This window comes from Streptomyces sp. NPDC107522 (genome assembly GCF_055657525.1).
On sequence record NZ_JBVKAU010000001.1, the window covers coordinates 102,729 to 328,923 of the forward strand.

206 protein-coding genes, 1 pseudogene and 1 riboswitch (2 of these 208 only partly in view) are annotated in these 226,195 nt (G+C 71.3%); of the genes and pseudogenes, 109 read left to right on the forward strand and 98 right to left on the reverse strand.

The genetic code is table 11. The features are described 5' to 3' along the window. Both ACZ7L6_RS00435 and ACZ7L6_RS00440 read right to left on the reverse strand, forming a co-directional pair. A protein-coding gene (locus ACZ7L6_RS00435) for a hypothetical protein (protein WP_471919715.1) crosses the window boundary here: on the reverse strand, positions 1-1,375 show its 5' portion. The gene continues 923 nt to the left of window position 1, outside the view; only the first 1,375 of its 2,298 coding nucleotides appear in the window; its start codon is at positions 1,373-1,375; its stop codon lies off the left edge, out of view. 132 nt (positions 1,376-1,507) lie between these two features. Further along, on the reverse strand, positions 1,508-2,722 hold the full coding sequence (locus tag ACZ7L6_RS00440) for a pyridoxal phosphate-dependent aminotransferase (RefSeq protein ID WP_471919716.1): 1,215 nt from the start codon (positions 2,720-2,722) through the stop codon (positions 1,508-1,510). Between the two features lie 88 nt (positions 2,723-2,810). Here ACZ7L6_RS00440 and ACZ7L6_RS00445 point away from each other — a divergent pair, with 88 nt between their 5' ends. Then, positions 2,811-3,437 (forward strand): winged helix-turn-helix transcriptional regulator, encoded by a 627-nt coding sequence (locus tag ACZ7L6_RS00445; RefSeq protein ID WP_471919717.1) that lies wholly within the window; start codon positions 2,811-2,813, stop codon positions 3,435-3,437. A gap of 59 nt (positions 3,438-3,496) precedes the next feature. On the opposite strand, the gene ACZ7L6_RS00450 is transcribed toward ACZ7L6_RS00445, so the two are convergent. Genes ACZ7L6_RS00450 through ACZ7L6_RS00460 form a run of 3 tightly spaced genes read right to left on the reverse strand, consistent with a single transcriptional unit; the run spans position 3,497 to position 7,134 of the window. Then, a complete protein-coding gene (locus ACZ7L6_RS00450; RefSeq protein WP_471919718.1) occupies positions 3,497-4,300 on the reverse strand; it encodes a hypothetical protein in 804 nt (267 codons plus the stop codon). Next, entirely contained in the window at positions 4,300-5,565 is a 1,266-nt protein-coding gene (locus ACZ7L6_RS00455; RefSeq protein WP_471919719.1) for a VWA domain-containing protein, read from the reverse strand. Before ACZ7L6_RS00455 ends, ACZ7L6_RS00450 begins: the two co-directional genes overlap by 1 nt. A 54-nt stretch (positions 5,566-5,619) precedes the next feature. Next, complete coding sequence (locus tag ACZ7L6_RS00460; protein ID WP_471919720.1) at positions 5,620-7,134, reverse strand: IucA/IucC family protein; 1,515 nt, start codon at positions 7,132-7,134, stop codon at positions 5,620-5,622. 94 nt (positions 7,135-7,228) lie between these two features. Here ACZ7L6_RS00460 and ACZ7L6_RS00465 point away from each other — a divergent pair, with 94 nt between their 5' ends. Genes ACZ7L6_RS00465 through ACZ7L6_RS00475 form a run of 3 tightly spaced genes read left to right on the forward strand, consistent with a single transcriptional unit; the run spans position 7,229 to position 9,974 of the window. Then, the gene (locus ACZ7L6_RS00465; RefSeq protein WP_471919721.1) at positions 7,229-8,722 is read left to right on the forward strand and encodes an IucA/IucC family protein; all 1,494 of its coding nucleotides are present in this window, start codon (positions 7,229-7,231) and stop codon (positions 8,720-8,722) included. Between the two features lie 20 nt (positions 8,723-8,742). Then, on the forward strand, positions 8,743-9,657 hold the full coding sequence (locus tag ACZ7L6_RS00470) for a HipA family kinase (RefSeq protein WP_471919722.1): 915 nt from the start codon (positions 8,743-8,745) through the stop codon (positions 9,655-9,657). Next, positions 9,654-9,974 (forward strand): Rdx family protein, encoded by a 321-nt coding sequence (locus ACZ7L6_RS00475; protein WP_471919723.1) that lies wholly within the window; start codon positions 9,654-9,656, stop codon positions 9,972-9,974. Before ACZ7L6_RS00470 ends, ACZ7L6_RS00475 begins: the two co-directional genes overlap by 4 nt. Here ACZ7L6_RS00475 and aceB read toward each other — a convergent pair. Both aceB and ACZ7L6_RS00485 read right to left on the reverse strand, forming a co-directional pair. Next, the gene (aceB, locus tag ACZ7L6_RS00480) at positions 9,964-11,586 is read right to left on the reverse strand and encodes a malate synthase A (RefSeq protein ID WP_471919724.1); all 1,623 of its coding nucleotides are present in this window, start codon (positions 11,584-11,586) and stop codon (positions 9,964-9,966) included. The genes ACZ7L6_RS00475 and aceB overlap by 11 nt on opposite strands. Positions 11,587-11,806: 220 nt before the next feature. After that, positions 11,807-12,430: a nucleotidyltransferase family protein gene (locus ACZ7L6_RS00485; protein ID WP_471919725.1), complete on the reverse strand. Its 624-nt coding sequence runs from the start codon at positions 12,428-12,430 to the stop codon at positions 11,807-11,809. A 212-nt stretch (positions 12,431-12,642) separates the two neighbouring features. Between ACZ7L6_RS00485 and ACZ7L6_RS00490 the strand changes: the two genes are divergently transcribed. Next, positions 12,643-12,936 carry a DUF5955 family protein gene (locus ACZ7L6_RS00490; protein ID WP_471920571.1) on the forward strand — a complete coding sequence of 98 codons (294 nt, stop codon included), beginning with the start codon at positions 12,643-12,645 and terminating at the stop codon, positions 12,934-12,936. 1 nt (position 12,937) lies between these two features. Here the strand turns inward: ACZ7L6_RS00490 and ACZ7L6_RS00495 are convergent, their stop codons facing one another. Together ACZ7L6_RS00495 and ACZ7L6_RS00500 are read right to left on the reverse strand one after the other, a co-directional pair. Then, positions 12,938-13,624: a DUF6304 family protein gene (locus ACZ7L6_RS00495; protein WP_471919726.1), complete on the reverse strand. Its 687-nt coding sequence runs from the start codon at positions 13,622-13,624 to the stop codon at positions 12,938-12,940. A gap of 5 nt (positions 13,625-13,629) precedes the next feature. Further along, positions 13,630-14,427, reverse strand: a complete 798-nt coding sequence (locus ACZ7L6_RS00500; RefSeq protein WP_471919727.1) for an IclR family transcriptional regulator — start codon at positions 14,425-14,427, stop codon at positions 13,630-13,632. Positions 14,428-14,678: 251 nt separating this feature from the next. Here ACZ7L6_RS00500 and allB point away from each other — a divergent pair, with 251 nt between their 5' ends. Together allB and alc are read left to right on the forward strand one after the other, a co-directional pair. After that, positions 14,679-16,016, forward strand: coding sequence for an allantoinase AllB (gene allB, locus ACZ7L6_RS00505; protein WP_471919728.1), 1,338 nt, complete (start codon positions 14,679-14,681; stop codon positions 16,014-16,016). Between the two features lie 47 nt (positions 16,017-16,063). Continuing rightward, positions 16,064-17,179, forward strand: a complete 1,116-nt coding sequence (gene alc, locus ACZ7L6_RS00510) for an allantoicase (RefSeq protein WP_471919729.1) — start codon at positions 16,064-16,066, stop codon at positions 17,177-17,179. 362 nt (positions 17,180-17,541) lie between these two features. On the opposite strand, the gene ACZ7L6_RS00515 is transcribed toward alc, so the two are convergent. After that, a complete protein-coding gene (locus tag ACZ7L6_RS00515) occupies positions 17,542-18,288 on the reverse strand; it encodes an SDR family oxidoreductase (RefSeq protein ID WP_471919730.1) in 747 nt (248 codons plus the stop codon). A 173-nt stretch (positions 18,289-18,461) separates the two neighbouring features. On the opposite strand from ACZ7L6_RS00515, the gene ACZ7L6_RS00520 reads away from it, so the two are divergent. From ACZ7L6_RS00520 to ACZ7L6_RS00530, 3 genes are all read left to right on the forward strand, one after another. Continuing rightward, positions 18,462-19,277, forward strand: coding sequence for an AIM24 family protein (locus tag ACZ7L6_RS00520; protein ID WP_471919731.1), 816 nt, complete (start codon positions 18,462-18,464; stop codon positions 19,275-19,277). Positions 19,278-19,366: 89 nt separating this feature from the next. After that, a complete protein-coding gene (locus tag ACZ7L6_RS00525) occupies positions 19,367-19,993 on the forward strand; it encodes a dihydrofolate reductase family protein (RefSeq protein ID WP_471919732.1) in 627 nt (208 codons plus the stop codon). A gap of 153 nt (positions 19,994-20,146) precedes the next feature. Beyond that, positions 20,147-20,533, forward strand: a complete 387-nt coding sequence (locus ACZ7L6_RS00530; RefSeq protein ID WP_471919733.1) for a guanyl-specific ribonuclease — start codon at positions 20,147-20,149, stop codon at positions 20,531-20,533. A gap of 59 nt (positions 20,534-20,592) precedes the next feature. On the opposite strand, the gene ACZ7L6_RS00535 is transcribed toward ACZ7L6_RS00530, so the two are convergent. Next, the gene (locus tag ACZ7L6_RS00535) at positions 20,593-20,793 is read right to left on the reverse strand and encodes a hypothetical protein (protein ID WP_471919734.1); all 201 of its coding nucleotides are present in this window, start codon (positions 20,791-20,793) and stop codon (positions 20,593-20,595) included. 213 nt (positions 20,794-21,006) lie between these two features. On the opposite strand from ACZ7L6_RS00535, the gene ACZ7L6_RS00540 reads away from it, so the two are divergent. From ACZ7L6_RS00540 to ACZ7L6_RS00550, 3 genes are all read left to right on the forward strand, one after another. Beyond that, positions 21,007-22,221 carry a sensor histidine kinase gene (locus ACZ7L6_RS00540; RefSeq protein ID WP_471920572.1) on the forward strand — a complete coding sequence of 405 codons (1,215 nt, stop codon included), beginning with the start codon at positions 21,007-21,009 and terminating at the stop codon, positions 22,219-22,221. A 103-nt stretch (positions 22,222-22,324) separates the two neighbouring features. Further along, the gene (locus ACZ7L6_RS00545; protein WP_471919735.1) at positions 22,325-23,005 is read left to right on the forward strand and encodes a response regulator transcription factor; all 681 of its coding nucleotides are present in this window, start codon (positions 22,325-22,327) and stop codon (positions 23,003-23,005) included. Positions 23,006-23,048: 43 nt separating this feature from the next. Next, positions 23,049-24,230, forward strand: a complete 1,182-nt coding sequence (locus tag ACZ7L6_RS00550) for a cytochrome P450 family protein (protein WP_471919736.1) — start codon at positions 23,049-23,051, stop codon at positions 24,228-24,230. Between the two features lie 368 nt (positions 24,231-24,598). On the opposite strand, the gene ACZ7L6_RS00555 is transcribed toward ACZ7L6_RS00550, so the two are convergent. Then, positions 24,599-25,621, reverse strand: a complete 1,023-nt coding sequence (locus tag ACZ7L6_RS00555) for a Gfo/Idh/MocA family protein (protein ID WP_471919737.1) — start codon at positions 25,619-25,621, stop codon at positions 24,599-24,601. Positions 25,622-25,750: 129 nt separating this feature from the next. Between ACZ7L6_RS00555 and ACZ7L6_RS00560 the strand changes: the two genes are divergently transcribed. The 9 genes from ACZ7L6_RS00560 (at position 25,751) to ACZ7L6_RS00600 (ending at position 37,826) form a co-directional block, all read left to right on the forward strand. Beyond that, positions 25,751-26,488, forward strand: a complete 738-nt coding sequence (locus ACZ7L6_RS00560; protein ID WP_471920573.1) for a GntR family transcriptional regulator — start codon at positions 25,751-25,753, stop codon at positions 26,486-26,488. A 182-nt stretch (positions 26,489-26,670) separates the two neighbouring features. After that, complete coding sequence (locus tag ACZ7L6_RS00565) at positions 26,671-27,819, forward strand: ROK family glucokinase (protein ID WP_433050426.1); 1,149 nt, start codon at positions 26,671-26,673, stop codon at positions 27,817-27,819. Next, positions 27,816-28,397: a sugar kinase gene (locus ACZ7L6_RS00570; RefSeq protein WP_471919738.1), complete on the forward strand. Its 582-nt coding sequence runs from the start codon at positions 27,816-27,818 to the stop codon at positions 28,395-28,397. The genes ACZ7L6_RS00565 and ACZ7L6_RS00570 overlap by 4 nt, the downstream gene beginning before the upstream one ends. 109 nt (positions 28,398-28,506) lie before the next feature. Beyond that, a complete protein-coding gene (locus ACZ7L6_RS00575) occupies positions 28,507-31,347 on the forward strand; it encodes an SNF2-related protein (RefSeq protein WP_471919739.1) in 2,841 nt (946 codons plus the stop codon). A gap of 320 nt (positions 31,348-31,667) precedes the next feature. Next, complete coding sequence (locus tag ACZ7L6_RS00580) at positions 31,668-33,869, forward strand: SWIM zinc finger family protein (protein ID WP_471920574.1); 2,202 nt, start codon at positions 31,668-31,670, stop codon at positions 33,867-33,869. A gap of 122 nt (positions 33,870-33,991) precedes the next feature. Next, positions 33,992-34,879: a hypothetical protein gene (locus tag ACZ7L6_RS00585; protein ID WP_471919740.1), complete on the forward strand. Its 888-nt coding sequence runs from the start codon at positions 33,992-33,994 to the stop codon at positions 34,877-34,879. A gap of 117 nt (positions 34,880-34,996) precedes the next feature. Beyond that, entirely contained in the window at positions 34,997-36,298 is a 1,302-nt protein-coding gene (gene pcaDC, locus ACZ7L6_RS00590; RefSeq protein WP_471919741.1) for a bifunctional 3-oxoadipate enol-lactonase/4-carboxymuconolactone decarboxylase PcaDC, read from the forward strand. 56 nt (positions 36,299-36,354) lie between these two features. Then, the gene (locus tag ACZ7L6_RS00595) at positions 36,355-36,990 is read left to right on the forward strand and encodes an MBL fold metallo-hydrolase (protein ID WP_471919742.1); all 636 of its coding nucleotides are present in this window, start codon (positions 36,355-36,357) and stop codon (positions 36,988-36,990) included. A 56-nt stretch (positions 36,991-37,046) separates the two neighbouring features. Continuing rightward, complete coding sequence (locus tag ACZ7L6_RS00600; RefSeq protein ID WP_471919743.1) at positions 37,047-37,826, forward strand: exodeoxyribonuclease III; 780 nt, start codon at positions 37,047-37,049, stop codon at positions 37,824-37,826. Positions 37,827-37,909: 83 nt separating this feature from the next. On the opposite strand, the gene ACZ7L6_RS00605 is transcribed toward ACZ7L6_RS00600, so the two are convergent. Next, positions 37,910-39,679, reverse strand: a complete 1,770-nt coding sequence (locus tag ACZ7L6_RS00605) for an SGNH/GDSL hydrolase family protein (RefSeq protein ID WP_471919744.1) — start codon at positions 39,677-39,679, stop codon at positions 37,910-37,912. 183 nt (positions 39,680-39,862) lie between these two features. On the opposite strand from ACZ7L6_RS00605, the gene ACZ7L6_RS00610 reads away from it, so the two are divergent. Together ACZ7L6_RS00610 and ACZ7L6_RS00615 are read left to right on the forward strand one after the other, a co-directional pair. Next, positions 39,863-40,270 carry a DUF6278 family protein gene (locus tag ACZ7L6_RS00610; protein WP_471919745.1) on the forward strand — a complete coding sequence of 136 codons (408 nt, stop codon included), beginning with the start codon at positions 39,863-39,865 and terminating at the stop codon, positions 40,268-40,270. A 137-nt stretch (positions 40,271-40,407) separates the two neighbouring features. Further along, complete coding sequence (locus ACZ7L6_RS00615; protein ID WP_471919746.1) at positions 40,408-41,151, forward strand: amino acid ABC transporter ATP-binding protein; 744 nt, start codon at positions 40,408-40,410, stop codon at positions 41,149-41,151. Positions 41,152-41,375: 224 nt separating this feature from the next. Here the strand turns inward: ACZ7L6_RS00615 and ACZ7L6_RS00620 are convergent, their stop codons facing one another. Together ACZ7L6_RS00620 and ACZ7L6_RS00625 are read right to left on the reverse strand one after the other, a co-directional pair. Next, positions 41,376-42,944, reverse strand: coding sequence for a CocE/NonD family hydrolase (locus ACZ7L6_RS00620; RefSeq protein WP_471919747.1), 1,569 nt, complete (start codon positions 42,942-42,944; stop codon positions 41,376-41,378). Between the two features lie 116 nt (positions 42,945-43,060). Next, a complete protein-coding gene (locus tag ACZ7L6_RS00625; protein ID WP_471919748.1) occupies positions 43,061-43,819 on the reverse strand; it encodes a hypothetical protein in 759 nt (252 codons plus the stop codon). Positions 43,820-43,938: 119 nt separating this feature from the next. On the opposite strand from ACZ7L6_RS00625, the gene ggt reads away from it, so the two are divergent. Further along, on the forward strand, positions 43,939-45,738 hold the full coding sequence (gene ggt / locus ACZ7L6_RS00630; protein ID WP_471919749.1) for a gamma-glutamyltransferase: 1,800 nt from the start codon (positions 43,939-43,941) through the stop codon (positions 45,736-45,738). 3 nt (positions 45,739-45,741) lie between these two features. Here the strand turns inward: ggt and ACZ7L6_RS00635 are convergent, their stop codons facing one another. From ACZ7L6_RS00635 to map, 7 genes are all read right to left on the reverse strand, one after another. Then, entirely contained in the window at positions 45,742-48,291 is a 2,550-nt protein-coding gene (locus ACZ7L6_RS00635) for an ATP-dependent Clp protease ATP-binding subunit (protein ID WP_471919750.1), read from the reverse strand. 203 nt (positions 48,292-48,494) lie between these two features. Next, the gene (locus ACZ7L6_RS00640) at positions 48,495-50,369 is read right to left on the reverse strand and encodes an ABC transporter ATP-binding protein (RefSeq protein WP_471919751.1); all 1,875 of its coding nucleotides are present in this window, start codon (positions 50,367-50,369) and stop codon (positions 48,495-48,497) included. Further along, positions 50,366-50,791 carry a lasso peptide biosynthesis B2 protein gene (locus tag ACZ7L6_RS00645; protein ID WP_471919752.1) on the reverse strand — a complete coding sequence of 142 codons (426 nt, stop codon included), beginning with the start codon at positions 50,789-50,791 and terminating at the stop codon, positions 50,366-50,368. The genes ACZ7L6_RS00640 and ACZ7L6_RS00645 overlap by 4 nt, the downstream gene beginning before the upstream one ends. Next, positions 50,788-51,042 carry a lasso peptide biosynthesis PqqD family chaperone gene (locus ACZ7L6_RS00650; RefSeq protein WP_471919753.1) on the reverse strand — a complete coding sequence of 85 codons (255 nt, stop codon included), beginning with the start codon at positions 51,040-51,042 and terminating at the stop codon, positions 50,788-50,790. Before ACZ7L6_RS00650 ends, ACZ7L6_RS00645 begins: the two co-directional genes overlap by 4 nt. A 24-nt stretch (positions 51,043-51,066) precedes the next feature. Further along, positions 51,067-52,911 (reverse strand): lasso peptide isopeptide bond-forming cyclase, encoded by a 1,845-nt coding sequence (locus ACZ7L6_RS00655; protein ID WP_471919754.1) that lies wholly within the window; start codon positions 52,909-52,911, stop codon positions 51,067-51,069. Between the two features lie 25 nt (positions 52,912-52,936). Next, positions 52,937-53,047, reverse strand: coding sequence for a keywimysin-related RiPP (locus tag ACZ7L6_RS00660; RefSeq protein ID WP_023549519.1), 111 nt, complete (start codon positions 53,045-53,047; stop codon positions 52,937-52,939). Between the two features lie 350 nt (positions 53,048-53,397). Next, on the reverse strand, positions 53,398-54,165 hold the full coding sequence (map, locus tag ACZ7L6_RS00665) for a type I methionyl aminopeptidase (protein ID WP_471919755.1): 768 nt from the start codon (positions 54,163-54,165) through the stop codon (positions 53,398-53,400). 73 nt (positions 54,166-54,238) lie between these two features. Between map and ACZ7L6_RS00670 the strand changes: the two genes are divergently transcribed. The 9 genes from ACZ7L6_RS00670 (at position 54,239) to ACZ7L6_RS00710 (ending at position 65,866) form a co-directional block, all read left to right on the forward strand. Continuing rightward, positions 54,239-54,499 (forward strand): helix-turn-helix domain-containing protein, encoded by a 261-nt coding sequence (locus ACZ7L6_RS00670; RefSeq protein WP_471919756.1) that lies wholly within the window; start codon positions 54,239-54,241, stop codon positions 54,497-54,499. 132 nt (positions 54,500-54,631) lie between these two features. Next, on the forward strand, positions 54,632-56,692 hold the full coding sequence (locus ACZ7L6_RS00675; RefSeq protein WP_471919757.1) for a hypothetical protein: 2,061 nt from the start codon (positions 54,632-54,634) through the stop codon (positions 56,690-56,692). Positions 56,693-56,897: 205 nt separating this feature from the next. Beyond that, positions 56,898-57,740: a nitrilase-related carbon-nitrogen hydrolase gene (locus tag ACZ7L6_RS00680; RefSeq protein WP_471919758.1), complete on the forward strand. Its 843-nt coding sequence runs from the start codon at positions 56,898-56,900 to the stop codon at positions 57,738-57,740. Continuing rightward, positions 57,737-59,020, forward strand: coding sequence for an aspartate aminotransferase family protein (locus ACZ7L6_RS00685; protein ID WP_471919759.1), 1,284 nt, complete (start codon positions 57,737-57,739; stop codon positions 59,018-59,020). Before ACZ7L6_RS00680 ends, ACZ7L6_RS00685 begins: the two co-directional genes overlap by 4 nt. A gap of 39 nt (positions 59,021-59,059) precedes the next feature. After that, the gene (locus ACZ7L6_RS00690) at positions 59,060-60,643 is read left to right on the forward strand and encodes a PucR family transcriptional regulator (protein ID WP_471919760.1); all 1,584 of its coding nucleotides are present in this window, start codon (positions 59,060-59,062) and stop codon (positions 60,641-60,643) included. Positions 60,644-60,798: 155 nt separating this feature from the next. Further along, positions 60,799-61,641: a nitrilase-related carbon-nitrogen hydrolase gene (locus ACZ7L6_RS00695; protein WP_471919761.1), complete on the forward strand. Its 843-nt coding sequence runs from the start codon at positions 60,799-60,801 to the stop codon at positions 61,639-61,641. A gap of 31 nt (positions 61,642-61,672) precedes the next feature. Next, positions 61,673-63,082, forward strand: a complete 1,410-nt coding sequence (gene hydA / locus ACZ7L6_RS00700; RefSeq protein WP_471919762.1) for a dihydropyrimidinase — start codon at positions 61,673-61,675, stop codon at positions 63,080-63,082. An 11-nt stretch (positions 63,083-63,093) separates the two neighbouring features. Then, a complete protein-coding gene (locus ACZ7L6_RS00705; RefSeq protein WP_471919763.1) occupies positions 63,094-64,116 on the forward strand; it encodes a TIGR03842 family LLM class F420-dependent oxidoreductase in 1,023 nt (340 codons plus the stop codon). A gap of 202 nt (positions 64,117-64,318) precedes the next feature. Next, positions 64,319-65,866, forward strand: coding sequence for an NCS1 family nucleobase:cation symporter-1 (locus tag ACZ7L6_RS00710; RefSeq protein ID WP_471919764.1), 1,548 nt, complete (start codon positions 64,319-64,321; stop codon positions 65,864-65,866). 25 nt (positions 65,867-65,891) lie between these two features. On the opposite strand, the gene ACZ7L6_RS00715 is transcribed toward ACZ7L6_RS00710, so the two are convergent. Both ACZ7L6_RS00715 and ACZ7L6_RS00720 read right to left on the reverse strand, forming a co-directional pair. After that, a complete protein-coding gene (locus ACZ7L6_RS00715; RefSeq protein ID WP_471919765.1) occupies positions 65,892-66,560 on the reverse strand; it encodes a hypothetical protein in 669 nt (222 codons plus the stop codon). Positions 66,561-66,710: 150 nt separating this feature from the next. After that, positions 66,711-67,718 carry a carboxymuconolactone decarboxylase family protein gene (locus ACZ7L6_RS00720; RefSeq protein WP_471919766.1) on the reverse strand — a complete coding sequence of 336 codons (1,008 nt, stop codon included), beginning with the start codon at positions 67,716-67,718 and terminating at the stop codon, positions 66,711-66,713. A gap of 167 nt (positions 67,719-67,885) precedes the next feature. Here ACZ7L6_RS00720 and ACZ7L6_RS00725 point away from each other — a divergent pair, with 167 nt between their 5' ends. From ACZ7L6_RS00725 to ACZ7L6_RS00760, 8 genes are all read left to right on the forward strand, one after another. Then, on the forward strand, positions 67,886-68,989 hold the full coding sequence (locus ACZ7L6_RS00725; RefSeq protein ID WP_471919767.1) for a sensor histidine kinase: 1,104 nt from the start codon (positions 67,886-67,888) through the stop codon (positions 68,987-68,989). Between the two features lie 230 nt (positions 68,990-69,219). After that, complete coding sequence (locus ACZ7L6_RS00730; protein WP_471920575.1) at positions 69,220-69,909, forward strand: response regulator; 690 nt, start codon at positions 69,220-69,222, stop codon at positions 69,907-69,909. Positions 69,910-70,356: 447 nt separating this feature from the next. Then, positions 70,357-72,183, forward strand: a complete 1,827-nt coding sequence (locus ACZ7L6_RS00735) for a gamma-glutamyltransferase family protein (RefSeq protein WP_471919768.1) — start codon at positions 70,357-70,359, stop codon at positions 72,181-72,183. Between the two features lie 192 nt (positions 72,184-72,375). Beyond that, a complete protein-coding gene (locus tag ACZ7L6_RS00740) occupies positions 72,376-73,221 on the forward strand; it encodes an inositol monophosphatase family protein (RefSeq protein WP_471919769.1) in 846 nt (281 codons plus the stop codon). A 228-nt stretch (positions 73,222-73,449) separates the two neighbouring features. Next, complete coding sequence (locus tag ACZ7L6_RS00745; protein ID WP_471919770.1) at positions 73,450-74,862, forward strand: phytoene desaturase family protein; 1,413 nt, start codon at positions 73,450-73,452, stop codon at positions 74,860-74,862. 172 nt (positions 74,863-75,034) lie between these two features. Then, positions 75,035-75,373 carry a UbiA prenyltransferase family protein gene (locus ACZ7L6_RS00750; protein WP_471919771.1) on the forward strand — a complete coding sequence of 113 codons (339 nt, stop codon included), beginning with the start codon at positions 75,035-75,037 and terminating at the stop codon, positions 75,371-75,373. Positions 75,374-75,405: 32 nt separating this feature from the next. After that, positions 75,406-76,056 (forward strand): cytochrome P450 family protein, encoded by a 651-nt coding sequence (locus ACZ7L6_RS00755; protein ID WP_471919772.1) that lies wholly within the window; start codon positions 75,406-75,408, stop codon positions 76,054-76,056. A 140-nt stretch (positions 76,057-76,196) separates the two neighbouring features. Further along, on the forward strand, positions 76,197-76,706 hold the full coding sequence (locus ACZ7L6_RS00760) for an O-acetyl-ADP-ribose deacetylase (RefSeq protein WP_471919773.1): 510 nt from the start codon (positions 76,197-76,199) through the stop codon (positions 76,704-76,706). Positions 76,707-76,842: 136 nt separating this feature from the next. Here the strand turns inward: ACZ7L6_RS00760 and ACZ7L6_RS00765 are convergent, their stop codons facing one another. Further along, positions 76,843-77,013 (reverse strand): hypothetical protein, encoded by a 171-nt coding sequence (locus ACZ7L6_RS00765; protein ID WP_471919774.1) that lies wholly within the window; start codon positions 77,011-77,013, stop codon positions 76,843-76,845. 127 nt (positions 77,014-77,140) lie between these two features. On the opposite strand from ACZ7L6_RS00765, the gene ACZ7L6_RS00770 reads away from it, so the two are divergent. Both ACZ7L6_RS00770 and ACZ7L6_RS00775 read left to right on the forward strand, forming a co-directional pair. After that, positions 77,141-77,473 (forward strand): zinc-binding dehydrogenase, encoded by a 333-nt coding sequence (locus ACZ7L6_RS00770; RefSeq protein WP_471919775.1) that lies wholly within the window; start codon positions 77,141-77,143, stop codon positions 77,471-77,473. 211 nt (positions 77,474-77,684) lie between these two features. Then, positions 77,685-78,290 carry a response regulator transcription factor gene (locus ACZ7L6_RS00775; protein ID WP_471919776.1) on the forward strand — a complete coding sequence of 202 codons (606 nt, stop codon included), beginning with the start codon at positions 77,685-77,687 and terminating at the stop codon, positions 78,288-78,290. Here the strand turns inward: ACZ7L6_RS00775 and ACZ7L6_RS00780 are convergent. The 4 genes from ACZ7L6_RS00780 to lanKC all read right to left on the reverse strand — a co-directional run bounded on the left by ACZ7L6_RS00780 (position 78,259) and on the right by lanKC (position 84,876). After that, positions 78,259-80,205, reverse strand: a complete 1,947-nt coding sequence (locus ACZ7L6_RS00780; RefSeq protein ID WP_471920576.1) for an ATP-binding cassette domain-containing protein — start codon at positions 80,203-80,205, stop codon at positions 78,259-78,261. The genes ACZ7L6_RS00775 and ACZ7L6_RS00780 overlap by 32 nt on opposite strands. A 2-nt stretch (positions 80,206-80,207) precedes the next feature. Then, a complete protein-coding gene (locus ACZ7L6_RS00785) occupies positions 80,208-81,929 on the reverse strand; it encodes an ABC transporter ATP-binding protein (protein ID WP_471919777.1) in 1,722 nt (573 codons plus the stop codon). A gap of 157 nt (positions 81,930-82,086) precedes the next feature. Continuing rightward, positions 82,087-82,230 carry a SapB/AmfS family lanthipeptide gene (locus ACZ7L6_RS00790; protein WP_471919778.1) on the reverse strand — a complete coding sequence of 48 codons (144 nt, stop codon included), beginning with the start codon at positions 82,228-82,230 and terminating at the stop codon, positions 82,087-82,089. Between the two features lie 15 nt (positions 82,231-82,245). Continuing rightward, positions 82,246-84,876, reverse strand: coding sequence for a class III lanthionine synthetase LanKC (gene lanKC / locus ACZ7L6_RS00795; protein WP_471920577.1), 2,631 nt, complete (start codon positions 84,874-84,876; stop codon positions 82,246-82,248). Positions 84,877-85,091: 215 nt separating this feature from the next. Here lanKC and ACZ7L6_RS00800 point away from each other — a divergent pair, with 215 nt between their 5' ends. Together ACZ7L6_RS00800 and ACZ7L6_RS00805 are read left to right on the forward strand one after the other, a co-directional pair. Beyond that, entirely contained in the window at positions 85,092-86,633 is a 1,542-nt protein-coding gene (locus tag ACZ7L6_RS00800) for an FAD-dependent monooxygenase (RefSeq protein WP_471919779.1), read from the forward strand. A 32-nt stretch (positions 86,634-86,665) separates the two neighbouring features. Next, the gene (locus ACZ7L6_RS00805; RefSeq protein WP_471919780.1) at positions 86,666-87,106 is read left to right on the forward strand and encodes a hypothetical protein; all 441 of its coding nucleotides are present in this window, start codon (positions 86,666-86,668) and stop codon (positions 87,104-87,106) included. Positions 87,107-87,115: 9 nt separating this feature from the next. On the opposite strand, the gene ACZ7L6_RS00810 is transcribed toward ACZ7L6_RS00805, so the two are convergent. After that, positions 87,116-87,478 (reverse strand): ArsR/SmtB family transcription factor, encoded by a 363-nt coding sequence (locus ACZ7L6_RS00810; protein ID WP_471919781.1) that lies wholly within the window; start codon positions 87,476-87,478, stop codon positions 87,116-87,118. A 151-nt stretch (positions 87,479-87,629) separates the two neighbouring features. On the opposite strand from ACZ7L6_RS00810, the gene ACZ7L6_RS00815 reads away from it, so the two are divergent. Both ACZ7L6_RS00815 and ACZ7L6_RS00820 read left to right on the forward strand, forming a co-directional pair. Beyond that, positions 87,630-89,111: a DNA-3-methyladenine glycosylase 2 family protein gene (locus ACZ7L6_RS00815; protein ID WP_471919782.1), complete on the forward strand. Its 1,482-nt coding sequence runs from the start codon at positions 87,630-87,632 to the stop codon at positions 89,109-89,111. Positions 89,112-89,120: 9 nt separating this feature from the next. Further along, entirely contained in the window at positions 89,121-89,603 is a 483-nt protein-coding gene (locus tag ACZ7L6_RS00820; protein ID WP_471919783.1) for a methylated-DNA--[protein]-cysteine S-methyltransferase, read from the forward strand. A 10-nt stretch (positions 89,604-89,613) separates the two neighbouring features. Here ACZ7L6_RS00820 and ACZ7L6_RS00825 read toward each other — a convergent pair whose 3' ends face one another. Then, a complete protein-coding gene (locus ACZ7L6_RS00825; RefSeq protein WP_471919784.1) occupies positions 89,614-89,982 on the reverse strand; it encodes a VOC family protein in 369 nt (122 codons plus the stop codon). A 45-nt stretch (positions 89,983-90,027) separates the two neighbouring features. Continuing rightward, positions 90,028-90,753 carry an SIR2 family NAD-dependent protein deacylase gene (locus ACZ7L6_RS00830; protein WP_471919785.1) on the reverse strand — a complete coding sequence of 242 codons (726 nt, stop codon included), beginning with the start codon at positions 90,751-90,753 and terminating at the stop codon, positions 90,028-90,030. 77 nt (positions 90,754-90,830) lie between these two features. Between ACZ7L6_RS00830 and ACZ7L6_RS00835 the strand changes: the two genes are divergently transcribed. Beyond that, a complete protein-coding gene (locus tag ACZ7L6_RS00835; protein WP_471919786.1) occupies positions 90,831-91,031 on the forward strand; it encodes a DUF2191 domain-containing protein in 201 nt (66 codons plus the stop codon). A gap of 24 nt (positions 91,032-91,055) precedes the next feature. Here ACZ7L6_RS00835 and ACZ7L6_RS00840 read toward each other — a convergent pair whose 3' ends face one another. Both ACZ7L6_RS00840 and ACZ7L6_RS00845 read right to left on the reverse strand, forming a co-directional pair. After that, positions 91,056-91,550, reverse strand: coding sequence for an NUDIX domain-containing protein (locus ACZ7L6_RS00840; RefSeq protein ID WP_471919787.1), 495 nt, complete (start codon positions 91,548-91,550; stop codon positions 91,056-91,058). A 39-nt stretch (positions 91,551-91,589) separates the two neighbouring features. Beyond that, positions 91,590-92,723 (reverse strand): ADP-ribosylglycohydrolase family protein, encoded by a 1,134-nt coding sequence (locus ACZ7L6_RS00845; protein WP_471919788.1) that lies wholly within the window; start codon positions 92,721-92,723, stop codon positions 91,590-91,592. Between the two features lie 235 nt (positions 92,724-92,958). On the opposite strand from ACZ7L6_RS00845, the gene ACZ7L6_RS00850 reads away from it, so the two are divergent. Next, the gene (locus ACZ7L6_RS00850) at positions 92,959-94,077 is read left to right on the forward strand and encodes a glycerate kinase (RefSeq protein ID WP_471920578.1); all 1,119 of its coding nucleotides are present in this window, start codon (positions 92,959-92,961) and stop codon (positions 94,075-94,077) included. Positions 94,078-94,081: 4 nt separating this feature from the next. Here the strand turns inward: ACZ7L6_RS00850 and ACZ7L6_RS00855 are convergent, their stop codons facing one another. The 11 genes from ACZ7L6_RS00855 to ACZ7L6_RS00905 all read right to left on the reverse strand — a co-directional run bounded on the left by ACZ7L6_RS00855 (position 94,082) and on the right by ACZ7L6_RS00905 (position 107,322). Then, positions 94,082-95,299 (reverse strand): alpha/beta hydrolase, encoded by a 1,218-nt coding sequence (locus ACZ7L6_RS00855; RefSeq protein ID WP_471919789.1) that lies wholly within the window; start codon positions 95,297-95,299, stop codon positions 94,082-94,084. A gap of 205 nt (positions 95,300-95,504) precedes the next feature. After that, complete coding sequence (gene pssA, locus ACZ7L6_RS00860; protein ID WP_471920579.1) at positions 95,505-96,323, reverse strand: CDP-diacylglycerol--serine O-phosphatidyltransferase; 819 nt, start codon at positions 96,321-96,323, stop codon at positions 95,505-95,507. 22 nt (positions 96,324-96,345) lie between these two features. Continuing rightward, positions 96,346-97,005: a phosphatidylserine decarboxylase gene (locus ACZ7L6_RS00865; protein WP_003996602.1), complete on the reverse strand. Its 660-nt coding sequence runs from the start codon at positions 97,003-97,005 to the stop codon at positions 96,346-96,348. A gap of 170 nt (positions 97,006-97,175) precedes the next feature. Continuing rightward, the gene (locus tag ACZ7L6_RS00870; protein ID WP_369173703.1) at positions 97,176-98,381 is read right to left on the reverse strand and encodes an acyl-CoA dehydrogenase family protein; all 1,206 of its coding nucleotides are present in this window, start codon (positions 98,379-98,381) and stop codon (positions 97,176-97,178) included. Further along, positions 98,381-98,893 carry a MaoC family dehydratase gene (locus tag ACZ7L6_RS00875; protein WP_019757884.1) on the reverse strand — a complete coding sequence of 171 codons (513 nt, stop codon included), beginning with the start codon at positions 98,891-98,893 and terminating at the stop codon, positions 98,381-98,383. The genes ACZ7L6_RS00870 and ACZ7L6_RS00875 overlap by 1 nt, the downstream gene beginning before the upstream one ends. 5 nt (positions 98,894-98,898) lie before the next feature. Continuing rightward, positions 98,899-99,873 (reverse strand): HpcH/HpaI aldolase/citrate lyase family protein, encoded by a 975-nt coding sequence (locus ACZ7L6_RS00880; RefSeq protein WP_128434209.1) that lies wholly within the window; start codon positions 99,871-99,873, stop codon positions 98,899-98,901. Further along, the gene (locus tag ACZ7L6_RS00885) at positions 99,870-101,918 is read right to left on the reverse strand and encodes a protein meaA (RefSeq protein WP_471919790.1); all 2,049 of its coding nucleotides are present in this window, start codon (positions 101,916-101,918) and stop codon (positions 99,870-99,872) included. Before ACZ7L6_RS00885 ends, ACZ7L6_RS00880 begins: the two co-directional genes overlap by 4 nt. A gap of 18 nt (positions 101,919-101,936) precedes the next feature. After that, on the reverse strand, positions 101,937-103,280 hold the full coding sequence (gene ccrA, locus ACZ7L6_RS00890; protein ID WP_471919791.1) for a crotonyl-CoA carboxylase/reductase: 1,344 nt from the start codon (positions 103,278-103,280) through the stop codon (positions 101,937-101,939). A gap of 912 nt (positions 103,281-104,192) precedes the next feature. After that, positions 104,193-104,411 (reverse strand): hypothetical protein, encoded by a 219-nt coding sequence (locus ACZ7L6_RS00895; RefSeq protein ID WP_471919792.1) that lies wholly within the window; start codon positions 104,409-104,411, stop codon positions 104,193-104,195. 132 nt (positions 104,412-104,543) lie between these two features. Beyond that, positions 104,544-105,356 carry a TetR family transcriptional regulator gene (locus ACZ7L6_RS00900; protein ID WP_471919793.1) on the reverse strand — a complete coding sequence of 271 codons (813 nt, stop codon included), beginning with the start codon at positions 105,354-105,356 and terminating at the stop codon, positions 104,544-104,546. Between the two features lie 160 nt (positions 105,357-105,516). Beyond that, complete coding sequence (locus ACZ7L6_RS00905) at positions 105,517-107,322, reverse strand: 3-hydroxyacyl-CoA dehydrogenase family protein (protein WP_471919794.1); 1,806 nt, start codon at positions 107,320-107,322, stop codon at positions 105,517-105,519. Between the two features lie 401 nt (positions 107,323-107,723). Here ACZ7L6_RS00905 and ACZ7L6_RS00910 point away from each other — a divergent pair, with 401 nt between their 5' ends. Then, positions 107,724-108,299, forward strand: a complete 576-nt coding sequence (locus ACZ7L6_RS00910) for an adenylosuccinate lyase (RefSeq protein ID WP_471919795.1) — start codon at positions 107,724-107,726, stop codon at positions 108,297-108,299. 3 nt (positions 108,300-108,302) lie between these two features. Here the strand turns inward: ACZ7L6_RS00910 and ACZ7L6_RS00915 are convergent, their stop codons facing one another. The 4 genes from ACZ7L6_RS00915 to ACZ7L6_RS00930 form a co-directional block, all read right to left on the reverse strand. Beyond that, on the reverse strand, positions 108,303-108,833 hold the full coding sequence (locus ACZ7L6_RS00915; RefSeq protein WP_471919796.1) for a GNAT family N-acetyltransferase: 531 nt from the start codon (positions 108,831-108,833) through the stop codon (positions 108,303-108,305). A gap of 39 nt (positions 108,834-108,872) precedes the next feature. Further along, positions 108,873-109,271, reverse strand: a complete 399-nt coding sequence (locus tag ACZ7L6_RS00920; RefSeq protein ID WP_471919797.1) for a RidA family protein — start codon at positions 109,269-109,271, stop codon at positions 108,873-108,875. 126 nt (positions 109,272-109,397) lie between these two features. Beyond that, entirely contained in the window at positions 109,398-110,975 is a 1,578-nt protein-coding gene (locus tag ACZ7L6_RS00925; RefSeq protein WP_471919798.1) for an alpha/beta hydrolase, read from the reverse strand. 136 nt (positions 110,976-111,111) lie between these two features. Further along, positions 111,112-112,149: an Rv2578c family radical SAM protein gene (locus tag ACZ7L6_RS00930; protein WP_471919799.1), complete on the reverse strand. Its 1,038-nt coding sequence runs from the start codon at positions 112,147-112,149 to the stop codon at positions 111,112-111,114. Between the two features lie 191 nt (positions 112,150-112,340). Here ACZ7L6_RS00930 and ACZ7L6_RS00935 point away from each other — a divergent pair, with 191 nt between their 5' ends. From ACZ7L6_RS00935 to ACZ7L6_RS00950, 4 genes are all read left to right on the forward strand, one after another. Continuing rightward, positions 112,341-112,784, forward strand: a complete 444-nt coding sequence (locus ACZ7L6_RS00935; protein WP_471919800.1) for an SRPBCC family protein — start codon at positions 112,341-112,343, stop codon at positions 112,782-112,784. 145 nt (positions 112,785-112,929) lie between these two features. Further along, the gene (locus ACZ7L6_RS00940) at positions 112,930-115,329 is read left to right on the forward strand and encodes an MFS transporter (protein WP_471919801.1); all 2,400 of its coding nucleotides are present in this window, start codon (positions 112,930-112,932) and stop codon (positions 115,327-115,329) included. A 108-nt stretch (positions 115,330-115,437) separates the two neighbouring features. Continuing rightward, on the forward strand, positions 115,438-117,891 hold the full coding sequence (locus tag ACZ7L6_RS00945) for an ATP-binding SpoIIE family protein phosphatase (RefSeq protein WP_471919802.1): 2,454 nt from the start codon (positions 115,438-115,440) through the stop codon (positions 117,889-117,891). Between the two features lie 153 nt (positions 117,892-118,044). Beyond that, positions 118,045-118,770, forward strand: coding sequence for a class I SAM-dependent methyltransferase (locus ACZ7L6_RS00950; RefSeq protein ID WP_471919803.1), 726 nt, complete (start codon positions 118,045-118,047; stop codon positions 118,768-118,770). Positions 118,771-118,830: 60 nt separating this feature from the next. Here the strand turns inward: ACZ7L6_RS00950 and ACZ7L6_RS00955 are convergent, their stop codons facing one another. The 4 genes from ACZ7L6_RS00955 to ACZ7L6_RS00970 all read right to left on the reverse strand — a co-directional run bounded on the left by ACZ7L6_RS00955 (position 118,831) and on the right by ACZ7L6_RS00970 (position 123,775). After that, positions 118,831-121,359 carry an immunoglobulin I-set domain protein gene (locus ACZ7L6_RS00955; protein ID WP_471919804.1) on the reverse strand — a complete coding sequence of 843 codons (2,529 nt, stop codon included), beginning with the start codon at positions 121,357-121,359 and terminating at the stop codon, positions 118,831-118,833. Between the two features lie 14 nt (positions 121,360-121,373). Beyond that, positions 121,374-121,901, reverse strand: coding sequence for a hypothetical protein (locus ACZ7L6_RS00960; protein ID WP_471919805.1), 528 nt, complete (start codon positions 121,899-121,901; stop codon positions 121,374-121,376). Between the two features lie 109 nt (positions 121,902-122,010). Further along, positions 122,011-122,958 (reverse strand): HtaA domain-containing protein, encoded by a 948-nt coding sequence (locus ACZ7L6_RS00965; RefSeq protein WP_471919806.1) that lies wholly within the window; start codon positions 122,956-122,958, stop codon positions 122,011-122,013. 31 nt (positions 122,959-122,989) lie between these two features. Continuing rightward, the gene (locus ACZ7L6_RS00970; protein WP_471919807.1) at positions 122,990-123,775 is read right to left on the reverse strand and encodes a hypothetical protein; all 786 of its coding nucleotides are present in this window, start codon (positions 123,773-123,775) and stop codon (positions 122,990-122,992) included. A gap of 84 nt (positions 123,776-123,859) precedes the next feature. Here ACZ7L6_RS00970 and ACZ7L6_RS00975 point away from each other — a divergent pair, with 84 nt between their 5' ends. After that, positions 123,860-124,888, forward strand: a complete 1,029-nt coding sequence (locus tag ACZ7L6_RS00975) for a heme/hemin ABC transporter substrate-binding protein (RefSeq protein ID WP_471919808.1) — start codon at positions 123,860-123,862, stop codon at positions 124,886-124,888. Between the two features lie 7 nt (positions 124,889-124,895). Here ACZ7L6_RS00975 and ACZ7L6_RS00980 read toward each other — a convergent pair whose 3' ends face one another. The 10 genes from ACZ7L6_RS00980 to ACZ7L6_RS01025 form a co-directional block, all read right to left on the reverse strand. Next, positions 124,896-126,392, reverse strand: a complete 1,497-nt coding sequence (locus ACZ7L6_RS00980; RefSeq protein WP_471919809.1) for an APC family permease — start codon at positions 126,390-126,392, stop codon at positions 124,896-124,898. 106 nt (positions 126,393-126,498) lie between these two features. Continuing rightward, positions 126,499-127,926 (reverse strand): rifampin monooxygenase, encoded by a 1,428-nt coding sequence (gene rox, locus ACZ7L6_RS00985; RefSeq protein WP_471919810.1) that lies wholly within the window; start codon positions 127,924-127,926, stop codon positions 126,499-126,501. A 147-nt stretch (positions 127,927-128,073) separates the two neighbouring features. Then, on the reverse strand, positions 128,074-128,928 hold the full coding sequence (locus tag ACZ7L6_RS00990) for an energy-coupling factor ABC transporter ATP-binding protein (protein ID WP_471919811.1): 855 nt from the start codon (positions 128,926-128,928) through the stop codon (positions 128,074-128,076). After that, positions 128,925-129,674 carry a cobalt ECF transporter T component CbiQ gene (gene cbiQ, locus ACZ7L6_RS00995; protein ID WP_471919812.1) on the reverse strand — a complete coding sequence of 250 codons (750 nt, stop codon included), beginning with the start codon at positions 129,672-129,674 and terminating at the stop codon, positions 128,925-128,927. The genes ACZ7L6_RS00990 and cbiQ overlap by 4 nt, the downstream gene beginning before the upstream one ends. A 6-nt stretch (positions 129,675-129,680) precedes the next feature. Next, entirely contained in the window at positions 129,681-130,082 is a 402-nt protein-coding gene (locus ACZ7L6_RS01000; protein WP_471919813.1) for an energy-coupling factor ABC transporter substrate-binding protein, read from the reverse strand. Then, complete coding sequence (locus ACZ7L6_RS01005) at positions 130,079-130,780, reverse strand: energy-coupling factor ABC transporter permease (RefSeq protein ID WP_471919814.1); 702 nt, start codon at positions 130,778-130,780, stop codon at positions 130,079-130,081. The genes ACZ7L6_RS01000 and ACZ7L6_RS01005 overlap by 4 nt, the downstream gene beginning before the upstream one ends. Before the next feature lie 30 nt (positions 130,781-130,810). Continuing rightward, a riboswitch (cobalamin riboswitch) is annotated at positions 130,811-130,994 on the reverse strand. Between the two features lie 114 nt (positions 130,995-131,108). After that, a complete protein-coding gene (locus tag ACZ7L6_RS01010; RefSeq protein WP_471919815.1) occupies positions 131,109-131,843 on the reverse strand; it encodes a hypothetical protein in 735 nt (244 codons plus the stop codon). Further along, positions 131,840-132,397 (reverse strand): RNA polymerase sigma factor, encoded by a 558-nt coding sequence (locus tag ACZ7L6_RS01015; protein WP_471919816.1) that lies wholly within the window; start codon positions 132,395-132,397, stop codon positions 131,840-131,842. Before ACZ7L6_RS01015 ends, ACZ7L6_RS01010 begins: the two co-directional genes overlap by 4 nt. A gap of 143 nt (positions 132,398-132,540) precedes the next feature. Further along, on the reverse strand, positions 132,541-132,894 hold the full coding sequence (locus tag ACZ7L6_RS01020) for a hypothetical protein (protein ID WP_471919817.1): 354 nt from the start codon (positions 132,892-132,894) through the stop codon (positions 132,541-132,543). 241 nt (positions 132,895-133,135) lie between these two features. Beyond that, a complete protein-coding gene (locus ACZ7L6_RS01025; protein WP_471919818.1) occupies positions 133,136-133,885 on the reverse strand; it encodes a helix-turn-helix transcriptional regulator in 750 nt (249 codons plus the stop codon). A gap of 117 nt (positions 133,886-134,002) precedes the next feature. On the opposite strand from ACZ7L6_RS01025, the gene ACZ7L6_RS01030 reads away from it, so the two are divergent. From ACZ7L6_RS01030 to ACZ7L6_RS01070, 9 genes are all read left to right on the forward strand, one after another. After that, positions 134,003-134,542, forward strand: coding sequence for a DUF2231 domain-containing protein (locus ACZ7L6_RS01030; protein WP_471919819.1), 540 nt, complete (start codon positions 134,003-134,005; stop codon positions 134,540-134,542). Positions 134,543-134,572: 30 nt separating this feature from the next. Continuing rightward, positions 134,573-134,995 (forward strand): hypothetical protein, encoded by a 423-nt coding sequence (locus ACZ7L6_RS01035; protein ID WP_471919820.1) that lies wholly within the window; start codon positions 134,573-134,575, stop codon positions 134,993-134,995. Between the two features lie 194 nt (positions 134,996-135,189). Continuing rightward, positions 135,190-136,023, forward strand: coding sequence for a M55 family metallopeptidase (locus ACZ7L6_RS01040; protein ID WP_471919821.1), 834 nt, complete (start codon positions 135,190-135,192; stop codon positions 136,021-136,023). After that, positions 136,016-137,320, forward strand: a complete 1,305-nt coding sequence (locus ACZ7L6_RS01045) for a M20/M25/M40 family metallo-hydrolase (RefSeq protein WP_471919822.1) — start codon at positions 136,016-136,018, stop codon at positions 137,318-137,320. The genes ACZ7L6_RS01040 and ACZ7L6_RS01045 overlap by 8 nt, the downstream gene beginning before the upstream one ends. Positions 137,321-137,337: 17 nt before the next feature. Next, on the forward strand, positions 137,338-139,290 hold the full coding sequence (locus ACZ7L6_RS01050) for an LpqB family beta-propeller domain-containing protein (protein WP_471919823.1): 1,953 nt from the start codon (positions 137,338-137,340) through the stop codon (positions 139,288-139,290). Then, positions 139,287-140,222, forward strand: coding sequence for a S66 peptidase family protein (locus tag ACZ7L6_RS01055; RefSeq protein ID WP_471919824.1), 936 nt, complete (start codon positions 139,287-139,289; stop codon positions 140,220-140,222). Before ACZ7L6_RS01050 ends, ACZ7L6_RS01055 begins: the two co-directional genes overlap by 4 nt. A 222-nt stretch (positions 140,223-140,444) precedes the next feature. Continuing rightward, the gene (locus tag ACZ7L6_RS01060; RefSeq protein WP_471919825.1) at positions 140,445-142,202 is read left to right on the forward strand and encodes a CocE/NonD family hydrolase; all 1,758 of its coding nucleotides are present in this window, start codon (positions 140,445-140,447) and stop codon (positions 142,200-142,202) included. A 57-nt stretch (positions 142,203-142,259) separates the two neighbouring features. After that, entirely contained in the window at positions 142,260-142,514 is a 255-nt protein-coding gene (locus ACZ7L6_RS01065; RefSeq protein ID WP_471919826.1) for a LapA family protein, read from the forward strand. 19 nt (positions 142,515-142,533) lie between these two features. Beyond that, positions 142,534-143,088, forward strand: a complete 555-nt coding sequence (locus ACZ7L6_RS01070; RefSeq protein WP_471919827.1) for a GNAT family N-acetyltransferase — start codon at positions 142,534-142,536, stop codon at positions 143,086-143,088. Here the strand turns inward: ACZ7L6_RS01070 and ACZ7L6_RS01075 are convergent. Further along, a complete protein-coding gene (locus ACZ7L6_RS01075) occupies positions 143,060-143,407 on the reverse strand; it encodes a DUF6204 family protein (RefSeq protein WP_471919828.1) in 348 nt (115 codons plus the stop codon). The two genes, ACZ7L6_RS01070 and ACZ7L6_RS01075, sit on opposite strands and share 29 nt — an antisense overlap. 80 nt (positions 143,408-143,487) lie before the next feature. On the opposite strand from ACZ7L6_RS01075, the gene ACZ7L6_RS01080 reads away from it, so the two are divergent. After that, positions 143,488-144,387 (forward strand): arginase family protein, encoded by a 900-nt coding sequence (locus ACZ7L6_RS01080; protein ID WP_471919829.1) that lies wholly within the window; start codon positions 143,488-143,490, stop codon positions 144,385-144,387. Positions 144,388-144,418: 31 nt separating this feature from the next. Here ACZ7L6_RS01080 and ACZ7L6_RS01085 read toward each other — a convergent pair whose 3' ends face one another. Continuing rightward, the gene (locus ACZ7L6_RS01085) at positions 144,419-144,766 is read right to left on the reverse strand and encodes a VOC family protein (RefSeq protein WP_471919830.1); all 348 of its coding nucleotides are present in this window, start codon (positions 144,764-144,766) and stop codon (positions 144,419-144,421) included. A gap of 82 nt (positions 144,767-144,848) precedes the next feature. Next, positions 144,849-145,397 (reverse strand): hemerythrin domain-containing protein, encoded by a 549-nt coding sequence (locus tag ACZ7L6_RS01090; protein WP_471919831.1) that lies wholly within the window; start codon positions 145,395-145,397, stop codon positions 144,849-144,851. A gap of 139 nt (positions 145,398-145,536) precedes the next feature. Between ACZ7L6_RS01090 and ACZ7L6_RS01095 the strand changes: the two genes are divergently transcribed. Beyond that, positions 145,537-146,073, forward strand: a complete 537-nt coding sequence (locus tag ACZ7L6_RS01095; RefSeq protein WP_471919832.1) for a phage holin family protein — start codon at positions 145,537-145,539, stop codon at positions 146,071-146,073. A 6-nt stretch (positions 146,074-146,079) separates the two neighbouring features. After that, positions 146,080-147,117 (forward strand): SDR family oxidoreductase, encoded by a 1,038-nt coding sequence (locus tag ACZ7L6_RS01100; RefSeq protein ID WP_471919833.1) that lies wholly within the window; start codon positions 146,080-146,082, stop codon positions 147,115-147,117. Between the two features lie 3 nt (positions 147,118-147,120). Here ACZ7L6_RS01100 and ACZ7L6_RS01105 read toward each other — a convergent pair whose 3' ends face one another. Both ACZ7L6_RS01105 and ACZ7L6_RS01110 read right to left on the reverse strand, forming a co-directional pair. Next, entirely contained in the window at positions 147,121-148,212 is a 1,092-nt protein-coding gene (locus ACZ7L6_RS01105) for an enolase C-terminal domain-like protein (protein ID WP_471919834.1), read from the reverse strand. Between the two features lie 19 nt (positions 148,213-148,231). After that, entirely contained in the window at positions 148,232-149,188 is a 957-nt protein-coding gene (locus ACZ7L6_RS01110) for an LLM class F420-dependent oxidoreductase (protein ID WP_471919835.1), read from the reverse strand. Between the two features lie 233 nt (positions 149,189-149,421). Here ACZ7L6_RS01110 and ACZ7L6_RS01115 point away from each other — a divergent pair, with 233 nt between their 5' ends. From ACZ7L6_RS01115 to ACZ7L6_RS01175, 13 genes are all read left to right on the forward strand, one after another. Continuing rightward, the gene (locus ACZ7L6_RS01115) at positions 149,422-151,419 is read left to right on the forward strand and encodes an NAD(P)/FAD-dependent oxidoreductase (protein ID WP_471919836.1); all 1,998 of its coding nucleotides are present in this window, start codon (positions 149,422-149,424) and stop codon (positions 151,417-151,419) included. After that, positions 151,416-153,266, forward strand: a complete 1,851-nt coding sequence (locus ACZ7L6_RS01120; protein ID WP_471919837.1) for a transketolase — start codon at positions 151,416-151,418, stop codon at positions 153,264-153,266. The genes ACZ7L6_RS01115 and ACZ7L6_RS01120 overlap by 4 nt, the downstream gene beginning before the upstream one ends. Continuing rightward, positions 153,263-154,192 carry a non-homologous end-joining DNA ligase gene (gene ligD / locus ACZ7L6_RS01125; RefSeq protein WP_471919838.1) on the forward strand — a complete coding sequence of 310 codons (930 nt, stop codon included), beginning with the start codon at positions 153,263-153,265 and terminating at the stop codon, positions 154,190-154,192. Before ACZ7L6_RS01120 ends, ligD begins: the two co-directional genes overlap by 4 nt. Positions 154,193-154,269: 77 nt before the next feature. After that, positions 154,270-154,602: a gas vesicle protein GvpO gene (locus ACZ7L6_RS01130; protein WP_471919839.1), complete on the forward strand. Its 333-nt coding sequence runs from the start codon at positions 154,270-154,272 to the stop codon at positions 154,600-154,602. A 52-nt stretch (positions 154,603-154,654) separates the two neighbouring features. Next, on the forward strand, positions 154,655-155,080 hold the full coding sequence (locus tag ACZ7L6_RS01135; RefSeq protein WP_471919840.1) for a gas vesicle structural protein GvpA: 426 nt from the start codon (positions 154,655-154,657) through the stop codon (positions 155,078-155,080). Next, complete coding sequence (locus ACZ7L6_RS01140) at positions 155,077-155,847, forward strand: GvpL/GvpF family gas vesicle protein (protein WP_471919841.1); 771 nt, start codon at positions 155,077-155,079, stop codon at positions 155,845-155,847. The genes ACZ7L6_RS01135 and ACZ7L6_RS01140 overlap by 4 nt, the downstream gene beginning before the upstream one ends. 4 nt (positions 155,848-155,851) lie before the next feature. After that, positions 155,852-156,112 (forward strand): gas vesicle protein GvpG, encoded by a 261-nt coding sequence (locus ACZ7L6_RS01145; RefSeq protein WP_471919842.1) that lies wholly within the window; start codon positions 155,852-155,854, stop codon positions 156,110-156,112. After that, positions 156,112-156,894, forward strand: coding sequence for a DNA primase (locus ACZ7L6_RS01150; protein WP_471920580.1), 783 nt, complete (start codon positions 156,112-156,114; stop codon positions 156,892-156,894). The genes ACZ7L6_RS01145 and ACZ7L6_RS01150 overlap by 1 nt, the downstream gene beginning before the upstream one ends. Continuing rightward, positions 156,894-157,979, forward strand: coding sequence for an SRPBCC family protein (locus tag ACZ7L6_RS01155; RefSeq protein WP_471919843.1), 1,086 nt, complete (start codon positions 156,894-156,896; stop codon positions 157,977-157,979). Before ACZ7L6_RS01150 ends, ACZ7L6_RS01155 begins: the two co-directional genes overlap by 1 nt. After that, the gene (locus ACZ7L6_RS01160; RefSeq protein WP_471919844.1) at positions 157,976-158,299 is read left to right on the forward strand and encodes a gas vesicle protein; all 324 of its coding nucleotides are present in this window, start codon (positions 157,976-157,978) and stop codon (positions 158,297-158,299) included. Before ACZ7L6_RS01155 ends, ACZ7L6_RS01160 begins: the two co-directional genes overlap by 4 nt. Then, positions 158,299-159,126, forward strand: coding sequence for a GvpL/GvpF family gas vesicle protein (locus ACZ7L6_RS01165; protein ID WP_471919845.1), 828 nt, complete (start codon positions 158,299-158,301; stop codon positions 159,124-159,126). Before ACZ7L6_RS01160 ends, ACZ7L6_RS01165 begins: the two co-directional genes overlap by 1 nt. Beyond that, positions 159,123-159,311 (forward strand): gas vesicle protein, encoded by a 189-nt coding sequence (locus ACZ7L6_RS01170; RefSeq protein WP_031475810.1) that lies wholly within the window; start codon positions 159,123-159,125, stop codon positions 159,309-159,311. Before ACZ7L6_RS01165 ends, ACZ7L6_RS01170 begins: the two co-directional genes overlap by 4 nt. Next, a complete protein-coding gene (locus ACZ7L6_RS01175) occupies positions 159,308-159,592 on the forward strand; it encodes a gas vesicle protein K (RefSeq protein WP_471919846.1) in 285 nt (94 codons plus the stop codon). Before ACZ7L6_RS01170 ends, ACZ7L6_RS01175 begins: the two co-directional genes overlap by 4 nt. 7 nt (positions 159,593-159,599) lie before the next feature. Here the strand turns inward: ACZ7L6_RS01175 and ACZ7L6_RS01180 are convergent, their stop codons facing one another. The 3 genes from ACZ7L6_RS01180 to ACZ7L6_RS01190 all read right to left on the reverse strand — a co-directional run bounded on the left by ACZ7L6_RS01180 (position 159,600) and on the right by ACZ7L6_RS01190 (position 162,251). Then, positions 159,600-159,770 (reverse strand): hypothetical protein, encoded by a 171-nt coding sequence (locus tag ACZ7L6_RS01180; RefSeq protein WP_019758338.1) that lies wholly within the window; start codon positions 159,768-159,770, stop codon positions 159,600-159,602. Between the two features lie 41 nt (positions 159,771-159,811). Further along, positions 159,812-160,633, reverse strand: coding sequence for a class I SAM-dependent methyltransferase (locus ACZ7L6_RS01185; protein WP_471919847.1), 822 nt, complete (start codon positions 160,631-160,633; stop codon positions 159,812-159,814). A gap of 124 nt (positions 160,634-160,757) precedes the next feature. Next, a complete protein-coding gene (locus ACZ7L6_RS01190) occupies positions 160,758-162,251 on the reverse strand; it encodes a phosphatase PAP2 family protein (protein WP_471919848.1) in 1,494 nt (497 codons plus the stop codon). A 72-nt stretch (positions 162,252-162,323) separates the two neighbouring features. On the opposite strand from ACZ7L6_RS01190, the gene ACZ7L6_RS01195 reads away from it, so the two are divergent. Beyond that, entirely contained in the window at positions 162,324-162,983 is a 660-nt protein-coding gene (locus ACZ7L6_RS01195; RefSeq protein WP_471919849.1) for a histidine phosphatase family protein, read from the forward strand. Between the two features lie 163 nt (positions 162,984-163,146). Further along, positions 163,147-164,766 (forward strand): ABC-F family ATP-binding cassette domain-containing protein, encoded by a 1,620-nt coding sequence (locus ACZ7L6_RS01200; protein WP_471919850.1) that lies wholly within the window; start codon positions 163,147-163,149, stop codon positions 164,764-164,766. A gap of 196 nt (positions 164,767-164,962) precedes the next feature. Here ACZ7L6_RS01200 and ACZ7L6_RS01205 read toward each other — a convergent pair whose 3' ends face one another. Beyond that, a complete protein-coding gene (locus tag ACZ7L6_RS01205; protein ID WP_471919851.1) occupies positions 164,963-166,069 on the reverse strand; it encodes a baeRF2 domain-containing protein in 1,107 nt (368 codons plus the stop codon). Between the two features lie 59 nt (positions 166,070-166,128). Here ACZ7L6_RS01205 and ACZ7L6_RS01210 point away from each other — a divergent pair, with 59 nt between their 5' ends. Beyond that, complete coding sequence (locus ACZ7L6_RS01210) at positions 166,129-166,392, forward strand: DUF6158 family protein (RefSeq protein WP_471919852.1); 264 nt, start codon at positions 166,129-166,131, stop codon at positions 166,390-166,392. A 241-nt stretch (positions 166,393-166,633) separates the two neighbouring features. Here the strand turns inward: ACZ7L6_RS01210 and ACZ7L6_RS01215 are convergent, their stop codons facing one another. The 5 genes from ACZ7L6_RS01215 to ACZ7L6_RS01235 all read right to left on the reverse strand — a co-directional run bounded on the left by ACZ7L6_RS01215 (position 166,634) and on the right by ACZ7L6_RS01235 (position 170,891). Further along, positions 166,634-168,748: a catalase gene (locus ACZ7L6_RS01215; RefSeq protein WP_471919853.1), complete on the reverse strand. Its 2,115-nt coding sequence runs from the start codon at positions 168,746-168,748 to the stop codon at positions 166,634-166,636. Next, positions 168,748-169,299, reverse strand: a complete 552-nt coding sequence (locus ACZ7L6_RS01220; RefSeq protein ID WP_471919854.1) for a type 1 glutamine amidotransferase domain-containing protein — start codon at positions 169,297-169,299, stop codon at positions 168,748-168,750. The genes ACZ7L6_RS01215 and ACZ7L6_RS01220 overlap by 1 nt, the downstream gene beginning before the upstream one ends. Before the next feature lie 6 nt (positions 169,300-169,305). Continuing rightward, complete coding sequence (locus tag ACZ7L6_RS01225) at positions 169,306-169,974, reverse strand: diguanylate cyclase (RefSeq protein ID WP_471919855.1); 669 nt, start codon at positions 169,972-169,974, stop codon at positions 169,306-169,308. 5 nt (positions 169,975-169,979) lie between these two features. Further along, on the reverse strand, positions 169,980-170,399 hold the full coding sequence (locus tag ACZ7L6_RS01230; RefSeq protein WP_471919856.1) for a CBS domain-containing protein: 420 nt from the start codon (positions 170,397-170,399) through the stop codon (positions 169,980-169,982). Positions 170,400-170,486: 87 nt separating this feature from the next. Further along, positions 170,487-170,891, reverse strand: coding sequence for a DUF2795 domain-containing protein (locus ACZ7L6_RS01235; protein ID WP_471919857.1), 405 nt, complete (start codon positions 170,889-170,891; stop codon positions 170,487-170,489). A 130-nt stretch (positions 170,892-171,021) separates the two neighbouring features. On the opposite strand from ACZ7L6_RS01235, the gene ACZ7L6_RS01240 reads away from it, so the two are divergent. Continuing rightward, positions 171,022-171,168 carry a hypothetical protein gene (locus ACZ7L6_RS01240; RefSeq protein ID WP_471919858.1) on the forward strand — a complete coding sequence of 49 codons (147 nt, stop codon included), beginning with the start codon at positions 171,022-171,024 and terminating at the stop codon, positions 171,166-171,168. A 75-nt stretch (positions 171,169-171,243) separates the two neighbouring features. Here the strand turns inward: ACZ7L6_RS01240 and ACZ7L6_RS01245 are convergent, their stop codons facing one another. Next, on the reverse strand, positions 171,244-173,046 hold the full coding sequence (locus ACZ7L6_RS01245; RefSeq protein WP_471919859.1) for a thiamine pyrophosphate-requiring protein: 1,803 nt from the start codon (positions 173,044-173,046) through the stop codon (positions 171,244-171,246). Positions 173,047-173,334: 288 nt separating this feature from the next. Between ACZ7L6_RS01245 and ACZ7L6_RS01250 the strand changes: the two genes are divergently transcribed. Then, entirely contained in the window at positions 173,335-174,126 is a 792-nt protein-coding gene (locus ACZ7L6_RS01250; protein ID WP_471919860.1) for an RNA polymerase sigma factor SigF, read from the forward strand. 81 nt (positions 174,127-174,207) lie between these two features. On the opposite strand, the gene ACZ7L6_RS01255 is transcribed toward ACZ7L6_RS01250, so the two are convergent. Then, positions 174,208-175,338, reverse strand: a complete 1,131-nt coding sequence (locus ACZ7L6_RS01255) for a GAF domain-containing protein (RefSeq protein WP_471919861.1) — start codon at positions 175,336-175,338, stop codon at positions 174,208-174,210. A gap of 123 nt (positions 175,339-175,461) precedes the next feature. Here ACZ7L6_RS01255 and ACZ7L6_RS01260 point away from each other — a divergent pair, with 123 nt between their 5' ends. The 4 genes from ACZ7L6_RS01260 to ACZ7L6_RS01275 all read left to right on the forward strand — a co-directional run bounded on the left by ACZ7L6_RS01260 (position 175,462) and on the right by ACZ7L6_RS01275 (position 180,216). Next, positions 175,462-176,178 (forward strand): ANTAR domain-containing response regulator, encoded by a 717-nt coding sequence (locus ACZ7L6_RS01260; protein ID WP_471919862.1) that lies wholly within the window; start codon positions 175,462-175,464, stop codon positions 176,176-176,178. Positions 176,179-176,362: 184 nt separating this feature from the next. Beyond that, positions 176,363-177,640, forward strand: coding sequence for a hypothetical protein (locus ACZ7L6_RS01265; protein ID WP_471919863.1), 1,278 nt, complete (start codon positions 176,363-176,365; stop codon positions 177,638-177,640). Between the two features lie 252 nt (positions 177,641-177,892). Further along, positions 177,893-179,140, forward strand: a complete 1,248-nt coding sequence (locus tag ACZ7L6_RS01270) for an aminotransferase class I/II-fold pyridoxal phosphate-dependent enzyme (protein ID WP_471919864.1) — start codon at positions 177,893-177,895, stop codon at positions 179,138-179,140. After that, positions 179,137-180,216 carry an MBL fold metallo-hydrolase gene (locus ACZ7L6_RS01275; protein ID WP_471919865.1) on the forward strand — a complete coding sequence of 360 codons (1,080 nt, stop codon included), beginning with the start codon at positions 179,137-179,139 and terminating at the stop codon, positions 180,214-180,216. Before ACZ7L6_RS01270 ends, ACZ7L6_RS01275 begins: the two co-directional genes overlap by 4 nt. A gap of 31 nt (positions 180,217-180,247) precedes the next feature. On the opposite strand, the gene ACZ7L6_RS01280 is transcribed toward ACZ7L6_RS01275, so the two are convergent. Together ACZ7L6_RS01280 and ACZ7L6_RS01285 are read right to left on the reverse strand one after the other, a co-directional pair. Then, positions 180,248-180,874, reverse strand: coding sequence for a DedA family protein (locus tag ACZ7L6_RS01280; RefSeq protein ID WP_471919866.1), 627 nt, complete (start codon positions 180,872-180,874; stop codon positions 180,248-180,250). After that, a complete protein-coding gene (locus ACZ7L6_RS01285; protein WP_471919867.1) occupies positions 180,871-181,644 on the reverse strand; it encodes an MBL fold metallo-hydrolase in 774 nt (257 codons plus the stop codon). The genes ACZ7L6_RS01280 and ACZ7L6_RS01285 overlap by 4 nt, the downstream gene beginning before the upstream one ends. An 84-nt stretch (positions 181,645-181,728) precedes the next feature. Between ACZ7L6_RS01285 and ACZ7L6_RS01290 the strand changes: the two genes are divergently transcribed. The 6 genes from ACZ7L6_RS01290 (at position 181,729) to dnaK (ending at position 190,205) form a co-directional block, all read left to right on the forward strand. Continuing rightward, positions 181,729-182,136 carry a hypothetical protein gene (locus tag ACZ7L6_RS01290; RefSeq protein ID WP_398821955.1) on the forward strand — a complete coding sequence of 136 codons (408 nt, stop codon included), beginning with the start codon at positions 181,729-181,731 and terminating at the stop codon, positions 182,134-182,136. Positions 182,137-182,492: 356 nt separating this feature from the next. After that, positions 182,493-184,619 carry a phage holin family protein gene (locus ACZ7L6_RS01295; protein WP_471919868.1) on the forward strand — a complete coding sequence of 709 codons (2,127 nt, stop codon included), beginning with the start codon at positions 182,493-182,495 and terminating at the stop codon, positions 184,617-184,619. Between the two features lie 220 nt (positions 184,620-184,839). Beyond that, positions 184,840-185,901: an ATP-binding protein gene (locus tag ACZ7L6_RS01300; RefSeq protein ID WP_471919869.1), complete on the forward strand. Its 1,062-nt coding sequence runs from the start codon at positions 184,840-184,842 to the stop codon at positions 185,899-185,901. Next, entirely contained in the window at positions 185,898-187,697 is a 1,800-nt protein-coding gene (locus ACZ7L6_RS01305; protein WP_471919870.1) for a vWA domain-containing protein, read from the forward strand. Before ACZ7L6_RS01300 ends, ACZ7L6_RS01305 begins: the two co-directional genes overlap by 4 nt. 74 nt (positions 187,698-187,771) lie before the next feature. Next, positions 187,772-188,200: an OsmC family protein gene (locus ACZ7L6_RS01310; protein WP_471919871.1), complete on the forward strand. Its 429-nt coding sequence runs from the start codon at positions 187,772-187,774 to the stop codon at positions 188,198-188,200. 130 nt (positions 188,201-188,330) lie between these two features. After that, on the forward strand, positions 188,331-190,205 hold the full coding sequence (gene dnaK, locus ACZ7L6_RS01315) for a molecular chaperone DnaK (protein WP_471919872.1): 1,875 nt from the start codon (positions 188,331-188,333) through the stop codon (positions 190,203-190,205). Between the two features lie 13 nt (positions 190,206-190,218). Here dnaK and narI read toward each other — a convergent pair whose 3' ends face one another. From narI to ACZ7L6_RS01345, 6 genes are all read right to left on the reverse strand, one after another. Next, entirely contained in the window at positions 190,219-190,941 is a 723-nt protein-coding gene (narI, locus tag ACZ7L6_RS01320; protein WP_471919873.1) for a respiratory nitrate reductase subunit gamma, read from the reverse strand. Continuing rightward, the gene (narJ, locus tag ACZ7L6_RS01325) at positions 190,941-191,432 is read right to left on the reverse strand and encodes a nitrate reductase molybdenum cofactor assembly chaperone (RefSeq protein WP_471919874.1); all 492 of its coding nucleotides are present in this window, start codon (positions 191,430-191,432) and stop codon (positions 190,941-190,943) included. Before narJ ends, narI begins: the two co-directional genes overlap by 1 nt. Continuing rightward, the gene (narH, locus tag ACZ7L6_RS01330; RefSeq protein WP_471919875.1) at positions 191,432-193,060 is read right to left on the reverse strand and encodes a nitrate reductase subunit beta; all 1,629 of its coding nucleotides are present in this window, start codon (positions 193,058-193,060) and stop codon (positions 191,432-191,434) included. The genes narJ and narH overlap by 1 nt, the downstream gene beginning before the upstream one ends. Then, positions 193,060-196,788 carry a nitrate reductase subunit alpha gene (locus tag ACZ7L6_RS01335; RefSeq protein ID WP_471919876.1) on the reverse strand — a complete coding sequence of 1,243 codons (3,729 nt, stop codon included), beginning with the start codon at positions 196,786-196,788 and terminating at the stop codon, positions 193,060-193,062. Before ACZ7L6_RS01335 ends, narH begins: the two co-directional genes overlap by 1 nt. A 278-nt stretch (positions 196,789-197,066) precedes the next feature. After that, positions 197,067-197,882 carry an SAM-dependent methyltransferase gene (locus tag ACZ7L6_RS01340; RefSeq protein WP_471919877.1) on the reverse strand — a complete coding sequence of 272 codons (816 nt, stop codon included), beginning with the start codon at positions 197,880-197,882 and terminating at the stop codon, positions 197,067-197,069. Positions 197,883-198,007: 125 nt separating this feature from the next. Beyond that, complete coding sequence (locus ACZ7L6_RS01345; RefSeq protein ID WP_471919878.1) at positions 198,008-198,871, reverse strand: helix-turn-helix domain-containing protein; 864 nt, start codon at positions 198,869-198,871, stop codon at positions 198,008-198,010. A 293-nt stretch (positions 198,872-199,164) separates the two neighbouring features. On the opposite strand from ACZ7L6_RS01345, the gene ACZ7L6_RS01350 reads away from it, so the two are divergent. After that, a complete protein-coding gene (locus ACZ7L6_RS01350; RefSeq protein WP_471919879.1) occupies positions 199,165-199,590 on the forward strand; it encodes a hypothetical protein in 426 nt (141 codons plus the stop codon). Here the strand turns inward: ACZ7L6_RS01350 and ACZ7L6_RS01355 are convergent. Beyond that, a complete protein-coding gene (locus ACZ7L6_RS01355) occupies positions 199,572-200,402 on the reverse strand; it encodes a helix-turn-helix domain-containing protein (RefSeq protein ID WP_471919880.1) in 831 nt (276 codons plus the stop codon). The two genes, ACZ7L6_RS01350 and ACZ7L6_RS01355, sit on opposite strands and share 19 nt — an antisense overlap. 30 nt (positions 200,403-200,432) lie before the next feature. Here ACZ7L6_RS01355 and ACZ7L6_RS01360 point away from each other — a divergent pair, with 30 nt between their 5' ends. From ACZ7L6_RS01360 to ACZ7L6_RS01370, 3 genes are all read left to right on the forward strand, one after another. Beyond that, entirely contained in the window at positions 200,433-201,521 is a 1,089-nt protein-coding gene (locus ACZ7L6_RS01360; protein WP_471919881.1) for an ADP-ribosylglycohydrolase family protein, read from the forward strand. A gap of 88 nt (positions 201,522-201,609) precedes the next feature. Further along, positions 201,610-201,912, forward strand: a complete 303-nt coding sequence (locus tag ACZ7L6_RS01365) for a 4a-hydroxytetrahydrobiopterin dehydratase (protein ID WP_471919882.1) — start codon at positions 201,610-201,612, stop codon at positions 201,910-201,912. Positions 201,913-201,917: 5 nt separating this feature from the next. After that, the gene (locus ACZ7L6_RS01370) at positions 201,918-202,661 is read left to right on the forward strand and encodes a class I SAM-dependent methyltransferase (protein WP_471919883.1); all 744 of its coding nucleotides are present in this window, start codon (positions 201,918-201,920) and stop codon (positions 202,659-202,661) included. Here ACZ7L6_RS01370 and ACZ7L6_RS01375 read toward each other — a convergent pair. Both ACZ7L6_RS01375 and ACZ7L6_RS01380 read right to left on the reverse strand, forming a co-directional pair. Beyond that, the gene (locus ACZ7L6_RS01375; protein ID WP_471919884.1) at positions 202,630-203,106 is read right to left on the reverse strand and encodes a hypothetical protein; all 477 of its coding nucleotides are present in this window, start codon (positions 203,104-203,106) and stop codon (positions 202,630-202,632) included. The two genes, ACZ7L6_RS01370 and ACZ7L6_RS01375, sit on opposite strands and share 32 nt — an antisense overlap. Continuing rightward, positions 203,103-203,582, reverse strand: a complete 480-nt coding sequence (locus ACZ7L6_RS01380; RefSeq protein WP_471919885.1) for a hypothetical protein — start codon at positions 203,580-203,582, stop codon at positions 203,103-203,105. Before ACZ7L6_RS01380 ends, ACZ7L6_RS01375 begins: the two co-directional genes overlap by 4 nt. A gap of 39 nt (positions 203,583-203,621) precedes the next feature. On the opposite strand from ACZ7L6_RS01380, the gene ACZ7L6_RS01385 reads away from it, so the two are divergent. The 3 genes from ACZ7L6_RS01385 to ACZ7L6_RS01395 all read left to right on the forward strand — a co-directional run bounded on the left by ACZ7L6_RS01385 (position 203,622) and on the right by ACZ7L6_RS01395 (position 207,244). Then, positions 203,622-204,638, forward strand: coding sequence for a helix-turn-helix transcriptional regulator (locus tag ACZ7L6_RS01385; RefSeq protein WP_471919886.1), 1,017 nt, complete (start codon positions 203,622-203,624; stop codon positions 204,636-204,638). After that, the gene (locus ACZ7L6_RS01390; RefSeq protein ID WP_471919887.1) at positions 204,613-206,487 is read left to right on the forward strand and encodes a rhamnogalacturonan lyase; all 1,875 of its coding nucleotides are present in this window, start codon (positions 204,613-204,615) and stop codon (positions 206,485-206,487) included. Before ACZ7L6_RS01385 ends, ACZ7L6_RS01390 begins: the two co-directional genes overlap by 26 nt. A 154-nt stretch (positions 206,488-206,641) precedes the next feature. Then, positions 206,642-207,244: a DUF4352 domain-containing protein gene (locus tag ACZ7L6_RS01395; RefSeq protein WP_471919888.1), complete on the forward strand. Its 603-nt coding sequence runs from the start codon at positions 206,642-206,644 to the stop codon at positions 207,242-207,244. Positions 207,245-207,293: 49 nt separating this feature from the next. Here ACZ7L6_RS01395 and ACZ7L6_RS01400 read toward each other — a convergent pair whose 3' ends face one another. Then, the gene (locus ACZ7L6_RS01400; RefSeq protein ID WP_471919889.1) at positions 207,294-209,957 is read right to left on the reverse strand and encodes a cellulose binding domain-containing protein; all 2,664 of its coding nucleotides are present in this window, start codon (positions 209,955-209,957) and stop codon (positions 207,294-207,296) included. Positions 209,958-210,242: 285 nt separating this feature from the next. Further along, a complete protein-coding gene (locus ACZ7L6_RS01405; protein ID WP_471919890.1) occupies positions 210,243-213,158 on the reverse strand; it encodes a glycoside hydrolase family 48 protein in 2,916 nt (971 codons plus the stop codon). A gap of 251 nt (positions 213,159-213,409) precedes the next feature. On the opposite strand from ACZ7L6_RS01405, the pseudogene ACZ7L6_RS01410 reads away from it, so the two are divergent. Continuing rightward, positions 213,410-214,088, forward strand: a pseudogene (locus tag ACZ7L6_RS01410) (cellulase family glycosylhydrolase). 38 nt (positions 214,089-214,126) lie between these two features. Next, positions 214,127-215,845 (forward strand): glycoside hydrolase family 6 protein, encoded by a 1,719-nt coding sequence (locus tag ACZ7L6_RS01415; RefSeq protein ID WP_471919891.1) that lies wholly within the window; start codon positions 214,127-214,129, stop codon positions 215,843-215,845. Positions 215,846-215,954: 109 nt separating this feature from the next. On the opposite strand, the gene ACZ7L6_RS01420 is transcribed toward ACZ7L6_RS01415, so the two are convergent. After that, positions 215,955-216,725: a phytanoyl-CoA dioxygenase family protein gene (locus tag ACZ7L6_RS01420; protein WP_471919892.1), complete on the reverse strand. Its 771-nt coding sequence runs from the start codon at positions 216,723-216,725 to the stop codon at positions 215,955-215,957. A 136-nt stretch (positions 216,726-216,861) separates the two neighbouring features. Between ACZ7L6_RS01420 and ACZ7L6_RS01425 the strand changes: the two genes are divergently transcribed. Together ACZ7L6_RS01425 and ACZ7L6_RS01430 are read left to right on the forward strand one after the other, a co-directional pair. After that, positions 216,862-217,767 carry a class I SAM-dependent methyltransferase gene (locus tag ACZ7L6_RS01425; protein WP_471919893.1) on the forward strand — a complete coding sequence of 302 codons (906 nt, stop codon included), beginning with the start codon at positions 216,862-216,864 and terminating at the stop codon, positions 217,765-217,767. 183 nt (positions 217,768-217,950) lie between these two features. Then, entirely contained in the window at positions 217,951-218,652 is a 702-nt protein-coding gene (locus ACZ7L6_RS01430; RefSeq protein WP_471920581.1) for an SDR family oxidoreductase, read from the forward strand. A gap of 28 nt (positions 218,653-218,680) precedes the next feature. Here the strand turns inward: ACZ7L6_RS01430 and ACZ7L6_RS01435 are convergent, their stop codons facing one another. Continuing rightward, positions 218,681-219,376, reverse strand: a complete 696-nt coding sequence (locus tag ACZ7L6_RS01435) for a glycoside hydrolase family 75 protein (protein WP_471919894.1) — start codon at positions 219,374-219,376, stop codon at positions 218,681-218,683. Positions 219,377-219,562: 186 nt separating this feature from the next. Here ACZ7L6_RS01435 and ACZ7L6_RS01440 point away from each other — a divergent pair, with 186 nt between their 5' ends. Next, complete coding sequence (locus tag ACZ7L6_RS01440; RefSeq protein ID WP_471919895.1) at positions 219,563-220,174, forward strand: hypothetical protein; 612 nt, start codon at positions 219,563-219,565, stop codon at positions 220,172-220,174. A 72-nt stretch (positions 220,175-220,246) separates the two neighbouring features. On the opposite strand, the gene ACZ7L6_RS01445 is transcribed toward ACZ7L6_RS01440, so the two are convergent. The 3 genes from ACZ7L6_RS01445 to ACZ7L6_RS01455 all read right to left on the reverse strand — a co-directional run bounded on the left by ACZ7L6_RS01445 (position 220,247) and on the right by ACZ7L6_RS01455 (position 224,379). Continuing rightward, on the reverse strand, positions 220,247-221,083 hold the full coding sequence (locus ACZ7L6_RS01445; RefSeq protein WP_471919896.1) for an aldo/keto reductase: 837 nt from the start codon (positions 221,081-221,083) through the stop codon (positions 220,247-220,249). Between the two features lie 125 nt (positions 221,084-221,208). Further along, complete coding sequence (locus ACZ7L6_RS01450) at positions 221,209-223,035, reverse strand: AMP-dependent synthetase/ligase (RefSeq protein WP_471919897.1); 1,827 nt, start codon at positions 223,033-223,035, stop codon at positions 221,209-221,211. Positions 223,036-223,500: 465 nt separating this feature from the next. Continuing rightward, a complete protein-coding gene (locus ACZ7L6_RS01455; protein WP_471919898.1) occupies positions 223,501-224,379 on the reverse strand; it encodes a LysR substrate-binding domain-containing protein in 879 nt (292 codons plus the stop codon). A 192-nt stretch (positions 224,380-224,571) separates the two neighbouring features. On the opposite strand from ACZ7L6_RS01455, the gene ACZ7L6_RS01460 reads away from it, so the two are divergent. Continuing rightward, complete coding sequence (locus ACZ7L6_RS01460) at positions 224,572-225,612, forward strand: bile acid:sodium symporter family protein (protein ID WP_471919899.1); 1,041 nt, start codon at positions 224,572-224,574, stop codon at positions 225,610-225,612. Here ACZ7L6_RS01460 and ACZ7L6_RS01465 read toward each other — a convergent pair. Further along, a protein-coding gene (locus ACZ7L6_RS01465) for a DUF4185 domain-containing protein (RefSeq protein WP_471919900.1) crosses the window boundary here: on the reverse strand, positions 225,548-226,195 show its 3' portion. It continues 588 nt past the right edge of the window; the window shows 648 of its 1,236 coding nt (coding positions 589-1,236); its start codon lies beyond the right edge, outside the window — the gene reads right to left on this strand; it ends in the stop codon at positions 225,548-225,550. The two genes, ACZ7L6_RS01460 and ACZ7L6_RS01465, sit on opposite strands and share 65 nt — an antisense overlap.

Genomic DNA, 226,195 nt, shown 5'->3' on the forward strand with positions numbered 1-226,195 from the left:
CGGGACGCGCGCTCATGCCGACGGGGTCCTCGGCGGGCAGCAGCGGCACGGCGATCGACCACTTGGAGCTGGTCTCCGAGTAGCCGATGAACGGGGTGTATCCGCTGTACACGGTGACGTTGCCGGCCTGCGCCTCCCTGATGGCCGTGAGCCGCTCGGCCATCCACTTGCGCCGGGGCACGGAGGGGCGGGGCTGCCGGGCGAACGTCTCGCGGGTCATGGTGGTGCGCAGCAGCCGGTCGGTGTCGAGGTCGTGGCGCACGACCGTCACGTACGCGAACGCGGCCGCGCCGAGCGAGGCGAGGACGGCCGGTACGCCGCCCAGGTAGGCGCCGAGCAGCCAACCGACGAAACCGGGCACGGGCAGCAGGGAGAAGAGGAAGCCGAAGTAGAAGGCGAGCAGCACCATGACGGCGGCCGTGATCGCGCTGCCCACCAGCATCCTGCTGTTCGGCTCGTGGTGGCCGCGGGTGGCCAGGCTCGGCTTGGAACGGGCGCCTCGGGTGGTCGACAACAGCACCGTGACGTACACCAGCCACAGCGGCGCGAGCAGGGCCACGACGGCGAACGCCCCCGCCAGTCGCAGGTCGCGGCGGTAACGGATGTCCTGTGCTGCCATGCAGTGGCGTACCACCGCCGACAGATCGACATCGGGTGAGGGGGCCACGGCACTGGCCTCGTCGGCCAGGACCTCCTCCACCACCCGGTCGGCGAAGCGTTCGTCCACGTAGGCCGCGGCGCACAGATACCGGGTGACGTCACCCGGGGCGCTCCCTACCGGCATGCGTACCTGTGGGGTCGTCATGCCGAGCCCTCCTTCGTTCCTCCGGCGGAGCGACGCCTTCGCGGCGCCGACGGATCTCCAGGCAGGTGTCCCGGGCAGCCCGACGGTCAGCAGCGCGAGCAGCAGGCCGACCGCCAGACCGAAGGTGAGGGACGAGAGCATCAGGTTCTTCAGCAGGGTGCCGGGCGGTGCCAGGTCCTCGTCCCGGAGGAAGGTCTCCAGCATGCCCATCCGCAGGAGTGCCTCGACCTCGGCCGCGAGCACTCCGACGGCGAGGCAGCGGAGCAGGCCGCCCCCGCGGGCCAGGAGGCGGGACGAGAAGAGGACGAGCCCCGCGAGCAGTACGACGACGCCGACGTCGGCGATGACCAGAAAGGACACGCTGTCCCAGTACTCGGGGGAGTACGCCCAGGCGGGGACGAACACCCCCTGGGCGAGCGTGCGTACGGTCTCGTTGCCGAGTTCCTCGACGTAGAACTTGTCGATGTAGAACTCCCACAGCGGCCGCTGCACCCATGGGCTGCCCGCTGCGAGGACCAGCAGGAGCAGCAGCGCGACACGGCCGCGTAAGGACGACGGCAAGCGGGACACACTCCGGCGAGACAAGAACACCTGGGGTTCCCCCATCCCCCGATCCCAGAGATCAGTGGCCGCACTCTATGGCATCCCCACGGGCCGCCACCGCGAATCCGCCAACATCGAGAAGCCCGACGACCACCAGCCCTACGACTGCTGCCGATACCCGCTCAGGAACCGCCCGATCCGCCCGATGGCCGCCTCCAGATCCTCCGCGTACGGCAGGGTCAGGATGCGGAAGTGGTCGGGGGTCGGCCAGTTGAAGCCCCTGCCCTGGACCACCTGGATCTTCTCCCGCAGCAGCAGGTCCAGGACGAACTTCTCGTCGTCGTGGATCTTGTGCACCTTGGGGTCGAGGCGCGGGAACGCGTACAGCGCGCCCTTCGGCTTAACACAGGAGACGCCGGGGATCTCGTTGAGCTTCTCCCAGGCCACGTCCCGCTGTTCACGCAACCGCCCGCCGGGGGCGGTCAGCTCCTGGATCGACTGGCGGCCGCCGAGCGCGGCCTGGATGGCGTACTGGGCGGGCGCGTTGGCGCACAGGCGCATGGAGGCCAGCATCGTCAGGCCCTCCAGGTAGTCCTTCGCGTGCTGCCGCGGGCCGGTGACCACCAGCCAGCCGGAGCGGAAGCCCGCCACCCGGTACGTCTTCGACAGGCCGCAGAAGGTGAGGACCACCAGATCGGGGGCGAGGGCCGCGGCCGAGTGGTGCACGGCGTCGTCGTACAGGATCTGGTCGTAGATCTCGTCGGCGAAGACCATCAGGCCGTGGCGGCGGGCGAGGTCGAGGATGCCCTCGAGGATCTCCTTCGGGTAGACCGCGCCGGTGGGGTTGTTGGGGTTGATGATGACCACGGCCTTGGTGCGGTCCGTGATCTTCGATGCCATGTCGTCGAGGTCCGGGTACCAGTCGGCCTGCTCGTCGCAGAGGTAGTGGACCGCCTTGCCGCCGGCGAGGGTCGTCACCGCCGTCCACAGCGGGAAGTCCGGGGCGGGGATGAGGATCTCGTCGCCGTCCTCGACCAGCGCCTGTACGGCCATGGAGACCAGCTCGGACACGCCGTTGCCGAGGAAGACGTCGTCGACGCCGACCTCCAGGCCCAGCGTCTGGTACCGCTGGGCCACCGCCCGGCGGGCGGAGAGGATGCCGCGCGAGTCGGTGTAGCCGTGCGCCTGGGGCAGCATCCGGATCATGTCCTGGAGGATCTCCTCCGGCGCCTCGAAGCCGAAGACCGCGGGATTGCCGGTGTTCAGGCGCAGCACGCTGTGGCCCGCCTTCTCCAGCGCGTCGGCGTGCTCGATCACCGGGCCGCGGATCTCGTAGCAGACCTCGCTCAGCTTGTTCGACTGCCGGAACTCCATGCGCGCTCGCCCCTCCGGTTTTCGTGTGTTGCTTGGTTTTACCAAGTTCCAGCTTGGAAAGTCCAACAACATGTCTAGACTGCGTCGCATGTCACCTCGCCGAAGCTACGACCAGTACTGTTCCGCCGCCCGTGCGCTCGACGTCGTCGGCGACCGCTGGACCCTGCTGATCGTCCGGGAGCTGCTGGCCGGTCCGCGGCGCTACACCGACCTGCACGCCGATCTGCCGGGCGTCAGCACGGACGTGCTCGCCTCCCGGCTGAAGGACATGGAGCGCGACGGCATCAGCACACGGCGCCGGCTGCCGCCGCCCGGAGCGGCGTACGTGTACGAACTCACCCCGCGTGGACGGGAGTTGCTGCCGGTGCTCCAGGCGCTGGGGGAGTGGGGGCAGGCCGAGCTCGGCGAGCGGCGGCCCACCGACGCGGTGCGCGCGCACTGGTTCGCGCTGCCTCTGCTGCGGTCGCTGGAGGGAGAGGGGCTGGTCGAAGTCCGGCTGGAGGAGGGCGACTTCCATCTGTACGTCGGCGCCGAGGACGGGCCGGTCTACGGGGACGGGCCCGCTCCCGGGGAGCCGGATGCGCGGTTGGTGCTGGACTCCGGGACGTGCGAGGCGGTCGCACGGGGGGAGTTGAGGGTCGCGGACGGTGTTCGTGACGGCCGTATCGAGGTGACCGGGGACGGCACCCTCGCCAAGGTCCTTCGGGAGGGATGACGAAGGGGCCCGCTGTCGAGGACAGCGGGCCCCTCATGACCAGGTCTCATGACCAGGTGTCAGGCCGTCGGCGGCACCCGCGAAGGCCGTCCCGACCCGCGCGTCAGCGCATACCCGCCGACACCGGCGAGCGCGGCCAGCACGCCGCCGATCACCGTCCACACCCAGCGGTCGGACCACCAGCCGGACGCCCAGCCGCCGCTCGGTTCAAGGCTCGCGAGCAGGGCCTCCTTGGTCGACTCCTCCTCGTCGCCCTGGGAGATGGCGCCTGCTCCCGGCACCAGCGGATGTGCCAGCGCCCCGTCCACCGCCGCCGCCCCGCCGACGTCCTCGGAGTCGGCCCGCACCTCGGCGTCGACCGGCAGGCCGAGGTCGGAGGTGGGCAGGTCCACGACCGTCAGCCGGATGTAGTACGTGCCCGGCAGCGGATCGTCGGCCCACGGCTCCGACCAGGCGCGGACGGTCCGCAGGACGCAGGCCAGCTCCACGGAGGCGGCACCCGCCGCCGCGGTGCGCGTCTGTGCCCCGTACTGGCAGGACTGGCGGCGCCGCAGGCCGTCGTACACGTCGATCTGCCAGGTCTCGGCGGCGTGCGTGTCCGGCAGCTTCACCGTCGCCTTGACGGTGGGGCGCTGTCCGGCGTCCGCGGGGAACGACCAGTACAGGTAGTCGCCCGTGGAGGCGCTCGCCGTGGCCGTCTGCCCCTGCTCGACCTCGGTCGCCGTACGGAAGGAGGTGCCCGCCTCGGTCGGCGCGCCGCCGTCCTCCGACGCGCTCGGCGACGGCGAGGAGTCCGCGGCCGCCGGACCCGCCGCCAGCCCCAGCGTCAGCAGGGCGGCACTGAACACACGTGTGATCCGCATCAGTTGGTCCTCCAGATCGCGACCCGCCAGCGTGACAGCCAGCCCCAGACGAGACCGGCGAGGAAACCGGTGAGGATCAGCGCGCCCAGCAGCCACCAGCCGCGCCCGAGCCCGAAGGAGGCCACGTCGCTCGACGCCGACGGACCGTCCACGACATCGACGGTCAGCTCCAGCGGCAGACCGGGCGTGGCCTTCACGCCGGAGCCCGCCGAGAAGGAGTGCGTGACCTGCAGGCAGACGGCCTCGGCGGTCGCGGTGTCCTCGTCGTCGCTCTCCTTCTTCGGATAGCGCAGACCGGCCGACACCACATCCGTGCGACCGTTGCCCGCGGCCTCACCGCGCACGATCTCCCGTCCGTGCACCGTCACCGCCCGCAGCAGCACGCCGTACGACGGGTTCACGGCCCGGTCCGCCGACACGCTCACCGAGGCACGCAGCTCCTGGCCGGGCTCGACGTCCACGCGGTACCAGCGCTGCTGCCCGAACTCCTCACGGTCGGTGTACAGGCCGGACTTCAGCGTGGGCGCCTTCGTGCACTGCCGCGCGCCCTCCGTCGCGACCGGCGTCACCACGGGGTCGGCCGCCCGGTCGACCAACTGGTTGACCTTGTCGGCGAGTTCGTCGGTGTGCTCGACCGAGGTGAACGTGCCGCCCGTCGCCTCGGCGATGCAGCTCAGCTGCTGCCGCAGCTTGGTGTTGGGGACCAGGCCGAGCGTGTCGATGGTCAGCCCGATGCCCTTGGCGGCTATCTCACGGGCCACCTCGCACGGGTCGAGCGGGGCGCAGGTGTCCTCGCCGTCGCTGATCAGCACGATCCGCTTGGAGCCCTCGCCGCCGTCGAGGTCGTCGGCCGCCTTGAGCAGCGCGGGGCCGATCGGCGTCCAGCCGGTGGGGGTGAGGGTCGCCACCGCCGTCTTGGCCTCGGTGCGGTCCAGCGGGCCGACCGGGTAGAGCTGCGCGGTGTCCTTGCAGCCCGTCCTGCGGTCGTCGCCCGGGTAGTTGGCGCCCAGCGTGCGGATGCCGAGCTGGACCTCCTCGGGCGTGGCGTCCAGCACCTCGTTGAAGGCCTGCTTCGCCGCGGCCATCCGGGACTGGCCGTCGATGTCCTTCGCCCGCATCGAGCCGCTGACGTCGATCACGAGATCGACTTTCGGGGCGGTGGCGGTGGTCTCGTCGGCGACCGCTCCGGCCGGGAAGACCATCCCGGCCGTGAGCGCGGCGAGCAGGGCGCAGACCCCGGCCGCCAGCCGTTGTGTTCTGATCATCGGCGGATCTTATTGATCAGAGGTGGTCCGCTCCAAAACGGGGTCGGAACACCGTCAGAGCACCTCGCTGACCAGCGGATTGGGCAGCTCCGCCCACTGATCCCCGGGCGTCCCCGGCGACAGCCGCATCAGCGTCAGCGCCTTCGTGGGCAGCGGCTCCTCGCGCAGTGCCGCGAGATCCACGGTGCCCGGCAGATCCCGTACGACTGCCTCCAGCGCCCCGCGCAACACCGCCCCCGAACCGGCCGCACCCGCCAGCGCCCCGGCCACCAGGGAGCCGAACAGCTTGCGGCGCAGGGTCGGCACGTCGTCCGTCACGATCCGGCCGGTCAGCTCCGGCACCGGGATGCCGTGCCGGGCGAGCCGGGCCGGACTGACGCGGATGTCGGCGAGGTCGCGGTAGACCAGGCGCACCGGGGAGCCGTCGGGGGACAGCACCACCAGCAGGTTCTGGCCGTGCGCCTCCAGCGCGACACCCAGCTCCAGCAGCCGCAGCCCCACGGTGAGGGCGAGACGCGTGAACTCGGCCAGCCAGGTCGGGGATTGGGGCAGCGCGGTGGTGGCGAGCGCGGCCACCGGTACCACCCGCTCGCCCGGCCGCGCGTACTCCTGCGGCGACTCGCGCACCACAGCCGCCAGATCCGGCGAGTGGGCGGTGGCGGCCCCCAGGGTGCGGGTGATGTGCAGCAGCCCGTCCGTCCGCGCCGCGAGCGTCTCCGCGAAGTCGGACAGGGTGGCCGAGATGCCGATGGAGTACACCGAGATGTCCCGCACCGAGGACGTCAGCCGGGCGCTCAGTGCGGTCTTGACGTGCGGTCCGCCGTGGAGGGCGAGCGTGCGCAGGGACATCAGGGGATGCGCGGCGACTGTGCCGTCGTAGGGATCGCGGGGACGCTTGAGCACATGCTCGGCCTGCCACGGATGCACCGGGATCAGCAACCGCTCCCCGTCCCGCATCCCTTCCGGCCACGCACCCGTCACCAGGCACTCGTCCGCCCGCACCGGCACCAGCCCCAGCGCGACCACCGGCCGGTGCTCCGGCCCGTACGCCAGCTGCTCGGCGACCGAGAACCCCGGCCGGGAACGGCAGTTGGGATGGAACGGATGCCCGTCGACCACCCGCTGCTCCCACTCCCAGTCGCGCAGGGGCCACTCCTTCGAGTGGGCGTCCTGCCCGGCCCGTGACAGCGCCAACGAGGCGACACTGTGGCCGAGTTCGGCGGCGAAGGACGTACCGTGCGCCACGGAGAGGCCGGTCAGCAGCCGGGCCGGATCGTCGAACGGCGTCTCGTCGAGTCGTACGGCGGTGACGTACGCGGCCGTGGCGTACGGGTCCGCGTGCGGGCCGTGCAGCCGGCGGCCGTCGGCGAGGTGCAGGGTGAGGCCTTCCAGGCCTGGCTCGCGGCGGTCGACCCAGGGCAGGGGCTCGTGCGTGAGCGCGCGCCACAGCCGGGTCAACACGGCCGCCCGGGCCCCGGGAAGCTCGGCCTGGTACCGCGACGCGAGATCGGGGCGCACTTCGGCCAGTTCGGCGGTGACCTCGGCCTCGGCGCTGGGGAAACGGTGCACGGGCGGGCTCCTCGGGTACGAGTAGGGCGTCGGGGCAGGCACCGACGACAGACATACTGATCGTCTCCCCGCCTGAACGGACCGTAGAGAACGAGTGGATCGCGTGCACCTCAACCCCCTGCCCGCAGCCGACGTCGCGGCACGTGCCGACGCCCACGCGGTCACGCCCCTGCTCAACTGCCTGCTGCGCGAGGTGGCCGAACCCCACTCGGAGTCCGGCGAACGGCGGGTGTACCGGCTGCCCGGCTCGGGCCGCCTGCTGCGGGTCCGCGGCGAGCGGCGGCCCGCCGAGCCCGAGGTGCACGCGTCCGGCGCCTGGCAGCGCATCGACCACACAGAACTGGTCAAACTCGTCGCCGACGAGCTGCGCCGGCACACCGGGGCCTCCAATCACGAACTGCCCGCCGAGATGATCGACAGCCGGGACGCGGTGGCCGCGCTGCTCACGGCACGCGCGCGTGCGGTGCCGCCGGACGACCTCTACCTGCGCTCCGAGCAGTCCCTCCTCACCGGCCACCCCCACCACCCCGCCCCCAAGGCGCGCGGCGGCGGCCCGGTCGCGGCCTGGCTGCCGTACGCCCCCGAGGCGCACGCCCGCTTCCCGCTGACGCTGCTCGGCCTGCGCGAGGACGCGGTCGTCGAGGAGGGCGACACCTCGGCCCTGGACGCCCTCGGCGAGGCCCCGCCCGGCTACCGGCTGCTGCCCGCGCACCCCTGGCAGCTCGACCTCGTCGACGTCGCGCCGGCCTTCGCCGACGGCAGGCTGATCCGGCTGGGCACCACCGACTTCGACGTCTGGCCCACGGCCGCGATCCGCACGCTGTACGCCCCCGAGCCCGACCTGTTCCTGAAGTTCAGCCTCGACGTGCGGATCACGAACGACATCCGCCGGCTCTGGCGCCACGACCTGCTGAAACTGCGCCGCACCGACGCCGCGGCCACGGCCGCCTTCGCCACTTCCCGCGCGGCCTGGCTGAGCGACCGCGGCTACCGCACCGCCGACTTCGCCTTCGAGGAACTCGCCGTCCTCGTCCGCGACGGCTTCCACGACCGACTGCTGCCCGGCACGACCCCGCTGCTCGCCGCCGCCCTCGTGGAGGGTTTCGAGGGCAGCCCGCTCGACGCCACGGCGGACCCGGCGGCCTGGTGGGAGGCGTACCTCGGCGCGGTCGTACCGCCCGCCCTCGCGGCCTTCGCCGACCACGGCGTCGTACTGGAGGCCCACCTGCAGAACACGCTGGTCGCCGTCGACACCGACGGCACCCCGGTACAGGCCCTGTTCCGGGACGCCGAGGGCGTGAAGCTGCTGCCCGACGTGACGCGGGCGGCCGGCTGGGAGCGGCTCGTGTACTGCCTGGTCGTCAACCACCTTGTGGAGATCGCCGACGCCCTGGCCGAACGCCACCCGCCCCTGGACCCCTGGCCCGCCGCACGCCGCGAGTTCGCCCGCCACGACCTCCCCGAGACCACCGGCCTGCTCACCGCACCCACCCTGCCCGGCAAGACGAACCTGCTCCTGCGCTGGACGAACGCCGACGGCGCGGACGCCCGCTATCTGCCGCTGCCGAACCCGCTGGCCCGTACATGATCTGAATTACCCTGGCCGGTGTGCTGCGCGACGTGACTGCTGTTCGATACGTGACCCCGTTGCGGTCCGGCGGCTCCGTGCCCGGAGTCGTCGAGGCCGACGACCTGGGCACGTACGTCGTGAAGTTCACCGGCTCCGCGCAGGGCCGCAAGGCGCTGGTCGCCGAGGTCATCGTCGGCGAACTGGCCCGTGCGCTGGGGCTGCGCTTTCCCGAGTTGGTCCTGGTCCACTTCGATCCCGCGATCGCCGAGAGCGAGCCGCACCAGGAGGTACGGCAGCTGCACGCGTCCAGCGCGGGGGTCAACCTCGGCATGGACTACCTGCCGGGGGCGAAGGACTTCACCCCCGAGGTCGCCAAGCACTTCCGCGTGGATCCCCCGGAGGCGGGCCGCATCGTCTGGCTGGACGCGCTGACCGCCAACGTCGACCGTACGGTCCACAGCTCCAACCTGATGGTCTGGCCCACGCTGGGGACCGTTCCGCCGCGCTTGTGGCTCATCGACCACGGCGCCGCGCTCGTCTTCCACCACCGCTGGGACGGCACGGACCCCGCGAAGGCGTACGACTTCCGTCACCACGCCCTCGGCCACTACGCCCCCGACGTGCGCGCGGCCGACGCCGAGCTGGCGCCGAAGGTCACCGAGGCCCTGCTGCGGGAGGTCGTGGCGCAGGTCCCGGACGCGTGGCTGAGCGCCGAACCGGGCTTCCTGAGCCCCGGGGAGGTCCGCGACGCCTATGTCGCCCACCTCCACGCGCGCGTACAGGCGTCCGCGGCCTGGCTCCCCACCGACTTCCCCTCGCGGGAGGAACTCGCCGCCGAGGAGGCCCTCCGCGCGGCACGCACACAGGAAGGCCGCCCGAAGTGGCTCAAGCGGGTCCCCGACCTGCACGGCAAGCCGGCGGCAGAACAGGATTGGTCGGTACACCTGGGATGACGGACACCCCTATGACGGACGCCCGGCGGGTCGAGATCGAGTACTGCACCCAGTGCAGGTGGCTTCCGCGTGCCGCCTGGCTGGCCCAGGAGCTGCTGACGACCTTCGAGGCGGAGCTGACGGAGCTCGCCCTGAAGCCGGGCAAGGGCGGCGTCTTCGTCGTCCGCGTGGGCGACGAGGTGGTGTGGGACCGTCGCGAGCAGGGCTTCCCCGAGCCGACGGCCGTGAAGCAGGCCGTACGCGACCGAGTGGCCCCGGGAAAGTCCCTGGGCCACTCGGAGAGGTCTGCGTCTTCGCAGGAGGACGTCAGCCCTTGAGCTGCTCGTACGCCGGCAGCGTCAGGAAGTCCGCGTAGTCCTCGTCGAGGGAGACCTCCAGGAGCAGGTCGTGGGCCTGCTGCCAGTGGCCGGCCGCGAAGGCCTCCTCGCCGATCTCGGCGCGGATGTTCGCAAGTTCCTCGGCGGCGACCTTGCGGGCCAGCTCCGGGGTGGCCTTCTCGCCGTTCTCGAACTCGACGCCCGCGTTGATCCACTGCCAGATCTGCGAGCGGGAGATCTCGGCGGTGGCCGCGTCCTCCATGAGGTTGAAGATCGCGACCGCGCCGAGGCCACGCAGCCACGCCTCGATGTAGCGGATTCCGACCTGGACGGCGTTGATGAGGCCCGGGTACGTCGGCTTGGCGTCCAGCGAGTCGATGGCGATCAGGTCGGCCGCCTCGACGTCGACGTCCTCGCGCAGCCGGTCCTTCTGGTTCGGCCGGTCGCCGAGGACCTTGTCGAAGGACTCCATGGCGATCGGGACCAGGTCGGGGTGGGCGACCCAGGAGCCGTCGAAGCCGTCACCGGCCTCGCGGTCCTTGTCGGCGCGGACCTTCTCGAAGGCGACCTTGTTGACCTCGGCGTCCCGGCGGGACGGGATGAAGGCCGCCATGCCGCCGATCGCGTGCGCGCCGCGCTTGTGGCAGGTGCGGACGAGGAGTTCGGTGTACGCCCGCATGAACGGGGCCGTCATGGTGACCGCGTTGCGGTCCGGCAGGACGAACTTGGCGCCGCCGTCACGGAAGTTCTTGACGATGGAGAACAGGTAGTCCCAGCGGCCCGCGTTCAACCCCGAGGCGTGGTCGCGGAGTTCGTAGAGGATCTCCTCCATCTCGTACGCGGCCGTGATCGTCTCGATCAGGACGGTCGCGCGGACGGTGCCCTGCGGGATGCCGACGTAGTCCTGCGCGAAGACGAACACATCGTTCCAGAGGCGGGCCTCCAGGTGCGACTCCGTCTTCGGGAGGTAGAAGTACGGGCCCTTGTCGAGGTCGAGCAGGCGCTGGGCGTTGTGGAAGAAGTACAGGCCGAAGTCGACGAAGGCGCCGGGGACCGGCTGTCCGTCGACCTGGAGGTGACGCTCGTTCAGGTGCCAGCCGCGCGGGCGCATGACGACGGTCGCCAGCTCGTCGTTCGGGCGCAGGGCGTACGACTTGCCGGACTTCGGGTCGGTGAAGTCGATGTTCCGGGTGTACGCGTCGATCAGGTTGAGCTGGCCGAGGACCACGTTCTCCCAGGTCGGCGCCGAGGCGTCCTCGAAGTCGGCGAGCCAGACCTTGGCTCCCGAGTTGAGGGCGTTGATGGTCATCTTGCGGTCGGTGGGGCCGGTGATCTCGACGCGGCGGTCCTGCAGCGCGGGCGGGCACGGGGCCACCCGCCAGGAGTCGTCCGCGCGGATCGCGGCGGTCTCCGGGAGGAAGTCGAGGGTGGAGGTGCGGGCGATCTCGGCGCGGCGCTCCGCACGGCGGGAGAGGAGTTCGTCACGCCGGGGCGTGAACCGGCGGTGCAGCTCGGCCACGAAGGCGAGGGCCGCCTCCGTGAGGACCTCCTCCTGCCGGGGCAGGGGCTCGGCGTCGACGATGGCCAGCGGGGACGGCGCTGGTGCGGACATGAGCTGTCACTTCCTTCAGCGAGCTACGAAGACGAACTGTCGAGCTTTGGCAGAGCTTTGGCACCGGGTGCCAGTCTTCCCGGATACGGCTGACAACGCCCGTGGAGCCGTCGGGCGCTTCTGAACAGTGGATACTAGTTTCCTCATGGTGGAAGTTCAATGGTTTGTTGATGTCGAGATTCTCTGAGTCGAGGCAAGGTGGCGCTCAGTGCCACCGCGCTCACTCAAGGTGGCTCAGATCGGCCTCCGTGTCGATGTCGTACGGCCGGGCCACGTCCCCGCACTCGACGAGCCCGATCGCCCCCTCGTGCGCCTTCAGGTAGGCGCGTGCCCCCCGGTCGCCGGTCGCGGTCGCCGCGATGCCCGCCCAGTGGGCGGCGCCGAAGAGCACGGGATGCCCGCGTACCCCGTCGTACGCCGCCGAGACGAGCGACTGCTCGCCCTCGTACGCGGCGAGCACCCGGGCCACCGCCTCCGGTCCGATGCCGGGCTGGTCGACGAGCGAGACGAGCGCCGCCCGCGCCCCCGTACCGGCGAGCGAGCCGAGCCCGGCGCGCAGGGAGGAGCCCATCCCCTCGGCCCAGTCCGGGTTCTCCACCAGTACGCAGTCACCGAGCTCGGCCTGCTCCCGTACGGCGGCCGCCTGCGCGCCCAGCACCACGTGCACACGGGCGCAGCCGGCCGCGCGCAGCACCCCGACGGCGTGCTCGACGAGGGGGCGGCCGCGATGCCGGAGCAGCGCCTTGGGCCGTCCGCCGAGCCGCCGTCCGCCGCCGGCGGCGAGGAGCAGACCGGCGACCGGCGGTGCTTCTTTCTCGGTCGGCGGTGCTTCGTTCTCAGTCATGCGTCCTGCATACCTGACGCCCGCGCGGGCGCCCGGTCCCCCAGGGCTGAATTTCCGTCCGTACGGTGGCGCATCCGGCGTCGGGTGGGTTTACTGACCCGCGTCCCCGGCGCCCGGCCTTTGTCAGGGGTGCGCGATGGGGAAGCGGGACTGCTGGCGCACAACGGCGTGCGAGGGGGAGTGCTGTGTTGCGGAGCTTGGGACAGAGGCTGGTGACGGGCAGCGACGAGGACCCGAGGGTGGCGGAACTGCGGACGGCGGTGTCCCGTCTGCGCCGCGAACTCGCCGCGCACCCGGCCGAGTTCCCGGACCGGGGGATCGCCGAGGACGAACTCGCCGCGCTGGCCGCGATGACGATCGACGGGGTGCCGGAGATGCCGCGACTGCGGAGGTCGTTGCTGTTGATCGCGGGCGCGATCGGGTCCGTGAGCGCGCTGTCCCGCGGCTTGTCGGATGTTCGGCACGCCGTGGATCTGTTCGGCGAGTCGCCGCGGGGACGGGGTTAGATCACCGGAACGGGCCGCGGTAGGGAAACGGCCCCCGGTAGCCCCGGTCCGAGGTCCGGTGCTCGAACTCCTCGCAGAGCCATGTCTCCTGTACGAACTCGGTGCGCTCCTGCCAGATCGCGAAGATGCCGTGCGGGCCACGCTTGCCGTCGCACTGCCGGTAGAGGTCCTTGGCACCGCGGAAACAGGCCAGCCCCGCCATGAGTGGGGTGCCGGCGGGGCTGTAGTCGGACCAGGCGCACGCTACGCATGCCTTGAGCCGCGCTCCTCGCGGCAGTCTGCGCTGAATGTCGTGCAGCGCCTGCTCCAAGTCGTCCTGGCTGTCCGCGTTGCGGTACTCGCGCCCGTCGAGGCGCAGGGTAGTGATCAGGGTCTGCTCGTCCAGGCCCGGGCCCACCGGGTCGCCGAGCCGCAGGGCACAGTGCAGCACTGCCGCCCGCACGCCCTGCCCCTCGACTTCCACGGGCATCGGCACCTCCCACTCCAGGAGGCAGGAGCACAGTGCCCCGTCGAGGAAGGTGAACATCTGATCGGGCGGCATCCCGCTCAGGGCGCCGAGGTCGTCCATCATGGCGCCCTCGAAGGCGACGCCCCTGATCGTCGTGCGGATCGACTCCCGGCCGTCCGACTCGAAGACGATCTCCTCGGAGCCGTGCCGGTCGGTGTACCGCCCCGGCCGGCGCTCCATCGCCGTCACCCGTGGTTCTGGGTGACCAGCGCCTCCGAAAGTTCCCCGGCAACCTGCTGGAGCACCGGCACGATCTTGTCCGTCGCCGCCTCGGTGACCCGCCCCGCCGGACCGGAGATCGAGATCGCAGCCGCGGTGGGGGAGTTCGGGACCGAGACGGCCAGGCAGCGGACGCCGACCTCCTGCTCGTTGTCGTCGACCGCGTAGCCGTTGCGCCGCACGTCCTCCAGGGCCGCGAGGAAGCCGTCCGGCGTGGTGATCGTCTTCTCCGTGGCGGCCGGCATGCCGGTGCGGGCCAGCAGCGCGCGCACCTCCTCCGGCGGGAACCCGGCGAGCAGCGCCTTGCCGACCCCGGTGGAGTGCGGCAGCACACGCCGGCCGACCTCGGTGAACATGCGCATCGAGTGCTTGGACGGCACCTGCGCGACGTAGACGATCTCGTCGCCGTCGAGCAGGGCCATGTTCGCGGTCTCGCCGGTCTCCTCGACCAGCCGGGCGAGGTAGGGCCGGGCCCACGTGCCCAGCAGCCGGGAGGCCGACTCACCGAGGCGGATGAGGCGCGGGCCGAGGGCGTAGCGGCGGTTGGGCTGCTGGCGTACGTAGCCGCAGGCGACGAGCGTCCGCATGAGGCGGTGGATGGTGGGCAGCGGCAGCCCGCTGCTCGCGGAGAGCTCGCTCAGGCCGACCTCGCCGCCCGCGTCCGCCATCCGTTCAAGCAGGTCGAAGGCGCGCTCGAGGGACTGGACGCCGCCGTTGGAGCTGGACCTGGCGGAGTCGGTGGTGCTGGCGCTGGACGTCGGCACGGCGCGTTCCTTTCGGGACCGGTGAGAAGGGCAGAAGCCTACCCGTCAGTCGGTTGACTCCCTGCTTGTGCGTAGCTACGTTCTGCTTGGCGAAATTCTACTTCCGCTTTGTGGAAACGTCCAGAGAGTCCGCATCGGGTGCACTGTGGAGAAGTGTGCCCTTGACGGCGCTGGAACGGGAGTGAAGACTCCTTCAACAGAAAGTTGAATTCCGTTTCGCGGAAGTAAAACGGCGGCAGAGAGGGGTCCGGGTGTCCGACGCTGAACTGGTGCTGCGCTCGAGGCGCGTCATCACTCCGGAGGGGACGCGCGCCGCGACGGTCGCGGTCGCCGACGGCAAGATCACAGCCGTACTCCCCTACGACACCGAAGTCCCGTCCGGCGCCCGGCTGGAGGACCTCGGCGACGACGTCCTGCTGCCCGGCCTCGTCGACACGCACGTGCACGTCAACGACCCCGGCCGCACCGAGTGGGAGGGCTTCTGGACCGCCACGCGCGCGGCGGCGGCCGGCGGCATCACCACCCTCGTCGACATGCCGCTCAACTCCCTCCCGCCGACCACGACCGTCGACCACCTCCGCACCAAGCAGGACGTGGCCGCCGACAAGGCGCACATCGACGTCGGCTTCTGGGGCGGCGCCCTGCCCGACAACGTCAAGGACCTGCGCCCGCTGCACGAGGCCGGCGTCTTCGGCTTCAAGGCCTTCCTGTCCCCGTCCGGCGTGGACGAGTTCCCGCACCTGAACCAGGACCAACTCGCACAGTCCCTCGCCGAGATCGCCTCCTTCGGCGGCCTGCTGATCGTGCACGCCGAGGACCCGCACCACCTCGACGCCGCCCCGCAGCAGGGCGGCCCCAAGTACGCCGACTTCCTGGCCTCACGCCCGCGCGACGCGGAGGACACGGCGATCGCCCAGCTGATCGCCCAGGCGAAGCGCCTCCACGCGCGCGTGCACGTCCTCCACCTGTCGTCGAGCGACGCGCTGCCGCTGATCGCCGAGGCCAAGCGGGAAGGCGTACGGATCACCGTCGAGACCTGCCCGCACTATCTGACCCTGACCGCCGAGGAAGTCCCCGACGGCGCCAGCGAGTTCAAGTGCTGCCCGCCGATCCGCGAGTCCGCCAACCAGGACCTGCTCTGGCAGGCGCTGGCCGACGGCACCATCGACTGCGTGGTGACGGACCACTCCCCGTCCACGGCCGACCTCAAGACCGACGACTTCGCGACGGCCTGGGGCGGCATCTCCGGCCTCCAGCTGAGCCTGGCGGCGGTGTGGACGGAGGCCCGCAGGCGCGGACACGGCCTGGAGGACGTGGTCCGCTGGATGTCCGCACGGACGGCGGAACTTGTCGGACTGGATCAGAAGGGCGCCATCGAGGCGGGCCGCGACGCCGACTTCGCCGTCCTCGCGCCCGACGAGACGTTCACCGTGGACCCGGCCGCCCTCCAGCACCGCAACCGCGTGACGGCGTACGCGGGCAAGACCCTGTACGGCGTGGTGAAGTCCACCTGGCTGCGCGGCGAACGCATCGTCGCGGACGGCGAGTTCACCGACCCGAAGGGTCAGCTGCTCACCCGAGACCACTGACCTTCTCTCCCGCACCCGCAGCGGCCGACTTCTGAAAGGCACACCTCGTGACGGCGATACCCAGCTTCACCGGCGACGCGAACCCCTACGGAGGCGGTGACCCGTACGCGGACTACCGCACCGCCGACTTCCCCTTCACCCAGTACGCCAACCTCGCCGACCGCCAGCTGGGCGCCGGTGTCATCGCCGCCAACGACGAGTTCTTCGCCCAGCGCGAGAACCTGCTGGTGCCCGAGCGGGCCGAGTTCGACCCCGAGCACTTCGGGCACAAGGGCAAGATCATGGACGGCTGGGAGACGAGGCGCCGGCGCGGCGCGTCCGCCGACCACCCGTGGCCGACGGCCGAGGACCACGACTGGGCGCTGGTACGCCTCGGCGCGCCGGGCGTGATCCGCGGGATCGTGGTCGACACGGCCCACTTCCGCGGCAACTACCCGCAGGCAGTGTCGATCGAGGGCACGTCGGTACCCGGCTCGCCGTCCCCCCAAGAACTGCTCGCGGACGACGTGAAGTGGACGACGCTGGTGCCGCGCACACCGGTCGGCGGCCATGCGGCGAACGGTTTCTCCATCGCGGTCGAGCAGCGCTTCACGCACCTCCGCGTCAACCAGCACCCCGACGGCGGCATCGCGCGCCTGCGCGTCCACGGCGAGGTCGTCCCCGCCCCCGAGTGGCTGGCGGTCCTGGGCACCTTCGACGTCGTCGCCCTGGAGAACGGCGGCCAGGTCGAGGACGCCTCCAACCTCTTCTACTCGCCCGCCACGAACACCATCCAGCCGGGCCGCTCCCGCAAGATGGACGACGGCTGGGAGACGCGCCGGCGCCGCGACCAGGGCAACGACTGGATCCGCTACCGGCTGGTGGCCCAGTCCCAGATCCGCGCCATCGAGATCGACACCGCGTACCTGAAGGGCAACAGCGCGGGCTGGGCGTCGGTGTCGGTGAAGGACGGTGAGGAGGGCGAGTGGACGCAGATCCTCCCGCGCACGCGCCTCCAGCCCGACACCAACCACCGTTTCCTCCTGTCGGCGCCCGCCGTGGGCACGCACGCACGCGTGGACATCTTCCCGGACGGCGGCATCTCCCGCCTGCGCCTCCACGGCTCCCTGACGGAGCAGGGCGAGGCGGCACTGGCGGCACGACACCAGGAACTGGGCGGCTGAACGCCCGAGCCCCATCCCCAAAGGGCCTCACCTCTCGACGCCGTCCGCGCATCCCAGCCCCTCCGGCGTTCGAGGAGGAGGTGTTGCCGTCCCGATCCCCCGCCCACCCGTAGGGGGCTCCGCCTCTTGACGCCGGTCACGGCATTCCTGCCTGTCCGGCGTTTGAGGAGGAGGTGTTGCCGTCCCGATCTCCCGCCCACCCGTAGGGGGCTCCGCCTCTTGACGCCGGTCACGGCATTCCTGCCTGTCCGGCGTTTGAGGACGAGGCCCTTTCGGGGCCGAAGCGGGGGTCTGGGGGCGGCAGCCCCCAGGGACGGTCACCGCACGCACCCGCACCGCAAGCCGGCTCAACCGCCGGAGGCCTACGCCGCGTGGCCCCCGTCCACCGCGAACTCCGCCCCCGTGACGTACTCCGCCCCCGCCAGGTACGCCACCATCGCAGCCACCTCGTCACCCGTACCGAAGCGGCCCAGCGCGGTCATCGCCGCCTGATTGGGCGCGTACGGACCGCCCGCCGGATTCAGATCGGTGTCGATGGGACCGGGATGGACGATGTTCGCCGTGATGCCGCGCGGTCCCAGCTCCCGCGCAAGGGCCTTCGTCAGACCGATCAGGGCCGACTTGCTGGTGGCGTACAGCGTGCCGCCGGGACCCGGCACACGCTGCGTCATACAGGTGCCGATCGTGATGATCCGACCCCCGGCGCTCATGCGGGCCGCCGCCGCCCGTGAGGCCAGGAAGACGCCCCGCACGTTCACGGCGAGCACCCGGTCCACGTCCGCGAGCGACAGGCCCTCCAGCGGCCCCAGGACGCCCACGCCGGCGTTGTTCACCAGCACGTCCAGGCCCCCCAGCGCCTCAGCCGTACGCCCCACCGCGCCCTCCGCCTCGTCCGCGTCACTGGCGTCCGCCCGCAGCGCCACGGCCCGCCGCCCCAGCGACTCGACGGCCCGGACGACCTCCTCGGCCGCCTCCTTGCCGTTCACATAGCTCACGGCGACATCCGCGCCCTCCCGCGCGAGCCGCAGTGCCGTCGCCGCGCCGATGCCACGACTGCCGCCGGTGACCAGGGCCACCTTGCCGTGCAGCGTTCCGTGAGCCGTTGTCATGGATCCATAAGTCGTTGTCATGAATCCATCCCAGCGCTGCACGGGCCGAAGCGCTGGCGGCGAACGGACATCGAGACCGGGCGAACGAAGATCGGCACGGGAGGGCCGAGACCCGGCAGGGGAAGGCCGGAACTCGGCGGAACTCTTCACTCCGGTTCCTTCGTTCACCCCACGTGACTCTTCAGCAAGAAATCGTCGGCAACGCCATGCAGATGGCGGTCGTCAGCCTCCAGCCCGGCCAGACCGTGTACTGCGAGGCGGGCAAGTTCCTCTTCAAGACCACCAACGTGACCATGGAGACCCGCCTGACCGGCCCGTCCAACGGCGGCGGCCAGCCCCAGGGCGGCGGCGGTGGCGGCATGGGCGGCATGCTGCGCCAGGCCATGGGCACCGCCATGCAGGTCGGCCAGCGCGTCCTGGCCGGCGAGTCGATCGCGTTCCAGTACTTCACCTCCCAGGGCGGCGAGGGCACCGTCGGCTTCGCGGGCGTGCTGCCGGGTGAGATGCGGGCGCTGGAGCTGGACGGCACGCGCGCGTGGTTCGCGGAGAAGGACGCCTTCGTGGCCGCCGAGTCCACCGTCGACTTCGGCATCGCGTTCCAGGGCGGCCGCACCGGCATGAAGGGCGGCGAGGGCTTCGTCCTGGAGAAGTTCACCGGCCAGGGCACGGTGATCATCGCCGGCGCCGGCAACTTCATCGACCTCAACCCGGCCGACTTCGGCGGCCGTATCGAGGTCGACACCGGCTGCGTCGTCGCCTTCGAGGAGGGCATCCAGTACGGCGTCCAGCGCGTCGGCGGCCTCAACCGCCAGGGCCTGATGAACGCCGTCTTCGGCGGCGAGGGCCTGTCCCTGGCCACCCTGGAGGGCAACGGGCGCGTCATCCTGCAGTCCCTCACCATCGAGAGCCTGGCCAACGCCCTGAAGAAGGCCCAGGGCGGCGACAAGCAGGGCCCGACGGGCGGTCTGTTCTCGACGAACGCGGGGTGAGCGCGCGTACGGCGGACCGATGAGTTGCGGGTGCCGACGGGGTCTGAGGTGATGACAGCAGACCCCACCCCGGAAAAGAGGCACTCCTCATGGGCAAGCTCGTCTCCACCCTCTTCGTCACGCTCGACGGCGTCTACCAGGCGCCCGGCGGCCCGCAGGAGGACACCCGCGGCGGCTTCACGCACGGCGGCTGGAGCTTTCCGTACGCCGACGAGGACTTCGGCCAGTTCATCAACGAGGTCTTCGAGCGCCCCGGCGCCTTCCTCCTCGGACGCCGTACGTACGACATCTTCGCGTCGTACTGGCCGAAGGTGACCGATCCCCTCGACCCGGTCGCCTCCAGGTTGAACCAGCTGCCGAAGTACGTCGCCTCCTCGACCCTGACCGACCCCGAGTGGTCCGGCACCACGGTGATCAGCGGCGACCTCGCCAAGGAGGTCACCGCCCTCAAGGAGCGCACGGACGGCGAACTCCAGGTCCACGGCAGCGGCGCCCTCGTCAGGTCGCTGCTGGCCCACGACCTGGTCGACACCCTCCACCTGCTGACCTTCCCGGTCGTGCTCGGCACGGGCCACCGCCTGTTCGGGGAGGGCGCCGTGCCCACCGCGTTCCGGCACACCGCCGGCCGCACCACGAGCAAGGGCGTCGTCATCCACTCGTACGACTTCGCGGGCCGCCCCGAGTACGGTTCGTTCGAACTCCCCGAGAACGCGTGACCGCCCTCCGCGGCGTTGTCGCACGGCCTCTCATGGAGATCGGGTGAGGACGCCGGGGCGCACGTTAACTTCCCGAAAACTCATCGGACTTGCCGGGAAAATCTCCGGCCTTGTCATTGACATGCCACTATCTACGCGCGTCATCATGAAGCCATGAGATTCCCCCCACGAATCACCCGCATCGGCGCAGCCGCCGCCGTCCTGTCCGCCCTCCTCGTCGGCGGCACCGTCACCGCCACCCCGGCGGCCGCGGCGGTCGGCAGCATCTGCTACAGCAACCTGCCCTCGCAGGCGCACGACACGCTCGACCTGATCGAGCAGGGCGGCCCCTTCCCCTACGACCAGGACGGCACCGTCTTCTCGAACCGGGAAGGCATCCTGCCCAGCCAGCCGTCCGGGTACTACCACGAGTACACGGTCATCACGCCTGGCTCTCCCACGCGCGGAGCTCGCCGGATCGTCACCGGTGAGGAGAACCGGGAGGACTACTACACGGCCGACCACTACGAGTCGTTCGACCTGATCAACTACGGCTGCTGAGCCCAGGGTCACGGTCGACGCCGAGGAACGGCACCACCCGCCGGAAGTCCGGTCCGCGCTCAGCCGGACTTCCGGCTCTCGGCGGCGGCGAACAGCGCGAACGCCAGCACGAGCAGTGCGACGCTCGCGTAGATCTCGTAGCAGTCGAGAAAGCCGATCCGCTGCACGAGACCCCAGTCCCAGTCGGTGAACTCGTGCACCAGCCCGGCGATGCCCTGCACGAGGGCGATGAACCCGAGGATCTCCAGCACCTGTTTCATGCCCACGACTCTCGCCCCGCGGTCCCCCCACGCCAATCGGCCGCGGGGCGAGCCATGTCCGCCGGAAGTTCACGTTCCGCGCGGGTGGCGCACGCCGAAAGTCTGCTGTCGTGCGACTTTGGTCGACGATCAGGCGTGCGATGAGGTGGCGCGGGCCGGCACTGCGTAGATTTGTCGGCCGTGAGTGGTGAAAAACCGGAGGCCGTGCCCCGGATGTTCGCGGGGCGGCGCTGGCTGCTGCCCTCTGCCGTGCTGCGGGAACTCGACCCCGACGCCGAGCGTTCCGGACGGCCCCGGCGCACGGCTCGCGACTGGGTGGTCGACTTCTGCTGCTTCCTGGTGGCCGTTCTGGTGGGACTGACCGCCGCCGACGCGCTCGACGACAACCCCCACCTCCCGCACACACTCGTCGTCGTCGACCAGTGGATCGGCGCGCTCTCCCTGGGCGCCGTCTGGCTGCGTCGCCGCTGGCCGCTCGGGCTGGCCGTGGCGATGACCCCGATCAGCATGGTGTCCGACACCGCGGGCGGCACGGCCCTGATCGCCCTGTTCACCCTCGCCGTGCACCGGCCCTTCCGGTACGTGGGCTGGGTCGCGGGCGCCAACCTGGCGCTGCTCCCGGTCTACCTCTGGCTGCGCCCCGAGCCCGGCCTGCCCTTCCTCGTCGGACTCGCCTTCTCCGTGGCTCTGCTCGGTGCGGTGGTCGGCTGGGGCATGTTCGTACGGTCCAAACGGCAGCTCATGCTGAGCCTGCGCGACCGTGCCCGGCGGGCAGAGACGGAGGCGCGGCTGCGTGCCGAGCAGGCGCAGCGGCTGGCCCGCGAGGCCATCGCCCGGGAGATGCACGACGTCCTCGCCCACCGGCTGACCCTGCTCAGCGTGCACGCGGGCGCCCTGGAGTTCCGGCCCGACGCGCCCCGCGAGGAGATCGCGCGGGCGGCGGGCGTCATCCGGGAGAGCGCCCACGAGGCCCTCCAGGACCTCCGGGAGATCATCGGCGTCCTGCGGGCCGGAGAGCCCGACGACGCCGGCCGCCCGCAGCCGACCCTCGCGGCGCTGGAGTCGCTCGTCACCGAGTCCCGCGAGGCGGGCATGAAGGTCACCCTCGACCAGCGCGTCACCGACCCCGCCGCCGTGCCCGCCTCCGTCGGCCGCACCGCCTACCGCATCGCCCAGGAGGGCCTGACGAACGCCCGCAAGCACGCCCCCGGCACGGAGGTCACGGTGACGGTGACCGGCGCGCCGGGCGAGGGCCTGTCCGTCTCGGTGCGCAATCCGGCGCCCGAGGGGGAGGTCCCCCATGTCCCGGGCTCCGGACAGGGACTGATCGGGCTGACGGAACGGGCGACGCTGACGGGCGGCCGGCTGGAGCACGGACCCGCGGCGGACGGGGGGTTCGAGGTGCGGGCCTGGTTGCCGTGGGGGTGACCCGTGCCGATCCGGCCGCGCGCTGCTCAAATGCCGCCCCGGTGAGCGGCGTTGCGGGCCGTCCGGCACATCCACGCCGTACAACCGTGATTACGTGGGGCACATGACTGCGATCAGACTCCTCCTCGTCGACGACGACCCGTTGGTCCGGGCCGGCCTGTCCTTCATGCTGGGCGGCGCCGAGGACATCGAGATCGTCGGCGAGGCGGCCGACGGCGCCGAGGTCGAGACACTGGTCGACCGCGTCAGCCCGGACGTGGTCCTGATGGACATCCGGATGCCGTCGGTCGACGGCCTCACGGCCACCGAGCGGCTGCGCGGAAGGAAGGACGCCCCGCAGGTCGTGCTGCTGACCACCTTCCACGCCGACGAGCAGGTGCTGCGCGCCCTGCGCGCCGGCGCGGCCGGGTTCGTGCTCAAGGACACCCCGCCCACGGAGATCGTCGACGCGGTGCGCCGCGTCGCCGCCGGTGACCCGGTCCTCTCGCCCACCGTGACCCGCCAGTTGATGGACCACGCGGCCGGCGCCGCCGCCGACACCCGCCGCGCACGCGCGCGTGAGCGGCTCACCGCCCTCAACGACCGTGAGCGCGAGGTCGCCGTGGCGGTGGGCCGGGGCCTGTCCAACGCCGAGATCGCCGCGGAACTCTTCATGAGCGTCGCCACCGTCAAGACCCATGTCTCGCGGGTCCTGGCCAAGCTCGACCTCAACAACCGTGTGCAGATCGCCCTGTTGGCGTACGACGCGGGACTGCTGGAGGAAGTGGAGGGCGACGGGCACTAGCGGGGGGTCCCGGACGTTGTCGGTGTGTCGGAGGGGGAGTGTCATGGCAGAAGTGATCGATCTGGGGGAGTTCGGGGGAGAGGGGTTTCGCGCCGACCCGCATCCTGTGTATGCGCGGTTGCGTGAGCGGGGCCCCGTGCACCGCGTCCGGCTGCCCGACTGGCAGTCCGAGGTCTGGCTCGTCGTCGGACACGAGGAGGCACGCGCGGCGCTCGCCGACCAGCGGCTGGCCAAGGACGGCACCAAGATCGGCCTGAAGTCGCTCGAAGAGGAGCTGATCGGGAAGAACCTGCTGGCCACCGACCCGCCCCAGCACACCCGGCTGCGCGGGCTCATCTCACGCGCCTTCACCATGCGGCGCGTGGAGGAGCTGCGGCCGAGGATCCAGCAGCTCACCGACGACCTGCTCGACGCCATGCTGCCGAGGGGCCGCGCCGACCTCGTGGAGTCCCTCGCCCATCCGCTGCCGCTCACCGTCATCTGCGAACTGCTCGGCGTGCCCGAGATGGACCGCGTGGAGTTCCGCAAGATGTCGACGGAGGCGATAGCGCCCACCAGCCCGGGCAGCGAGGTCGACGCCTTCGTCGCCCTCGGCGCCTACTTCACCGGCCTCATCGAGGACAAGAGGTGCGCGGGGCCCAGCGGTGACCTGTTGAGCGACCTGATCCGCACCACGGCCGAGGACGGCGACCGGCTCTCACCGGACGAACTGCGGGGCATGGCCTTCATCCTGCTGATCGCCGGGCACGAGACGACGGTCAACCTCATCACCAGCGGCGTGCACAACCTGCTCAGCCACCCCGACCAACTCGCCGCCCTGCGCGCCGACATGACCCTCCTCGACGGCGCGGTGGAGGAGATGCTGCGCCATGAGGGCCCGGTGGAGACGGCGACGTTCCGGTACGCCGCCGAGCCCTTGGAGATCGCGGGCGTCCCCATCGAGAAGGGCGAACCGGTGATGGTCGGCCTCACGGCGGCCAACCGGGACGCGAGCCGCTATGCCGATCCCGACACTTTCGACATCCGCCGCGACACCCGAGGCCATGTCGCCTTCGGCCACGGCATCCACTTCTGCCTGGGCGCCCCTCTGGCCCGTCTGGAAGCCCGCACGGCAATACGGTCCCTGCTGGAGCGCGCTCCCGGCCTGGCTCCGGACGGCCCGCCGGGGGAGTGGCTGCCGGGGATGCTGGTCCGAGGGATGCGGAGTCTGCCGGTGCGCTGGTAGCGGACGGGGGCCCGGGTTGTCGGGTCCGGTCGGGGTGTTGAGTGCGGCCGGGTGTCGGGTCCGGTCGGGGTGTTGAGTGCGGCCGGGTGTCGAGTCCGGCCGGTGTGTTGGGTGCGGCCGGGTGTCGGGTCCGGTCGGGGTGTTGAGTGAGGCCGGGTGTCGAGTCCGGTCGGGGTGTTGAGTGCGGCCGGGTGTCGGGTCCGGTCGGGGGTGTCCAGTGCGGCCAGGTGTCGAGTCGGGCCGGTGTGTTGGGTGCGGCCAGGTGTCGAGTCGGGCCGGTGTGTTGGGTGCGGCCAGGTGTCGAGTCCGGCCGGTGTGTCGAGTGCGGTGGGGGATGTCGGGTGCGGCCAGGGTGTCGGGTCCGGTTCTCACAGAGACGCGGCCGGCGCTCCGCCCGGAATCTCCCCGAGCGCGACCGGTCTGCGTTCGCGCCGCGACTGCTCGCACGCCTCCGCGATCCGCAACGCCTGCAGCGCCTCCCGCCCGTCGCAGGGGTTGGCCCGCTCTCCGCGCACCACCTCCACGAACGCGTTCAACTCCGCCTCGTACGCGGGCCCGAACCGCTCCAGGAACCCCGACCACGGCTTGTCCGCCGCGGGCGGCCCGGTCGGCTCGGTGGACGCGATCGGCGTACGGTCGTCCAGGCCGACCACGATCTGGTCCAGCTCCCCGGCCAGCTCCATGCGTACGTCGTACCCGGCGCCGTTCAGCCGCGTCGCCGTCGCCGTGGCGAGCGTTCCGCCGTCCAGCGTGAGCACCACCGCCGCCGTGTCGACGTCGCCCGCCTCACGGAACATCGAGGGACCGGCGTCCGAACCGGCCGCGTACACGTCGACGACCTCGCGCCCGGTCACCCAGCGCAGCACGTCGAAGTCGTGGATCAGCGTGTCCCGGTACAGCCCGCCGGACAGCGGCAGCCATTCGGCCGGCGGCGGTTCCTGGTCGCTGGTCACCGCCCGCACGGTGTGCAACCGCCCGAGCCGCCCGGACCGCACCGCCTCGCGCGCGCCCACGTACCCCGCGTCGAAGCGACGCTGGAAGCCCATCTGCAGAATCGTCCCGGCCGTCTCCACCTCGCCGATCGCCTGCAACGTGCCCGGCAGATCGAGCGCTATGGGCTTCTCGCAGAACACCGGAAGGCCGGACCGTGCTGCCCGACCGATCAGTTCGGCGTGGGCCGACGTCGCTGTGGTGATCACGACAGCGTCCACGCCCCACCGGAAGATCTCGTCCACGCCGGGCGCCGCCGTCTCGCCCAGCCGGTGTGCCAGCGCCTGGGCCCGGGTGGCATCCGCGTCCGTGAGGATCAGGGAGCCGACGTCGCGGTGACGGCTGAGCGTGTTGGCGTGGATCGTGCCGATGCGGCCCGTACCGATGACCCCGATGCGCATGGAAACAAAGTGGGGGTTCAGTGCGTAGGCTGTCAATGCGTATGTCCGGACAATCGAACTACACGACTTCCCGTCAACAACGCGTAGAGCTACGCTCGGCCCGTGCCGAAACCAGAAGTGGACCCGACCGTGGAACTCGAGCTCAGTGTGGACCGGAGCAGTCCGGTGCCGTTGTACTTCCAGCTGTCCCAGCAGCTCGAGGCCGCGATCGAGCACGGAGCGCTCACCCCCGGCAGCCTGCTGGGCAACGAGATCGAACTCGCCGCACGCCTCGGCCTGTCCCGGCCGACCGTCCGCCAGGCCATCCAGTCGCTGGTCGACAAGGGCCTGCTGGTGCGCCGCCGAGGCGTCGGGACGCAGGTCGTGCACAGCCAGGTCAAGCGGCCGCTGGAGCTCAGCAGCCTCTACGACGACCTGGAGTCGGCCGGCCAGCGCCCGGCGACCAAGGTGCTCGTCAACACCGTCGTCCCGGCGTCCGCCGAGGTCGCGGCGGCCCTCGGGGTGGCCGAGGACAGCGACGTGCACCGCATCGAGCGGCTGCGCCTCGCGCACGGTGAGCCGATGGCATACCTGTGCAACTTCCTGCCGCCCGCCCTGATCGACCTGGACACCGCACAGCTGGAGGCCACCGGCCTGTACCGGCTGATGCGCACCGCCGGAATCACCCTGCACAGCGCCCGCCAGACGATCGGCGCCCGCGCGGCCACCGCGGCGGAAGCCGAGCGCCTCGCGGAGGAGGAGGGTGCCCCCCTGCTCACCATGCAGCGGGTGACGTTCGACGACACGGGGCGGGCGGTGGAGTACGGCACGCATACGTACCGGCCGAGCCGCTACTCCTTCGAGTTCCAGCTGCTCGTACGGTCGTAAACTGACTGCCCGGTACGTTGCAATGTCAGGACAATTAGGTGTCCGTGGACTGCAACGCCGCTCAAGGGGCGCGGGGAACTGCGCGAGCAACCACAAACGGCCCGCAGACGGCGTATGACATGAACCACCCCATTGTTTCCCGGCACGGCACCCGTCTCGGCCGTGAGGCAGAATCGGGCCTGATGAGCACCTACCGCGACTTCACCGCCCCCATCGGCTCAAGGCGGGCCCCCGTGCTCCGCACCGTGGGCCCCAGAGAGCGCCGCTCACACCTGTCGGCACCCCGTGTGCCAACGGTCGGCATCGACATCGGCGGCACCAAGGTGATGGCGGGCGTCGTGGACGCCGACGGCAACATCCTGGAGAAGCTCCGCACGGAGACCCCGGACAAGTCCAAGAGCCCGAAGGTCGTCGAGGACACGATCGTCGAGCTGGTCCTGGACCTGTCCGACCGCCACGACGTGCACGCCGTCGGCATCGGCGCGGCCGGCTGGGTCGACGCCGACCGCAACCGCGTCCTGTTCGCGCCGCACCTGTCCTGGCGCAACGAACCCCTCCGGGACCGCATCGCCGGCCGCCTCGCGGTCCCCGTGCTGGTGGACAACGACGCGAACACCGCCGCTTGGGCCGAGTGGCGCTTCGGCGCCGGCCGCGGCGAGGACCACCTCGTCATGATCACGCTGGGCACCGGCATCGGCGGCGCGATCCTGGAGGACGGGCAGGTCAAGCGCGGCAAGTACGGCGTCGCTGGTGAGTTCGGCCACATGCAGGTGGTCCCTGGAGGCCACCGCTGCCCGTGCGGCAACCGCGGCTGCTGGGAGCAGTACAGCTCCGGGAACGCCCTGGTCAGGGAGGCGCGCGAGCTCGCGGCCGCCGACTCCCCGGTCGCGTACGGGATCATCGAGCACGTCAAGGGCAACATCGGCGACATCACCGGCCCGATGATCACGGAGCTGGCCCGCGAGGGCGACGCGATGTGCATCGAACTGCTGCAGGACATCGGCCAGTGGCTCGGCGTCGGCATCGCCAACCTCGCGGCCGCCCTGGACCCGTCCTGCTTCGTCATCGGCGGCGGTGTGTCGGCCGCCGACGACCTGCTGATCGGCCCCGCGCGGGACGCCTTCAAGCGCCACCTCACCGGCCGCGGCTACCGCCCCGAGGCCCGCATCGCCCGGGCCCAGCTCGGCCCCGAGGCCGGTATGGTCGGCGCCGCCGACCTGGCCCGTCTGGTCGCCCGCCGCTTCCGCCGCGCCAACCGGCGCCGCGTCGAGCGCTACGAGCGCTATGCGCGGTTCGCGGAGGCCCGCAGGTCGTCACAGGGGTCGGCGTGACCGTGACCGTACCCCGCCAGGCAGACTCCCCGGACGAGCCCCAGGAGCCGACCGAGGACCGTCGCCACATGATCCGCCGCAGGGCGCTCACCCTGCTCATCATCGTGCTGCTCATCGGCGTACCCGCCGGCTATCTGGTGATCTCCGCCAACCAGAGCCGCGACAGCGGCAAGGACAAGGAGGAGAAGTACTCGGCGACCGGCCTCACCGAGGGCTGGCCGTCGAGGGTCCAACGCCGTATCTACCAGGTGCCGATCCCGGTTCCCTCGTACAAGGTCGCGTACTACGAGACGAACAACTGGCGGACCAGCCGTCTCTACGTCCAGTTCGAGACCACGCCGGAGGGCCTGGACTCCTACCTGAAGTCCATGGGCCTGAGCCGGGACGACCTGAAGGCCGACGACATCACCATCAGCGCCCGCGACCAGAAGATCACCGGCTGGGACTTCAAGGGCCACGGTCCCTGGCACGGCCTCATCCACGAGCAGAAGAACCCGGCGCCCACGCACGACGTGGTCGTGAACACGTCCATCCCGGACAAGCCCTTCGTGTACGTGGTCTCGCGCACGGTCCCCTGACGAGCCCATGACGCACCCGGCCGGGGTCGGCCGCCGGAGCCGATTGTCAGACCCCGCCCGTAGAGTCGAAGACGGTTGATCCGACTCAGGGCGGGAGGTGACAGGACGTATGAGCGACAGGGCCGCGCACAGTGCTGGCACCGCGGTGGCCGAGCGCGCGGGGGAGGCCGTCCCCGTCCGGCTCGCGGCCGTCTTCCTGCCCGCGTCCCTCCCGCGCGACGGGCGGATGGCCTTCTGGGATCCGGAGGGCGGCCCACTGCCCGACGGGGACACGGAGCTCACTGTCGTACGACGGCACGGAGCCGGAGTCCGCCGCAGGACCACCCCCGCACTGTCGTTGCCGCTCGGCGAGGCGCTGCCGCTGCTCGTGCGCGCCCGGCGCGACCCGGCCGCCCACCCAGCCACCGCCTGCTGGGGCGCGGCCGCGCTGCACGCGCTGCGGCTCACGGCCCGCGGCCGGCTGCTGCCCGGCCTCACGCCCACCGGCCACGACGCCTGGCGGGCCGGCCCGCTCGACCCGGACGACATCGCGCACCTGCGAGCGGTCGCCGCGGCCCTGCCGTACGAGGGCCATGCGGTTCCGCTGACCGGTCCGGGCCCCCTGCGGCTGCCCGAGCCCGAGGCGCTGATGCGCAACTTCCTGGACGCCGTCGCGGACACCCTGCCCCGCACCCCAGCCGCTCCGCACGCCTCGGGGAAGCCCTTCGCCGCGCGCGAGGCCCAGCGCCTGCCCGACGCCCACGACTGGGCGGCCGAGGTCGCCGCCGGCATGGACGCGGGCGTGCGGATCTCGCTCCGCCTGGACCTGTCGGCGTACGACCTCTTCGACGAAAGCGGCGACGGCGTGCGCAGCGCCGGGGCGGCGATCGTCCAGGTGCACAGCCTCGCCGACCCCACTCTGGTGGCCGACGCGGCCGCCCTGTGGTCGGGTGAGGCGGACGCAGCGTTCGGGCCCCGTGCGCAGGTGGACGCGGCGCTGGCGGTGCGGCGTGCGGCCCGGGTGTGGGCCCCGCTGGACCGGCTGGCCGAGCAGGACGTGCCGGACGTGCTGGCCCTGTCCGACGAGGAGTTGGGCGACCTGCTGGGCGTCGCGGCGACCCGGCTCGCGGCGGCCGGGGTGGCGGTGCACTGGCCCAGGGACCTGGCGCAGGACCTCAGCGCGGCCGCCGTGGTGCGACCCGCGCCCGGCTCGGCGACCGACGGCACCGGTTTCTTCGAGAGCGAGGAACTGCTCCAGTTCCGCTGGCAGTTGGCGATCGGCGGCGACCCGCTCACCGAGGCCGAGATGGACGCGCTCGCCGAGGCGCACCGCCCGGTCGTCCGGCTGCGGGACCGGTGGGTGCTGGTCGACCCGGCCCTCGTCCGCAAGGCCCGCAAGCGCGAACTGGGCCTGCTCGACCCGGTCGACGCGCTGTCCGTCGCCCTGACCGGCAGCGCGGAGGTCGACGGCGAGACGGTCGAGGCGGTACCGGTCGGCGCCCTGGCCACCCTCCGCGACCGGCTGACAGCGGGGGTACGCCCAGCAGAGCCCCCGCCGGGGCTACAGGCGACGTTGAGGGACTACCAACTCCGCGGCCTCGCCTGGCTGGACCTCATGACCTCCCTGGGCCTCGGCGGCTGCCTCGCGGACGACATGGGGCTCGGCAAGACGATCACGGTCATCGCCCTGCACCTCAAGCGGGCCCGGACGGCCCCGACCCTCGTGGTCTGCCCGGCCTCGCTCCTCGGCAACTGGCAGCGGGAGATCACCCGTTTCGCGCCCGGCGTCCCCGTCCGCCGCTTCCACGGTCCGGACCGCACCCTGGAGGACATGGACGCCGGCTTCGTCCTCACCACGTACGGCACGATGCGATCGGCGGCACCGACGCTGGCCCAGCACACCTGGGGCATGGTCGTCGCCGACGAGGCCCAGCACGTCAAGAACCCGTACTCGGCGACGGCGAAGGCCCTGCGCACGATCCCGACGCCCGCGCGTGTGGCGTTGACCGGCACACCGGTCGAGAACAACCTCTCCGAGCTCTGGGCGCTGCTCGACTGGACGACACCGGGCCTGCTCGGCCCCTTGAAGTCGTTCCGCGCCCGGCACGCGCGCGCGGTGGAGAACGGCGAGGACGACGAGGCGGTGGACCGGCTGGCCCGCCTGGTCCGCCCCTTCCTGCTGCGCCGCAAGAAGTCCGACCCCGGGATCGTCCCGGAGCTGCCGCCCAAGACGGAGACGGACCACCCGGTCCCGCTCACCCGTGAACAGGCGGCGCTCTACGAGGCGGTGGTGCGTGAGTCGATGCTCGCCATCGAGACGGCGGAGGGCATGGCGCGCAGGGGCATGGTCCTGAAGCTCCTCACCTCCCTGAAGCAGATCTGCAACCACCCGGCGCTGTATTTGAAGGAGGACGCGGCGGCGGCCACCGACCGACTGGCCGCCCGCTCGGGCAAGTTGACGCTGCTGGACGAACTCCTGGACACGCTGCTGGCCGAGGACGGCTCGGCGTTGGTCTTCACGCAGTACGTGGGGATGGCCCGCCTGATCGCCTCCCACCTCGCCGCCCGTGCGGTTCCGGTGGACCTGCTGCACGGCGGCACGCCGGTCCCGGACCGCGAGCGCATGGTGGACCGCTTCCAGAGCGGCACCACGCCGGTCCTGGTCCTCTCCCTGAAGGCGGCCGGCACGGGGCTGAACCTGACCCGCGCGGGCCATGTCGTCCACTTCGACCGCTGGTGGAACCCGGCCGTGGAGGAACAGGCCACCGACCGCGCCTACCGCATCGGCCAGACCCAGCCCGTCCAGGTCCACCGCCTCATCACCGAGGGCACGGTCGAGGACCGCATCGCGGAGATGCTCGAGTCCAAACGGGCCCTGGCAGACGCGATCCTCGGCTCCGGCGAATCGGCCCTCACGGAACTGACGGACCGTGAGCTGTCCGACCTGGTGTCGTTGAGGAGGGAGCCATGACCGGGCCGGAGGAGCGGGGGAACGCGGCCGGTGGGGACGCGGAGGCGTTCGACGATGTGCCCACGCCGACTCCGGACGACCCGAGCCGACCCGGTGAGCCTCGACCGGCCGACGCGGCCCGCCGGGCCCTTCGGGCTGCGCGGGACCGGCGGGAAGGGGTGCCGGGAAGCGGCGTGAGTCCCGGGCGGGGGCCGGGAGACCCGGCGGGCCCTGTCTCTGAGCCCGACACGCCCGGGCAGGAGCAGCCACAGCAGGAGGAGACACCACCGGACGGGCCCACGCGCCCGGAGCCTCGACCGGCCGACGCGGCCCGGGCGGCACTGCGGCGCGCGGTGACCGCCAGGCGGGGTGAGCCGGCGGAGGCCGGGGATGGCCGCAGGGAGGCTGCGGGCTCCGAGGCCGGGTCGGCCGCATCGACTGTCGGCACGTCGACGGGTGGGGGCGGCGGGGAGCGGGAGGCGTCAGCCGGTGCTTCCCGTGCCTCCGGTGCAGAGGGTGACTCTGGTGGGTCGGGTGCCTACGTCGGGGAGCAGGGCTCGTCGGGCCGGGCGGCCGGTGGAGGGAAGGACCCGTCGGAAGGGGCTGCAGCGGCCGCCTCGGCGGTGCACGGTCCCGACGTGGCGCGACTCGGCGCCCGCCCCGGCGACGTCGTGCGCCAGGCGTTGCGGGCTGCCCGTGAGGAGGCGCGGCAGTCACGGGCGCACCAGACACGTGGGGGAGTTGAAGGCACGCCGGAGGCCGGGCGACCGGCGTCGGTCGGTTCCGGTGCCGACAGCGGCGTACGGCGACGCGCTGCCGATCTTCAGGTGCGTTCCGTGCGGGAGCTGATCGCGGGCGCGTTCCGGATGCCGGAGGACGACGCGCCGGATCGAGACGACCAGTCGACGCCTGCTCCATCTCAGCCGCGCCGGAACCCACCGTCGAGGCCCAGCTCGACCCCGCCCTCCCCAGCGCCTCCAGAACCCACCGCTTCCTCGGCGTTCCAGGGCACCGGCTCCTCGTCACTGGCGCGGCGTGCCTCCGCCATCTCGGGCTCGCCTTCCGAACTGACCTCAGCGTCGTCGGATTCCCGGGCGTCTTCGGCGGCCCGGGAGTCCGCGGGGTCCCCGGCACCCGCAGCGTCCGCGGACACCCACCCCACGCCCTCCGAGCCCACGCGCCCCGAACCCTCACCCGCGCCCCTCACCGACACAGGCCCCCCGACCACACCCCCACCCACGACTCCGCGCGTGCCCCGCTCCATGGCGGCCCCCGGGCGTGACGGTGAACTACGCCGCACTTTCCCGGCGTTCCCCATCGTGTCCCCGGGGCCCGGGGCGTCGGGCGACGCCCGGTTCGCGCGGACCTGGTGGGGGAACGCGTGGGTGAAGGCGCTCGAAGAGGGCGCCCTCGATCCCAAGCGGCTGGCCCGGGGACGCGGTTACGCGGAGCAGGGGCATGTCGATGCCATCACCGTGACGCCGGGGCTCGTCCTGGCGTATGTGCGGGGCAGCCGGCCGCGGCCGTACCGCGTGCAGGTGCGGTTGCGGACGCTGGACGACGCCGACTGGGCGCGGTTCCTGGACGCCGCGGCCGACAGGCCGGGACACATCGCCGCGTTGCTCGACAAGGAGATGCCCCAGTCGCTCGCCGACTGCGGCGTCCCCCTCCTGCCCGGCCCCGGCGACCTCGACCCGCACTGCAGCTGCCCCGACCGCGGCCACCCCTGCAAACACGCCGCCGCCCTCTGTTATCAGACCGCACGCCTGCTGGACGCCGACCCCTTCGTCCTGCTCCTGCTGCGTGGCCGAGGCGAACGCGAGCTGCTGGACGCCCTGTCCCGCCGCAACGCCGCTCGCGCCGCGCGCGCCGCCCAGGAACAGGAACCGGCGCCTCTTCCGGGCGTGCGGGCCACCGACGCCCTCGCGCCGCAGCGTCAACTCCCGCCGCTCCCCGCGCCGTTGCCCGTGCCCGCCCACCCCGAGCAGCCCCCGGTCTACCCGGCGGCGCCGGGCGGCCCCGACCCCTTCGCGCTGGACCAGTTGGCGACCGACGCCGCCGCCCGCGCCCACGCGCTGCTCAGCACGGGCCGCGACCCGGTCGCCGAACTGACCCTGTGGCAGGACGCGGTGCGGCTCGCCGCAGCCCGCCCCGGTTCCGGCCTCACCGCCGGCACCCGCGCCCTGTACGCCTCCCTCGCCTCCGCCGCCGACCGCACCCCGGCCGAACTGGCACGCGCGGTCGCCGCCTGGCGGCAGGGCGGCCCGGAGGGGCTCGCCGTCCTCGAAGAACCCTGGGACCCGCCGGCCGGCCGCTTCGACCGCGCCCGTCCCCTCCTCCTCGCCGCCGACCTCCCCGCCTTCCGCCCCTGGCGCAACCGCCTCACCCACCCCCGCGGCCATGTCCAGCTCCGCCTGGGCCGCGACGGCCTCTGGTACCCGTACGAATCGGAACCGGGCCACGACGACTGGTGGCCCCGCGGCACCCCCGACCTCGACCCGGTCGGCGCCCTCACCGGCCTCGGCGCCTCACCGGAAGGCTGACCCGGCCAGTCGCCGTGGCCGACCCCCACGGTGGCCGCCACCGGCGTCACACGAACAACCACACTGCCGCGAGGCCGCCGAGCGACACTGCAACTGGCCGAAGGGGAACGGTGGGAGAGGCCATGGCAACGGGGGAATGGGGTCCTGGACCCGGCTCGGGCCAACCGGGCGGCCAAGGACCGGGCGGTCAGGGCTGGGGCGCCCCGCACGGCCCGACGCCGGGTGGCCCCTACGGCCCGCCCGCAGCGAACGCGAGCCCGTATCCGCATCAGAACCCCTACCCGACCCCGAATGCGTACCCCTACGGCCCGCCGCCCTCGGCTCCCGTTCCCGTGCGGCGCCGCCACAGCCGCCTGTGGTTCTTCTCGGCGCCCTACCTCGCCGCCGCCATCCTCCGCTCCGCGCACCGCGTCGCCACCCGGCTGTTCGTGCCGAAGGGCCACGGCAGGATCGAGGACCGCACGGTGGACCGGGTCCAGGTCGCCCGCACGGTGCTCGGCGTCCTCGCCACCGTCGCGCTGGTCCTCGTCTACGGCGTCGAGCCGGACCGCTGGCAGGATGCGGGGACGAGCAGCGTCGCCAACCTGATCATCACCCCTGTCCTGCTGATCCTCGCCGGACTGCTGATGACGCTGGTCGTCATCGGAGGGGTCCTCTACGTGGCGGCCCAGAGCGCACTCGACGACCGGAGGGACTGGTTCGGCTATGCCATCGCCCTCGTGGCACTGGCCGTGATCCTGTGGGGGTTTCCCTTCTTCTCCATGGCGTCGCTGTACTCGGCCCGCAGCGCCTTCAACACCGCTCACGTCCACCCGACGCTGCCGCCCGTGATCACCGGAGTGCTCGTGTGGGTGCTCGCGATCTTCAATCTGATCGACAGCGGTATGCCGAAGGGCCCGCCGGTCTTCCAGTTCTGCTCCCTGCTGGGCGGCCCACTGTCGGTGACCGCCGTCTCGCCGTGGGAGATGCGGCGGATGCGCACCCGGTTCGGGGTCACCGTCCAGGGCTGAGCCGGACCGGCATCCCGTGAAGGCCGTGTGAGAGTTCGCCGCCGATCTGCGGGAGCCAGGTGTGAGGACCTGGGGCCCAGGGGTCCGGCGTTCGAACGGGGCGGTTAGCGTGGAGCGGTGAGTGAGACGAAGACCCCTGCCCTCCAGTACCGCTTCGACGGCCCGGAAGACGCCCCGGTCCTCATCCTCGGCCCCTCGCTCGGTACGACATGGCACATGTGGGACCGGCAGGTCCCCGAGCTGGCCCAGCAGTGGCGTGTCTTCCGGTTCGACCTGCCGGGACACGGCGGCGCGCCCGCGTACCCGGCGGGCTCCGTCGCCGACCTCGCCGAGCGGCTGCTCGCCACCCTCGACGGCCTCGGCGTGCAGCGCTTCGGCTACGCGGGCTGCGCGCTCGGCGGCGCCCTCGGCATCGAGCTGGCCCTGCGTCACCCCGAGCGCCTCGCCTCGCTCGCCCTGATCGCCGCCTCGCCCCGCTTCGGCACGGCCGACGAGTTCCGGCAGCGAGGTGTGATCGTGCGCACGAACGGCCTCGACCCCATCGCCCGCACCTCGCCCGACCGCTGGTTCACCTCCGGCTTCGCCGCCGCCCAGCCCGCGATCACCGAGTGGGCCGTGCAGATGGTGCGCACCACCGACCCCGGCTGCTACATCGCCGCCTGCGAGGCACTCGCCGCCTTCGACGTACGGCCCCAGCTGGGCGGCGTCACCGTGCCCACCCTCGTCCTCGTCGGCTCGGACGACCAGGTCACCGGCCCCGCCGAGGCCCGCACCCTGGTCGCCGGCATACCGGACGCCCGCCTCGCCGTCGTCCCCGGAGCCTCCCACCTCGTGCCGGTCGAACAGCCCGCCGCCGTCACCGACCTGCTGGTCCGGCACTTCTCCACCGCCTGGCAGCAGCCCGCCTACGACTCCACCACCGGCCAGATGGCCGCCATCCAGGCCGCCCCCGTCAAGCCGGTCCTCGCCGCGCCCCCGCAGCCCGCGCCGGTCGCCGAGATAGCCCCGGCCGCCGTGCTGGCGCAGCCGACGGGACGACGGGACCCGTACGACGCCGGGATCAAGGTCCGGCGCGAGGTGCTCGGCGACGCGCACGTCGACCGGGCGCTGGAGCAGGCGGACGAGTTCTCGGGGGACTTCCAGGAGTTCATCACCCGGTACGCCTGGGGCGAGATCTGGGACAGACCCGGCCTCGACCGGCGCTCCCGCAGCTGTGTCACTCTCACCGCCCTGGTCGCGGGCGGCCACATGGACGAACTCGCCTTCCACACCCGCGCGGCCCTGCGCAACGGCCTCACCCCGAACGAGATCAAGGAAGTGCTGCTGCAGGCGGCCGTCTACTGCGGCGTACCGGCGGCGAACAGCGCGTTCAAGGTCGCCCAGCAGGTCATAAGGGAGGAGACCACACTCCAGGAGTGAGCATCCGGGCGCTGCAGGAGTGAGCATCCGGAACGGGTGCTTGCCAGGATGGACCCATGAAGCTCACGAAGAAGTCGCACGCCTGCATCCGGCTGGAAAAGGACGGGCAGACGCTCGTCCTCGACCCGGGAGGATTCAGCGAGGAGGACGCCGCGCTCGGCGCGGATGCGATTCTCGTCACGCACGAGCACCCCGACCACTTCGACGAACTGCGCCTGCGCGCCGCCATGGAGAACAACCCGGCCGCCGAGATCTGGACCCTGGCATCGGTCGCCGAGAAGATCTCCTCCGCCTTCCCGGGCCGTGTGCACACCGTCGGCCACGGCGACACCTTCACGGCCGCCGGCTTCGACGTCCAGGTCCACGGCGAACTCCACGCGGTCATCCACCCGGACATCCCGCGCATCACCAACGTCGGTTACCTCATCGACGGAGGCAAGGTGTTCCACCCCGGCGACGCCCTCACCGTCCCCGACCACCCGGTGGAGACGCTGATGCTCCCGGTGATGGCCCCCTGGAACAAGATCGCGGAAGTCATCGACTACGTCCGCGAGATCAAGCCGCAGCGCGCCTACGACATCCACGACGCCCTGCTCACCGACCTGGCCCGCCCGATCTACGACCGCCAGATCGGCGGCCTGGGCGGCGCCGAGCACCTGCGCCTGACGCCGGGAGACTCGGCCCAGGTGTGAGCGGGCCCACCCCGGGCGGAACCGCATTGTCGTACCCGCCCGGTAGGTTGTTGGGCATGCGCATCGCCACCTGGAACGTGAACTCGATCACCGCCCGCCTGCCGAGGCTCCTGGCCTGGCTGGAGAGCAGCGGCACCGACGTGCTGTGCCTCCAGGAGGCCAAGGTCGCCGAGGACCAGTTCCCGTTCGACCCGCTGCGCGACCTCGGCTACGAGGCGGCGGTCCACGCCACCGGCCGGTGGAACGGCGTGGCGGTGCTCTCCCGCGTAGGCCTCAAGGAGGTCGTCAAGGGCCTGCCCGGCGATCCCGGTTACGACGGCGCCGTGGAGCCCCGCGCCATCTCCGCGACCTGCGGCCCGATCCGCGTCTGGTCGGTGTACGTGCCGAACGGCCGTGAGGTGGACCACCCCCACTACGCCTACAAACTCCAGTGGTTCGAGGCCCTCAAGGCCGCCGTCGCGGGCGACGCGGGCGGCAGCCGCCCGTTCGCGGTGCTGGGCGACTACAACGTGGCCCCGACGGACGACGACGTCTACGACGTGGCCGCCTTCGAGGGCCTCACCCACGTCACCCCCGCCGAGCGCGCCGCCCTCACCGCCCTGCGCGAGTCCGGCCTGTCCGACGTGGTCCCGCGCCCCCTCAAGTACGACCACCCCTACACCTACTGGGACTACCGCCAGCTCTGCTTCCCCAAGAACCGCGGCATGCGCATCGACCTGGTGTACGGCAACGAGCCGTTCGCCAAGTCGGTCACCGACGCCTACGTGGACCGCGAGGAGCGCAAGGGCAAGGGCGCGTCGGACCACGCGCCGGTGGTCGTGGATCTCGACGTGTAGAGAAGCCTCCCAGCCCGTCTGGGGGCGGCAGCCCCCAGGCGGCTGCCGCACGCCGAGGGCCAGTGCTGCCGCCACCCCGAGGGCTACCGCACAAGCCCCCGCAGATCCACCGATCCAGCCAGCGCAGCGAGCCCCGCATCGCCGGGATGCAGATGGTCCCCGCTGTCATACGCAGGAAGCATCCGGGAAGGCCGCGCCGGATCCCGTACCACCGCGTCGAAGTCGAGCACGCCGTCGAACCCGGCGACGCCGGAGCGGATCCACTGGTTCACCTTGACCCGCTCCGCGTCGACTGCCGCCGTGCACCGCGCCTCCCCCTCGCACGGCAGGATCGTCGCCGCCAGCATCCGCAGCCCGCGCGCATGCCCCCTGTCCGCGATCCAGCGCAGTCCGGCGATCACCTGCTCCGCGGTCGTGCCCCACCGCACATCGTTGACGCCCTCAAAGACAACCACCGTACGCACCGACGTCTGGGCCAGAACATCCCGGTCGAACCGGTACAAGGCGCTCACCCCGGCCGTGTCCGTCGACACCCCGTCACCGGGATAGCGGTCGCTGACCACACGGTTGCCCGAAATCCCCTGGTTCAGCACCCCGTAGCGCGGGACCACACTCTGGTTCAGCAGCCGTGTGGCCAGCACATTGGGCCACCGCCGGTTGGCGTCCACCGAGGACTTGTCCCCATCGGTGATCGAGTCCCCGAGCAGCACCACGGACCCCGGCCCGCCGCTCACGTCGACGCCCGTCAGCAGCGGCCAGCTGGTCAGGACCGTGCCGTACGGCGCCCCGGAGCCGTCCGCCGTGTGGTCGCCCGGTCCGCTCAGATACGACCGCTGCTGCGCGAGCCGGTGCACGGGAGCGGCCGGCACGGTGCCGGGCAGATGGAAGCTGACCAGCAGATTGGTGTCCGCGGGCACCGCGAAGCCGAGCGGATCGCTGTAGGCCTGCGCCCCCGCCGGGATCTCGACGCCCGCCGCACCCCGGAAGGACACCGCGACGGGCTTGCCCCGCGCTGCCGCGCCCGCCTTCTGCACCGCCACCGTGGCGCTCCCGATCCGCACCGGAACCGCCGCGAAGGTGTTGTCGAACCGCAGCCGCACCCGCGGCCCGCCCGCCGAGGTGTGCACCACCAGCCGCAGCGTCCGGTCGCTCCACGGCCCCACGGCCGGATAGCCGCCGGTCGCCGCCGACCAACTCCCCGTCCAGCCCGGGGTCGCGGCCCGCACGGCCACCGCGAAGACATGCAGCCCGGCCGCGCGGGGCAGCCGCACCGAGACGACCGTGCGCCCCGGGGCGAGCGGCACTGTCACGACGTACAGCCGTGCCCGCTCGGTGAGTTGACCGCGCGGCGTGTTGATGTGCGGCAGCGCGACCGCCTTGGTGGCGAGCGGGCCGGTGCGCCAGTCGGGGGCGGTCAGGCTGTAGGACGTCCGCGTGCCGTCGGCGTACGACACCGTCCCCGTGCCGTCGGCGTCGATGCCGCCGGTGCCCGCCGCCAGGAAGGCGAGCGCGTCGCCGCGGCCGCGCACCCGCACGTTCTGTCCGTCGGCCAGGACGTTGTCCGGCCGGCCGGGCTGCCGCTTCGGCCAGGTCAGCCGGGCGCCCTGCACGGTGAGTGTGCGGCCGGGCGTCCAGCCCGCGGCCGACAGGTCCTGCGCCGACAGGGAGCCGCCCGAGCCGTCGAAGTCGGCCTCGCCCGGCCGGGCGTCGCGGCTCACCGCCGTGTTGTCGAAGAGCCGCTCCAATGGGAGCGGCTCGGCTCTCGCGCCGGGGGCGGAGTGTGCCGAACCGATCGGCACCAGGGTGGCGAACAGGGCGAGGACGACGGTGGAACCCCACAGACATCGGCGCACGGCCGACTCCTCTCGTTCACGCAGCGCACGACCGTTCACGACGAGACGAAAGACGCATCGCGAAGGTAGAGAGGCACCTGGTGCTCGTCAACGAGCCATGCCCGAAGTCGGCGTGAACCAGACCCGAATCAGCCTTCCGCGCGCCTGTGGTGCGTACGCCGGTACGAATGACACGCTGGGTGTATGAAGATCCCTTTTCTGGGCCGCCGGCCCGAGAAGCGCGGAGCCCCCGACCCCGAGGGCCTCGCCGAACTCCTCTCCGAGTGCGAACTCCTGCGTTCCCACGCGTCCCGGGCGGGGATCGAACTCGATGACACGGCGGCCTCCTTGGAGGCGCTCGACCAGTTGTTGCCGCGCTGGCGGGACGACGAGGAGGTCCTGCCCTGGCTGGGCAATGACGCCGGTCTGTATCTCGGCACCGTCCTCGTGCGCACCGTGCCCGGAGCCGCCTGGGAGATCTGGCCGGACGGCCAGCCGGTGGTCCGGCTGGCCTCCGGCCGTGAGTTCGATGTCGTGACCTCGGGGCAGGAGTGGGCCGCGAACGGGGTGCCGGAGCTGTCGCAGCTGTACGCGGAGGTCGCGGAGGCATGAGGTCCGGGCCTGCACCGCAACATAAGAGCGGTGTAAATACGGCTTATGCCCGAAAAGTGCGTGTCGCATATTAAGTCCACTCCTGCCCGGATAGTTTGCGGCCACCGCTACACAGCTGAACATGACTGGGGCTGGGCATGGCTGGCGATCCACTGATCGAGCTGCGTGACGTCAACAAGTACTTCGGGGACCTGCACGTACTGCAGGACATCGACCTCACCGTCGCCAAGGGCGAGGTGGTCGTGGTCATCGGCCCGTCGGGTTCGGGGAAGTCGACGCTGTGCCGGGCCATCAACCGGCTGGAGACCATCCAGTCCGGGACGATCCTGCTCGACGGTCAGCCACTGCCCGAGGAGGGCAAGGCGCTCGCACGGCTGCGTGCCGAAGTGGGCATGGTCTTCCAGTCCTTCAACCTCTTCGCCCACAAGACGGTCCTGCAGAACGTCTCGCTGGGCCAGGTCAAGGTCCGAGGGCGCCGGAAGGAGGACGCCGACAAGCGCTCCCGCGAACTCCTCGACCGCGTCGGCGTGGCCGACCAGGCGGACAAGTACCCGGCACAGCTCTCCGGCGGCCAGCAGCAGCGCGTCGCCATCGCCCGCGCCCTCGCGATGGGCCCGAAGGCGATGCTGTTCGACGAGCCCACCTCCGCGCTCGACCCCGAGATGATCAACGAGGTTCTGGAGGTGATGCGTCAACTCGCCCGTGACGGTATGACGATGATCGTCGTCACCCATGAGATGGGCTTCGCCCGCTCGGCCGCCAACCGCGTCGTGTTCATGGCCGACGGCCGCATCGTCGAGGACCGCAGCCCCGACGAGTTCTTCACCAATCCCAGCAGCGAGCGCGCCAGGGACTTCCTGTCGAAGATCCTCCACCACTGAGCGGAAAACACGACCATGCCGAGACCAACGGCGTTTTCCACGCCGGAATCCTCGCCGTGTCCGACCTCGACTACGATGGTCCGTCCGTCCCCAAGGCCGTGGCGGTGGCCCCGGCCACGACCAGGGACGCTGCTGCCGGGTGGGGATCCCCCCACCGCCCCTGGATCCAGGGGCAGCAGGGGGCAGCAGTCATAGAGCCATACCCGGCCGGCGCCGGCCGGAGATCACTGCTCGCGCAGGGGAACCGACACGTACGACGGGTCGTTCGCCGGCGAGGAGAAGGTCAGCCGCGCGCCGGACGGGTTGTGCTCGATGTAGAGCGGGTCGACCGTGTCGACGACCAGGGCGAGCCGGTGCCCTGCCGGTACGTCGTAGGCCGTGGAGTACAGCTCCAGGTCGACGGCGAAAGGCTTTCCGGGCGTACGTCCGTGGAAGGTGTACGGCGCGTTGCTGACCAGCTTGCCGAGGCCGAGCGGGCCCACGTCGTAGAGGTAGGCGACGAGGGTGCCGCTCTCCTTGGTCGGGGTGATCGTGGTGTGCAACTTCGCCGTGCCGCGCACGCGTTGCGCCGTGGCGTACTTCTCCGATTGCCATACGGCCGCCCAGCGCCGGGGGATCAGGGGGATCGAGGCCACCGGGGGCAGTTGGGCCACCTGGTCGAGGATGCTGGACAGGAAGACGACCCCGCCGTCCGCGCCCGAGTTGACGTTGGTGTGGATGGTGGTCGTGCCCGAGAGGGCGATCTTCTTGTTCGTCGCGCCCACCGACTTCCAGTCCGGGTAGCCCTCGTAGCCGCCCGTGGAGCGGGACTTGAGACGGACGGGCAGCTCGCCGTCGATGCCGTTGGCCTCGCCCTTGAGGTAGTGGTCGAACCAGCGCTCGGTGTCCGTCCAGACGTCGTTGGGCAGGCCGAACAGTCCGGTCAGCTCGGCGGTGGCGTGGTCGCCGGGCCGGAACTCCAGCCGCTTCGGGCCGGTCAGCTTCTCGTAGAAGTCCGCGTACTGGTTGGGCGGGAAGACCGTGTCGCCCCAGGCGTTCGCCATCATGACCGCGGCCCCGCTGTCGTTCAGTTGGTCCACGTATGTAGCGACAGAACGTTTCTTCCCCCAGTTGATCATGTCCTGTTCCTTGGACAGGTTGGAGGCGTAGAAGTCGTCGAAGATCTGCCGGACTTCGGCGCTCTGGCGGCCGGTGACGAGGCTCGCGCCGTCCAGCAGTGCGGCCGCCTGGACGTGCTGGGTGCGGCCGGAGTAGATCGAGTCGATGAGGTCGGCCCAGCCGCTGAGGGCGGCGACCGCCCTGACTCGTTTGTCCTGCGCGGCTGTCAGCAGGCTGATGCCGGCGCCGTACGAGACGCCCGCCATGCCGATGTGGGCCGCGTCCGCAGGGGTGTTGGCGAGCGCCCAGTCGATGACCCTGGACGCGTCGGCTGTGTCGGGCGGTCCCGCCACTTCTATCTCGCCGCCCGACTGCCAGAAGCCGCGCACGTTGTAGGTGACCACTACATAGCCCGAGTTCGCGAGCTTCTGGGCCTGTGCGACGTACTCGATCTGCGGCAGGCCCCAGCTCGTGGGCAGCACGAGCAGCGGGTAGCGGCGGGTGCCGTCGGCGCCGGCCGGCGTGACGACGTTCGCCTTGAGGGTGGTGCCGCCGTCGCCGGTGATGTCGACGAAGCGGACGTCGTTCGTGGCGGCTTGGGCGGCGGGGGCGAGCCCGAGGGCGCTACCGGCGACCAGAGTCGCGGAGACGGCGCCCACGGCGGTCGTACGCAGGGCCTTGCGATGGTGTCCCACGGGTCACTCCTCACTCGTGTCAGTGCAAAGTGACCGAACGGTAACCGGGGCCCCTTACCGCAAGTAACCCGTCGGTAAGTTACGTGCCAGTAACGATTACCGGAATGTGATGAACCTCAGGAGGCGCGGTGGGTATTGCGCGGAGCCGCCGGTGCCGGCAGGGGCGCCTGCGCCGCCCGCGTGACGTCCGCGACCAGCTCCACCACATCCGGGCCGTACGCCTGCGAGTTGACCACCTTCAGCAGCAGGACGAAGGAGCCGTTGCCGTGCTTGCGGGTCAGTCGCTCGTGGTTGCGGGCGAGGTAGCGGGTGGCGGCCTGGTTGGTGATCGCGGTCTGGCCGCAGAACAGGAAGACGGGGCGCGTGCCGTGGCTCTGGTCGACGGTGAGCCGGGCGAGGAGCGCGTACTCCTCCTTGCCGACCTCCACCCGGTAGCGCTCGGAGCCGATCTGGAAGGCGCCCCGGTCCGGGCCGGGTTCGGCGTCGACGTTCACCCGCACACCGGGCAGCAGGGAGGCCAGGTGGGCCATCATGCGGCGGTTCGACGCCGGGCCGCCGACGCAGAACTCGGTGCGCTCGCCGAAGCCCTGGCGTGCCGCGTCGTGCGGGATGATCTGGGCGTGGGCGTTGCAGTCCTTGATGAGGGCGGCCAGTTCGAGGAGCGCGAACACGTCGTAACGCATCACCGTCAGCTCGGGTCCGCCGGCCCCGCGGTTCACCACGAGCAGGGACTCGGCGTTGTCGGGCAGCCCGAAGAATGCCTGCTTGCGGCGCAGCTTGCGCTTCCACAAGTAGGTGCGGGCCAGCCAGCCGAGCGCGGCGCTGATGCCGGCCGCGACCACGCCCAGGACGATGTTGCGTACGTCGTCATTCATGGGCGCGCATGCTAGCGGGCGATCGCAAACCCGTGTTCGAGCAGAGCCTGGTGTGGGCGGGCTGACGGGGCCATGCCGATCGAATAGGCTGCGCGAACGGTCCCTGACTGGAGGTGCGGATGCGTCGCCCTGTCGCACGAAAACTGTCGGTCCTGGCGGTCTCGGCCGCCGTGGTCTCGGTGGGGGCGGCAGCGCCACCCGGCGCCGGGGGCACGGAAGTCGAGAAGGTCCCGGTCGCCGTCGGCTACGGCGGCGCGGTGTCGAGCGTCGACGCGGACGCCTCCGCGGCCGGCATCGAGGTCCTGCGCAAGGGCGGCAACGCCGTCGACGCCGCCGTGGCCACGGCCGCCGCGCTCGGCGTCACCGAGCCCTACTCGGCCGGTATCGGCGGAGGCGGCTACTTCGTCTACTACGACGCCAAGTCCCGTACGGTACAGACCCTCGACGGCCGCGAGACGGCGCCGCTGACCGCCGGCTCCGACCTGTTCGTGGAGAACGGCACGGCGATCCCCTTCGCCGAGGCCGTCAGCAGCGGCCTGAGCGTCGGAACCCCGGGCACCCCCGCCACCTGGCAGAAGGCCCTGGACAAGTGGGGGAGCAAGGGGCTCGGCACCCTGTTGAAGCCCGCCGAGCGGCTCGCCCGGGACGGCTTCACCGTCGACGACACCTTCCGCGCGCAGACCGCCGCCAACGAGACCCGGTTCCGCTACTTCCCGGACACCGCGAAGCTGTTCCTCCCGGACGGCCGACTCCCCGTCGTCGGCTCCACCTTCAAGAACCCCGACCTCGCCCGCACCTACTCCGAGCTGGCAAGGAAGGGCGCCGGGGCGCTCTACCGGGGCGACCTCGCCGAGGACATCGTCGACACGGTCAACCACCCGCCCGTGGACCCGGGTTCAGGCTGGAAGGCCCGCCCCGGTGACCTGACCGCCAAGGACCTGGCCGCCTACCGCGTCAAGTCGCAGGCCCCGACGAAGACTGCGTACCGGGGACTCGGCGTCTACTCCATGGCGCCCTCCTCCTCCGGCGGCACTACCGTCGGCGAGGCCCTCAACATCCTTGAGAGCACGGACCTGTCGAAGGCGAGCGAGGTCCAGTACCTGCACCGCTACATCGAGGCCAGCCGGATCGCCTTCGCGGATCGCGGTCGCTGGGTCGGCGACCCCGCCTTCGAGGACGTACCGACGAAGGAGCTGCTGTCGCAGCGGTACGCCGACTCGCGGGAGTGCCTGATCAAGGACGACGCGGTGCTGACCAGCCCGGTCGCGCCGGGCGACCCGCGCAACCCGGCGGCCTGCGACGCGAGCGGCACGGCGGCCCCCACCACCTACGAGGGCGACAGCACGACGCACCTCACGGTGGCCGACAAGTGGGGGAACGTCGTCTCGTACACGCTCACCATCGAGCAGACCGGCGGCAGCGGCATCACGGTCCCGGGCCGTGGCTTCATCCTCAACAACGAGCTGACGGACTTCTCCTTCACCCCGGCCAACCCGTCCGTCCACGACCCGAACCTGCCGGGGCCCGGCAAGCGACCGCGCTCCTCGATGTCCCCGACGATCGTCCTCGACCAGCACAACAAGCCCGTCGTGGCGCTCGGTTCGCCCGGTGGCGCGACCATCATCACCACCGTGCTGCAGACCCTGACCGGGTTCCTCGACCGCGGGCTGCCACTCGTCGACGCGATCGCCGCGCCGCGCGCCAGCCAGCGCAACCAGACCACCACCGAACTCGAACCGGGCCTGTGGAACAGCCCGTTGAATGCGCAGCTGGAAGCGATCGGGCACGGCTTCCGGCAGAACCCGGAGATCGGGGCGGCGACCGGTGTGCAGCGGCTGCCCAACGGGAAGTGGCTCGCGGCAGCCGAGACGGTACGGCGGGGCGGCGGCTCGGCGATGGTCGTACGGCCTGCCTCGTAGCCGTCACAGCTCGGGGGCGGGCGGCAACTCCTCCGTACGGAAGGCGAGCCGTCCGTCCTCCACGTCCACCGTCACCCGGCCGCCCTCGCCGATCCGGCCGTCCAGGAGGAGCCGGGAGAGCTGGTTGTCGACCTCCTTCTGGATGGTGCGGCGCAGCGGGCGGGCGCCGTACTCGGGCTGGTAGCCGCGCTCGGAGAGCCAGTCGACGGCCGTGTCGGTGAAGTCGACCGAGACGCCCTGGGCGTGCAGCAGGCGGCGGGTCTTGTCCAGCAGCAGGTTGGTGATGCGCTCCAGCTGGTCGTGGGTCAGCTGGCGGAAGACGACGACCTCGTCGATGCGGTTGAGGAACTCGGGCCGGAAGTGCTCCCGCAGCGGCCGCAGGATCCGCTCGCGCCGCGCCTCCTCGTCGGCCTCCGCGTCACCCGCGCCGAACCCGATCCCGGTACCGCCCCGGGTGATCGCCTCCGAACCCAGGTTGCTGGTCATCACGATGACCGTGTTGGTGAAGTCGACGGTCCGGCCCTGGGAGTCGGTCAGCCGGCCGTCGTCCAGCACCTGGAGCAGGATGTTGAAGACGTCCGGGTGCGCCTTCTCCACCTCGTCGAGGAGGAGGAGTGAGTAGGGGTGCCGGCGGACGACCTCGGTGAGCTGGCCGGCCTCCTCGTGGCCGACATAGCCGGGTGGGGCGCCGACCAGTCGGCTGACGGTGTGCCGCTCCTGGTACTCGCTCATGTCCAGGCGGACCATGCGCTCCTCGCTGCCGAACAGCGCCTCGGCGAGCGCCCGGGCCAGCTCGGTCTTGCCGACGCCCGTCGGGCCGAGGAAGAAGAAGCTGCCGATCGGCCGGTCGGGGCTGGCGAGCCCGGCCCGGGAGCGCAGCACCGCGTCGGAGACCACGCGCACCGCCTCGTCCTGGCCGACGACCCGCTCGTGCAGGTGTTCCTCCAGGCCGAGCAGCTTGTCCTTCTCCTCCTCGGTGAGGCTGCTCACCGGGATGCCGGTCTGCCGGGACACGACCTCCGCGATCGCCTCGGCGGTGACCTCCAGGTCGATGCCCTCGTCGACGTCCTCGTCGCCGGACGCGTCCGCGATGCGCTGCTTCAACTCGACGATACGGTCCCGCAGCTGCGTCGCCTGCTCGTACTGCTCGTCGGCGACCGCCTGGTCCTTGTCCCGGTACAGCTGCTCGACCTCGCGCTCCATGGCACGTACGTCCGTGCCCTTGGTCCGCGCGCGCAGGCGTACCCGGGCGCCCGCCTGGTCGATCAGGTCGATCGCCTTGTCCGGCAGGCGGCGGTCGGTGAGATAGCGGTCCGACAGCTCCACGGCGGCGACGAGCGCCTCGTCGGTGTAGCGGACCTGGTGGTGGGCCTCGTAGCGGTCGCGCAGGCCGCGCAGGATCTCGATCGCGTCCCCGGTCGTCGGCTCGGGGACGAGGATCGGCTGGAAGCGGCGGGAGAGCGCCGCGTCCTTCTCGATCCTGCGGTATTCCTCCAGCGTGGTCGCGCCCACGATGTGCAGCTCGCCGCGCGCCAGGGCCGGCTTGAGGATGTTCCCCGCGTCCATGGAACCGCCCTCACCGCCGCCTCCGGCGCCCACGACGGTGTGCAACTCGTCGATGAACACGATCAGTTGGTCGGAGTGCGAGCGGATCTCGCCCACGATGTTGTTGAGCCGCTCCTCGAAGTCGCCCCGGTAGCGGGTGCCCGCGACCACGCCCGTCAGGTCGAGGGCGACCACCCGGCGGCCGCTGAGCACGTCCGGTACATCTCCGTCGGCGATCCGCTGGGCCAGGCCCTCCACGATCGCGGTCTTGCCGACACCCGCGTCACCGATGAGCACCGGGTTGTTCTTGCCGCGCCGCGACAGCACCTCGACCGTCTGCTCGATCTCCTCCTCCCGGCCGATCACCGGGTCGATACGGCCCTGGCGGGCGAGGTCGGTGAGGTCGCGGCCGTACTTGTCGAGGGTGGGCGTACCGGTGTCGACGCGGGGCCGCTGGTCGACGCGGGGGCCGACCTGGGGGGCTTCGGGCGTCTGGGGCGGGCCTGACGGCGCGAAGCGGGCCGCGTTGAGGATGTGCCCGGCGGCCGAGTCGGGGTTCGCGGCGAGGGCGCTGAGCACATGCTCGGGGCCGATGTAACCGGCGCCGCGCGCCCGGGCCAGGTCGTGCGCGTCCAGCAGGGCGCGCTTGGCGGCCGGGGTGAGGGACAGCGACGTCGGCGGCGGGGCCTCGCCCGGCGGGTGCTGGACCGGGCCCGACCGCTCGTCGATCTCCGTCGCCAGCGAGTCGGGATCCGCGCCCGCCCGGCTGAGCAGCGACCGCGTCGGCTCGGCGGACAGGGCGGCCCGCAGCAGGTGCTGGGTGTCCAGGTCGCGGCTGCCGTGCTCGGCGGCGTACTGGGCGGCACCGCGCACCAGCTCCCGGGCCGGCTGACTGAGCAGTCGGCCGATGTCGATCTGCCGGGGACCGGGGCGCGGTCCGCCGAAGAAGCGGGCGAGGAATTCTCCGAAGGGGTCGTAGTCCTCCGGACCACTGAAGCCGCTGGTCATGGCGTTCCCATCCGGCGTCCCTCGCGGGCAGGGACGCCCTCGCTGGTCGACGTGCCGAGGCCGGGTAACCGGGTTCGGGCACGCTCATGCCACGATGGCACGTTCTGGCTCAGCGGGCATGTGCAGGAACGCGGGTCCCGGGCGCTGCCCGCCGCCTGCGGCGGTCCGGTGCGCGTGGCAGGGCCCGCTCGGAGGCGTCCGCCTCAGCCGTGGGCCCGACCTCCGTCGTGGTCCGCCGGCGTCCCGCCGGGGCGCAGCATCTGGCTCGTGGCCAGGTCACGGTAGAGGGGGTCCCGGACCAGCAGCTCCTCGTGGCGTCCCTGGGCGGTGGTACGGCCCTGGCGGAGCACGACGATGTGGTCGGCGTGCTGCACCGTGGACAGGCGGTGGGCGATGACCAGCAGGGCGCATTCCTGGGCGACGTCCTTCATCACCGTGGTCAGCCCCGCCTCGTTGATCGCGTCGAGGTGGGAGGTGGGCTCGTCCAGGAGGAGGAGCGCGGGGCGGGCGAGCAGGGCGCGGGCCAGGGCGACGCGCTGGCGTTCGCCGCCCGAGAGGGTGCTGCCGCGTTCACCGATGACGGCGTCCAGCCCGCCGGGGAGGCGGTCGACGAGCTCCTCCAGCCGGGCCAGTGCGAGGACCCGCCGGATCTCGGCGTCCGGGGCGTCGGGCACGGCGTAGGTGATGTTCTCCCGCAGGGTGCCGTGGACGACATGAGTGTTCTGGTCCACCACCGCGATGCGTCGGCGGCAGGCGTCGCGGCCAAGTTCGGCGGCGGGGCGCCCGTCGAACAGCACGGTTCCCGCGTCCGGTTCGTAGAACCCCGCCACCAGTGCGAAGACCGTGCTCTTGCCGGCTCCCGACGGGCCCACCAGGGCCACGTGCCGGCGGTGCGGGACGGAGAAGGACACGCCCGACAGCACGGGCCGGCCCGGGGCGTAACCGAAGCGGACGTCGTGCAGGGCGAGCGCCGGCCGGCCGGCGGGGACGGACGGCGGCGGCCGGTGGCGGGTCCGCCCGGCCGCCGGGCCCGTGTGCTCCACGGGGAGGCGCAGCGCCTGGTCGACACGCCGGTATGCGCCCATGCCGCGCTGGACCAGACCCACCGCGTGGAAAACGCAGGACAGCGGCAGGACCAGGTACGAGGCGTACAGCAGGAACGCGACGAGGTCCCCGAGGGACCCGGCGTGACCGCCGACCCGCAGACCACCGACGACGAGCACGATGAGGAAGGAGCCCTGGACGGCGAGTTCGACGGCGGGACTCATGACGGAGGCGAGCTTCGCGGTGCGCACCCCCGCGTCGTAGGCCTCCTCGACCCGGCCCCCGATGCGGGCGGCCTCGCGGTCCTCGGCGCGGTGCACCCGGACCATGGGCAGGGCGCCCAGGGCCCGTTCCAGGTCCGCGGCGACGGCGCCGACCGAGTCCTGCATTCGCTCGGACGCCTTCCGCAGGCCCTGGAGCAGCGAGGTGACCACGGCCGCGGCGACGGCCACGGTGAGCGCGACCAGAAGCAGCAGCAGCGGGTCGAGCCACGCCATCAGGATCACCGCTCCGGCGGCGACGAGGCTTCCGGTCACCAGGTCGACCAGGGCCTGCGAGACGACCTCGCGCAGCAGGGTGGTGTCGGCGGTGACCCGGGAGATGAGGTCGCCGTTGCGGTGGCGGTCGTACTCCCGCATCTCCAGCCGGAGCAGCCGCCCCACCAGGCCGAGCCGGAGCTGCCGTACGACGCCCTCGCCCATCCGCTCCAGCAGGAAGCGCCCCGCCGACCCGATCGCCGCTTCCACGAGGAACAGTGCGCCGAGGAGTGCCAGCAGCGGCCAGACGACCTGGCCGCGGCCGCTCGCGTCCACGGCGTGCCGGGCCACCAGCGGCTGGGCCAGCCCCAGCGCGGAGCCGGCCAGCGTCAGTGCGGTGGCCACGGCGACGGCGGTCCGGTGCCCGGCGGTGAGCCCGTACAACGTGGCCACGGCCGCGCGGGTCGACCGGTCCTCGTCGGCGGACTCGTGGCGCCCGTGGTCCGAGACCGTGCTGCCCGCCGCCGGACCGGCGTCCGCAACCGTCCCGTCGCTCACAGGTCTGCCGGCTCGACGGCCACCAGCCGGGCGAAATAGCCGTCGGGTACGCCCTCGCCCACCGGGCGGCCCTCCGCTTCGATCCAGGCGTGCGCGGTGAAGGGCGGGACGACGCGCACTCCGGTGCACCAGGTCGGCCACGTCCCCCTCAGCCGGCACAGCAGCGCGGCCCCCAGGGAGCGCGGCAGGCACCCCTTCGGGGCGGCGCAGCGCAGGCTGGCGGCGCACATGGCGTCGCGCGCGTCCTGGGCCTGCGCGGTGGTGGCGGGTGCGGCACCGCGCCGCACCACGCCCAGCACGGCGCGGATGCGGCGGGGTGGCAGGAGGGCGAGGGCGACGGCGGGGAGCAGGACGAGGAGGGCGGCCAGGCGGTGGCCGAGGGGCACACCGGTGGGGCGTTCCAGCGCGCTGGGTGTCGTCATGAGGCCAGTCCCGCCTCACGCAGATGACCGACGAGCGCCTCGACGTCCCGCTGGGCCTGTGCCCGGTCGATCTCGAACTCGCGGACCAGGGCGGCGGTCGCGTCCGCCTCCTCGCCGCCGTCGAGCAGGGTACGGACCACAAGGGTGGCGGTCGGGTTCAACTCCCAGTAGGTACCGGCTCGTTCGTCCAGAAGTACGGTGCCGTAGTCGGTCTCGGCCGTGGAAATGTGCGCGTCGAACCGCAAGGGCATGCGCTCGCCTTTCTGACGGGGTTCTCAGGGAGTGCGGGCACGGCTGTGGGACAGCCCCCGCAGCCACACCTCGGCGGCGATGGTGGAGTAGAGGATGGCTTCGGAGAGGCCCGGTGAGGTCGGGCGCTGGGCGAGGCGGCGCAGCTCGGCGCCGTCCACCAGGCCCAGCGCCTCCAGCCGTGAGCCCTCCCACAGGGCCAGCAGGTCACCGCGGTGCCGGCGCAGTCCGTTGGCGGCGTCCATGGCGGCCGTCGCCTTGTTGGCCCGCCGCAGGCAGTCATCGGGCACGATTCCGCGCATCGCGGCGCTCAGGACGGGCTTGTACCGCCAGGGAGTGACGCGCTCGCTCGGACGGACCGCGAGGAACGCCTCGACGACGCGGTCGTCGAAGAAGGGGGAGGCCATCGGCAGACCCGCGCGCGCCGCCATCCGGTCCCACTGCCGGATGACTCGCGTGCACGAGCGGATCTGCTCCAGGTCTGTGTGCAGTCCACGGTCCGGGTGCAGCGGCGAGGCCGTGGCCGCCGCGTCGAGCAGTGCCCGGCGGGCCATCCGCTCGGCCTCGGGGGTCACCCAGTCGAACAGGCGCGGGGCCATGCCCCAGCCGAGACTCGTCGCGACGGACGAGGGCAACGGGCCACGCAGCCGGCTCGCTCCGTCGGCGAGCCACTTCCCGTACGGCCGGGAGTCGGCGAGGGCGCGGGCCGTGTCCCCCAGTGGCCACTGCCACAGCGCCCGGTACCCGCGCAACTGGCGCAGGGCGAACAGTGGACGGGTGCGCAGCAGCCGGTGGTAGTACGCGTCGGAGCACCATGCCACGTGGTCGCCGCCGATTCCGGTCAGGTGCAACCGGCTGCCGCGTGCGGCGAGGCCCGGCAGGTGGTGCAGGACCCGGGAGCGGTCCATGACGCCGATGGTGGGCTCGTCGAGGAGGTCGTCGATGCCGAGCAGATCCTCATAGACCAGCGGCGAGGCGTCGGCGTCCCACACCACGTGTTCGACGTCCGGGAGGTGCTTGATGGCCCGCTCCGCCCAGTGCAGGTCGGTGTCCGCCGGATCGCGGCCCGGCCAGGTGCTGGCCACCACGTGGGCGGGGGAACGGTCGGCCAGGAAGCAGATGGAGGTCGAGTCCAGGCCGCCGGACAGGTCGCAGCTCACCACGCCGCCCGGCCGGGTCCGCGCGCCCACGGCCTCCTCCAGCGCCGTCCGGATCAGGGGCGCCGCCTCGGCGAGTGGCCGCACCGGCTCCGGCGGCGTCCACCACCGGGTGTGCCGTACGGTCCGCCCGTCCGCGGCGACGATCACGGCGTCCTGCGGGGGCACGGCGGTGACCGGGCGCCACAGGGAGGTCTCGAACAGGGGGTAGGGGGCCGGCCACAGCAGCCGGACGGCCAGCTCCTGCGGATCGGGGTCGAGGCCGAGCGCGGCGGCGAGCGTGTCGGCGCGGGTCGCGGCCACCCGGACGCCGTCGATCTCCGCGTGGAAGACCAGCCGCAGTCCGGAGGCGGTGCCCTGCACCCGGACCTGTCCGTCGAGGGCGGCGACGAGGTGGAAGCTGCCGGGGAGGGAGCGGGCCGCCGCGTCGAGTTCCGACAGATCCCTCAGTCGTGCGGCCGTACGCCGCAGTTGCACTGCCTCGACGGGGCAGCAGCCGATGACGGCGAGGGTGGCACTTCCGGCGCTCGCGGTGACGATCTCGTCGTCGTGCCAGTGGCCGACCAGCCAGGGCCGGCCCGACGCGTGTGCGAGGGTCCGGCTACCGGGGCGGGCGAAGGAGCGGGCCACGGCGGCCGCGTCCGCACGGTCCGGAAAGACCGTGAAGTGCGCGTCGCCGGGGCCCGTCCCCGCACTTTCGTGCAGTTCAGTCATGACGTCGGGTCAGTGCCGTCGCCCGTCAGTTCTTGCTGAAGATCAGCCGGTCGTTGCCGGAGCGCTGAAGGAGCCCCGTCTCCTTGCGGAACGTACCGAGCCTGACGAGCGTCGGCGCTTCGTATGCCTTCTTCATGACTTCTCCTCACTGCGGTTGTGGTCCCGTCCCCGGATGGGGAGGGGGCGCCACACCAGCTAGCTGCGAAACGTGAGGACGGGGCAAGGAGCGGCACGAAAGTATGACGGTATGAAAAGGCAGATGCCTCTGGCCTGTCGCCGGCGCACGCGTACCTGGCAAGAGGTGTTGCATCGGTCGAAGTTTGCCGTGCGCATGCGCGAAGAAACGTTCCTAGCTGTGGCCGCATTTGTGGTCGCGCGCGCCGTGCATGAGGATCGTGAGGGGAGCCGCTGGGGCGCACTGTGCAGTTGTCGGCGCGCACCATGTCCGGCGGGTGCGGACCCCGGCGGGTGGTGTGATCACAGGGCTTACCGGGCGGTGAGAATGCGCGGTCCCGCCTCCGTGATCGCCACCGTGTGCTCCGCGTGCGCCGCGCGGGAGCCGTCGTTCGTGCGCAGGGTCCAGCCGTCCGGTGCCGTGTGGTAGCCGTCCTTGCCGCTCGCGATGAGCATCGGCTCGATGGCGAGGACCATGCCGTGCCGCAGCGGAAGGCCCCGGCCGGGACGGCCCTCGTTCGGCACCCCCGGGTCCTCGTGCATCTTGCGGCCGATGCCGTGCCCGCCGAAACCGTCCGGGATGCCGTACCCGGCCCCCCGGCACACCGTGCCGATCGCGTGCGCGAGGTCGCCGATGCGGTTGCCGACCACCGCCGCCTCGATGCCCGCCGCCAGCGCCCGTTCCGCCGTCTCGATCAGGCGGACGTCGGCGGGGCGCGCCCTGCCGACCGTGAAGCTGATCGCCGAGTCGCCCGCCCAGCCGCCCAGTTCGGCCCCGCAGTCGATGGAGACGAGGTCGCCGTCGCGCAGGCGGTAGTCGGTCGGGATGCCGTGCACGATCGCGTCGTTCACCGACGCGCAGATGACGGCGGGGAAGGGGACGGGCGCGAAGGAGGGGTGGTAGCCGAGGAAGGGGGAGGTCGCGCCCGCCGCGCTCAGCACCTCGCGCGCCACCTCGTCCAGCTCCCGCAGGGAAACCCCCACGTCAGCGGCTTTTCGCACGGCCGTCAGGGCCTGGCCAACGACCTGCCCGGCCGCGTACATCTCATCGATCGACTTGTCCGTCTTCAGCTCCACCATGCCAATTACTATACCGGTATTTGAATAGGGGGGCGAACGTGACGGGGTGGGGAGCGGTATTAGAATGGGCGCCATGGTGCGCACCCCTCTCACCCCCGAAGAGCGTGAACGCGGCGAGCGGCTCGGCCGGTTGCTCCGCGAGGCCCGCGGTGGCCGCAGCATGACGGAGGTCGCGGCGAGCGCCGGTATCTCCGCCGAGACGCTGCGCAAGATCGAGACGGGGCGGGCCCCGACTCCGGCCTTCTTCACGGTGGCCGCCCTCGCGCAGGCCCTCGGGCTGTCGATGGACGAGCTGGCCGGGCGCTGCACGCCGGTCGTCGAGGCCGCCGCCTGACGGGTTCGCACGTCACGTTCCGGCAGCTGCGGCGTACTCTGCGTTCAGTCCGAAAACTTCCCGTAGCGCGTTCGTAACATGGCTGGTGTTGCCTAACGGACCGGAGTACTCCGGTCTGGCGGGAGTTGGGCGATGTCAGTGGAACAACTCCCGGCTCGGGTACGGGAGTTCGTGGACTACCTGGACGGCCTCGTGGCGCGCCTGGATCAGGGCGGCGGCTGGTGCGGGGTGTTCTGGCAGCGTGACCCGGAGGGCATGCAGGCCTGCCTCGCCGGACGCGAAGTGCCGCCCTGGGACGTGGTGGAGTCGCTCCTGCACGACCTCGCCGCCCAGTACGGTCCCGGCGGCGCCGGACCCGAGACGGAGCGCGCCCGAGCCCTGCACACCGCCGCCCTGGCCGTGTACGACGCCCGGCCCGGCGGCCGCGAGGCCCTCGGGGACCGGCTCGACGTCATGCTCCGCGAACAGCGGTACGCCGCCGAACGGCAAGCCGAACTCGGGCGGTTGCTCGCCTCCGCCACCACCCGGGAGGAGGCCGACGCCATCCGCCTCGACCTCGCCTGGGCCCGCGACGACCACGACCGCGCGACCGCCCGGTGCGCCGAACTCCGGGCCCGGATGACCGACCTGGACCGACTGGCGGCACGGGACCGCGGCCAGGCGATACGGCGGGACCGGGTGGGGGAGAAGGCCGTGTTCCGCCTTGACGAACGGGGTGGGGACGACGGGTTCCGGGACGGGCAGGTGGGGGGCGACGGGTTCGGGGATGGCCGGGTCGGGGGCGACGGGTTCCGGCGCGAGGGGGCCGGGAGCGACGGGTTCAGGAGCGAGCGGCTCGGGCGTGCCAGGGCCGAGGCCGCCGGCTCCCAGGACGGCAGGTACGGGGACGACGGGCTCCAGAACGAGCGGTTCGAGGGTGACGGGTTCCGGCACGATCGGCCCGTAGGCGCCGGGGTCGAGTCAGCCGGCCCCCAGGACGTCGGGTTCGCAGGCCCTCGGCCCCGCGCGGACGGTATGCAGCCGAGAGAGGCCGGCGGCTACGGCGGCGGATTCCCGGGTGTGCCGCATCAGCGCGACGAGCGGTCGGAGGCCGAGGCGGCCGAGTGGCACGCAGCGCGGCGGGCCGCCCGTGACGGGGCGGCGGGACGTCGTGACTCTCGCCCGGAGGGGGCTGCGGGTTCCCGCACCGGGGGAGGCGCCGCCGAGGCGGCCGAGTGGGCGGGTGCGTACGGCACCGACGCCGGTGCAGGGCGACCCGGCGGGCATCCCATGGACCGATCCGTCCCGGCCGGAGCCGCCGCGTCCTCCGACTGGCCGCAAGTGCGGCACTCCGTCGCGGGGCACCCCGACGACCGGCCGGCCCCGGCCGGCGCCCCCGCCGACACGACTCCCGGCGACCACACCCGGACTCCGCCGGCCGACTCCGACCCCGAACCCGCTCCCACCCCCACCTCCAAGCAGCGCAAACGCCGCCGAGGCAGCGCCCGCTTCGCCGGGATGGTCGAGGAGGAGGCCGCCCCCGTCGTCGTACCGCCGACCGCCGCACCCACCCTCCCGGCCCAGCCCGCCACCGGGCGCCGCACTCCGCGCGGAGCACGGTTCGCCGGGGCCGCCGCCGAGGCACCCGCGACCCCGGAGCAGCCACGGCGCGAGCCGATGGGCGAGCAGGACCGACGGGAGGTCGTACGGACCGTGGAGACGCTCGTGCGGCTGCGCGGTGAGGGCCGTAGCGGCGAGGCGCATGCGCTGCTGGTCGAGGCCGCCTACTGGCCCGCCGTCCGTTTCCCGCTGCTCGCGGCCGAGATGGAGCGTGCCGGACTGGGCGCCGACTGGGCGACCCTGCTGTGGGAGGCCGCCTCGCTGCCGGCCGAGCGGCTCGTGGCCGCCGCCGACGCCCTGACCGCGGCGGGGCGGGCCGGCGACGGGGAGCAGATCCTGCGCCAGGGCGTGGCGCGGCCCGCGAACGAGATCGGGCAGGCCGTGGTCGGCCTGGCCGGCGAGGGACGGCCCCGCGAGGTCCGCGCGCTGCTCGACGCCTACGTCCGCGTCCGCACCCCGGAGGAGGCCGCCCGCAGCGCCGCGCCCGACCCGAAGACGCTCGTACCGCTTCTGCTGGAAGCTGCCCAGGGCGTCTCGGACGAGCGCTACTGGGACCTCGTCCACGCCCTGCGCGTGGCGGGCTTCGCGGCGTGACACCTCGCCCTGCCGACGTCTCCCCACAGGGTGATACACCCGTCCCACCGGCCCCACCGGTCACCCACTGGAGTGTGAAACGTGATCGACTCAGCGGGTTAACGACGATGGTCTTGGCAAGGCTGTTCCAGGGGCTTACTTTCAAGCCTCTACGGCCCCCCTCTACGGGCGTAGAGGCTCTGACGTCCCGTCGAAGGAGCAGCTCATGGCCAACGTCGTACGTGCCGCTCTGGTCCAGGCCACCTGGACCGGCGACACCGAGTCCATGGTGGCGAAACACGAGGAGCACGCCCGGGAGGCGGCCCGGCAGGGTGCGAAGATCATCGGCTTCCAGGAGGTCTTCAACGCTCCCTACTTCTGTCAGGTCCAGGAGCCGGAGCACTACAAGTGGGCCGAGCCGGTCCCCGACGGGCCGACCGTGCGTCGTATGCAGGAGCTCGCCCGCGACACCGGCATGGTGATCGTCGTACCGGTCTTCGAGGTCGAGCAGTCGGGTTTCTACTACAACACCGCGGCCGTGATCGACGCCGACGGCACCTTCCTCGGCAAGTACCGCAAGCACCACATCCCGCAGGTCAAGGGCTTCTGGGAGAAGTACTACTTCAAGCCCGGCAACATCGGCTGGCCCGTCTTCGACACCGCCGTCGGCAAGGTCGGCGTCTACATCTGCTACGACCGTCACTTCCCGGAGGGCTGGCGGCAACTCGGGCTCAACGGCGCCCAGTTGGTGTACAACCCGTCGGCCACCTCGCGCGGCCTGTCGGCCTACCTCTGGCAGCTGGAGCAGCCCGCGGCGGCCGTCGCCAACGAGTACTTCGTCGCCGCGATCAACCGCGTCGGGCAGGAGCCGTACGGCGACAACGACTTCTACGGGACGAGCTACTTCGTCGACCCCCGCGGGCAGTTCGTCGGGGAGGTCGCGAGCGACAAGACCGAGGAGCTGATCGTCCGCGACCTCGACTTCGACCTCATCGAAGAAGTGCGGCAGCAGTGGGCCTTCTACCGCGACCGCCGACCCGACGCCTACGAAGGACTGGTGCAGCCGTGACCAAGGACCTGCTGGGACGCCACCGCTCCGTCATGCCGGACTGGCTCGCCCTCTACTACGAGGAACCGCTGGAGATCACCCACGGCGAGGGCCGCCACGTCTGGGACGCCGAGGGCCGGCGGTACCTCGACTTCTTCGGCGGCATCCTCACGACGATGACCGCGCACGCGCTGCCCGAGGTGACGAAGGCGGTGAGCGAGCAGGCCGGGCGGATCATCCACTCCTCCACCCTCTATCTCAACCGGCCGATGGTCGAACTCGCCGAGCGCATCGCGCAGTTGAGCGGCATCCCGGACGCCCGCGTCTTTTTCACCACCTCCGGCACCGAGGCCAACGACACCGCCCTGCTGCTCGCGACGACGTACCGGCAGAGCAACACGATCCTCGCGATGCGCAACAGCTACCACGGCCGCTCCTTCAGCGCGATCGGCATCACCGGCAACCGCGGCTGGTCGCCGACCTCGCTGTCGCCGCTGCAGACGCTGTACGTCCACGGCGGGGTGCGCACGCGCGGTCCGTACGCCGGGCTGAGCGACGAGGACTTCATCGCCGCCTGCGTCGACGACCTGTTGGACCTCCTCGGCCACACCCGCCCGCCCGCGGCCCTCATCGCCGAGCCCATCCAGGGCGTCGGCGGCTTCACCTCGGGCCCGGACGGGCTGTACGCCGCCTTCCGCGAGGTGCTCGCCGAGCGCGGCATCCTGTGGATCGCCGACGAGGTGCAGACCGGCTGGGGCCGCACCGGCGACCACTTCTGGGGCTGGCAGGCGCACGGGCAGTCCGGGCCGCCGGACATCCTGACCTTCGCCAAGGGCATCGGCAACGGCATGTCCATCGGCGGGGTCGTCGCCCGCGCCGAGATCATGAACTGCCTGGACGCCAACAGCATCTCGACGTTCGGTGGCACCCAGATCACCATGGCGGCCGGCCTCGCCAACCTCAACTACCTGCTGGAACACGACCTTCAGGGCAACGCCCGGCGCGTCGGCGGGCTGCTCCTGGAGCGGCTGCGGGCCGTCGCCGCGCATGTGCCGCACGTACGGGAGGTGCGCGGCCGGGGCCTGATGCTGGGCATCGAGATCACCAAGCCCGGCACGGACGAGGCCGACCTGGCCGCCGCGTCCGCCGTGCTGGAAGCGGCCCGCGAGGGCGGCCTCCTCATCGGCAAGGGCGGCGGCCACAGCACCAGTTCCCTGCGTATCGCCCCGCCCCTGTCCCTCACCGTCGCGGAGGCCGAGGAGGGCGCCGCGATCCTCGAGAGCGCTCTGAGGAGCATCTAGCAGGACCCATCCGGAGCACCTGAGTAAGGGAACGCCGCCATGACCGCCACCTTGGAGCCCCTGGAACCCCTCGAACCCCTGGAACCCGCCCTGTCGGTCCGGCAGGTCCTCACCCTGGAGCGGGTGCTCGCCGGGGAGCCCGAGGTGGTGGCCGGCGCCGGTCAGCTCGACCGGCCGGTGCGCTGGGTGCATGTCGCCGAGGCACCGGACGTCGGGGTGATGCTCAGCGGCGGCGAGATGGTGCTCACCACCGGCGTGCTCCTCGCCGGCGACGAGGAGAAGCAGGCCGAGTACATCCGCTCCCTGCACCGGGCCGAGGCGGCGGCCGTCGTGCTGGGCCTCGGCCGGGCGTTTCCCGCCCCGCCGGAGGTGATGCGCCGGGCGGCCGAGCGGTGCGGGCTGCCCATGGTCGTCCTGCACCGGCCCTTCCCCTTCGCCGAGCTGACCGAAGAGGTCCAGTCCCGGCTGGTGCGGCGGAAGTTCGCCGCCGTCAGCCTCTCGGAGGCCGTACGGACCGCGCTCACCGGACTCATCACAGCGGGCGCCCCGCTGCAGCGCCTCCTCGACGAGGTCGCCGCGCACAGCGCCTGCCCCGTCGTCGTCACCAACCTCGCCCACCGCGTCCTCGCCACGGCGGGGGAGCGGCCGGCGGTGGACGACGTGCTGCGCGACTGGGAGCGCATCGCCCGCCAGGCCGGCGGCAGCGAGGGCGACGGCTGGATCCGCGCCGAGCTGGGCGGGCGGGGGGAGCGGTGGGGGCAGATCATGCTGTGCGGGTACCGCGGCGACACCGCCACCGGGCGGCTGCTCGCCGACCGCGCGGCCGAGGCGCTCGTCCTGCACCGCATGCTCGGCGGCAACTCCGCGCACACCTGGGAGGAGCAGTCCGCGCAGAGCCTGCTGACCGACCTCGTCAGCGGGGTCGTACCGGCGCGGCAGCTGCTGCCACGCGCGCGTGCGGCCGGGTTGCCGGTCAACCGGCGCACCTTCGTGCCGTTGGTCGTGCGGGATGTCGGACCGGCCCAACTGGAGCGCGTCCTGCGGATGCTGGGGCTGTCAGGGATCGTCGCCGAGCTCGCCGACGGGGCCACCGCCGTGCTGCTGAGCCTCGCCCGGGACCAGGACGCGCGCGTGCTCACCGCGAACTTCGCCGCCCGGGTGCGCTCGGAGTCCGGGGCCGCCCGGACCGTCGTGGCGGCCGCCGACGCCCGGACCGCCTGGGACGACGTACCCGCCGGGGTGCGCGAGGCCCAGCACGTCGCCGATGCCGTCGCCGACTCCTCGGCCGCCCTCGACCTCCCGGCCGTCGTACGCCTGAGGGACGTTCATCTGCGCGGCCTGATCCGGTTGCTGCGGGACGATCCGCAGGTGCAGTCCTTCGCCGAGCGGGAGCTCGACGGGCTGCTGTGCGGTGCGGATCAAGATCTGCTGGCCGTGCTGCGCACCTACCTCGCCACCGGCCGCAACAAGTCCCGTACCGCCCAGCTCCACCATGTGTCCCGCCCGGCGCTCTACCGCCGCCTGGAGGCGATACAGACCCGGCTGGGTGTGGACCTCGACGACTTCGAGCAGGCCGCCTCGGTGCACATCGCGCTCCTCGCGCACGACGCGCAACAGGGTTGAAACACGCAACGACCTGGGAAAACGGCGGTGAAACATGGGCCCACGAGAGGGTGACACCGTGGCACGCCGCACGCCCGCAGACGTGACACGGTGCAACTCAAACCGGATCTTCGGCACTCCTACTCTCGCTGCACACCGAGCGACCGGAGGTCCCGATGAGCAGAGTGATCCGTGCCGCCCTCTTCCAGACCGCCTGGACCGGCGACAAGGAATCGATGATCCAGGTGCACGAGCAGGCGGCCCGCGACGCGGCCGCGCAGGGTGCCCAGATCCTGTGCTTCCAGGAGCTGTTCTACGGGCCGTACTTCTGCCAGGTCCAGGACAAGGCGTTCTACGAGTACGCCGAGCAGATCCCCGAGGGCCCGATCGTCAGGCGATTCCAGGCGCTGGCCAAGGAGTTGGGCATCGTCCTGATCCTCCCGATGTACGAGGAGGAGCAGCCCGGCGTCCTCTACAACACCGCGGCCGTGATCGACGCGGACGGCTCGTACCTCGGCAAGTACCGCAAGCACCACATCCCCCAAGTCCCGGGATTCTGGGAGAAGTTCTACTTCCGGCCCGGCAACCTCGGCTGGCCCGTCTTCGACACCAAGGTCGGCAGGATCGGCGTGTACATCTGCTACGACCGTCACTTCCCGGAGGGCTGGCGGGCGCTGGGGCTAGCGGGCGCCGAGATCGTCTTCAACCCGTCGGCCACCTCGCGCGGCCTGTCGGCCTACCTCTGGCAGCTGGAGCAGCCGGCGGCGGCCGTCGCCAACGAGTACTTCGTCGGCGCGATCAACCGGGTCGGTGTCGAGGAGCTGGGCGACAACGACTTCTACGGCACGACCTACTTCGTCGACCCGGAGGCCCAGTTCGTGGGCGAGGTGGCGAGCGACAAGGAGACCGAACTGGTCGTCCGCGACCTGGACATGGCCAAGCTGCGGGAGGTGCGCGACCGCTGGCAGTTCTACCGCGACCGCCGTCCCGACGCGTACCCCCCGCTGACCGCACCCTGACCGAACCGTTCACTCTGGCAGGAGAGGGACCATGAGCAGCCGCAGCCGTACCGTGATCCGCGGTGGTCTCGTCATCACCGCGTCCGACGAGATCCACGCCGACGTGCTGATCGAGGACGGCCGCATCGCCGCCCTCGCCGCCTCCGGCACCCCGGCCGCCGAGGCCTGGACCGCCGAGCGGGTCGTCGACGCCACCGGGAAGTACGTGATCCCCGGTGGCGTCGACGTCCACACCCACATGGAGCTGCCGTTCGGTGGCACGCACGCCTCCGACACCTTCGAGACCGGCACCCGGGCCGCCGCCTGGGGCGGCACCACCACGATCGTCGACTTCGCCGTGCAGAGCGTGGGCCACTCGCTGCGCGAGGGCCTCGACGCCTGGCACGCCAAGGCCGAGGGCAACTGCGCCATCGACTACGGCTTCCACATGATCGTCTCCGATGTGAACCAGGAGACGCTCAAGGAGATGGACCTGCTGGTGGAGGAAGGTGTCACCTCCTTCAAGCAGTTCATGGCTTACCCGGGGGTCTTCTACTCCGACGACGGCCAGATCCTGCGCGCCATGCAGCGCTCCGCCGAGAACGGCGGCCTGATCATGATGCACGCCGAGAACGGCATCGCGATCGACGTACTGGTCGAGCAGGCGCTGGCCCGCGGCGAGACCGATCCCCGCTTCCACGGGGAGGTGCGCAAGGCGTTGCTGGAGGCCGAGGCCACCCACCGTGCCATCAGGCTCGCCCAGGTCGCGGGCGCCCCGCTGTATGTCGTGCACGTCTCGGCGATGGAGGCAGTCGCCGAGCTGGCCAGGGCGCGCGACGAGGGGCTGAACGTCTTCGGCGAGACCTGCCCGCAGTACCTGTTCCTGTCCACCGACAACCTCGCCGAGCCGGACTTCGAGGGCGCCAAGTACGTGTGCTCCACGCCGCTGCGGCCCAAGGAGCACCAGGCCCAGTTGTGGAAGGGCCTCAGGACCAACGACCTCCAGGTCGTCTCCACCGACCACTGCCCCTTCTGCTTCGTCGGCCAGAAGGAGCTGGGGCGAGGGGACTTCTCGAAGATCCCCAACGGGCTTCCCGGTGTCGAGAACCGGATGGACCTGCTCCACCAGGCCGTCGTCGACGGCCGCATCTCGCGCCGCCGCTGGATCGAGATCGCCTGCGCGACCCCGGCCCGGATGTTCGGCCTGTACCCGAAGAAGGGCACGATCGCGCCCGGCGCGGACGCCGACATCGTCGTCTACGACCCGCAGGCCGAGCAGGTCATGTCCGCCGTCACCCACCACATGAACGTCGACTACTCGGCGTACGAGGGCAAGCGCACCACCGGCCGGGTCGAGACGGTCCTCTCGCGCGGCGAACCCGTCATCACCGAGCGGGAGTACACCGGTCACGCCGGGCACGGCGTCTACACGCCCCGCTCCACCTGTCAGTACCTCAACTAGGAGCGGAGCCCATGGACTTCGGACTCGTCCTGCAGACCGACCCGCCGGCCTCGAAGGTCGTCAGCCTGATGAAGCGCGCCGAGCGCAACGGCTTCACCTACGGCTGGACCTTCGACTCGGCCGTGCTCTGGCAGGAACCGTTCGTGATCTACAGCCAGATCCTGGCCAACACCCAGAAGCTGAAGGTCGGCACGATGGTGACCAACCCGGGCACCCGCACCTGGGAGGTCACCGCCTCCACGTTCGCCACCCTCAACGACATGTTCGGCAACCGCACGGTCTGCGGCATCGGCCGCGGCGACTCCGCGATGCGCGTCGCCGGGCGCAAGCCCAACACCCTCGCCCGCATCAGCGACGCCATGAAGGTCATCCGGGCGCTGGGCCGGGGCGACGAGGCCGACCTCGGCGGCGGTACGGTCGTCAGGTTCCCGTGGATCAAGCCGGGCGCGGAACTCCCCGTATGGATGGCGGCGTACGGGCCCAAGGCCCTGAAGATGACCGGCGAGGAGGCCGACGGGTTCATCCTGCAGCTCGCCGACCTCTACCTGACCGAGTACATGGTCAAGGCGGTGAAGGACGCCGCGGTCGCCGCAGGCCGTGACCCGTCCGAGGTGAAGATCTGCGTCGCCGCACCCGCGTACGTCACCGAGGACGACTCGCCCGAGGCGCTCGCCCACGCGCGCGAGCAGTGCCGTTGGTTCGGCGGGATGGTCGGCAACCATGTCGCCGACCTGGTCACCAAGTACGGCGAGCACTCCGCGGCCGTACCCGACGAACTCACCGACTACATCAAGGCGCGTGAGGGGTACGACTATTCCCACCACGGCCGCGCCGACAACCCGGACACCCAGTTCGTGCCCGACGAGATCGTCGACCGGTTCTGCATCATCGGACCGGTCGAGAAGCACATCGAGAAGCTGCACGCGCTGCGTGAGCTGGGCGTCGACCAGTTCGCCGTCTACGACATGCACGACGCGCAGGAAACCGTCATCGACGCGTACGGCTCGGAGGTCATCCCCGCGGTCAACTCCTGACCGTCATCGTCGAGTTCGGACTCGCAGCACCACCGCTCCACCCGACCCCCCACACCTTGTCTCCCTCCCCGCGGTCCAGGCCTCCCCGCCACCCGCCCCGGGGAGGGTGGCGGGGCCGGGGAAGGGCGTGCCTGCCCTTCCCCGGCCCCGCCGGCCCCCGCACGGCCTATCCATCCCGTCCCGCTTGTCGATTGGCCTGCTCATGACCGAAACAGTCCCCACGGGGTCACCGATATCGCAGACCGCCCACGCCGACGGCCGCATAGAACTCGCCCCCGAGGCATTCCCCGCCCACAGCCCCTTCGCCAACGAGGACCTGCGGCCCGTCCCGGTCGCCGAGCGCAAGTGGACGACGTACAACTTCGCGGCGCTGTGGATCTCCATGGCCCACTGCATCCCCAGCTGGACCCTGGCCTCCGGCCTGGTCGCCCTCGGCATGGACTGGAAGCAGGCCGTCTTCACCATCGCCCTGGCCAACGTCATCGTGCTGCTGCCGATGCTGGCCACCGGGCACGCCGGACCCAAGTACGGCATCCCGTTCCCGGTGCTGGCGCGGGCCTCCTTCGGGCTGCGCGGCGCCAACATCCCGGCGCTGATCCGGGCGGCCGTGGCCTGCGGCTGGTTCGGCATCCAGACGTGGATCGGCGGCAGCGGCATCTTCGCGCTGGGCTCCAAGCTCACCGGAGGTCACTGGGAGAACGCCGGGAAGATCGCCGGGAACCCCTGGCCGCTGTGGCTCTGCTTCCTGCTCTTCTGGGCCGTGCAGATCGCCATCATCTACCGCGGCATGGACTTCCTGCGGCACTTCGAGAACTGGGCCGCACCCTTCGTGATCGTCGGCGCCCTCGTGCTGCTGATCTGGATCGCGGTCAAGGCGGACGGCTTCGGCGCACTGCTCGACCAGCCCTCGAAGCTGGGTTGGGGCGCCGACTTCTGGCCCGTCTTCTTCCCGTCCCTCATGGGAATGATCGGTTTCTGGGCGACTCTCTCGCTCAACATCCCCGACTTCACGCGCTTCGGCGCCAGCCAGAAGGCGCAGACCTGGGGCCAGTCCCTGGGCCTGCCCACAACGATGACCCTCTTCGCGATCCTCGCCGTGCTGGTCACCTCCGGCTCCGAGGTCGTCTACGGCGAGGCGATCTGGGACCCGGTCGCCCTCGCCGCCAAGACCGACAACGCCTTCGGTCTGCTCTTCGCGCTCGTCATCGTGCTGGTCGCCACGGTCTCCGTGAACATCGCGGCGAACGTGGTCTCCCCGGCGTACGACCTGGCGAACCTGGCCCCCAAGCTCATCAACTTCCGTACGGGCGCGCTGATCACAGGTGTCGTCGGCATCCTGATCTTCCCGTGGAAGCTGATCTCCACGCCGGAGTTCTACATCTTCACCTGGCTCGGCGTGGTCGGCGGCCTGCTCGGTACGGTCGCGGGCATCCTGATCGCCGACTACTGGATCGTGCGGCGTACGGTCCTGCACCTCGCGGACCTGTACACGCCCGGCGGCCGCTACTGGTACTCGTCCGGGTGGAACTGGCGGGCGATCGCCGCCTTCCTGGTCGGCGGCGTCCTCGCGGTCGGCGGCTCTTACTCGGGCGTCGGCGCGGACGGCGCGAAGACCGGACCGTTCCCGGTCGACGGGCTGATCCCGTTCCTCAAGCCGCTCGCCGACTACGGCTGGGCGGTGGGCCTGGGTGCCTCGCTGGTGCTGTACGTGCTGCTCATGGGCGGTCGGAAGGAACGCGTCGAGGCCTGATCCCCCGCGGAGGACGGTCAGAGGGTCAGCCTTTCTGGCCGTCCTCCAGCGCGGCGGCGGCCTCCTTCGCCGCCTTGATCGCGCCCTTGTTGATCTCGTCCGTGCTGGGCGCCTTCTTCGACTCGAAGTCGCTTCCGCTGTACGTGACGGAGATCAGCGCGTTGGACGCGCGGATCATCACCACGCCCTCGCGTGTCTGCTGCTTGTCCTCGGTGGTGAGGTTCACGACCGAGTAGCCCGCGTCGCCGACTCCGGGGACGTCGCCTCCGCCGCTCTTGGCCGCGATGCGCTCCTTGTAGGACGTCTCCGCGGCCTCGTCCGACGCCGTGATCTCGAAGGACACGTCCAGCCAGCGGTAGTCGTACCCCTTGAGCGCGTTCCACGAGCACGTCCGGCGCAGCTTCGAGTCGGTGGACGGGATCTCCTTGCCGGCCGTCTTCGCGCCGGGTACGAGGTCCTTTATCGTCTTCGAGCTCAGGCTGTCGCACGGTGAGGGAGCGGCGGCGTACGTCTTCGCCGCCGCCGCCGTCGCGGGAGCCGTGGGCGACTCGTTCTCGGTCTTCTGCGTCGCCGGCCGGTCGTCGGCGGCCGGCGACGCGGCGGGTCCGGACGACAGCGCCCAGCCCGCCGTGGCAAGCACGACGACGGGCGACAGACGCGCGGTGAGGGCGAGCGGCAAAGGCAGAGAACGCACGGCGCACTTTTCGTGGGGGACGGTGCGGAGGGAGTCCGCACTGCGGACGGGACGACAGTGTCACATGACTGCCTGTGAGGCGGAAGTGCCAACTCGCTCCGTGCTGACGCCACTACGGACGGGCCGCAATTGCGGGGCGACCTGGGCGAGTTACAGGGCCTCCAGGGTGATTTGGGAGGAGATAGCGCTTTCAATTCGGTCCACGGCGAGAAAGGCGCCGTATGCGACGAGGTGCACCAGACAGTGGTCGGTGTGCTCCGGCCTGCGCCACGCCGCCACGTCCTCGTCGGTGATGCGGTACGGCGCGAGGGCGGCCAGCAGCGCGAGCCGCGCCCCGGGACGCTCCCGGCGGTCCGGGAACCCCTCCAGGGCGAGCGGCGGATGTGCGCCGTCCCAGTCCTGCAGGGCCGCCTCCAGGATGTCGTGGTCGTCGGCGTCGAGGAGGGCCGCGCCGCTCATGGCCGTCCTGAGCAACGCCGCGTACGCGATGCCGACGGGTGTGCCGTCCGCCCATGCGGGGGCCTCACCGGGGTCGATGTCCTCGAGCAGGGCGAGTGACCGGCCGGGGCGGGCGGGGCGGCGTACGGTCCGGGCGAGCGAGCGGCCCGTGAGGCTGCGTACCGCCCGGAACCGCTGGGCGCCCGCCGGCAGCAGGTTCTCGGTCAGCAGGGCCGACGCGATCCGGTTGATGAAGTGGAAGGTGAGCGCGGTGCCGAGGTAGGCGGGGGCGTGCGCCCGCGGGAAGGGGTACGGCACCAGGGTGGCGCCGGGCACGCGCGTGTGCTGCCCCCAGGCGAGCACGCGCGCGTGGTCCTCGCTCTGCGGGGTCTCTCCGCGTGCCAGCCGCTCCGCCAGCGCATGGTCGCCGGTGGCGTGCAGCAGCACGGTGTGCGCGTCCACGCAGAACGGGCACTTGTTGGCGAGCGACACCCCGAGGGCCACCAGCTCCTTGCCGGTGCGGCTGCCTGTTCCGGCGATGAGCGACTCGCGCATCAACGCCCAGGCCGGGGCCAGAAGTTCGGGTGCGGAGGACAGCACCACGAAGGTGGAGGGTGCCGCGATGCCGAAGTCGAGGGCGATCTGCGCGTACACCTCGGCGACGGTGCCGACGGCCGACCTGGGCGGGAGGGGTTCGGTGTAGCGGAAGGGTGTGGTCATGGACAGCAGAGTGCGGCGACGGGGCGGCCCGGGTCGTCGTACCGCCGAAGGCAGTTGGGGCTGCGACGCCGGGGCGGGGCGGTGCCGGGCACTACTGCGTGGGGAGTAGTCGGGGAGCCGTCCACAGGGGTGACGTCCCTGTCGGTGGGGCGGTCTACTGTGCGGGCATGAGCGGGAGTCGGATCACACGCGAGCGGCTGGTCGACACGATCGTGGCGGTCGTGGTCGGCGCGATCGTCGTGCTCGTAGCCCTGGGGGACGGCCGTGACGGGCCCGTCGACCTCGCGCTGATCGTGATCGGGTCGCTGGCCCTGGCTGCGCACCGCACGGCTCCGCGTGTCGTGCTCGCTGTCACGACGGCCTCTCTGCTCGCCGAAGTGGTCTTCGCGGGACCCGCGACCATCATGGCCCTCCCCGTCGTGGGCGCGGTGCACACGGCGGGCAGGATCGGACACCGGGGCACGGCCGCGGCGGCGGCCGCCGTCTTCCTCGGTGGATACGTCGCGGCGGGCTCGGCGAGCCCCTCCGTGGGCCGCGAGGCGCTGCTCCTCGCCGGCTGGTTCCTGTGCGCGGTCGTGACGGGGCTGGCCGACAGCAACTGGCAGGCGTACCTGCGCCAGACCGAACAGCGCGCCCTGGAGGCCGAACGCACCCGTGAGGAGGCGGCGTTGCGCCGGGCGGGCGAGGAACGCCTGCGCATCGCCCGCGAGTTGCACGACTCCCTCACCCACAGCATCTCGATCGTCAAGCTCCAGGCGGGCGTCGCCGTGCACCTGGCCCGCAAGCGGGGCGAGGAGATACCGCCCGCCCTGCTCGCCATCCAGGAGGCGAGCGGCGAGGCGATGCGCGAGCTGCGCGCCACGCTGGAGGTGCTGCGCACGGACGAGCCGACCGGCACCCCCGCGCTGCTCGTGGAGCGGGCGCGGGCGGCCGGGCTCGCGGTCGAGCTGACGGTGACGGGGGAGGAGCGGCCGCTGACGGCGACGGTCGACCGGGCGACGTACCGGATCGTCCAGGAGGCCCTGACGAACGCGGCGCGGCACGCGGGGCCGGCGAAGGTGGTAGTTCAACTGTCCTATGGTGACGGTGAGTTGACAATATCGGTCGAGGACGACGGCACCGCCGACCCGTCGAGTCCGCCCACCCCCGGCATCGGTCTGACCGGCATGCGCGAACGCGTCACGGCCCTCGGCGGCACACTCGACGCCGCCCCGCGCGCGGAGGGCGGATTCGCGGTGCGGGCGCGGCTGCCGCTGGGGGAGGCGGGGTGACGGCGGGGTGAGCACGGCGGGTGCGGGTCATGCCGCGGTACGGGGACACGATGGGGCACGGGGGCGCGACGGGCAAGGGAACACGGCGGGGTGCGGGTCACGCCGCGGTACGGGGACACGACGGGCAAGGGGGCATGACGGGGCACGGGGACACGGCGGGGCACGGGGACACGGCGGGGCACGGGGACACGGCGGGGTACGGGGTCACGGGGTACGGGGTGGCGGAAGGGATGACGGACGGCGTGATCAAAGTGGCGCTCGTCGATGACCAGGCGCTGATGCGGGCGGGCTTCAGGGCCCTGCTGGAGGCCGAGGACGGCATCGAGGTGGTCGGTGAGGCGGCGGACGGTGAGCGGGGCCTGGAGCTGATTCGGGACCGGGTTCCCGACATCGCGCTGATCGACGTGCAGATGCCGGTGATGACGGGCATCGAGGCGACCCGGCACATCGCCGCGGACCCGGCGCTGGCAGCCGTCCGAGTGGTGATCCTGACGAACTACGGCCACGACGAGTACGTCTTCGAGGCCCTGCGCGCCGGGGCGAGCGGCTTCCTCCTGAAGGACACCGAGCCGGCCGACCTGCTCCAGGCGATCGACGTGGTGGCACGCGGGGAGGCACTGCTGTCCCCGTCGGTCACCCGCACCCTGATCGGCGAGTTCGTGTCCAGACCACCCGACCGGGCCACCCCACCCGGCCTGGAGTGCCTGACGCGCCGCGAACGCGAGGTGACGGCGCTGGCGGCGCGGGGCCTGACGAACGAGGAGATCGCCGAGCACATGGTGATCAGCCCGTTCACGGCGAAGACGCATATCAGCAGGGCGATGACGAAGTTGGGGGCGCGGGATCGGGCGCAGTTGGTCGTGTTCGCTTATGAGTCGGGGCTGGTGGCGGTGCGGGGTGGAGATCACCGGTTGGAGTGATCTGCCCTGCGAATCGTCCTGGGGGCGGGCCGGATTGCGGTAGGCCGAGCACGTGGCCGACCCCGAAACAGCCCTCAGGTATGCGATCCAGCACGTCAAGGGTGACGGGGTGCAGATGTCGTTGAGGGCGTCATCGAACACGTCGTGCCGTCCTGGGATCACGAAGGCGTCGCGTACCAGATCCGTGAACAACTGGGACCGGAACTGAGCAGAGTGGGATGCCGCGCCGGCTCCGGCGATCTGGACCTACCTCTACTCCCTCCCGGGCAGCTGGGCTACACCGAGGTCAAGGGCCCGTTGCCATTCGGAACTCCCGTGCCCCTTCCGGATCCGTTCGATCTGGAGCTCGACACCTCGGACTTCTGACTCCTCTCGCTCATCCCGTCACGCGGATTCCGCCGCTGCGTACGATCACAAGATCGGCCATCCGCAGTGAGGAGTCCGCCCGTGTTCACCACCCGACCCACTCTCCAGGGCACCTTCGGCATGGTGTCCTCCACCCACTGGCTGGCCTCGCAGTCGGCGATGGCGGTCCTGGAGGACGGCGGCAACGCCTACGACGCGGCCGTTGCGGGAGCCTTCGTGCTGCATGTCGTCGAGCCGCACCTCAACGGGCCCGCCGGCGAGGTGCCGATCCTGCTCGCGCCCGCGGGCGGCGAGGTGCGGGTGCTGTGCGGTCAGGGCGTGGCGCCGGCCGGGGCGACGGTCGCGCACTACAGGGGACTCGGCTTGGATCTCGTCCCCGGGACCGGGCCGCTCGCCGCCGCCGTCCCCGGCGCCTTCGACGCCTGGATGCTGCTCCTGCGGGACCACGGCACCAGGACGCTCGGCGACGTGCTCAAGTACGCCATCGGGTACGCCGAACACGGGCACGCGCCCGTGGAGCGCGTCGGCGAGACCGTCGAGACCGTGCGGGAGCTGTTCGAGACCGAGTGGACGTCGTCGGCCGAGGTGTACCTGCCTGGCGGGAGGGCGCCGCGGCCCGGGGAGCTGTTCCGCAACCCCGCCCTCGCCGCCACCTGGAAGCGGCTCCTCGCCGAGGTCGCCGGAGCCGGGGACCGGGTCGCGCAGATCGACGCGGCGCGGGACGTGTGGCGCACCGGGTTCATCGCCGAGGCGCTCGTACGGCAGGCGCAGCGGCCCACGATGGACACCAGCGGTGAGCGGCACTCCGGCACGCTCACGGCCGCCGACCTCGCCGGCTGGTCCGCGACCTACGAGGCGCCGGCGACGTACGACTGGAACGGCTGGACCGTGTGCAAGGCCGGACCCTGGAGCCAGGGCCCGGTCCTCCTCCAGCAGCTCGCGCTGCTCCCGCCCGAGCTGCCCCGGTACGGGTCCGCCGAGTACGTCCACCTGCTGATCGAGGGCTGCAAGCTGGCCATGGCAGACCGGGAGGCCTGGTACGGCGACGCGGCCGAGGTGCCGCTCGCCGAGCTGCTGTCGGACCGGTACAACGCGGCCCGGCGCGAGCTGGTCGGCGGCAAGGCCTCCCACGAGCTGCGGCCCGGCAGCCCGGGCGGACGCGCCCCGCGGCTGTGCACGCACGCGGGCCTGGTGGCCTCCGACGAGCCCGGCTTCGACGTGCTGGGCGTCGGAGAGCCGACCGTCGCCAAACGCCCGACGTCCCCGGTGCCGGGCGAGCCCGACGTCGCCGCCGACGGAGGCACCCGTGGCGACACCTGTCACCTCGACATCGTCGACCGCTGGGGCAACATGATCGCGGCCACCCCCAGCGGCGGCTGGCTGCAGTCCAACCCCGTCGTGCCCGAACTGGGCTTCCCGCTCGGCACCCGGCTGCAGATGACCTGGCTGGAGGAGGGCCTGCCGAACTCGCTGACGCCGGGCCGCCGCCCCCGCACCACCCTCACGCCCTCCATCGCCCTGCGCGACGGAGTGCCCGTCATGGCCTTCGGCACGCCCGGCGGGGACCAGCAGGACCAGTGGCAGCTGCACTTCTTCCTGGCCGTGGCGCTGCGCGCCCAGGTACGCGGTGGCCTCGACCTCCAGGGCGCGATCGACGCCCCGAACTGGCACAACGACAGCTTCCCCGGCTCCTTCTACCCGCGCGGGATGCGGCCGGGAAGCGTCACCGTGGAGTCCCGGATGGACGCCGACGTGGTCGAGGAGCTGCGGCGGCGTGGTCATGAGGTGACGGTCGGTGACGCCTGGTCGGAGGGACGGCTGTGCGCGGTGGCCAGGGATCCGGAGACCGGTGTCCTGTCGGCGGCGGCGAACCCGCGGGGGATGCAGGGGTACGCGGTCGGGCGCTGAGAGCGGTGTCGGGCGCTGAGAGTGTGAGGACACCCGGGACAGAGGCTGTGGGGAAAGGCCGGACGCGAAAGGCCGGACGCGCCTCTGACCTGCTGATACGCCGCCGATCCACACCCCTCGTGTTCACGCCGATGCCACCCGGGGTCCATCGGGCGGGCGGGGATTGTCAGTGCGGCGTGCTCTCATGGAGACGTGATCGGATACAACGAAACCATCGAAGAGTTTCTCGCACAGCACTCGACCGACGTGGAGGAAGCGGTCCGCAAGGCGGCCGCGGCCGAGATCATGCCGCGCTTCCGGCAGCTCGCCGCGCACGAGGTCGACCAGAAGAGCGGACCGCACGACCTGGTGACGGACGCCGACCGGCTCGCCGAGCAGTACCTCACCGAGGCACTCGGCGCGCTCCTGCCCGGCTCGGTCGTGGTCGGCGAGGAGGCGGTGCACGCCAACCCGGTGACGTACGACGCGATACGGGGCGACGCCCCCGTCTGGATCATCGACCCCGTCGACGGCACCCGCCAGTTCGTGCACGGAGACGACGGCTTCTGCACGCTGGTCGCCCTCGCCCAGCACGGCGTCCTGCTCGCCTCCTGGACGTACGCCGCCGCCCGCGACCAACTGGCCACGGCGATACGAGGCCAGGGCGCCTTCCTGGACGGCGAGCGGCTGCACTCCGGGTCCCCCGAGCCCGGCCGGGACCTCGAAGTCGCCACGTCCCACCCGGACTACACGACCGACGAGCAGAAGCGGGCACTGCTGGGACTGTGGACCGACGGTGTCGCGCCGCGCGCGTGCGGCTCGGCCGGGCTGGAGTATCTCGCCGTCGCGCGCGGTGAGTTGGACGCGACAGCGTTCAGCTGGGAGGCGGCCTGGGACCACGCGGCGGGCATCCTCCTGGTCGAGGAGGCGGGCGGCGCCCACCTGACCCGCACGGGGGAGCCGTTCCGCATCACGGGCGGCAACGCCCTGCCGTTCACGACGGCACGGGATGCGGGGACGGCTCGGCGGGTGGCGGGACTATTGGCGGCGGGTGCGTGAATGACCCACCTGGGGCGCACGTACCCAGGGGCGCGGGGGTGTATCGATATGCGGCTCCGCCGCGTGGGCGCGACAAGCCCCCACCCGCCCGCAGTCGCGATACAGCCGATGGGACCGAGCCAGTAGGGAATGCTGCGTTGCCCCCGGCAGGGACCGGCGTTGCCGTGGCCCGGCATATCCTGACCTTGAATGGCCGTCGGCTGACGAAGGAGTCCGAAGGTGCCGTCAATGCTCGATGCGGTCGTGGTGGGCGCGGGGCCGAACGGACTGACCGCTGCCGTGGAGCTGGCCCGCCGCGGCTTCTCCGTAGCCGTGTTCGAGGCGCGTGACACCGTCGGCGGCGGCGCCCGCACGGAGGAGCTCACCCTGCCGGGCTTCCGGCACGACCCGTGCTCCGCCGCGCACCCCCTCGGCATCAACTCGCCGGCGTTCCGTGCGATGCCCCTCGACCGCTACGGCCTGCAGTGGCTGCACGCCGACCTGCCCATGGCGCACCCCTTCACCGACGGCACCGCAGCCGTGCTGTCCCGGTCCGTCGCCGAGACCGCCGCCTCCTTCGGCCCGCGCGACGCGGGGACGTACCGCCGGCTGGTCGAGCCGTTCCTTGCGAAGTGGGACACCCTGGCCCGTGACTTCATGTCCCTGCCCCTCACCGCGCTCCCACGCGACCCGGTCACCCTCGCCCGCTTCGGCCTCGTCGGGCTGCCCCCGTCGACCTGGCTGATGCGTCTCTTCCGCGACGAACGGGCCAGGACGCTGTTCTCCGGCCTCGTCGCGCACGTCATGGCCCCGCTCGGCGGCCTCGCCACCGGCGCCATCGGCCTGGTCTTCGCGCTCTCCGCGCACGCACGCGGCTGGCCCGTGGCCCAAGGCGGCTCCCAGTCGATCTCCGACGCCCTCACCGCGTATCTCGAGGACCTCGGCGGCGCCGTCCACACCGACTACGAGGTCAAGCGGCTCGACGACCTACCGCCCGCCCGTGCTTACGTCTTCGACACCTCGCCCATCGCCCTGGCCCGCATCGCAGGCTTCGGCCGGTACTACGAGGGCTACCGTTACGGCCCCGCCGCCTTCAAGATCGACTACGCGCTGGACGGCCCGGTGCCGTGGACCGCTCCGGAAGCCCGGCGCGCCGGCACCGTGCAGATCGGGGCGGACAGCGCGGAGATCGGCACCGCACTGCGCGCCGCGTCCCGAGAGGGCCGGGCGCCCGACAAGCCGTTCATGATCACCGTGCAGCCCAGCGTCGTCGACCCCAGCCGGGCCCCCGAGGGCAAGCAGGTCTTCTGGGCGTACGGCCATGTGCCGAACGGCTGGACCGGCGACCTCACGGACGCCATCGAGCGCCAACTGGAGCGCTTCGCCCCGGGGTTCCGCGACCGTGTCCTCGCCCGCGCCACGGCCGGCCCGGCCGAACTCGCCGCCCGCAACGCCAACTACGTCGGCGGGGACATCGCCTCCGGCGCGGCCTCCGGACTCCAACTCCTGCTGCGTCCCAAGCTGTCGCTCTTCCCCTACCGCACCCCGCACCCGGCGGTCTTCATCTGCTCGTCAGCGACCCCGCCCGGGCCGGGCGTGCACGGCATGTCGGGGCACAACGCGGCCAAGGCGGTGTGGCGGCGGCTGCGGCAGGAACGGTGAGTCAGAGCCGTGAGTCAGAGCCGTGAGTCTGCTCAAACGACCCACGTTGCCGGTAGTTCGTGGCTTGCGGTAAGGAAAGGTCAGGGCGTCGGCCGCGCTCCTTGCCGTGTCCACTGCGACGGCCATGGGGGCGGCGATTCCGGTCGAAAGAACCGCCGCAGGTAGTGCCTCGATGCGTCGTCGAGCGTCTGCGGCGCCATCGTGGCTTGTCGCGCAGTTCCCCGCGCCCCTTAGGGGCGTCGTCGGCACCGCTCCTTCGAAGAAGCTCCGCACCGCCCTCGCTGCCGTCGGCGCCCTCGCCTACCTCGGCACTTACAGAACCGCCCAGGTACGCGCCATACGGAAGCCCTCGGGGGAGAACGTGCGGCGGGCCGTAGGAGCCGGGATCCTCGGGCTGATGCCCCTTCAGGCGGCGCTGATCGCGCGCGGTGGGGCCCCGGTCGTCGCCGTGGCGCTCGGTGTTGTTCATCCCCTCGCGCGACGGCTGGCCCGGCGCATATCTCCCACCTGAGACCCACCACCTCCGTGTGAGGAACCGGCACCATGAGACCTCCCCCCACCCCCCTCAAGTTCGGCTACGGCACCAACGGCTTCACGAACCACCGGCTGAGCGACGTCCTCGTCGTACTGGCCGATCTCGGCTATGACGGCGTCGCCTTCACCCTCGACCACAACCACCTCGACCCGTACGCCGACGACCTGCCCCGGCGTGTCGGCGCCCTCACCAGCGTCGCCGGCGACCCGGCCGAGGCGATGGCCGCCCGCATGGCGCTGTACGGCTATCTGCGCGCCCTCATCGAACGGCGGGCGCACGAACCCGCTGACGACCTGATCTCCCGGCTGGCGAGGGACCGCGTGGCGACCGGCGAAGCCACCCACGACGAGGCCACCGGCATGGTCTCGCTCCTGCTCATCGCGGGCCACGAGACCGCAGCGAACATGTTCCCGCTGGCCGTGGTGGCCCTGCTGGAGAACCGCGCCCAGCTCGACGCCCTGCGCGCCGACGAGTCCCTGTGGCCGGGAGCCGTGGAGGAACTCCTGCGCCATCTGACCGTCATCCACGCCGGGACACGACGGGTCGCCACGGAGGACGTGGAGCTGTCGGGGGTCCGCATCCGCGCCAGTCGCTGGCCCGCGCCGAGCTCCGCCTGGGCCTGTCCACCCTGTTCCGCAGGCTCCCGGGCCTGCGCATGACGGCCCCAGCGGAGTCGCTGGCCCTCTCCACGAGCACGGTCCACGGGGTGCGCTCGCTGCCGGTCGCCTGGCGGTGAACCCGCGGTGGCCGGCTGCGCGACACAGCTGAGGGAGCCGATGGAGCTGATATAGAGGCAGTCATGACCACCATCCGGCTCGTTCAGGGCGACATCACCCGAGAGAGCGCCGACGCGATCGTCAACGCCGCCAACTCCTCCCTCCTCGGCGGGGGAGGAGTCGACGGCGCGATCCACCGCCGCGGCGGCCCCGCGATCCTCGCCGACTGCCGCAAGCTGCGCGCCTCGCACTACGGCAAGGGCCTGCCGACCGGGAAGGCGGTCGCCACGACGGCGGGGGAACTGGACGCGCGGTGGGTGATCCACACGGTGGGGCCGCGTTTCAGCCAAGAGGAGGACCGGTTGGAGTTGCTGGCCTCCTGCTATCGGGAGTCGCTGCGGGTGGCGGACGAGCTCGGTGCGCGCACGGTCGCGTTTCCCGCCGTCTCCGCCGGTATCTACGGCTGGCCGATGGAGGACGCCGCCCGGATCGCGGTGGAGACGGTGCGGGCCACGGACACGGCGGTCGAAGAGGTCCGGTTCGTCCTCTTCGACGAGCGGGCGTACGAGGCGTTCGCCGCCCAACTCCGGTAATCGAGAGGTCACTCGACCGGCGCGCTTCCGGACAGGCGGACCTCCTCTGCGTCTAGGGCGGTCTGCAGACGGCGCAGGACGGTGTCGTCGATGCGCCGTTCGTCGCGGAGGTGGACGACGGTGGCGCGTTTGTGGCCTATGAGGCCAGGCGCAGCGCGACATAGTCCTGGTGCCGACGCAGTACCGGGTCGTCATCGGCGGCGCCCGCGCTTGTGGCCCGTACGGTCGACAGGTGGGCTTCGTACTCCTGGCGCAGCCACTCGACGATCTCCGGTTCGGCATCGAGACCGGCGGCGAGCCGCGGCATCGCCTCGAGGGCCGGCCAAGGCGGACGGGTTGCGGGTGATCGCCGACGCGGCGGCGCAGGACGAGCAGCTGGTGAAGGACCTCGTCGCCGACGTCGTACTCCCTCGGGAACCGAGTTCCCGGAGCTGGTGCGCGAGGAGGTGCCCGACGGTGCCGACGGGCTCGTCGACACCGCGGGCCTCGCCGAGGTCGCCGCCCGCGCGGTGCGCGACGGCGGGAGGGTGACGACGTCGGTCGGCGGCGGCCCGGGGGTCGGTGAGCGCGGCATCATGATCCAGCACACGTTCGTGCCGCGGTACGCAACGGGACACGCCAAGCTCGACCGGCTCCGGCAACTGGCCGAGCGAGGCCGGCTCACCGCCCGGGTCGTCGTTCGGACCCTCCCGGCCGAGCAGGCCCTCGAAGCCCACCGGCTGCTGGAGGCGGGCGGCCTTCGGGGACGGCTGGTGCTCACCTTCTGAGCGAGGGTTCAGCGGTCACAGCCGCACCCTTCGCGCACGATCCCTTCGCGTACGAGGACATCCATCACCGGCGAGCGGGCGTGCGTGGAGTGCGCCGCGCATGTGCGCTGATCGTGGAGCGGCCGGATAATTGGCTCCGAAGGCGTTCGAAGACTGCGGCACGCAGGGTGAGGTGCCAGGGCAGGCCGCGTAGCGCCCAGTGGGAGCGACATTGATCCGCGTTCTTCTCGTCGAGAAAGCCCGCCTCATGCGGGGAGCCGTCGCCGCTCTGCTGTCTCGCGAAGAGGACATCGAAGTCGTCGCCGAAGCCGAAGGCGACGGTGAGGCCCTCGCGCGGGCACTGAGGTGCCGCCCCGACGTGGTCGTGATCGACGTCGACTCCAAGGAGGGCGAGGAGGTCGCCGCGCGGCGCGACCTGAGGGCGCGGCTGCCGGACTGCCGGATGCTGCTGCTGATGGCCTCGACGACACCCGAGCGGCTGCGCCGCATCCTCGACCTGCATGCAGCCGGGGTGATCAGCACGAACGCCCCGGCGGACCGCTTGGTCCACGGCGTCCGCAAGCTGGTCCGGGGGCAGCGGTTCATCGACCCGGAGTTCGCCCTGGTCGCGCTCGACGCGGGCGAGAACCCGCTGACCTCGCGGGACGTCGAGATCCTGCGCCTGACCGCCGACGGCACGCCCATACGCGAGATCGCCGAGCGGTTGTCCCTGTCCGTGGCCACGGTCCGCAACCATCTGTCGGCGATCACCAGGAAGACGGGCGGACGCAATCGGATCGACGCCATCAGGATCGCCAAGGAGTCGGGCTGGGTGTGACCGCCCGGACCGTCGGGGCCGTCCGGACCGTCCGGAACTGAGCGGCGAGCCGCAGGACCACCCGGACCGCGCCCCGTACCCGTCCCGTACGAGTGATCGACCCGACCGGGACCGGGAACGCGTTCGCCGCGCCCCAGTGGCCGACCAGGTCACGGTAGAGGGCCGAGCGGGCGGTCAGGTCCTCGTGGGTGCCGAGGCAGACCCGCGTACCGTCCATGACCAGGATCCGGTCGGCCCGCAGCGCCGAACTGATGCGGTGGGCGACGACGATCAGCGTGCCCGGACGGCGGGCGAACGCATCCTCGGCAACCGCCTCGGCGACGGGGTCGAGGTGGCAGGTCGCCTCGTCCAGCAGCGCCAGCCGCGGCGCCGGAAGCAGGGCCCGGGCCAGGGCGACGAGCTGGCGCTCCCCGGCCGAGAGGTCCCGTGGGTCCAGTTGTGCGTCGTAGCCGCCGAGACGCTCCACGAGCGGCGTCGCGCCCACGGCTCGCACCGCCGTCTCCACCTCCGCCTGGCCGGCGCCCGGTGCCAAGTAGGTGAGGTTCTCCTCCAGCGTGCCGGCGAAGACGTACGCCTCCTGCGGGATGAGCACACGATGCCGGGCCAGGTCGTCGCCGGCACCCAGGGCGAGGGCCGGCACGTCGTCGAGGCGCACCTGCCCCGCCTGCGGTTCGAGCACCCCCGCGATCAGTGCGGCGAGGGTCGACTTTCCGGCGCCGCTCGGCCCGACGACGGCGAGGTGCTCGCCCGGGCACAGGACGAGGTCCATGTCGCGGATCACCGGCTCCGCGGACTGGGCGTAAGCGAAGGTGAGACCGCGTGCCTCCACGCAGGCGCCGCCGGGGCGTACCGGCGTGTGCCACTTCGCGGAGCCGTTTCCGGCCTCAGCGGTGTCGGCGGCCCTGGCCGCGGCGGCCTCGGGTTCCGCCGTCTCGGCTCGGTCCGGCTCCGCCGTCCCGGCTCGGTCCGGCTCCGCCGCGATCTCGGCCATCCGGCCGACGGTGACCAGCAGCCACAGCCCGCTGCTGCCGAGTCCCTGGACGAAGCCCTGCAGGGCAGGTTGGAGGGCCTGCGACACATAGGTCACCGCCCCGAGAATCGCCCCGGCCGTCACCCCGTTGCGCACCAGCCAGGGTGCCGAGAGCAGGATCAGCAGGAGGGGGACCCAGCCGCTGACACCCAGCGCGGCGGTCCGTACGGCGGTGAGCCGCGCCAGCGACACGGTCGCCCGGGCCGCGGCGTCGACCTGCGCACCCGTCCCGGCCCGTACGCGGTCCTCGGCACCGCAGGCCACCACGTCCCGCAGTCCTCCGGTCAGGGCGCTCGTGCTCTCGGCGATGCGCTCGTCCGCCAGGATGACCTCCCGCTGCCGTGCGGCCATCGCCCGGAGCGAGGCGGCGAACAGGGCGAGGCCGATCAGCAGCGGAGGCAGGACGAGGGCGAGCAGCACGGGGTCGAGGCCGGCCAGGCCCACGGACACGCCCACGGTGGTGACCAGGAACCCCTGGACGAACAGCACGATCGCGCCGTAGGCGTCCCGGGCCCGTTCCACGTGCTCGGTGAGCCGGGCCACGCCGGCGGTGTCGGCCGGCGCGCCCAGCCGGGCGGACCGGTGCAGCGTGCCCGTGGTCACGAGGGTGACCAGTTCGTCCCGGAACGGTTCGATGAGCGAGGCCAGCCCCAGCGTGGCGTGCCGGGTGCCCCAGGCTCCGACGAGGAAGGCGCCCGCCAGCGCGGCCAGCCAGAGGAAGCCGGTGGCGGGCCGGTCGGCCAGGAAGCCGTGGTCGACGGCGCGGGCCACGATCCACCCGGAGAGGACGGCGGGCGCGGCCTGCACCAGTGACCAGGCCACGAGGCGGCCGTACTCCCGGCGTCGGCGGCTGAGCGAGGAGCGCAGAATCTGGACGGACCGCATCTTCACCGTGGGCCCCCCACTGTCTCGGCCGCGGTGAGGGAGGACGGCTGGAACGTGGCTCGGTACTCGGGATCCGCCCACAGCGCGCGATGCGATGCCCGGCCCCGGACTCCGCCGTCGGCCAGCCAGACCACGAGGTCCGCCCGTGCCGCCGTGGAGGCCCGGTGCGTCACGACGATCCGCGTCCGGTCGGCGAGCGCACCGGTCAGCACCTGGCTGATGTGGTGCTCGGTCACCGTGTCCAGGCTGGCGGCCACGTCGTCGAGCACGAGGACCCGTTCGGCCTGGACGAAGGCCCGGGCCAGCCCGACCCGCTGCGCCTCGCCGCCGGAGACCGGGGTGTCGGCGACGCGGCTCGCGTAGCCGGCCGGCATGTGGCGGATGAACGCGTCGGCCCGGGCCGCCGTGGCCTGCGCCAGCAACTCCTCGGCGGACGGCGTGCGCGGCCCGAACCCGATGGCGTCGGCGAAGGTCTCGCCGAGCAGCACCGGGCGCTCGAAGCCGTACGCCACCGCCCTCCTGATCTGCTCCCGGTCGAGGAGGCGCAGCGGCACGCCGTCGAGCAGCACCTCGCCTTCATCGGGGTCGACGAGGCGTCCCGCCAGCGCCGCCAGCAGCGACTTGCCGGCCCCGGACCGGCCCACGACGGCGACGAGAGCGCCGCCGGGGACGACCAGGCCGATGTCCTGGAGCACGGGCCGATCCGTCCCCTGGACGGTCACGTGCCGGAACTCCAGCCGTCCGGGGCCTTCAGGAAGGCGCTCGTGGCCGTACGCCACGGGCGGTTCGGCGAGCACCTCGGTGATCCGCCCGGCGGTCGTACGGGCCTGGGCCAGCTGGTTCAGCGACGACAGCACTCCGCCGATACCGGCCGCCATGACGACGTACTCGCTCGCGGCGAGCATGTCGCCGGGCGTGATCCTGCCCTGTGACAGTCCCAGGCCGGCCACCGCCAGCACGGCGACGATCAGCAGGGGGACGACCAGATCTCCGCGCGCCGAGACCCGTGCGATCGCGTCCCACGCGCCCATCCCGTGTCGACGCAGCTCGGGAAGGGGCGCGAGGACACGGCGTGTCTCGCGGTCCACGGTCCGGGCCGCGGTGATCGTCCGGATTCCGCCGAGAGCGTCGACGAGTCGTGCGGCGATGGTGCCCTGCACGCGGAAGTAGCCCTCGTTGGCGTCGGAGATGTCGCGCAGGAAGGCACGTACGAGGAGAACCACGAGCGGCATCCCGGCCAGGAAGGTGAGGCACAGCCAGGGGTCGATGAGCGCCAGGGCGACGATCGCGCCGATCGGAGGGACGAGACCCATGACGACCCACACCAGGCCCGACGCGCTGTTCCCGGTCCGGGCGGTGTTGCCGACCAGGCGGCTGACCAGGTCTCCCGGTGTGAACCTGCGGGTGGCCCGGGTGCCCAGCGCCAGCACATGCCCCAGCAGGGTGTGCCGCAGCCAGGCGGTCGACCGGGCCTCGGCGATCTGCCCGACGAGATCGTCCACGGCGTCGACGGCCACCAGGACGAAGATCAGCAAGCCGGTGAAGGTCATCCACCACGCCGCGTCGGCCCCGCTCAGTACGGCGTCGAGCGTGCGGCCCATGACGGCCGGCAGCGCGAGGGAGGCGCCGGTGAGCAGCAACGAGGTGACCACCGTGACGCCGACCCAGACACCGCCGCGCCGGGCCGACGCCAGCAGCAGGCGATCCGCCGCGCCAAGGGTCATGGCTCCTCCGGTCGTCCCGGTCGTCCCGGTCGTCCCGGTCGTACGGGACGGATCGTGCGGGATGGATTCGTCGGGAGGGGTTCGTGCGGTAGGGATTCGCGCGGTGGCGAAGGGAACGGCGTGGCGGGGACGCACGTGGCGTCCCCGCGTGGAACCGCTACTTGCCGCTGCAGAGCAGCAGGCTGAGGTTGCTTGCCCCTCCGTCACACAGTGTGATGCTGAAGTTGCTGTGCCTCTTCGGGGGCTTGCCACCGCCAGTAGCGACAGTGGGGTCCAGAGTCTGCAGTTCCAGGACTGTCATGGGTGTTCACCTCCCTCACTGACCTCGTGGGGACGGGGGTATGGGGCCGCGCGACGCGTTCCGCCGGTCGCTGGGGGCGAGGAACGGCAGTCGCACGGGGTTGTCGTGCAGCGCGGAGCCCACGGCGAGCAGGACGCCCGCGCTGCCGGTGGCCAGGTCGGTGGAGAGCCGCATCAGCTGATCGCCGGGGAACGCCAGGTGGCCCTGGTAGCTGAGCGCGTGCCGGGACAGACGGCGTATGTGCAGGGCGACCACGGGGTCCCGCTGTGCGGCCGTGCCCGGCGGATGCGGTCGGCTGAGGGAGAGGATCATCCCGGCCATCCCCTGGAAGAGCCCGGACTGGATGAAGAACCGGGCCGCGGTTGCCTTGCGGATCGCTGCGGCCGCGGTCTCGTGGAGGGCGGCGTCCGCGCGGTGGACGAGGTAGTCGTCGAGCACGAGGCCGATCCCCGCACTGCCGACTCCCAGGTACGGCAGGGTCCGCCAGCCCTCGTCGACTTCCATGGCCCCGCCTTCGCGCACGACACAGCGGTTCAGGTCCTGACGGAGCGCCCGGTCGGCCAGGTCGAGGAACTCCGGGTCGCCGGTGTACTCGTGCAGCCGCAGGAACATCAGGGCGGGCCCGGTCGCGCCGCGCAGCAGCCCGGCGGACGGGAAGGAGTCGTCGACCGGGAAAGCATCGTCCGCCGTCCCGTCGGCCGGTCCCAGCCGGTCGGCGACGATGCCCGCCACCGAGAAGGCCGCCTCCCGCAGCGCGGGGTCACCGGTGGCCGCGGCGAAGTGCTGAAGGTTCAGGCCGATGCCCGCCAGGCCGCCGTACAGGTCGGACCCCAGCTGCTGCCACTGCTCGCCCAGAGCCATGTCGAGGACCTTCATCGCCACGTCGCGGTGGCCGAGGTGGTCGAGCACGTAGGCGATGCCGTGCAGTCCGTCGTAGAAGCCGAGGCGCATCCCGGGCTCGGGGTGCAGTGCATGCCGGACGAGCCACTCCTCGTGGTCCGGGTGCCGGCCGACGCCGACCGCGTCCAGGGCGTACAGCACGCCCGCCGCGCCGTGCGCGATGCCCAGGCCCCCGCCCGGCGTGGCGAACTGCTCGACATCGCCCGGGAAGAGCCGGTCGTCACGGTCCGGTGTGGCGGCCGCCAGGATGCCCTCGGTCATGGACTCGCGGGTGCGTACCCAGCCTTCGTGGTCCGGTACCAGCCATCCGGGCGTGCCGGAGCCTGCCGAAGAGCCGCCGGCACCCTTGCCGTCGATCACTCGGACCGCCTCGTCGAAGTATCCGCGGGGAACCGGGAAGGTCCGCGCGATGTCGTCGGCGAACTGCCGTGCCTTTCCGGCGTCGAGCGGGAACAGGCCGGTGAGCGGCAGGAACAGGAAGAAGCGCAGGCAGGCCAGGGCGTAGCGGTCGATGTCGACACCGGTCCGGCCGCTCGGGACCACGAACCCGGGGGCGGCGAGGCGCTGATCCCGCCGGTCGGTCACGTCCGCCGCGCCCTCGAAGTCGATCAGCACCACCCGCCCGTCGGGGCGGACCAGCATGTTGTCGGCATGAAGATCGCCGATGATCATGCCCCTCCCGTGCACGGCGTCGACGGCGCGCTCGACCTTCTCCAGCATGTCGAGTACCCACGAGGTGTAGGCCTCGGTGTCCATGTCCTCGCTTTCCGGAAGGACCAGGGGACACCGGTCGACGAAGAGGCTGTTGAGCGTCGGCCCTTCCACGAACTCCTCGACCAGGAAGTGATGCTCACCCAGGACGAAGTGGTCGAGCAGAGCGGGCACGCAGTCGAGCCCGCGCAGCCGTTCGAGGGCTTCCCGCTCACGGCGTTGCCTGGTCACGGCGTCCGCGCCGTCCAGTGTGAGACCCGCGTACGGCCGGGCCTCCTTGAGCACGACCCGCCGTCCCGTCCGCGTGTCCTGGCCGGTGTAGAGCCCACCCCCGTTGGAGAAGTGCAGGGCGCCGTCGATGCGGTACGGCAGGTCGGCGACGGTCGTGCTGTTCCGTGCGGTGAGGTGGGGTTCGAGGAAAGAGGGCAGCGTCACCCAGTCCGGCATCCGGAACGCGGGTCCGCGCACATCGGGCACGAGCCGGCCGGACGCGTCCTCGATCGCCGGCACCAGCTCCCCGTCCGGGGACACACAGGTCCTGATGGCGAACCCTCCGTACCGGACGTACAGCGGACCGGATCCCCAGCGCAGATCACTGAGGACGTAGGGGCCCGGTCGGCCCGTCAGAACGGAGCCCAGCTCGTGGAGGACCATCGCGAGCTGGGCCTCGTCCACCGGATAGATCGTCACGAACTTGCCGCTGGATTCACGGGGGGCGTACTTCGCATTGGCCAGGAGCAGACTGTCCGCGCTGTGGAGGAACTTGAAGGCGATCCGGCGGGGGACGCAGTAGTCCCATACGGCGGCCAGGGTGTCCCCCGCGTCGTCGAGGCACGCCGATACGTGGATCTTCCAGCCCTGTGCGGGAAGGGCCACGCCCTCGGGGGTGAACACCACCCAGCTGCCGAGATCCGACCGCACCCACCCGTCCGGAGCCGGACAGAGGGCCAGTTCGAAGTCGTCGCCCTGCCCCTTCGCACGCGTGGGGGTGTCGTAGAAATCCGGGTCGATGAGGCAATAGGCCTCGTAGCGCATGTCCACGGGGGCTCCAGTGGTCCGAGGACCGTATTCGGAGTTCATGGGGAACGTTCACCCGGGATCACTACCGAGCATTGCAGACGCCGCCCGCCGCCGAATACCACCGTTTGTCCCGCATCTGTGGTGAGACTGTCTCCGCAGAACCGGGAGGACCGTCCCCGCACAGCCGGGAAGAACGAAGGCCCGTCCCCGTGAGCTTCTACCGTGGACACATGACCGCACCTCTGGATGTGCTGGTGGTGGGCGCGGGCCCCACGGGGCTCGCCCTCGCCGCGCAACTGCGCGCCCACAGCGGCAAGTTCCGCATCGTCGACCGCTCCCTCGACCGCGTACACGAGTCCCGGGCACTCGGCATCCAGCCCCGCACCCTGGAGGCCCTGGCGGGTTTCGGTGTCACCGACCGGCTGGTGGCCCGCGGCAACCCCGCGATGCAGCTGCGCCTGCACCTGGCCCGGCGCACGGTCTCGGTACCGCTGTTCGACATCGGGCTGCCCGACACCCCGTACCCCTTCCTGCTGTTCCTCGCGCAGGCCGAGACGGAGAGGGTCCTCGGCGAGCACCTGAGCGCGCGGGACGTGTCGGTCGAACGCGGCACCGAGGTGGTCGGGCTGGAGCGGCAGGGCCCGCACGTCGTGTGCCGGCTGCGGGGCCGGGACGGGGTGGAGGAAGTCGTCGAGGCGCGCTACGTCGTCGGCTGCGACGGCGCCCACAGCACCGTGCGTGACCGGGCGGGCATCGGCTTCGAGGGCTACGCCTACCCGCAGACGTACCTGCTCGCCGACCTGGAGGTGGACGGGCTGGAACCGGGCGCCGTGCACTCGTACATGACCGGGGCCGGGATGCTGTTCTTCTTCCCGCTGGGCTCGCCGGCGCCCTGGCGGATGCTCGCCATGCGGCCGTCCGACGCCCCGGACGGCGAGGTGACGGTGCCGCTGCTGCAACGGATCGCCGATCGGTACGGTGCAAAGGGGCTGGTCCTGCGGGATCCCGTCTGGATGACCGACTTCCGGCTCCACAACCGCGGTGCCGCCCGATACCGGTCGGGGCCCTTCTTCCTGGCGGGCGACGCGGCCCACATCCACAGTCCGGCCGGGGCGCAGGGCATGAACACCGGCATCCAGGACGCCCTCAACCTGGGCTGGAAGCTGGCCCTCGTGTGCCGGGGCGCCGCACCGGAGGACCTGCTGGACACGTACGGCATGGAGCGCGCTCCGGTCGGCCGGCACGTACGGCGGTTCACCGACCGCGCGTTCGTCGTCGGCACCAGCCCTCACCCCGTCCTGCGGTTCGCCCGAGCCCGACTCGTCCCGCGTCTGGCCCCGTTGGCGGTGCGCGCGACGGCACCCCGGGGGTGGGCCTTCCGCACCGTCTCCGAACTCGGCATCCACTACCGCCGCAGCCCCGCCTCGGCCACGGGCACCCGACCGCCCCGCCGCGGCCCCCGGGCCGGCGACCGGCTGCCCGACCGGCCGCGCGGGCTCCAGGAGCGGATCGCCGCCCCCGGCTGGCACCTGCTTCTGACCGGCCCGCCGGGCCTCTGGCCGGACCAGCGGCTCGCCCCCGTCCTGGCCGGACGGACCGACCTGATCACCGTGCACCGCCTCGACGACCGCGGTCCCTGGCCGGGCGTCGCCCAGGGACTCGTACGCCCGGACGGCCACCTCGGTTACGTCACGCGCGGTGCCGAGCTGGCGGGGCTGCGGGTGTACGCGGATCGCTGGCTGCCGAACGCGCCGACGGGGCAGGCGAGATGAACGGCGCCCGACGTTGATCCGTACGACTCTGCGTGGAGTCACACCGACGAACCAAGGCAAGCATCGCGACAGTCGGCGGTCTGGTCCTCCTGCTTCTGGCCACCGCCTGCGGCGCGGGTGAGGACAAGGGAACCGCCGCCAAGAGCACCCCGACGAACGTCTCCGCCACCGTGGCCGGCGTCGTGGCACCGGCGAAGGTCGAGGTCATCGCCGACCTGGCGGGCTGCGAGGTCAAGATCCGGACCGAGGCGGACGAACTGCGTGAGGGCGTCTGCCACTCGGAGAAGGGCGACTACCTCATCACCACGTTCCCGCAGGAGAAGTACAAACTGACCTGGCTGGACGCGGCCGCCGTGTACGGCGGCAAGTACCTCGTCGGCACCCGCTGGGTGGTCAGCGCGAAACCGAAGCTGCTGGAGCAGCTCCGGCCCCGACTGGGCGGAACCATCCAGGAGTTGCGGGGAACCTCCTGACGCGGACGGTCACTCGGCCGCGTCGCTGATCCCGAGCCGCAGATGCTCGACGTGGTACACGGCCTGGTCGAGCAGCTCGGCGACATGGTGGTCGTGCAGCGCGTACACCACCGACCGGCCGCGCCGTTCGCCCACCACCAGGCCGAGATTGCGCAGCAACCGCAGCTGGTGCGAGCAGGCGGACTGCTCCATGCCCACCTCCGCCGCCAACTCGGTGGCCGGCAGCGGCCCCTCGCGCAGGCGCGCCAGGATCAGCAGCCGGGACGGGGTGGAGAGGGCCTGGAGGGTGGTGGCCACCTTGGCGACGTTGGCCGCGTCCAGACGTACGCGCTCGGTGGCGTCCTGCGCGGCGGTGACGGCTCCATGACCCATGAGCGGTATCTTACCCATCGCACATGAACGCATGAATGTCTCTTCATGTATTGGCTTCGATGTCCTCAGTGATCCGCCGGACACCAGGACAGCCCAGGTTGATGTCGGATTCTCGCCAGCCCCGGCCCGGCAGGTGGTCGATGCTGGACGCATGCAGAAGGGGATGCACACCGACACCGAGCGCTGCGTGCGCGCCGTCCAGTCCAAGGACGCCCGCTTCGACGGCTGGTTCTTCACGGCGGTCGTCACGACCGGGATCTACTGCCGGCCCAGCTGCCCGGTGGTCGCTCCCAAGCCGCAGAACATGCGGTTCTATCCGAGCGCGGCCGCCTGCCAGCAGGCCGGCTTCCGGGCCTGCAAGCGCTGCCGCCCCGACACCAGCCCCGGCTCCCCGGAGTGGAACCAGCGGGCCGACCTCGTGGCCCGCGCGATGCGGCTGATCGCCGACGGCGTGGTCGACCGCGAGGGCGTGCCCGGCCTCGCCGCCCGCCTCGGCTACAGCACCCGGCAGATCGAACGCCAACTCCTCGCCGAACTGGGCGCGGGCCCGCTCGCCCTGGCCCGCGCCCAGCGCGCCCAGGCGGCCCGCCTCCTCATCGAGACGACGCCCCTGCCGATGGCGGACATCGCCTTCGCGGCCGGTTTCGCCTCCATCCGCACCTTCAACGACACCGTGCGCGAGGTCTTCGCCCTCTCCCCGACCGACCTGCGCGCCCGCGCGCCCCGCAGCAACCCCGGCACCACCGCCGGCGCCCTGACCCTGCGCCTGCCGTTCCGCGCCCCCCTCAACCCCGACAACCTCTTCGGCCACCTCGCGGCGACCGCCGTACCCGGGGTCGAGGAGTGGCGGGACGGCGCCTACCGGCGCACGCTCCGGCTGCCGTACGGCCACGGCATCGTGGCCCTCACCCCGCAGCCCGACCACATCGCCTGCCGCCTCACCCTCAGCGACCTGCGCGATCTGACCGTCGCGATCAGCCGCTGCCGCCGGATGCTCGACCTGGACGCCGATCCGGTCGCGATCGACGACCAGTTGCGCACCGATCCGCTCCTCGCACCCCTGGTCGACAAGACGCCCGGCCGCCGGGTTCCGCGCACGGTGGACGAGGCCGAGTTCGCCGTACGGGCGGTCCTCGGCCAGCAGGTCTCCACGGCAGCTGCCCGCACGCACGCCGCCCGTCTGGTCACCGCCCACGGCGAAAAGATCGACGACCCCGAGGGCGGCCTCACCCACCTCTTCCCGTCACCCGAAGCGCTGGCCTCCGTCGACCCGGAGTCACTGGCGATGCCCCGCACCCGCCGGACGACCTTCACCACACTGGTCCGCCAACTGGCCGACGGAACCCTCCACTTGGGGGTGGAGAGCGACTGGGAGGAGGCCCGCGCCCGCCTGCTCGCCCTCCCCGGCTTCGGCCCGTGGACGGTCGACGTCATCGCGATGCGCGCCCTCGGCGACCCCGACGCCTTCCTCCCGACCGACCTCGGCATCCGGCGCGCGGCTGGGGAGCTGGGCCTGCCTTCCACGCCCGCCGCGCTGACGGCACGCGCGTCGGCCTGGCGCCCCTGGCGGGCGTACGCCGTCCAGTACCTGTGGGCGACGGACAGCCACCCGATCAACTTCCTTCCAGTCTGAGGAGCTTCCATGCGCCGGCACACCGTCATCGACAGTCCGTACGGCCCCCTGACCCTCGTCGCCGAGGACGGCGTCCTGTGCGGTCTCTACATGACCGACCAACGCCACCGCCCACCCGAGGAAACCTTCGGCGCCCGCGACGAGTCCTCCTTCGCGGAGGCGGAGGACCAGCTGGAGGCCTATTTCGCAGGCGAGCTGAAGGAGTTCACCCTCGAACTGCGCCTGCACGGAACGCCGTTCCAGCGCAGCGTCTGGGACCAGCTCCGCAAGATCCCGTACGGCGAGACCCGCTCCTACGGCGACCTGGCCGACGCCCTCGGCAACCCCACCGCCTCCCGAGCCGTGGGCCTCGCCAACGGCAGGAACCCGATCGGCATCATCGTCCCCTGCCACCGCGTCGTCGGCGCGAACGGCAGCCTCACCGGATACGGCGGCGGCCTGGACCGCAAGCAGCGCCTGCTGGACTTCGAGAGCGGAACGGCACTGTTCTGAGCCTGATGGCTCAGCCGGCCCGCTCCGCCGCCCCGCGCTCCACGCAGAACTCATTGCCCTCCGGATCGGAGAGGACCGCCCAGCCCGTGCCGTCCGGGTTGCGGCGGTCGTCCACCAGGGTGGCGCCGAGGGCGAGGAGCCGCTCGACCTCCTCGTCCCGGGTGCGGTCCTGCGGCTGGAGGTCCAGGTGCACCCGGTTCTTGACGGTCTTGGGCTCCGGGACGGTGACGAACAGGAGACCCGCGCCCTCGATCAGGGCGTCCTCGTCTCCTGGCTTGTCGTCCGGGTGCACGGGCAGGCCCAGCACCTGGGACCAGAAGCCGGCGAGCCGATAGGCGTCGGCGGAGTCGATCGTCACATGGCGAATCGCAGAAGTCATGGAACGGATTCTGATCCACTCACCGAGCCCGCGCAGCAGACTTTTCTACCCACCGAGCCCGCGCAGCAGCTTCGGCAGCGCGGTGCCGATCGGCTCCCGGATCACCTCGTCCGCGAGTTCGTCGTACGGCGTCGGCTCGGCGTTGACGATGATCAGCCGGGCGCCGTGGTCGGCGGCGACGCCCGCGAGCCCGGCGGCGGGCTGCACCTGCAGGCTGCTGCCGACGGCGATGAACACCTGGCACGCCTTGCTGATCGCGACCGCCTCACCGAGGACCACCGGATCGAGCCGTTCGCCGAACATCACCGTCGCCGACTTCAGGATCCCACCGCACTCCAGGCAGGGCGGATCCTCCTCACCGGCCGCCACGCGGGCGAGGGCGTCCTCCATCGGCCCGCGCGCGTGACAGTTCGTGCAGAGGACACTGCGCGCGCTGCCGTGCAGTTCGAGCACCTTGCGGGCGGGCATCCCGGCGAGCTGGTGCAGCCCGTCCACGTTCTGCGTGATCACCCGCACCGGCACGCCCGACCGCTCCAGCTCGGCGACGGCGAGGTGCGCCGCGTTCGGCTCGGCCTTCAGCGTGCGGTTCTTCCGCCGCATCTGCCACGAGCGCCGCCGGATCTCCGGATCGCCCATGTAGTACTCGTAGGTCACGAGCTTCTCGGCCTCCGGGTCCCGCCGCCACAGTCCGTTCGGCCCGCGGTAGTCGGGGATACCGGAGTCGGTGGAGATACCGGCGCCGGTGAGGAGGGCGACGAGGGGCTTGGTCATGTTGCCGAGGGTAGGACGGGCGCTGCGGGGGCGGCGAGTGGATATTCGAACGGCCGATGGAGTGCTAGCGTCCCCGCATGGCCAAGGTCAGCGTGTCGCTCGATGCCGAACTCGTCGTGGAAGTCATGGTTCTCGCGGGGGTGGGCAATCCTCAGGACGCCGTCGAACTCGTCGTACGCGACTACATCGAGCGCGGTCACCGCACCGAGGCCCGGGTCGCCGAACGCGACGAGGCGCTGCGCGTGACCGACGTGAAGCCGCGGGACGTCGAGGGCTGAGCACACGCGTCCGGGCCGGCCCGGTCAACCCACCCGGTGGCCGTTCTCCAGCTCCACCGTCCCCCCGCCGTCCGCCAGCACCTCCAGCGCGGCCAGCACCCGGCGGCCGAGGGAGCCGGGCAGGTACTCCGCCACGTCCTGTGGGGCCACGACCCGCCAGGACAGCAGCTCCTCCTCCTGCAGCCGGATCGCCTTGAAGTCGTCCTCGCCGAGGACCCCGCCGTCGTACAGATACGCCACCAGCGGGGGCCGCCCCGTCCCGTGCACCCAGTCCACCGCGAGCAGCCGGCCGAGCTCCCGGTCCAGGCCGATCTCCTCGGCCGTCTCACGGCGCGCGCCCTGCCGCGGGGTCTCGCCGTCGTCGGACTCGATCGTGCCGCCCGGAAGCGCCCAGCCCTCACGGTAGTTGGGCTCCACGAGCAGCACGCGGCCCTCCTCGTCCCGGAAGAGGGCGGCGGCACCGGCGAGAACACGGGGGAGACCCGCGATATACGTGGCGAAGTCCTGCGTGGTGGTCATTGGGGAAGGGTAACCAGCCCGCACAGCCGCGCACCGGCCTCACGCCCCGCGCAGGGAGGCGTCCCCCCGGCGCACCGTCGCCCGGACCTCCGCCGCTGCCTGCGACTCCGCCTCGGCCAGCCGCACCGTCCGCTCCGCCAGCTCGCTGATCCGCACCCCGTCGAACCCGAAGACCGCACTGCGGACCGTGTCCTCCAGCGGCTCGGTCCACTGGTCCGGGATCGCCGCCGCCCCCGTCAGCACCCCCGCGACCGAACCGGCGGTCGCCCCGTTGGAGTCGGTGTCCAGGCCGCCGCGGACGGTGAGCGTGATGGTGCGGGTGAAGTCACCGTCGCCGTACAGGAGCCCGGCGGTGAGCACGGCGGCGTTCGGGATGGTGTGGATCCAGCCGAGCCCCACGGTCTCCTCGGTGAGGGTGGTGAGCGTGTCCTCCCAGGTCATCCGGGTGTCGTGGAGCGAGACGACCCGGCGTACGGTGCGGGCGAGGCGGCTGCTCGCCGGGATGACCGCGAGCGCCTGGTCGACGGCCTCGCGGATCGTGGACGCCGTGAACGCCGCCGAGATCAGCGCCGCCGCCCACATCGCGCCGTACACGCCGTTGCCGGTGTGCGACAGCACCGCGTCCCGGCGGGCCAGGGAGGCGGCGCGGCGCGGGGCGCCCGGGCAGGTCCAGCCGTAGATGTCGGCGCGGATGAGGGCGCCGATCCACTCCTGGTACGGGTTGTCGTACGTCGCGGTGAGTGGCGGTTTCAGACCGTTCGCGAGGTTGCGGTACGCGGCCCGCTCCGCCGTGAAGGTCTGCAGGTACGGCAGCCGCAGCAGCCACAGGTCCCCGACCTGCTCGGTGCTGAAGCCGAAGCCGTGCGTCTCCAGCAGGTCCAGGCCGAGAATCGCGTAGTCGACGTCGTCGTCGCGGCAGCTGCCGTGGATCCGGCCGCGTACGCACTGGCGCCACTCGGGGCGCAGCTCGAAGCCGTCGCTCTCGCTGATCGGCTCGGGGAGATAGTCGGTGAGAGGCAGGGCGGCGGCCTGCCGCAGATAGCGGTCGATACGGTCCCGCGTCCACAGGTCGCCCTGCTCGACCGGCTTGCCGAGCATGTTGCCCGCGATCCGGCCCAGCCAGCCCCCGAGAATGCGGTCGGCGAGCTCTGGCTCAGTGCCCACAGGGGTCATAGGACCGGTTTACCCAATTCCGGGGGCGTTCGCGCGGGGTTCGGCCGTCTGCACAGGGGGCGCGCAGGACGTCCGTGGGGCGCGCGTACGGCGTTCTCAGGGTCCGGGCAGCGCATGACGGCAGGGGCGTCCTCCGGTTAAGGTCGCAGCGGCGCGACTGGCCCCGACGTGTACGGGGCCCGGAGAGCAAGGGGAAGACAAGGTGGCGGACGCTGCAGTGAACGGTGCCCGAAGGGTGCTCATCGCCGCGGACAAGTTCAAGGGCTCGCTCACGGCCGTGCAGGTCGCCGAGCGGGTGACGGCCGGTCTGCGCCGGGTCGTGCCGGGCCTCGAGGTCGAGGCCATGCCGGTGGCCGACGGCGGCGACGGGACCGTGGACGCGGCGGTCGCGGCCGGGTTCGAGCGGCGGGAGGTACGGGTCGCCGGGCCCCTCGGGGACGAGGTGACGGCGGCGTTCGCGCTGCGCGGCGACACGGCGGTCGTGGAGATGGCGGAGGCGAGCGGCCTGCAGCGGCTCCCCGCGGGCGTCTTCGCGCCGCTGACGGCCTCCACGTACGGCTCCGGCGAGCTGCTGCGCGCCGCCCTCGACGCGGGTGCCCGCACGATCGTGTTCGGCGTCGGCGGCAGCGCGACGACGGACGGCGGCGCCGGAATGCTGACCGCGCTGGGCGCGCGTCTCCTGGACGCGGACGGCGAGCCGGTGGCGCCGGGCGGTGGCGGCCTGGGCGACCTGGCCACGGCGGATCTGTCGAACCTCGATCCCCGGCTGGCCGCGGTGGAACTGGTCCTCGCCAGTGACGTCGACAACCCGCTGACCGGCCCGAAGGGCGCGCCGGCGGTGTACGGCCCGCAGAAGGGCGCCTCGCCGGACGACGTGCGGACGCTGGACGCGGCCCTGGGGCACTACGCGAAGGTGCTGGAGGAAGCGGTCGGCCCCAAGGCCGCCGAGTACGCCGCCGCACCCGGCGCCGGCGCCGCGGGCGGCATCGGCTACGGCGCCCTCCTCCTCAGTGCCCGCTTCCGCCCCGGCATCGAGGTCATGCTCGACGTCCTGGGCTTCGCGCCCGCCCTGGAACGGGCCGACCTGGTCATCACCGGCGAGGGCTCCCTGGACGAGCAGACCCTGCACGGCAAGGCTCCGGCGGGGGTGGCCGCCGCGGCCCGCGCCGCGGGCAAGGAGGTCGTGGCGGTGTGCGGCCGCCTCGCGCTGCAGCCGGAGGCGCTGGGCCGGGCGGGGATCCGCCGGGCGTACCCGCTGACGGAGGTCGAGCCGGACGTGGCGAAGTGCATCGCGGATGCCGGGCCGATTCTGGAGCGGGTGGCCGAGCGGATCGGGCGGGACTTCCTGGTCTGACCGGTCAGGGCACGGGGTTGAGGTTCCCGTCGATCTCCCTGAAGTAACTACCGGTCTCGCGGCCCTGCACCCTGCCGTTCTTGAACCACTGCTTCGACATGTGGTGCAGGGTCTTGGCCGTGAGCTCCCACATCGGTTGGTGGGCCGAACCCTCCAGGCAGAACATCAGCTTCTTTGGTCCTTCGATGGCCGCGTAGAGCGCCGGGACGGAGAAGTACAGGTCGTCCGGGCTGGTCGGGGAGGTGTTGGCGGTACGGTCCTGCTCCCCGTAGACGATGAGCACGGGGACCCGCTCGCCGAGTACGAACACGTCGTCCGGGCCCTCGTGCGGCACAGTCTGCTCGTTCCAGCCCCACCAGTAGGTGTTCCGGAACCGCAAGACCCCCTCCGGGACACCGGGGGAGGTGTCGGGACCCCACTTGCTGCCGGTGGCGTCGTTCTCCATGACGATCTGCCACAGCTTGTCCGCGATGCCGGGCTCCCAGAGGACGGGGTTGCCGCCCATGCTCGCGGAGAAGCCGCGCCTGCTGGTGAGGTGCATCGGGAAGCCGAACTGAGACGCCGGGGTGTTCACGGGCAGGTTCACGCCGGGAGGAGGGTCGAAGGGATGCGCCGTCTGCTTCGACCACCGTCCCCTCGGCGGGAAGATCGGGGCGAGCAGGAGCAGGCTTTCGACGTGGCCCGGGTGCTGGAGGGTGTAGGGCCCCATGACGAACGCGGCCGCGGACCAGCCGACGAAGCGGATCTTCGTTTCCTGCCCGCACTTGTTCCAGATGAAGCGGACCACCGTGTCCAGCTCGGCCCATTCACTGTCTGCATTGCCCAGCTGGGACGGGTAGTGAGGGTCGCACTCGTCCGAGAGGGGGTTCGGCACCAGGAGCTGGTGCTGCTGTGCCGGGTTGGCGTTGCACGGGTCGTCCATCTTCGGGCGTGTCGACCGTCCTGAACCCTGCAGGTCCATGATGAACACGTCGTAGTTCTCCTTGGCCAGGTACTGCGCCCAGCTGTACCGGTCGGCGTGTCCCCCGCCAGTGATGTACGGGTCGAACGCCGTGAGCGCCGGCCCGCTTCTGCCGTGCAGCATCAGGACCGGCTCGCGCTCCTCTCCGTCCGGGGTGCCGTTGTACTCCCGTACGAACAGCTCGACGGGATCGCCGTAGTTCGCCGGGATCTTCGAGGTGTGCGGGACCATGTGATCCTGCGCGGCGGTTGCGGTGGTCATGGTCATCTCCCGGTTGGTTGAATGAGGCGAATGCTGCGTTTTGCCACCATTTCCACCGTCTGTCCTGATGTGTCCTGCTGCAACTCGTCCCGCCGCAAAGCTAATTGACTGGTCAACAGGGACATGGGCTCAGCCCTTGAACGCGAAACGGGTGTGGCCCGAACCTCGAAGGTTCGGGCCACACCCGTAGGCGATGACGTGAGCGTCAGGGCAGCTGTGCCGCCCGCGCCTCGCGCCGGTTGTCGCGGAAGTTGTTCACCCGGCGAGCCGTCGCGAACAGCGGGATCACCGCGCCCATCACCAGCTGCAGCGCACAGCCGGTCTGGAGCAGCAGCTGGCCGCTGGGGGCGTCGAAGGCCCAGGCGGCGAGCAGGCCCATGGACACGACGATCCAGGACAGCATCGCCACCGCGAGCCGGCCCCGCGGCTTGGGGTACTCGACGCGGCTCACCATCAGCCAGGCCGTGCCCAGGATCGCCAGCAGCGTCGCCACGAAGGGCAGCTCGAGGAGCACGATCGAGACCACCGTCAGCGCCCCGAACGGCGAGGGCATGCCCTGGAACATGCCGTTCGGGACGGTCACGCACGAGAATCTCGCCAGTCGCAGGACGACGGCCAGGAGCACCACGATCGCCCCCACCGCCGCCACCCGCTGGTGCGCGTCGTCGGCGACCATGCCGTAGACCAGGACGAAGTACGCCGGCGCGAGGCCGAAGCTGATCAGGTCCGAGAGGTTGTCCAGCTCCGCGCCCATCGGGGAGGAGCGCAGCTTCCTCGCCACCAGGCCGTCGAACAGGTCGAAGACAGCCGCGCACAGCATCAGGATGACCGCGGTGGCCGCGCTGTGGCGGGCCATGCCGGTCTCCTGGCTGCCGGTGAGGTGCGGGATCAGGATGCCGGTGGTGGTGAAGTACACCGCCATGAAGCCGCACGTGGCGTTGCCGAGGGTCAGGGTGTCCGCTATCGACAGGCGGAGAGAAAGAGGCATCTCCTCCTCTTCGTCGACCTCGTCCGCATCGGGCACCCAGCCCGGCTGAGTCTCAGGATCAATCACGGTCAATGCGAGTCACCCCAGCCACGGTCTTCTGTCCCACCTCGACCGCGACCTCCACGCCCTCGGGCAGGTAGATGTCGACACGCGAGCCGAAGCGGATCAGACCGATCCGGTCGCCCTGCTCGACCTTCGTGCCCTGCGGGATGTAGGGGACGATGCGACGGGCCACCGCGCCGGCGATCTGGATCATCTCGATGTCGCCGAGCTCGGTGTCGAAGTGCCAGACGACGCGCTCGTTGTTCTCGCTCTCCTTGTTGAACGCCGGAACGAACCCGCCAGGGATGTGCTCCACGGAGGTGACCGTGCCGGAGAGCGGCGCACGGTTGACGTGGACGTTGAGCGGGCTCATGAAGATCGCGACGCGGGTGCGGCCGTCCTTCCACGGCATGATGCTCTGCACCACACCGTCGGCGGGCGAGATGACCCGGCCCTGGGCGATCTCGCGCTCGGGGTCGCGGAAGAACCACAGCATGCCCGCCGCGAGAGCGGTGGCGGGCACGGCGACGGCCTTGGCGACGCCGGAGCGGCGTGCGCGCAGGAGGCTGACGGCTGCGGTGGCGACGGTCGGGAGAAGCCACGGCGATGCTCCGCGCGCGAGGCGTACGCCGCCGACCTGGCTGTCGCGTGGTGCAGAGGTTTGGCTGTGGGGCATGGATGACCTTCGTAGCGGATGATGCCGCGCGGTATCAGGGGACGGCGGCTTTCCCGGGATCGTACCGGTCGCGGGCCACAACTGGGCAAGCCAGGAAGCCGAGTCGGCTACCGAAGAGTGTTGACGGGGTGTGATCTTCTTCTCCAAGAAAACACCCCGTATCCGGACAATCAGCCCTGGAATCGATACTCTTCGAGCAGCCTGCGACCGATGATCATTTTTTGGATCTCGGCAGTACCTTCACCGATCAGCAGCATCGGAGCCTCACGGTAGAGGCGCTCGATCTCGTACTCCTTGGAGAAGCCGTAGCCGCCGTGGATCCGGAAGGCGTCCTCCACGACCTCCTTGCAGTACTCGGAGGCGAGGTACTTCGCCATCCCAGCCTCAAGGTCGTTTCGTTCCCCGGAGTCCTTTTTGCGTGCCGCGTTCACCATCATGGCATGCGCGGCTTCGACCTTGGTAGCCATCTCGGCCAGCTTGAACTGGATCGCCTGGTGCTGGGCGATCGGCTTGCCGAAGGTGTGACGCTGCTGGGCGTACTGGACACCGAGTTCGAAAGCACGCTGAGCGACGCCACAGCCACGCGCCGCCACATTCACACGCCCGACTTCGACGCCGTCCATCATCTGGTAGAAGCCCCGGCCGGTGACTCCGCCGAGCACCCGATTGGCCGGAATTCGCAGGCCGTCCATGATGAGCTCGGTCGTGTCGACGCCCTTGTAGCCCATCTTGTCGATCTTGCCGGGGATGGTGAGGCCGGGACGGACCTCGCCGAAGCCCGGCTCCTTCTCCACGAGGAAGGTCGTCATCGACTTGTGGGGCGCCGTGCCCTCGGGGTGTCCTTCGTCACTTCGGACGAGAACGGCGACCAGAGACGACGTTCCGCCGTTCGTCAGCCACATCTTCTGACCGTTCAGGACGTACTCCTCGCCGTCCTTCACCGCCTTGGATGTGATGGCCGACACATCGGAGCCGAGGGCCGGCTCCGACATCGAGAAGGCGCCGCGGATGTCGCCGGCAGCCATGCGCGGCAGGAAGTGGTCCTTCTGCTCCTGGGTGCCGTGCTGCTTGAGCATGTACGCCACGATGAAGTGCGTGTTGATGATGCCGGAGACCGACATCCAGCCGCGGGCGATCTCCTCGACGCAGAGGGCGTACGTCAGGAGCGACTCGCCCAGACCGCCGTACTCCTCGGGGATCATCAGACCGAACAGGCCCAGCTCCTTGAGGCCGTCGACGATCTGCTGCGGGTACTCGTCGCGGTGCTCCAGCTCGGTGGCGACCGGGATGATCTCCTTGTCCACGAAGTCGCGGACGGTGGAGAGGATCTCCTGCTGGATGTCCGTCAGACCGGCGGTCTGGGCGAGGCGCGCCATTACTTCTCCTGCTGCTTCAGCTCCGGGCGGCCGGGCTGCTCGCCGCCGCGCTCCTTGATGTAGGTCTCGGTGGGCACCATGACCTTGCGGCGGAACACGCAGACCAGCGTGCCGTCCTGCTTGTAGCCCTTGGTCTCGACATAGACGATGCCGCGGTCGTTCTTCGACTTGGACGGCCACTTGTCGAGCACGGTCGTCTCGCCGTAGATCGTGTCGCCGTGGAAGGTCGGCGCCACGTGCTTGAGCGACTCGATCTCCAGGTTGGCGATCGCCTTGCCGGAGATGTCCGGCACGCTCATGCCGAGCAGCAGCGAGTAGATGTAGTTCCCGACGACGACGTTCTTGCCGAAGTCCGTCGTCTTCTCCGCGTAGTTCGTGTCCATGTGGAGCGGGTGGTGGTTCATGGTGAGGAGACAGAACAGGTGGTCGTCGTACTCCGTGACCGTCTTGCCCGGCCAGTGCTTGTACGTCGCCCCGACCTCGAACTCCTCGTAGGTGCGTCCGAACTGCATCGCGCTCAGGCCTCCGGGATCTCGAACTTGCTGGTGCGCTGCATGCCGGCGGCGCGTCCCTTGCCGGAGATGACCAGGGCCATCTTGCGGCTGGCCTCGTCGATCATCTCGTCGCCGAGCATCGCGGAGCCCTTCTTGCCGCCCGCCTCGGACGTGTAGTAGTCGTACGCGTCCAGGATCAGCTCGGCGTGGTCGTAGTCCTCCTGCGAGGGCGAGAAGATCTCGTTGGACGCCTCGACCTGGCCCGGGTGCAGCACCCACTTGCCGTCGAAGCCGAGGGCGGCGGCGCGCTGGGCGACCTCGCGGTAGCCGTCGATGTTGCGGATCTGCAGGTAGGGGCCGTCGATCGCCTGGAGGTTGTTGGCGCGGGCGGCCATCAGGATCTTCATCAGGATGTAGTGGTAGGCGTCCGCCGGGTAGCCGGGCGGCTGCTCACCGACGACCAGCGACTTCATGTTGATCGACGCCATGAAGTCGGCCGGGCCGAAGATGATCGTCTCGACGCGCTGGGACGCCGTCGCGATCTCGTTGACGTTGTTCAGGCCCTGGGCGTTCTCGATCTGCGCCTCGATGCCGATCTTGCCGACCTCGAAGCCCATCGTCTTCTCGATCTGCGTCAGCAGGAGGTCGAGGGCGACGACCTGCTGGGCCGTCTGCACCTTCGGCAGCATGATGCAGTCGAGGTTCTGGCCGGCACCCTCGACGACCGTGACGACGTCGCGGTACGTCCACTCGGTCGTCCAGTCGTTGACGCGCACGACCCTCGTCTTGCCCGTCCAGTCACCCTCGTTGAGGAACTTGACGATGGTGTGCCGCGCCTCGGGCTTGGCGAGCGGCGCGCACGCGTCCTCCAGGTCGAGGAAGACCTGGTCGGCGGGGAGGCCCTGGGCCTTCTCCAGGAAGCGGGGGTTGCTTCCCGGCACGGCGAGGCAGGAGCGCCGCGGGCGAAGGCGGTTGACCTGCGGGGCGGGCGTGGTCATGCGGGGACCTCCAGGGGGTCGAGCTTGTTCGCTTTCCGGATCTCGTCGACGATGCGGCCGATGATTCCGGTGATGTCGAAGTCCTTCGGGGTGAAGACGGCGGCCACTCCGGCGGCCCGGAGCTGCTCGGCGTCACCATTCGGGATGATGCCACCGGCGATCACGGGTATATCTGTGGCACCGGCCACACGGAGCCGTTCCAGCACGTCGGGCACCAGCTGGGCGTGCGAGCCGGAGAGGATCGACAGGCCGACCGCGTGCACGTCCTCGGCGAGGGCCGCGTCCACGATCTGCTCCGGAGTGAGCCGGATGCCCTGGTAGACCACCTCGAAGCCGGCGTCACGCGCCCGCACGGCGATCTGCTCGGCGCCGTTGGAGTGACCGTCCAGACCCGGCTTGCCGACCAGGAAGCGCAGCTTGCCGACGCCGAGGTCCTGCGCCGTCCGCTCCACCTTCCGGCGGACCTCGGAGAGCGCCGAACCCGCCTCGGCGGCAACCGCCACCGGCGCCGACGAGACACCGGTCGGCGCCCGGAACTCGCCGAACACCTCGCGCAGGGCCCCGGCCCACTCGCCGGTCGTGACCCCGGCGCGGGCGCACTCCAGGGTGGCCTCCATGAGGTTGGCGGTTCCCTTGGCGGCCTCCTTCAGCCGCTCCAGCGCCTTGCACGGGCGCGGGTGGTTGAAGGGCGGCTGGTAGCGGGTGTCGCGCCAGTGCTGCAGCGAGGCGATGACTCGGGCCTCGACCGCCGGGTCGACCGTCTGGATCGCGGTGTCCAGATCGGCCGTCAGCGGGTTCGGCTCGGTGCCCTCGAAGATGTTGACGCCGACGATCTTCTCCTGCCCGGACTCGATACGCGCCCGGCGTTCGGCGTGCGAGGAGACGAGCTGCGACTTGAGGTAGCCGGACTCGACGGCGGCCATCGCGCCGCCCATCTCCTGGATCCGCTCGATCTCGGCGAGGGAGTCCTCGACGAGTTGGGAGACCTTGGCCTCGATCACCTTCGAGCCCTCGAAGATGTCCTCGTACTCCAGCAGGTCGCTCTCGTACGCCAGCACCTGCTGGATGCGCAGGCTCCACTGCTGGTCCCAGGGCCGGGGCAGGCCCAGCGCCTCGTTCCAGGCCGGCAGCTGCACGGCACGCGCGCGTGCGTCCTTGGAGAGGGTCACGGCCAGCATCTCGAGGACGATCCGCTGGACGTTGTTCTCCGGCTGCGCCTCGGTCAGACCGAGGGAGTTGACCTGGACGCCGTACCGGAAGCGGCGCTGCTTGGGGTTCTCGATGCCGTACCGCTCGCGCGTGACCTTGTCCCAGATCCGCCCGAACGCCCGCATCTTGCACATCTCCTCGATGAAGCGGACGCCCGCGTTCACGAAGAAGGAGATCCGGGCCACGACGTCCCCGAACTTCTCGGCGGGGACCTGCCCTGAGTCGCGTACGGCATCGAGAACCGCGATCGCGGTGGACATCGCGTACGCGATCTCCTGAACCGGTGTGGCGCCCGCCTCCTGCAGGTGGTAGCTGCAGATGTTGATCGGGTTCCACTTCGGGATGTGGGAGACCGTGTACGCGATCATGTCCGTCGTCAGCCGGAGTGAGGGCCCCGGCGGGAAGACATGGGTCCCCCGCGACAGGTACTCCTTGACGATGTCGTTCTGGGTCGTGCCCTGGAGCTTGGTGATGTCCGCGCCCTGCTCCTCCGCGACGACCTGGTAGAGCGCCAGCAGCCACATGGCGGTGGCGTTGATCGTCATCGAGGTGTTCATCTGCTCCAGGGGGATGTCCTGGAACAGCCGGCGCATGTCACCGAGGTGCGCGACCGGCACGCCGACCCGGCCGACCTCGCCGCGGGCGAGGATGTGGTCGGAGTCGTAGCCGGTCTGCGTCGGAAGGTCGAACGCGACCGACAGGCCGGTCTGGCCCTTGGCGAGGTTGCGCCGGTACAGCTCGTTGGACGCCTCGGCCGTGGAGTGACCGGCATAGGTCCGCATGAGCCACGGCCGGTCCTTCTCCCGCTTGCCTTCGGCAGGCTGACGCTCAGTCATTTATGACCTCGACTGCTCTCAGATGTTGCGGAAGCGGTTGATGGCGTCGATGTGCTTGGCGCGCATCTCCTCGTCGCGCACGCCCAGGCCCTCCTCGGGGGCGAGGCACAGCACGCCGACCTTGCCCTGGTGGAGGTTGCGGTGCACGTCGAACGCGGCCTGGCCGGTCTCCTCCAGCGAGTAGACCTTCGACAGGGTCGGGTGGATCTTGCCCTTCGCGATGAGCCGGTTGGCCTCCCAGGCCTCGCGGTAGTTGGCGAAGTGCGAGCCGATGATCCGCTTCAGGGACATCCACAGGTAGCGGTTGTCGTACTGGTGCATGTAGCCCGAGGTCGAGGCGCAGGTGGTGATGGTGCCGCCCTTGCGCGTGACGTAGACGCTCGCGCCGAAGGTCTCACGGCCGGGGTGTTCGAAGACGATGTCGATGTCCTCGCCGCCGGTGAGCTCGCGGATGCGCTTGCCGAAGCGCTTCCACTCCTTCGGGTCCTGGGTGTTCTCGTCCTTCCAGAACTTGTAGCCCTCGGCGTTGCGGTCGATGATCGCCTCGGCGCCCATCGAACGGCAGATGTCCGCCTTCTGCGGGCTGCTCACGACGCAGATGGGGTTGGCGCCACCGGCCAGCGCGAACTGCGTCGCGTACGAGCCGAGTCCGCCGCTCGCACCCCAGATCAGGACGTTGTCGCCCTGCTTCATGCCGGCGCCGTTGCGGGAGACCAGCTGGCGGTAGGCGGTGGAGTTGACCAGGCCCGGGGCGGCGGCCTCCTCCCAGCTGAGGTGGCCCGGCTTGGGCATCAGCTGGTTGGACTTGACCAGGGCGATCTCGGCAAGGCCACCGAAGTTGGTCTCGAAGCCCCAGATGCGCTGCTCGGGGTCGAGCATGGTGTCGTTGTGGCCGTCGCTGGACTCCAGCTCGACGGACAGACAGTGCGCGACGACCTCGTCACCGGGCTTCCAGGAGTTGACGCCCGGGCCGGTGCGCAGGACGACGCCCGCGAGGTCGGAGCCGATGATGTGGTACGGCAGGTCGTGGCGCTTGGCCAGCTCACTGGTGCGGCCGTAGCGCTCCAGGAACCCGAAGGTCGACAGCGGCTCGAAGATCGAGGTCCACACGGAGTTGTAGTTGACCGAGGAGGCCATGACGGCCACCAAGGCCTCGCCCGGGCCGAGCTCCGGCAGCGGAACCTCGTCCAGGTGGATCGACTTGCGCGGGTCCTTGTCGCGGGTCTCCAGGCCCGCGAACATCTCCGTCTCGTCCTTGTGCACGGTGATCGCGCGGTACGACTCGGGGAGCGGCAGAGCGGCGAAGTCGGCCGGCGTCGATTCCGGCGACTGGATCGCGTCCAGGATGTCCTTCACGGTCACGGTGTTGCCTCCGGCGATGCGCACCCTGAGGGAGGGGTGCTGAGGGTTACGTCGGTGCTGCTGAGGGTTTGGGTTTGGTTGCCGTCGGTTCGGCGGGGTGGTGCTGTTCGGCAGCGCTTTGTGGCGCGGGAGGTTGCCTGTGACGCAGGCGCCGGGCGCGCAGGCCCCGGGGAGGGCTTGCGGGGACAGCCGGCGTACGAAAGGTCTCTGCACGCCGGCCGCCCGGACACTTTCAACGTATGGCACGGCGTGTCACCTGGCAAGGCACTGGGTGCCAGAACTTGCCCTCAGATGAAATCTTTACGTAACAAATGAGCGATGATCGATCAAAGCTACTCGTGAGTAGGGGCTAATCGGGCGCAATGGGACGGTGGCGGGCGAGTGGAGAGGAGAGGGGAAGGGGGCCCGGCAGCGGGACACAGCCCCTCGGCTGGGGCGGCCACCCGCGGGCGAGGACGGGGGCGGCCACCCGCAGCCCGGCCACGGCGACCGCGCAGAGGTGACGTGCCAACCGGGCTTGAGGCGGGTCCGGCGCGCAGTGCCAGGGCCGCGTTCCGGTGCGAGTCGTGCATCCCGGCGACGCCCCGGCGCGTCGAGGGTGCGGCGGGGGCGTGGCGGGGCCGTGGCGCCCGGCGGTGGGTTCGTCGGCCGTGTCCCGTGTTTCCGCTGGAGCGTCAATGGGCCGTCGGGCGCGGGCAGTTCGGTGTGGCGGTCGAGAGGCTGCGACGTGGCGGCGCCGAGTGGGGAAGGGCGCTCAAAGGGCGGCGGGCGCGACCGCGGGATGGTTGATGGCGTGCCCCTTCAATGGGGCAGCCGGTTTCGGAGCCTGGCGGCCGGGGTTCGTACCGGCAGGGACGGCCCGGCGTCGAGTGTCGGTCCGCGACGCCGGGGCGATTCCGAAAGGACCGGCTCTCAGGCACCCAGGCCGAGCAGGGCCACTTGCAGCGGCAGTGCGGGCTCTTCGGGGAGGGCGGGAGGCTCCTCCCCGCGGCCCGTGTGCGTCGGCGGGACGGCGCGCAGGCCCTGTATGCCGTCGGCGGCCCACTTCGCGTCCGTCGCGGGGAGGGACAGGGTCATGCGGCGCCCGTCGGTCAGTGTGGTTTCGAGCTTGGTCGGGTCGTTCGTCTGCATGGCCCCCGCTTTCGTCACGCACGGTGAAGATCCGGCTTCGTCATGAATGACGGATGGGTCCGCGAAAAGGTTCCCGGGCGGGATCGCCCGGACAACCGTCGGCAGACCCGTCAGCAGAGCCGTCGGCAGCGCCTACGCCCGCTCCTTGAGCGCCTGCTCGATGGTCCGCATCACCTCGTCCAGGGGTGCGTCGGTCCGGGCCACCGCCACCAGAACCTCCCCCTCCGAGGCGAGGGAGGCCGGCGTCGTGCGCGGCGCGGTGTCCCGGCCCGCCCCGATCCCCGACCCGAACGTCCGCCGTACGATCGCGAAGGCGTGGTCGAGCTGCGCCTCCACGTCGCCCTGGCCGCCCGCGCGCAGCCAGCGCCGCAGGACGTGGTTGTGCGCGGTGACCACGGCGGACGCGGCGACCTCCGCCAGCAGCGGGTCGTCGTTGGCGTCGTCGTCGTGCGCGTGCTCGTCGAAGTGGCCGAGGAGATAGCGGGTGAAGAGGCGCTCGTAGCGGGCCACCGACGCGATCTCCGCCTCACGCAGGGTGGGCACCTCGCGTGTGAGCTTGTAGCGCGCGACCGAGATCTCCGGCCGGGCCGCGTACATCCGCATGACTTCCTTGATGCCACGGCACACCGTGTCGAGCGGGTGCTCGTGGGCCGGCGCGGCGTTCAGCACCGCCTCGGCGCGGATCAGGGTGTCGTCGTGGTCCGGGAAGATCGCCTCTTCCTTGGAGCGGAAGTGGCGGAAGAACGTGCGGCGGGCGACCCCGGCCGCGGCCGCGATCTCGTCGACGGTGGTCGCCTCGTACCCCTTGGTCGCGAACAGCTCCATCGCCGCGGCCGCCAGTTCGCGGCGCATCTTGAGCCGCTGGGCCGCCGCGCGACTGCCTGCGGCACTTTCCGGCGCATCGGGCGTAGCTGGTGTACGTGAGGACTTGGCGGGCTGGGACATGACCCGAACGTACTGCATGTGCGCAGCTTGATGCGCATGTACGGGGTTTCCCCCGCCCCGGGCGGGCGGGGGAGTGCCGGTCCGGGAGGGCGGGGCGGAGCTGCCGGGGTCCAGCAGCCCGCCCCAGTCCCCGTCGCCTCTGAACCAGTCGCCGATGCCGTCAGCGGCGGGCATATTCGCGGAAGCCGCGGCCGGTCTTGCGGCCGAGGCAGCCGGCGGCCACCAGGTGCTCCAGCAATGGCGCCGGAGCGAGGCCCGGGTCCCGGAACTCGCGGTGCAGGACCTTCTCGATCGCGAGGGAGACATCGAGCCCGACGACGTCCAGCAGTTCGAACGGGCCCATCGGGTAGCCGCCGCCCAGCTTCATCGCCGCGTCGATGTCGTCCAGGGACGCGTAGTGCTCCTGGACCATCTTGATCGCGTTGTTCAGGTACGGGAACAGCAGCGCGTTGACGATGAAGCCCGCACGGTCACCGCAGTCGACGGCGTGCTTCTTGATCTTCGCGCAGACCTCGCGCACCGTCGAGTGGACGTCGTCGGCCGTCAGCACCGTGCGGACGACCTCGACCAGCTTCATCGCCGGCGCCGGGTTGAAGAAGTGCATGCCGATCACGTCCTGCGGACGCGAGGTGGCCCGGGCGCAGGCGACGACGGGCAGCGACGAGGTGGTGGTGGCCAGCACCGCGCCCGGCTTGCAGACCTTGTCCAGCGTCGCGAACAGCTGCCGCTTGATCTCCAGGTCCTCGGCGACGGCCTCGACGGCCAGGTCGACGTCGGCGAAGGCGTCGTAGGAACCCGCCGGAGTGATCCGGTCCAGGGTCTGCGCGGCGGCCTCGGCGGTCATCCGTCCCTTGTCGACAGAGCGAGAAAGGGACTTGCCGATACGGGCCTTCGCGGTCTGCGCCTTCTCCTCGCTGCGGGCGGCGAGCACGACCTCGTACCCGGCCTTGGCGAAGACCTCGGCGATCCCGGACGCCATGGTGCCGGAGCCCGCGACACCGACGGAGCGGACCGTACGGCCGGGCGTCGCGGCGTCCGCGGAGGCGGGCGTCAGGGAGTCCGCCACGACCGTGGCGCTGCCCGGCGCCTCGTACGTGTAGAAGCCACGGCCCGACTTGCGGCCCGTCAGGCCCGCCTCGCTGAGCTGCTTGAGGATGGGGGCGGGGGCGTGCAGCCGGTCGCGGGACTCGGCGTACATGGCCTCCAGGACCGTACGGGCCGTGTCGACGCCGATCAGGTCGAGCAGGGCCAGCGGGCCCATCGGCAGTCCGCAGCCCAGCCGCATCGCGGCGTCGATGTCCTCGCGGGAGGCGTACTTGGCCTCGTACATCGCGGCCGCCTGGTTGAGGTAGCCGAACAGCAGCCCGTCGGCGACGAAACCGGGCCGGTCGCCGACCGCGACGGGCTCCTTGCCCAGCTCGACGGCCAGGTCGGTGACGGCGGCGACGGCGGCGGGGGCGGTCAGCACCGAGGAGACGACCTCGACCAGCCGCATCGCCGGCGCCGGGTTGAAGAAGTGCAGGCCGAGCACGCGCTCGGGGCGGGCCGAGTCGGCGGCCAGGCGCGTGACCGACAGGGCGTTGGTGCCGGTGGCCAGGATCGTCTCGGGGCGCACGATCCCGTCCAGCTCACGGAAGATCTGCTGCTTGATCTCGTACGACTCCGGAGCCACCTCGATGACCAGGTCCGCGTCGGCCGCGGCCCTGAGGTCGGTGAAGGTGCGGACGCGGGCGAGGGCGTCCGCGCGGTCCTCCTCGGTCAGCTTGCCGCGCTCCACGGCGCGGGCGGTCGAGGCCTCCAGGGCGGCGACGGACCTGGCGGCCGCGGCCTCGCTGATGTCGATGCCGATGACCTCGCGGCCGGCCTTGGCCAGGACCTCGGTGATACCGGTGCCCATGGTGCCGAGGCCGACGACGGCAACGGTCTTGATCGGGGACAGAGGGGTGTCGGACAGGGGAGTGGCCATCGCGGGACTCCAGGAATGAGGGTGACGACTGGAAACGCGCCCGGGTGCGCCGGAGGGGGCCCGACCGGAGTCGAAGCCGAACCATGAGCGCACCGGATGCGGTGGAAATGCGGGTGTTGCCGGGCTGACTGGCGCACACGCCCGGTGCCGTCGCTGCGGACGTGCACACGTCCGAGGAGCGGTGATGACCGACCGGCCCTGTCCCGTGGCCGAGTCGTACTGCGGTACTCGATGTACCGAACCGACTGCTTCTCGCGGCAACTGCGTCACCAGGCCGCCGCAAGGAGTTCGCGAGTGGGTAACTCGCTCGTATGAGCTTAACCAGTGGGTAACGAGCACGCCAGTCCCCGAGTTTGTGATGTAGGTCCCCATCGCCGACGGACCCCTCTACCCTCGCCTGCATGGACGAAGAGTTGCGATCACTCACGGAGCGCTTACGGCAGGAGTCCGGGGCGTCGGCCGCGTACGACCGCCTCGCCGCGACCGAGGACCCCGACGAACTGGCGGGCGTGCTCACCGCGCCCGGACAGCCGCTGTGGGCCAGGGAGCTGGCCGCGTTCCGGCTGGGCCTCGCCGGGGACCGCCGGGCCTTCGAGTCCCTCGTCCTGCTCCTGAACCACCGCGACCCGCAGCGCTGTGCCTCCGCGGCCCACGCCCTCGCCCGCCTCGGCGACCCGCGCACGGCCCGCGCGGCCGCCGCCCTCGCCACCAACGAACTCCGCGTCGCCTACGCCCTGCACCCGGTCCGGCTCCTGGTCGAACTGCGCGCCCCCGAGGCCGTACCCGCCCTCATCACCACCCTGGAACGCAGACTGACCCCGCACGACCCCTACCGCCGCGTGGCCCTCGCCTGCGTAGAGGGCCTCGGCACCCTCGCCGACACCCGAGCCAGACGAGTCCTCAACGAAGCCCTGGCCCACCCGTCCCTCGCGGAGGCAGCGGCCCGGGCACTGGCACGGATCCCGAGACAGCGGTAACCGTCAGCCGGCCAGTGCCCGGACGTACCGCACCTCCGGCACCGGGACGCCGTCCACCTCGAAGGGCTCCTCGGCCCCGTCGGGGAGGAAGCCCGCCCGCTCGTAAAAGCGGCGGGCGGGGGTGTTGTCCTTGAGGACCCAGAGGAGCATGCGCGCGTGACCGGCGGCCGTGCACTGGCGTTCCGCCTCCTGGAGCAGGGCGCGGCCTATGCCGGTGCCGAACCACCCCGGGTCCACGTAGATGGCGTACAACTCGGCGCCCTCGGTGCGCACTTCGTCGTCCCGGTAGGGGCCGTGGCAGGCCCAGCCGACGACCCGCCCCTCTCGTTCGGCCACCAGGTCCACCACGCTGTCGTCGCCCTGTGCGAGGTAGCCGCGACGGCGTTCGGCGTCCTGTACCACGTCGAGGGCGTCCAGGTACGACTGCGGCATCAGACCCTGGTACGCGCTCTGCCAGCCCTTGACGCGGATCTCGGCCACGCGGTCACAGTCGGCCAGGGTCATGGGGCGGATCCGTATGGGGGCGTCGTCCATGGCGGCACCCTAGATGCCGCTCGCCGAGTCGGCCTCCGATCAATCCGGCACCACCGCGAACGCCTCGACCTCCATCAGGAACTCCGGCCGTACCAGCCCCGCGACCTGCACTGCTGATGAGGCCGGCAGGCGGTCGTCGGGTATGTGGGTGGCGCGGGCCGTGCGGATGGCGGGCAGGTGGGTCATGTCCGTGACGAAGTAGGTGAGTTTGACGACGTCGTCGAAGGTCGCCCCGGCCGCGGCCAGGCAGCGTCTCAGGTTCTCGAAGACCTGGCGGGCCTGGGCCGCCGCGTCGCCCTCGCCGACGAGCTTGCCGTCCTCGTCCAGGGCGAGCTGGCCGGAGACGGCGACGAGACGGCCCGTGCCGAGCACGACGTGCGAGTACTGGGCGGCGGGGGCGACACCGTCGGGGGCCGGGATCCTGGTCAGCTCACTCATGCGTCCATGGTGGACCATGGGTCTGACAACGCCCCCGACGGGCCGTCAGGCGGGCAGGCGGACAGGCGGACAGGCGGACAGGCGGACAGGCGGACAGGGAAAAGGGGGATCCGGGCGGTCAGGGGCTCAGCGGCGGAAACCCAGCAGCCTGTGCAGTTCCCCGCCCCGTGACGCCGTCGACGCGACCTTGGCGTTCTGCGGCTTCGGATCCGGCTGCGCCGCGCACACCGCGTCGACCGTACCCGTGCCCCGCGGCACCGTGCCGTCGGTCAGATAGGCCGTGAGGTGCTTGTCCAGGCAGGTGTTCCCGCCCAGCGTGATGCCGTGGTTGCCGCCGCCCCGCTCGACCACCAGGCTGGAGCGGGCCACCTGCCGATGGACGGTGACGGCGCCCTGGTAGGGGGTGGCGGCGTCGTCGGTCGCCTGGAACAGCAGCATCGGCGGCAGCTTGCTGTTGACGACGTCCACGGAGTCGAGCGAGGGCGTCGGCCAGAACGCGCACGGCGCGTTGTACCAGGCGTTGTTCCAGGTCATGAACGGCGCCTTCGCGTACACGGCCCAGTTGTCCGCCCGCCACTGGTGCCAGTCGCGCGGCCAGGCGGCGTCACGGCACTGCACCGAGGCGTAGACGCTGTAGCCGTTGTCCGCGGAGGCGTCGGCGGCGCCGAAGTCCTCGTACGCCTCGACCAGCGGATCGGCGTTCTTGTCGTTCACGTACGCCGCGAACGCCTCGGCGAGCTGAGGCCAGTAGCCGTTGTAGTAGCCACCGGGAAGGAAGGTGTCCTCCAACTCGGAAGCGCCCACCATCCCGTCGGCAGGCTTCTTGGCCAGGGCCGCCCGCATCGCGTACCACTTCGCCTCGACCCTCGCCGGGTCGGTGCCGAGGTCGTACGTCGCATCGTGCTTGGCCACCCACGCCAGGAAGGCCCGGTGGCGGTCGTTGAAGGCGACGTCCTGCGCGAGGTTGTCCTCCTCCCAGACACCGGTCGGGTCGACGACCGAGTCCAGGACCGCCCGCCGCACCCGCTCCGGGAAGAGCTTGGCGTAGACCGCGCCGAGATAGGTGCCGTACGAGTAACCGAAGTAATTGATCTTCTTGGCACCCAGGGCCGCACGGATCCGGTCCATGTCGCGCACGGCGCTGATCGTGTTGATGTACGGCAACACGCGCGCGTACTTGTCGGCGCAGGCCCGCGCGAAGGACTGGACGCGCTGGAGGTTGTCCTTCTCGATGCGCGGTGTGCTGGGCACGGAGTCCGGGCGCACCGGGGTGAAGTAGCCCGGCTTGCAGTCCAGGGCCGGACTGCTCTTGCCGACACCGCGCGGGTCGAACCCGATGACGTCGTACTGGGCCGCCACCGCTCTGGGCAGCGCGGAGGCGACGAATCCGGCGAGCGTGAGCCCGCTGCCGCCGGGGCCACCGGGGTTGACCAGCAGGGGCCCCTGGTACTTCTTCGCGGTGTGCGGGACGCGGGACAGCGCGAGCGTGATCTGCCGTCCGTTCGGGTGGGCGTGGTCGAGCGGCACCTTGAGGGACGCGCACTGGAGCGTCGGATACTTCGCGGTGCCGCACTTCTTCCAGGTGAGGGGTGCGGCATGAGCGGCGTCCGCGGTGTGCGTGGCGCTCGCCCCGGCGGGGACGGCCGTCACGGTCCCGGCCACGACGACGGCGGCGCCGCACAGTACGGCTGCGCGTTTTCTCATCGGGTCCTCCCAGGACGGAGGGGCGCGGACCGCGAATGTCACGATCCTGGCCGCATCGTCCCGGGAAGGGCGTCCGGAAGAACTCGCTCTGGCAATATTTGACCCGATTGGGTCGGATGATGCGCTCGGATGCTCGTCAAATGAGCGAGAGTTGGGTGGGTTCCGTCATCGCCGGCTCGGTCGGCTCGGGCTCGCGGATCCGCCGGGACATGCCCGCGCGCGTGGGGCCGATGCCGTACTCCTGTGCCAGGTCATGAACCTGACGGGTGATCCGGCGCTGGTACCACTTCGGCGCGTAGGCGCCGTCCGCGTACAGCCGCTCGTAACGGCGCACCAGATGCGGGTGATGGCTGCCCAGCCAGGCCATGAACCACTCGCGGGCCCCGGGCCGCAGATGCAGCACCAGCGGTGTCACCGAGGTGGCCCCGGACGCGGCGATCGAGCGCACGGTGTCCCGCAGTTGGGCCGGGTGGTCGCTCAGGAACGGAATCACCGGCGCCATCAGCACACCGCACCCCAGCCCGTGCTCGGTCAGGGTCCGTACGACGTCCAGGCGCCGCTCGGGCGCGGGCGTGCCCGGCTCCACGGTGCGCCACAGCTCGCGGTCGGTGAAGCCGACCGAGACCGAGATGCCGACGTCCGTCACCTCGGACGACTGCTTCAGCAGGTCGAGGTCGCGCAGGATCAGCGTGCCCTTGGTCAGGATCGAGTAAGGGTTCGCGTGGTCCCGCAGCGCGGCGAGAATCCCCGGCATCAGGCGGTAGCGGCCCTCGGCGCGCTGGTAGCAGTCGACGTTCGTGCCCATCGCTATGTGCTCGCCCTGCCAGCGGCGTGAGGAGAGCTGGCGGCGCAGCAGCTCCGGGGCGTTCACCTTCACCACGATCTGGGAGTCGAAGCCGAGGCCCGTGTCGAGGTCCAGATAGCTGTGGGTCTTGCGGGCGAAGCAGTACACGCACGCGTGCGTGCAGCCCCGATAGGGGTTGACCGTCCACTCGAAGGGCATGCGTGAGGCGCCCGGCACCCGGTTGATGATCGAGCGGGCCCGGATCTCGTGGAACGTGATCCCGGCGAACTCCGGCGTGTCGAAGGTGCGGGTGACCACGGCGTCCGCGCCGAACAGCGCGGCGTCGGCCCGGCTGTGGTCGGACTCCAGGGTGAGGTTCTCCCAGCGCATGAGGCCTCCTCGGTAGCACTGCCTCAAGAATAGAACACATGTTCCCTTGATCGTGCGACCTCTGACCCGGCTCTGTTTTCGATCAGTGTGCGACCGCTTCGGAAGCTGATCGGGACCCCGATTTGGGTGGCCCGGGAGCGGGGTGGTTGGCTTGCTCCAACCCCCGAAAAATCAGGTCTTGGAGGAAGTCAATGGCGCAGGTCGAGGCCACTACGGAGCGGGTCGTCGCGGCGGACGCGGAGACGGTGTTCGACGCCCTCGCCGACTACAGCGGCACCCGGCAGAAGCTGCTGCCCGAGCACTTCAGCGAGTACGAGGTGCGCGAGGGCGGCGACGGCGAGGGCACCCTCGTCCACTGGAAGCTCCAGGCCACCAGCAAGCGGGTCCGCGACTGCCTCCTGGAGGTCAGCGAGCCCACCGACGGCGAGCTCGTCGAGCAGGACCGCAACTCCTCCATGGTCACCACCTGGCGGGTCACCCCGGCCGGTGAGGGCAAGTCCCGGGTCGTCGTCACCACCACCTGGCAGGGCGCCGGCGGCATCGGCGGCTTCTTCGAGCGGACCTTCGCCCCCAAGGGTCTCGGCCGGATCTACGACGCGGTCCTCGCCAAGCTCGCCGCCGAGGTCGAGAAGTAAGTCCCCGGTGTCCGGAGGGCGTTGACCTGCTCACCGGATCGAGTGGATCTGCCTGCGTCGCACCGGTCTGCCGTAACTCGTCGTGCTTGCTCGTAGTTGTCGCTTTACGCGGTAATTGTGCGGGCGCGACGAGGGGAGCGGACACGTGGGCGGGACCACTCTGGTGCAGGACGAACGGCTGGGCGATCCGGCCGAACCGCACCCGCCGACCCCCGAACCCGCACCCGTCCAGGCCGACCGACTCGGCCCCCGTCGGGTGCGGTTGGTGTTCTTCGCGCTGATGCTCGCGCTGCTGCTCGCCGCGCTGGAGCAGATGATCGTCGCCACCGCCCTGCCGAAGATCGTCGGCGAGCTGCACGGCCTGGACAGGATGTCCTGGGCGATCACGGCCTACCTGCTCACCGCCACCATCGGCCTGCCGATCTACGGCAAGCTCGGCGATCTCCTCGGCCGCAAGGGTGTCTTCCAGTTCGCGATCGTCGTCTTCGTGGCCGGCTCCGCGCTCGCCGGGCGGGCCGGGACCATGGACCAGCTGATCGCCTACCGCGCGATCCAGGGCGTCGGCGCCGGCGGGCTCATGATCGGGGTTCAGGCGATCATCGCCGACATCGTGCCGGCCCGGGAGCGCGGCCGTTTCATGGGCCTGATCGGCGCCGCGTTCGGCCTTGCCTCGGTCGCCGGGCCCCTGCTGGGCGGCTACTTCACGGACCACCTCTCCTGGAGATGGTGCTTCTACATCAACGTCCCCTTCGGCCTCGTCACCCTGGCCGTCGTCGCCGTCGTACTGAAACTGCCGAAGCCACAGGGCAAGCCCCGGCTCGACATCCTCGGTTCCCTGCTGCTCGCGGCCGCCTCCACGTGCCTGGTCCTGCTGACCAGTTGGGGCGGCAGCGAGTACGCCTGGGACTCCCGCGTCGTCCTCGGCCTCGGTGCCGGAGCGGCCGTCGCCACCGTCCTCTTCCTCGTCGCCGAGCACTTCGCCGCCGAACCCCTCATCCCCCTGCGGCTGTTCAGGGACTCCGTCTTCAACATCACCGGCCTGGTCGGCCTCGTGATCGGTGTCGCCCTGTTCGGCGCGGCCAGCTATCTGCCGACGTTCCTGCAGATGGTCGACGGAGCCACGGCCACCGAGTCGGGCCTGCTGATGCTGCCGATGATGGGCGGCATCGTCGGCGCCTCGATCGTCTGCGGCCAGCTCATCAGCCTCACCGGCCGCTACAAGATCTACCCCGTGCTCGGCAGCGCCCTCTCGGCCGTCGGCATGTGGCTGCTGTCCCGCCTCGAAGCCGACACGCCCCGGCTGCACTACAGCCTCTGGATGGCCGTACTCGGCGCGGGCATCGGCATGGTGATGCCGGTCCTGATCCTCGCCGTGCAGAACTCCGTGCGCCCCACCGACCTCGGCACCGCCACCAGCGCCAACAACTACTTCCGGCAGATCGGCGGCAGCGTCGGCGCCGCGGTCTTCGGCACCCTCTTCGCCGACCGGCTCTCGGACGCGCTCGCCGAACACCTGCCCACGCGCGCGGGTGGGCGGCTGCCCGACCCCGAGTCCATCACCCCGCAGCTCGTCCACGCCATGCCCCAGGACCTGCGCGACGGGTACATCCGGGCCTACGCCGAAGCCATGCCGCGCATCTTCCTCTACCTGGTGCCGGTGCTGGTCCTCGGCCTGCTCATCGCCTTCTTCCTCAAGGAGAAACCGCTGGTGTCCCACAACGCCCCGGCCCCGGAGACGGAATCGGAGCCGGTGAACACCCAGATTCCCCCGGCCCGTTCGCCGTACACCGGGTCGGTCCCCGTCCGCGGCACGGTGCAGCACCCCGACGGCACCGTCGTACCGCGCGCGGCACTCACGCTCATCGACATCGCCGGGCAGCAGATCGGGCGCGGAGCGAGCGGCGAGGACGGGCGGTACGCGCTGGCCACGCCGGGCCCGGGGGCGTATGTGCTGATCGCCGCGGCGGGCGGTCACCAGCCGCAGGCCGTCTCCGTGACCGTCGGCGAGCGCCCCCTCGTACTGGACATCGTCCTCGGCGGCGCCGGGCGCCTCGCCGGGAAGGTGCTCACCCCGGACGGCACGCCCGTGGACGCCACCGTCACGCTCACCAACGTCCAGGGCGAGGTCGTCGCCACCACCCGCAGCGGCCGTGCAGGCGGCTATGTCATCACCGAGCTGGTCGCCGGGGAGTACACCCTCGCCGCGAGCTCGCCCGCCTTCCGCCCGGCCGCCGTCCCCGTCACCGTGAAGGCGGCACGCGAGACCCGGCAGGACATCGAACTCGCCGGTGGCGCCCTGCTGCGCGGCACCGTGCGGGCGGGCGGCGGGCGACCCGTCGAGGACGCGCGCGTGACCCTCCTCGACGCGGCGGGCAACGTCCTGGACACGCTCACCACCGGGCCCGACGGCAGCTTCCGGTTCGGCGACCTGTCCACCGGCGAGTACACCGTCATCGCCACGGGTTACCCGCCGGTCGCCACCGTGCTCCAGGTCGCCGGAGGAGGCCGTACGGAACGCGATCTCCAGCTGGGGCACGAGGACTGAGCCACCGTCATATCAATTCCCGTATTGCCGCACATCACCTCCGTCAGGAGCCGTACGGTGGAGTAGGCGGCAGATCTTGCGGAGCCGTGGGGAGAGAGGGCCTGGGTCATGGACCGTGGCACCGAGAGGGACGGCGCGGTGACGGAACACGCCGCGACCGGCCGTGTCCCGCTGGCCGTGGTCGTGGTGGACCGCGAGGGCCTCGTCTCCCACTGGAGCTCCGGCGCACGCCGCCTGTTCGGCGCCGTCAAGGAAGAGGCGATAGGGCGTCCGGCCGTCGATCTGCTGCCCGTCTCCGGAGCGCTGCCCGACGAGGAGGACGTCTCGCCGTACGGGGCGTACTCGGCGTACGACGGTCTCGGCCACGATCTCGAATCGTCCCTGGACGGGCGGCTGTTCTACCCGGCCGCAGGCCGCGCCCGTCTCACCGTGCCCGAGCGCGATCGCGTCGACGTCCTGTGGTGGGCCTACCCGCTGGTGGGCCCGGGGCCGGAGCGGCTGCTGGTGCTCGGCGCCGACGTGGGCGCACTCCAGCAGGAGGGGCACGAGGAGGACGCCCGCTTCGAGCGCGTCGCACCCGGCTTCGCCCTGCACACCGACTTCCCCGGTGCCGAGGAACTCGCCCGCAGACTGCCCGAGATCCTGCCCAGCATGAGCGTCGAGGAGAGCGCCCGCATCGTCGGGCAGATCCTCGAACTGGGCTACCCGGTCCTGGAGTTCAGCCAGAACGACCGGGTGCCCGTCACCCCCGACTGGGGCGTGCCCCGGCGCGTCGAGCGCAGGGCGCGCCGCGAACGGGCCGCACGGGCCGCCGCTGAAGGCCTTCCGTTACCACAGGAGTACGCCGACGAGGGCGAGGACCTCGAGTACGCCGCCGTACGCGAACGCCTGGAGTTCCTCAACGAGGTCAGCGGCCGCATCGGCACCTCCCTCGACCTGGCGCAGACCATCATCGAGGTCAGCAAGGCCGTCGTGCCCCGCTTCACCGACGTCGCCGGCACCTATCTGCGCGAACAGGTCGTCGCCGGCGAGGGATTCCCCGACGGTGTGCCGGACACGACCACCATGTGGCACCGGGTCGCCGTCGAGCACACCGACGAACCCGGCCGCTGGGACGACGTCGTGCCGGTCGGCGAGGCCATGCCCTTCCCCGCGCACACGCCGTTCTTCCAGTGCATGACCACCGGCGAACCCGTGCTCGTGCCGCGCATCAGCGAGGAGATGGGCCACGCCATCGCCTCCCAGTTCGAGAAGCGCGACATCCGGCCGCTGATCACGGGCCGCTCCATGCTGGTCGTGCCGCTCAAGGCCCGCAATGTGGTGCTCGGCTTCATGATCCTGCTGCGCCACCCGGAGCGGCCCGTCTTCAACGACATGGACCGCGTCACCGGCGCCGAACTCGCCGCCCGCGCGGGCCTCGTGCTCGACAACGCGCGCATGTACACCTACCAGGAGAGCGTCGCCGAGACCCTCCAGGACAGCATGCTGCCGCACATCCCGCCGCGCCGGGCGGGCTGCGACATCGCCACCCGCTATCTGCCCGGCACCCTCCTCGGCCGGGTCGGCGGCGACTGGTTCGACTCCGTCAAACTGCCCGGCGCCCGCACCGCCCTCGTCGTCGGCGACGTCATGGGCCACGGCCTCAACTCCGCCGCGATGATGGGCCAGTTGCGTACGGCCGTGCAGACCATGGCCGCCCTCGACCTGCCGCCAGCCCAGCTGCTGCGCAACCTCGACGACCTCGCCCAGCGCCTCGGCGACACCTACCTCGCGACCTGCCTCTACGCCGTCTACGACCCCATCGCGAGCGAACTGCACATCGCCAACGCCGGCCACATCCCGCCCGTCCTGGTCCGCGCCGAGGACGGGCGCAGCGAGCTGCTCGACCTGCCCACGGGCGCGCCGATCGGTGTCGGCGGGGTGCCCTTCGAGGCGGTACGCGTGCGCGTGGAGCCCGGCGACCGGATCGTGATGTGCACCGACGGACTGGTCGAGGTGCGCGGCGAGGACATCGGTGTCGGCCTCGCGACCCTCTGCGAGTCCGCCGCCCACCCTTCCGCCTCGATGGACGACGCCTGCGACACGATCATCCGCGCCCTGGCTGTGACATTTTCGAAAGCGGGGCGCGGCGGCCGCAAGGACGACGTCGCCCTGCTGATGGCCCGACTCAACGGCATCGAGCCGGACGACGTCGCCGAGTGGCGGCTTCCCCTCGACCCGGTGGAGGTCGGCCGGGCCCGCGCTGTCGTCCGGGAACAGCTGCACGACTGGGGACTGGCGAAGCTCGCGTACAGCGCCGAGCTGCTGGTCAGCGAGCTCGTCACCAACGCCTTGCGGCACTCCCACAGCCGCCCCGTCGAACTGCGCCTCGTCCGCGGCGACACGCTGCTGTGCGAGGTGGACGACGACGACCACGACCTGCCGACCCTGCTCAACGCCGGCCCCGGTGACGACGTCGGCCGCGGGCTGCGCGTGGTGAGCACGCTCGCCCGCGAGTGGGGCACCAGCCGTACGAGCGCCGGAAAGACCGTCTGGTTCGAACTCACGCTCCCGCGACGCTGATCCCTGGTGCCCCGACGGGCGTACTACGGCGTACGAGTCTCGAATGCGGAGTGAAGGAATGCGCCACGCGCTTGTAGCCGTCACCGGCCCGCGATAAACCGTACTCGCCCGTCACTTCACGACGGGTCGGCATCGCACCCTGGGGAGTCGGTCATGAGCGTGACGAGTCGGTACCGGGACGCCTGGGAGGGCTTCTGGCAGGAAGCCCCCGAGGAACAGGGGGCGGTGTTCTGGGACGCGGAGCCGGCCGTGACCGCCGGCCGCCACCTGGCCCTGTTCGACCCGCACCTGACCGATCCCGGCTTGCCCATGGTGGACCTCGGCTGCGGCAACGGCACCCAGACCCGTTTCCTCGCCGACCGCTTCCCGCGCGTCATCGGCGCCGACCTGTCCGCCGCCGCCCTCGACCACGCCCGGCACGCCGACCCCGCCGGGCAGGCGACGTACCGGTTGTTCGACGCCGTGGAGAAGACCGAGGCCGAGACGCTGCACGCCGAACTCGGCGACGCCAACGTCTATATGCGGGGCGTCCTGCACCAGGCGGAGCCCGACGACCGGCAGCTGATGGCGGACGGCGTCGCCACGCTGGTCGGCGAGCGCGGCCGGGCCTTCCTCGTCGAGCTCTCCGAGTCCGCCAAGCCCGTCCTGATCGGCCTCGCCCAGAGCCCGGCCGGCCCGCCACCCAAGCTCGCGCCCATCTTCCGGCACGGCATCGCGCCCGGCGAGGTGGCCGACGCCGCGGTACCCGAGTATCTGCGCGCGGCCGGGCTCACCGTCCTCGCCGGCGGCGAACTGCCGCTGATCACCACGGAGTACGGACCGGACGGCACGCGCATCGAGCTGCCGTCGACGTGGGTGGTGGCGGGCAGGACGGCGTAACGCCGGTGGCCCTCCGGCGCGCGGTTCGGGTGCCGGAGGGCGGATTGCTTTGTCCGTCGATCAGTTGGCGTGACGACCCTTCCGGTACGCCCCCCAGCCGGTGGCCAGCAGCGCGGCCGCGAGCGCGGCGACGGAGACCACCGTGACGCCGGTGGTGGCGAGGCTGCCGCCCGCGGTGGAGGTGCCGGTGCCGCCGGACCCGCCCGTCGTGGACGCGGTGCCCGTGCTGCCGGTGCTCCCGCCCGTCGTTCCCGTACCGTTGCCGCCCGTGCCGCCGGTGTCGTCGTCCGTGTCCACCGGGCCCTGCCCGACGAAGCTGACCGGGACCTTGACGTCCTGGGAGCGGTCGCCGGAGACGGTGTGGTCGCCCCGGGTGGCCAGGACGCACGTGGCCTTGAAGCAGTCGGTGTGGTCGTCCTTGGCGTCGACGGTCAGCTCCACCTCGAAGGTGCCGCCCGAGCCGTACGGGATCGCCAACTCCTGGCCGTAGTCCGGCGGGTTGGAGGAGATCCACGCGGAGGAGTGCGAGCCGCCCGTCATGTCGACGCCGCCGATGCACGGCGTGGGCAGTTCGCCGTCGCCGTTGTCGACGCAGAGGGCGACGTAGATGCCCTTCTTCACGTCGTAGCCGGAGCCGGTGACCTTCAGGGTCTGGTCCTCGGTGGCGAGGTTGTTGACCGGGGTGACGGTGAGCTTCTGGCCGTTCGGGCCGGTGACGGTCTTGGAGCCGGACGGCTCGTCCTCGGGTGTCTCCTCGCTGCCCTCGTCGCCGTCGTCGGTCTCGGTGACGGTCAGCGTGATCGGTGAAGTGCGGGTCGTTCCGGCGGAGTTGGTGAACTCGGCGCGGTACCGGTAGCCGTCCTGCGCCGCCCTCGCGGTGAAGGAGTACGCGTTCTGTGTCCCGCCCTCGACCGCGGACCAGGTCTGGCCGCCGTCGGCGCTGACCTGCCAGCGCACCGTGGGCTCGGGAGTGCCCTCGGCGGCCGCGACGAAGGTCACCTTGTCGCCGGGGGCGGCGGACCGGTCGGTGGGGGACTGGACAACCTTCGGGGAGACGCGGCGGTCGAGCTTGACCACCTTGCTCTCCGCCTGGCCGGTGACGTACACGGACGTGGCGCCGGGGGCGACGGCGACGCCCGCGTAGGCGCCGGCGCGGTTGCCGGGGAGGGCGACGGGCTCGGCCGCCTGCTCGGCCGTGGCGCTGTCGTAGATCTCCAGGGCGCCGACGTTGTCCGCGCCGTCCTCGGCGGTGCCCCAGTCCTCGCGCAGGACGAAGGCCTCGCCGGTGCCCTGGTCGAAGGCCATGGCCGTGGCCCGGTCCTTGCCGGTCAGCTTGGCCAGCTGTTTGCCGTCCCGGTCGAAGACGAGCACGTCGTACGCGCTGCCCACCCAGACATTGCCGGTCTTGGGGTCCGTCTCGACGAAGTGGACGGGAACCGCCGGGAGTTCGACGGTGGCGGTGACGGCGAGGGAGCCGGTGGCGACGCGGTACAGCTTCCCGCCCGCCGAGTCCGCCGACCAGGCGGTGCCGCGCGCGGTGTCCACGCCGAGGACGCCGCCGCCCGGGAGGGTGGCCGTCTCCTTGACCGTGCCGGTGGCGGTCTCGACCTCGGACAGGACGGCACCCTGGGCGACCAGCGCGGTGGACGCGTCCCTGCCGGGACCGATGCCGGTCACCGTGCCGCCGGTCAGCCACACGCCCTTGGCGGCCGTGTCACCGTCCTTCGCGGTGCCTATGCCGCGCAGGGGGTAGTGGAAGGCGACACCGTCTCCGGCCAGTGGGGCGGCGATCCAGCGGACCGCGCGGGCCGCGAGCGCGCCGGTGGAGCCGGGTGCCTGCTGGATGTGGCCGAGGAGCTTGCCGTCCTTCGGGTCGATGGCGTACAGGCCCTGCTCGGCGACGTCCGCGGTGTCCGGGATGTTGTCGGAACCGACGTACAGCTTCCCGGAGTCGGGGTGCAGCAGCAGGTCCAGCGGACGGCCCGCGGTGGTGAACTCGGCGGCGCGTACGTAGCCGACGGTGCCCGGCGGTACGTCGACGCCGTCTCCGCCGTCGTCCCCGCCGCCGGGGTCCTGGCCCTCGAACGTGACGGGGATGCGGACGTCCTGGGACCGGTCGCCGGGGTTGCGGTGGTCGACGCGGGTGACGACGGAGCAGGTGACCTTGGTGCAGTCGAGGCCGCTGTCCTCGGCCTTGACGTCGATGCCGACGTCGAAGGTGCCGCCCTGGCCCCAGCGCACGGCGAGGTCGCCCGCGTACTCGTCGTCCTCGGGGACGATCCACTGCGAGGAACTGCCGGTGCCGTTCTGGTCGGCGCCGCCGAGGCAGGGGGTGGGGACGCGGTTGTCGCCGTTGTCCTTGCACAGGGCGACGTAGACGGCCTTGGTCGCGTCGTAGCCCGAGCCGGTGACGCGGAGGGTCTCGCCGTCGGGGTCGAGGCCGGCGGAGGCGGAGACGGTGAGCTTCTGGCCGTCCTTGCCGAGGGCTGTCTTCGGTGTGTCGGAGGCCTGCGCGGCCGTACCGAGGGCCACGGAGGCGGCCACGAGCGCGGCGGCGCCGAGGAGCGCCGCCGGTCGTCTGTGCTGCATGGGGGTCCCTCCGGTCACTGGAAGGTGATCGGGACGTGGACGTCGTACTTGCGGTCCTCGCTGTCGAAGTGGTCGGCGCGCGTCACCACGGCACACTCCACGTCCTGGCCGCAGACGCTGCCGTCGTCAAGGGTGGCCTTGACGTAGATCTGCACGCTGAAGGTGCCGCCCGTGCCGAACCTGGAGCTGTTGGCGAACAGGCCGCCGAAGGTGTTGTTGACCCAGTGCGAGGCGCCGGTGGAGCCGTCCTCGTCCTGGCCGCCCAGACACGGGGTGGGCTTGTTCGCGCCCTGCGCTGCGTCGACCACGCACAGGCTGACGTAGACGCCCTGGCCGGTGTTGTAGCCGGAGCCGGAGACGGTGATGACCTGGCCCGCGGCGGCGGCCGTGCCGGGAGAGGTCAGCGACAGCTTGTACGTCGTCCCGCCGTCCGTGACCGTGCGGGTCGAGGTGGCGGCGGAGGCCGAGGTGGCCAGGCCAAGGGTCAGGGCGGAGGCGGCGACGACGGTGAGGGCCGCGCGGGCGGCGGGGAGGGATCTCATGGGGGCGAGACCTTTCTGGGAAGAACCCAAGCACTTCACTTAGGCAAGGCTAACCTAAGTATCGCGGAGGGTTGTTTGTCAACGGGAGGCAAAGCGAGCAACAGCGGTCTCAGGAAGGCGAGTTCGTACGCACGCGGAACTCCGCGTCGGCACTCCGCCCGCCGGTTGCCGTGTACAACTCGACCGTGTGCGCGCCCCCGACGGCGCTGTCGTACACCGGGAACGTCCGGGACACCCGCCCCATCTCGTCGGCCACCGCCTGATAGCGGGTGTCGTCGTCGATGGCGACGAGGACGACGTCGCCGGGCTCGAACCCCGCGCCGGTGACCCGCTGTTCGGAGTCGGGGGAGAGGGCGGTGCGGGTGACGGTGGCGGACGGGGCCGCCGTCCGCTGAGGAGTCGCTGCCGGTTTCTCCTTCGAGGGGCCCGGTGTCGGCCGTGGTGTGCCGTCGGGTGCCGCTTCGGCTGTTTCGTCGCCGGTCCCCACGGTCACTTCCAGCACCCCGTACGCGTCCCCTGCCGTGAACTCCGTTCCGCTCCACTCGGACAGCAGCGCAGCACCCTCCTCCGTGAGCGACGCCCGCAGTCCGGTCCAGGTCACGCCACTCGTCCGTACGACGGGTTCGGCGCCGGGTTTCACGTCGGCCAGGGCGAGTTCGCGGGCCCGGCCGTCAACGACCGTACGCGCCTGGAGGGTGCCCGTGCCGTCGTCGAGCCGCAGCCTGAGCCCGCCGAGGGGCAGGGGCAGGGTGTCGGTGGGCGGGATCAGCAGGACCGAGCCGCCCAACTCGACGTCCGCGCCCCCGGTTTCTGGGTCGGTGCCGCCGCCGGTCGTCGGGAACCAGGCGCGGTCCGTGGATCCCTGTACGGCGGGGTCGGCCACGTCGAGCGAGATGCCGTGGTCTTCGAGCGCGCCGGGTGCGGTGTTCCAGCTCGCGTAGCCGCCCGACACCTCGAGTGGGAGCGGGTGCCCGTCCTGTGCGGCCGCGACGCCCGGACACAGTAGTGCGAGCAGGGCGCCGCCTGTCACGGCGGCGGCGCCGGATCTCTTCGTCATCTTCAAGTCTCCCTGGGGATGTCGGCTTGTCTCAATCCGCGTTCGCCGCCCGGCGCCTGCGTGCCCACAGCCACGTGCCGGTGCCGGCCACGACCAGGCCCACCGCCGTCACGCCGGCCGCCAGGGCGACGGAGCCGGTGCTCGCGAGCGGCCCGTCGGACGCCTTGTCGTCGCCGTCGCCCGAACTGTCCGTACCGGTGCCGCCGGTCGTGCTCGCACCGGCCGTCGCGGCCGGCTTCGCCGTCGTACTGTCGCCCGTCGACGAGGCCCCGCCATCCGCTCCGAAGGTCACCGGGATGCGGACGGTCTGGCTCTGGTCGCCGCCCCGGGTGTGGTCGTTGCGGGTGATGACGGCGCACTGCACGCCGGACTTGGTGCAGTCGGTGTTCGCGTCCTTGGCGCGCACGGTGAGCCGCACGCTGAAAGAGCCCTTGTGGCCGCTGCCTTCGTACGGTTTCGCCAACCCCTCTCCGTACGACGGCGGGTTGGAGGAGATCCACGCGGACGCCCCGGACTCACCGGACATGTCGACCCCGCCCACGCAGGGTGTAGGGGTCTTCCCGGCGCCGTTGTCCACGCAGAAGGCGACGTAGATGCCCTTCTCGGTGTTGTAGCCGGAGCCGGTCACAGTCACCGTCTCGCCGTCCGGATCGAGACCGGAGGACTGGGAGACGGTGAGTTTCTGACCCTCGGGGCCGGTCGCCGACCCGCCTGCCGCCGAGGCCGGGCCGACGGCCGACAGCAGCAGGAGGGCTGCGCCCGCGAACCCCAGGATCGGTCCAACTCCCTTGCCGTGCAGGCCACTTGGCCACGCCATGAAACACCCCCACCAAAGGAAACTTAGGGAAGGCTAACCTAAACTATTGCCCAAGTGTGTGCCAGGAGAGACGAAGGGAAACCCATGCGCGCAACCCGGAGACGCCTCGCCGTCCTTGGTCTGACACTCGCGCTGCTCACGGGCGCCTGTGGTGGAGGCGGGAGCGCCTCGGACAGCGCGACACGGGCCGCCGGCTCCGCGAGCGAACGCGCCGCCGCGGCCGAGAAGCAGCTCGCCGAGAACACCCTCGTCCCCCTCGAAGGCGAGCCGCCCGTCCCCAAGTTGCCGGTCACCGTCGACTCTTCCGACGGGCGCAAGGTGACCGTGCAGGACGCCTCCCGCATCCTGCCGCTCAACGGCGGGGTCGCGGAGATCGTTTTCACGCTGGGGCTCGGTGACCGTGTCGTCGGCCGGGACATCACCGCCACCTTCGCGGAGGCCAAGAAGCTCCCGCAGGTCACCAAGGCCCACGACGTGAGCGCGGAGAGCGTGCTCTCGCTGCGGCCGACGGTCGTGCTGGCCGACACCGACACCGGCCCCGAGGAGGCCCTCGGCCAGATCCGCGACGCCGGTGTCCCCGTCGTCGTCCTCGACCCGGCCACCGAGCTGGCCGACGTCACCACCCGCACCACCCGCATCGCCGAGGCGCTCGGCGTCCCCGACGCGGGCAAGGCCCTGGTCCGGCGCATGAACGGCGAACTCGCCGCGGCCCGCGCCGCCGTGCCCGAGGGCAGCAAGCCCAAGGTCGCCTTCCTGTACATGCGGGGAAGCGCGGCCGTCTATCTGATCGGCGGCAAGGGCTCGGGCGCCGACTCGCTGATCGAGGCCGCGGGGGCGGTGGACGCGGGCAAGGAGGCCGGGCTGGACAAGCCGTTCACGCCGATCACCGGTGAGGCCCTGGTGCGGGCCCGGCCGGACGTGATCCTGATGATGACCAAGGGACTGGAGTCCGTGGGCGGCATCGACGGCCTGGTGCAGATTCCCGGGATCGCTCAGACGCCGGCAGGCATGAACCGGCGGGTGGTCGGCATGGAGGACGGGGTGCTCCTGGGCTACGGGCCCCGGACGCCGTTGGTGATCGACGTCCTGGTCGACCGGATTCACGGGACGTGAGAGCTCTTCACGGCCCCTCGTCCCCGTGCACGAGACCGGGGTCGACCACCCCCGGACGTTCCGCCCAGAAGGCGGGTGCCATCAGGCGCCGTACGACCATGAGGACCACACCCGCGAGAGCGATGCCGATGCCGATGACCAGGGGCGGGCCGAGACCGAACCACGAGACGCCGCTGTAGGAGTTCGCGGGATCGGACATGTCGGAGACCGACTCCACCAGCAGCCAGGCCAACAGCCCGGCGCCGACCAGCGGGCCGAGGCCGATGAGGACGAAATGGTGCAGGCTCTCGGTCAGATGACGGCGGTAGTAGACGGCGCACGCGATGCCCGTGAGCGCGTAGTAGAACGCGATCAGCAGGGACAGGGCGGTGAGCGAGTCGAAGAGGGCGTCGGCGCTGATCCGGTTGACGGCGAGGTACCAGGCGATGGCGATGCCGGCCACCCACCACGTGCTCACGTCCGGCGTGCGGAACCGGCCGTGGATGTGGGCGAAGTGCCCCGGCAGCGCGTGCCGGCGCGCCATGGACAGTGCCGTGCGCGAGGCGGGGATGATCGTCGTCTGCGTCGATGCCATCGCGGACGTCGAGACCGCCAGCAGCACGACCCAGTCCCAGCCGCCCATCGCCTCCTCGGCGAGCAGGGCGAAGACGAACTCCTCGTCCTCGGCGTTCTCGGCCAGGAATGCCGGCCCGGCGTAGGCCACGACCGCGAAGGCGACCGACACATAGGTCACCAGCAGGACGACCGTGGACCATACGGCCGCCCTGCCGGGCGCGGTGGCGGAGTTCTCGACCTCCTCGGTGAGGTTCACCGCCGACTCCCAGCCCCAGTACACGAACACGCCCAGCAGCAGGCCCGCGGTCAGCTCGGCGCCGCCGGCCCCGAAGGCGTCCAGCCAGCCGAACGACGGGTCGACGGAGCCGAGCGTGCCGGTGCCGGCGTACACCCGCTGGAGCGCCACGACGGCGAAGGCGAGCAGACAGGCGACCTGCGCGAGGATGAGGACGTTCTGCACCCTGGCCGACACCTCCGTGCCGATGACGCACACGGCCGTCATCACGATGATGAGCAGCACCGTGAGCGACTGGCGTACGACGTCGTCGCCGGCCCAGCCGTCGAGGCCGAAGGCGAGCAGGGCGAAGGTCACGGCGACGTCCGCCAGCGATCCGACCACCAGGACGCCGGTCATCGTGATGGCCCAACCGCCGAGCCATCCCGCCCAGGGGCCCATCGCCCGGGTGACCCACGAGAAGGTCGTCCCGCAGTCCTGATCGGCCTTGTTGAGGTAGTAGAACGCCGACGCGATCAGCAGCATCGGCACGAACGACGCGACCATCACACCGGGGGCGTGGACACCCACGAGCGCCACGACCGGGCCGATGGCCGCGGCCAGCGAGTACGCGGGCGAGGTGGAGTTGAGCCCGATGACGAGTGCGTCGACGAACCCGATCGCATCGGCCTTCAGCCCGTCGGGCGGGCGGGTGTCCGGGGTGCCGTCGGCCATGCTCCCTCGCTTCGGTCGTGGTGACCTCATCCAACAGGGAGCCCTGGGGCTGCTCGGGTGTCAGCTCTCCGGCCGCGGAACGCATCACCCGTGTGCCACCGCGCGCTCAGCCGACCGCAGCGCCGAACCACCTGCGCAGCGTGCCGAGCAGGTCCTGCTGATCCTCGCCGACCCACGCCACATGCCCGTCCGGTCGCAGCAGCACCGCCGGCACGTCCAGTTCGTCGCCGGCATCGACGACGTGGTCGACCCGGTCCGCCCAGCCCGTCACCGAGAGGCGGCCGGTCCGGTCGAGCAGCAGTCCACGGCCGCCGTGCATCAGCTCGTACAGGCGCCCCCGTTTCAGCGCCACGTCCCGCAGTCGCCGGCCGAGCAGGTCATGGCCCTCGCCGAAGTCGTAGCGGATCCCGATCGCGGTGATCTTCTCGATCAGGTACCGGTGCACGTCCTCGAAGTCCATCAGTTCCGACACCAGCCGGCGCACCGCCTGCGGACCCGGCTCGGTGGACATCAGCTCCATCTGCGCGCGGGTGTTGTCCAGCACGTCGGCGGCCACCGGGTGCCGCTCGGTCTCGTAGCTGTCCAGCAGCCCCGCCGGTGCCCAGCCATTCACCTCGGCGGCCAGTTTCCAGCCGAGGTTGAACGCGTCCTGGATGCCGAGGTTGAGGCCCTGCCCACCGGTCGGTGGGTGGATGTGCGCCGCGTCGCCGGCCAGCAGCACCCGGCCGACCCGATAGCGCTCGGCCTGGCGAGTGGCGTCGCCGAACCGGGACAGCCAGCGCGGTGAGTGCACGCCGAAGTCGGTGCCGGCGTACGCCCGCAACTGCTGCTTGAACTCCTCGAAGGCCGGCGGGACCGCACGGTCCTCGGCCACCCCCTCGGCAGGCACGATGACGCGGTACACCCCGTCCCCGAGGGGCCCGAGACCGAACCTCTTCTGGGTCTTGCGGACCTCCCCGACGACGGCGGCGACCGTCGCCGGATCCTCGGTCACCTCCATCTCACCCAGCAGCGTCTCGACCCTGCTGGGCTCACCGGGGAAGCCGACGCCGAGCAGCCTGCGCACCGTGCTGCGGCCGCCGTCGCAGCCGACCAGGTAGCGCGAGCGCAGCCGCGTGCCGTCTGCCAGCTCGGCGGTCACCCCGTCCTCGTCCCGGCTCAGCCCGACCAGCTCGCAACCGCGCCGGATCTCCACGCCGACCTCGGCGGCGTGCTCGGCCAGCAGGCGATCGGTGGTGGGCTGCGGGATCCCGAGGACGTACGCGTGCGCGCTGTCCAGCCGGACCGGCGAGGGCTTCTCGATCCCGGCGAAGAAACCGCCCACCGGGTACTGCCTGCCGTGCGCGAGGAACCGCTCCAGCAGACCGCGCTGGGCCATCACCTCGATGCTGCGCACATGCAGCCCGAGCGAGCGGACCACCTTGGTCGGCTCCGCCTCCTTCTCCAGCACGACCACGTGCACGCCGTGCAGCCGCAGCTCGCAGGCCAGCATCAGGCCGGTCGGTCCGCCACCGGCAATGATCACGTCGATCATCACAACCCCCTGTCCTCGGCGGGAGATTCTGCAGGAGGACGGGGGCCTTGCCGCAAGGCCCCCAGTGCGCTATACGTTGAGAGTGGCAAGGAGTGGGTGACCTCCTTGCCTTTGTCTTTTTCAGCGGTAGCGGCGGTACGCGGTACGTCAGCCTTCGGCCGCCGTGTGCGCCGCCGCCAGGGCGGCCAGCTCGGCCGGATCCCGCGGACCGGGTGCCGTGTCGTCCAACAGGCCGTGCGCGCGGAGCAGTTGGGTCGCGGCGATGCCCCAGGGCAGCCGCAGCCCCGCCTGCTGCAGCAGGTCGGTGCGGGACAACATCGCGGCCGCGGGGCCGGTGCGCACCCCGGACGGGGTGAGGAGCGCCGCCTCGTCCGCCCAGCGCAGGGCCAGGTCGACATCGTGCGTGGCCATCACCACCGTCGTGCCGGACGTGCGCAGCCCTTCGAGGATGGTGAGCAGGCGTTCCTGACCGTCCGGGTCGAGCCCGGCGGTCGGTTCGTCCAGGATCAGCACACGGGGCCGCATCGCGACGGCGCCCGCGATGGCCGTGCGCTTGCGCTGCCCGTACGACAGCAGATGAGTGGGCCGGTCGGCCAGTGCCGAGATGTCCAGGGCGGCGAGCGCCTCGTCGACCCGGGCGCGCACCTCGGCGTCGGGCAGGCCGAGGTTCAGCGGGCCGAAGGAGACGTCCTGGGCGACGGACGCGGCGAAGAGCTGGTCGTCGGGGTCCTGCACCACCAGCTGGACGGTCGTCCGCAGCCGGGTCAGCCCCTTGCGGTCGTACCTGACCGGCGAACCCTCCACCGTGAGCCGGCCGCTGTCCGGCCGCAGCCCGCCGCTGAGCAGCCGCATCAGCGTGGTCTTGCCGGTGCCGTTGCGCCCGAGCAGCGCCAGTGCGCTCCCCTCGTGCACGTCGAAGTCGAGGTCGCTGAGGACGAGAGGGCCGTCCTCGTAGGCGTAGGACGTGCCCCGCAGGGCGACCAGGGAGGTGGGCTCGCTCATGGCAGGGCCCTTTCCAGTACGAGGGTGAGGGCGGCCAGCGCGATGAGAAGTGCGCAACTCGCGGCCGTGAAGCGGACGGAGACCCGGGCCTCGGGCACCAGGACGCGCAGGGTGCCGTCGTAGCCGCGCCCGGCGAGGCCGGCCTGGAGCCGGGCCGCCCGGTCGAAGGCCCGGATGAACGCGGTGGCGCCGAGCCCGGCCAGGGAGCGCCACTCCGCGGCCCGGCCGGTGTGCCCGAGGCGGGCGGCCTGGGCGTCCCGGATGCGCCGCAGGGAATCCAGGAGCAGGAAGCTCATGCGGTACGTCACCAGGGCGACGTCGACGACAGCCGCGGGCACGCCGGCCTTCACGAGGCGGGGCAGCAGGTCGGACATCGGGGTGGTGAAGGCGAACAGCAGCACTCCGAGGGAGGCGGCCGAGGTGCGCAGCAGCAGCTCACCGGCCCGCAGTGGACCCTCGTCGGCGAGCGAGACGAAGCCCTCCGGCCCGCCGACCTGGACCAGCAGCGTGGCCGCACCGGTCACGCAGAAGCCCAGCGGCACGCGGTAGGCGCGCCACAGCCGGCGGCCGGGCACGCCCGCCGGTCCCAGCAGCACGGTCAGGGCGGTGACCAGGACCAGTGCGGCTCCCGGCCACGGTGGCAGCGAGATCGCGAGCACGGTGAGGCCGAGCCCGAGCACGGCCTTGTCCACGGGGTGACGGCGGCGCCAGCGACTGCTGTGCGCCGCCGCGTCGATCGGCAGCACGCGGGCTCAGTCCTGTTGTTCGGCGGGAGACTTCCCGGTGGTCCCACTGGGCACGCTCCCGGCCGTCCCGCTGGGCACGCTCTTGGACTCCCGTTCCCGTTCCAGCGCTCGCTGCTCGCCCTGCCGTCGTCCGCGGTGCAGGCCGAAGTAGTAGGCGAGGACACCGGCGCCGAGGGCCGCCTGGAGGGAGAACAGAGCCGACTCGATCTCGCCGGACGGCGGCTCGTACAGCGGCGAGAACCACGGCTCGTAGTCCGGTTCGATCTCGGTGATCGCGGTCTCCGCCTCGCCGTCGGAGCCCGTGAACGGCTCCTCCTTGTGGTCGCCGAGGCCGAGAGCGAGCGGCAGCACGGCGAGCGCGGCGACGACGAGCAGCAGCAGGATGTTGATCTTCGTGTTCCTGCTCATCGGGCCACCGCCTCGGTCTCGGCGCGGGACTGCTTCTTGGCGAGGAGCACGCCCAACCGGGTCAGTTCGCCCCTGCTTGACTGCACCAGCAGCCGCATCACGAGCACCGTCAGCAGTCCCTCGCTCACTGCGAGCGGGAGCTGGGTGACGGCGAAGATGGAGCCGAACTTGCCGAGCGCGCCCAGGAATCCGCTGCTCGGGTCGGGAAAGGCGAGCGCCAGCTGGACGCTGGTGACGCAGTAGGTGGACAGGTCGGCGACGAACGCCCCGGAGAAGACGGCGACCATCAGCGGCACGTCGTACCGCCGCAGCAGCCGGTAGATGCCGTATCCGGCCCAGGGCCCGACTATCGCCATCGAGAACACGTTGGCGCCGAGCGTGGTCAGGCCGCCGTGCGCGAGCAGCAGCGCCTGGAAGAGCAGGGTGATGGTGCCCAGGACCGCCATGATCGGTGGCCGGAACAGGATGGCGCCAAGGCCGGTGCCGGTGGGGTGGGAGCAACTTCCGGTCACCGAGGGCAGCTTCAGCGCGGAGAGGACGAAGGTGAAGGCTCCGGAGGCGCCGAGGAGCAGCGTGCTCTCCGGGTGCTCCCTGACCTCACGGGTGAGGGAGCGGACTCCGTGGACGACGAAGGGCGCGGACGCGACGCCCCAGGCGACCGCGTGCGCCGGAGGCAGAAAACCCTCGGCTATGTGCATGGCTCAGCAGACCCTCTCCAGCACCTCGTGGATGGTTGACGCGCCTTGGCCGGTCTCCTGGCTGACGGGTACCACCGCCCGTGCCCCGCCTTCCCGGGCCCTAGGACCCAGTGGCTGCCCGTGAGGGCCGGAGCCGGACTTCCCGATTCACAGTGGCGAGGGCCGCACCGGCATCACACCGGATTTCCCGTTCACCAAGGCGTGGTGACAGTAGTGCCCGCACAGGTCGGCTGACAAGCGCGCCTGGGGGCGCGAAGGGGGCGTTCACCTGCTTCGAGATGAGGGGCTCGGCGGGAGCGCCGCTTGTGTGGCTTGGCTCGGGCGTTGCCTAGCCCGGCTTGGAAGGCCCCTTCGAGGACTTGTTCTTGACCTGGCCTTTCGGTGTCTTTTTCGTCCTGGTCGGCTCCGGATCGGCCTCGGCTTCCGGTTCCGAACCGGTCAACCGGGCGCAGTAGGCCGCCACATGCTCTTCCCCGCCCGCGGCCCGGACGAGGCGCTGCCATGCCGTGGCGTTCGGGGCGTGCCCACGGCTCTTGATCTTCTCGTAGGAGCGGCAGTGCGCTTCGACGTTCTTGGCCGTGTCGGGGTGCCGGGAGGGCGTGGTCGGTGTCGTGCCCGACTCGGCGGGAGGGGTGGGCTGTTCGCCGTCAGCGGCTGCCGCCGGGCCGCGGGTGCTGTGATGGGTGGCCGTACCGCCGGGGCCAGGGGTGCCGGCCCGCGGTGTGTCCACCACGCCGATGGAGGCGAAGGCGATGCCGCCCAGCAGCGCACTCGCGGCGACGGCGACGGCTCCGCCGCGTGCCCAGCGCCGCTTGGGGGGTTTCGGGCGCCAGTCGTCCCGGCGCCGGGTGCGCAGGTCCTGTTCGCCTGCCGTGCGCGCGCTGCGGAACGCAGCGACGGCCGCCTGCTCGGCGGTGGCGTCCAGGTCCTGCTCCCGCAGGGCCTCGCCGATCCGTTCCGCCGTCCTGTCCGGGGCGGACGCGTCGTCGAGGTCGCTCGCGGGGTGGGCGTGGGGTGCTGCCGGGCGCGAGGCGGCTCCGGGTTCGTGAGCCTCGCCGCTCAACGGTTGGCCTCCGTTTCGATCGGTGCCCATCTCGGTTCTCCCAGCGTCCGCGCGACCTCATGTGTCACCTCGCGCGGACCCGACTCCCGGGCCAGGCTCTTCAGACCGCGGCGGGCCAGAATCCGTACGACGGCGCGGGGTCTGCCCATCACTCTGGCGGCCGCGGGCTCGTCGAGGTGTAAGGCGTGGCGCAGCAGGACCGCCTCGGCCTGGCTGCGGGGCAGACGGGCGAGGAGGGCCGGGAGGGTCTCGGCGGACGGTGTCGCTCCGCGGGGCGATGTGCCCCGCTTCCGGAGGTGATCGAGCGCGTGGCGTCGGGCGATGCTCGCCGTCCAGCCGCGGAATCCATGACCGTCGCCGCGAAACCGTGGCAGCTCGCGGGCGATCTCCTGCCAGGTGGCGACGGCGATGGCCTCGGCGTCCTCGCCCGCGATCCCGCGCAGGTAGCCGAGCAGGCCCGGCCGGACCAGCCGGTACAGCGCGGCGAACGCGGCTTCGTCACCGTCCTGGGCCCGGGCCACCGCACTGCCCAACGTCACCTCGTCGGCCGCCATGTGCGCAGCAACCTCTCCTCGCCCCACAGCCGGTCGCGTCCCACTGGCCGGCCAACGCCCCGGAGCGTACGGCACGTTTCATGAGCGCCGGGCCGCTTCTCAGAGAATCGGTGGGGCTGTGTTTCACGGTCGATCCAGTGAAGTCAGGCCCGGTTGAGTCGGGCTGCGATTCCGTGACCGATCAGCAAATACATGACTGCGGGAAGTCCATAATTGAGGACGACGCGTAGGCCCTCTGTGTCCATCGTGAAAATGTCCTGGGACCACCAGGCCAGCCAGTCCGCCGTTCCCTGCACGAACGTGACGAACACGTTCGCCTGGTTCGCGTCGAGCAGGAACAGCAGGATCCACAAAACCAGTAGGCCTGCCGCGGTGTCGGCGATCGTGCAGACCGTCAGCGCCGCGCGCCGCCCGGTGGCCTGGCGGCGTACGAAGCGGTCCGGGTCCGAGGGCTGGTTGTGGGCGGGATATCCGGAAACCGGGTCCGTGTGACTCACGAGCAATTCCGATCTGACGAGGTGTCGTTTCGAAGCGGCCACTCGGGGGGTTTATCCGCTCCTCTTCAGCTCTGCGTCCTGCTCGCGTGTCCGCGTTACACCTCAATACCCGGCGCCCCAAATATGGCCGCCTATTCGGGCACTTACCCAAATGTTCGGGTGCGGTGGCACATTTGAGGACGGCGCGGGTCGAGCCCACGCTTCTGGTCCGGTGTGCAGCGAGGCCTTCCGGCCCTGCGCCCTACGAGGCGTCGCGGGCGCAGGTCGTGTCCGTGCCCCCGGCCGGTTCGCCGCCCTCCGTGCCGGGACGGCCGGCGCGGAGTTCGACGCAGCAGGCGCCGGGGTGGGGCGCCAGGACGGCCGTGGTGTCCCGGTCGCCCGTGGCGGCCAGGTAGCCGCACAGGAAGGCGTGGTTCATGCCGCAGACCAGCTCCGGTGCCTGGGCGGCGACGGGATGGAAGGGGCAGTTGTGCAGCACGGTCCGCCCGTCCCCGCCGTCCTCCGGATCGAAGCCGAAGGCCTCCAGGAACGCGGTGACATCGGCGGCGGGGGCCTCGGCGCCGAGCGCTTCGCCGCGCTCGTGGGCGACGCGCAGGGACGCCTCCTGGGCGCTCTCGCCGGGCCGCTGGGCGGTGATGGCCTGCGCCAGGAGCGAGGCCAGCAGCTCCTGACGGCGCGGCGGCAGGCTCAGCGCGAGCGTGTGCGGAGCGGGCTCGTACACCTTCGGCGCGCGGCCGACCCGGCGCGGCCTCGGCCCGCCGTGGCGGGCCTGCAGCAGCCCCGACGCCACCAGCTTGTCCAGGTGGAACGCGGCCAGCTTGCGGGAGATGCCGACCGCGGCGGACGCCTCCTCACGGGTCACCGGCCGGCGTGCCCGCCGTACGAACTCCAGCAGCCGGCGCCGCGACTCGTCGCCCAGGACGGCGAGCGCGGCCATGGCGTCGGCGCCGGTCGGAGGCGTGGACGCTGCTGCCGGGGGTTCGGACGTCACGCGCTCACCGTAACTCCGGCGGACCACCATCGGCGGGGGTACTCGGCACCTGTCTTGACCGGTGGCACGAATAAGACCAACAATTATTGGTGAAACAACTCACAGGTGAGGTGCCGTATGACGGTGCACAGTGAGCTACGCGATCCGCATCAGGCGAAACAGCCGGTCAGCGGCGCCCTGGCGGGCCCTTACGGGCACCCCTTCCATCCGATCCTGGTCACCGTCCCGATCGGCGCCTGGGTGTCGAGCCTGGTCTTCGACATCGCCTCCCGGATCGTCGACCGGCCCGGCTTCCTGGCCCACGGATCCGCCTGGCTGATCGCCATCGGCGTGATCGGCGCCCTGGTGGCGGCGTGCGTCGGCTTCCTCGACCTGTTCGCCATTCCCACCGGCACCCCGGCCTTCCGTACGGCTCTGGTGCACATGGCGCTGAACCTGGCCGTCACCGCCGCCTACGCGGCCGGTTTCGCCTGGCGGCAGAGCGACGGCTACCCGGAGGGGCAGGGCGTGGGAGCCGGTCAGCTGGCGCTCTCCGCCGTCGCGCTGGCCGCCCTCGGCCTGTCCGGCTACCTCGGCGGCAAGCTCGCCTACCGCTACGGCGTGCGCGTCGCCGACGAGTCCGTGCAGGCAGAGGGGTACCGCACCGGACCCACCTGACCTGGCTCGTCACAACCTCTGGAGCCCGACATGGAGATCGCCGCTCTCGTCGCCTGGGTGGTCACCGCACTCGGCGGCTTCGTCCTCCTCTCCCGCTGGATCGCGGGCGGCGGCCTGCGCGGGCAGCAGACCGGTCAGGCCCGCTTCCCGGCCCCGCTCGTCTTCGGCCACTTCCTGCTCGCGGCGGCCGGACTGGTCGTCTGGATCGTCTACCTCGCCGCCGACAAGGACGGCCTGGCCTGGACGTCCTTCGGAGTCCTCGTCGCAGTGGCCCTGCTCGGCTTCACCCTCTTCGCCCGCTGGCTGCCTGTCTACCGGGCCCCAGCACCGGCGGCACAGGACACCACCGCACCGCCGGAACGGCAGCTGCCGGTTCCCGTGGTCTTCGCCCACGGCCTGTTGGGCGCCACGACCCTGGTGCTCGTGCTGCTGGCCGCGCTGGAGGTCGGCTAGAGGGACCCTCGCCGGCCGTCCGCTGCCGTGCGCGGGGCGCAGATGCGCTCACCCTCCTTCCCGCCCCGTAGGAAGTTCCCTGGCCGACGCGTAACGTGAAGCAGCATGAAGATCCCCGTCACCGCTGCACGCTGTCGCACACTGCTGTCACCGGCAGGACGACCAGCCTCTGATCAGCGAGGGGACGGACCCGCGTGAAGATCCTCATCAGCGCCGACATGGAGGGTGCCACCGGCGTTACCTGGCCGGCCGACGTGCTGCCGGGGACACCTCAGTGGGAGCGGTGCCGGGGGATGTTCACCTCGGACGTCGACGCCGCCGTGCTGGGCTTCTTCGACGGCGGCGCCGACGAGGTCCTCATCAACGAGGCGCACTGGACGATGCGCAATCTGTTGCTGGAACAGCTCGACGAACGGGCCGAGATGCTCACCGGCCGGCACAAGGCGCTGTCCATGGTCGAGGGTGTCCAGCACGGCGACGTGGACGGCATCGCCTTCGTCGGCTACCACGCGGGCGCCGGCATGGAGGGCGTCCTCGCGCACACCTATCTCGCCAACTCCATCACCGGCGTCTGGCTGAACGACGTACGGGCGAGCGAGGGGCTGCTGAACGCGCACGTCGTCGCCGAGTACGGCGTGCCCGTCGTCCTCGTCACCGGCGACGACGTGGCCTGCGAGGACGCGCTCGGATACGCGCCCGGTGCGCTGAAGGTCGCCGTCAAGGACCATGTCTCGCGGTACGCGGCCGTCTGCCGTACGCCGGCCAGAACCGCCGCCGACATCCGCGCGGCGGCCAAGGAGGCGGCGACGCTGGCGGTCCGGCACGAGCCGGTCCGCGGCGGCCCGTTCACCATCGCACTCGAGTTCGACGCCGAGCACCTCGCCCTGGCCGCCACCGTCGTCCCCGGTGTCGGCCGGATCGGTGAGCGCAAGGTGGCGTACACCAGCGAGACGATGTACGAGGGGATCCGTACCTTCAAGGCGGTCACCACGATCGTCTCGGCCGCGGTGGAGGAGCAGTATGGCTGACGGGCAGGCACTGGACGAGGTCGTGACCTTCACGTCCGACCTCATCCGCATCGACACGACCAATCGCGGCGGCGGCGACTGCCAGGAGCGCCCCGCCGCCGAGTACGCGGCCGCACGGCTGGCGGAGGCGGGCCTGGAGCCCACCCTGCTGGAGCGCACCAGGGGCCGTACGAACGTCGTCGCCCGCTTCGAGGGCACCGATCCGTCGGCGGAGGCGCTGCTCGTCCACGGTCATCTGGACGTCGTGCCCGCGCAGGCCGCCGAATGGAGCGTGCACCCGTTCTCCGGGGAGATCCGCGACGGGGTCGTGTGGGGCCGGGGCGCGGTCGACATGAAGAACATGGACGCGATGATCCTCGCCGTCGTGCGGGCCTGGGCCCGGCAGGGCGTACGGCCCCGGCGCGATGTCGTGATCGCGTTCACCGCCGACGAGGAGGCGAGTGCCGAGGACGGCTCCGGGTTCCTCGCCGACCGGCATGCCGAGCTGTTCGAGGGCTGTACGGAGGGCATCAGCGAGTCCGGCGCGTTCACCTTCCACGACGGCAGCGGGCGGCAGATCTACCCGATCGCGGCGGGGGAGCGCGGCACCGGCTGGCTCAAGCTCACGGCGCGCGGGAGGGCCGCGCACGGCTCCCGGCCCAACCGGGAGAACGCGGTGACCCGCCTCGCCACGGCCGTCACCCGGATCGGCGCCCACGAGTGGCCGCTGCGGCTGACCCCGACCGTCCGCGCCGCCCTCACCGAACTCGCGACGCTCTACGGCCTCGACGCCGGCCTGGACGACGTGGACGGCCTGCTGGAGAAGCTCGGGCCGGCGGCCAAGCTCGTCGAGGCGACCGTCCGCAACAGCGCCAACCCGACCATGCTTGAGGCGGGTTACAAGGTCAACGTGATCCCGGGGGAGGCCGTGGCCTATGTCGACGGCCGGTATCTCCCCGGCGTCGAGGACGAGTTCCGCGCGACCATCGAGGAGCTCACCGGACCCGACGTGGAGTGGGAGTTCCACCACCACGAGGTGGCCCTCCAGTCGCCGGTCGACTCACCGACGTACGCCCGGATGCGCGCCGCCGTCGAGGAGTTCGCCCCCGAGGGGCACGTGGTGCCGTACTGCATGCCCGGCGGCACGGACGCCAAGCAGTTCTCACGGCTCGGCATCACCGGCTACGGCTTCTCCCCGCTGAAGCTGCCGGAGGGCTACGACTACGGGGCCATGTTCCACGGCGTCGACGAGCGCGTGCCCGTCGAGGCGCTGCACTTCGGCGTCCGGGTCCTCGACCGTTTCCTGCGCGCGGCCTAGGGGAGTTGAGGGAGACAGTGCGGACGCTGGCGTACGGTTCCTGGCCCTCGCCCATCGACGCGGCCCTCGCCGCGGCGCACGACGGGCGGCCCGAGTACGTGGGTTTCGTCGGCGACGAGGCGTGGTGGATCGAGCCGCGGCCCACGGAGGGCGGGCGGCGCACGCTGGTGCGGCGGCGGGCCGACGGCCGGGAGGAGTCGGTGCTGCCCGCTCCGTGGAACGTGCGCAGCCGGGTCGTCGAGTACGGCGGGCAGCCGTGGGCCGGGGCGATGGTCGACGGGCGGCCCTTCGTCGTCTTCGTCGACTTCGCCGACCAGCGGCTCTACCGGTACGAGGAGGGCGGCGAGCCGCGTCCGCTCACACCCCGGTCCCCGGTTGGTGGCGGACTGCGCTGGGTGGAGCCGCAGGTGCGGCTCGACCTCGGTGAAGTGTGGTGCGTGCTGGAGGAGTTCACGGGAGACGGACCCACCGATGTGCGGCGTGTCCTGGCCGCCGTACCGCTGGACGGCTCGGCGGCCGAGGAGCGGGACGCCGTACGCGAACTCACCGACGACCGGTACCGGTTCGTCACCGGAGCGCGGATCTCGCCGGACGGGCGGCGGGCCGCGTGGCTCGCCTGGGACCATCCGCGGATGCCGTGGGACGGGACGGAGCTGCTGGTCGCCGAGGTCGGCGCGGACGGCACGCTCGGCCGGCCGCACACCGTCGCCGGTGGGCCGCAGGAGTCGATCGCCCAGGTCGACTGGTCGACGGACAACCGTCTGCTGTACACAGCCGACCGTAGCGGCTGGTGGAACCTCTACCGTGACGGCGAACCCCTCTGCCCGCGTGAGGAGGAGTTCGGCGGACCGCTGTGGAAGCTCGGCCTGCGCTGGTTCGCCCCGCTGGAGAGCGGGTTGATCGCCGTCGTGCACGGTCGCGGGTCGACGGTCCTAGGGATACTGGATCCCGAATCCGGCGAGCTCGTCGACGTGGCGGGCCCCTGGACCGAGTTCGCGCCCACGCTCGCGGTGCACGGCGAGCGGGTGATCGCCGTCGGCGCCAGCCCGCGCAGCGCCCACGAGGTCATCGAGCTGGACGAGCGCACCGGTCACGCCCGCGTCATCGGCGCCGCGCACGACGACGCGGTGGACCCCGCCTACTACCCCGAGCCCCAGATCCGCACCTTCACCGGCCCCGGCGGACAGGACATCCACGCGCACATCTACCCGCCCCACAACCCCGACTGCACGGCCCCCGACGGCACACCACCCCCGTACGTCATCTGGGCACACGGGGGCCCCACCGACCGGGCGCCCCTCGTGCTCGACCTGGCCATCGCCTACTTCACCTCGCGCGGCATCGGCATCGCCGAGGTCGACTACGGCGGCTCCACCGGGTACGGCAGGGAGTACCGCAACCGGCTGCGTGAGCAGTGGGGCGTGGTCGACGTCGAGGACTGCGCGGCCGTCGCCCTCGCCCTCGCCGACGAGGGCACCGCGGACCGCGACCGGCTCGCCATCCGCGGCGGCAGCGCGGGCGGCTGGACCGCGGCCGCTTCGCTCGCCGCGACCGACGTCTACGCCTGCGGCACGATCCTCTACCCGATCCTCGACCTGGCCGGCTGGGGCGCGGGCGAGACTCACGACTTCGAGTCCCAGTACCTGGAGAGTCTCGTCGGGCCGCTCGCCGAGGTGCCCGGACGGTACGCGGAGCGCTCGCCCGCCGCGCACGCCGACCGCATCACCGCGCCCTTCCTGCTGCTGCAGGGCCTGGACGACGTGATCTGCCCGCCCGCCCAGTGCGAGCGGTTCCTGGCCGCCATGGCTGGACGCCGGGTGCCGCACGCCTACATCGCCTTCGAGGGGGAGGGCCACGGCTTCCGGCGGGCGGAGACGATGATCCGGGTCCTGGAGTCCGAACTCTCGCTGTACGCCCAGGTCTTCGGGCTGAACCCGCCCTCGATCCCGACACTGGAGCTCGCCAAGTGAACGATCCCGTACGGCCACTGGTGCGGCCGTCCCGACTCGCCCCCGGCGCCCGCGTGGCCGTCGTCGCACCCAGTGGACCCGTGCCCGAGGAGCGGCTGCAGGCGGGGCTCGACCTGCTGCGCGGCTGGGACCTGGACCCGGTGGTGGCACCCCATGTGCTGGACCGGCACGGCGAGTTGGAGTACCTGGCGGGCACGGACGCCGACCGGGCCGCCGATCTCCAGGGCGCCTGGTGCGACCGTTCCGTCGACGCCGTGCTGTGCGCCCGGGGCGGTTACGGGGCACAGCGCATGGTCGACCTCCTCGACTGGGACGCGATGCGCGCGGCCGGACCGAAGGTGTTCCTCGGGTTCAGCGACATCACCGCACTGCACGAGGCGTTCGCCACCCGGCTGGGCCTGGTCACCCTCCACGGGCCGATGGCGGCGGGCATCGACTTCATCAAGAACGCGCGGGCACAGGAGCACCTGAAGGCCACGCTGTTCGAGCCGGAATCGGTGCGCACGATCACCTCCACCGGCTCAGCCCTGTTCCCCGGCCGGGCGCGGGGCGTCACCCTCGGCGGCTGTCTCAGCCTGCTCGCCGCCGAGGCGGGCACCCCGCACGCCCGGACCTCCGCCCGCGGCGGCCTGCTGTGCCTGGAGGACGTCGGCGAGGAGACGTACCGGCTCGACCGCTACCTCACCCAACTCCTGCGCGCCGGATTCCTCGACGGAGTGCGGGGCGTGCTGCTCGGGTCGTGGCAGGAGTGCGAGCCGTACGAGCGGGTGCGCGCGCTGTTCCTCGACCGGTTGGGTGGCCTCCGTGTGCCCGTTGTGGAGGAGTTCGGGTTCGGGCACGGTGAAGAGGCGTTGACGATTCCCTTCGGGGTGGGCGCCGAACTCGACGCAGACGCAGGGACCTTGACCCTCGACGAGCCGGCCCTCGACTGATCCCGTTCACTGAATTTCCGTCAAGAAACCTCCGTCTCGGTGATTGACCCGGTCTGACACGTGTCACACCATGACAACCGGCCGGTACTTACTGGTCGGTATGCCGGGCTGTCCTCAGCGTGCCTCAGTGTGGAGGTCTTCGTGTCCCGTCGTGTGCCCAGAACCCCAGGGTCTGCCGCCCCAGTGCCCCGACAGGCAACGTCCGCCCCGTCGCGGCGAACGTTGCCTGCCGGGGCACTGGCTCTCGTCCTCGGCGCCACGCTCACCGCACCCCTCGCGCTCACCGCTCCTGCCGCCGCGACCGGCCAGTACACCGTCACCGCCCTGAAGTTCACCGTCCACGCGGGCGGACGCACCTGTACCGTCGACGCCGACCTGTACCGGCCCGCGGGCGTGGACCGCGCCCACCCCGCACCCGCCGTCCTCACCACCAACGGCTTCGGCGGCAGCAAGTCGGACGGCTCGACCGACGCCGCCGGCAAGGCCTTCGCCGAGCGTGGATACGTCTCCCTCGTCTACTCCGGGCTCGGCTTCGGCAGGTCCGGCTGCCTGATCTCGCTCGACGACCCGGCCATCGACGGCGCCGCCGCCTCGCAACTGATCGACTTCCTCGGCGGCAAGCGGGCCGCCGACGACGGCACGACAGCCGACTTCGTCACCCTCGACGCCGCCGGCGACCCGCGCGTCGGCATGGTGGGCGGCTCCTACGGCGGGGCGGTCCAGTTGGCTACGGCGGCCGTCGACCGGCGCGTCGACGCGCTGGTGCCGATGATCACCTGGAACAACCTCGCCTACTCCCTCGACCCGAACAGCGCCGCCGGCAGCGGCAGCGTTCCCGGCGCCTTCAAATGGCAGTGGGCCAACGGCTTCTACCTCATCGGCGAGGGCCAGCCCCTGCTGGAACCCGACCTCGACCCCTCCCGCATCAACAACCTCGCCTGTCTGCACTTCGTCACCAAAGCCTGCGACACCGTCCGCACCCTCAACTCCGGCCGCTACCCGGCGAAGGAGACGGCCGAGCTGCTCTCCTACGCGCACAGCGTCTCCCCGGTGTCGTACCTGAACCGCGTCAAGGCACCCACCCTCCTCGTCCAGGGCCAGGCCGACAGCCTCTTCAACCTCAACGAGGCGACCGCGACGTACAAGACGCTCAAGGCACAGGGCACACCGACCAAGATGATCTGGCAGTCCTGGGGCCACAGCGGCGGCCTCACCGACCCGGCGAGCGGCGAACTCAACCTCACCCAGGGCAACTTGGAGAGCAGCTACGTCGGCCGCCGCATCCTCGCCTGGTTCGACCGCTACCTGGGCAAGAAGAGCGTCGACACCGGACCGGCCTTCGCCTACTACCGCGACTGGATCACCGACCCGACCCGCACCTACGCCACTGCCGACCGCGTCCCCGCACTCAGCCGCACGCTCTACCTCTCCGGCGACGGCAAGCTCGTCGACAACCGCGCCAAGGTGGCGCGCGGCAGCCGTACGTACACCAACTGGCTCGTCCCCACGAGCCACTCGGAGACCTCGCTCGCCGGGCTCCTCGGCATCCAGGACCGGCCGCCGTACGACACCAAGGGCACCTACCTCGCCTGGACCAGCGAGCCGCTCGCCCGCACCACCGACGTGGTCGGGGCGCCCCGGGCCACGCTGAAGGTCGTCTCCCCGAAGGCCGAGCGGACCCAGCATTCCGGGGACGCCGCCGACAAGCTGGTCCTGTTCGCCAAGCTGTACGACGTCGCACCCGACGGCACGCAGACGCTGGTGCGCCGGCTCGTCGCGCCGGTGCGGGTGCCCGACGTCACGAAGAGCTTCACCGTGACCCTGCCGGGGACCGTGCACCGGTACGAGAAGGGACACCGGCTGCGCTTCGTGATCGCGGCCAGTGACGACGCGTACTTCGGGAACCGGGGGATCAAGCCGGTGACCGTGGTCAGCACGCCCCGGGACACGGGGGTGCTCCAGCTGCCGGTGATCGGCTGAGCCGGTCCGATGGCTGCTCACCGTGCGTGATCCCTCCTTCGGGAGCATCCTGGTCGTATGACCGCGAAGGCGACGAAGGGTGGCGTGAAGGTCGGCGGGAAGCGGCGCGGCTTCAGCGAGATGCTGACCCCGAAGAGGATCACCATGCTGGTGCTCGTCGCCCTCGCCCTGGTCTTCATCTTCGAGAACACCGACGACACCGAGATCCGGCTGATCGTCCCCGAGGTGACGATGCCGCTCTGGGTGGCCCTGCTCGGCATGGGCGTCATCGGCGCGCTGTGCGGGGCGTTGTTCATGAGCCGGCGCCGCTAGCGGGTCGTAGGCTGGCGCAATGCCCCACCTCGCGTCCCGCTACCTCGCCGAAGGCCCCCGCGTGGGCATACGCCACTTCACCTACGAGGACGGCGCCGAGTTCACCGCGCGGGCCCGGGAGAGCAAGGAACTGCACCACCCGTGGCTCTTCCCGCCGGACAGCCCCGCGGCGTACGCCGCGTACGCCGGGCGGCTGATCGAGGATCCGAGCAAGGCGGGCTTCCTGGTCTGCGCGAAGGACGACGACGGGGGCATCGCCGGGTTCATCAACATCAACAACATCGTCGAGGGCGCCTTCCAGAGCGGGGCACTGGGATACGGTGCCTTCGCCCACGCGGCCGGGCGGGGCCTGATGCGGGAGGGCCTCGACCTGGTGATCGGCCGTGCCTTCGGCCGGATGCGGCTGCACCGCCTGGAGATCAACGTCCAGCCCGCCAACACCGCCTCGATCGCCCTGGCCCGGGCCTGCGGCTTCCGGCTGGAGGGCTTCTCGCCGCGCATGCTCTTCATCGACGGGGCCTGGCGCGACCACGAGCGGTGGGCCATCACCGCCGAGATGCGGACTTCCGGTTGATCTTCATCGTGTCGAGGTCGGTGACCGTCGACTTCAGGTCCCGGAAGCCGTAGCCCAGCTCACGGAGCGCGGTCTCGGCGCGGTCCTCGGCGATCGCGCCGGCCATCTCCTCGCCGTCCGCCGCGTCCGAGACCACCACATAGCGCATCGAGAAGTGCTTCAGCGGCGACGGCTCATAGGAGAGCGACCCCTCCTCGGAGAACCGCATGCTGGTCAGACCGTGCTCGGGCGCCTCGGCGAGCAGCCGCGCCCGTGCCTCGTCGGTGAGGGCGTCCCAGGTGCCCCGGACGATCACCCGGTACGTGTGCTGCTCGCTCATGGTCCGTCCACCCGCTCCTGTGCATCGGCGTTCACTCAAGGGCATTGAGGGCCGACTCTACGTCGGCGAGGATGAACCGCATGCGGAATTTCGTCGTGCTCGACGCCCCCTCCAACCTGGGCCTGCGCCCGCCCGCCCCCGGCACCGTGCCCGGCTGCTACAAGCTCGCCGGTGCCCTGAGGGAACAGCGGATCGTCCAGCGCTTGCGGGCGCTGGAGGGCGGAGTGGTGGTGCCGCCGCGGTACGACCGCGGGGACTGGCAGGAAGGCGACGGCGTCTTCAACGCGGCCGCGATCGCCGCGTACACGCGCAAGCTGGCCGACCGCATCAAGCATCATGTGCGGGCCGGGGACTTCCCGGTCGTGCTCGGCGGCGACTGCTCCGTCAACCTCGGCGCCGCCCTCGCGCTGCGCCGCATCGGCCGCTACGGGCTGGCCGTCCTGGACGCCTCGCCCGACTTCCGGCACCCCGGCAACTCCGACCGGATCGGCGCGGCGGGCGGCGAGGAGGTCGCCCTGGCCACCGGGCGCGGGCAGGAGGACCTGACGAACCTGGAGGGCCTGAAGCCCTACCTGCGCGACGAGGACGTGCGGTACTTCGGGATCCGCGACTACTTCGAGGAGGCGCGGGCCGAGCTCGCCGACCTGAAGATTCCCGTCGTGACCGTCGGCGACGTCCGGGAATGGGGCGCCGAGGCGCTCGCGTCGGTCACCCGGCAGGCCTTCGAAATCCCGGAATTGGATGGTTATTGGGTGCACTTGGACGCCGACGTCCTCGACCCGTCCGTCATGCCTGCCGTCGACAGCCCCGACCCGGAGGGGCTCACCCCCGATGAACTCGTGGCACTGCTGCGGCCGTTGCTCGGCTCGGGGCGCTGTGTGGGGATCAACGCCACGATCTACGACCCCGACCTGGACCCGGAGGGCACGGCGGGGGCGCTGCTCACGGACATCCTCGTGGCGGCCCTCGATCAGGCCTGACCGTCACACCTGACTGGTCACACCTGACTCGTCACGCCTGACGGTCCACGTACTCGTAGATCGCCCCGTCCGGATGCATCGCGATCAGATTGCGCCCCACGGGCGTCGGCACCGGACCCGCGACGATGTGCGCGCCCAGCTCGCTGAGCACCTGGTGGGCCTCCTCGACGTCCTTCACGGCGATCGTCGCGGCGACCTTGCGCAGCACCTCCAGCTCGGCCTCAGGCCCGCTCATCAGCAGGAAGCAGCCGACGGCCGCCACCTGGACGCCGCCGCGTTCGAAGCGGAGGGCGGTGCCGCCCGCGAGGCGTTCGTAGAAGGGGACCGCGGTCTCCAGGTCGTCGACGCAGACGCGCAGCGTGGCTCCCAGAATCTCCATACGAACGAGCCTAGTTGGGAGCGGCCGGAGAGGGAGATCGTTTCACGCGATCCCCTCACTCCGGCCGCCGTGGCACGGGGGTTCAGCCCATGGCCTTGCGTACGACGTCACGCGTACGGTCGATCACGGCCGCGACCGGGCCCACCGCGACGTTCTTCAGCGCGGTGTCCGTGCCCGGGTGCGGGCGGGTCGGTGCCAGGGCCTCGGCCGCCTGCACCGCGCGCGCCAGGTTCTCCAGCTTGCCGCGGTCGGCGACCCGGTTGAAGTGCGCGAACTCGTAGCGCTCCTCGGAGTCGGCGTGCGCCAGCACGTCCTGGCGCAGGGCCGCGAACTGGTCCAGGAACTCCGGTGAGTCCGGGTCCATGTCGTCCAGCCGGGCCAGCGCCTGTTTGGCGTGTTCCTCCTCCTCGATGCGGTCCCTGACGACGAGCTCCCCGCCGTCGATGTGCCGGCGGGCGAAGGGATGGACGACCTCTTCCTCCGCGGTCTCGTGCACCGCGAGGAGGCGGACGAGCCCATGGAAGCAGCGCTTCCGCTCGTCGCCCTTGGTGGCCGCCACCTCGTCGAGCAGCTCCCGGATCCGCGTGTGCTGCGCCTTGAGCAGCTCCACGACGTCGGTGCGTTCGGTCATCCTCTTTCTCTTCCTCGCTTCTTGTTGCTCGGGTAGGGCGCTTGCGGGCGGCGGGTACCCGGGGACCGCGGGCTTACGCGCCGGTACGGGCCGTGGCGGAGGCCCGTTATGCGTACGCCTGTACGGGTACTCGGCGGCCATGGAACGCTTGGATCACCTTGAGCATCTGGACAAGGAACTGGTCGACGAGCTGGCGCAGGTGGCGCGCGAGACCGTACGTGACGAACTGCGCGAGCAGACGCGCAGGCAGCGCCGCCGGGCCATGCTCTACGCCGCGTCCGGCGCCGTCGCGCTGTACGCGGGCGCGGCTCTCGCGCTGGCCCTGGGGCTCGGCCTCGCCGCCGGGCTGCCGGACTGGGCGGCCGCGCTGATCACCGCCGTGATCCTCGGCGTGGTGGCGTACGTGCTGCGCGGCGCCGCCCGGCCGTCCGCGTCCCGGCCCACCCCGGAACGCGAGGCCGAGTTGGCCCACGCACGCACCCCCAGCGGTGCGCCCGCCGCCGCGCCGGGCGGCATGCCCTACCCGCCGGTGCCGCCCGTCCCGCCGGGCGCCGGCATGGGCGCGCCCGGGGCCCCGTTGCCCGGCACGCCCGGGGCGGCGATGCCCGAACCTCGCGAGGGGCGGGAACCGCGCCCGGGCGACATCGACCCCGAGCAGCCGCACCACCGGGCGTGAGGCACGATGCGCAGGCCGTGGAAGGGCGCCCTGCCGAGGCGCGGCAGGGCCGTCGTGGTCACCGGGGCCAGCGGTGGCGTGGGCCGGGCCGCGGCCCTGGCCTTCGCCGAGCGGGGCGACCGGGTCGCCCTGCTGGCCCGGGGGCGCGAGGGTCTCGCCGGGGCGGCGGACGAGGTGCAGCGGGCCGGCGGGGAGGCGCTCGTCGTCACCGTCGACATGTCCGACGCCAAGGCCGTCGACGACGCGGCACAGCAGGTCGCCGACGCGTTCGGGCGCATCGACGTCTGGGTCAACAACGCCTTCGCCGGGATCTACGCGCCGTTCACCGAGATCACCCCGGACGAGTTCCGGCGGGTGACCGAAGTGACGTACCTGGGCTATGTGTTCGGCACGCGGGCCGCCCTGCACCACATGCTGCCGCGCGACCGGGGGACCATCGTGCAGGTGGGGTCCGCGCTCGCCTACCGGGGGATTCCCTTGCAGTCGGCGTACTGCGGGGCCAAGCACGCCATCCAGGGCTTCAACGAGTCGCTGCGCTGCGAGCTGCTCCGCGAGGGGAGCGGGGTGCGTACGACCATGGTGCAGCTCCCCGCCCTCAACACCCCCCAGTTCGACTGGGTGTTGAACCGGCTGCCGGGACGGGCCCGGCCCGTGGCGCCGGTGTACCAGCCGGAGGTGGCAGCGCGGGCGATCGTGCATGCCGCCGGGCACGGGCGGCGCCGGGAGTACTGGGTCGGGGGTTCCACAGCGGCGACGCTGATCGCCAACGCGGTGGCTCCCGGGCTGCTGGACCGGTACCTCGCGAGGACCGGTTTCGAGGCACAGCAGGACGAGGGCGAGCACGCGGGCCCGGGCAACCTGTGGACCCCGGCGGACGGGCCGCACGGGCGGGACTTCGGGGCGCACGGGCGTTTCGACGAGGAGTCCCATCCGGGCAGTTCACAGGAGTGGCTCTCCCGTAACCGCGGTCGCCTGGGACAGGCACTCACGGTCGGCGCCGGTGTACTGGCCGCACGACAGCTGACCCGCCTGGCGCGCCGCTAGCCGCTAGGCGACCCGGTACTCCTGCACCTCCTCCGCCCGCAGCGTCAGACCGTGACCGATCCCCTGGGTGGGGGCGACCGTGCCGCCCGTCGGGTCCAGGGCGCCGTCGAAGAACATGTCCTCCATGCGGACGTGGTCGTGGAACCACTCGATGTGGCGGAGGTTGGGGATCGCGGCGCACACGGCGGCGTGGGCGTGCGGGGCGCAGTGGGCCGAGACCTCCAGGCCGTGGGCCTCGGCGAGGGCGGCGGCGCGGAGGAAGTCCGTGAGGCCGCCGCAGCGCGTGGCGTCGATCTGGAGGCAGTCGACAGCGCCCGCGGCGATCATCCGGGCGAAGTACGGGAGGTCGTAGCCGTATTCGCCGGCCGTGACGTCGCAGACCAGGGCGTCGCGGACCAGGCGCAGCCCGGTCAGGTCGTCCGAGGACACCGGCTCCTCGAACCAGCCGACACCCTGCTCGGCGAGGGCGTGGCCGACACGGACCGCCTGTTTGCGGGTGTAGGCGCCGTTGGCGTCCACGTACAACTCGGCCTCGGCGCCGATCACTTGGCGTGCGGCCTGGACCCTGGACACATCGCGCAGCACCGCGCGGCCCCAGTCCTCGCCGATCTTGATCTTCACGCGCGGGATGTGCTGGCCGTGCACCCAGCCGTTCAGCTGGGCGGCCAGGTGAGTGTCGTGGTAGGTGGTGAAGCCGCCGCTGCCGTAGACCGGGACGCGTTCGCGGCAGGCGCCCAGCAGCCGGGCCAGGGGCAGTTCCAGCAGGCGGGCCTTGAGGTCCCACAGGGCGATGTCCAGCGCCGAGATCGCGCACGCGGCGACACCCGGACGGCCCGCGTTGCGGATCGCACGGGACATCGCCTCGTGCGCGGCCGGAATGTCCAGGGCGCTGCGGCCCTCGACGAGGGGGGCCAGGTGGTCGCGCAGGAAGTCGCCGACCGCCGCCGGACCGTACGTCCAGCCGGTGCCGGTCGCGTCGCCCGCCGTCACCTCGGCGATCACGATCGTGGTGGAGTTCCAGGACAGCGTGCCGTCCGCCTCGGGGGCGTCGGTGGGGACCGTGTAGACGGAGACGACGGGGAGGTGGAGTTTCATCGCGTGGGCCGGCCCCTCGTCACCGCTGCAGCTGCGGCAGCACCTTCGTACGGTAGAAGTCGAAGAAACCTCGCTGGTCGGGGCCGATCTGGTTGACGTAGATACGGTCGAAGCCCGCCTCGGCGAAGGCGTTGAGCGCGGACACGTGCTCGACGGCGTCGTCCCCGCACACCGTGTTCTCGCGCACCATGTCCTCGGTGATCAGCGGCTCCAGCTGCTCGAAATGGCGCGGTGAGGGCAGGATCTGGCCCATCTCGCCCGGCAGCAGCTGGTTGGACCACAGCCGGCGCACGGTGCGTACGGCCTCGTCGCGGTCGGTGCCGTAGCAGACCTTCGTGCCGCCCAGCACCGGCTTGCCGTGCCCGCCGCCCTTGCGGAACTGGGTCACCAGCTCCTCGTCCGGCATCATCGTGATGTAGCCGTCGCCGACCCGGGCCGCGAGCGCCGTCGCCGCCGGGCCGAAGCCGGAGATGTCGATCGGGACCGGCTCGTCGGGGACCGTGTACAGGCGGGCGTTCTCCACCCGGTAGTGGCTGCCGTAATGGCTGATCTCCTCGCCGGAGAACAGCCGGCGCATGATCAGGATCGCCTCTTCCAGCATCTCCAGACGGACGCTCGCGGGCGGCCACACATGGCCGAGGATGTGCTCGTTGAGGGCCTCGCCGCTGCCCACGCCGAGCCGGAAGCGGCCGTTCGTCATCACCGCGCAGGTCGCCGCGGCCTGGGCCACCACCGCCGGATGGATGCGCACGGTCGGGCAGGTGACGGCCGTCTCGATCGGCAGCGAGACCGCCTCCGAGATCGCGCCGATCACCGACCACACGAAGGGGCTCTCGCCCTGCGCGTCGTTCCACGGGTGGTAGTGGTCCGAGATCCACAGCGACTGGAATCCGGCCTGCTCGGCCATCCTCGCCTGCTCGACGAGCTCGGCGGGGCGGAACTCCTCGCTCGCCAGGAAGTAGCCGTATTCGGGCATCGGGGGACACCTCCGGGAGTGCCGCGTCGGCGGCGGGAGACGGGGTCGCCGTTCCGGGTACCCGGCGGCCAGGCGGGAAACCGGGCTGTTCCTGGTCGGCGTGGCGCAACGCCGCACGGCCCGGAGCCGACGTTTGGCGGCCCTGGCCAGGGGGACGCGGAAGGCTCCCGAGGTACGCGACAGCCAGTCAGCCATCAAGACGAGTGAGCCATCAACAAGGCCGGAGGCCAACCGTGAGTCGACCCCGCATCGTGATCGTCGGCGCCGGATTCGCCGGGTACCGTGCGGCCCGCACCCTGTCCCGGCTCACCCGGCACAAGGCCGAGATCACCCTGCTGAACCCGACCGACTACTTCCTGTATCTGCCCCTCCTGCCCCAGGTCGCCGCCGGCATCCTGGAACCGCGCCGGGTGACCGTGTCGCTCTCCGGCACCCTGCCCCACGTACGGCTCGTGCTGGGCGAGGCCGACGCGATCGACCTCGACGGGCACACCGTGCACTACAGCGGGCCCGAGGGCGACGGCGGGACCCTGCCCTACGACCGGCTGATCCTCGCCGCGGGCAGCGTCAACAAACTGCTGCCCATCCCCGGCGTCGCCGAGCACGCGCACGGCTTCCGAGGGCTCCCCGAGGCGCTGTACCTGCGCGACCACGTGACCCGGCAGGTGGAGCTGGCGGCCGCCGCCGACGACCCCGAGAACTGCTCGGCGCGCTGCACCTTCGTCGTCGTGGGCGCCGGATACACGGGTACGGAGGTCGCCGCGCAGGGCAAGCTGTTCACCGACTCCCAGGTGCGCAAACACCCCCTGCGGGCCGGTATGCGGCCGCGCTGGCTGCTGCTCGACATCGCCGACCGGGTCCTGCCCGAGCTGGACGAGCGGCTCTCCCGCACCGCCGACCGGGTGCTGCGGCAGCGGGGCGTGGACGTGCGGATGGGCACCTCCGTGAAGGAGGCCACGCACCGCGGGGTCCTGCTGACCGACGGCGAGTTCGTCGACACCCGGACCGTCGTGTGGTGTGTCGGCGTACGGCCCGATCCGCTCGCCGAGTCGCTCGAACTGCCCATGGAACGCGGCCGCCTCCTCGTCGACCCGTACCTCCAGGTGCCGGGCCGGCCGGAGCTGTTCGCCGCCGGCGACGGGGCCGCGGTGCCCGACCTGGAGAAGCCCGGCCAGTTCACGCCGATGACGGCACAGCACGCCTGGCGGCACGGCAAGGCCGTGGCCCAGAACGTCGCCGCGTCGCTGGGCATCGGCGAGCGGCGCCCCTACCGCCACCGCGACAAGGGCTTCGCCGTGGACCTGGGCGGCGTCAAGGCGGCCGCCAACCCGTTCGGCGTGCCCCTGTCCGGCGTCGCGGCGGGCGCGGTCACCCGCGGCTACCACCTCGCCGCGATGCCCGGCAACCGCATCCGCGTCGCCGCCGACTGGCTCCTGGACGCCGTACTGCCCCGCCAGGCCGTGCAGTTGGGGCTCGTCCGCGAGTGGTCCGTACCGCTGGACACCGCGTCGCCGGAGCTGGCCCGGGTGCCGGGTGGGCCGGAGAAAGGGGCGGAGAAGAAGGGGGTGGAGAAGACGGGGGAGCGGCCACGGGAGAAGGGCGCGGATACGGGCGCCGTGAAGGGAGGAGGGAAGCGGTCTGACGCCGGTCCGGGGACGGGTGAGCCGACCGAGCCCGAGGAGCCCGACAGAAGCCGCCCGGCACGCGAGCCCGTGAAGAGCCGACCGGCTGATGAGCCCGCGAAGAACCAGCCCGGCGGTGAGCCCGCGAAGAACCAGCCCGGCGGTGAGCCCGCCAAGGGCCCGGGCCCGGGTCCTGCCACCGCCCCGGGCCCGGTCGAGCACGCCGGGGCCGCCGCTGGGGGCCTCGCAGCGCACCCCGATGCCACGGAGGCCCAGGAGAGCAAGCGCTTCGGCGCCCCCATCTCCGTCCGGCGCCCCGATGTCACCAAGGGCGGCGGGCCGTCGGGCACGGGTGGCGGCGCGTCACGCTCGAGTCGTCGTACAGGCGCCTCCCGCGGCTCCGAACCCCGTGGCTCCGAACCGTCCGACCCGGTCCAGGACCCCGACGCCGTCAAGCACCCCGAACCCCCCGGCCCCGTCACGCGTGACGATCTCCGAGCCGCCCACGAGCCGGACCCCGACGCCCGCGCGGACGCCCCCGCCGTTCACAAACCGCACCCCGAAGCCCCCGAACCCCGCTCCCACAACCCCTCGGAAGGAGCCCCATGAACACCGCCGAACTCGTCGAGCTCGCCCAGCAGTTGCGTGTGGACAGCGTGCGGGCCTCCGCCGCCGCGGGGTCGGGGCACCCTACGTCGTCGATGTCCGCCGCCGATCTGGCGGCGGTACTCCTCGCCAATCACCTCCGCTACGACTTCGACCGGCCCGCCCACCCCGGCAACGACCGCTTCGTCCTCTCCAAGGGACACGCATCGCCCCTGCTGTACGCCACCTACAAGGCGGCCGGCGCCATCGAGGACGGTGAGCTGCTCACCTTCCGCAAGATCGGCAGCCGGCTCGAAGGGCATCCGACGCCGCGGTGGCTGCCGTGGGTGGAGACCGCGACCGGTTCGCTCGGGCAGGGGCTGCCGATCGGCGTCGGGATCGCGCTGGCCGGCAAGCGGCTCGACCGGTCCGGGTACCGGGTGTGGGTGCTGTGCGGGGACAGCGAGCTCGCGGAAGGGTCCGTGTGGGAGGCCGCCGAGCACGCGGCGTACGAGCATCTGGACAACCTCACCGCGATCGTCGACGTGAACCGGCTGGGCCAGCGCGGCCCGACCCGGCACGGCCATGATCTCGACGCCTACGCCCGCCGCTTCCAGGCCTTCGGCTGGCACACCATCGAGGTCGACGGGCACGACGTGGATGCCGTCGACCGGGCGTACGGGGAGGCCCGGTCCACCACCGGGCAGCCCACCGTGGTCCTCGCCCGCACCCTCAAGGGCAAGGGCGTCGAGGCCGTCCAGGACCGGGAGGGACTGCACGGCAAGCCGCTGCCGGATCCCGACGAGGCGATCGCCGAACTCGGCGGGCCCCGCGACATCCGCGTCAGCGTCCACGAACCGCCCGCCGCCCGCATGCTGCACGCCGTTCCCGTCGGCGACCTCCAACTGCCCCGCTGGGACAAGGGCGAGGAGGCGGCCACACGCAACGCCTACGGCGAGGCGCTCGCCGCCCTCGGCACCGGCCGCAGTGACATCGTCGCCCTCGACGGGGAGGTCAGCGACTCCACCCGCGCCGAGTTCTTCGCCAAGGAGCACCCCGACCGGTTCTTCGAGTGCTACATCGCCGAGCAGCAGATGGTCGCCGCCGCGGTGGGGCTCGCGACGCGCGGCTGGGTGCCGTACGCCTCCACCTTCGCCGCCTTCCTCACCCGCGCCTACGACTTCGTGCGCATGGCGTCGGTCAGCGGTGTCGGCCTCAACCTCGTCGGCTCGCACGCCGGCGTCGCCATCGGGCAGGACGGGCCCAGCCAGATGGGCCTGGAGGACCTGGCGATGATGCGGGCGGTGCACGGCTCGACCGTGCTGTACCCGTGCGACGCCAACCAGACCGCGAAGCTCGTCGCCGCCATGGCCGGCCTGCAGGGCATCCGCTATCTGCGCACCTCGCGCGGCGCGAGCCCGGTCATCTACGGCCCCGACGAGGAGTTCCCCGTCGGCGGCAGCAAGGTGCTGCGCTCCAGCGCGTACGACCGCCTGACCGTCGTCGCGGCCGGCGTCACCGTGCACGAGGCGCTCGCCGCCGCCGACGCCCTGGACCGTGAGGAGGGCATCCAGGTAAGGGTGGTCGACCTCTACTCCGTCAAGCCCGTCGACCGGGAGACCCTGCGCCGGGCCGCCGAGGACACCGGCTGCCTGCTCACCGTGGAGGACCACCACGAGGAGGGCGGCATCGGCGACGCCGTCCTCGACGCGTTCCTCGACGGGCGCCCGGTGCCGCGCCTGGTGCGCCTCGCCGTCCGCAGGATGCCCGGCTCGGCCTCCCCGGACGAGCAGCTGCACGCCGCGGGCATAGACGCCGCGTCCATCGCCGCCGCGGGGAAGCTGCTGGTGGAGGAGGCGGTCGTACGGTGACCGGCGGCGGCGATACCAAGAAGGTGCGGGCGGGTCGCCGTACCGTCGAGGTGAAACGCGTCGACAAGGTGCTCTTCCCCGGCGACGGCGGCGCCAAGGAGTACACCAAGGGAGACCTCGTCGACTACTACCGGTCCGTCGCCCCGTTCATGCTGCCGCATCTGCGCGGCCGCCCGCTGATGCTGGAGCGGTACCCCGACGGTCTCGACGGCCCTCGGTTCATGCAGAAGAACACCCCGGCGCACTACCCGGAGTGGATCACCCGGTTCGAGGTGCCCAAGGAGGACGGCACCGTCTGCCACACCATCTGCGACGACACCGCCACCCTCGTCTTCCTCGCCGACCAGGCCTGCCTCACCGTGCACCGCTGGCTCTCCCGCACCGACGGCATCGACCGGCCCGACCGGATGGTCTTCGACCTCGACCCGGCCGACGACTCCTTCGCCCAGGTCAGGGAGGCCGCCGGGCTCCTCGGCGAGCTCCTCGACGAGCTGGGGCTGCCCTCGGCGCCGATGACCACCGGCTCGCGCGGGCTGCACATCGTCGTCCCGCTGACCGGGCAGCAGGACTTCGACGAGGTCCGGGAGTTCGCCAAGGACGTCGCCGGGGTCCTCGAGTCGGCCCACCCGGACCGGCTCACCACCGCCGCCCGCAAGAAGGACCGCGGCGACCGCCTCTACCTGGACGTGCAGCGCAACGCCTACGCCCAGACGGCCGTCGCGCCCTACACCGTCCGCGCCCGCCCCGGCGCACCCGTCGCCACGCCCCTGACCTGGGCCGACCTGGAAGATCCGGACCTGGACGCCCGCCGCTGGAGCATCGCCGACGCCGTGGAGCAGGCCCGCACCGACCCCTGGGCCGGGCTGATGAGCCGCAGGCGCGCCCTCGGACCGGCCCGCCGCAGGCTCGCCGCCCTGCGTGGCTGAGCCGGCACTGCGCGCTGAAGAAACCCGGCCGCGGGTTTGACAGGCGCCTTCCAGGCCACTCGGCGAAGGAGGCGCCCATGAATGATTCACAGAACACACCCAAGTCATCCAGACGGCAGACGGGCGGGGCGGACGAACAGCCGACCCCCATGGAGGTCCTGCGTCAGGCACGGACCCAGCTCGCCGAGCTCACCGGCATGAACGCGGAGACAGTGACGTCCTTCGAGCAGACCGAGGACGGCTGGACGCTCGAAATAGAGGTCCTGGAACTGTCCCGTGTCCCCGACACGATGAGCCTGATGGCGAGCTACCAGGTCGATCTAGACCCGGAGGGAGAGCTCACCGGTTACCGGCGCGTGCGCCGCTACGAACGTGGGCGCTCCGACGCACACAGGCCCGGCGGCCGGTAGGCCGCCCGCCCACTCCCGATTCACCGTCCCGAGACAAGGAGGAACGGTCGGCATGACCGTTGTCCCGGCACAGCAGACCGGCGGCGGAGGCGGCAGCAGCGGCCTCTACGACGTTCTCGAGCTCGTACTCGACAGGGGGCTCGTCATTGACGCGTTCGTGCGGGTATCCCTGGTCGGCATCGAAATCCTGAAGATCGACGTCCGTGTCGTCGTCGCCAGCGTCGACACCTATCTCCGCTTCGCAGAGGCGTGCAACCGGCTCGACCTCGAGGCCGGGCCGCGCAAGAGCCCCGGCCTGCCCGACATGGTCGGCCAGATCACCGAGTCCGGAGCGCGCGGCAAGTCCAAGGGAGCCCTGTCCGGCGCCGCAGAGACCATCTCGGACGCCTTCAAGCAGGCACGTGAGGAAGGCGAGCGCGAGCCCAAGCCCCGCGCCCGCAAGTCCACCACGACGCGCAGGAAGGAGGAGCAGGAGTGAGCACGTACGTGTACGGCATCACCGCGAGCTCGCATCCCGCCCTTCCGAAGGACCTGGACGGGGTGGGCGAGCCGGCGCGCCCCGTGCGCGTCCTGAAGGCGGGCGAGCTCGCCGCCCTCGTCAGCGACGCCCCCGAAGACCTGCGTCCCAAGCGCAGGGAACTGCTCGCCCACTCGAACGTGCTCGCCGAGGCGGGTGCCGGCGGCTGCGTGCTGCCCATGCGGTTCGGCAGCGTCGCCCCTGACGACGACACGGTCACCTCGGTCCTCACCGAACGCGTCGAGCACTACAAGGAGCGGCTCGCGGCCCTGGACGGCAAGGTCGAGTACAACGTGAAGGCCACGCACGCCGAGGAGGCCGTGCTGCACCGGGTGCTGGCCGCGAACCCGGAGATCCGGGCCATGACGGAGGCCAACCGGCAGGCCGGCGGCGGTACCTACGAGCAGCGGCTCAAGCTCGGCGAGATGGTCGTCGCCGCGGTCAAGGCCCAGGAGGCCGAGGACGCGACCGAGGTGCAGCACACCCTGGAACCGGCCGCGGCCGCGGTCAGCCAGGGCCCGGACTCCACCGGCTGGCTCGCCAACGTGTCGTTCCTGGTCGACCGCGACTCCGTCGAGACGTTCATGGCCGCCGTCGAGCAGCTCCGTGCGGACCATCCGCATCTGGACCTGCGCGTCAACGGCCCGCTGCCGCCGTACAGCTTCGTCGAGCCCGGCCCCGCCGAGCCCGCGGACGCCATGTCCGGCGGCGGAACGACGAAGGAGTGAGGCCGTGGGACTGATCGGAGAGGTGCTCCTGCTGCCGTTCGCCCCGGTGCGCGGCAGCGGTTGGGTGATCAGACAGGTGCTGCGCGAGGCCGAGCGCCTGTACTACGACCCGGCCGCCGTACGGGCCGAACTGGCGAGGCTGGAGGAGCAGTTGACCGCGGGCGAGATCGACGAGGAGGAGTTCGACCGCCGTGAGGACGAACTTCTCGACCGACTCGAGATCGGCCTGCGCGCAGGGTACGGGAACAGCGACGGGACGGCATGATGAACCGAGCGGGACTGGGCCTCGCGATAGGGGCCGGATACTTCCTCGGACGGACGAGGAAACTGAAACTGGCGGTGGCCGTCGGCAGCGTCGTGGCCGGCAAGCGGCTGCATCTGAGCCCGCGGGCCGTCGCCGACCTGGTCTCCCAGCAACTGCAGAACAACCCGCAGTTCAAGGAGATCGGGGACCAGCTGCGCGAGGATCTGCGCGGCGTCGGCCAGGCGGCGTCCGGCGCTCTGGTCGAGCGCCGGCTCGACTCGCTCGCCGACCGGCTGCACGGACGCACCGCCGAGGTGCGCGAGCGGCTGTCGGGTGCGGTGCCGACGCCGGATCTCGGTGCGCGGGACGAGGAAGCCGAAGAGGAGAACGAGGACGAGGAGCCGCGCGCGGAGGACGACGAAGAGCCGCGCGCGGACGACGAGGAGCGTGACGAGCCGGAGGGCTCCGAGGCGGACGAGCAAGCCGAGGAGACCGAGGGAGCCGATGACGCCGAGGCCGAGGAGTCGTCCCGGAAGGGGGCGGCGAAGCGGGCTCCGGTGAAGAAGACCGCCAAGAAGTCGGCGCAGAAGGCCTCCACGAAGAAGGCCCCTACGAAGAAGGCCTCCACGCAGGCTCCCACGAAGAAGACGGCGGCCAAGAAGACCGCCGCCGGAAGGACAGCGCCCAGGAAGGCGGCGCAGAAGCGGAGCGCAACCGCGAGGTCGGCCGCCAGGAAGACGGCCGGGTCCGGCGGCACCGCACGCGGCGGCCGGGCGCGCCAGTCGAAGGGCGGTGAGGAGTGATGACCGAGACGCTCGGATCCGTCGGCTCCGCGGCCCGCGGAGCGGCGAAGCAACCACTCGCCGGCGTGGCCCACAGCGAGGCCGCCGACCGGCTCAAGGCCGAGCTGCAGGAGTACCTCGCCGCGCAGACACAGCGGATGCTGGTCGGCGCCGGCCGCAAACTCGGCGAGGCCACGGTCAAGCTGACCGACGTCGCCGAGGGCCGCAGCCCGGGCCTGGCCAAGCTCGCCCTCGACGGCGGCCGCAAGCTCGCCGACGGCAAGGGCCCCCTGCGCACCGCGCTGGAGGTCGGCGCCACACACGCCAAGGACAACGTGGTCGGCGCGTTCAAGAACCTCGGCGGCAAGATCATGGACAAGGGAAAAGGCAAGAACAAGGGAAAGGCCGGCAACAAGCCCACCGTCATCATCGAGCACGTCGATGTCGGCGTGCCGGTGCGCTCCGCGTACGACCAGTGGACCCAGTACCAGGACTTCAGCACTTTCGCGAAGGGCGTGAAGAGCGCGAACCGCGCCGACGACACGACCTCCGACTGGCAGCTCAAGGTCTTCTGGTCCAACCGCAGCTGGAAGGCGCACACCACCGAGCAGGTGCCGGACGACCGCATCGCCTGGACCTCGGAGGGCGCCAAGGGCACCACGAAGGGCGTGGTCTCCTTCCACCGCCTGGACGACAGCCTCACCCGGGTGCTGCTGGTCATCGAGTACTACCCCAGTGGCCTGTTCGAGAAGACCGGCAACCTCTGGCGCGCCCAGGGCCGCCGGGCCCGCCTCGACCTGAAGAACTACGTCCGCTTCGTCACCCTCAAGGGAGAGGTCGAGGACGGCTGGCGCGGCGAGATCCGCGACGGTGAGGTCGTCCGCAGCCATGAGGACGCGGTCGCGGAGGAGGACGAGGAGGAGGAGTACGAAGAGGACGAGGAGGAGCGCGAGGACGAGGAACCCGAGGGCGAGTACGAGGAAGACGAAGAGGACGAGTACGAAGAGGACGAGGAGGAGCCCGAGGACGCGTACGAGGAGGAGTCCGAGGACGAGGATGAGACCGAGGACGAGACCGAGTACGCCGGTGGCGGGAGCCGACGATGACGATGCCCAGCCGGCTCCCCGAGCCCTACGGCCAGGGGGGTGGCGCGAACCTCGCCGACATCCTGGAGAGGGTGCTGGACAAAGGGATCGTCATCGCGGGCGACATCCGCATCAACCTGCTCGACATCGAACTCCTCACCATCAAGCTGCGCCTCATCGTCGCCTCGGTCGACAAGGCGAAAGAGATGGGCATCGACTGGTGGGAGGACGACCCGGCGCTGTCCTCCGGCGCCCGCCGCAAAGAACTCGCCCGGGAGAACGCCGAGTTGCGCGAGCGTCTGGCCCAGCTGGAGTCCGCCGGGGAAGAGAAGGAGGCCTGATGACCGCACTGCGCTACGTCTACGCCGTCTGCCGCCCCTTTCGCTCCGCCCTCCAGTCCCAGCTGTCGGGGGTCGCCGGGGCGCCGCCGAAGCAACTGACGCACCACGGTCTGGTCGCCGTCGTCAGCACGGTGCCCGAGGCGGACTTCGCCGAGGAGCCGCTTCGCGCGCACCTGGAGGACCTGGACTGGCTCACCGCGACGGCCCGCGCCCACCAGCAGGTCATCGACGCGCTCACCGCGGTCACCACCCCGCTGCCGCTGCGGCTCGCCACCGTCTTCCGGGACGACAGCGGCGTACGGACCATGATGGAGGCCCGCGAGGAGGACTTCCGGCGTGTTCTCGACCGGCTGGAGGGGCGGGTGGAGTGGGGCGTCAAGGTGTACGCCGAGACGGGGTCCGCGGAGTCGGCGGCTCCCGCGGCCTCGGCGGCTCCCGCTGAGACCGGCGCTGAGACCGGCCGGCCGGAGCCGAAGGCCGCCCTGTCGGGCCGCGACTATCTACGACAGCGCCGCATGCAGACGCGGGCCCGCGAGGACGTGTGGCAGTCGGCCGCCGCATTCGCCGGCCGACTGCACGAAAAACTCTCCGCTTTCGCCGAGGATTCCCGGCTGCACGCCCCGCAGAGCGCCACGCTTTCCCGGGCATCCGGACAGAATGTGCTCAACGCCGCCTATCTGGTGCCGCGCGCGGATTCCGAGGAATTCGTGGAACTCGTGGACCGGGAGAAGGACGACGCCCCCGGAATCCGGGTCGAACTCACCGGACCCTGGGCGGCCTATTCCTTCACGAGCGAGTTCGCGCAGGAGCCGGAGGAGAGGCCGTGACCGTCGTCGAACGCCGCGAGATCGCCCTCGTGGACCTGCTCGACCGGCTGCTTGCCGGAGGTGTCGTCGTCACGGGGGACATCACCCTGCGCATCGCGGACGTCGACCTCGTCCGCATCGACCTGAACGCGCTGATCAGCTCGGTCAACGAGCAGGTCCCGTCACCTTGGGGGGAGTTGACATGACGGCACGCCGAAACCGGCTGGACCTCGAACCCGACACCGTGGAACGCGACCTGGTGAAACTCGTCCTGACGGTGGTCGAGCTGCTGCGCCAGCTCATGGAGCGCCAGGCGCTGCGCCGCTTCGACACGGGCGACCTGAGCGAGGAGCAGGAGGAGCGGATCGGCCTCACCCTGATGCTCCTCGAAGAACGCATGACCGAACTGCGCGAGCGTTACGGGCTGCGGCCCGAGGACCTGAACCTGGACCTCGGGCCGCTGGGCCCCCTGCTTCCCCGGGAGTGAGATCAGCTCACCACCGGTACCAACGGCCCCTGCCTCCCGCCGCGGTCGTACCCCGCATCAGGAAACCCAGAAGCCACACCACGAGAACCGCGATTGCGATCCACCACAGCGCCTTCAGTGCGAATCCGGCACCGAAGAGAATCAGAGCCAGTAGCAGCACGAGCAGAATAGGAACCATAATTCGACCTCCTGCTCGCCGGGTTTCCAGAAATTCGCGATTCAGGCTTCCTTACGGCACAGAATCTCCCCGTGCAGCACACTGAACCAGCCGTCCTCCTGCCGCCCCCACTCCCGCCAGGCCTCCGACACGGCCCGCAGCTGCTCCGTGGTCGCGTGTCCGCCCTCGGTGGCCCGCTCGGCATAGGCCGAGGCCAGCGTGCGGTCCGCCCACAGGCCGCTCCACCAGGCCCGCTCCTGCGGCGTCGAGTAGGTCCAAGTGCTGGACGTGGCCGTGATGTCCGTGAACCCCGCCCGCAGCGCCCAGGACTTCAGCCGGCGCCCGGCGTCCGGCTCGCCGCCGTTGGCGCGGGCGACCCTGCGGTACAGGTCCAGCCAGGCGTCCATGCCCGGGGACGCCGGATACCACGTCATCGCCGCGTAGTCCGAGTCGCGGACCGCGATGAGACCGCCCGGCCTGGTCACCCGCTTCATCTCGCGCAGCGCCGCCACCGGATCACCGACGTGCTGCAGTACCTGGTGGGCGTGGACGACGCAGAACGTGTCGTCCGGGAAGTCCAGGGCGTGCACGTCCGCGACCGTGAAGTCGACGTTCGTCAGGCCGCGTCCGGCGGCCGTGGCCCGGGCCTGCTCCAGGATCTCCGGCGCCCGGTCGGCACCGGTGACGTGCCCGTCGGGGACCAGGGCCGCCAGGTCGGCCGTGATCGTGCCGGGACCGCAGCCGACGTCCAGGATCCGCATGTGCGGCTTCAGTGATCCGAGCAGGTAGGCGGCGGAGTTGGCGGCGGTGCGCCAGGTGTGCGAACGCAGCACGGACTCGTGGTGCCCGTGCGTGTAGACGGCGGTCTCCTGGGCCTTCGACATGGCTGTTCCCCTCGTCTCGTCGTACCGGCTCACGGGGCACGGGGCCCCGCCGGCGGTACGCGACACCGTATGCCTGCATGTCGAATATTGAGATATGTGTTTCGATATTTGGACTGACGGAAGGTCAGGAGCTGGGAAGCGGACGGTACACCGTCAGTGCCTCCGGCAGCTTCTCCAGCGTCACCTCGCCCCCCACCTCGGTGACTTCACCGTCGTACGCGAGGAGCGCGCCGGGCGTGACGCCCGACAGATGCAGCCGGCCCACCTGGACCGCGGCGTGGGCCGGGGAACGGGTCAGCGGGCCCGCGAGGGCGGCCGCGAGCAGGCGCAGGGCGGGTCGGCGGCCGCCGTGCACGACCCGCACGTCCAGCACGCCGTCCGCGAGGTCCAGGCGCCGCGCGGGCGCCAGGCCCACCCGGTGGTAGGTGCCGTTCCCGGCGAACAGCAGCCACAACGGGTGGGCGCGCCCGGCGACTTCGGCGTGCAGCGGGTGGCGTTCGCTGCGCAGGACACGCAGGGCCGCGAGCACGCCGGCCGGCCACGCCCCGATCCGGGGCGAGAAGTGGTCCCGCACGCGCACCAGTTCCGGGTACACCCCCAGGCTGCAGGTGTTGAGGAACAGGCCCTGCCGTCCGTCGCAGGTGAACCGGCCCACGTCCACGCGCACGGCCTGGCCCCGCTGCACGGCCCGGCTCAGATCACGCGCGTCCTCCACGCCCAGGTCGTGGGCGAAGTGGTTCATCGTGCCGCCGGGCAGCACCGCGAGCGGCAGACCGTGCCGCAGCGCCACCTCGGCGGCCGCGTTCACCGTGCCGTCGCCGCCGCACACGCCGAGCACCCGGGCCCGGGTCGCAGCCTTCCGCAACTCGGCGCGGGTATCGGACGATTCGCACTCGACGACCTCGGCGCGCGGCAGCGTGTCCAGCAGGGCGTGCACCCGGTCGGCGGTGCCCGACCCCTTGTTGGCCACCACGACCAGGCCCTCTCCCTCCGGCAGCGCCGGAACGTCCGTACGGGGCCGCGCGGGCGGGACCAGCCGGTCACGCGTCGGCACCATGCCCCGTACGGCGAACGCGGCACCCGCACCCAGGGCCGCCCCCGCCAGCACATCGCTCGGGAAGTGGACGCCCGTGTACACCCGGGACAGCGCGACCGACCAGGCGATCGGGGCCACGGCCAGGCCCCACCCGGGCGACTCCAGGGCGACACCGGTCGCGAAGGCGGCCGCCGACGCGGAGTGACCGGACGGGAACGAGGTGGTGATCGGCTGCCGCTTCAGCTGCCGGACCAGCGGTACGGGGTCCAGGACGGGGCGGGGACGGCGTACCGACCGCTTCCCGAGCGTGTTGATGGTCAGCGAGGCCAGGCTCAGCGAGGCGAGGCCCCGGGCCGCCGCCCGGCGGGCCCTCGGCGTCCGGCTGGCGGCGATGGCGGCGGCCGCCGCGAACCACAGCACGCCGTGGTTCGCGCTCCGGCTCAGCCGCGGCAGCACCGGCTCGGCATACGGCCAGTGCCGCTCGGCGGCGAACTCGAACAGCCGCGAGTCGAGGGCGAGGAGCCGGTCGCGCAGGGCGTGCCGGCCGGGCGTGGGGACGGTGAGGTCGACGTCTGGGCTCATACAGGGCTGGGTACCCTGAAGTGGCCGATTGCTGTCCGGCCGACAGTGACCGACATACGAAGGAACCTGTGCATGCGCCTGCTCCTCATACGCCACGGCCAGACCCCGTCCAACCTGCACCACCTGCTGGACACGGCCGTCCCCGGCCCGGGCCTGACCGCACTCGGCGAACAGCAGGCCGCGGCGCTGCCTGCGGCGCTGGCCGACGAGGACATCGAGGCGGTGTACGCCTCCACGCTCACCCGCACCCAGCTCACCGCGGCCCCACTTGCCGCCGCCCGTGGCCTCGACGTGCTGGTGCGCGACGGTATACGCGAGCTGTCCGCGGGCGACCTGGAGATGCTGCCCGGCGACTCCGAGCAGGGTGAGCTCTACATGAAGACGGTGTTCGCGTGGGCCGCCGGTGACACGGAGCTGCGTGTGCCGGGTGGCGAGAGCGGTGCGGAGGCGCTGGCGCGGTATGACGCCGTGGTGGGCGAGGCCGCCGACAGTGGGGCCGGGACCGTGGCGATGGTCAGTCATGGTGCGGCGATCCGTATGTGGACGGCTGCTCGTGCCGACAACGTGGACGTGGCCTTCGCCGCGGCGCATCCGCTCGAGAACACCGGCGTGGTGATTCTGGAGGGCTCGCCTGCGGAGGGGTGGAAGGCGGTGTCGTGGGCGGGGGCGGTTGTGGTTCCCGCCGGGGAGGGCGGACCTGCGGGGTGGCCTGTCGTCGGGGATGCGCCGTAGGGGGCCTTGTTCGATGCCGGGTGCGGGTGCTTTGTGGCTGGTCGCGCCCACGCGGCGGAGCCGCATATGTCACAGCCCCGCGCCCCTTGGGGCGCGTCTCGGCGTCCGGCGTTCTGGATAACGGTTTGCCCGGGCTCCGCGTCGGCCCGCAGAATTCGGCACCATGGGACATCTGGAAGCCGCGCACCTCGAGTACTACCTCCCCGACGGGAGGGCGTTGCTCGGCGACGTGTCCTTCCGGGTGGGGGAAGGGGCCGTGGTCGCCCTGGTCGGGCCCAACGGGGCCGGGAAGACGACCCTGCTGCGGCTGATCTCCGGTGAGCTGAAGCCGCACGGCGGGACGGTCACCGTCAGTGGCGGTCTCGGTGTGATGCGGCAGTTCGTGGGGTCCGTACGGGACGAGACGACCGTACGCGATCTGCTCGTTTCGGTCGCACCGCCCCGGATCCGCGAGGCGGCGAAGGCCGTCGACGCCGCCGAGCACGCCATCATGACCGTCGACGACGAGGCCGCCCAGCTCAGGTATGCGCAGGCCCTCGCCGACTGGGCCGAAGCGCGCGGGTACGAGGCCGAGACGCTGTGGGACATGTGCACCACGGCCGCGCTCGGCGTGCCGTACGAGAAGGCGCAGTGGCGGCAGGTACGGACCCTGTCCGGCGGTGAGCAGAAGCGGCTGGTGCTGGAGGCGCTGCTGCGCGGCACGGACGAGGTGCTGCTGCTCGACGAGCCCGACAACTATCTCGACGTGCCCGGCAAGCGCTGGCTGGAGGAGCGTCTGAAGGAGACCCGTAAGACGGTTCTCTTCGTCTCCCACGATCGTGAACTCCTCGCCCGCGCCGCCGAGAAGATCGTGTCGGTGGAGCCCTCGCCGGCCGGCGCGGACGCGTGGGTGCACGGTGGTGGCTTCGCCACGTACCACGAGGCCCGGCGCGAACGCTTCGCCCGTTTCGAGGAGTTGCGCAGGCGCTGGGACGAGAAGCACGCCCAGTTGAAGAAGCTGGTGCTGAGCCTCCGCCAGGCCGCCTCCATCAGCCATGAGCTGGCCTCCCGCTACCAGGCGGCCCAGACCCGGCTGCGCAAGTTCGAGGAGGCCGGGCCGCCGCCGGAGCCGCCGCGTGAGCAGGACATCAGGATGCGGCTGAAGGGCGGACGCACCGGGGTACGGGCCGTCACCTGCGAGGGGCTCGAGCTGACCGGCCTGATGAAGCCGTTCTCCCTGGAGGTCTTCTACGGCGAACGCGTCGCTGTTCTCGGCTCCAACGGGTCCGGCAAGTCGCACTTCCTGCGGTTGCTGGCGGGTGAGGACGTGGCGCACACGGGGGAGTGGAGGCTGGGCGCGCGTGTGGTGCCCGGGCACTTCGCGCAGACGCACGCGCATCCCGAGCTGATGGGGCGGACGCTCCTCGACATCCTGTGGAAGGAGCATGCCCAGGACCGGGGTGCGGCGATGTCGCGGCTGCGGCGCTATGAGCTGACCCAGCAGGCCGAGCAGGCCTTCGACCGGCTGTCGGGAGGTCAGCAGGCGCGTTTCCAGATTCTTCTGCTGGAGTTGGAGGGTGTGACGGCGCTGCTCCTCGACGAGCCGACGGACAACCTCGATCTGGAGTCCGCGGAGGCGCTTCAGGAAGGGCTGGAGGCCTTCGACGGTACGGTGCTGGCGGTCACGCACGACCGGTGGTTCGCCCGTTCCTTCGACCGTTATCTGGTCTTCGGCAGCGACGGTCGCGTCCGCGAGACGCCGGAACCGGTGTGGGACGAACGCCGGGTGGAACGGGCCCGGTAGTTCTTCGCCCCCGCCAGGGGGCTCTGCCCCCTGGACCCCCGCTCCTAAAACGCCGGACGGGCTGACTTACAGCCCGTCCGGCGTTTGAGGACGAGGCCCGTTCAGGGCCGAAGCGGGGGTCTGGGGGCGCAGCCCCCAGGGATGGGACGGGTAGGGGCGGCGGGGGCGAGGAAATGTCGGGACGTGCCCCCGGCGGTCACGTCCAGCGCAGCAGGGCCCCCAGACCTCCCGCCGGCTCCCTCTCCGGGTCCGCCGGGGTCAGCGACAGCGCAGCCGCACCCGTGGCGACCGCGGAGCGGATCAGCGCGTCGTCCGCGCGGGCCGACCACGCGTGCTGCTCGCCGAGGATCTTCAGATCCGTACGGCGCACCGCCACCTGGTCCGGATCCTCACCGATCCACACCTCACGATGCGCGTCAGGAGCGTCCGGACGGATCAGCAGCTCGTCGATACGGTGCTCACGCGCCGCCTCGATCAGCGCGGGCACCCCCTCCACCGCCCCGGAACGCCCCTCGGGACCCGGCTCGCGGGCCGCCAGGAACCGCTCCAGCTCCCGCTCCGCCCGCTGCCGTACATGCTCCTCGCGGGCCCGTGCGACATCCTCGTCGAGCAGCCTGCTGCCGGTGCCGTGCGGCGCCTCGACCACGAGATCCTGCATCCGCTGCGGCAGCCGTTCGTGCACGGCCCGCCGCTCCCGGTCGTCACCGACGAGAATCAGCAGGTCGGCGCGGGTCTCCTCCTGGCATACGGCGAGCGCGTCGGCGATCTCGGCGGCGTTGTGCTCCCAGGTGTTCTCCACCTTGAGCTGGAAGTGCCGCTCGGACCAGTCGACCGTGCTCGTCCGGTGGATCGGATGCTGCCGGCCGGTGACCGAGCCGACGTCCTGCCGGCCCAGCGCGGTACGCAGCTCGAAGGCGGCGCCCTTGCGGTCGACGTAGGCCACCACGCACACGGGGTCCTCACCCGCCAGCTCCAGCAGCGGCGCGGTGTGCGGCAGCGGCGCCCAGTGCGCGCTGTCGCGCAGCGGGGCGCGGGCCAGCGGCGGATCCAGCACCACTTCACCCGCGCAGGCGAAGATCGCGCGCCCATGGGGCTCGGAGGAGTGCTCCAGTTCCTCCAGCGCGGCCCGTACGGCCCGGCAGGTCGAGTCGTCGGCGCCCTGCCCGGCGAGCTCCCGGGACAGGGCCTGAGCCGTCAGGTGTCGTTCGTGGGGTGTGTCCTCCGTGTGGCGTGAGGTGTCGACGTACACGGAGGCCCAGGGACCAGGGTGTTCGTACAGTGGATGCAGAAAGGCGAGATCCATGGTTCTCTCCCGTACACCTCTCGGGGGCTGTGTGCTCTACGGGCGGGTACCCGGACGGCATGACTGAACACGACGAGCGGGACACCACGATGACCGGAGTCGATCCCGGCCGGCTGGACGACCAGCAGCTCATGAAGGAGCTGGAGACCATCCACCGGACGCGCCACGACACGCTGCTGTACGGCTCGAACGACGCGCTGCGGGCCCACAACGAACGCATGGCTCAGCTGGAGGGCGAATACCTGCGCCGCAACCCACGCCGCACGGTGGCCGCAGGCCGAACCCGTGAGGGCGCCCGCGACCGCACCGTTCCCCCGGTGTGAGGCACGGCCGTCGGTCACATCGGTGTGACGCACGGCCGTCGGTCACACGCCTGGACGAACCTGCGGGTGCACGATCCCTGCGGGGCCGCGGGCCGATGAAGCGCGCCTGGACCACCGCTGGCACCGCTCCGGTCTCTCCGCGGCCTCTCCACGTCCGGCCTCTCCACGTCCGGCCTCTCCACGTCGGTGCGCCGGGAGGACCCCGTCAGTCCCTCGTCCCGGCGCACCTGGTCTTCTGGTCTCAGCACCGCACCGGCGGCCGCCCCCAATGGCGATGCGCCGCCACCGCGGCCACGAAGGCCCGCAGGAACTCCTCGCTCGCCGGCCCCGGCGAGGTGTCCGTCACCACGCCCTGGTCGGCGACCGTGTGGTGGAACTCGGCGGACAGGCGTACGCCCTCCGGCTCGAGGGAGGACAGGACGCCCACGCCGGAGCCGAGCGCGCCCACCGGTTTGCCGTGCCGATAGGCGTCCCGTACGAAGCGCATCGCGTCCTGGTCGGCGGCCGTCGGCGGAGTGCCCACGGGGCCGCCGGGCAGCAGCACGGCGTCGTACAGCACCGAGGCGACGGTCGGCAGCGCGCGGTCGACCGCGAACCGGTCACCGTCGGCCCCGGTGACCGCGCCGTCCGACGGCGCCAGCGCCTCGACGATCGCGCCCTCGGCCGTGAGCGCGTCACGCACCGACGTGACCTGGGCGGTGTCGACGCCGTCGTGCACGAGGACGGCGATCTGCCGGGTGCGGATCGAGCCGTCTCCGCGCAGCGACTCCAGGCTCAGGGCGGGGGAGGACAGCTTGTCCGCGGCCTCCGTCCCGGACGGCTCCGGCACTCCGATGCCGCGTGCCACCTCGGCCGCCAGGTCACCGTTCACCCTGGCGAGATGCTCGACCGTACGGGCCCGTACCTCCCTCGCCCCGACCTTGCCCAGCTCGAACCGGAACGCCTCGACGATGTGCTGTTGCTCCCAGTCGGCCATGCTGTTCCAGAACATCGCGGGCTGGGTGTAGTGGTCCTGGAAACTCGCGCTGCGGCGGCGGATCTTGGCGCCGTCGACGCGTTCCGCGTAGTGCGTGTACGCGTGCCCGTCGGCACCGGCGTGCGCGGGGCAGCCGCCGCCGAGGGAGTTCGGGAAGTAGTTGGTGCCCCGGTGGATCGCGCTCTGGTGATAGCCGTCGCGCTGGTTGGTGCGGACGGGCGCCAGCGGGCGGTTGACGGGGATCTGCGTGAAGTTGGGGCCGCCCAGGCGGATCAACTGGGTGTCCAGGTAGGAGAAGTTGCGGGCCTGGAGCAGCGGGTCGTTGGTGAAGTCGATGCCGGGGACGACGTTCGCCGTGTGGAAGGCGACCTGCTCGGTCTCCGCGAAGAAATTCTCCGGGTTGCGGTTCAGGACCATCCGACCGATCGGCCGTACCGGCACCTGCTCCTCCGGGATGATCTTCGTGGCGTCGAGCAGATCGAAGTCGAAGGCGAACTCGTCCTCCTCCGGCACGAGCTGGACGCCCAGCTCCCACTCCGGGTACTCGCCCGCCTCGATCGCGTCCCACAGGTCGCGCCGGTTGAAGTCCGGGTCACGGCCCTGGCACTCCTGCGCCTCGTCCCACACCAGCGACTGCACACCCAGTCGCGGTTTCCAGTGGAACTTCACGTAGGTGCCCTTGCCGGCCGCGTTCACGAAGCGGAAAGTGTGCACGCCGAAGCCCTGCATCATGCGGTAGCTGCGGGGGATCGCCCGGTCCGACATCAGCCACATGATCGCGTGCAGCGTCTCCGGCTGCAGCGACACGAAGTCCCAGAGCGTGTCGTGTGCGGAGGCGCCGGTGGGGATGTCGTTGTGCGGCTCCGGTTTCACCGCGTGCACGAAGTCCGGGAACTTGATGCCGTCCTGGATGAAGAAGACCGGGAAGTTGTTCCCGACCAGGTCGTAGTTCCCCTCCGACGTGTAGAACTTGGTCGCGAAGCCGCGTACGTCCCGCACGGTGTCCGCAGAGCCCTTCGGCCCCTGCACCGTGGAAAACCGCACGAACACCGGCGTCTGCACGGACGGGTCCTGGAGGAAGGCCGCGCGGGTGAACTCCGCGCAGGACTCGTACGGTTCGAAGTAGCCGTACGCGCCCGCGCCCCGCGCGTGCACCACTCGCTCCGGGATCCGCTCGTGGTCGAAGTGGGTGAGCTTCTCCCGGAAGTGGAAGTCCTCCATCAGCGTCGGACCGCGCTCGCCGACGGCCAGCGAGTCGTCGGTGTGGTCGACCTCGACTCCCTGGTCGGTGGTGAGCGGCCCGGCCGCGGGGTCGTCCGCCCGGAAGGCCTCCCTCTGCTCCTGCTTGCGGTCCGCCTGCTCCTGCTTGTGGTCCCCCATCAGGCGGCCTCCTTGGACTCCCGGGCGAACACGTCCAGGAACGTGTCGCAGAACGCCTTCAGATCGTCCGGCTTACGGCTGGTGACCAGCTTGTTCGGGCCGTGGTCGCAGATCCGCACCTGCTCGTCGACCCAGGTGCCGCCCGCGTTGCGGATGTCCGTCTGCAGACTCGGCCAGGAGGTCAGCACCCGGCCGCGTACGACGTCCGCCTCCACCAGCGTCCATGGGGCGTGGCAGATCGCGGCGACCGGGCGGCCCTTCTCGAAGAAGTCCCGCACGAACGCGACCGCCTTGCGGTTCATCCGCAGATAGTCCGGGTTGGCGACCCCGCCCGGCAGGACCAGCCCGTCGAAGGAGTCGGCCGAGATGTCCCCGAGGACCTCCTGCACGGGGAACTTCTCCGCCTTGTCGAGATGGTGGAACGCCTGGATCGTGCCCGGCTTCGTCGACACCAGCACCGGTTCGTGCCCCGCGTCCACCGCCGCCTGCCACGGATCGGTGAGCTCGACCTGCTCGACGCCCTCGGGTGCGGTCAGAAATGCGATGCGCATGATGGTTCAACGTCCTTCCGTGGCCCGGAAACGGGTCTCGTCGCTCGCGCGTTTCCTGTCCCGTTTCTTGTCGCGCCTGGCCGTGCGCGCGCAGCGCAGCAGTTCCTCGCCGTACGGCAGCAGCACACAGGTGCCGATCGCGGCCGCGATGCCGGCGAGATAGCCGCGGGACAGCGGGCGCCGGCGCGGCACGAGACGCCAGGCGTCCGGATCGCCGCGGCCGCCGCGCACCAGCGACTTCACCTGGTCGGCGTGCAGACACATCAGCGCGGACAGTCCGCCGAACGGCAGCGACTCCAGGAAGCTGTGGATGTGCTGCTCGACCGGCTTGACCTCGCGGTCGCTGTCGACGGCCGTGCGCACGTCCCACAGCGCGGTCGCCTCGTGCGCCGCGGTCGCGCCGAGCTGCACGCTGAGCAGCAGCGGGTTGACCTCGTAGCGCAGGGTCAGCGCGATGGGGATGCCCACCTCGGTCATCATCAGCGCGTGGATCAGCGACTCCTTGGTGCCCGCCGTCTCCTCGATCCGGGTCCGCCGGTGCATCCACCAGTCGGCGAGGCCCGGCACGAACCAGCTGGGCAGCAGCCCGTACAGCAGATAGCGGACGGTGGCGTCACCGACGTCCGCGGTGACGCCGGAGGCGCTGATCTCGGCGGCCTGGTCCCGTCGTCCCATGGGCCTCACTCGTCCGGAGCCGCACGGCTGATCTCGGCCAGCGCCGAGCCGGGATCCTGCTTCTCGGCCAGGTCCCCGAGGCTGACGATGCCGACCGGCAGGCCGTCCTCGACGACCGGCAGCCGTCGTACGGCGTGCTCGCGCATCAGCGCGACCGCCACCGACACCCGCTCGCCCGGCTCGATCACCACCGGGTCCCGGCTGCACACCGACTCGGCGCTCACCGTCAGCGGATCGGCGCCGTCGGCGACCGCCCGCACCGTGATGTCACGGTCGGTGAGCACGCCCACGACATCCTGTCCGTCGGCCACCACCACATCGCCGATGTCCTGCGCCCGCATCAGCTGCGCCGCCTCGACGAGCGAGGCGTCCGGGCGGACGGCGACCACGCCCGGAGTCATGACGTCCCTTACGAAATCAGCCATTACTGGCCCTTCCTGCGTTACGCGGCCGGTACGGGTGCCGCGGTCGCGGCGGTGTGACCCCGCCCGCAGTACCCGGCCACCGGCCCCCTATGCGTTCCTGCGCCGCGTGGACCGTTCGGCCCCGGTCAGGGCCTCGGCCAGCTCCTGGACGTTGGCGTAGCGCGCCGAGCGCGGCAGCCGCTCCAGCGGCTCCACGAGAGCGTCGGGCGCGTATCCGCGGCGCAGGGCACTGATCAGATCCCGGGGGCTCGCCGGGAAGGAGCTACGGCCCAGAATCCGCGCCAGCTCCAGCCGGACCGTCTCCAGGGACGCTGCCTGGGGCCCCGGCCACCCCACCGGTCCGTGCGCGACCTGCGGGTCGTCGTCCGCGGACGGCTCCGGGTCGTGCCACTCCTCGGTCCGCGTGGGGTGCCCGGACCGCAGCAGCCCCTGCAGTTCGTGCTTCATCTCGTCGTCACGGTGAACGCTCAGCCGGTCACTGCCTCGCTGCATGACTCCCTCCAGATCTTCGGGGGTGCGCACCGCGTACCCGATGAGAGGGGGCCGACACAGGGTTTGCGCCCCGGAAGGCGGGAGACCCGGACCTTCACCCCCCGCGCACGCTCTGGGGAAGGACCGGGCCATGGCACTGATCGCTGTGCTACTTCCACTTCTGATGCTCGGCATGGTGCTGGCACTGGGCCGTTACGAGGAACTGCTCCTCCCGAGGGAGCAGGACCAGGACCGGCCGGAGCGGCGGCGCCGGCTCACCGAGCGACCGGGCCACTGAAGCCCCGACCGGCGGCGCCCGACAGTGCGGGCGCCGCCGGTCGCGTACGCGAAGCCGATGCGGACGGTGTCGGCGTCAGCCGTGCCTCTTCTCCCGTCCCGGCAGGAACTCCTGCATCTTCGCCTTGAACCCCTGCTTGACCATCGACCCCCGGTCAGCGTCGCCCTTCAGGATCGACGCGGCCGTCGCCTCCATCTGCTCCCAGGTGGCGTGCGGCGGGATCGGCGGTACGGCCGGGTCCGTCAGGAACTCGATCACCGCGGGGCCGTCCGCCTCGAGGCCCGCGCGCCAGCCCGCCTCGACGTCCTCGGGCTTCTCCACCCGGATGCCGGTCAGGCCGAGGGAGCGGGCGAAGGCGGCGTACTGCACGTCCGGGATCTCCTGGGAGGGCAGGAAGGACGGGGCGCCCTCCATGGCCCGCATCTCCCAGGTGACCTGGTTGAGGTCGTGGTTGTTGAACACGCCCACGATCAGGCGCGGATCGTCCCACTGGTCCTTGTACTTCGCGGCCGTGATCAGCTCCGCCAGCCCGTTCATCTGCATCGCCCCGTCGCCGACCAGCGCGATCGCCGGACGGTTCGGGTGCGCGAACTTCGCGCCGATCGCGTACGGCACCCCGCAGCCCATCGTCGCCAGCGTCCCGGACAGCGACGCGCGCATGCCGGGCCGCAGCGTCAGATGGCGGGCGTACCAGTTCGCCGCCGAGCCCGAGTCGGAGCTGATGATGGCGTTGCCGGGCAGCAGCGGGTCCAGTGCGCGGGCGACGTACTCCGGGTTGATCGGGTCGGCCGACAGGTGCGCCCGCCGCTCCATGACCTCGCGCCAGCGCGTGACGTTGTCGCACACCGTGTCGTACCACTCGCGGCCGCGCTCCTCCGACTCGATCAGCGGGATCAGCCGCTCCAGCGTCGCCTTCGCGTCGCCGACGAGATTCACCTCGTACGGATACCGCATCCCGACCATGTGCGGATCGATGTCGATCTGCACGCCCCGCGCCTTGCCGAAGTCCGGCAGGAACTGCGTGTACGGGAAGGACGACCCGATGGTCAGCAGGGTGTCGCAGTCCCGCATCAGCTCGTACGACGGGCGGGTGCCCAGCAGGCCGATCGAGCCCGTGACGTACGGCAGTTCGTCGCTCAGGACGTCCTTGCCGAGCAGCGCCTTGGCCACGCCGGCGCCGAGCAGTTCGGCGATCCGCTCCACCTCGGCCCGCGCGCCGGATGCGCCCTGGCCGACCAGGATCGCCACCTTGTCACCGGCGTTGAGGATCTCCGCCGCCCTGCGCACCGAGTCCTCCGACGGGATCGCCGTCCAGCCGCTGCGGTCCAGGCTGGACGGCACCATCTTGAACTCGTGCGTGGGCGGCGAGTAGTCGAGCTCCTGCACATCGCCCGGGATGATGATCGCCGTGGGGGCGCGGCGCGCGTACGCGGTGCGGATCGCCCGGTCCAGGACGTTCGGCAGCTGCTCGGGGACCGTCACCGTCTCCACGAAGTCCGAGGCGACGTCCTTGAACAGCGTGTGCAGGTCCACCTCCTGCTGGTACGAGCCGCCCATCGCGGTGCGGTGGGTCTGGCCGACGATCGCCAGGACCGGGACATGATCGAGCTTGGCGTCGTACAGGCCGTTCAGCAGGTGGATCGCGCCGGGGCCGGACGTCGCCGCGCACACGCCGAGCCGGCCGCTGAACTTGGCGTAACCGACCGCTTGGAACGCGGACATCTCCTCGTGCCGGGACTGGATGAAACGGGGCTCGTTCTCGGCCCGGCCCCAGGCGGCGAGCAGGCCGTTGATGCCGTCGCCGGGATAGCCGAAGACGTGCTCCACACCCCACTCGCGCAGGCGCTGCAGGACGTGGTCGGCGACCTTGGTGCTCATGCGGGACCTCCTGGCCTCTCCGGGTACTGCGCGGCACCGCTACGAGTGACCCTGCGGGTGAGGGGAAAACCTGAGCGGTGTTTGCGGAGCGGGAGCAGGGGCAGGCGAAGGACAGTGCTTCGGACAGGAGGCACGTCCGTGGGAGCGGCGTATCAGCCGCCGGACGCGGTGTACCAGCCGCCGGACGCGGCGTATCAGCCGCCACGGGTGTGTCCGGCTTCGGTGCGCGCCCACACTCCCGCGGTGACCGTCCAACCCAGAGCACAGCAAAGGGAGTTGCGACGCACCATGCCCACTTCAGTGAGCGCGAAGCACCACCCGCACGACGACGCCCCCGACACCGCGGAGGACTTCCGCAAGCTCGCCTCGCTGCCCGAGGGGCAGCAGCGCGACACCATCCGCGACAGGATCGTCGAGGCGTGGCTGCCCATGGCCGACCGGCTCGCCGGGCGGTTCCGCAGCCGCGGGGAGAGCTTCGAGGACCTGCGGCAGGTCGCCGCCCTCGGGCTGGTCAAGGCCGTCGACCGGTACGACCCCGAGCGCGGCAACGCCTTCGAGAGTTATGCCGTGCCCACCATCACCGGCGAGATCAAGCGGCACTTCCGCGACCACATGTGGACGCTGCACGTGCCGCGCCGGGTGCAGGACCTGCGCAACCGTGTGCGGTTCGCCGTGCAGGACCTCCAGACCGTCTCGGGCCGCAGGCCCACGGTCGCCGAGATCGCCGAGCACGCCGACATGGACGAGGCCGATGTCAAGGTCGGTCTGGAGGCGCTGGAGAGTTTCACCGCCCTGTCGCTGGACGCGGAACTGCCCGGCAGCGACGACGGGTACTCGTTGAGCGACGCGCTGGGCTCCGCGGACCCCGCGCTGGACACGGTCGTGGACCGTGAGGCCGTCGCGCCGCGGCTCGCCGCGCTGCCTGAGCGGGAGCGGGCGATCTTGTACATGCGGTTCTTCGGGGACATGACGCAGAGTCGGATCGCCGAGCAGTTGGGTATCTCGCAGATGCATGTGTCCCGGCTGATCAGCCGGTGCTGCAGCCGGGTGCGGGAACAGGTGCTGAGTGATGTGGCCTGAGGTTCGGGTTTCGCCATAGGGGGTGCGGGTTTGCTGCGGAGTGCGGGTCGTAGATGGTTGCTCGCGCAGTTCCCCGCGCCCCTAGGGCGTTCTGGTGGCCGCCAGTGCTATGTGGCGGGACATCGTGTCCATCGCCTTCGCCTCTGCCATGGAGAAGGCCAGGCGGGCTCCGCATCTGAACAGGGTCAGGACGCCGTGTACCGCGCCGTCCACCGTCAACGGCACGCACAGCAGTGACGTGACGTTTGCCTGTACGAGGACGGGGGCGCCCTCCCTGTCCCTGCCGAAGGCGTCCGGGTTCTCGGGGCGTATCTGCAGGGACGGGGATGCGGTGCGCGTCGTCTCCGTGAGCAGAGGGCACGTGGCCGGGTCCTGTTCCGTGAGGGCTGCCGCCTCCTTCTCCGAGGGGGCCAGCACCGTCGTACGGGACAGCCGGCCGGTGCCCGTGTCGGCGATCACCCAGTCGGCGAAGCGGCCGTGGAGGACCTGGGCCGCCCGCTGGACGACTGCCTCGCGGTCGCCGCGCGGTGCGGTCAGGAGGGCCGTGGTCATCTCGTCCTGGAGGTCCATCAGGGCCGCGTGCCGGGTCGTCTCGGTGAGGTCGGGGACGTGCGCCGGCGGCGCGGCGGTCGGGGGCGGTGCGCCGGGTGCCTTCAGCTCGCCGGGCTGCAGCACCACCAGCACGGTGGGGTGCGGCTCCCCGCTCGGGCGTACGGCGGCCAGGGTGGTGTGGACCGGCGAGGACGGGCGCTGCTGCAGGTGCACGGTGAGGCTCCGGTCGCCCTCGCCCCGAGCCACTGCCGCGGCCTGCGAACGGAACGCCGCCCGGTCGGCATGGGCGAGGAAACCGGTCAGCGGCCGGCCCGTCGCATAGCCCGCCCGGACGCCCGTGAACGACGTCGCCGCGAAGTTCAGCCGGCGCACCACCGCCTCCCGGTCCACCAGTGCCACCGGCAGCGGAAACCGCTGGAACACCGCCCGCAGCAGGTGCTGCTCCTGGCGGTCGGCGGACGCCGTACGGGGCGGTCCGGCCGAGGACAGCCGTTCGTACCACGGCCACAACTGGTCGGCCACGTGGTCGAGTTCGAAGATGGCCGCGTCCAGGACCGTCGGCAGGTTTCCTTCCGACACGGACCGTGCCGCCTTGAGCTCCGCGACGCGGCGCACGAAATCCGCAAGCTCTTCACCGAATTCGTCCGTCGTCTGCGCCATGGGAACGAACCTAGCTCCCGGCAGGACGCCGCGGGGAGGCGGGTGGTCGACTGGCTTCCCTTGTTTCCCGGCTGTTTTCCCCGGCCGGGACCGGGAACGCGCACAGAAGAGGAGGAGTTGAGGATGCCCGCTCAGGAACACGTGGGTTACTTGGGAGACGAGTCCGCCGAAGCCGCCCTTCCGGGGCGCAGGCTGTCCGAGCTGGCCGAACAGGCCGTGCGCTGCACCGCCGACTGCTGCGGGGCGAGCAGCATGGTGTCCGAGGCGGGTGCCGAGCGGCCCGCCGCCGTCACCCATCCCGACCTCGCCGGACTCGTCGCCGTGCAGCTCCGCTCCGGGGACGGGCCCATTCCGGACGCCATGGAAGGCGGTCGGCCCGTCGACTCGACCGATCTGCTGCACGACGAGCGCTGGCCGGAGTACCGCGCCGTGGCGCTCGACTCCGGGGTGCGGTCCACCGTCACGCTTCCGTTCCGCCGCTCCGGGCTCCTGGTGACGCTCAGTCTCTACAGCTTCCGGCCGGGCGCCCTGGAGAACGCCTCGCACGGGCCCGTGCACGCCCTCGGCGAACTCGCCGCCAGCTGCCTGGTCCGCGACCGCTCCTACCGCGCCGCGCTCACCGAGCTCGACCACCTCGGCACCGCCCTGCGCTCCCGGCCCGTCGTCGACCAGGCGTGCGGCATCGTCATGCACGTCCTCGGCTGCGACGCCGAGGCCGCGTTCGGCGTACTGCGCCGCATCTCCCAGGGCACCAACCGCAAGCTGTCGGACGTCGCGTCCGGCGTTGTCAGCAGGCGGGGGCGGGGGCTGGAACGGGACTTGGCGGCGCTGATGAACTGACCGCGGGAGTTCATGGGGCCGGTCGGGCACCGCGGAGTCCACGACGTCAGTCACTCACCCACTTGGCCGCCACCTTCCCGCGAATGGTGCCCGGCCGCGCGCGCCCGGGCGCCGGGCGGGCTGTCATGGCTGCGGGGGCATGACCGCCGTGCCCCCGCAGCCGTCGGCCGAAGGAGTCCGCCCCATGCGCCGCCCCGTCTGTGCCCTGTCCGTCCCCGCTCTGGCCGGGGTCGTCCTGGGCTTCGCCGCCTCGGCCGCCTCGGCGGACCCGGCCGCGGAGGTCAGCCCCGGCACCGTCGCCCCGGGCGGCAGCGTCACCGTCTCGCTCTCCTGCGACGCTCTCGACGGGGCCGCCGCGCCAGCCACCGTCGAGGCCACCTCCCAGGCCTTCGAGGAGGGCACCGTCCGGCTGAAACGGGTCACCGGCAACGCCGAGCAGGCGGCGGGGGCCGCCTACAGCGGCACCGCCAGGATCGCCCGGGCCGAGAACTTCAAGGGCGACGCGGATGCGATCGGATCCGACTCGTCGTGGGCGGTCGACGGCACTTGCCCGGTGGCGTCCGGCGGGAAGGGCAAGGGGTGGAGCGCGACGTTCACGGTGGCCCGGGACGGTGGCGGCGGGGATGGCAAGGACGGCGGGGGCGGCGAGAACGGTGTGGGTGGTACGGACGGTGGGGCTGGCAAGGACGGTGGAGCCAGTACGGGCGGCGGAGGCGGTACGGGTGGTGGGGGAGTCGGCGAGGACGGCGAGGCCGGCACGGGCGGCGGAGACGGTACGGGCGGTGGGGGAGTCGGCGAGGACGGCGGAGCTGGCACGGGCGGCGGAGGCGGTACGGGTGGTGGGGGAGTCGGCGAGGACGGCGAGGCTGGCACGGGCGGCGGAGACGGTACGGGCGGTGGGGGAGCCGGCCAAGACGGCGAGGCCGGCAAGGACGGTGGGGGCGGTACGGCGGGCGACGGGGACGGGACCGATGGCGGCAGCCGTTCCTGCACCGGGTCCCACTCGGGCAGGACCGAGCCCGGCTGGGACGGGACCGGGGCCGACTCGGACAAGACGGATGCGGACTTGACCGAACCCGAGACGGCCGAGACGGGCCGGGGCAAGAGCGGATCCGACTCGGGCGGGAGTGGATCCGACCCGGGCGGGAGCGGCCTCGACTCAGACGCGACTGGGCCCGACTCGGGCGGGGCCGGATCCGACTCGGGCGGGGCCGGGTCCGACTGGGACGCGGCGGCGGCCGAGAAGTCCGAGTCCGCCTGGGACGAGACCGGGCCCCACTCCGGCGGGAGCGAGGAGGAGGACTGCGGCGGTGAGGGCGTCCACCGCGGCGTGCAGGCCGGTGCGGGCGGGGCGTTCACCGACTCGGTTCCCGCGCTGGTCGCCGGCGGAGTCCTGATCGCGGGCGCGTGCGGGGGCGCGGTGTACCGGCTGTGCCGCAAGGCGCCTCCCACGGAGGGCTGATGGGTACGGTGAAGCCTCGCGTGGGCCGCACGGCGCCCGGAACCACCGGTCCTGTGACGGGCGCAACCCCGGCCGACGCCCATGGGGTGGCGCCCCGCTGGGTACTCGGAGCGCGAGGCAAACGCAACGCACCGTACGGCCCCCGCGCCGTACGCATCACACGGACCGCACGGACCGCACGACAGAACACCGATCCTCACGGAGCACCGGACGACGAACCACCACGGCACCAGGCACAGCGCGGAGGCACCGATGCGCCGGACGGACCTCGAAGGCCACGGCCCCGTCCGGTACGGGCCGCCGCTCCCGGACGACGGGCTGCCCGTGCTGCCCGAGCTGGCCGCCGTGCTCGCCGCGGCCGCGGGGCGGTCCGACAGCGAGCCGATCGGCGGCGGCACCGCGCTCCTGGAGGCCGCGTGCGGTTACTGGGACCGGCGCGGACTGCCGACCGAGCCCGATCGGGCGGTGGCCGCCAACGGCGCGCCCGCCCTGCTGCTCGCCCTGACCTTCGCGCTCGGCGGCGACGTCCTGGTGCCCCGGCCCTGTGCCGCCTGGTGGGCTCCGTACGCACGCCTGTTGGGCAGACCCGTCTTCCACGTGGCGACACCGGCCGAGTGCGGTGGCGTACCGGATCCGTACGCCCTTCTGGAGACCGTCCGCCGGGTGCGTGACGAGGGCGGTGACCCGCGCCTGCTCGTCCTGTCCGTCGCCGACGACCCCACGGCCACCGTCGCCCCGCCCGAGGTGCTGCACGAGACCCTGGAGGCCGCCACCGGCGAGGGACTGCACCTGGTCAGCGACGAGACCTGGCGCGACACCGTGCACGCCCCGCACGACACCGTGCTGCTCAGCCCGGCCGAGATGCTGCCCGAGCAGGTCACCGTCGTCACCGACCTGGCCGGCGCCCACCTCCCGCCGGGCTGGCCGGCCGCGGTCGCCCGGTTCCCCACGAGCGAGGCCGGAAACGGCCTCCACGCGCGCGTGCTCGACGTGCTCACCGCGCTCGGCGCCCGCGTCGCCGGCCCGGTCGCCCTCGCCGCCGGTTACGCGTTGGCGGAGCCGGAAGCGGTCACCGCGCGGGGCACCGCCGCCGTACGCCTGCACGCGCGCGTGGCCGCCGCCGCGCACGCCGCCGCCGTGAAGGCGGGCGCCCTGGCGCGGCCCCCGCAGGCCGGGCGCCACCTCTACGTCGACCTCGGCCCGCTGCGCGCCGGGCTGTCCGCGCGGGGCGTGGGGGACGCGCAGGACCTGGAGGACTTCCTCGCCGCCCGGCTCGGCATGCCCGCGCCGGGCGGCCACCGCTTCGGCGACGACCTAGGCGCGCTGCGCGTGCGGCTGTCCACCGGACCGCTGCTGGACGGCACCGACGAGGAACGCGCGGAATGCATCAGTTCACCCTCGCCGTTGGAACTGCCACACGTGCAACGTGCGTTGATCCACTTGAAGACGGTCTTCGACGATCTCCGTGACGACGCTCAGCGATGGGAGCCTCCTCGATGACGCAGCAGTCCGAGTCGACCACCAGGCGTACGCCCACCACGAGCACGACCGCGCCGGCGCAGGAAGCCGACGCCCCGGCGGACCCGTCCCTCTTCGCGCCCCCTCTCCCGCCGCTCGCCGCCCCTCGTCCGCCGGGCGAACGCCGGGTGTGGCCGCGGACCTTCCACGACCGCCTCACCGCTCCGCTGCCCGGCATGAAGGCCCTCGCCCGCTTCGCCCGCGAGGGCGCGGTACGCCCAGGGCGCGAAGGCCTCGCCGACATCCCGCGGCTGCCCTTCGAGCCGGCCCCGCTGCCCCGCGTGGACACGCGCACGGTCGCGGTCTCCTGGGCGGGGCACGCCAGTTGGGTCGTGCAGATCGGCGGCCTGACCGTGCTCACCGACCCGGTCTGGTCACGCCGCATCCTCGGCACGCCGGCCCGCATCACCCCGGTCGGCATCGCCTGGAGCGCCCTGCCGCGCGTCGACGCGGTCGTCATCAGCCACAACCACTACGACCACCTGGACGCCCCCACCCTGCGCCGACTCCCGCGCGACACCCCCGTGTTCGTGCCGGCCGGCCTAGCCGCCTGGTTCCGTCGCCGCCGGTTCACCCGGATCACCGAGCTGGACTGGTGGGAGGCCGCCGAACTGTCCGGTGTCCGCTTCGACTTCGTCCCCGCCCACCACTGGTCCAAGCGCACCCTCACCGACACCTGCCGCAGCCTGTGGGGCGGCTGGGTCCTCACCGCCCCGGACGGACAGCGCGTGTACTTCGCGGGCGACACCGGCTACGGCCACTGGTTCACCCGCATCGGCGAGCGCTACCCCGGCATCGACCTCGCCCTCCTCCCCATCGGCGCCTACGACCCCCGCTGGTGGCTCAGCGACGTCCACTGCGACCCCGAGGAGGCCGTCCGCGCCGCCCAGGACCTCGGCGCACGCCGGATGGCACCGATGCACTGGGCGACGTTCGTCCTGTCGGCGGAACCGGTCCTGGAACCGCTCACGCGCGTGCGCGCGGCGTGGGAGAAGGCGGGGCTGGACCGGGAGGACCTGTGGGACCTGCCGGTGGGGGGTTCCCGCGTGCTGGGTTGATGCACAACCGGGACGTACTCGGGACCGGGGTCTAGGCGGCCCCGGTCTTCCGGATCCTCCGCCATACACTCGGCACCGCACTGATCAGCACAGTCAGCGCGATCGCCGCCACCACGCCCTCCCACGGCTCCGGGAAGAGCGAGCCCCCCAGAATCCCGATCAGCTGGTACGTCACCGCCCACGCCAGGCAGGCGGGCAAGTTCCCCCGCGCGAACCGTCGCATCGGCCACTTCGCCAGCAGACAGGCCAGCATCACCGGCAGCCGGCCCGCGGGCACCAGCCGCGACAACACCAGCACGGCCACCCCGTGCTCGGAGAGCTTCCGCTGCGCCTGCGTGAGCCGGTCCTCCGGTGCCCGCGAGCGGATCGCCTCCAGCCAGCGCGAGCCGTTCTTCGAACGCATGCCGCGCCGCCCCAGCCAGTACAGCGTCGCGTCGCCCAGGAAGGCGGCCGTCGACGCCGTCAAGAAGACCAGCGCCAGCGCGAACGGTGCCGTCTGGTGAAACGCGACCACCGCCGCCGAACTCACCAGCGCTCCCGTCGGCACGATCGGCACCAGCGCCCCGATGAGCACCAGCAGGAACAGCGACGGATAGCCGATCGCCTGCTGCGTGGACTCGGTCGGCACCACCGTCGCCGTGGTGGCCAGGACCGTCACCGGGCCACCCCCAGGCGCACGCTCTCCCCGTGCGCGAGCCGATGCACCGACACACCGGGCGCGCGCTCGGCCGCGAGCCGCGCGAACTCGTCGCCGGGGGAGTGGAATTCGTGGGGGCGCACGGCGTCCATGCCGATCGGCCAGTACGTGCCGTAGTGCACCGGCACGGCACTGCGCGGCGTGAGCCGGGCCAGTGCCTCGGCCGCCCGCCCCGCGTCGAGGTGGCCCTCCCCGAGATACGGTCCCCAGCCGCCCACCGGCAGCAGCGTCACGTCGACCGGCCCGACCTCCTCCGCCATCGCGTCGAACAGCCCGGTGTCCCCGGCGAAGTACGTGCGTGCCTCGCCCTCGATGACGTAGCCGAGGGCGGGGGAGCGGTGCGGGCCGACGGGCAGCCGGCGTCCGTCGTGCCGCGCGGGCACGGCCCGTACGGTCAGCCCGCCCACCGACGTCTCGTCCCCCGGCGCCATCTCGGTCACCCGCAGCTGTGTGAGGCGGCGCAGGCCCGGAACGGCGCGGGCCGCACCGCTCGGCACGAGCAGACGGGTGCCGTGCGCCAGCCTCGCCAGGGACGGAACGTGCAGGTGGTCGGCGTGCAGGTGGGAGACGACGGCGACGTCCGCACGGCGGGCGTCGGGCGGGGGCAGGGCGCCACGGCGGCGACGCAGGTGTGCGAGTCGGCGCGCGAACAAAGGATCGGTCAGGACACGTACGCCCGAATCCTCGACCGTGCAAGTGGCGTGACCCCACCAGGTGATCTCCACCGGCACCTTCTTTGCCTCCTTCGCGCGACTCCCCGAAGCGTACGGGCTGGAGTAGGGTCGGCGGCGAAACCCGGAGGTGAGGGGGACGCCATGGGGTCATCCGTAGTGCGCGTGACGGCGATCGCCAGTCTGACACCGCTCGAAGAGCTGGACGCCGACCCCTTCCTGGTGGACTCCCGCAGCCAGCACGCGATGTGCGCGCACTGGGCCGCCGAGCACGGGTACGTCGTCGCCCGCGAGCTCCTGGTACGCCGGTTGCGTCCGGACCACAGCGTCCTGTGGGAGGGCGTCCGCCCCGGCCTCGACCTGTTCGTGGCACCCAGCCGGAGAGTCCTCGAGAGCGCGCTGTCGTCCGTCGAGGAGTTCACTGCGGAGTGCGCCCGGCGCGGGGTGCGGGTGGAGACGGTGGGGCGGGCGGAACCGCTGTACGACGCCCAGATGAAGGCCCGGGTACACCGGAGACTGTCGATGCCGACGGCGGGCTACGACGGGCGCTGACGAGCGCGGCCGCGGTGCCTGCCTCGGAATTCCTCGCCCCCGCCGCCCCTACCCGTCCCGTCCCTGGGGGCTGCCGCCCCCAGACCCCCGCTTCGGCTCTGAAGGGGCCTCGTCCTCAAACGCCGGACGGGCTGGTTAGTCAGCCCCTCCGGCGTTTGAGGAGCGGGGGTCCAGGGGGCGGAGCCCCCTGGCGGGGTCGAAGGGGCGGAGCCCCTTCGAGGATGGGACGGGTAGGGGCGGCGGGGGCGAGAAAACCAAGGCCCAAGTCCGGTCCCGGCCGCTGTCCGAGCCGTATGCCACGCTGGGGGCCTGAAGGCTCGTTCGGGGCGGCGAGCCGGGACGTGAGGTGGCTGGGCGTGCGTGGACGGCGTTGGCGGCGGGCCGCTAGTCAGGTCGGGCGGAGCATCACCGTGTGGGCGGTCTCCACCGTCACCATGCTCGTGCTCGCCGGCATCCTCCCCGACTTCCAGCTCCAGTCGGCGGACGGCGACAGCGCCACCCGTATCGCCATCACCGCGGCCCTCGGCGCCGGCGCGTTCGGCCTGCTCTCCGCGCTCGTCTGGCCCCTCCTCGTACGGCTCCTGCTCCTGGTGCCCGCCTTGGTGCTCGGCACGCTGGTCTTCTTCCTCAACGGCTCGCTGCTCATCATCGCCCTGCGCCTCGTCCCCTCCGGCGACAGCGAGGCCGCCCCGGAGACCGCCGTCATCGTCGCCGCCGTGATGTCCGCCGTCGCCTCCGGCACCGGTGCCGCCCTGGCCGTACGCGACGACGACGCGTACCGGCGCCGCCTGTACCGTCTCGCCGACCGACGCCGCAGGGCCCTGCCACCCGGCCCGTCCAGCCCCGGCACCGTCTTCATCCAGCTCGACGGCGTCGGCCACGACGTCCTCCTCGACGCCGTAGGCAAGGACCTGATGCCCACCGTCGCCCGCTGGCTCGGCAACGGCACCGGCAACAACAACACCGGCAACGCCACGGGAGACGGCGCCCACCCCACGCCGCACCGCCCAACCCACCGGCTCACCCCCTGGCGCACCGACTGGTCCAGCCAGACCGGCGCCAGCCAGCTCGGCATCCTGCACGGCAGCAACCACGACGTCCCCGCCTTCCGCTGGTACGAGAAGGCCGCCCGCGAGGTCATGGTCTGCAACCGCCCCACCAGCGCCGCCGAACTGCAGCGCCGCGCCATCGAGCGCACCGGCGACGGCGGACTGCTCACCGCCGACGGCGCCAGCCGCGGCAACCTCTTCAGCGGCGGCGCCGACGAGCAGGCCCTCGTGCTGTCCATCGCGACCCGACGGCGCGGCCGGGAGAACCGCTCCCGGGCCGGCTACTTCGCCTACTTCTCCGACCCGGCCAACGCCGTACGCACCGCGCTGTCCTTCATCGCCGAGGTCGGCCGCGAGATCGGCCAGTCCACCCGGGCCCGCGCCCGCAAGACCCGGCCGAGGGTCTCCCGCGGCGGTCTCTACCCGTTCGTGCGCGCCTTCGCGACCGTCGTCGAACGGGACGTCGTGGTCGCCGCGGTGATGGGCGACATGCTCGCCGGCCGCACCTCCGTCTACGCCGACCTCGTGGCGTACGACGAAGTGGCCCACCACTCCGGACCGTTCAGCCGCGACGCCGAGAAGGTCCTCGAGCGCCTCGACCGGGCGCTGGCGTTGATCGAGAACGTGGCCGAGCACGCCCCGCGGCCGTACCGCATCGTCGTGCTGTCGGACCACGGCCAGAGCCCCGGCGAGACCTTCCGCGCCCGCTACGGCCTCGGCCTCGGCGAACTGGTGCGGGCCGGCTGCGGGCTGCCCGTGCCGCGCAAGGCGCAGCGCACCCACAGCGGGGCCGAGGCCCGTGCGGCGGTCCGCGCGGCGCTGCGCATCCCCGTCGAGGAGGGCGGGGAGCGGCACCGCCCCTCACGCCGCAGCTCCGAGCCGATCGTGCTGGCCTCCGGCAACCTCGGCCTGGTCTCCTTCCCGGACGTGCCGCACCGGATGACCAAGGAGGAGATCGACGCCCGCCACCCGGCCCTGCTCACCACCCTCGCCAACCATCCCGGGGTCGGGTTCCTGCTGGTGCGCAGCGAGCGGCACGGCGCAGTCGTGCTCGGCGCGTACGGTGCCGAGATACCCCTGGACCGACTGGACGACGAGCCGGGGCCGTTGGAGGTCTTCGGGCCGGGTGCCGCCGACGCCGTACGCCGTACGCACTCGTTCCCCAACGCCGCCGACATCATGGTCAACTCCGCGTACGACCCGGCCGACGGCGAGGTCCTCGCCTTCGAGGAGCAGATCGGCTCGCACGGCGGACTCGGTGGCGCGCAGGGCAAGGCGTTCCTGCTGTCGCCGCTCGCCTTCTCGGCGCCGGCCCACGACGGGGAGGAGGTCGCCGGCGCCGAGCACGTGCACCGGGTGCTGCGCCGCTGGTTGCGGGAGTCGGACGGGCCTCAGGTGCCGTTGACGCGGCGTGAGGACCAGCGGGCGGCCTGATGACCCGGTGGGGGGCGCCGCTCCTTCGTACCCCCATGAACGAAGGAGCGGCCTTCACGGACGACCGTGGTTCAACGTGTCACCACCGGGTGGCATTGCCCAGGGCACATTCCGGTCAACCGGAAAATGGGCTGCGCCTCACTCGACCGGCACAGAAACTGTTCGTATCGGGCGTCGCACACCTGCGCGCCCTTCTCGAACATCCCAAGGAGTAGCTGCTGTGCAGGCAGCCGTTACCGTCACGCCCGCCCATATCCCCGAACTGCTTCTCGGCCTCGCCACCGTGCGGCCGGTCTTCATCTGGGGCGCCCCCGGCATCGGAAAGTCCTCCCTCGTCAGGGACTTCGCCGAGTCGCTGGGACTGGAGTGCGTGAGCCTGCTCGGCACCCAGCTCGCGCCCGAGGACCTGATCGGCGTCCCGCAGATCCGCGAGGGACGGTCGGTGTTCTGCCCGCCGGAGGCGATCGCCCGCGACGAGCCGTACTGCCTGTTCCTCGACGAGCTGAACGCGGCCACCCCGGATGTGCAGAAGGCGTTCTACTCGCTGATCCTGGACCGCCGTATCGGCAACTACGAACTGCCGAAGGGATCCATCGTCATCGGCGCCGGCAACCGTGCCACCGACAACGCCCTCGCCCGCCCCATCGCCTCCGCCCTCGTCAACCGTCTCACCCATGTCCACCTGGAGGCTTCCGCCAAGGACTGGCTGACCTGGGCCGCGAACAACGGCATCCACCCGTGGATCCTGGACCACCTCACCGACCGGCCCGACCACCTGTGGTCCAAGCCGCCGAAGACCGAGGAGCCGTTCTCCACGCCCCGCTCCTGGCACATGCTCTCCGACGCGCTGCACTCCTTCGGCCGCGACCTCGACGAGGAGACGCTCAAGGTGCTCGCGCACGGCACGCTGACGCCCGCCCACGCCACCGCGTTCTGCGGCTACGTCAAGATCGTGCGCAGCCAGTTCGGCATCGAGGCGATCATCAAGGGCGACGCCCGCTGGCCGCACCGCATGGAGGACCGCGACCTGCTCTACTACCTCGCCGAGTCCTTCCGCGGGCGGCTCATCAAGGAACTGCCCGTCAGCAAGGAGCACATGTCGGCGAACGGGCGGCAGACCGCGTACCGCGCGAAGTCGCTGCTGGTGCAGCTCGCGGAGATCTCCGTGGAGGTCGCCCAGAGCGTCATCGCCTCCGACGCCGACGGCAACCCGGTGCTGCCGTCGTGGTTCCTGGTGGAGGCGGCGCGGGACATGCCGCGTCTGGTGAAGGCGCGGCGATGAGCCGCGACCAGGGCAAGGGACAGAAGAAGGGCGATCTCGCCACCCGGGCGTTCGCCGAAGGACTGCGGCTGCTCCGTGCCAACCCCGCGCTCGCGACCGTCGAGTTCGGCATCTGCCGTCACGAGGACTGCGAGGAGGCGCCCCGCGACGGGCTCGTCCGCGTCGACTCCGACGGCGACCTGCACATCCACCCCGACCGCTTCGCCGAACCCGCCGTCTGGGCCTGGACGCTCGCGCACGCCGTGCTGCACCTCGGCTTCGGACACGTACCGGCGGCGAAGGGAGGGCGCGAGCAGCCCGACCGGTACGACATCGCCGCCCGCTGCGTCGTCGTCAACCGCTTCCTGCTCTCGTTCCCCATGGGGCAGACCCCGGAGCATCTCCCGCTGTCGTACCCGGACGGCGACGAGGAGCAGCTCGCCGCGCGCTGGCGCCGCCACGGCATCCCGGCCGGGTACGAGCGCTGCGGCACCGCGGGCGACGACCCCGACCAGCTGCTCGTGGAGTGGACGGGCTGGTTGGGGTCGCCACCGGACCACCAGCTGGCCTTCGCCACCGCCCTGACCCGCACGGTCTCCACCGCGATGGACATGGCGGGCGGCCGCCGCGATTCCATGGACGGCGAGCCGGTCAAGAAGCGGCCCTGGCAGTGGGCGCTGGAGTGGTTCATCACCTCCTACCCGCTGCTCGGCGGCATCGCGGCCGGCATCAAGCTGGTCGCCGACGCCGAACTCGCCCGCGCGCACGGCATCTCCGTCGCCGCCGTCAACGCCGAGGCCGGCGAGATCTACATCAACCCGCTGCGGACCTTCGAGGCCGAGGAGTGGCGGTTCATCCTCGCCCACGAGATGCTGCACGCCGCCCTGCGCCACGGGGACCGCTGCGGCACCCGCGACCCGTACCTGTTCAACGTCGCCTGCGACTACGTCATCAACGGCTGGCTCCGCGAGATGCAGGTCGGCGAGATGCCCCAAGGGCTGCTGTACGACGCGCAGTTCACCGGCCTGTCCGCCGAGGAGGTGTACGACCGGATCGCCGGTGACCTGCGCCGGATGCGCCGGCTCGCCACCCTTCGGGGCAAGGGCGTCGGCGATGTCCTGGGCGCGCCGCTGGGCCCGCCCGGCGACTACTGCGACCTCGACGAGTTCTACCGCCGGGGCCTGGCGCACGGCCTGGACCTGCACCAGCAGCAGGAGCGCGGCTTCCTGCCCGGCGGCCTGGTCCAGGAGATCCGCGCGCTCAGCCATCCGCCGCTGCCCTGGGACGCCCGACTGGCCCGCTGGTTCGACGAGTTCGTGCCGCGCCCCGAGCCGGTACGGACGTATGCCCGTCCCTCGCGCCGCCAGTCGTCGACGCCCGACATCCCGCGCGCGGGCCGCTGGTTCCCGCCCGAGGAGGTCGCCCGCTGCACCTTCGGCGTCGTCCTGGACACCTCCGGCTCCATGGGAGCCGTCCTGCTCGGCAAGGCGCTGGGCGCGATCGCCTCCTACGCCGCGGCCCGGGACGTACCGGCGGCGCGGGTGGTGTTCTGCGACGCGGCACCGCACGACGCGGGATATGTGCCGGTCACGGAGATCGCGGGGCGGGTGCGGGTGCACGGGCGGGGCGGTACGGTCCTGCAGCCCGGGATCGACCTGCTGCAGCGCGCGGACGACTTTCCGCCGGGTGCGCCGGTCCTGGTCATCACGGACGGCTGGTGCGATGTCCTGCGGGTGCGGCGCGAGCACGCGTACCTGATTCCACAGGGCCGTCGTCTGCCGTTCACCCCGCGTGGGCCGGTCTTCCGGGTGCAATGAGGACGAGTGTGATCGGATGGGGGACACGGAACCCGGACACGGGACCTCACCGTAAGCATGCGAAGGGATTCAACGTGGCAACCACGCGCTCCGCACACACCGTGTGGGAAGGAAACCTGTTCAAGGGCAATGGCGTCGTCTCCTTCGACTCCTCCGGCAGCATCGCCCAGCAGCCGGTGACGTGGGCGTCGCGCGCCGAGGAGGCGAACGGCAAGACCAGCCCGGAGGAGCTGATCGCCGCCGCCCACTCCAGCTGCTACTCCATGGCCTTCTCGAACATCCTCGACAAGGCCGGCAACCCGCCGACCAAGCTGGTCACCTCCGCCGACGTGACCTTCCAGCCCGGCGAGGGCATCACCGGCATCCACATCACCGTGGAGGGCACGGTTCCGGGCCTGTCCGAGGAGGACTTCCTCGCCAAGGCGGAGGAGGCCAAGGTGGGCTGCCCGGTCAGCCAGGCGCTGAAGGCGGTACCGATCACGCTGTCGGCCAAGCTCACCTGAGGCAGCGGGCCTGAGCGCTCGCTCAGGCCCCGTTTGGCACCCTTCCGCCGGGTCACTCGCCCCATTGACAAGAACCCACTCAAGTTTTGTGCTGGAGTTCGAAGGGGTGCCCTGGCGGAAGGGGACAACGATGGCACGCGCGGTCGGGATCGATCTCGGGACCACGAACTCGGTGGTGGCCGTCCTGGAGGGCGGCGAACCCACTGTCGTCGCCAACGCGGAGGGGGCCAGGACCACACCGTCGGTCGTGGCCTTCGCCAAGAACGGCGAGGTCCTCGTGGGTGAGGTGGCCAAGCGGCAGGCGGTGACGAACGTCGAGCGCACCGCCCGCTCCGTGAAGCGGCACATGGGCGACGCCCACTGGCGCTTCCCCGAGCAGGGCGACATCGACGGCACCCGCTACCGGGCGCAGGAACTGTCCGCCCGGGTGCTGCAGAAGCTGAAGCGGGACGCCGAGTCCTACCTCGGCGAGGACGTCACCGACGCGGTGATCACCGTCCCCGCCTACTTCGACGACGCACAGCGGCAGGCCACCAAGGAGGCCGGGGAGATCGCGGGCCTGAAGGTCCTGAGGATCATCAACGAGCCCACGGCCGCCGCCCTCGCCTACGGCCTCGACCGGGGTGAGGAGCAGACCGTCCTCGTCTTCGACCTCGGCGGCGGCACCTTCGACGTCTCGCTGCTGGAGATCGGCGACGGCGTCATCGAGGTCAAGGCCACCAACGGCGACACGCACCTGGGCGGCGACGACTGGGACCAGCGGATCGTCGAGCACCTCGTCAAGAAGTTCAAAGGCCAGTACGGCATCGACCTCGGCAACGACAAGATGGCGCTGCAGCGGCTGCGCGAGGGCGCCGAGAAGGCCAAGATCGAACTGTCCAGCTCCTCCGAGACGACGATCAACCTGCCCTACATCACCGCGTCCGCCGAGGGCCCCCTCCACCTCGACGAGAAGATGACCCGCGCCCAGTTCCAGGAGCTCACCGCCGACCTCCTCGACCGCTGCAAGACCCCCTTCCACCAGGCCGTCAAGGACGCCGGCATCAAACTCTCCGCGGTCGACCACGTCATCCTCGTAGGCGGCTCCACCCGGATGCCCGCCGTCACCGACCTGGTGAAGGAACTCACCGGCAAGGACCCGCACAAGGGCGTCAACCCCGACGAGGTCGTGGCCGTCGGCGCGGCCCTCCAGGCGGGCGTCATCCGCGGCGACGTCAAGGACGTCCTGCTGCTCGACGTCACCCCGCTGTCCCTCGGCATCGAGACGAAGGGCGGCATCATGACGAAGCTCATCGAGCGCAACACGACCATTCCCACCCGGCGTTCGGAGATCTTCACCACCGCCACCGACAACCAGCCCTCCGTCGGCATCCAGGTCTACCAGGGCGAACGTGAGATCGCGGCGTACAACAAGAAGCTCGGCGTCTTCGACCTCACCGGTCTGCCGCCCGCACCGCGCGGGGTGCCGCAGATCGAGGTCGCGTTCGACATCGACGCCAACGGGATCATGCACGTCTCCGCCAAGGACCTCGCCACCGGCCGCGAGCAGAAGATGACGGTCACCGGCGGCTCGGCCCTCCCGAAGGACGACATCGACCGCATGATGCGGGAGGCCGAGCAGTACGCCGAGGAGGACCGCAAGCGGCGCGAGGCCGCCGAGACCCGCAACCAGGCCGAACAGCTCGTCTACCAGACCGAGAAGTTCATCCGCGACAACGAGGACAAGGTCCCGGCGGACACCAAGTCGGAGGTGGAGTCGGCGGTCACGGAGCTGAAGCAGCTACTGGAGCAGAACGCCGAGACGAGCGCCCTGCGCACCGGCATCGAGAAACTCGCCACCGTCAGCCAGAAGATGGGCCAGGCGATGTACGCCCAGACCCAGCAGACCCCGACGGACAGCGCCACCGGCACGGGCACCGAGCAGACCGCATCGCAGGACGACGAGGGCGTGGTGGACGCGGAGATCGTCGACGACGAGAAGGACCAGAAGGGAGGGGCGGCCTAGAGGCGGCGGCCGCCTAGGATCCGGCGCGCTCCCGGCCCCGCTTGTCCGGCCGCGGCCCCAGCTCCCTGGGGTCGCGGCTGCGGTACACCACATACGGCCGGAACAGATACTGCACCGGCGCGCTGAACATGTGCACCAGCCGGGTGTACGGCACCAGCGCGATCAGCACCATGCCGATCACCGTGTGCACCTCGTACAGCACCGGCACGCCCGCCATGCGGTCGACGTCCGGCTGGAGGGTGAACAGGCTGCGGGCCCAAGGGGCGATCGACTGCCGGTAGTCGTAGCCGTCGCCGGAGGCGTGGGACAGCTTGGCCACCATGCCCATCACGATCGCCGCGAGCAGGACGACGTACATGAGCTTGTCGTTGGCAGTCGTCGCGCGGAACACGGGGGCGTTGGTGCGGCGCCGGTAGATCAGCAGCACGATCCCGGCGACCGTGAGCACACCGGCCGCCGTGCCGCCGTAGAGGGAGAACAGGTGGTAGGTGTGCTCGCTCACGCCCATCGCGTCCGTCCAGGACCCCGGGACGAACAGGCCCACCACATGGCCGGCCAACACGAACAGGATGCCGTAGTGGAAGGCGGGCGAGCCGATGTTCAGCAGCTTCGACTCGTACACCTGCGACGAGCGCGTGGTCCAGCCGAACCGGTCGTAGCGGTGACGCCAGACGAGTCCCGCGACGAGCAGGGCGAAGGTGACGTACGGCAGGACGCCCCAGAGGAGTGTGGTCATCAGCGCACCTCGGTGTGTGCGGTCGGCAGTGTGGCGCATACGGCGTCCAGGACGGACGCGTACGGTGTACCGAAGTCGGTGAGCCGGGAGCGGAGCTGTTCCAGGGCGTCCCGGTGTTCCAGCAGCAGCTCGCTGTTGCCGGTGCGGGCCGTGAACTCCAGTACCGCGGGCAGGAAGTCGGGCAGCTCCTCGCCGGTGCACTCCAGCCCGTGCGCGCGGTAGATGTCCTTGAAGCGGACCAGCGACATGCCGCGCCGCCGGGTGTCCCCGTCGCGCCACCAGCTCAGGTACAGGCTGTGGCGGTCGGTGAAGTCGAAGACCTCGACGTAGTGCGCTGCCAGTTCCCGCGGGGGCGTGACCGCCGCGTGGTCGGTGAACTCCCGTAGCTGCGGGGCGGCTTCGCGCAGCAGCGGCAGGCGGGTGCGGAAGTCGTCGTCGGGGTAGGTCAGGCAGAGCGCGGCCGCCTGGTAGAGCACTTCGAAGGAGGGCATCAGGCCTCCTCGGTCTCGGGGGTGTGGGTCACGGCGGCCGGGTCGGTGTCGTCCGCGGTCTGCCGTCTGCGCAGGGCGTGGAAGTTCTCGACCGGCACCAGGGGCAGCAGCTTGCGGCCCGAGTCCCGGCCGAAGGGGCCGTCCCCGCCCATCCCGGGCCCGCCGTCGAAGTCGAGGCTGCACCCCTGCGGGAGCGCCGACTCCTCCAGGTGCCGGGCGTCCCCGACGGCCGCCGTCGGAATCACGTACCGGTCCTCGTACTTGGCGATCGCCAGCAGCCGGTACATCTGCTCGATCTCGTAGACCCCCATGCCCACGGCGGCCGGCACCGAGGCATCCGGCTCCTCGCCGAGGTTGATCGCCCGCATGTGGGCGCGCATCGCGGCGAGCCTCTCCAGCGCGGACCGGACCGGGGCGACGTCACCCGCGGTGAACAGCTCCGCCAGGTACTCCAGCGGGATGCGCAGGCTGTCGATCGCACCGAACAGGTTCTGCGCGTCCTCCCCGTCGTGCCCGGTCTCGGTCAGCGCGTCCACCACCGGGGAGAGCGGCGGGATGTACCAGACCATCGGCATCGTCCGGTACTCCGGATGCAGCGGGAGCGCCACCCGGTACCTGCTGATCAGCGCGTGCACGGGGGAGCGGCGGGCCGCCTCCAGCCAGTCGTCCGGGATCCCCGCCTCCTCGCACGCCCGCCGCACCCCGGAGTCCTCGGGATCGAGGAAGACACCCAACTGCGCCTCGTACAGGTCTTGTTCGTCCCGGACCGATGCGGCGGCCGTCACCTTGTCGGCGTCGTACAGCACCACCCCGAGATAGCGCAGCCGCCCCACGCACGTCTCCGAGCAGACCGTCGGCATGCCGACCTCGATGCGCGGATAGCACAGCGTGCACTTCTCGGCCTTGCCGGTGCGGTGGTTGAAGTAGACCTTCTTGTACGGGCATCCCGTCACGCACATCCGCCAGCCCCGGCACCGGTCCTGGTCGACGAGGACGATGCCGTCCTCCGCCCGCTTGTACATCGCGCCGGAGGGGCACGAGGCCACACAGGACGGGTTGAGGCAGTGCTCGCAGATGCGCGGCAGATAGAACATGAAGGTCTGCTCGAACTCGAACCGCACCTTGTCCGAGGCGTGCCGGCGCGCCCGCTCGACCATCGGGTCCAGGTCGCCGTACGCCGGGGCGCCCGCGAGGTTGTCGTCCCAGTTCGACGACCACTCGATCTTCATCGGTTTGCCGTCGAGCTGCGATATCGGCTCAGCGACCGGGAAGTCGTCGCCCAGCGGGGCGTCGGTGAGGTTCTTGTAGTCGTACGTCCAGGGCTCGTAGTAGTCCTTGATCTCCGGGAGTTCGGGGTTGGAGAAGATCCCGGCGAGCTTGCGCAGCCGCCCGCCCGCCTTCAGCTTCAGCGCGCCGCGCCGGTTCAGCTCCCAGCCGCCGCGCCAGCGCTCCTGGTCCTCGTAGCGGCGCGGATAGCCCTGGCCGGGGCGGGTCTCGACGTTGTTGAACCAGACGTACTCCATGCCGCGCCGGTTGGTCCACGCCTGCTTGCAGGTGACCGAGCAGGTGTGGCAGCCGATGCACTTGTCGAGGTTCATCACCATCGCTATCTGGGCCATGGGGCGCATCAGTACTCGACCTCCTGGCTGCGGCGGCGGATCACCGTCACCTCGTCGCGCTGGTTGCCCGTCGGGCCCAGGTAGTTGAACGCCCAGGACAGCTGGGCGTAGCCGCCGACGAGGTGGGACGGCTTGAGGATCAGCCGGGTCAGCGAGTTGTGGATGCCGCCGCGCCTGCCGGTGGTCTCGGTCTTCGGGACGGCGATCGTGCGTTCCTGTGCGTGGTGCATGTAGACCGTGCCGGGCGGCATACGGTGCGAGACGACGGCCCGGGCGACGACCACGCCGTTGCGGTTGACGGCCTCGACCCAGTCGTTGTCGCCGACGCCGATCGCGTCGGCGTCCTGCGGGGACATCCAGATGTTCTGGCCGCCGCGGGAGAGCGCCAGCATGAACAGGTTGTCCTGGTACTCGGAGTGGATGGACCACTTGTTGTGCGGGGTGAGGCAACGCACCGTCACCTCCCGCTGCCCGTCCGGGCCGAGCCGCGGTTCCCCGAACAGCTTGTTCATGTCCAGCGGCGGCCGGTAGACCGGGAGCGCCTCGCCGAGCTCGTGGATCCAGTCGTGGTCGAGGAAGAAGTGCTGGCGGCCGGTGAGGGTGTGCCAGGGCTTGAGGTGCTCGGTGTTGAGCGTGAAGGCCGTGTAGCGCCGGCCGCCTGCCTCGCTGCCCGACCACTCGGGCGAGGTGATCACCGGCACGGGCGCCGCCTGGGTGTCCGCGTACGTGATCCGCTTGCCCTCGTGCTCGGCGGCCAGATGCGCCATCTCCTGCCCGGTGCGGGTCTGAAGGGTGCGGAAGCCCTGGGTGGCGAGGCGGCCGTTGGTGGTGCCGGAGAGGGCGAGGATGGTGTTCGCCGCCTTCACGGCCGTGTCGAGCAAGGGGCGGCCGTCGGATGTGACGCCGTTCAGCAGCCGGAGGTCCTCGACCTCCACGTCCGGCTTGAGCGTGATGCCCTTGGCGGGCAGACCGAGCTGCTCCACCAGCGGACCGAGTGCCGTGAACTTGGCGCCGATCGCCGTGTAGTCCCGCTCCACGACGGTGAGGTTCGGCATGGTCCGCCCGGGCACGGGTGCGCACTCCCGGCGCTTCCAGTCCAGGACGACCCCGCCCGGCTGGGCGGTCTCGCCCGGGGTGTCGTGCTGGAGCGGAGTCGCCACCAGGTCCTTGCGTACGCCCAGATGACCGACGGCGAGTTCGCTGAGCCGCTCGGCCAGCGCCTTGAAAGTGTCGAAGTCGGTGCGCGCCTGCCACGGCGGATCCACGGCCGGGGTGAAGGAGTGCACATAGGGGTGCATGTCCGTGCTGGACAGGTCGTGCTTCTCGTACCAGGTCGCGGCGGGCAGGACGACGTCCGACAGCAGCGTGGACGAGGTCTGCCGGAAGTCCAGCGACAGCAGCAGATCGAGCTTGCCCTCGGGTGCCTCGTCGCGCCAGGTCACCTCCTGCGGCCGTACGTCCTCGGGTGCCTCCTCGGCCCGCAGGGACGAGTGCGTGCCCAGCAGGTGCCGGGTGAAGTACTCGGCGCCCTTCGCCGACGAGCCGAACAGGTTGGCCCGCCACAAGGTCAGCACCCGCGGCCAGTTCTCCGGCGCGTCGGGGTCCTCGCAGGCGAACTTCAAGGTTCCCGCCCGCAGTTCGGCCACCACCCGCGCCACCGGATCGCCGAACACTTCGCCCAGCTCCAGCGGATTGCGGTCGAAGGTCGGATACGACGGCATCCACCCCGCACGTGCCGACAGCGCCAGGCAGTCCGCGCCCGTCATCCCCCGGAACCGGCCCGCACCGAGCGGCGAGGCGAGCACGTCGGCCGTGAACCGGTCGTAGCGCCACTGGTCGGTGTTGAGGTACCAGTACGCCGTGCCGATCATCTGGCGCGGCGGTCGTGACCAGTCCGACGCGGCCGCGAGCGTCGCCCAGCCGGTCACCGGACGGCACTTCTCCTGGCCCACGTAGTGCGCCCAGCCGCCGCCGTTTCGGCCCTGGCAGCCGGTGAGCTGGAGCAGGGCGAGGAAGGCGCGGTAGATCGTCTCCGAGTGGAACCAGTGGTTGGTGCCGGCGCCCATCAGGATCATGCAGCGGCCGTGAGACTGCTCGGCGGTCCGCGCGAACTCCCTCGCGATCCGCACGCACTTCGCCGCCGGGACGGAGGTGTGCGCCTCCTGCCAGGCGGGCGTGCCGGGCGCGTCCGCGTCGTCGTACGACTCCGGCCAGCGGCCCGGCAGCCCGGGCCGCCCGACCCCGTACTGGGCGAGCAGCAGGTCGAAGACCGTCGTCACCAGCGGCCCGCGCGCACCGCCGAGCTTGGTCGCCGGAACACCACGCCGTGCGACGTCCCCGCGTCCCTGCCCGTGCGCCCCGCCCTCGGTGTCGAACCGGGGCAGCAGCACCTCCACACCGGCGGCGACCTCACTGCCGTACAGACTCAACTTCGGTCGCACGTCACCGAGTTCGAGGTTCCACCGGCCTTTCCCGGACTCGGTCCAGCGGAAGCCCAGCGAGCCGTTCGGGACGACCGCGCGGCCCGACACCTCGTCCAGCACCACCGTCTTCCACTCGGCGCCCTCGCCCTCCTGGCCGAGGTCCGAGGCGCGCAGGAACTTCGCCGGGACGTGGGCGCCGTCCCGTTCCTCCAGGGTGACAAGGAAGGGCAGATCGGTGAACTTCCTTACGTAGTCCGCGAAGAAGGGTGTCTCGCGGTCGACGAAGAACTCCTTGAGGACGACGTGGCCCATGGCCAGCGCCAGTGCGCCGTCCGTGCCCGGGTGCGGGTGGAGCCACTCGTCGGCGAACTTGGCGTTGTCGGCGTAGTCCGGGGCGACCACCACGACCTTCTGGCCCCGGTAGCGGGCCTCCGCCGTCCAGTGCGCGTCGGGGGTGCGGGTGACCGGGACGTTCGAGCCCCACATCAGCAGGTACGCCGCGTCCCACCAGTCGCCGGACTCCGGCACGTCGGTCTGGTCGCCGAAGACCTGCGGGGAGGCCACGGGCAGGTCGGCGTACCAGTCGTAGAACGACAGCATCGGGGCGCCGATCAGGGAGTGGAAGCGGGCGCCCGCCGCGTGCGACACCATCGACATCGCGGGGATGGGGGAGAAACCGGCGATGCGGTCGGGGCCGTACGTCTTGATGGTGTGCACGTGCGCGGCGGCGACCAGCTCGATCGCCTCGTCCCAACTCGCCCGCACCAGACCGCCCTTGCCACGGGCCCGCTGGTAGCGGCGGCGGCGTTCGGGGTCGTTCTGGACGTCCGCCCAGGCGGCGACGGGATCCTGTAGACGGTTTTTTGCCTCCCGGTACATCTCCAGCAGAACACCGCGGACATACGGGTAGCGGACCCGGGTGGGGGAGTAGGTGTACCAGGAGAAGGCGGCGCCGCGGGGGCAGCCGCGGGGCTCGTACTCGGGGCGGTCCGGGCCGACCGACGGGTAGTCCGTCGCCTGCGTCTCCCAGGTGATGATGCCGTCCTTGACGTACACCTTCCAGCGGCAGGAGCCCGTGCAGTTCACGCCGTGCGTGGAGTTCACGATCTTGTCGTGGCTCCACCGGTCCCGGTAGAACGTGTCCGCCTCGCGCCCGCCGGTCAGCTCGACGCTGTGCAGATCGGACGCGGGCGTGCCCGGCCGGAAGAACCTGCCGGCCTTCAGCAGCGCAGCGCCCGGCTCGGCCGGCGACTCGGCGGGCGGACCGTCGGGCGTGTCGGCGGGCGAGGTGGGCGGTATCCGCGTGTCGGTCACAGGCGCTCCCTTGCTTGCCCCAGGGCCCATCTGGCACATTCCCGCCTGCCCCGCGGCGTCTGGCACGCACGCTCGCCGCGTTGCCGAACCGCCCACGTGGCTCCGCCACGAGGGCGCTCCGGCGCCTTGCGATCGCACGCACCAGACACCGCGGGACCCGTCCTCCGGGCGGACGACGGGAATGTGCCAGACGGGCCCTAGTCCCGAACCTAGGGCGGAGCGCGGGAGCGCACCCCTTCACGGCACCCGTACGGGTCCCCGCACAGCCTCCGTACGGGTCAGGGCTTGCGGGCGACCCCCGCGTACACCGGCACGATGCCCTCCGCCTGGGCCGCCACGTCCTCCGGCTCCGGACGCCAGCCGTAGACGGGGATGACGCCCGGTCCGAGCAGCTCGAGGCCCTCGAAGAAGCGGGAGAACTCGGGCAGCGACCGGGGGAAGAAGGGCGTGCCGCTGCGCCGGAACTGGTTCGCCGCCTTCTCGATGGCCTCCGGGCTGAGGTCCGGGGTGACCTGGGACAGGATCAGGTAGCTGCCCGGGGCGAGCGCGGCGACGTACTTCTGGAGCAGGCCGTACACGTCGTCGCCGTCGGGGTCGTCGCCCAGATAGTGGGTGAGCGCGACCAGGGACAGCGCGACCGGAGCGCCGAAGTCCAGGGATTCGCCGGCCCGGCCCAGCAGGGCGTCGATGTCCCGGACGTCGGCGTGCACGTAGTCCGTGCTGCCCTCGGCGGTGCCGTGCAGCAGGGCCTCCGCGTGCCGCAGCACGATCGGGTCGTTGTCGGCGTACACGACCCTGGACTCCGGGGCCACGCCCTGCGCCACCTGGTGCAGGTTGGGCTCGGTGGGGATGCCCGTGCCGATGTCCAGGAACTGGCGTATCCCGGCCTCGGCGGCCGTGCGCACCGCCCGGTGCATGAACCGGCGGTTGGCGCGCGCCCCGCGTAAGACCGTGCCGTCCACGGCGAGGATCTTCCGGGCCAGTTCCTCGTCCACCGGGTAGTTGTCCTTGCCGCCGAGCCACCAGTCGTAGACGCGGGCGGGGTGCGGCCGGCTGGTGTCGACGCGGGGCGGTGCGGCTTCGGATCCGGTCATGGGGGTGTTCTCCTCGGGGCTCGGTTGCCGTCGTGGTCAGGTCGTCGGCGGTCGCCGGGAAGGTTGCCGTACGCCAGTCAGCGGTCGTCGCGGCTCAGCGGTCATCGCCACCCGGCGGTAGCGGTTCAGAAATCGTCGCGGTGCTCCCGCAGGATCTTCTTCGTGCGCTCGGCCGACGCGGCGGCCGTCGACATGTGGTCCAGGACCTCCAGGTGCGTGGCGACCTCCGTGCGGGAGTCCAGGTACAGGGCGCCGGTCAGATACTCCGTGTAGACCATGTCGGGCAGTTCTGGCTCGGCGAAACGGAACAGCGTGAACGGCGCGTACGTCCCCGGGTGCGGGCCGGACGCGAACTCGGCGATCTGCAACGTCACCCGGTCGCGCTCGGCGAACTCCAGGAGCTTGTCCACCTGGTCGCGCATGACCTCGCCGCGGATGCTCACCGGGCGCCGCAGCACCGTCTCGTCCATGATCACCCACAGGTGCGGCGGGTCCGGGCGCTCCAGCAGCCGCTGCCGTTCCATGCGCAGCGACACATGCCGCTCGATGGTCTCCGGCCCCGTCTGCCCGATCGTCCCGGCCTCCATCACGGCACGCGCGTACTCCTCGGTCTGCAGCAGCCCGGGCACGAAGTGCGGCTCGTAGGAACGGATGATGCGGGCGGCGCCCTCCAGGCTCACATACAGGCTGAACCAGTCCGGCAGCACGTCGTGGAACCGCTGCCACCAGCCCGGCTGGTTGGCCTCCTCGGCCAGGGCGACGAACGCGGCCGCGTCGTCCTCGGACAGGCCGTACGTCTCGAGCAGCACCTGTACGTACGGGATCTTCAGCGCGACCTCGGCCGTCTCCATCCGCCGTACGGTCGCCGACGCCACGCGCAGTACGCGTGCGGCCTCGTCGCGCCCCAGGCCCGCTGCCTCCCGCAGCTCCTGAAGGCGCTTTCCGAGGACCACCTGGCCCACGGTGGGGGCCGGTCGCCGCTCACTCACGCCACGCCTCCCCTACGCGCCGAAAGTACGGGGGCAGTGTGCCATGTTCCGGGTGCCGATGGGGTGGCCGGTGTTGTATGCGGTCTGCGGGTTTGTGGGGGCTGGTCGCGCCCACGCGGCGGAGCCGCATGTCGATACAGCCCCGCGCCCCTGGGGCGTCGCCATTACCCGGCAGGTAATCGACCGGGTTGGCCCGGCGCGAGACCGTTGTGTCACCGGGTTCCGGACGGCGCACTCCGTTTCGGAGCCCGGTCCCGTCACCACAACTCGACCTCGACGGAGGGTGATTCACCATGTCCGCCACCTCGCTCGCCGCTCTCGCCCGGACGTCCGACCCGCAGACCGTGCTGCGCCGCTTTCTGGCTCTGGACGCGGTGGTGACCGGGGCGAACGGGATTGCGTACGTCGCCGTCTCCGGCCCGCTGGGTCGCTTTCTCGGTGTCGACTCGACGCTGCTGCTCGGGCTCGGGGCGTTCCTTGCGGTGTACGCGGCCGGCGTCGGCCTGCTCGCCTCCCGGGCCCGGCCCGCCGCGTTCCCGGTGCGTGCCGTGATCGAGGCCAACCTTGCCTGGGCCGCGCTGAGTGTGGTCGCCCTCGCGGTGTGGCTGTCGCCGACGGCGGCGGGCGCGGTGTGGACCGTGCTCCAGGCGCTGACCGTGGCCGGGTTCGCCGGGTTGCAGTACGCGGCGCTGAGGGCACGTCAGGGCATGAGTGACTGAAGGTACTTGACCGTCGCCGGGTCGGCCGGGAGGAGCGTCTCGATGGCCAGCTCGGCGACGGTCACGTCCATCGGGGTGTTGAAGGTGGAGATGGAGGAGATGAAGGACAGGACGCGGCCCTCGTGCTCGATCTGCAACGGCAGCGCGAAATAGGGGACGTCCTCGGCCGGTTCGGTTGCGGTGGTCTCCTCCGGCACCGGGTACGCCGCCACCTCCTCGTACAGCCGACGCAGCGGCTCCGAGCGGTGCAGGGCGATCTGCCGGTCCATCTGCGCGAGCAGATGCCCGCGCCACTCCCGCAGGTTGCGGATGCGCGGCGCGAGACCCTCGGGGTGCAGGGTCAGGCGCATCGCGTTCAGCGGGGGCTCGAGGAGGTGCTCGGGAATGCCGTCGAGCAGCGTCAGGATGCCCCGGTTGGCCGCGTGGACGTTGTACATCGCGTCCACCACGAGCGCCGGGTAGGGCTCGTAGCCCTGGATCAGCCGCTCCATGCCCGCGCGCAGCGCGTCCAGTGCCGGATCGTCCAGCGGGGTCTCCGGGTAGCGCGGGGCGTAACCGGCCGCCAGCAGCAGCGCGTTGCGCTCGCGCACCGGCACGTCCAGGTGCTCGGCCAGCCGCAGCACCATCTCCTCGCTCGGCCGTGACCGGCCCGTCTCGATGAAGCTGATGTGCCGCGCCGAGGAGTCGGCCCGCAGCGCCAACTCCAGCTGGCTGACCCTCCGTTGCTCCCGCCAGGCCCGCAGCAACGGGCCCACGCCCCGGTCGGTGGGGGTGGTGGCGGGCGCAGCGTCTTCGGACGGGACAATGGTCATGAGTACGACCGTAGTCGAGGAGCGCGTGGAATGAACGAGCCGTGGACGTCGTCCCTGGCGGGCGAGGCCGTGTACCGCGCCCGGGTGCGTGGCTGTCTCCTGGGCGGGGCAGTGGGGGACGCCCTCGGCTACCCGATCGAGTTCAGCTCGCTGGAACGGATCCGCGTCGCCCACGGCGACCGCGGGGTGACCGGGCTCCTCTTCCCCGGCGACAGCGACGTGGCCCGGATCAGCGACGACACCCAGATGACCCTCTTCACCGCCGAGGCCCTCATCCAGGCCCACCGGCGCGAGCGGCTCAAGGGCATCGGCGGCGGGTGGGCGCTGCTGGTGCGCTGGGCGTACGAGCGCTGGCTGGAGACCCAGCGCCACCCCGGCCCGGAAGATGCCGCACCGCCGCAGAGCGGCGCCCCCGAAGGCGGCCTCATCACCCAGGCCTGGCTGTACGCCCGCCGTGCCCCGGGCAACGCCTGCGTGTCCGGTATCGCCCAGATGTACGCCCCCGACCCGGCCCTCGCCCTGGACGGCAAGCCCGGCGAGGTCAACCCCGACTCCAAGGGCTGCGGCGCGGTGATGCGCTCGGCCCCCTTCGGCCTGCTGAACCCCGCCGACGCGGCCTTCGCCATGGCCGCCCGCGCCGCCCAGATCACCCACGGCCACCCCACCGGCTACTACGCGGCGGGCGCCCTGGCGGCGATCGTGGCGCACGTCGTCGAGGGTGAGTCCCTGGAAGGCGCGGTCCTGCGCACGCTACGGCTGCTGCGGCGCCACCCCGGTCATGAGGAGACCTCGGCCGCGCTCACCGAGGCCCTCGACCTGGCCGGGCAGGGCTCACCCACCGCCGAAAAGGTCGAGTCCCTGGGGGAAGGCTGGGTCGCCGAGCAGGCCCTCGCCATCGGCGTCTACTGCGCGCTCGTCGCGCCCTCGGTGCGGGAGGCGCTGCTGCTCGCCGTCAACCACTCAGGCGACAGCGACTCCACCGGCTCCGTCTGCGGCAACCTCCTGGGCGCTCGGTACGGCGACCACGGCCTCCCGCACGACTGGGTGGAGCGGGTCGAGGGCCGGGCGCAGATCGCCGCGCTCGCCGACGACCTGGCGGCCGAAAGCGTGCGCCGCTGACCGCCGGGGCACGCGTCTGAGCAGGGCCGCGGCGGCCGGGCTGTGGCACGCTGAAGACCACCCCCCACTTCAGGAAGGAGCGAGGCCCATGCCCCTCGAACCGCTGTCGCAGAAGGAGATCGAGGACCGGCTCGCGGAGCTGCCGGGCTGGTCGCTGGACGGCGACCGCATCGCCCGCTCCTACCGGCTCCCCTCACACTTCGCGGCCACGGCGATGGTCGTGCACATCGCCCAGGTCCAGGAGGAGCTCGACCACCACTCCGACCTCACCCTCGGCTACAACACGGTGTCCCTGACGGTGAACACGCACACCGTCGGCGCCGTGACCGAGCGCGACTTCGCCCTCGCGCAGAAAATCGAGGAGCTCGCCCCGGGCCACGGGGCACACTGACGCGCGTGCTGGACTACGACAAGGAAGCGGAGCGGTACGACGCCTCACGCGGCGGCGAGCCCAGGGCCGAGGCCGCGGCGGAGGCGGTGCTGGCACTCCTGCCGGACGGGACGCGCCGCCTGCTCGACGTCGCCTGCGGCACCGGCATCGTGACACGGCGGCTCGCCGCCGGACGGGACGGCCTGTGCGTGACCGGCGTCGACCTCGCACCCGCCATGGCCCGGCAGGCCGCCGCCCGGCTGCCCGGCGCCGTCGTGCGCGCCGACGGCCGCCGGCTGCCGTTCCCGGGCGGCCGGTTCGACGCCGTGAGCAGCGTGTGGCTGCTGCACCTGGCCCGGACGGACGACGACGTGCGCACCACCGTCGCCGAGTGCGCTCGCGTACTGCGGCCCGGCGGGGTCTACGTCACCACGGTCGACAAGGCCGCCGCGCACAATGTGGGCAGTGACATCGACGCCGTCCTGGCCTCCCGCCCGCGCCGCCCGGCCCGGGACGAGGCGACGCTCGTCGAGTCGTACGCCCTCGACCACGGCCTCGTCCCCGCCGGCCAGACCCGCTTCACAGGTCGCGGCCAGGGCCGCAGCCCCCGCCGCACCATTGCCGACCTGCACCGCGGCTGGTTCGTCACCCTGCCGCCCGGCGGCGCGCTCGCCGACGCGTTCGCCGCCCGTCTGGCGGAACTCCCGGACCAGGACGTGCCCCGGCCCGACCCGGTCTTCACCCTGCGGGCGTTCCGGAAGCCCGAGTGAAGTCCATGGTCCAGTTGGTCAGCCAGGTCTGCCCGCCGTCGATGGAGAACGCCTGCTCCCAGCGAGCCGAGGCGGCGGTGATGCCCGACCAGACGAACCGCACCCGTACGTCCTTGCCGTCGTGGGTGTCGTCGCCGTAGAACTCGCCACGGTCACCCTCGAAACGCCCGATCACCGGCGGGAAGAGCGTGCCGCTACGGCTGGAGGCCCAGTTCAGTGACCACTGCTCGGTCTCCCGGTCGAAGAGCCGCAGCGTCGCTCCCTTCGCCGACAGACGGGGCATGTCGATCTCGTCGACGTTCGCGGCCCCGTCGAACAGCGGCCAGCACCGGTTGGTCGCCGGGAACTCCTCCCAGCCGCTGTCCGGGTCGAGGAAGTCGGTGCGGCGACGGTTGAGAACCTCCCACTCGCCGTGGAAGAAGTCGAAGTCGTGCGGGCTGCTCATGAGCGGTCTCCAGTGGTTCCTTCGGGCAGGGAATCAGCCAAGTAGGCGTCGAGGTCCGGGACTTCGGGCGTGAGCATGTGCCGTACCCAGGCGTCCCGTTCGTGCAGGATCGGCGGGAGTTCCCAGACGCAGCCGATCCACGGCAGGTCGGGTGTGATGAAGTGCGTGGGGTCGTTGTCCGGGCAGCCCAGCACCGGCTGGCCCGCCGACGCGCCCTTGAAATGCAGGACGTTGTCCCATACCCAGCTGTACGCGTTGAGGTAGGCGCCGTCGTCGCCGCCCCGGTGCAGGACGACGAAGGTCGCCGGTGGGGTGCCGTCCGGCTCCGGGAGCAGGTCCGGCAGGATCGCGTACGCCGCCTTCTCGACCTCGGGTGCGATGCCTGCGGGGTCGGCGGTGACGTGGTAGCGCTTGACGTGCCGCCCGGCGACCTCGATCGGCGGGGGCACGGTCAGCAGTTTCTCGCTGAAAGGCATGTCAGGACGCTAGAACCGGTCCCCTGACATCCTGTGTCAGTGAAGTCCAGCCGACTCGTCTCCATCCTCCTGCTGCTCCAGACCCGCGGCCGGATGACCGCCGCCCAGCTCGCCGAGCAGCTGGAGGTGTCCGTCCGCACCGTCTACCGGGACGTCGAGGCGCTGAGCGCGGCCGGTGTCCCGCTGTACGGGGACGCCGGTCACGCCGGGGGCTACCGTCTGCTGGACGGCTACCGCACCCGCCTCACCGGGCTGACCACCGACGAGGCCGAGGCCCTGTTCCTGGCCGGGGTCCCGGGACCGGCCGCCGAGCTGGGCCTCGGCTCGGTGCTCGCCGCCGCCCAGCTCAAGGTCCGCGCCGCCCTGCCCCCGGAACTACGCGCCCACGCCGACCGGGTCGGCGGTCGCTTCCACCTGGACGCCCCCGGCTGGTACGCCGAGGCCGACGAGGCGCCGCACCTCGCCGCGGTGGCCGACGCCGTCTGGAACTGCCGTGTGCTGCACATCCTGTACCGCCGCTGGCGTGCGCCCACCGACGTGGAGCGCCGCCTGGAGCCGTACGGATTGGTGCTGAAGGCGGGCCGCTGGTACGTGGTCGCCGGCCCCGGGCCCCGTACTTTCCGCGTGGACCAGATCCTCCGACTCGCCGTCGCCGACGAGGAGTTCACCCGCCCCGACGGCTTCGATCTGCCCGCGTACTGGGCGGTGTACCAGCGCGACTTCCACGACCGGTTGTACCGCGGGGAGGCGGAGGTGCGGCTGGCTCCCGGAGTGACCCTCGACCGCGCGGCCAATCACCGTACGGAGAAGGACGGTTGGACCCGCGCCACCGTCCCCATCGAGTCCGTCGACCACGCCCATGCCGAGTTCCTTCGCCTGGGCACCGGCATCGAGGTGCTCGAACCCCCTGAGCTGCGCGAGAAGATCGCCCGCACGGTGGCCGAACTGGCCGAAAGATACGGCAACTCGGCGGCACACGGCGGCGACCGATGGAGCGGAACCCGTCCGTCCTCCCGAGGAGGTACGTCACGTGCAGCACCCGCGCAAGCACCGTAGACGCCGGGCCGCCCTCGCCGCGACCGTCGCCGTCACCGCCCTGGCCGCCGCCGGCATCACCACCCTGAACGGCGCCGGCACGGCCGAGGCCGCCACCGCCCGCCAGGTCGAGAAGCTCGACCGGGGCGTGGTCAGCGTCCACACATCCGCCGGCAACCTGGTCAGCTGGCGCTGGCTCGGCACCGACCCGAACGACGTCTCCTTCAACGTCTACCGGGCCGGTACGAAGGTCAACCCGACCCCGATCACGGGCACCACGAACTACTTCCACTCCGGCGCCCCCGAACAGGCCGACTACACCGTCCGCGCGATCGTGAACGGCGTCGAACAGGGCGACTCCGTGCACGCCGTCCAGTTCCGCACCGGCTACAAGGACGTCCCGATCAGTCCACCGGCCGGCGGCACGACCCCGGACGGCGTGGCGTACACCTACGAGGCCAACGACGCCTCCGTCGGCGACCTCGACGGCGACGGCGCCCTCGACATCGTCCTGAAGTGGTATCCCACCAACGCCAAGGACAACTCCCAGTCCGGCTACACCGGCAACACGATCATCGACGGCATCAAGCTCGACGGCACCCGGCTGTGGCGCATCGACCTGGGCCGCAACATCCGCTCCGGCGCGCACTACACGCAGTTCCAGGTGTACGACTACGACGGCGACGGCAAGGCCGAGGTCGCCATGAAGACGGCCGACGGAACGGTCGACGGCACCGGGGCGGTGATCGGCAGCTCGTCCGCCGACCACCGCAATTCGAGCGGCTACATCCTGTCCGGTCCCGAGTACCTGACCATGTTCAACGGCCGGACCGGCAAGGCGATGGGGACGGTCGACCATGTCCCGGCCCGGGGCACGGTCTCGTCCTGGGGCGACTCCTACGGCAACCGCGTCGACCGCTTCCTCGCCGGAACGGCCTACCTGGACGGCGCCCGTCCCTCCCTCATCATGGCGCGCGGCTACTACACCCGTACGGTCATCGCCGCCTGGGACTGGCGCAACGGCACCTTCACCCGCCGCTGGACCTTCGACACCAACTCCTCCACCAACTCCGGCAAGGGATTCGACGGCCAGGGCTCGCACAGCCTGTCCGTCGGGGACGTCGACAACGACGGCAAGGACGAGATCGTCTACGGTGCGATGGCCGTCGACGACAACGGCAACGGCCTGTGGACGACGAAGACCGGCCACGGCGACGCCCAGCACCTGGGCGACCTGGACCCCTCGCATGCGGGCCTGGAGTACTTCAAGGTGTCCGAGTCCACCTCACAGCCGGCCGAGCTGTACATCAACCCGGCCGACGGCACGGTGAACTGGAAGCTCGCCGCCTGCTGCGACAACGGCCGCGGTGTCGCCGGGGACATCTGGGCGGGTAACGACGGCGCCGAGGTCTGGTCGGCCTCCGACTCCTCCATCCGCGACGAGGCCGGCGCCACCAAGGGCCGCGAGCCGTCCTCCGTCAACTTCCTGTCGTGGTGGGACGGCGACCCCGTCCGCGAACTCCTGGACGGCACCCACATCGACAAGTACGGCACCTCGTCCGACACCCGGCTGCTGACCGGCGCCTCGGTCCACTCCAACAACGGCACCAAGGCGACGCCGTCCCTGTCCGGCGACATCCTCGGCGACTGGCGCGAGGAGGTCATCTGGCCCACGTCGAACAACACGGCACTGCGGATCTACTCCACGCCGTACGAGACGAACACCAGGATCACGACCCTGCTGCACGACACGATGTACCGCACGGGCCTGGCCTGGCAGAACACTGCCTATAACCAGCCGCCCCACCCCAGCTTCTTCATCGGCAACGGCATGGCGACGGCGCTCCGCCCGACCGTGTACACGCCCTGAGCATCAGCGACCTTCCGTCTCCGGCCCGGCAGCCCGGATGTCATGACGGGCTGCCAGGTTGCTTCAAGGTGCCGACTTTTTTCGGTGATCCGTACAACCATGCAGGTTCTTCACAGGTCATTCACACGCGTACCACCGAACACCTGGGGAGAACATGTTCCACCACACCCGCATACGCCTCGCCGCCACCGCGGCCGCCGCCGTGGCCGCGATGGCCCTGACCGCCTGTGGCACCGGCTCGGACGACGAGATCGTCGACAAGCCGAAGGCGAAGGCCTCCGCCAAGGCCGACAGCGGCAATGAGAAGGACCCCGCCGCCGAGAAGAGCAGCGCCGCGCCCGAGGTCGCCAAGGTCGGTGACACGCTCGGCCTCAAGGGCGTGGAGGCGGGCAGCGAGCTCGACGTCACGGTCGTCAAGGTCGTCGACAACGCCAAGTCCAGCGACGAGTTCTTCGCCCCCGAGTCCGGCAACCGGTGGATCGGCGTGCAGTTCCAGCTCGTCAACACCGGCACCAAGGTCTACTCCGACGCTCCCATGAACGGGGCGAAGATCGCCGACGACCAGGGCCAGCAGTTCGGAACCACGATCGCCGACATCACGGCCGGCCCGTCGATGTCGGCGGACGTCCGGCTGAAGCCCGGCGGGAAGACGCTCGGCTGGATCGTGTTCGAGGTGCCGAAGGCGTCGAAGGCGGCCACGGTCACCTTCGGGATGGACTCGGGCTTCGCCGAGCAGATCGGGGAGTGGAAGCTGTAGGAGAGCACAGAGGGCGCGTACCGGCGACGGTACGCGCCCTCGGGCTCGCTCAACTCACGGTGCAGCTCTGGTCACCCAGCTTGAACGCGGTCGGTTTCGTGTTCGTCCCCGACCAGTTGCCCGTGAACCCGAAGCTCACGGACGAACCGGCCGCCACACTGCCGTTCCAGCCGACGTTCTTCGCGGTCACCGCCGCGCCCGACTGGGTGTGCTCGGCGTTCCACAGTTGTGTGATCCGCTGCCCGTCCGCGAAGGACCAGCCGAGCGACCAGCCGCTCCAGTCACCCGATCCGGTGTTGGACAGCTGCACGTCCGCCTGGAAACCGCCCGACCACTGGTTGGTGATCTTGTAGGTCACCGCACAGGCACCGGTCGGCGTCGGGTCGGTTCCGCCACCGCCGCCGTCCCCGCCCCCGGTGTCGGAGGTGTCGCCGTAGATGACGCCACGCCCGTTCGTCGCCACGTACACCCGCCCGTACACCCGCGGGTCACCCGTGATCGCCGCACCCGTCCAACCCCACTGGTGGGCGTCGTCGTTGATACGGGTCCAGGTCGCGCCCTTGTCCGTCGACCGGAAGATGCCGCGCACGCCGCCGATCTTCGCGCTCGTGTACAGCGTCTGGTACGTGGCTCCCGTCGCCGCCTTGCCGAAGCCGATCGTGTCGGCCTGCTCGACGTCCGAGAGCTTCGTGAAGCTCGCGCCGCCGTCCGTCGAGTGCCACAGACCGTACGCGCCGTCCGTCGCACCGCCCGCCAGCCACACGTCCCCCTTCACTCCGGGCAGCGCCTTGAAGCGGACGCTGTCACCGCTCGGCAACCCGGTCGCCGAGGACGCGGTGAAGGTCGCGCCGCCGTCCGTGCTGACGTAGAACTTCCCGGACTTGAAGCCGTAGAAGACCTTCGGGTCGACCCGGTCGGACTCGACGATCGCACCGGAGGGGATGCCACTGGAGGCCGACCAGGAGTTCCCGAAGCCGGTCGTGTACTGCACACCCGTCCCGGCAGGGCTCCACACGAACCGGCTGCCGTCCGACGCCGCCGCGACCGTACCGCCGCCGCTCACGCCCGAAGGGTCGGTCCCCGCGAACCAGTTGGCGCCGTTGTCCGTCGAGAACGCGATGTGCGGGCCCGAGTCCAGGTTGCCGACGCGGACGACCGTGGTCGGGTTCGTCTCGGCGAAGTCCAGGCTGGTGGTCGTGGTGAAGTTCGGCTGGGTGAACATCATCGACGGCACCTTGGTGAGGTCGGTGTGCCGGAAGCCGCCGATGTCGCCGAGGGCGCTCAGGAGCGGGGCGCCCGACGGGGGAGAGGCGAGGTCGTTGACCGCCGTCTCCTCCAGGCCCTGGACCATCGGTTTGATGGCGAACTTGCTGCCGCTGTCCCAGTTCGTGAGGTTCTCGGTGCCGTAGATCGTCGCGCCCGTGCCGTACATCATCCGGCCCGAGTTGAACGGGTCTATCTCCAGTGCCTCGGTCATCCAGCCCAGTTTCGGCGTCTGTTCCGGCGGCGACGGATTCGCGCCCCAGGTCAGCCAGGGCGACGCCGAGACGTCCATCGTGTAGCGGTTCTCGCGGTTGGGATACGACGTGTAGTCCCACGCCTTCGTCCAGCTTCCGCCGCTGTCCGTCGAGCGGAAGATCTGCGTGTCCGGCCACCAGGAGCTGTACGCCGTCGCCATCACCGTGCCGGGCTTCTGCCGGTCGACGGTCAGGCCGCTGAAGCCGTAGTAGGTGTCGGCCTCGGCGACCGGGCTGATGTCCGTCCAGGTTCCGGTCGCGGTCGCGTACCGCCACAGCCGGCCCTTGCCGCCGTCGTAGGGGCCGCCCTTGTCGCTGTAGGCGAGGTAGAGATAGCCGTTGACGGTGTCCAGCACACCCTTGTGCGCGAGATACCCCGTCGGCTGCCCGGCGACCCGCGACCAGGTCGCGCCCGCGTCCGTCGACCGGTACACCGCGTTGTCCTTGTCGGCGACCCCGACGTAGATCGTCTTCGTGGCGTTGCCCGACGTGCCGGTCGACTCGTCGAAGGTGACCCAGACGATCCCCTGGTTGTCGCCGGCGTACCCGCTGGTGTCGCTCGGGTCCTGCACGTAGTTGCCGACGTTGGGGAAGTTCGCCACCTGCGACCAGGTCACGCCGGAGTCCGTCGACCGCCACAACCCCTTGCCGCTGGGCGCGCCCAGATACAGCACGCTGTTCTTGTTCGGGTCGACCGCCAGCCGCTCACCCATACCGCGGCCGGGCATGTTGCCGCCCAGCTTGAACGGCAGGTCGGTCTTCTGCCAGCTGGCGCCGCGGTCGGAGGAACGCATGACGGCGCCGTTCGTCGGGTCCCAGCTGTTGGTGTACGTCCCGACCGCCGCGTACACCTTGTTCGGGTCCACGGAGTCGGAGGCGAGGCTCACCACACCCGTGTGCCCCCAGTTGTCCCAGCCGACCGAGTCCAGCAACGGCGTCCAGGTCTTCGTCGACTCCTGCCAGCGGTAGGCGCCGCCGATGTCGGTACGGGCGTAGGCGAGGTTCTTCTCCTTGCGGTTGAAGACGATGCCGGGGACGAAACCGCCGCCGTCGATGCGGGCGTTCTTCCAGGTGTAGGTGTCTGCGGCGATCGACACGTCCTTCGAGCCACTGCCGGCGGCCACTGCGGGCGGCGTGCCCGCGAGCAGCCCGGCGGCGAGCGCGAGCACCGCCGTGAGGATGCGGGTTCTTCGCACGGGGGGTCCTTTCCGGGGTGGGGGGAGACGGGACCAGAGATATGGCAAGCGCTTTCCATCACTCGCGAGAGGTGCCGGGCGACCCCAGTGCGGGAGGGGCCGCCCGGCCGGTCGGTCCCGCCGTCCGGTGACGGGACCGCGCACGCGGAACTCTTCAGGCGGTTCCGAGGAAACGCCATGACCTGCAACGCCCTGCTTTTCAGGGGCGCGGGGAACTGCGCGACCAGCCACAGCGGACCCGCAGACAAATCACGGCCTCCCCGCGGAGCGCCCGGCGGGGACTGGTTATTCGAGAAGCTCCGCGTACGAGCCCATGGCCAGGGCGATATCCGCCTGGGCCCAGAACCGGTGATACGTGAACGACGGCGCCGCACCGCCCGCGAGATACGCCTCGATCTTCGACCAGGCCGGGTCGTCCTCGTAGAACGAACGGATCGACTCGAAGGTCGACGACGAGTTGATCGCGTCGCCGTTCGGCATGGTGCCGGTCCAGCCGCTCGGGATGTAGACCGCGTCGTCGAAGCGGTTGTAGTCGGCGCGGGTCTCCGGCACGGCGATGCCCAGGCTGTCCTGGTGGTTGTTCCACATGCCGTCCAGCAGAGCCTTCGCCGTCGTCGCGGCAGCGCTGTCACCGGAGCGGTCGGCGTAGTACGTCAGGGTCTTGGCGTACGCGGCCGCCACACCGACGTCGTTGGTGTAGTCGGCGACGGTGACATGAAGTCCATTGTTCGCGCCGGGACTTGACGGGTTCCAGGTGTCGGGCTGGCCCGACCACTGGAGCGTGGACGGGATCCGGAAGGTGCCGTCCGGGTTGACGGTCGTCTCGGACAGCGACCAGTCGACCCACTTGTCCAGGACCGCCTTCGCGGCCGCGTTCCCCGTCTGCTGGTAGTACTCGGCCACCCGCTCCATCGACCACGCCTGGAAGCCGAACCACTGGTTGGACGGCGGGTCGTGATAGACGGGCTGCTGGTCGTAGTACATGCCGTAGAACGTCGACTTGCCCGTGGGCGGCGTCGCGTACCGCCCCGCCCAGCTGTTGGTCGCACCGCCCGCGATCGCGCCCTCGCTGGACTGCAGCCAGCGGTAGAACTCGATCTGCCGTTCCAGCGACTTGGCCCAGTCCGCCTGTCCCGTCGCCGACTTGGGCTTCAGGTCGGCGTAGGAGCTGAGCGCGTACGCGGCCAACGGGTTCTGGTAGCCGCCGTGCGCGTGGCTGGAGCCGATGCGCCAGGCCCAGCCCGCCGAGGTGTCGGTGGCGCCGCCCCAGGCGTAGTACCAGGAGAGCAGATAGTGCGAGGCGTCCTTGCCGGTGCCGGCCGGGCAGGACGAGGCGCCCACACAGTTGCCGACCTTCTTGAAGTACTTGTCGTACATCGCGTAGCGCAGGTAGTCGCCCATCTTCGCGGCCTTGGCCACGGTCGCGGAGATCTCGCCGCCCTTGCCCTGCGCGTCGGCCCACTTGTCCGCCCAGTACGCGGCCTGCACCGCACGCGCGTCGGCGTCCGGGGCGTTGGTGAACTTCCACTGCTTGGCGTAGGAGGCGTCACCGGTGAACAGGTCCAAGTAGCCGTTCTTGCCGCCGTACTTGAACTGGTCGCAGGTCGGCTGCGGCACCGTCTCCCACACCGACTCCTGCGCGCCGCGCTGGAAGGTGTTGATGTACGACGGCCCGGTGTCCGTGGGCCCCGCCTCGCACTTGCCCGGCGAGTTGCCGTAGCCGTAGACGTTGTCGACGTCCTGTAGCCAGTGCATGCCGTAGACGTCGTCCGTGCCATAAGCCGACTTCAGCTCACCCGCGATGGGGTCCGAGCCGACCGAGACCCCGGTGTCGAGCTTGGCCGGGTACTCGTTCGGGGTGTCCAGCTCGGGCGCGTACGTCGCCGGCTTCGAGGCGTTGTAGAAGGAGTTGGTCGGCTGGTCGGCGTGGGTCGGGATCATGTACTTCTCCATGATCTCCCAGGCCCCGTTGAACTTCGACCAGTCACCCGTGACCTTGCCGTACATCGCCTGCAGCCACAGAAGGTAACTGTAGGCCTCCGACGTCGTCTCATGGCCGTGGTCCGGCGCCTCGACGATCAGCGTCTCGACCGAGTGGTAGGGGATGCCCTCGGGCGAGAAGTAGCCGTTCGCCGGGTTGGTGATCTTGCCGTAGAGCTCCAGGAAGCGGGCGTCGTACGCCTTCGTCGCCGCGATCTGGGTCACCGTCACCGAGGCCTTCGCGTGGCCGGTGGCCGTCGACTCGAAGGTCGCCGAGCCGGTGCCGGAGCTGTCGGCGGCGATGGTCACCTTCTGGGCGGTGTTCCAGTTCGAGGGCGTGAAGGTGAGCGAGGCGCCGCCCGTCACCGACAGGCCCGAGTTGCCGCTCGTGCGGGCGGTCGTGACGGTCACGTTGGCCGACGGCTGGGTCGACAGCTTGACGTCGTACGTGGCCGTCTTGCCCTGCTGGACGGGAAGTTGGGTCGGCGAGGCCACCACGGCGGGACCCGAGGCGACCGTGATGCCGACCGGCGTGGACTCCGCCGACGCGCCCAGGCTGTCGTACGCCTTCGCGAGGAGCGAATGACTGCCCACGGTCAAACTTGAGACCGAGAGCGAGTACGGCGCCGTCGTGTCCGTGCCCAGCAGCGTGGTGTCGTCGTAGAACTCGACCTTGCTGATGGTGGCGTTGTCCGCGGCCGCGGCGGTGGCCGCGAGCGGGACGGCGTCGCCCTGCGAGTAGACGGCGCCGGCTGCCGGGCTGGTCAGCACGGTGATGGGAGGCTGGTGGGCGCCGGTGCAACTGGTGCCGTTGATTGCGAAGTTCGTCGGGGCGGCATTGGAGCCGCTGTAGCTGAACTGCGCACCGGTGCTGACGGCGGCGCCGGCGGCGATCCGCCCGTTGTAGCCGGCGTCCTTCACCGTGACCGACTGACCGGACTGGGACCAGGTGCCGTTCCAGCCGTTGCTCAGCTTCTGGTTGCCCGAGTAGCCGTACGTCAGCGTCCAGCCGTCGATGACGTCAGTGCCGCGGTTGGTGATCGTCAGATCCGCGGTGAAGCCGGAGCCCCAGTCATTGGTCTTGTAGTCGACGCTGCACTGAAGTGCGGCTGCCTGAGCGGGAGTCGAACCCGTACCCAACATCGTCAAAGGAAGCGCCAGGGCCGCGGCGACGGCCGTCCACAACCGTCGTACGGTTCTGCGTCTGCGTGGGGGATGCACGTGCTGGTTCCTCCTTGCGGCTCGGAGAAGTCAAGGCTTGAACCAGTGGGAGCGCTCCCATAGTGGGGACGGGCGTGCAAGGGGTCAAGGTGCTTGAAGAGTCGAAAAGATTCGACGAGTTCAGTTGAGCAAAAGTCAGCAACTCCTCTGTCCTTTACTGTCACTTGGCGCTAGCTTCATTGACACCAGTGGGAGCGATTCCATCAGTCGGCGCGTCCGTCACGACACGCCTGATCTGCAAGGAGTCGCTCATGCGACACCCCCCGCGTTCAGTACTTTTAGCCGTCACCGGCGCGGTCGCCCTCATCGGCGCCGGTGGTCACGGCGCAGGGAGCCACGCCCGCGTGCACGGTGGAGTACTCCGTGTCCGGTACGACGGTGACCGCGGCCAACGAGAGCTGGAACGGGGCGCTCGGCACCGGCGCGAGCGTCAGCGCCGGGTTCATCGCGTCCTGGTCGGGGAGCAACGCCGTACCGGCCGCGTTCAAGCTCAACGGCACCACCTGCACGGCATGACGCCGATGCCCAATATGCAGTACACGCCGGCGTTCCGGGCGTCGGTCGCGAGCACCTTCAAGGACGACCCGACCGTCGTCTTCGACCTGTTCAACGAGCCATACCCGGACCGTGCGGGTACGAGGTCGCCGGTATGCAGGATCTCGTGGACGCCGTCCGGGACACCGGCGCCGTCAACCTGATCCTGCTCGGCGGGCTCGCGTACTCGAACGACCTGAGCCAGTGGCTGACGTACAAGCCCACCGACCCGGCAGGCAATTCGACGACCGGGACCTGTGCTACCTCGGCTGGACCTGGAACACCTGGAACTGCTCCTGCGGTCCGGCCCTGATCTCCAGTCACGACGGAACCCCCACCTCGTACGGCATCGGGCCGCGCGATCACCTGCGTGCCCTGAACCGACAACTCACCTGAACGGACAACTCCCCCTGACGGAGAAGGAACCCGCACTCATGAGTCGTACCAGAACAGCGATGATCGCCGCCCTGGCGCTGGTCGCCGGGGCCTCGGGGACCGCGCTCGCCGCGGATCCCGACGCGGTCGGCATCGCCGCCGTCCCCTGCACCGTCGACTACAAGGTGCAGAACCAGTGGGACACCGGCTTCACCGCGGCCGTGACGGTCACCAACCAGGGCGCCGCCAAGTCGAACTGGTCGGTGAAGTGGTCGTACGCCGGAAACCAGAAGGTCACCAACGGCTGGAACGCCAAGATCAGCCAGAGCGGCGCGGCGGTCACCGCGACCAACGAGACGTACAACGGAACGCTGTCGACCGGCGGTTCGGTCAGCTTCGGCTTCCAGGCCTCCTACAGCGGCACCAACGCCATTCCCGCCACCTTCACCCTCGACGGCGTGACCTGCAACGTCGACGACGGCAGCGGCGGCCCCACGGATCCGCCGGACCCCGGCCCGACCGGTCCGAAGGTCGACAACCCGTACTCCGGCGCCAAGGTGTACGTGAACCCGGAGTGGTCCGCGAAGGCCGCCGCCGAGCCGGGCGGCAGCCGGATCGCCAACCAGCCGACCGGCGTCTGGCTGGACCGGATCGCCGCGATCAACGGCGTGAACGGCGGCATGGGGCTGCGCGCCCACCTCGACGAGGCCCTTAAGCAGAAGGGCTCCGGTGAGCTGGTCGTCCAGCTGGTCATCTACAACCTGCCGGGCCGTGACTGCGCCGCCCTCGCCTCCAACGGCGAGCTCGGCCCGACGGAGATCGACAAGTACAAGACGCAGTACATCGACCCGATCGCCGCGATCCTCGCCGACCCGAAGTACGCCTCGCTGCGGATCGTCACCACGATCGAGATCGACTCGCTGCCGAACCTGGTCACCAACACCGGCAGCCGTCCGACGGCCACTCCGCAGTGCGACACGATGCTCGCCAACGGCAACTACGTGAAGGGCGTCGGCTACGCCCTCAACAAGCTGGGTGACGTGGCGAACGTCTACAACTACATCGACGCCGGGCACCACGGCTGGATCGGCTGGGACGACAACTTCGCCGCCAGCGCCAACGTGATGAAGCAGGCGGCCACCGCCGAGGGCGCCACCGTGAACGACGTGCACGGGTTCATCGCCAACACGGCCAACTACAGCGCCCTGAAGGAGAACAACTTCACCATCAACGACTCCGTCGGCGGCAAGTCGGTCCGCGAGTCCAAGTGGGTCGACTGGAACCGGTACGTCGACGAGCTGTCCTTCGCGCAGGCCTTCCGCCAGCAGTTGGTCACGAGCGGCTTCAACTCCGGCATCGGCATGCTGATCGACACGTCCAGGAACGGCTGGGGCGGTTCCGCCCGGCCCGCCGGTCCCGGCCCGATGACCGACGTCGACGCATACGTCAACGGCGGCCGGTACGACCGCCGTATCCACGTCGGCAACTGGTGCAACCAGTCCGGCGCCGGGCTCGGCGAGCGCCCGCAGGCCAATCCGGCGGCCGGGATCGACGCGTACGTCTGGATGAAGCCGCCGGGGGAGTCCGACGGCTCCAGCACGGCGATCCCGAACGACGAGGGCAAGGGGTTCGACCGGATGTGCGACCCGACGTACACCGGTAATCCGCGCAACGGGAACAACATGTCCGGTGCGCTGCCGAACGCTCCGCTGTCGGGGCACTGGTTCTCGGCGCAGTTCCAGCAGCTGATGCAGAACGCGTATCCGCCGTTGTCCTAGGGCGATGACGGCGACTGCGGGCTGTATGTGGCTGGTCGCGCCCGCGCGGCGGAGCCGCATATAGACACCGCCCCGCGCCCCTGAGGGCGTGACGGGCCGCCGGGGTCGGTCAGTTCTCTCTGGCCAGGCCCCGGCGGATCGCGAACTCCACCGGCGAGTAGTCGCCGTCCGCCCGCTCCAGTTCGTGGGGCACCGCCGTGAGCAGGGGTGGCTGGGCCATGAAGCGGGGGCGGGTGCCGTGGTGGGGCTGGGCGGCGTGGACCAGGAAGGGGTGGCAGAGGTAGACGTCGCCGGGGCGGCCGGTGGCGTGGGCGAGGGGGCGGTGCGCGGAGGCCTCGGCGACCTTCGGGCCGAGCTCCAGGAAGGAGGCGCCGGCCTCGCCGTACGGCGCCAGGACCGGCGGTACGTCGAGATGCGAGCCGACCCGGATGCGGGTCGGGGCGTCGTCCTCCGTGACCTCGCTGAACAGGAACAGCATGAGCAGCGCACGATCCTTCGAGCGCACGTTCGTATGGGGGTGTTCGGAGCCTTCGGGCAGATAGCTGCCCTCGATGTGCCAGCCCGCGTCGTCCGGTTCCTCCTCGTGCGGGAACCGCAGCGGGAAGCTGCCCAGCGAGTAGCGCGACTGCCAGCGGCTCTCACCCGCCAGCACATCGAAGGCCTCGTGCAGGACAGGGGTGTTGACGGCGGCCGCGAACGGCCCCTGCGCCATGTCGTACACCCAGTACACCGGGTCCTTCCAGGTGCCCGGGTCCTCCGGGTCGTACCCCGTCTCCCGCCACAGCAGCCGCGCGCAGTGCTCGGCGACGCGCGGCGGAAAGGCGCCCTCGATCTTCACGAACCCGTCCTCGAGGAAGCGCTCCACCATCTCGTCGTCCATCGGGCCATCGTGCGCGACCGGCCCCGCGGAGCGCATCCCATTTCTTTGCCGCCGTTTTGCCGTTACGGCAACGACAGTGGCCCCGCGCCGGTGCGTCGGCGCACGCTGGCCCCATCCGAAGGAGAGGCTGACGAGCATGGCGCACCACCACCACGGAGACCACCACGCCGGTCACCATGCCGGCCACCACCACGACCACACCGACATCGACTGGGCCGAGATGGCCCCGCTGCTGGAGGCGCAGGCGGAGCTGTTCACGCCCCTGTACGAGCACGCCCTGGCCTGGCTGGCCAAACGGCAGACCGAGCCGGGGCTGATCGTCGACGCGGGCAGCGGTCCCGGCGTCTTCGCCTGTCTGCTGGCGGACACCTTCCCGGGCGCCCGGATCGTCGCCGTCGACGGCTCCGAGCCGCTGCTCGAGCGCGCCCGGGCGCGGGCCGAGCGGCTGGGCGTCGCGGACCGCTTCAGCACCCTTGCCGGTGAACTCCCGGACGTCCTCGACGACTTGGACTACCCCGCCGATCTGCTGTGGGCGAGCCGCAGCCTGCACCACCTCGGCGACCAGCGCAGCGCCCTCGCCGCCTTCGCCGCCCGCCTCACGCCCGGCGGCACGCTCGCGCTGCAGGAGGGCGGCCTCCCGGCCCGGTTCCTGCCGCGCGACCTCGGCTTCGGGCGGCCCGGGCTCCAGGCCCGTCTCGACGCCCTGGAGGAGGAGTGGTTCGCCGCGATGCGGGCGGACCTGCCCGGCTCCGTCGCCGAGACCGAGGACTGGCCCGCGCTGCTCACCGCGGCGGGCCTCCGGCCGAGCGGCACCCGTACCTTCCTGCTGGATCTGCCGGCCCCGACCACGGACCGGGCCCGCGCCTACGTCGTCGCCTCGCTGACCCGCACCCGCGAGGGCCTCGGCGAGCACCTCGACGCCGACGACCGCGCGACCCTCGACCGCCTCCTCGACCCGGACGACAAGGCGAGCGTGCACCACCGGCCGGACGTGTTCGTCCTGGCGGCGCAGACGGTGCACACGGCGGTGCGGACGAAATGACGCCGCTCAGCATCCTGCTCGGGTCGCACATGGTGGCCCCTCGATCGTGGGCATGCGGGCGCGGATGACCGGTCCGGGGGCCTACCGTGTCACCTGCGGCCCTTGACTTCGAGAGCTCTTCAAGTGATGGACTCCCCGTCGTCCGAACGAAACGCAGGGGGGATCATCATGACCGGCTCATCCGTGACCGACTCTCCGGTCGCGCTCATCACCGGCGGCGGCAGCGGCATCGGCGCGGCGGTCGCGCGGCAGTTGCTGGACGCCGGGTACCGGGTCACCGTCACCGGCCGGGGGGAAGCGAGGCTGCGGGGCTTCGCGGAGGAACTCGGCGACCCGGACCGTCTGTTGACGGTCGTCGGGAACGCGGCCGAGTACGGCGACGTCCAGGCGGCCGTCGACACGACGCTCAAGGCCTTCGGCCGACTGGACACAGTCGTCGCCAACGCGGGTTTCGCCACCCACGACACGGTCGCCGAGGGTGACCCGTCCGGCTGGACCGAGATGGTGCTGACCAACGTCCTCGGCCCGGCCCTGCTGATCCGCGCCTCGATCGACGCCCTCAAGGAGAGCCGCGGCCGGATCGTCCTGGTCGGCAGTGTCGCCGGCTTCGTGCCGGGGCCGGGGAACATCTACGGGGCGACGAAGTGGGCGGTGACGGGGCTCGCCGAGAACACCCGGCGCCAGGTCACCGACTGGGGCGTCGGCGTGACCCACATCGCGCCGGGCAGGACGGAGACACCGTTCTGGGACAGCTACGGCAGCCTGCCGCCGGGGCATCTGCTCACCGCCGACCAGATCGCCGACTCGGTCGTGTGGGCCGTCCGGCAGCCCCAGGGCGTCGACATCAACACCGTCGTCGTACGGCCGATCGGACAGCCCAACTGACGTACAGCTGCGCTCGGTTGCCTCGGACCTAATTGTTCCGGACGAACTCCTTCGCCAGCCGCTCGCCCAGCGAGACCGCCGCGCTGTGGCTCTCGATGGGCGAGACCCGCGAGTTCCTGAAGAGGATGTACGTCACCCCGGAATCGGTTCCACCGGTCGCCGGGTCGGGGTCGATGCCGAGCCTCTCGGCGGCGGAGTAGGAGGCCTCGCCGATGATCCGCTGGGGGCCGGTGTCGCCGACGACGGCGTACAGGACCTGGTTGTTGTGGATGACGGCGACCACGCCGCCGCCCTTGATGCCCGCCGCGGAGTAGTCCCACGTCCCGCTGATGCTGGGGACGACGACGTACGGCAGCCTGTCGGACCGCAGCGGCCGGCCGTCGGACTGGTGGAACGCCGTGTCGGGCTGGAACCAGGGGTCGGTGTTCTCGTTGCACTTGTCGGTGCGCTGGCCGTCGCAGTCGATGTCCATGTCGGCCTTCCAGAAGACGGCACCGTTCTTGCCGCACACCGGGATGGTGGCCGAGGTCTCCTCGTCGGTGCGGTACTTGCCGTTCGAGATCTGCGAGCACGACGTCACCTTCGCGAGCAGCTCGGCCGCGCTGACCGAGCCTTCCTGCGCGGACGTCGGTCGAGGGGCGCCGGAGGCGCTCGTGGGGAGCAGCCCGGCGGCGAGCAGTGCGGCGCCGGAGGCCGCGGCGAGGGTCAGTGTTCGGATGCGCACTGTGGGGGAACCCTTCTATTAGGAAAGTTTCCTATCGGGTGCCGTAAAAGGTGGCGCCTTTGCATGCACCCGTCAAGCCCCTGTGCGTGACCTCGGGGAATCCGTGCTGATTGCGGGGCCATGGCCCCGGTAGAAGACTGGACCTGCCGAAGATTTCGGATATTTGCTCGGCTCCTGGGAGGTGTCATGTTCGTACGCGCCGTTTACGCGACCGGCGATCCCACGAAGATCGACACGGCCATCAGGGCAATGAACACAGAGGGGCGGGACCTGCTGGAGGACCGTCCGGGCTACCGCGGGGCGAGTGTCTTCGTGGACCGGACGCTCGGGAAACTGCTCGCGGCGAGCTGGTGGGAGACGGAGGAGGCCCGGCGCAACAGCGACGAGGTGCTGCGGGAGCGGCGGGCGGCGATGCTGGAGCCGTTCGCGGGCACACTGGCGGTCGACAACTACGAGGCGTTGGCCTTCCATCAGGCCGAGCACCCACGGGCGGGAGGCGGACTGCGGCTGACCAGGCTGGAGTTCGACCCCATGGACGCGGACCTGCTCGCCGACACGTTCCGGGGGACGGTGATTCCCAAGCTGGAGACGTTCTCGGGACTGGCCAGGGCGGTGCTTCTGGTCGACCGGGAGCGGGGGCGTGGGATGGTCGGAGTCACGTTCGTCGACCAGGCCTCCCTGGCGGCATCCCGGGCGGGTCAGGCCGCGGCCCGGCATGAAGGCGCGGCCAAGGCGCATGTGACCGTGACCGGGCTGGAGGAGTTCGAGGTCGTCTTCAGCGACGTGCGCGGCGACTGAGCCGCCCGTACGCGTCCGCCCGCCGCTCACGCAGGCGAGCGGCGGGCGGGACGGTCGTACCCGTCGCGGGTGTCAGGCCATGTTGAACGCGGCCGGGTCCGGACCCAGGCGCCGGTCCTCGTTCAGCGCGCTGATCGCCGCCAGGTCCTCGGTGTCCAGGCTGAAGTCGAACACCTCGATGTTCTCCTTGATCCGCGACGGCGTCACGGACTTCGGGATCACCACGTTGCCCAGCTGGAGGTGCCAGCGCAGCACGATCTGGGCCGGGGTGCGGCCGTGCTTCTGGGCGATGGCGACGATCGCCGGGACCTCCAGGAGGCCCTTGCCGGAGCCGAGCGGCGACCAGGCCTCGGTGGCGATGCCCTGCTCCGCGTGGTATTCGCGGGTCGCGTGCTGCTGCAGGTGCGGGTGCAGCTCGATCTGGTTGACCGCCGGGATGACCGACGTCTCGGCGATGAGCCGCTCCAGGTGCTCCGTAAGGAAGTTGGAGACACCGATCGCCTTGACCCGGCCGTCGGCGTGCAGCTTCTCGAACGCCTTGTACGTGTCGACGTACAGGTCGCGGGGCGGGGTGGGCCAGTGGATCAGGTACAGGTCCACGTAGTCCAGGCCGAGCTTCTCCAGCGAGGCGTCGAAGGCGCGCAGCGTGGAGTCGTACCCCTGCTCGCTGTTCCAGAGCTTGGTGGTGACGAAGATGTCCTCACGGGGGAGGCCGGAGGCGGCGATGGCCTTGCCGGTGCCCTCTTCATTGCCGTAGATCGCCGCTGTGTCGATGCTGCGGTACCCGGCCTCCAGCGCGGTGCCGACCGCCTGCTCCGCCTCGTCGTCCGGCACCTGCCAGACGCCGAAGCCCAGCTGGGGCATCTCGACGCCGTTGTTGAGGATGATCGGGGGGACCTTGCTGCTCACGAGCTCTTGATCCTTACGGTTGTCGTCAGGTGGTACTCCCCATCGTCAACGATCACGGGCCGCGATGCATTCCTGACCGGAGAATCCGCCGGAACGGAATCGGCCGCAGGACCGGACGGGCGGCCTCAGGCCCGGTACAGCGCCTCGACCTCGCCCGCGTACGCGTTCTCGATCGCCTTGCGCTTCAACTTCAGTGACGGCGTGAGCAGTCCGTGCTCCTCGGTGAACGGCTGGGCGAGGATACGGAACGTACGGATCGACTCGGCCTGGGACACAAGGGTGTTGGCGGCGACGACCGCGCGCCGCACCTCGGTCTCCAGGTCGGGGTCGCGCACCAGCTCGGCCGGGGTCATCTGCGGTTTGTCGCGCATCATCAGCCAGTGCTCGACGGCCTCCTGATCGAGCGTGACCAGGGCCGCGATGTACGGACGGTCGTTGCCGACGACGATGCACTGGGCGACCAGCGGGTGGTCGCGGACGCGCTCCTCCAGCAGGCCCGGCGAGACACTCTTGCCGCCCGATGTGACCAGGATCTCCTTCTTGCGGCCGGTGATGGTGAGGTAGCCGTCCTCGTCGAGGGAGCCCAGGTCGCCGGTGGCGAGCCAGCCGTCGTGCAGGGCCTCGTCGGTGGCCTTCTGGTTGTTGAGGTAGCCCTGGAAGACGTTGGCGCCGTGCAGCCAGATCTCGCCGTCGTCCGCGATGTGCACGGTCATGCCCGGGATGGGCTGGCCGACGGTGCCGTAGCGGGTGCGATAGGGCGGGTTGGCGGTCGCGGCCGCCGTGGTCTCGGTGAGGCCGTATCCCTCGTACACATGGACGCCGGCGCCCGCGAAGAACAGACCGAGGCGCCGGTCCATCGCCGAACCGCCGGTCATCGCCTGTTTGATACGGCCGCCCATCGCGGCCCGCATCTTGGAGTACACGAGCTTGTCGAAGAGCTGGTGCTGCATGCGCAGGCCGGCCGACGGGCCGGGGCCGATGCCCCACGCCTTGGCCTCCATGGCGTCGGCGTACTTCACGGCGACCTCGACGGCCTTCTCGAACGCGCCGGCCCGCCCCTCCTTCTCGGCCTTGCGGCGGGCGGCGTTGAAGACCTTCTCGAAGATGTACGGCACGGCGAGGAAGAACGTCGGCTTGAACGCGGCGAGGTCCGGCAGCAGGGCGGCCGCGTTCATCTGCGGCTGGTGGCCGAAGCGGACCTTGCCGCGGATCGCGGCGACCTGCACCATCCGCCCGAAGACGTGCGCGAGCGGCAGGAACAGCAGGGTCGCCGCCTCGTCGCCCTTCTTGGAGTGGAACACCGGCTCCCAGCGCTGGATGACGGTGTCCGCCTCGTACATGAAGTTGCCGTGCGAGATGACACAGCCCTTGGGGCGCCCCGTCGTCCCCGACGTGTAGATGATCGTCGCCACCGAGTCCGGGGTGACCGCCTGCCGGTGCCTGTGCACCACCTCGTCGTCGAGGTGGGCGCCGGCGTCGTACAGCTCCTGCACGGCGCCCGCGTCCAGCTGCCACAGCTGGTGCAGCCGCGGCAGCCGGTCGATGACGGTGGCGATCGTCATCGCGTGGTCCTCGTGCTCCACGATCGCCGCCGAGCACTCGGCGTCGTACAGCGTCCAGAAGCACTGCTCGGCCGAGGAGGTCGGGTAGATCGGGACGACCTGGGCGCCGATGGTCCACAGCGCGTAGTCGAAGAGCGTCCACTCGTACCGGGTGCGGGACATGATCGCGACCCGGTCGCCGAACCGGATGCCCCGGGCGAGCAGGCCCTTGGCCAGGGCGAGTACCTCGTCACGGAACTCGGCGGCGGTGACATCCCGCCACTGCCCGCTCTCGTCCTTGCGGCCGAGGGCGACATACAGCGGGTCCTCCTGGGCATGCTCGAAAACGACGTCGGCCAGGCCGCCCACGGGCGGTGCCAACGCCAACGGAGGGTTGGTGAACTCGCGCAAACCCCGCTCCCCGCTCCGATTGCCTCGCTGACGCTCCGCTCAGCGCCGTGAAAGCTACCCCACCCGCCGGTGAGGCGGGAGGGGGCCGGAAAACGACGGGTGCTCAGGTATGCACTGGTCAGCGCCGGAAAATGCGCTCACATGGGGAAGGGTCGGACAGAAAACTGACGGTTGAGTAAGTTTCGGACCCGTAATCTCCACCGAATCTGTACGACCCGATTACGCGCCGCGGACCCTGTCGATCATGTCATCCTCGGCGTGCCATCGTCTCTTCTGTCAGCGTCCGCGTGACCGAATCCGTCACTCCGGTCGGCCCCGCGGACGGCTTCCCGACGAGGGTGAGCAGCGCCCCTGCGGGGCGCGGGGCTGTGACACATGCGGCTCCGCCGCGTGGGCGCGAGCAGCCACAAGAAGCCCCCAGACGCCCGACGGCCTTCCGTGGCACCCCGCGAGGCGCCCTCGGCACTACCCGCGGAGCGCCTGGCGCCGGTGCAGTCGGTCGCCCCCTGCCAGAATCGCCCCCGCCAACGCGTCCGCCGCCCCCTGCGCGGCCGTATGGCGCCGCCCGTGCACCAGCACGAAGTCGACCCGCCCGAGTTCCGGCAGCCCGAACCGCTCGGGCACCCGCGCCAGCCCCGGTGGAATGAGCCCCCGCGAGTGCGCCATCACCCCCAGCCCTGCCCGCGCCGCCGCGATCAGCCCGTTGAGACTGCCGCTCGTGCACACGATCCGCCACTCACGCCCCTGCCGCTCCAGTGCCTCCAGTGCAAGCGCCCGCGTGATCCCCGGCGGCGGATACACGATCAACGGCACCGGACGGTCCGCCTCCAGGCGGAGCCTCTCCGCGCCGATCCACACCAGCCGGTCGTGCCACACCAGCTCGCCCCGCGGGTCCTCGGGTCGCCGCTTGGCCAGCACCAGGTCGAGCTTTCCGGCGGCCAGCTGCTCGTGCAGGGTCCCCGAGAGCTCGACCGTCAGCTCCAGGTCGACCTCGGGGTGGTCGTAGCGGAAGCCCTCCAGGATCTCCGGCAGCCGGGTCAGGACGAAGTCCTCGGACGCGCCGAAGCGGAGCCGGCCGCGCAGGCGGGTGCCCGTGAAGAACGCCGTAGCCTGCTCGTGCACCTCCAGGATCCGGCGGGCGAAGCCGAGCATCGCCTCGCCGTCCTCGGTCAGCTCCACGGAGTGGGTGTCCCGGCTGAACAGCGGCCGCCCGGTGGCGTCCTCCAGACGCCGCACGTGCTGGCTGACGGTCGACTGGCGCAGGCCGAGACGCCGCGCGGCCTGCGTGAAGCTCAGCGTCTGGGCCACCGCCAGGAACGTACGCAGATGGGAAGGGTCGTACACGCCGCCAGCCTAGTCCCGTTATCGCGAAACGTGATGACAGTCAGAGTGGTATGCCGGATTCCCGATCGCTGGTCGCCGGAGGACGATGGAGAGGGCACGTCCGTGCCGGTAACCCGACGTTCAGCGAAGCGACAGCCGAGTACGACAGCGAAGTAGTGGAGCACAGTGAAACGCCTGCAATGGCCCCGTTGGATGCCGATCGACCCGTACATCCTGCTGCTGCTCGGGACCGTGGGCCTCGCCGCCCTCTTCCCGGCCCGCGGGACGGCCTCCGACGTGGCCTCCGGTGCCTCCACGGCCGCGATCGCCTTCCTGTTCTTCCTCTACGGCGCCCGGCTGTCCACCCGTGAGGCGGTGGACGGGCTGAAGCACTGGCGGCTCCACGTCACGGTCCTGGCCTGCACCTTCCTCGTCTTCCCGCTGCTCGGCCTGGCCGCCCGCGGCCTGGTCCCGGTGCTCCTGACGCACCCCCTCTACCAGGGCCTGCTCTTCCTCACCCTCGTCCCGTCGACCATCCAGTCGTCGATCGCCTTCACCTCGATGGCCCGCGGCAACGTGCCCGCCGCGATCTGCGCGGGCTCCTTCTCCTCGCTCGTCGGCATCGTCGTCACCCCGCTGCTCGCCGCCTCCCTGCTGGGCGGCAGCGGGGGCGGCTTCTCCGCCGACTCGGTGCTGAAGATCGTGCTGCAGTTGCTGGTGCCGTTCCTTGCCGGGCAGATGCTGCGCCGCTGGATCGGCGCCTTCGTCGCCCGGCACAAGAAGGTCCTCGGGCTCGTGGACCGCGGTTCGATCCTGCTGGTCGTCTACACCGCGTTCAGCGAGGGCATGGTCCAGGGCATCTGGCACCAGGTGAGCCCGGCCCGCCTGGCCGGGCTGCTCGCCGTGGAGGCCGTGCTGCTGGCCGTGATGCTCGCCCTGACCTGGTACGGCGCCAAGGCGCTGCGCTTCGGCCGCGAGGACCGCATCGCGATCCAGTTCGCCGGGTCGAAGAAGTCCCTGGCCTCCGGCCTGCCCATGGCGAGCGTCCTGTTCGGCGCGCACGCCTCGCTGGCCGTGCTGCCGCTGATGCTCTTCCACCAGATGCAGCTGATGGTGTGCGCGGTCATCGCCAAGCGCCGCTCCCACGACGCCGAGGCCCGCGACGCCGAAGGAGGCGCCTCGGAGCCGGTCACTTCGCCGGCGTCAGCCGCAGCGTCACGAACCGCGGTCGGTACAGGGACACGTTCCTGTTGAGCTGCGTCGCGGCGCCGGCCGTCTCCAGCCAGTTGACGTCGTAGCTCAGGACTAGGCGTCCGCCGTCGCTCAGCTCGGGGTGGGTCTGCGGGTTGTAGGCGGCGACCTGCCCGCCCTGCGGCAGCGACGGGCTGAAGTCCTTCGTCGGCCCGTGCCAGGGACCGGTGGGGGAGCAGGCCCAGTACGACGTCACGGTCGTCAGCCCCTCGGTCCCCGCGGCCATCGTGAACAGCACGTACGTCCCCCGCACCCGGGCCACCGAGAACGCGCTGCCCACCCCGGTGCGCTGTCCGTCTCCCAGCACCGCACGCGGCCGGGAACCCGCCCGGGCCCACGCGGAGCCGTTCCAGTACTGCCAGGCGCCCGGCTCGGCGAGCCTGCCTCGCGGCACCCGCGCGACATACGCCTGTGAGGCCGGCCGGGACGCGGCCTGCCGGTCGTCGCCTCCGAAGACGTACGTCCAGCCGCCCTCCTCGACCAGCGTCGTGCCGAACAGGACCCGCCGGGAGGGATCGGGCACCAGCTGCTGGTCGAGGACCTTCACCACCGACTCGACCCGCAGCTCGGGCAGCGAGAGCGTGGC

Coding starts and splice junctions, on each gene's coding strand:
- ACZ7L6_RS00440 (WP_471919716.1), bottom strand. CDS start 2,722: ATGGAGTTCCGGCAGTCGAACAAGCTGAGCGAGGTCTGCTACGAGATC.
- ACZ7L6_RS00445 (WP_471919717.1), top strand. CDS start 2,811: ATGTCACCTCGCCGAAGCTACGACCAGTACTGTTCCGCCGCCCGTGCG.
- ACZ7L6_RS00450 (WP_471919718.1), bottom strand. CDS start 4,300: ATGCGGATCACACGTGTGTTCAGTGCCGCCCTGCTGACGCTGGGGCTG.
- ACZ7L6_RS00455 (WP_471919719.1), bottom strand. CDS start 5,565: ATGATCAGAACACAACGGCTGGCGGCCGGGGTCTGCGCCCTGCTCGCC.
- ACZ7L6_RS00475 (WP_471919723.1), top strand. CDS start 9,654: ATGACGGACACCCCTATGACGGACGCCCGGCGGGTCGAGATCGAGTAC.
- aceB (WP_471919724.1), bottom strand. CDS start 11,586: ATGTCCGCACCAGCGCCGTCCCCGCTGGCCATCGTCGACGCCGAGCCC.
- ACZ7L6_RS00485 (WP_471919725.1), bottom strand. CDS start 12,430: ATGACTGAGAACGAAGCACCGCCGACCGAGAAAGAAGCACCGCCGGTC.
- ACZ7L6_RS00495 (WP_471919726.1), bottom strand. CDS start 13,624: ATGGAGCGCCGGCCGGGGCGGTACACCGACCGGCACGGCTCCGAGGAG.
- ACZ7L6_RS00515 (WP_471919730.1), bottom strand. CDS start 18,288: ATGACAACGGCTCACGGAACGCTGCACGGCAAGGTGGCCCTGGTCACC.
- ACZ7L6_RS00525 (WP_471919732.1), top strand. CDS start 19,367: ATGGGCAAGCTCGTCTCCACCCTCTTCGTCACGCTCGACGGCGTCTAC.
- ACZ7L6_RS00530 (WP_471919733.1), top strand. CDS start 20,147: ATGAGATTCCCCCCACGAATCACCCGCATCGGCGCAGCCGCCGCCGTC.
- ACZ7L6_RS00535 (WP_471919734.1), bottom strand. CDS start 20,793: ATGAAACAGGTGCTGGAGATCCTCGGGTTCATCGCCCTCGTGCAGGGC.
- ACZ7L6_RS00540 (WP_471920572.1), top strand. CDS start 21,007: ATGTTCGCGGGGCGGCGCTGGCTGCTGCCCTCTGCCGTGCTGCGGGAA.
- ACZ7L6_RS00545 (WP_471919735.1), top strand. CDS start 22,325: ATGACTGCGATCAGACTCCTCCTCGTCGACGACGACCCGTTGGTCCGG.
- ACZ7L6_RS00550 (WP_471919736.1), top strand. CDS start 23,049: ATGGCAGAAGTGATCGATCTGGGGGAGTTCGGGGGAGAGGGGTTTCGC.
- ACZ7L6_RS00555 (WP_471919737.1), bottom strand. CDS start 25,621: ATGCGCATCGGGGTCATCGGTACGGGCCGCATCGGCACGATCCACGCC.
- ACZ7L6_RS00565 (WP_433050426.1), top strand. CDS start 26,671: ATGAGCACCTACCGCGACTTCACCGCCCCCATCGGCTCAAGGCGGGCC.
- ACZ7L6_RS00575 (WP_471919739.1), top strand. CDS start 28,507: ATGAGCGACAGGGCCGCGCACAGTGCTGGCACCGCGGTGGCCGAGCGC.
- ACZ7L6_RS00585 (WP_471919740.1), top strand. CDS start 33,992: ATGGCAACGGGGGAATGGGGTCCTGGACCCGGCTCGGGCCAACCGGGC.
- ACZ7L6_RS00595 (WP_471919742.1), top strand. CDS start 36,355: ATGAAGCTCACGAAGAAGTCGCACGCCTGCATCCGGCTGGAAAAGGAC.
- ACZ7L6_RS00600 (WP_471919743.1), top strand. CDS start 37,047: ATGCGCATCGCCACCTGGAACGTGAACTCGATCACCGCCCGCCTGCCG.
- ACZ7L6_RS00610 (WP_471919745.1), top strand. CDS start 39,863: ATGAAGATCCCTTTTCTGGGCCGCCGGCCCGAGAAGCGCGGAGCCCCC.
- ACZ7L6_RS00615 (WP_471919746.1), top strand. CDS start 40,408: ATGGCTGGCGATCCACTGATCGAGCTGCGTGACGTCAACAAGTACTTC.
- ACZ7L6_RS00625 (WP_471919748.1), bottom strand. CDS start 43,819: ATGAATGACGACGTACGCAACATCGTCCTGGGCGTGGTCGCGGCCGGC.
- ggt (WP_471919749.1), top strand. CDS start 43,939: ATGCGTCGCCCTGTCGCACGAAAACTGTCGGTCCTGGCGGTCTCGGCC.
- ACZ7L6_RS00635 (WP_471919750.1), bottom strand. CDS start 48,291: ATGACCAGCGGCTTCAGTGGTCCGGAGGACTACGACCCCTTCGGAGAA.
- ACZ7L6_RS00645 (WP_471919752.1), bottom strand. CDS start 50,791: ATGACGACACCCAGCGCGCTGGAACGCCCCACCGGTGTGCCCCTCGGC.
- ACZ7L6_RS00650 (WP_471919753.1), bottom strand. CDS start 51,042: ATGCCCTTGCGGTTCGACGCGCACATTTCCACGGCCGAGACCGACTAC.
- ACZ7L6_RS00655 (WP_471919754.1), bottom strand. CDS start 52,911: ATGACTGAACTGCACGAAAGTGCGGGGACGGGCCCCGGCGACGCGCAC.
- ACZ7L6_RS00660 (WP_023549519.1), bottom strand. CDS start 53,047: ATGAAGAAGGCATACGAAGCGCCGACGCTCGTCAGGCTCGGTACGTTC.
- map (WP_471919755.1), bottom strand. CDS start 54,165: ATGGTGGAGCTGAAGACGGACAAGTCGATCGATGAGATGTACGCGGCC.
- ACZ7L6_RS00670 (WP_471919756.1), top strand. CDS start 54,239: ATGGTGCGCACCCCTCTCACCCCCGAAGAGCGTGAACGCGGCGAGCGG.
- ACZ7L6_RS00675 (WP_471919757.1), top strand. CDS start 54,632: ATGTCAGTGGAACAACTCCCGGCTCGGGTACGGGAGTTCGTGGACTAC.
- ACZ7L6_RS00680 (WP_471919758.1), top strand. CDS start 56,898: ATGGCCAACGTCGTACGTGCCGCTCTGGTCCAGGCCACCTGGACCGGC.
- ACZ7L6_RS00690 (WP_471919760.1), top strand. CDS start 59,060: ATGACCGCCACCTTGGAGCCCCTGGAACCCCTCGAACCCCTGGAACCC.
- ACZ7L6_RS00695 (WP_471919761.1), top strand. CDS start 60,799: ATGAGCAGAGTGATCCGTGCCGCCCTCTTCCAGACCGCCTGGACCGGC.
- hydA (WP_471919762.1), top strand. CDS start 61,673: ATGAGCAGCCGCAGCCGTACCGTGATCCGCGGTGGTCTCGTCATCACC.
- ACZ7L6_RS00705 (WP_471919763.1), top strand. CDS start 63,094: ATGGACTTCGGACTCGTCCTGCAGACCGACCCGCCGGCCTCGAAGGTC.
- ACZ7L6_RS00710 (WP_471919764.1), top strand. CDS start 64,319: ATGACCGAAACAGTCCCCACGGGGTCACCGATATCGCAGACCGCCCAC.
- ACZ7L6_RS00720 (WP_471919766.1), bottom strand. CDS start 67,718: ATGACCACACCCTTCCGCTACACCGAACCCCTCCCGCCCAGGTCGGCC.
- ACZ7L6_RS00725 (WP_471919767.1), top strand. CDS start 67,886: ATGAGCGGGAGTCGGATCACACGCGAGCGGCTGGTCGACACGATCGTG.
- ACZ7L6_RS00730 (WP_471920575.1), top strand. CDS start 69,220: ATGACGGACGGCGTGATCAAAGTGGCGCTCGTCGATGACCAGGCGCTG.
- ACZ7L6_RS00745 (WP_471919770.1), top strand. CDS start 73,450: ATGCTCGATGCGGTCGTGGTGGGCGCGGGGCCGAACGGACTGACCGCT.
- ACZ7L6_RS00750 (WP_471919771.1), top strand. CDS start 75,035: ATGCGTCGTCGAGCGTCTGCGGCGCCATCGTGGCTTGTCGCGCAGTTC.
- ACZ7L6_RS00755 (WP_471919772.1), top strand. CDS start 75,406: ATGAGACCTCCCCCCACCCCCCTCAAGTTCGGCTACGGCACCAACGGC.
- ACZ7L6_RS00760 (WP_471919773.1), top strand. CDS start 76,197: ATGACCACCATCCGGCTCGTTCAGGGCGACATCACCCGAGAGAGCGCC.
- ACZ7L6_RS00765 (WP_471919774.1), bottom strand. CDS start 77,013: ATGCCGCGGCTCGCCGCCGGTCTCGATGCCGAACCGGAGATCGTCGAG.
- ACZ7L6_RS00780 (WP_471920576.1), bottom strand. CDS start 80,205: ATGCGGTCCGTCCAGATTCTGCGCTCCTCGCTCAGCCGCCGACGCCGG.
- ACZ7L6_RS00785 (WP_471919777.1), bottom strand. CDS start 81,929: ATGACCCTTGGCGCGGCGGATCGCCTGCTGCTGGCGTCGGCCCGGCGC.
- ACZ7L6_RS00790 (WP_471919778.1), bottom strand. CDS start 82,230: ATGACAGTCCTGGAACTGCAGACTCTGGACCCCACTGTCGCTACTGGC.
- lanKC (WP_471920577.1), bottom strand. CDS start 84,876: ATGCGCTACGAGGCCTATTGCCTCATCGACCCGGATTTCTACGACACC.
- ACZ7L6_RS00800 (WP_471919779.1), top strand. CDS start 85,092: ATGACCGCACCTCTGGATGTGCTGGTGGTGGGCGCGGGCCCCACGGGG.
- ACZ7L6_RS00810 (WP_471919781.1), bottom strand. CDS start 87,478: ATGGGTCATGGAGCCGTCACCGCCGCGCAGGACGCCACCGAGCGCGTA.
- ACZ7L6_RS00815 (WP_471919782.1), top strand. CDS start 87,630: ATGCAGAAGGGGATGCACACCGACACCGAGCGCTGCGTGCGCGCCGTC.
- ACZ7L6_RS00820 (WP_471919783.1), top strand. CDS start 89,121: ATGCGCCGGCACACCGTCATCGACAGTCCGTACGGCCCCCTGACCCTC.
- ACZ7L6_RS00825 (WP_471919784.1), bottom strand. CDS start 89,982: ATGACTTCTGCGATTCGCCATGTGACGATCGACTCCGCCGACGCCTAT.
- ACZ7L6_RS00830 (WP_471919785.1), bottom strand. CDS start 90,753: ATGACCAAGCCCCTCGTCGCCCTCCTCACCGGCGCCGGTATCTCCACC.
- ACZ7L6_RS00835 (WP_471919786.1), top strand. CDS start 90,831: ATGGCCAAGGTCAGCGTGTCGCTCGATGCCGAACTCGTCGTGGAAGTC.
- ACZ7L6_RS00840 (WP_471919787.1), bottom strand. CDS start 91,550: ATGACCACCACGCAGGACTTCGCCACGTATATCGCGGGTCTCCCCCGT.
- ACZ7L6_RS00845 (WP_471919788.1), bottom strand. CDS start 92,723: ATGACCCCTGTGGGCACTGAGCCAGAGCTCGCCGACCGCATTCTCGGG.
- ACZ7L6_RS00855 (WP_471919789.1), bottom strand. CDS start 95,299: ATGACCACCGCAACCGCCGCGCAGGATCACATGGTCCCGCACACCTCG.
- ACZ7L6_RS00865 (WP_003996602.1), bottom strand. CDS start 97,005: ATGCCCCACAGCCAAACCTCTGCACCACGCGACAGCCAGGTCGGCGGC.
- ACZ7L6_RS00870 (WP_369173703.1), bottom strand. CDS start 98,381: ATGGCGCGCCTCGCCCAGACCGCCGGTCTGACGGACATCCAGCAGGAG.
- ACZ7L6_RS00875 (WP_019757884.1), bottom strand. CDS start 98,893: ATGCAGTTCGGACGCACCTACGAGGAGTTCGAGGTCGGGGCGACGTAC.
- ACZ7L6_RS00880 (WP_128434209.1), bottom strand. CDS start 99,873: ATGACCACGCCCGCCCCGCAGGTCAACCGCCTTCGCCCGCGGCGCTCC.
- ACZ7L6_RS00885 (WP_471919790.1), bottom strand. CDS start 101,918: ATGACTGAGCGTCAGCCTGCCGAAGGCAAGCGGGAGAAGGACCGGCCG.
- ACZ7L6_RS00895 (WP_471919792.1), bottom strand. CDS start 104,411: ATGCAGACGAACGACCCGACCAAGCTCGAAACCACACTGACCGACGGG.
- ACZ7L6_RS00900 (WP_471919793.1), bottom strand. CDS start 105,356: ATGTCCCAGCCCGCCAAGTCCTCACGTACACCAGCTACGCCCGATGCG.
- ACZ7L6_RS00905 (WP_471919794.1), bottom strand. CDS start 107,322: ATGGCCACTCCCCTGTCCGACACCCCTCTGTCCCCGATCAAGACCGTT.
- ACZ7L6_RS00910 (WP_471919795.1), top strand. CDS start 107,724: ATGGACGAAGAGTTGCGATCACTCACGGAGCGCTTACGGCAGGAGTCC.
- ACZ7L6_RS00915 (WP_471919796.1), bottom strand. CDS start 108,833: ATGGACGACGCCCCCATACGGATCCGCCCCATGACCCTGGCCGACTGT.
- ACZ7L6_RS00920 (WP_471919797.1), bottom strand. CDS start 109,271: ATGAGTGAGCTGACCAGGATCCCGGCCCCCGACGGTGTCGCCCCCGCC.
- ACZ7L6_RS00925 (WP_471919798.1), bottom strand. CDS start 110,975: ATGAGAAAACGCGCAGCCGTACTGTGCGGCGCCGCCGTCGTCGTGGCC.
- ACZ7L6_RS00930 (WP_471919799.1), bottom strand. CDS start 112,149: ATGCGCTGGGAGAACCTCACCCTGGAGTCCGACCACAGCCGGGCCGAC.
- ACZ7L6_RS00935 (WP_471919800.1), top strand. CDS start 112,341: ATGGCGCAGGTCGAGGCCACTACGGAGCGGGTCGTCGCGGCGGACGCG.
- ACZ7L6_RS00945 (WP_471919802.1), top strand. CDS start 115,438: ATGGACCGTGGCACCGAGAGGGACGGCGCGGTGACGGAACACGCCGCG.
- ACZ7L6_RS00950 (WP_471919803.1), top strand. CDS start 118,045: ATGAGCGTGACGAGTCGGTACCGGGACGCCTGGGAGGGCTTCTGGCAG.
- ACZ7L6_RS00955 (WP_471919804.1), bottom strand. CDS start 121,359: ATGCAGCACAGACGACCGGCGGCGCTCCTCGGCGCCGCCGCGCTCGTG.
- ACZ7L6_RS00960 (WP_471919805.1), bottom strand. CDS start 121,901: ATGAGATCCCTCCCCGCCGCCCGCGCGGCCCTCACCGTCGTCGCCGCC.
- ACZ7L6_RS00965 (WP_471919806.1), bottom strand. CDS start 122,958: ATGACGAAGAGATCCGGCGCCGCCGCCGTGACAGGCGGCGCCCTGCTC.
- ACZ7L6_RS00970 (WP_471919807.1), bottom strand. CDS start 123,775: ATGGCGTGGCCAAGTGGCCTGCACGGCAAGGGAGTTGGACCGATCCTG.
- ACZ7L6_RS00975 (WP_471919808.1), top strand. CDS start 123,860: ATGCGCGCAACCCGGAGACGCCTCGCCGTCCTTGGTCTGACACTCGCG.
- ACZ7L6_RS00980 (WP_471919809.1), bottom strand. CDS start 126,392: ATGGCCGACGGCACCCCGGACACCCGCCCGCCCGACGGGCTGAAGGCC.
- rox (WP_471919810.1), bottom strand. CDS start 127,926: ATGATCGACGTGATCATTGCCGGTGGCGGACCGACCGGCCTGATGCTG.
- ACZ7L6_RS00990 (WP_471919811.1), bottom strand. CDS start 128,928: ATGAGCGAGCCCACCTCCCTGGTCGCCCTGCGGGGCACGTCCTACGCC.
- ACZ7L6_RS01000 (WP_471919813.1), bottom strand. CDS start 130,082: ATGAGCAGGAACACGAAGATCAACATCCTGCTGCTGCTCGTCGTCGCC.
- ACZ7L6_RS01005 (WP_471919814.1), bottom strand. CDS start 130,780: ATGCACATAGCCGAGGGTTTTCTGCCTCCGGCGCACGCGGTCGCCTGG.
- ACZ7L6_RS01015 (WP_471919816.1), bottom strand. CDS start 132,397: ATGGCGGCCGACGAGGTGACGTTGGGCAGTGCGGTGGCCCGGGCCCAG.
- ACZ7L6_RS01030 (WP_471919819.1), top strand. CDS start 134,003: ATGACGGTGCACAGTGAGCTACGCGATCCGCATCAGGCGAAACAGCCG.
- ACZ7L6_RS01035 (WP_471919820.1), top strand. CDS start 134,573: ATGGAGATCGCCGCTCTCGTCGCCTGGGTGGTCACCGCACTCGGCGGC.
- ACZ7L6_RS01045 (WP_471919822.1), top strand. CDS start 136,016: ATGGCTGACGGGCAGGCACTGGACGAGGTCGTGACCTTCACGTCCGAC.
- ACZ7L6_RS01065 (WP_471919826.1), top strand. CDS start 142,260: ATGACCGCGAAGGCGACGAAGGGTGGCGTGAAGGTCGGCGGGAAGCGG.
- ACZ7L6_RS01070 (WP_471919827.1), top strand. CDS start 142,534: ATGCCCCACCTCGCGTCCCGCTACCTCGCCGAAGGCCCCCGCGTGGGC.
- ACZ7L6_RS01075 (WP_471919828.1), bottom strand. CDS start 143,407: ATGAGCGAGCAGCACACGTACCGGGTGATCGTCCGGGGCACCTGGGAC.
- ACZ7L6_RS01080 (WP_471919829.1), top strand. CDS start 143,488: ATGCGGAATTTCGTCGTGCTCGACGCCCCCTCCAACCTGGGCCTGCGC.
- ACZ7L6_RS01085 (WP_471919830.1), bottom strand. CDS start 144,766: ATGGAGATTCTGGGAGCCACGCTGCGCGTCTGCGTCGACGACCTGGAG.
- ACZ7L6_RS01090 (WP_471919831.1), bottom strand. CDS start 145,397: ATGACCGAACGCACCGACGTCGTGGAGCTGCTCAAGGCGCAGCACACG.
- ACZ7L6_RS01095 (WP_471919832.1), top strand. CDS start 145,537: ATGGAACGCTTGGATCACCTTGAGCATCTGGACAAGGAACTGGTCGAC.
- ACZ7L6_RS01100 (WP_471919833.1), top strand. CDS start 146,080: ATGCGCAGGCCGTGGAAGGGCGCCCTGCCGAGGCGCGGCAGGGCCGTC.
- ACZ7L6_RS01105 (WP_471919834.1), bottom strand. CDS start 148,212: ATGAAACTCCACCTCCCCGTCGTCTCCGTCTACACGGTCCCCACCGAC.
- ACZ7L6_RS01110 (WP_471919835.1), bottom strand. CDS start 149,188: ATGCCCGAATACGGCTACTTCCTGGCGAGCGAGGAGTTCCGCCCCGCC.
- ACZ7L6_RS01120 (WP_471919837.1), top strand. CDS start 151,416: ATGAACACCGCCGAACTCGTCGAGCTCGCCCAGCAGTTGCGTGTGGAC.
- ACZ7L6_RS01130 (WP_471919839.1), top strand. CDS start 154,270: ATGAATGATTCACAGAACACACCCAAGTCATCCAGACGGCAGACGGGC.
- ACZ7L6_RS01135 (WP_471919840.1), top strand. CDS start 154,655: ATGACCGTTGTCCCGGCACAGCAGACCGGCGGCGGAGGCGGCAGCAGC.
- ACZ7L6_RS01150 (WP_471920580.1), top strand. CDS start 156,112: ATGAACCGAGCGGGACTGGGCCTCGCGATAGGGGCCGGATACTTCCTC.
- ACZ7L6_RS01155 (WP_471919843.1), top strand. CDS start 156,894: ATGACCGAGACGCTCGGATCCGTCGGCTCCGCGGCCCGCGGAGCGGCG.
- ACZ7L6_RS01160 (WP_471919844.1), top strand. CDS start 157,976: ATGACGATGCCCAGCCGGCTCCCCGAGCCCTACGGCCAGGGGGGTGGC.
- ACZ7L6_RS01165 (WP_471919845.1), top strand. CDS start 158,299: ATGACCGCACTGCGCTACGTCTACGCCGTCTGCCGCCCCTTTCGCTCC.
- ACZ7L6_RS01175 (WP_471919846.1), top strand. CDS start 159,308: ATGACGGCACGCCGAAACCGGCTGGACCTCGAACCCGACACCGTGGAA.
- ACZ7L6_RS01180 (WP_019758338.1), bottom strand. CDS start 159,770: ATGGTTCCTATTCTGCTCGTGCTGCTACTGGCTCTGATTCTCTTCGGT.
- ACZ7L6_RS01185 (WP_471919847.1), bottom strand. CDS start 160,633: ATGTCGAAGGCCCAGGAGACCGCCGTCTACACGCACGGGCACCACGAG.
- ACZ7L6_RS01190 (WP_471919848.1), bottom strand. CDS start 162,251: ATGAGCCCAGACGTCGACCTCACCGTCCCCACGCCCGGCCGGCACGCC.
- ACZ7L6_RS01195 (WP_471919849.1), top strand. CDS start 162,324: ATGCGCCTGCTCCTCATACGCCACGGCCAGACCCCGTCCAACCTGCAC.
- ACZ7L6_RS01200 (WP_471919850.1), top strand. CDS start 163,147: ATGGGACATCTGGAAGCCGCGCACCTCGAGTACTACCTCCCCGACGGG.
- ACZ7L6_RS01205 (WP_471919851.1), bottom strand. CDS start 166,069: ATGGATCTCGCCTTTCTGCATCCACTGTACGAACACCCTGGTCCCTGG.
- ACZ7L6_RS01210 (WP_471919852.1), top strand. CDS start 166,129: ATGACTGAACACGACGAGCGGGACACCACGATGACCGGAGTCGATCCC.
- ACZ7L6_RS01215 (WP_471919853.1), bottom strand. CDS start 168,748: ATGGGGGACCACAAGCAGGAGCAGGCGGACCGCAAGCAGGAGCAGAGG.
- ACZ7L6_RS01220 (WP_471919854.1), bottom strand. CDS start 169,299: ATGCGCATCGCATTTCTGACCGCACCCGAGGGCGTCGAGCAGGTCGAG.
- ACZ7L6_RS01225 (WP_471919855.1), bottom strand. CDS start 169,974: ATGGGACGACGGGACCAGGCCGCCGAGATCAGCGCCTCCGGCGTCACC.
- ACZ7L6_RS01230 (WP_471919856.1), bottom strand. CDS start 170,399: ATGGCTGATTTCGTAAGGGACGTCATGACTCCGGGCGTGGTCGCCGTC.
- ACZ7L6_RS01235 (WP_471919857.1), bottom strand. CDS start 170,891: ATGCAGCGAGGCAGTGACCGGCTGAGCGTTCACCGTGACGACGAGATG.
- ACZ7L6_RS01240 (WP_471919858.1), top strand. CDS start 171,022: ATGGCACTGATCGCTGTGCTACTTCCACTTCTGATGCTCGGCATGGTG.
- ACZ7L6_RS01245 (WP_471919859.1), bottom strand. CDS start 173,046: ATGAGCACCAAGGTCGCCGACCACGTCCTGCAGCGCCTGCGCGAGTGG.
- ACZ7L6_RS01250 (WP_471919860.1), top strand. CDS start 173,335: ATGCCCACTTCAGTGAGCGCGAAGCACCACCCGCACGACGACGCCCCC.
- ACZ7L6_RS01255 (WP_471919861.1), bottom strand. CDS start 175,338: ATGGCGCAGACGACGGACGAATTCGGTGAAGAGCTTGCGGATTTCGTG.
- ACZ7L6_RS01260 (WP_471919862.1), top strand. CDS start 175,462: ATGCCCGCTCAGGAACACGTGGGTTACTTGGGAGACGAGTCCGCCGAA.
- ACZ7L6_RS01265 (WP_471919863.1), top strand. CDS start 176,363: ATGCGCCGCCCCGTCTGTGCCCTGTCCGTCCCCGCTCTGGCCGGGGTC.
- ACZ7L6_RS01270 (WP_471919864.1), top strand. CDS start 177,893: ATGCGCCGGACGGACCTCGAAGGCCACGGCCCCGTCCGGTACGGGCCG.
- ACZ7L6_RS01275 (WP_471919865.1), top strand. CDS start 179,137: ATGACGCAGCAGTCCGAGTCGACCACCAGGCGTACGCCCACCACGAGC.
- ACZ7L6_RS01290 (WP_398821955.1), top strand. CDS start 181,729: ATGGGGTCATCCGTAGTGCGCGTGACGGCGATCGCCAGTCTGACACCG.
- ACZ7L6_RS01305 (WP_471919870.1), top strand. CDS start 185,898: ATGAGCCGCGACCAGGGCAAGGGACAGAAGAAGGGCGATCTCGCCACC.
- dnaK (WP_471919872.1), top strand. CDS start 188,331: ATGGCACGCGCGGTCGGGATCGATCTCGGGACCACGAACTCGGTGGTG.
- narI (WP_471919873.1), bottom strand. CDS start 190,941: ATGACCACACTCCTCTGGGGCGTCCTGCCGTACGTCACCTTCGCCCTG.
- narJ (WP_471919874.1), bottom strand. CDS start 191,432: ATGCCCTCCTTCGAAGTGCTCTACCAGGCGGCCGCGCTCTGCCTGACC.
- narH (WP_471919875.1), bottom strand. CDS start 193,060: ATGCGCCCCATGGCCCAGATAGCGATGGTGATGAACCTCGACAAGTGC.
- ACZ7L6_RS01340 (WP_471919877.1), bottom strand. CDS start 197,882: ATGACCGGATCCGAAGCCGCACCGCCCCGCGTCGACACCAGCCGGCCG.
- ACZ7L6_RS01350 (WP_471919879.1), top strand. CDS start 199,165: ATGTCCGCCACCTCGCTCGCCGCTCTCGCCCGGACGTCCGACCCGCAG.
- ACZ7L6_RS01355 (WP_471919880.1), bottom strand. CDS start 200,402: ATGACCATTGTCCCGTCCGAAGACGCTGCGCCCGCCACCACCCCCACC.
- ACZ7L6_RS01360 (WP_471919881.1), top strand. CDS start 200,433: ATGAACGAGCCGTGGACGTCGTCCCTGGCGGGCGAGGCCGTGTACCGC.
- ACZ7L6_RS01365 (WP_471919882.1), top strand. CDS start 201,610: ATGCCCCTCGAACCGCTGTCGCAGAAGGAGATCGAGGACCGGCTCGCG.
- ACZ7L6_RS01375 (WP_471919884.1), bottom strand. CDS start 203,106: ATGAGCAGCCCGCACGACTTCGACTTCTTCCACGGCGAGTGGGAGGTT.
- ACZ7L6_RS01380 (WP_471919885.1), bottom strand. CDS start 203,582: ATGCCTTTCAGCGAGAAACTGCTGACCGTGCCCCCGCCGATCGAGGTC.
- ACZ7L6_RS01395 (WP_471919888.1), top strand. CDS start 206,642: ATGTTCCACCACACCCGCATACGCCTCGCCGCCACCGCGGCCGCCGCC.
- ACZ7L6_RS01415 (WP_471919891.1), top strand. CDS start 214,127: ATGAGTCGTACCAGAACAGCGATGATCGCCGCCCTGGCGCTGGTCGCC.
- ACZ7L6_RS01420 (WP_471919892.1), bottom strand. CDS start 216,725: ATGGACGACGAGATGGTGGAGCGCTTCCTCGAGGACGGGTTCGTGAAG.
- ACZ7L6_RS01425 (WP_471919893.1), top strand. CDS start 216,862: ATGGCGCACCACCACCACGGAGACCACCACGCCGGTCACCATGCCGGC.
- ACZ7L6_RS01440 (WP_471919895.1), top strand. CDS start 219,563: ATGTTCGTACGCGCCGTTTACGCGACCGGCGATCCCACGAAGATCGAC.
- ACZ7L6_RS01460 (WP_471919899.1), top strand. CDS start 224,572: ATGCCGATCGACCCGTACATCCTGCTGCTGCTCGGGACCGTGGGCCTC.